The organism is Enterococcus sp. FDAARGOS_553, assembly GCF_003812305.1.
GTDB classification, from domain to species: Bacteria; Bacillota; Bacilli; order Lactobacillales; family Enterococcaceae; genus Enterococcus_D; species Enterococcus_D gallinarum.
The window spans coordinates 1,595,001-1,825,686 of sequence record NZ_CP033740.1 but is presented as its reverse complement, the minus strand read 5'-3'; the positions used below and the strand labels follow the sequence as shown (position 1 = coordinate 1,825,686).

Below are 230,686 nucleotides of genomic sequence, written 5' to 3'. Positions count from 1 at the left end.
CATTTTTTATGTATCCATGGAGGATAAAATCGTTGTTGAAAGTGCACCTAAATGGGCAGCCCAGGAACGAGAACTATTAACTGAACAAGAAAAATCAGCCAATGGTTTCAAGCCATTAAAAAAGAAAAAATACAATAAATTGATCAATCAGTCTCAAAGCAATCGCAAAAATCAAGAAATTGCTGGACGTCAAACAACGCTAGAATTTGACTCAATCATCACCATTCAAAGAGACAAAATGTACAGCATGAGGAACAGTATCATGACAGGCACGCCAGTTGAGTTAGAAAAAATCTTCAACAAATGCATGGAAGAAGCAATCAATCAATTCATCACTAAGAAAGAGAATCTAAATAAACAAGCGATCCTTGATTTCATCTTTAATAATTTGGACTATAATTTTGATATTTTTGAAATCGAGAAACTGGATAAATTTAATAAACGAACCGTCAAAAAATTCTTATTAGCTCTGATTTCAGATCGTTTGACTCACATTCAGCAATTCATGCCAGACAGTTTCCAGCAGCTGTTCTTCAAGCGAATTGTTCTTTTAAAAGCGTTGGATACTCTTTGGATCGAACAATCAGACAACTTGCAACAATTGAAAACAGTCATCAATGGAAGAAACTGGGGACAACACCGTCCCATCTATGAGTTTCAAGTAGAGGCACACCGTTCTTTCACTCAAATGCGTGAAGCAATTTATCTAGAAGCAATCAGAAATTTATTATTATCCGAGTTGGTAAAAACAGAAGATGGTTCATTCGATGTTGAATTTCCATAATCGGCTATAGCGAATAAAAAAGCGTCACAGTTAGGAAAATCTAACTGTGACGCTTTTTTATTGAGTAGTAACACTTCTATCATTTTAGAAGAGCTAGGAAATTTATCCCAGCCCTTCATAAACTGAAAGGAACTGATTAATCCGTTTCACGCTTTGCTGCATCTTTTTTCTTTTTCATTAAAGCAATCGCAGCTAACAGCGCGGCAATTCCAGCAAGAGACATTTGACTACCGCTTGCATCAGATTCACCAGTCTTAGGAAGAGTGGCTCCAGTCGCATGTCCCCCCACTCCTATGTTGCCTTGTGACGTTCCTGTATTTCCGTTCGTTGCATTATTCTGCTCGGAATTTGTAGGAGTTGAAGTAGATCCGCTGATTGATGCACTTTCTGAAAGTGAATGATCTTGACTAGTTGATTGCGATTGTAGTTCTGAAAGACTCTCAGACAAACTATTACTATGATAGTCACTGACGATTTCAGAGTTGACATCACTTGTACTTGTACTTAACGAAGCAGATTCACTAACGCTTGTACTTTCGCTGATTGATTCGCTTGCGCTCATAGAGACGGAGTCCCGATCAGAAGCACTAAAGCTTTCACTCAGACTAGCAGAGTTGCTAGCACTTGTACTATCGCTTGTAGAGCCAGATTCACTTGTCTCAGCACTGCTTGACATTGAGTCACGTTCACTATCACTGATGCTTGTGCTTTCGCTAGCTGATTCACTCACACTTAGACTTTCACTTGTTGAGTTCGAATCACTTACACTTGCACTATTCGACATTGAGTCACGTTCACTGTCACTCGTACTTGTACTTTCACTGGCTGATTCACTCGTACTTGTACTTTCACTGGCTGATTCACTCATACTTGCACTTTCGCTTTGACTAATCGATGTGCTTTCACTTGCAGAAATTGACTCACTTGTACTGAAACTGCGGCTTTCTTCCGTAGAAATACTTGCGCTTTCAGACTCAGAATCACGAGTGCTGGAGCTGTCGCTTATACTCTCAGAAGCAGAGACTTGGTCGCTAGTGCTCATTGATTGACTCAAACTTGTACTGTCACTTGCACTAACCGATTCAGAATCTCGGAAACTTTCACTCGTACTAATACTTTCACTAATCGAAGTTGATTCGCTAGGTGAAACCACCGTACTATTCCGCTCGCTTTCGCTAGTACTGATGCTGACGCTAACTGATTCACTTATACTCGAACTTTGTGAATCACTTGTTGAAGCACTCACACTTTGAGACTCAATCACTTCTTGTTTTTCGCTAAGCGACGTACTGATTGATGCCGATTCGCTTAGACTCGTACTAATTGATTGTGAGGTGCTAGTGCTTTCACTAGCACTTGCTGAGACAGAATCATTGGTACTTGTACTGTCACTTGTTGAAAGGCTAGAACTATTCGATCTTGAATATAGATCACTTAAGCTGTCACTTGCATTAGCGCTATTGCTGATCGATGTGGTAGCACTATCACTCGTGCTGAAACTACGTGATTCGCTTGCACTTTCAGATCTAGATACTAAATCACTTTGGCTCGTGCTTAAACTTAAGCTGTTACTGATCGATGTGCTGCCGCTATAGCTCAGGCTGTCACTTCGCGATTCACTCGCACTCTCTGATCTAGATAGTAAATCACTTAAGCTAGTACTTGCACTCAAGCTATCACTGATTGAAGTGCTCATGCTGTTGCTTACACTATCACTCCGTGACTCACTAGCACTTGTTGATTGAGAGTTCATTTCACTTAAACTTAAGCTAGTACTGCTGCTTCCGCTAAAGGAAGTACTTGTGCTTTGACTTAAGCTATTGCTCCGCGACTCACTGGCACTGGCTGAACGAGATAGTAATTCGCTCAAGCTAGTACTGCTGCTTTCACTCGTACTAATTGACGTGCTGCTGCTATAGCTGACGCTATCACTCCGTGACTCGCTGGCACTTACTGATTGAGATAGTTGTTCACTTAGACTTGTACTTGAGCTCAAACTCGTACTAGCTGAAGTACTATTACTGAAACTATTACTTAGACTATTACTTAAGCTAATCCCTTCGGAAAGCGAGTCGCTTGTCAATTGACTCAAGTTAGTACTCAAGCTGGTACTGTTGCTCATGCTAGTTGACGATGAATCACTCAATGAAATACTAGTACTTGTGCTGAGACTCAGACTTGCAGAAGTACTACTGCTGTAACTTTGACTTTCACTTGCAAATGATCTACTTTCTGAAAGACTATCGCTATTGCTCAAGCTTGCACTGATTGACAACGAGTCACTTATTGATGTGCTGATACTCAAACTTTCGCTCATACTTACAGAAGCACTATTACTAATACTTGTACTATCACTAGTGCTTGCACTAATGCTTGCTGAGGTACTACTGCTGTAGCTAGAACTGTCACTAGTACTTTGACTAATACTTGCCGAAGTACTGCTGCTATAGCTTTCACTCATACTAGAACGTGAATCACTGATTGACGTACTCATACTATTCGATTCACTGTTTCTGATACTTGAACTAATTGAAGCAGAATCACTGACTGAAGTGCTGACACTTGTGCTCAGGCTCAAGCTGGCTGAAGTACTACTGCTATAACTTTGACTTTCACTAGCCCGCGAATCGCTAACTGACGTACTTGTACTTGTTGATTCACTAATACTTGCACTAGTACTACCGCTGTAGCTTGCAGAGTCGCTCGCACTTTGTGAAACCAAACCACTAGTACTCAATGAGGATGAATCACTGATTGATGTGCTCACACTTGCTGATTCGCTGTTACTGATACTTGTGCTTACAGATAATGAATCACTTAGCGATGTGCTTGTACTTATCGAGTCACTGTTACTTACACTTGTGCTGCCGCTATAGCTTGCAGAATCACTCGTACTTTGTGATACGGAAATACTTGTACTCAATGAGGATGAATCGCTGACTGACGTACTTTCGCTTGTTGAATCGCTACTGCTTACACTTGTGCTGCCGCTGTAGCTTGCAGAATCACTCGCACTTAATGATGCGGAAATACTCATGCTTAGAGACAGCGAATCGCTGATCGACGTACTCACACTTGTCGAATCACTGTTACTTACGCTTGTGCTGCCACTGTAACTTGCAGAATCACTCGCACTTAACGATGCGGAAATACTTGTGCTCAATGACATGGAGTCACTGATTGATGTGCTCACACTTGCTGATTCACTGTTACTAATACTTGTACTTACAGATAATGAATCACTGATCGACGTACTTGTACTTGTTGATTCACTGTTGCTTACGCTTGTACTTAGCGACGAAGAATCACTTAGTGACGTGCTTTCGCTTGTGGACTCGCTATTACTTACGCTCGTACTACCACTGTAGCTTGTAGAATCACTCGCACTTAATGATGCGGAAATACTTGTGCTTACTGACAATGAATCACTGACTGACGTACTTTCGCTTGTCGACTCACTGTTACTTACGCTCGTACTACCGCTGTAACTTACAGAATCACTCGCGCTTAATGATGCCGAAATACTTGTACTCAATGAGGATGAATCACTGATCGACGTACTTGCACTTGCGGATTCACTATTACTGATACTTGTGCTTACTGATAATGAATCACTGATCGAAGTGCTTGTACTTGTTGACTCACTGTTACTTACGCTCGTACTACCGCTGTAACTTGCAGAATCACTCGCACTTAGTGATGCCGAAATACTTGTACTCAATGAGGATGAATCACTGATTGACGTACTTGCACTTGCGGATTCACTATTACTGATACTTGTGCTTACTGATAATGAATCACTGATCGAAGTGCTTGTACTTGTTGACTCACTGTTACTTACACTTGTGCTGCCGCTGTAACTTGCAGAATCGCTCGCACTTAGTGATGCAGAAATACTTGTGCTCAATGATGATGAATCACTGATTGATGTACTTACGCTTGTTGAGTCACTGATACTTGCAGATGTTGACTCACTAGCTGACGTACTTGCACTTGTCGAATCACTGTTACTTACGCTTGTGCTGCCACTGTAACTTGCAGAATCATTCGCACTTAATGATGCAGAAATACTTGTGCTCAATGATGATGAATCACTGATTGACGTGCTCAAGCTTGTTGACTCACTGATACTTGCAGATGTTGATTCACTTGCTGACGTACTTGTACTTGTCGAATCACTGTTACTTACGCTAGTGCTGCCACTGTAACTTGCAGAATCACTCGCACTTAGTGAGGCGGAAATACTTGTACTCAATGACAATGAATCACTAAGTGAGGTGCTCAAGCTGGTTGACTCACTGATACTTACTGATAGTGAATTGCTTGCAGAAATACTTTCACTTGTTGAATCGCTATTACTTACACTCGTACTGCCGCTGTAACTTGTTGATTCACTTGCACTTAGTGATGTCGAAACGCTGACACTCACTGAGGATGAATCACTAAGTGAGGTACTCAAGCTCGTTGAATCACTAATACTTACCGATAAAGAATCACTAGTTGATATGCTGGCACTGATTGAGTCACTGATACTTGTAGATGTTGATTCGCTAACTGACGTACTCACACTTGTCGAATCACTGTTACTTACGCTCGTACTACTGCTGTAACTTGCAGATTCGCTCGCACTTAGTGAGTTAGAAATGCTTGTACTCAATGAGGATGAATCACTGATTGATGTGCTCAAACTGGTTGACTCACTGATACTTACTGATAGTGAATTACTTGCAGAAATACTTTCACTTGTTGAATCGCTATTACTTACACTCGTACTGCCGCTATAGCTGGCTGATTCACTACTAGACTCACTATTACTATCGCTAATGCTCAATGACATCGACGTACTAATTGAATTTGAGATCGATTCTGACTCCGATAAGCTTTCGGATAAACTCATGCTTGCACTCAACGAATCAGAAATAGATTCACTCAAACTAATGCTTTCACTGAGGGAAGAAGAATCCGATTCACTGATAGCGACAGATAATGATTCTGATGCTGAAATACTTTCTGATACTGAGTCACTTTCTGACAGAGATAGTGACGTGGATTCACTTAGTGATTCCGAGAGTGAAACTGATACTGACTCTGATAAAGATAAACTTTCAGAATCACTTGTACTGTTGCTCAATGATCCAGAAACAGACGCACTTAAGCTGGAACTATCACTTTCCGAATCAGACTCTGATACACTAGCTGATATAGATAACGATTCTGATGCCGAAAGGCTTTCTGACATTGAATCACTATCCGATAATGAAATAGATGTTGAAATACTTTCAGATAGGGATTCTGACAACGATTCTGAATCACTAATAGAAATTGATAGAGACATTGATTCGCTTTCTGAAATAGATGTAGATAACGAACCACTTTCTGAGTCTGATACCGAAACAGATTCACTGATAGAAAGAGACGTTGACTCTGAGTCACTCAATGAAATCGAAACCGATTCTGAATCACTTAAAGAAGTTGAAGTAGAGATTGATGTTGACAATGATTCAGAAGTCGAGTCATTCATGTCAGATTCACTTTCTGAAATAGACAATGACACTGAGTTGCTCTCTGAATCTGATACTGAAAAAGACGCACTAATTGATGTAGAAATTGATTCTGAATCACTAACAGAGATCGATTCTGATAATGAGTCACTTTCTGAAATTGATTGAGAAAGAGAAACACTTTCTGACTCAGAAGTAGAAGTAACAATGGATTCTGATAATGATTCGCTTCCCGAAATAGACTCGGACGTAGACAATGATACCGGGTCTTGTTCATAATTGACCGTAAACATCTGTGGCGAAGAATCCGTTTGAGATGCTCCATTGCTGGTAGTATCAAAAGTTTGATTGGCAGCCATAGCTTCCGCTAATGTATTGTAGACTACTCCATCTGGTCCTGTAACCGTATAGATATACCCATTTCTCTCTAAATCTGCATCTGTCACCCCAAGAGTGAAACTTTCATTTGAAACACCGGAAGTACCATATTTTCCAACAGTGACAGTTCCTGGGATTTGCTCAAATGCTTCCCCTGTAGCAGGATCTGATTCAGGTTGATTATTACCAACGACACCGACTTCTTGATAGGATGGATAAAGAGTGATCGTAATAAATTGTTGATCACTGTCTGTTGTACTGCCATTATTACTAGTACTATCAAAAACAAATGTTCCAGTTTGATCTGCATAATAACCAGCTTGAGTTAGGTAATCTGCGATTAAGTCAGAATAGCTTAGTTCTTGACCAGTCGTCCCATTGATAGCAACTGTGCCAACTTGGTTTTGTAATGGACGGCCATCTGAATTAACAAAAGTTACATTGACAGTTTGTGTGTCTGCTGCAACGTAAATGGTTGTCAGACTCGCTTCAGTTCCAACTGTAGTAGATCCAGGCTGTACATTGCCATTCAATACGGCACCTGTTGCATAATAGTAACCTGGTGGCAAATTAGTCGAAGTATAGTAACTATTTGTCCAATCGATAACATTCCCGTAGTTTGCAGGAATTCTATCTGTTCCGGAAGCTTCGGTACCAGCATTCATATACTCAGAAGAGATTACTTGACCAGTCTTAACGTCGACATATTGGTACTGAACCGAATGATTGGCAACACCATATACATAAATATTATAAGTATAATTTGTGTTCTCCATTGGAACAATCGCAACCGTCGCTTGCCCATAGCTGTCCCCATTATCGGCATTAGTCGTACTATCTCCGCCGCTTTGACCATCATTTTTAGCTGAACTAGCAACTTGGGTACCGATTGCCCACATATAATTTTCAGGCATTAACTCATTGGCATACTCCAATGTTTGCAAATCAAGATACTCACCAATGTAATTAACGTCTGGATCAATTGGCATATCAACAGTTTTAATAATATTGCCGTACTGATCAACATAATTTACGGTTACGGTTCCTGGCGCAATCGCAACAGTCGCTAATTCACGGGTAGAAGTGTCTACAATGTTAGATGTAGTAACATTTCCAGCCGTATCTTTAATAGTTGTTGTCGAACCTGAAATAGTCATTTCCACGAATTTTAAGTTACGGTTGCCTTCTGGAGCAGCGGTTTGGCTACTGCTGCCTTGCCATGTACTGATCTGAGAATTATTCATGACAAATGTTCCCGAACCGGTAATCAATCGACCTGCCGAAACAGCTCCTGAAGAAGTTAGACGGGCTAAGTGCAATGCCCGCGGTGAAATAAAGCGAACTGTTGCACCGGAAGCCACGTTCACAACAGTGTTGGCATTCCATTGTTGCAGATCAAGTACCGTTCCTGCATTAAATGTAACAACCGCTCTATTCGTGACGTTTAGCGAGTTGGAACCTACTGTACGAGTTGCCGTCATTTGCAGATTTTGACCAAAAGTTGCGGTTCGGTCATTTGATTGACTTCCCGAGTAACGAGAAAAATCGAGTAGCATTTGGAAACCGTCTTGTTTCCAAGTTACGTCATCTCCGACAGTAATTGAGTTAAATCCATAATAGACAAGGGGATAGTTGTTGCTGTTATAGGTACTTAGCTCGTTTCCAATAATTGTCGCGCCATCGCCCACTTTAAAGGTGTGATTGAATCCTGTATCACTCGCATTATTGCCACGGATTGCCATATAGTAAAACATGGAGTAGCCGGTAGTACCAGCTGTCCGATTCAACTCTACATGGGCTCCGTTAGCGATTGCTACTTCACCAATTTGCATCAATTCTTGTTTGACATTTGCGATGACTTTACCTGATAAAGTAACGTGACTGTCCTCTGCATCCAGCAATCGTCGTGGTTGGTATGAGGTATCTGTCCCGCTAACACCATCTCGGCCTTCGAGAGTCACATTATTGATATTGAAGTACCAGTACCCATAACCTCCGGTTGCTGATCGTGAATCGATCACTCCATCTGCATTACCTGTGCCACTGTCTCCTGAGTTGGTACCTGATTGCCAATGAATCAAATTCACATCTGTGATCGTAAAGATAGAACCGCGAACTGTAGAACTTGTCCCTACATTAAATGCTGCTCCTGCCATATTGACTGTAAACCCATTACCGTCAATAATCACACTCGTTGCCCGCCATCCTAAATCACGGGTAGCCACATTGGTAGCTGCCGTAATATTAGCGGTTACCTCAATATAGGTAATCGAAGCATTTCCATATGCTGCTTTCAGCGTAGCCCAGTCATTCACTGCTGCATAAGTGCCATTAGCAATAGCTGTTTGCTTGTATAATTCCTTATTTTTCACTTGGTCCGGAACATCAACCGTCACCCCAGAAGGTGAATTGGTTTTGTTACCATCGTTGATTGCCTGCTCAAATTCTTCTCGGCCCATATCTGGATCCGCAGAAACATTGATTTTAACAATCTGCCCTGATTGGGTGGTGATGGCAAAACTAGCAATCAAATTATTGGCACTAGCATATTGTTGTGCTGCCCGAATCAAAGATGTGCTTGGTGATTTGCCATCTTTGACAACAATTTCTAATGCATTCGTCGTGGTGTCAACCGACGCTTGTACTTTCTTTGGTACTAATTGATCGAAGAGATCTTGTGCTTTTTGTGACTCCACTTTATTTTTTTCGGAAACAGTTTGTTTTGGTTGGTTCTTTTGACTTACTGAAGTTGAATGAGAGCCACTTGTCGATTGTGACAACGATAGACTTGTCGATTCTGAGGCACTTGACGACAATGAGCCACTTTCAGAAATCGAGGCGCTTTCAGAGATACTCAAACTTTCTGATTCAGATCCGCTCTTCTCTTCCGAAAGACTCATTGATTCAGAAACACTTTGAGATGCCTCGATACTGGTAGCATTGTTTTCAGTTTCTGAATCACTCATACTCTGTGATTCTGTTACACTCGTTGACTCTGTCGCACTTTGTGACTGGGTGTTGCTTTCGGATTCAGAAAAACTTTCCGATGGACGCATGCTTTCAGATTGTGAAGTAGCCTCACTTTCTTGCGTCGATGAAGCAGGAATTTTGGCATTCGTTTTATTTGCCAAGACGTTCTCGGCATTTGCTTCTTTGCTTGCATCTAAAGGCGGTGTGATTTCTGAAGCATGCGCCACGATTGGTGTGATACTCAATCCAGCAATGCCAGTAAAAGAAGTGATCGTTGCATAGACCCAATGTTTTCCGCTTTTATACATCTTGTAGCGTTCACTCTTATTGGAGCGTAGCAACTTTCGATAATTATTCTTTTTACTCATTACGTTTATTTTTCTCCCCTTTCATAAAACTATTTTTATAAGCTTCCCCTAGTCCTATTTTTAAAAGATAGGACAATTCATTATTTCATAACTAGTAAAAAAGTTACGTTTTGTCCCAGAATCGGGACAAAAAAAGAGCAACCTCTTCCATAAAAGAAGTCACTCTGCTTGAAATTCATGTTTGACTAGTTTTAAAGCGGCTGCAATCGTATCATCCATATCATAATAACGATAGTTTGCTAGACGCCCACCAAATAAACATTTTTTTTGCTGATGCGCTAATTTTTCATACTTGCGATACAGAGCATGATTGATTTGATCGTTAATTGGGTAGTAAGGAATGTCTCCCTTCCGCCAAGTTTTTGGAAATTCTTTCGTGACAACTGTTTTTTTTGTCACAACTGGACAAAAATGTTTATGCTCAATGATTCGCGTATAGGGCGTTTGACTGTCTGTAAAGTTCATAACTGCTGTTCCTTGATAATTATCTGTATCATATGTTCCAGTTTCAAAATGTAAAGAACGATAGGCCAACTCCCCGTAACAATAGTCAAAATATTGGTCAATCATTCCAGTATAAACAATCTTCTTGGTTGATGCTTCATGACGCGTACGGTCTGCAAAAAAATCAGTTTCTAAAGAAACTTCAATCAGTGGATTTGAAAGCATTTTTTGAATCATTTCTGTATAGCCCAATTTTGGAATGCCTTGAAAAGTATCCGTAAAATAATTGTTGTTAAATGTATACCGGACCGGCAGTCTTTTAATAATAAAAGAAGGTAGCTGAGCACATCCTCGTCCCCACTGTTTTTCCGTATAGCCTTTGATCAGCTTATGATAAATATCTGTCCCCACCAAAGAAAGAGCTTGTTCTTCTAAATTTCGGGGTCTTTTTATTCCTGTCTTTTCAATTTGAGCCATTAGTTTGATGCGAGCTTCATCTGGTCTTTTGGTTCCCCATAATTGGTAAAACGTGTTCATATTGAAGGGGAGATTATATAGCTCACCTTTATAGTTTGCAATAGGTTCATGAATATAGGGATAAAAATCAGCAAACTGATTGACGTAGTCCCAAATTTTTTTGCTCGATGTGTGAAAGATATGCGCACCATATTTATGTATGTCAATTCCGACTTGTTTTTCTGTATAACAGTTGCCACCAATATGTGCTCGTTTTTCCAACATTTTCACCGAGTGTCTCCGTTTAGCTGCTTCATAAGCAAAAACCGAGCCAAATAGTCCTGTACCAACGATTAGATAATCATACACCATGTATTTCTCCTAAATTTATTTTTTCTTTTATTATAGAGTTTCGCTAAACCAGAACTATAATTTCTTTTTTTAGAAAAAGAAAATAAAGAAGAAAAGACTGCTCTCTGTTCCATGAGAAAAATAAGTCTTGATTCAAATCACTTAATCCAGACAGCAAAAAAGCTCTGAAATCACAGCGGTTGTTAAATCAACCGCTGCTCTTTCAGAGCAATGTAATCATCGAAAGATTATTTGTTTTTCAAGTTGTAAAAAGCTTGCAAGCCTTTGTATTCAGCAACTTCACCAAGTTGGTCTTCGATACGTAGTAATTGGTTGTATTTAGCAATACGGTCAGTACGTGAAAGAGAACCAGTTTTGATTTGGCCAGCATTTGTTGCAACTGCGATATCAGAGATTGTTGAATCTTCTGTTTCACCTGAACGGTGAGAAACAACGGCAGTATAACCAGCTTCTTTAGCCATTTCGATCGCATTGAATGTTTCAGTCAATGTACCGATTTGGTTTACTTTGATTAGGATTGAGTTACCGATACCGTTTTTGATTCCTTTTTCAAGGATTTCAGTGTTTGTAACAAACAAGTCGTCACCAACTAATTGAACTTTGTCGCCTAGACGTTCAGTCAATAGTTTCCAACCATCCCAGTCGTTTTCATCCATACCATCTTCGATTGTGATGATTGGGTATTTGTTAACTAACTCTTCCAAGTAGTCAACTTGTTCTGCAGCTGTACGTTTCACACCGTTTTCGCCTTCAAATTTCGTGTAGTCGTACACGCCATTTTCGTAGAATTCAGAAGAAGCACAGTCAAATCCTAGGTAAACGTCTTTACCTGGTTCTAAACCAGCAGCTTTGATAGCTTCTAAGATTGTTTCAACACCATCTTCAGTTCCTTCAAAACGAGGAGCGAAACCACCTTCGTCACCTACTGATGTTTCTAAACCACGTTTAGATAAGATTGATTTCAATGCATGGAATACTTCAGCACCCCAACGTAGACCTTCTTTGAATGTAGGTGCGCCTACAGGCAAGATCATGAATTCTTGGAAAGCGATCGGAGCATCTGAGTGAGATCCGCCGTTGATGATGTTCATCATAGGTGTTGGCAATACTTTTGTATTGAATCCGCCTAAGTAGTGGTATAAAGGTACTTCTAAATAATCAGCAGCTGCACGAGCAACGGCAATAGAAACACCAAGAATTGCGTTAGCACCTAATTTGCCTTTGTTAGGAGTTCCATCTAAAGCGATCATTGCTTTATCGATAGCCATTTGGTCACGTACATCGTAGCCGATGATTGCTTCAGCAATGACGTTATTTACATTGTCAACTGCTTTCGTTACACCTTTACCACCATAACGAGCTTTGTCGCCATCACGTAATTCAACTGCTTCGTGTTCACCTGTTGAAGCTCCTGAAGGAACCATTCCACGGCCGAAAGCACCTGATTCTGTGTAGACTTCTACTTCGATAGTTGGGTTACCACGTGAGTCTAGGACTTCGCGTGCGTAAACATCAGTAATAATTGACATGTTTTGTCTCTCCTTTGAGTTTGTTTTATCTTAAGGGAATCTCCCTTGCGAACATCTTAATTGTAGTGAAAAAAGCTGTTTTCTGCAAACAATATTTTCATGAGAATGAAATTATTTTACTGCATCCAACAATGCTAGGAATGAATCAGCTTGCAAGCTTGCGCCGCCAACTAATGCTCCATCTACATTTTCTTTTGCCATGTATTCTGCAATATTTTCAGGTTTTACAGAACCACCGTATTGGATACGTACAGCATCAGAAACTTCTTTACCGTATAATTTTTCAACTGTTTGACGTACAACACCACAGATTTCATCAGCAATTTGTGCATCTGCTGATTTACCTGTACCGATCGCCCAAATTGGTTCGTAAGCAATGACTAGATTGCTGACTTGGCCATCTGTCAATCCTTCTAAACCGGCAGTGATTTGTCCTTCGATCCATTCAGCTGTTTTTCCAGCTTCATAAGTTTCTAAAGATTCACCACAACATAGGATTGGGATCATACCATTTGCGAAAATTGCTTTCGCTTTTTTGTTGATGTCTTCGTCAGTTTCATGGAAATATTCACGGCGTTCTGAGTGACCGATGATTACATAGTCAACACCTAAGTCAGCTAAAGCAGCTGGTGAAGTTTCTCCTGTAAAGGCACCTTCATTTTCCCAGTAGCTGTTTTGAGCAGCAATTTTTAATTCTGTACCTTCTGCAGCTGTTACTAATGTTTCCAAGAACAACGCTGGTGCTCCGATAACAGAATCTACTTTATCGTTGCTAGGAATTTTTGTTTTGACTGCTTCAGCAAATTCTTTTGCTTCTTTCGCAGTTTTATTCATTTTCCAGTTTCCGGCAATAATTGGTTTGCGCATTTTTCTGGCACTCCTTTGTTATTTAAGGGTCACGGCTGCTTATTGCAACGCAGCCGCGTCATTGCTTGATTATTTGTCGTTGATTGCTGCTAATCCAGGAAGAGTTTTACCTTCTAGAAGTTCTAAACTAGCACCGCCACCTGTTGAGATGTGAGTGAATTTATCAGCAAAACCTAATTGTTCTGCAGCTGCAGCTGAATCTCCACCACCGATGATTGTTGTTGCATCTTCAAGGTTTGCGATTGCTTCACAAACACCGATGGTACCATTAGCAAAGTTTGACATTTCGAACACACCCATTGGTCCGTTCCAAACAACTGTTTTTGCACCTTTTAATGTTTCAGCGAACAATGCAATTGTTTCAGGTCCGATATCTAAGCCCATTTGACCTTCAGGAACATCACCAGTATGTTCTTCTGTTGGAACATCATTTGAAAATTCAGCAGCTGTGATTGAGTCAACTGGTAAAACAAGTTTATCGCCAGCTTTTTCGATCAATTCTTTTGCCAACTCAACTTTATCCGCTTCAACAAGAGAGTTACCAATTTCCATTCCTTTTGCTTTGTAGAATGTATAAGTCATTCCGCCACCGATCAAGATCTTGTCTGCTTTAGGAATCAAGTTTTCAATGACACCGATTTTGTCAGATACTTTCGCACCACCAAGAATCGCTACCATTGGACGTTTTGGTTCTTCGACTGCTTCACCAATAAATTTGATTTCTTTTTCCATTAAGAATCCAGCAACTGTTGGGATTCCTGTAGAAGCGATTCCGACGTTTGAAGCATGGGCACGGTGAGCTGTACCAAATGCATCATTGACAAAAACATCCCCTAATGAAGCCCAATATTTACCAAGCTCTGGATCGTTTTTGCTTTCTTTTTTGCCGTCAACATCTTCAAAACGAGTGTTTTCGAAAACAACAACATCGCCGTCTTTCATGTTGTTGATTGCTGCTTCCAATTTTTCCCCACGTGTTTCAGGAACGAAAGTCACTTCTTTGCCTAACAATTCGCCTAGACGTTTTGCTACTGGTGCTAAAGATTTGCCTTCTTTATCTGCTTCTTCTTTGACACGACCTAAGTGAGAGAAAAGAATTGCTTTTCCGCCATTTTCGATCACGTAATTAATTGTTGGAAGTGCTGCTTTGATACGAGTGTCGTCACCGATCACACCGTCTTTCAATGGAACATTGAAATCCACACGCACAAGAACTTTTTTATCTTTTAAATCGATATCTTGAACTGTCATTTTAGCCATGAACAGATTCCTCCTAATGTAATTGTTAAAAAAAGCGGAGAAGCGCGCTGCTTCCCCGCTTTCTCTTGCGATGGTTTAAATGAATGTACGACGCAAATCTTATAATTTAGCGAAGTATTCTAAAGTACGTACTAATTGTGCAGTGTATGACATTTCGTTATCATACCAAGCAACAGTTTTAACTAATTGTTTGTCGCCAACAGTCATAACTTTTGTTTGAGTTGCATCAAATAGTGAACCGTAAGTCATACCAACGATATCAGAAGAAACGATTTCGTCTGTGTTGTAACCGTAAGATTCGTTTGAAGCTTCTTTCATTGCTGCGTTTACTTCGTCAACAGTTACTTCTTTGTCAAGAACTGTAACTAATTCAGTTAATGAACCAGTTGCAACAGGAACACGTTGAGCAGCTCCGTCTAATTTACCGTTCAATTCAGGAATTACCAAGCCAATAGCTTTAGCAGCACCAGTTGAGTTAGGAACGATGTTTGCTGCAGCAGCACGCGCACGGCGGAAGTCACCTTTAGGGTGTGGTCCGTCTAGAGTCATTTGGTCACCTGTGTAAGCATGGATCGTAGTCATCAAGCCTTCGATCACACCAAATTTGTCATTCAATGTTTTAGCCATAGGAGCTAAACAGTTAGTTGTACATGAAGCACCAGAAATTACTGTTTCATCACCTGTTAAAGTTTCGTGGTTTGTGTTGTAAACGATTGTTGGTACATCGTTTCCGCCAGGAGCTGAGATAACTACACGTTTTGCACCAGCTGTTAAATGTTTTTCAGCAGCTGATTTAGAAGTGAAGAATCCAGTACATTCTAGCACGATTTCAACACCTAATTCGCCCCAAGGCAATTCTTCAGGGTTGCGGTTTGCTAGAACTTTGATTTCGTTTCCGTTCACGTTGAATGATCCTTCATGAACTTCAACTGTACCGTTGAAACGTCCTTGTGTTGTATCATATTTTAACAAGTGTGCTAACATTTTAGCGTCTGTTAAGTCGTTGATAGCCACAACTTCGATTCCTTCTACTTCTTGGATACGACGAAATGCTAAGCGTCCGATACGTCCAAATCCATTAATACCTACTTTAACTGTCATTTAAGATTTCCTCCTTATGAAAATCATAAAAATATTTATTTTAAAGGGTTGCCCCTTTTAAAATCTCATTGGCACAGGCTTCATCTGTGATGAGCCATGTTTGTTTTGGTGCATTTTTCATGTATGCATTGATCGCTTTGGCTTTTGATTTACCGCCTGCGATTGCGAAAATGATCGGCACGTTCTGCAAGTCCTTCAACTGCAGTCCGATACGAGGAATTTTATAAACGACCTCGCCTGCTTCATTAAAGAAATAACCGAAGGATTCCGCTACTGCATTCTTTTGTTTCAGCATCAGGATCTCTTTTTCTGACATCTTTCTTCGAGCTGCCATATGCAGTGCTCGTCCAATACTATGAATAACACAATTTGCTTGACTTATCAAGTTTAAGACATCAAGGATCGCTGGTTCTTTCAACAAAAATTCATAGGTGTTAGTGCTTAATTGTTCCGGTACAAATAGGGAACGATAATTACCATTGGTACGCATCGCCATCACTGATCCGACTGAATTTGCCTGAACATTGACTGCTTCTCCGATGCCCCCTCTGGCTGGGACAAACAAGTTATGGCGTTTGCCAGTTTCAAGATTGCCTAGTTCTTCGGCAACTTTTGCCATTGTCGTACCGCCCATCACAGCGATCGTATTCTCACCATCTGGCAGCAATAAGTCTAACGACTCATTAAGCAGCTGACCGAATTCAGCAATCACTTTCGGTTGACGGTCCCCATCACCGCTGGCAATCAAGCAACGATCAATCCCGAAGTACTCGGATAACCGCTTCTCTGTTTGATGCATGCCAAACAATTGATCCATCAAACTGCCGATTTTTGTATAGATTTCTTCGCCATAGGCCGTTAATTGCATACCGCTTTTAGACGAATCAATCAATTTAAGTTTTTTGAGGATATCCGTTTCAGACCTCAACACACGTTCCGTCATTGCTAAGCTTTCAGACAATGTCCGCCGCCCTACTGGTTGCATCCAATAGATAGTCCGTAAAATACGGTAACGTTCTTGAAGCACCGCGAGGATATCCGGGGTGATTGCCTCAATCAATTTCAATTCATCGAGCATTTTGCATCCTCCCGTTGGACTTTTTTTGTCCTACAATGACTTAAAATGACCCATCTATTCCAAAAAAAATTTAATTCATCTCTTACACCAATAATAGTAGCACTTCTGGACGCCTCATGCAACTATTTCAATTATAAAAAATGATTCTCCAAACTTTTTTAACCGTAAAGCGGATTCTTATCACAGCCAAAAACAGCTTTCAAACTAGTAAAAGAAATCAACAAAGAAAAACTCGAGCAAAAGGATCAGCGACCGCCTATGAAAAGCGGGCAGAGCTATTTATCACAAGTAGCCCTGCCTTTGCTACGGTTATATGAAACCCAAATTGCTTACCTGTCTTCTTATGTATAAGAGGTGGGGTCATTGGACTTTTTGCCGTCATTCTTGTTGAATCTTTCTTCAATAGCTGGATCAGAACAAGAACTGTATCGAAAAATCAATCAAACCGCTTTCGTTTAGAAGATCCAGGAATATTAAGAGCCTCACGATACTTGGCAACAGTCCGTCGAGAAATTTCCACTTCTTCCGCTTTTAACAAATCAGCCAATTTTTGATCAGAAAGCGGCTTCTGCTTATTCTCTTCGTTGATCAAAGCTGCCAAACGTCGCTTGATTGCCTCCGTGGTGACATCCTCTCCACTTTGGGTGGACACTTTTTGACCAAAGAAGGACTTCAGTTCAAAAACACCAAATTCTGTCTCCAAATATTTCCCATTGACGGCACGACTGACTGTCGATTCGTGAATACCTAATTCGTCAGCGATTTCTTTGAGGATTAATGGCTTCAATGGTCGGTCAGCTTGTAAAAAAAAGTCTTGCTGATGATGAACGATCGCTTCTCCCACTCGATAGATGGTATCTCCTCGCTGCTGGAGAGTCTTTTTTAGCCATTCAAATTCTTGGGCTTTGTTGTCTAAATATTTCTTTACCTCAGCATCGCCACTTTGTTTTAATTGATCAAAATAGTGTTGTTGGAAACGGACTTCCGGCATTGCTCGTCGATTAGAGGTAACCACTGGCTGGCCTTCAGTAATCGTAACTCGCAAATCTGGGATGATATACAAACCATCTGTAGACCCAAAGGCCGCCCCTGGTGTTGGAGTCAACGTTTGGATATAGTCAAACACCTTCTGAATTTCTGAAAGCGAAACTGCTAGATTTTTCGCTATTTTGTCCCACTTGCGCTCTGCTAATTCCGTGAACCATTCTTCAAGAACGATATAGGCGAGTTCTGGCGCAGCATCGTCCCGTTCAGTTTGAAGCATGAGGCATTCTCGTAGATCTCGTGCGCCGACACCCGCTGGATCCAACTGCTGAATCAGTGTCAAGGCATCGAGCATCTGAATCTCTGAAGCTCCGATCATTTGACCAGCCTTCACCAAATCAATGGTCAAAAATCCATTCAAATCAATATATTCCACTAGAAATAACACGACGGTGCGTAGAAAGGTGTCTCGGTAATTTAAATGGATTTGATCGATCAAATACTCAAAGAGCGAACTTCCTCTATTTGGGATCTGATTCAAATATTCATTGAATTGCTCAGATGTCCCACTGCCTTGAGTATAACTCGTCGGATATTCATGGTCCGTTAAATCGATCAGGGGATTCTCTAATGCCTGATTATCTACGAAAGCAAGCAGTTCATCTGATGAAAATTGCAGCACTTGGATCGACTGCTGTAATTTCTGCGTCATCGCCAACTTTTGTGTCTGTTTTTGTTGTTGCGAAAATTGTTGTTGAAATTTCATCATTTTACCTCTTGTTTTTTCTGAGAAAATTGGTTAAACTGTTATTTGTGCTTCGCGCCTTTAGTGTAGTGGATATCACGTAAGATTCCGGTTCTTGAGACGGGGGTTCGATTCCCTCAAGGCGCGTTTTTCATTTCATTTATAGTATACTTTATCTCAAGGGATAATTCAAAAAACCACGGAAGTGCTGACAGCACTTCCGTTTTTTTTATTTTGATTGAGCTCTTGCCATCTTCCATACGCTGTTGCCTTTGCTAAACACAAAAAAGAAGAGGCCTATTCCTCTTCTTCCTCGTCATCAAATTCGTCTTCTTCATCATCATCGATGATCGTTAGATCTTCTTCAATGTTCCCTGGTAGTTCCTCTTCGTCATCATCGTTATTGTCTGCACCAATTTCTTGCAGATCTGAGTTATATGCGGAGATTTCTTCATCCTCATCGTCATCATCGTCAAAAAGATCCTCTTCATCGTCATCAGACAAATCAGTATCCTCTGGGTCATCATCGTTATAATCGATCGCGTCTTCATCGTCACTAATAAAGGCATTCACTTTCTTACGTTTGCGACGACGCGGTGTATCTTCATCTTCATCATCGATTCCGTGGTTGACTTCTTCATCGATTGAGTCGATCGCATACCATGAACGCAATCCCCAGCGATTGTCTCCCAAAGAAATAAAACTGCCATCGATATTCAAGTCTGTATAAAACTGCGCCAAAGAATCACGAATCTCGCTGTCCGAAGTTTCTAGATAGTTTTGGATTTGGTTGACCAAATCAGAAAAATCCATCACGTCACCGCGTTGCTCTAAAATCGCATGGGCAACTTCGATCATTGACAATTCGTTTTTATTTACACCTTCAAATACATTAATTTCCAAACGGGACACGTCCTTTCACAGTCTACTCCTAATCATACAAAAATGTGAGACAAATTGCAATTTATTCTTTCAAAATTTGCATTTATTTAAGCAGTAAACTCCAAAGAAAGTTTGTATTCTCCCACTTTGTCTTCCATCATAAATAAATCATAATGGACATCGACTTTACCTGAATAAGGACGATCTTTCAGACTCACATGTAAGTGACTTGTATATGTATGGAAATGCATCGTGCCGTAAGGCGTTTGATAACTTGTTTCTAAACGTTCTTTGTAAGCGAATTTCAAGCGTGTTCGCATTTCTCCCGAGCGAATCAGTTGGATCACGCCATCTGGCATAATTTTCATCGTCACTGGTACTTCGGCTCCTTCTGGCTGAATCTCTTTGTATCTCAGATACAGCGTATCGCCGATTTTGACCGCCTGTCCTTGTAAATCAAACAAAAAATCTTGTGTTTCTCCCGCTTGTTCGACCTTTGTCGTTAAATGGATCGAAATCGGAATTCCTTGTGACAATTCCCTCATGATAGTGTGCCTCCTTAGCAGATTTCAGTTTCATTTTTCCTTTTTTCCCCTCTTTTGTCAATCATTTCAGCTAAAACATCCACTATAGAACGTTTTCTTAGCTTTTTGATTAAGTTTTTTCATGATCTTCATATATAATAGTAGGAGATCTTATTATTGAAGGAGAATCTAAGCCTACCGTGACCATTGAAATGATTGATCAAATGTTGCCATTTGATCCCCAAACTACCGAGAATCGTTTTTTACCGTTTGCATTGACCGATGTATTGAGTGAATATGCAGGCGTTCATCATCAGGAATTTTTACACTTTTGGCAGTTGCCTGATACTATGATTTTAGGAATGAAAGATACCCGAGTGCCTTATTTCACCGAAGGAATATCCGCTTTGACGACTGCTGGCTTTCAACCAATCATCCGCAACTCAGGCGGGCTTGGGGTCATCAACGATGCCGGTGTTCTGAATGTATCGTGGATTTTCCCAAAAACGTTAGCTGCTACTACAGATGCGGCTTATCAGCGAATGGTCGACTTGATGCGAGAAGCATTTCCCGAAAAAGAAATTGCGGCCTATGAAATCCCAAACTCTTATTGTCCCGGCACCTTTGACTTGAGTATGGACGGAAAGAAAATCGCAGGGACTGCCCAGCGCAGGATCAAAGCAGGAATTGCAGTCATGATGTACCTTAGTGTCAACGGCGACCAACACTATCGAGGAGAAGTAGTAAGAACGTTTTATCAAAGAAGCTTGAAAGAGCAGTTTGGTACTAATGGCTATCCCGCCGTTGAACCTACCAGTATGACAACACTCCAAGATGTGCTTCAGCGTTCTTTCTCTGTATCAGAAGCTGCCTCACGACTGCAAGAGGCCTTGATGCGGCTAACTAAGTCCTCTCTCAGCCCTGTGACTGCATCCGAATGGGTTGAAAAAAATGATCAAGCGGCATTACTAGAGGCTCGTATGACCAATATGTATCAACGAAATCAACCGATAAAGGAGAGTTCACAATGAGCATCCCATATAAGTATCAAACACTTGCTATTGAAAAAGTATTCCGTGATCCTGTACACAACTATGTGCATGTGCAGCATCAAGTGATCTTGGACTTGATCAATTCGAAAGAAGTACAGCGCCTGCGAAGAATCAAACAACTAGGAACTTCTTCGTTTACTTTTCATGGTGCTGAACATAGTCGCTTCTCACATTCGTTAGGGGTTTACGAAATTAGCCGCCGCATCTGTGATTTGTTTCAACGAAATTTCCCAGTTGAAAAAGTTGGGTCTGATGGCTGGGATGACCGGGAACGATTGGTCACGCTTTGTGCTGCTTTGTTGCATGATGTTGGCCATGGCCCTTATTCTCACACTTTTGAACATATTTTTCATACCGATCACGAAGCCATCACTGTAGCGATTATTACTTCTCCAGAAACAGAAGTCTATCAAATCCTCAATCGTGTGGAAGAAGGTTTTCCTGAAAAAGTGGCCAGTGTTATTACTAAGACATACCCAAACCCACAAGTGGTGCAAATGATTTCCAGTCAGATCGATGCGGATCGCATGGATTATTTACTGCGGGATGCATACTTCACGGGAACGGAATACGGCACATTTGATTTGACACGTATTCTGCGAGTCATTCGTCCCTATGCTGGCGGGATCGCATTTTCTATGAGTGGCATGCATGCGGTAGAAGATTATATTGTCAGCCGCTATCAAATGTATGTCCAAGTCTATTTCCATGCCAGTTCTCGGGGAATGGAAGTTATCTTGGCACATTTACTAAATCGCGCTGCCGAATTGTATCAAGAACATGAAGAAATTTTCCAATCGCATTCCCAGCTTTTGCTGCCCTTTCTTAAACAGCACTTTACTTTGGAAGAATACCTAAAACTAGACGATGGCGTCTTGAACACTTACTTCACTCAGTGGACGGAAGAAAATGATCCGATTCTTAGTGATTTAGCCAAACGATTCTTGAACCGCAAACCGCTGAAGTCTGCACGTTTTGAAGAAGACACTCAATTGCCATTGATTCATGAACTGCAATCTCTTGTCGAAAAAGTCGGTTTTAACCCCGACTATTACACAGCAATCAATTCTAGTTTCGATTTACCTTATGACTTTTATCGCCCAACTTCCGGCATGCATCGGACACAAATCGAACTGCAAGAAAAAGACGGCTCCCTAGTGGAATTATCCAAGGCTAGTCAACTAGTAGCTGCACTTGCTGGTCAAACACAAGGAGACCAGCGCTTTTATTTCCCAAAAGAAATGATTGACCCCGCACTACAAAATCACTATGATTTATTTTGGGATACGTATCAAGAGTTTGCGAAACATATTCGCAATGGTGCCTTGATCAATACGAACAACTAGGAGGAAGTTATGAGCATCAAACTGATTGCTATCGATATCGATGGCACGTTACTGAACAATGATCGAAAAATCACACCTGGAGTGTACCAAGCACTAAAAGCTGCGGAGGCACAGGGTGTTCGAATCGTCTTATGTACTGGCCGCCCCTTAACAGGTGTCCAAGATTTATTAAGTGAACTAGACTTGTTTTCAGAAACGGACTACGTAATCACATATAATGGTTCTCTCGTACAGAAGACTAAAACAAAAGAAATCGTTTCTGAATTCGGATTGACGCATGAAGAATACTTAGAAGTAGAAATGACTGCCCGTAAATTAGGGGTTCATTTGCATGTGGAAACCCAAGATACGATGTACACAGCGAATCGAGACATCAGTCCTTATACCGTCTATGAAGCCTTTTTGGTCAATATGCCTTTGAAATATCGTACACCGGAAGAAATGACTGCGGATCTGAATATCATCAAAATGATGATGATCGATGAGCCTGAATTGATCGATGCTATTATTCCACAATTGCCAACTTCATTGACTGAGCGTTTCAATATCGTCAAAAGTGCGCCATTTTTCTTAGAAGTCTTGAATAAGAAAGCTCATAAAGGGGCTGCGGTTCAGAAGCTAGCTGAGGAACTAGGTATCTCACAAGCAGAAGTCATGGCGATTGGTGATAACGAAAATGATCTAACGATGGTCGAATATGCGGGTCTTGGCGTTGCAATGGCTAATGCAACAGAAAATGTCAAACAAGCGGCCGACGTCATCACTGCTTCCAATGAAGAAGATGGTGTAGCTAAAGTTATCAATGACTATGTGTTAAATGAACTAAAATAAAAGAGTAAAAAAGACAACGATCACTGCCTTTATGCATGATCGTTGTCTTTTTGATTTACCCATTGTTTCACTGCCCAGGCATGACTGCCGCGTTTCAATAAATGAATGGCTTCTTCTGGTGTATGCCACGAAAGTTGGTTGTGTTGTTCTGTTGGCTCACCTATTTTTTGCCAATCAGTCATCAAATAAAAATAGGCCGGATGATGGTAATACGTTTCTCGATGTCGCGAGTAAAAATAATCAACCGCCTCCCCTAAATAACTGGCGATCTTTCCTGCAAATCCTACTTCTTCGACCAATTCCCGTTTGATCGTTTCTTCCTTCGATTCACCGGGTTCAATCTCCCCTCCTGGTAAAAAAAAGGCGCCATTTGGCGCTTGGACCAAAATCACTTGTTGGTGTTCATTCGGAATCACGACATAGGCACCGAATCGTGAAATATAGTCAGCCCCCGGCTCTTTTTGCCCAAACACTTTCTCCTTGTTCCCCATGTTTCCCTCCATCATCTCTTTCTTTCCATTCTACCTTAGGAAGCCACTGGCGACAAGCTGCAACTTGACGGGGTGCACTTTTCTTACCACAAAAAATCGGGTTATGTTATTATAGGCTTACCACAATTGAAAGGATGAATGACAAATGAAAATGGCACATACTTGTGTGCGAGTGAAAGATCTTGAAGCATCACTTGCATTTTATCAAGAAGCATTCGGTTTTGAAGAATCGCGCCGTCGTGATTTTCCAGAAAACAAATTTACGTTGGTTTACCTGACATTACCAGGAGATGATTATGAATTAGAATTAACTTATAACTATGATCATCCCGGCTATGATCTAGGTGACGGCTATGGTCATATCGCGATCAGTACCGATGATTTAGAGAAACTTCACGAGCAGCATAAAGCAGCTGGTTTTGATGTTACTGACTTAAAAGGCTTGCCTGGTACTTCTCCTTCTTACTATTTCGTGAAAGACCCAGATGGCTACAAAATAGAAGTGATTCGCGAAAAATAAAAAAGTACTGTGACTTAAGTGCAGCAACAAATGGAGCATCCGAACGATAACGAAATTGCATCTACTCTCTAGTAGGTCCTCGCAATTTCGTGGAAAAAGTCAGTTCGGATAGCTTCCTTTGTTTTCCTTTTGTCACAGTTTTTTATTCATTACTGCTGTCAAAACAGCTGGAAGGAGAATGCTTATGAAACCAGTGATTGGAATTGCTGGCAACGAACGAACGATGATTGATGGGGAAGCCCATTGGATTACATATACCCCGAGAAATTTTGTGACACAGATTCAACAAGCCTCTGGCCTTCCCCTTATTTTACCCATGGGAGCTCCCGAAAATGCCGCCCAATATGTTGCCCAGATTGATAAATTACTTTTGGCAGGGGGTCATGATGTGACTCCTCGCTATTATGGCGAAGAGATGCATCCACTGATCCAAGGTACACATCCTGAACGAGACGCATTTGAATTGGCGTTGATCAAAGAAGCTGTCGCACAAGAAAAACCAATTTTTGGTGTCTGTCGTGGCATGCAGCTATTGAATGTTGCTTTCGGCGGCAACCTCTATCAAGACTTGTCATTGGTCGAGCAACCAACCATCAAGCATGTGCAAGCACCGACACCCTTTCGCTTTCCTACTCATTCCGTTGAGATCGTTGCTGACAGTCGTTTAGGAAAATTATTAGGAACCACCTATCAAGTGAATTCGTTTCACCATCAAGGCATTAAAGATGTTGCAAAAGATTTCCAAGTGATCGCAACTGCCCCTGACGGTATCGTAGAAGCCATTGAAACTTCTGCCTTTGCGGCGCCGATTTTAGGGATCCAATGGCATCCTGAATTAACCGCACAAGAAATTGCTTCAGAACAGCAAATTTTCGACTACTTTGTTCATCAGTTTTGACATTATGCCAACAAAGATTTCGCTAGCAGAGGCAATGCCTGATTGAAAAAAGACTTGGTTATATTTGAAACTAGTAGTTTAAATGACTCGTTTTGCTTTAATAGTTAGTAATTAAAGGCTGATTGGATACTAGCTTGATCAATTGGCGGTCTTGACTCATTAAAGCTACTTTACCTAATTCTACGTAGAAAAAAACCGATGAAAAGCAGAGGGTTTTCTGGATACCATTTGGTAATCAGAAAGCACAAGCTTTTCATCGGTTTCTTTATTGAAGCCTAACTAATCGGAGAATTTGTTGGCTGGTCATTTTTCATTCTTCATCAAAACGAAAGATTGTTTCAATGAAGCCAAAATGCCGTTATCGTTATAAATCAGTACGTTTGACTTATACATTCTTGCTGAGATCAGCATCAATGCCAATGTACTTACTGCTAAGATGGCTACAGAGACTGCCGCGCCTCCGATACCTACTGTATCGTTAGCCAATCGGACTGGCATGATAAATGAAGATAAAAACGGGATATAAGAAGTGACCCGCAAAATGATATTGTTAGGATCTGTACCGCCTAGAATCAAACCTAACATATAACCGGCTAAAGAAAGGTAAGTGACAGGAATGATCGCCTTGGCAGTGTCCTCTGCTTTATTGACTAATGAACCGCACAAAGCAGACAGGACAGAGTAAATCAAAATTCCTAATAGGACAAAGATGACCGAGTAAATCAAGAATGGACCGAATAATCCATCAATTGAGAAATTGGCTAATACATCTTTGACCATTGAAATGTCTTTGATCCAATAATAACTGATAGCAAAGATACCGGCGTAAGCCAATAACTGAGCTAATGCGACCATAATTACACCGGTTAATTTGGCATAAAAGTGAACCTGTGCTCTCGTACTGGACAAAATAACTTCCATGATCCGGGTCCCTTTTTCGGAAGCAATCTCTTGGGCAATGATTTGAGCGTAAGTCAAAATAAACATGAATAAAATAATTGTTCCGACATAACTCACAATGTATTGGATCGAACTATTGTCTTCCCCAAGCTCCATTTTGCCATCTTCGGTGAAAGAAACTTTTTGTTTACTGAAGTTTGCTGGCTCACTTAAACTAGCCACTTGCTCCTGATTTAATCCGAGTGCTGCGGCACGTCCCGAGGCTTGCAACCCAGACAATAATTGCTGAACCGTCAACTCTGTGGTTTGTCCCATAGAAGATTCACTCAATAATTCACCTTTGATACTGTCGGCCTCTGAAGTAACGATCAAGAATGCATCGACCTTTTCATCCGCTAATTGTTTTTTTCCAGCTTCTTCAGAATCTACCACTTCAAATTGATAGTCTTCATTTTTCTGAGCTGCGATTGTTTGTGCAATAGCTGGTTCATTCGCATAAACAGCAATTTTATCGGCACTGTTCATTCCATCGGTAAAAATTCCTACCACATAAATAATGCCCAATGCAATAAATGGAATCAATATCATGATCAAAAACGAGATCGATTTCACGTTTTTCTTAAACACATCGAGCGCGATCACCCAAAATTTACTCATTGTCTTTTCCCGCCTTTCTCTTAAAGATTTCTTCTAATGTCGGCGGTTGTTGGTTAAACATCGGGATATAGCCATCAGCTGTGGCCAAATCAAACAATGTGCGACCGACTTCAGGATGCGATAATGTAATGTCATAACTCCCATCTTCTTTATGAAGAACTTTTTCGACACCTTCAACTGCTAGGATGGTTTCTTTTGACAATGAAGATTCCAAGAAGACTTTCGTCCGCCCAAACGATTCACGGATCTCATGAACTTTTCCGTTGAGAACCGTTTGACCATCTCTTAGCATGATCAAATGATCGCAGATTTTCTCAACATTATCCATGTTATGACTAGAAAAAATGACACAAGACCCTTTTTCTTTTAGTTCAATAATGCCATCTTTCAGCAACTCAGCATTGACAGGGTCCAATCCGCTAAATGGTTCATCCAAAATGACTAATTTAGGTTCATGAATCAATGTTGCGATCAATTGGACTTTTTGCTGATTCCCCTTCGATAATGATTTAACTTTATCTGTCTTTTTCCCTTTTACTTGGAATTTTTCCATCCATTCGTCGATCTTAGGTTCAATTTCTTCTTTCTTTTTTCCACGCAAGCGTGCAAAATAAATCAGTTGATCTTGGATGGTTACTTTAGGGTAAAGTCCCCGTTCTTCTGGCAAATAACCAATCAAATTGTATTCCTTTTCTGTGATTTGATGGCCATTCCATAGTACTTCTCCTTGTTCAGCCCGTAAGAAATCTAGAATCAATCGGAATGTCGTGGTTTTACCAGCACCATTTTGACCGATCAGCCCCATGATCTCGCCATCGTTGATTTGAAAGGACAATTGATCCACTGCCCGATAGTCCCCAAATGTTTTCACTAAATTCTTTGCTTCTAACACAATTTCACCTTCCTTGTCTTTTAAGTTAGTATAAATAACCGGCTAAAAAGCCGATAATTCTTCCAATTAATGCGCCGACTCCCATAAAGAGCAGCGTATCCCGTAACACGTGTTGCCGCTTAGCTAGTTTCTCTGGTTCTTTGTAAAAAGAGGCGCGGTTCTTGTACAAGCGACGCATGAGAAATGACACCACACCGATGACAAGAGGCGCACAAATCAGCCCAACTGCAACACCATATGAGAAACCTAGTATCTCATTATAGGTAAGTATTAGCCAGCGAGCGAGGAGATAAATCAAAAGCAGAATAACCAAGCCAACACCTGTTATGCCAAAAGAACGTTTCATAAGATAGCGTGCCTCACTATCGATTCGTTCTTGATAGCTTTGCTGATCACTAAAAATAGCTGGTGTCTCTAAAGGAGCCTGAAAATAGTAGTAACGGTTTTTGTAGGAACTAATATACTCCCATCCGCCGGCTTCATACATTGCCAAGTATTCATCAACATCAGATTTGTCTCCTTGAAAAAAATCGACAGCAAACTTCTTCTCTTGTGGTTGGCTTTGAATAAACTTCAAAAAACCGAACTGATTCATATGCACAAACTGCCAACCTTTTGCTGCTTGCTCTTGCAGCCGCATCATTTCTTTTTCTGGATAATAGGCAACACCTAATGAATACAAATATTTTGTCTTACGTTTGCTCATCTGCCAGTCCCCCCAACTCACCCATAATCTGTTCACCAATCTCAAAGAAATGTTTTCGTCGCTGAATGTCCTTTTCTAAAGCCGTTTTTCCTTTGGCTGTGATCTGATAGATTTTTTTACGATCTGTCGTCTCTTCTAAACTGATCATTTCATTTTTGGTCAATTTTTTCAATATAGTATACATTGTTGCCGGACCGATTTCATAGGTACCTTGGCTTAATTCATTGATTTGCTTCATGATCACATAGCCATGTTTTGGCTTTAATAAAGCTAACAAAATCAAATAAGTTGAATCGGTCAATGGTTCATCCATGTGTTTTCCCCCATCCTAGGAAACTATATCACTTACTGATATATTATCGAATGATATAATAAGTGTCAATCTCTTTTTGTAAGCAATTTTCTCCCGGATTTGGGTAGTTTTCTGATTATCTATCGGCGTATTTCAGAACTATTTACACTTAGTTGACCGCTTTATACTTACCTTAGTTAGCAACTAGGGATTCGAGATTGATGCTCCCTATCAAGCTTCGAACGGACATGTCAGTCATTCAAAAGAGAAATCCTTTTCCCAAACGGGCGACACAGCTTTCAAAGGGCAGTTTTTAGTCAATTGACCCACTTTACAAATCTAACTTCTATCAAAATATCAAAAAGTAAAATATCAAAAAGGCCTTGATCTCTATTCAGAAGATAAAAACTTTCAACTCTAATTAGTGAAGTGCAAATCAACAACTCTTTTCGCTACAAAAAAACTGCTGCATCCTTATTCAAAGGATGCAGCAGCTAGAATCAGTTAACGATTTTTACGGGAGTGTTGTAAGGCATGTTGTAATAGAACCATTTAGCATCAGGGACTGCTAATCGAATACAGCCATGAGAAGCTCGCTGTCCTAGTTTTTTGCCTTCCACCGAACTAAATGAATTGGTTGACCAAGCAATGCTTGTTGGAACGGTATGGAATAGATAGACACCATGATCTTTGAAAGAACGGTAATAAGCCGCTCCTGAAAAGGCGGAGCCTTTCTCCTGCTGAATTCTAAAATTACCTAACGGTGTCGGCGTAAAAACTGTCCCCGTGGAACAAAGTATGGTATAAATGACTTTGTCGCCTGACTTAATGTAAACTCGCTGCTTACTGATGGACACATGAATGTTTAAATTTTTGACATTTAGCGAGGGGTACTTGCCACCAGTAGTGTACATCCAGAATTTATCATTCACGCTATACGTCTGATTCTCTTTGATCCACCCGATTTTCCCTGCTGGTGAAACCAGATACAGATAATTGCCATCACTCGTTTTGGCTAATTTGGTTGCTTTCGCCATATACCCTTTATAATTACTCTTTTTTCCTAATTTGCTGCTGTTAGGATCAGCAGCATTCAGAAAATTCCCGCTGGCATTGTTGACGATCACATAACGGCTAATATTGCTCTGCGAATGGATTACATGAGTATTTGTGACACCTGTAGCATTGATATAGCCGATCCATGTATTGTTTAAATACAATGAGTAATAGGTCGCACCGTTATAATGCTGATATTTTCCGGTGACTTTGATATTTTTGTTCATATAATTGCCACTCGAAGCTTTCTTCTTAGAAAAATTCAAATCTTGCCACAATGTATAGTTCTTACTTTTCATCCGGATCGTCTTGTTTTCACTCTGCCATATGCCACCTTGATTATTAGCCACAGTAGCGGCTTCAGCATTCAAATAGCCGATCCATTTGCCAGTAGAATCAGACAATGAGTAGTAAGTTGATCCGTTCCAATGTTCATATTTTCCTTTAGCCTGGTAAGTTTTTCCATACAATGAAGAGGTAGTGTTCTTTTTGCTCGACCAGTTAAAATTACCCCAAATTGTATAATTTTTCTTTGTTAGAGTAACATATTTACCGTAAGCCTGGTAAGCTCCCTGTGCATTTGATGTCGTTTTGACACCGGCAGCGTTGATATAACCTAACCACTTGTTCTTATTGTCATACAACGAATAATACGTTGCACCATTAACATGGCTATATTTTCCTGTGGCTTTGACGGTCTTTCCATTCAAAGCAGCTGTCGTTCCTTTTTTGGCTGACCAATCAAAATTTTGCCATAATGTGTAGTTGCCACTGATGATCGTGGCGTATTTTGATTCAGATTGCCATATGCCTCCAGGTGATTTGGCATCCGCGGCTCCTTTGGCATTAATCCAACCAATAAATTGGTTCTTATCCGTGTACAGAGCATAATAGGTCGAGCCGTTTCCGTGTTTGAAACTTTCTTTTACTTGAAACGTTTGTCGATTGATTGTTTTTGTCGTGCCTAACTGTTTATCAAAAAAAATTGACTCCCATAAAGGATAATTGCCACTTTGAACAGTAGCATATTTTTTTTCTGACTGAAACACCCCATCTGCTGTCGTGACAGACTCTGCTTCAACAATACCAATCACGTGATTCTGTTCATCAAGTAGTTCACTATACTTCTTTTTCGTCGCTGTATCTTGGTACTGTTTGACACTTTTATAAACGTGACCCGCAAGTTCAGTAATTGATCCTGTGGCTGTTAGTTGCAATTGATTGAGGGTATATAAAACCTGACGACTATCCATTGCTTGCGACTCCGTTGTAGTCGCTGTGAAAGTGTTGATTTTGACATAGCGATTTGAATTGGCTAATTCCTTAACAGTGATGACTGGATTCGCTTCTGAAGTATCCGTTTCTTCTGTGGAAGAAACAGTTATTTCTGAACTACTTGTAGTTGTTTCCCCAAAGCTATCAGTCGAACTGTTGGTACTCGCTTCGGAAGTTGACGTGTCTATTGTAGACGATGTCGCAGTTGTTGAGTCAGTCGTTTCGGTTGTCGTCCTACTGGTATTGGTGGTTGATTCGGTGACTTGATTGACTGAAGAAGTTCCTGTATCAATTGTTTCCGCGTAGGTCGCACCTGCAGATACAAGCGGTGCACTGACCAAGGAAATGATACAGAGCAGCCGGTACCCCCATCCTCTATTCTTTTTCATTTTTCATCCCCCTTTTCAAATAAAAGCACTCCATAGAAAGTAGACGCTCCCCATATTCACACTTTCATTATACCATTGCAAGAATAAATCCTCGCTTAAAACTACTCAAAAAAAAAGCAGCGATCGCTTAAGATCGCTGCTTACTATAAAATTTTCTTACATGTGGCTTGCTACCATTTCTTTCAATTGATCTTTGGTATGAACACCAACGGCTTTATCTACCACTTGACCATCTTTTTTCAACAATAGCGTAGGGATCGACATGATACCAAATGAAGCTGGCGTTTCAGGATTTTCATCCACATCCATTTTGACGATTTTTAATTCGTCTTCTTCATATTCATTTGCTAATTGTTCCAAGATTGGTGCTTGCATCCGACATGGACCACACCATGTTGCCCAAAAATCAATAAGTACTAAGCCTTTATCGGTTTCTTCTGAAAAAGTTTTATCTGTAATTTCTTTTGCCATATTGTTCGCCTCCATTTGATTGCTAAAAAAAGTATAGCATGTTCACGTGCTTTTTTAAAATCCTCTGCTTACAAAAGGTAAGAAGCCTTAACGATTATTTAAATTTTACGATGGTCGCCCCATTGCCACCTTGATTTGCCGGTGCAAACTCAAAACTTTTGACACTACGATGATTTTTCAAATATTCCGTAATTCCTTGCCGTAATGCCCCCGTCCCTTTTCCGTGAACGATCGTCACTTGTGGGTAACCAGCAAGAATCGCCGCATCGAGATACTGATCAACTTCATTCAATGCCTCTTCATAGCGTTTGCCACGAAGATCCAGCTGATTAGGAACATGCGAAGACTCCGCTGAACGGACGGTATGAACGACGCGCTGCACAGGTTCTTTGACAGGTGCTGCCGGCTGTAGATCTGATTCAGGCAGCGTCATTTTTAAGATTCCCAATTGCACTTGCCATTGTGATTGTCCCATCTTTTTGATCAAAGTTCCTCGCTGACCATAGGAAGTAACTAACACTTCATCGCCGACCTTCAATGTTTTCGCAGCTTTGGCTTTTTGCAAGACCTTGTTCTTTTGCAAATGTTCTTCTTGATGAAGATCAGACAATTTTGTGCGGGCTGCGATCAACTCATGTTCTTTGACATGGCTCTGTCCGCTGCTCAATTGCATGTTGCGGATATCCGAAATGATTTTTTCCGATTCCTCTTTTGCTTCTTCAACGATTTGATTTGCTTTCTTGCGGGCTTTTGCTAGTTCTGCTTCGCGTTCTTCAAAGAAAAAGTTATATGCTTGTTTCAATTCTTTTTGCAGCCGTTCCGCTTCTTCTACATAATGCCGCATTTCCAAATACTCTGTTTCGGTCATCTTGCGCCGGTTTTCTAAGTCGGCGATCATCTCATTCAAGTCCTGACTTTCGCCATCCATGATTTGCTTGGCTTGCTCAATGATCTGGGTGTCCAAGCCCAGACGTTTGGAGATTTCAAAAGCATTACTGCGACCAGGCACACCGATCAGCAAACGATATGTTGGGCTTAGGGTATCGACATCAAACTCCATTGAAGCATTGATGGTATTGGCACGATTGTAACCGTACACTTTCAATTCCGGATAATGAGTCGTCGCCATCACATAGGCAGAGCGTGCACCAAGTTCATCAAGAATAGCAATCGCTAACGCCGCGCCTTCTTGCGGATCAGTCCCAGCTCCCAGTTCATCGAATAAAACTAAACTTGTATGGTCCACTTTTTTGAGAACATCGACGATCGTCGTCATGTGAGAAGAGAAGGTAGATAAACTTTGTTCGATGGATTGCTCATCCCCAATATCAGCAAAAATTTCTTGAAAAATGCCCATTTGGCTCTCTTCATCGACTAAAATCGGCAATCCAGATTGCCCCATGATTTGAAGCAATCCCAGCGTCTTCAAGGTGATTGTTTTCCCACCAGTATTCGGACCGGTAATTACCACCGCTTGATAGTCTTCACCAATAGCAATATCATTCGGTACGACTTTTTCTTGATCGATCAGCGGATGACGTGCTTGTTTGAAAACGACATGATTATCTGTATTGATAGCCGGCACGATTGCCTGCAATTCTTTCCCAAAACGTGCTTTGGCATTCATGAAGTCCATCATCCCGATCACATAGGCGTTGTGCAGAATTTCGCGTTGATAAGGAGCTAGCTCTGCAGAAAGTTCCGCTAAGATTCGTTCAATCTCCGTACGCTCAGCGATTTGATGTTGGCGCAGTCGATTATTCTGATCCACCACTTGTTTTGGTTCAATAAATAATGTCTGCCCAGAAGAACTCTGATCATGCACGACCCCGCCAAACACGCCACGATATTCTTGCTTCACCGGAATCACATAACGCTCATTTCGCATCGTGACAATGGTATCGCTCAAATACTTGGCATTTCCGCCACGTACGAGACTATCTAACGTTTCTCTGATCGTTCGTTCAGAACGACGAATATTTTGTCGAATGACACGTAGCTCTGGAGATGCTTCGTCAGTCAACCGACCGTCTTCATCCACTGCTTCTTTCAGGCGACGGCTAAGCGTGGGCAGCGTTACTAACTGCTTTTCCCATTCATACAGTCGCTCGAACTCGATTTCGCTGTCTGATAGATCTTCAAAGAAACGCTTCAATTCATTGGCTGTCACCAACACTCGACCTACTTGCGCTAATTCTAAACCATTAAGGTCCGCTCCGATTTCGATTCGCTTCATTTGCGGACGAATATTTTCAATTTTTGGTACAGGAATACCGCCCCGCAATCGCTGTACTTTTAACGCATCTTCTGTTTCAGCCAGCCAAGTGGAAATTTGCTGAGCATCTGCTGATGGCGCTAATTGAGCTAATTCTTCTTTCCCTTGGGCGGTCACTAGATACTGCCCAACCAATTGTTTTACTTGATCGAAAGCTAAAACATCAAGAATTTTTTTATTCATAGTCTCACCTACTTTTTCATTTTTTTACTTAAGAAAAAAAGCAGCATGGGTCTAATGACCAGCTGCCTTATACTAACCAATCACATTAGTGATCCACAAACGGTAAAAGTAATCAGAAATGATTGGCGAACTTTCAACGATAAAGTGTGCCGTGCTGCTCTTATCAAACAAATTTTGGATAGTCGCTAAAGGAATCATCGAGAGGATCATAAAAAAGAAATAGATATTCAGGTAAACTAATAGCGTATTCAAGATCCCTGCTACGACCCAATCATAGCCTTTAAAAAAACGCAGACGTTTGAAACGCAGTCCATTTGCAAAAATGCAAATCAATTTTGTCACTAACCAGCCAGCAAAAAGGATCATAATAAAAGCGACAGCTGCATAGTACGCTTTGTCTAGGTCTAGAGCAAGATCTAGGTTATAAAAGACCAACTTTGAGTCTGCGGTCACAGACATATAAGGAACATATAATTCAATTTTTTTTGCCAAAGCTTGGTAATTTGCCACTGCAACTAAAAAAGAAAAAAGGTATCCTAAAACGGAGACCAGCTGCAATGAAGTCCCTCGCCGCGCGCCACCATAAAATGCCGCTAACAAAAGAACCAGAACCAAAAATCCTATCATTTCAGAGTCCTTTCCGCGCCTACTTAACCATGAGCTGCTTTTTCTTGGATTTTGCGCTTACGTTGTTCATTTAATATTTGTTGAGCTTCCACATGATTATGGATCTCCACATCTCCGCGACCTGTCTCATCCAATACTTGGCGCGCTTCAGACTCAATCGCTTCGATTCGCTTAATCCGATTCTCTAGTTCGGTCGCCTTAATCGCTTGACTGCGTAACTCTTCTACCTTATTTTGCAAACTTAATACTTGCTCTTGTTTTTTCAACTGATCAGAAATCGCATTGATTGCTAATAGAATTGCTGCTTGCTCTTTATCGACTTGAGAAGACAGCCCCATGATTTCTGTCAATTGGTCATTGACTAATTTCGTTACCATATCCATATGTTGTTTACTTTCACGCCCAATAATCGTGTAGCTTTGATTGGCGATTACTGCTTTATAACGTTTCTTTTGCTCCGTCATAGGAAAGATTCCTCCCATTGCTGTTCTGTACTATTTTATCACTTTCTGCACGCGTATCGCAAACTCCTACCTATTATACGTGATTTCTAGTGTAATTTCCATGCCAATCGTTTTTTTAGAAAAAGGCTTCGTAAAATTTTTACCTATGGTAGAATCTAAGAAGATGTTCTATTCAGATAACCAGTATGTATATCGGAGGAAGACAATGAGTAATATCGTCATTAAAGTATCTCAAAAAACTATCGCAGAAATGATGAACTTCTATCAGCAAGCGCTGTTGAATAAAAAAGTTCCTTATACCGTGTTTGTTGCCAAAAAAGAACAAACGACCATCACCGCTTATACTTCTGGTAAAGTGATGTTTCAAGGTAGTGGTGCAGAAGCTGAAGCAGCTCGTTGGAGCAATTCTGCCGACTTGTCCAAAACAGCAAATGCGAACAACAAGGCTCCTTCATCCTCCTTGCCTGCTGACTTTTCACAGTGGAGTGTCGTTGGTAGTGATGAAGTTGGCAATGGCAGTTATTTTGGTCCTTTAGTCGTTTGCGCTGTCTATGCCAGTAAAGATCAGCTACCCGCATTGAAAGCATTAGGTGTCAAAGACTCCAAAATGTTGACTGATCCACAAATTCGGGCAATGGCCCCAAAAATAAAAAAACTTGTGCCTTATCAATTACTGACAGTTGAACCAACTAAATACAATGAGATCCAACCTAAATACAACACCGTTCGAATGAAAGTTGCGCTACACAATCAAGCCATTCGGCTACTGTTGCAAAAAATCGCACCAAAAACACCGGATGCTATCTTGATTGATCAATTCACTAGCGAAAAAAATTACCGTACCTATCTAAAATCAGAAAAAAATCAAATCACAGAAAAATTGTTTTTTGCAACAAAAGGGGAGCAATATCATTTAGCAGTGGCTGCGGCCTCCATTCTATGCCGCACTGTTTTTCTGGAGGAACTAGAGAAGGCCTCACAAGAAGTTGGATTACAGCTTCCTTCGGGTGCCGGCAGCAAATCCGATCAGGTCGCTGCTCAGCTTTTGCAAAAAGGCGGAATGCCTTTATTAGCGAAGTATACCAAACTGCATTTCGCCAATACTGAAAAAGCACAAAAAATTGCTGGCTACTATCAGTAGACAGTCAGTAGATAGTGAAAAAAACGAAAGTCTCACACCTGAACTCGGCCACCGAGTCTAGATGCGAAACTTTCTTTTTTTGTTTATTTATCTGATCCTTTCATGCTTCATTGACTTACTTCGTCCAAGCTGCCACTTCTTCTGGGTGATTGGTTACCCAATCTTTTGCAGCATCTTCAGCAGAAGTTCCATCGTTGATTGACAGCATGACTTCTTCCATATCTTCTTGTGTCCAATTGAATTTATCCAGTACTTCATAAACTTCTGGCAGATCATCAGCTAATCCTTGGCGTACCATCGTATTGATACTCTCTGCTTCTCCCATCGTTCCTTCAGGATCATCTAGATATTTCAAATCATATTTTGCAAACATCCAGTGAGGCGACCAGCCAGTGATCACAATGTCTTCTTTATTCTTGATGGCTTGTCCTAACGCCACAGTCATTGCCCCGGAAGAAGATGTCGCCACATTCCAATCAGAAAGATTATCATATGTTGCAACTGTATTTTCAGCAGCAGCGACCACACCTGCACCTGGTTCAATTCCCGTGATCGTTTTTCCTGCCTCATCCGATAGATCTGCGATAGAGTCAACTGCCATGTAGCTAGGAACTGCAATTCCCAGTTTAGCTCCCTCTAAGTTTGGTCCTAGATTTTCTACTTGGTCTTTATATTGTTCATATTGAGCTTGGTGAGTCGAAGGCAACCAGGCAGCTACCATCCCGTCAACTTCGCCTTTAGCCACAGATTCCCACATGATCGCATTGTCTAATGGTGTCGTCTTGACTTCATAGCCCATTTCTTTTAACACTTCAGCTACCACATGAGTGGAAGCCACTTCTGTATCCCATTCGACATATGCTAAGTTGACTGTTCCTTTATTGTCTGAAACACGACCAAAAGCTACAGAAGCACCAATCAGCGCAACAACAGCTGCGGCAGCGATCCCGCCAAAGAGACGTTTTTGCTTGCGGCTTTTCGCGGACACGGCTTTTTTCTTATGAGCGGGTTTATTCAAGTTTTGGGTAAACCGATCCATAATGATCGCTAAGATCACTAATGAAACCCCACTCACAAATCCATTTCCGACTTGTGCCCGCTGCAGTGCAGATAGGACACCTCGTCCAAGACCAGGGGCACCGATCATCGAAGCAATCACTACCATCGAAAGAGCAAGCATCGTGGTTTGATTGACACCTGCTAAAATCGTACTTTTCGCTAATGGCAATTCTAACTTGACCAATTTCTGCCAGCCAGTTCCCCCAAAGGAATCCGAAGCTTCGACTAATTCACGAGAAATTTGACGGATTCCTAAATTAGTCATCCGTACAGTCGGCGGCAATGCAAAAATCACTGAGGCAAAAACCCCTGGTACCATGCCGATCCCAAAGAAAGCGACTGCTGGGATCAGATAGACGAAGCCAGGCATCGTTTGCATGAAATCTAAGATTGGCGTAACGATGCTTTGCGCCTTTTCGCTTTTTGCCATTAAGATTCCGAGGGGAATACCGATAATGATCGATACCAGACTAGAGAGCAGAACCAATGTGACAGTATTCATCAAATCAGTCCACAAACCTTGATTGTAGATAAACAGTAGCCCGACAAATGTAAATGCCGTCAACCCCCATTTTTTACTTGAAACAAAAAATGCAGCGATTGTCAGCAGCAAGATCATGACTAGTGGTGGCACAAAAAGCAAAGTATTAGTCATTCCATCCATCACGAACTGACCAAAAGACTGCAATGCGGAAAAGAGCCCACTAAAAGTTCCTGTTAGCCAATCTGTAAAGGACTCTACCCAATCAGCAACTGGAATCGTTTGTTGAAGAAAATTACCCATTGACGACCACTCCTTCCTCTGTCACTGATGAATCCGTTTCTGCCAGTGCTTCGATCACACTGCCTCGAATAACTACACCGATCAGACGATCATTTTCAACCACCGCTAACGGTGTCGGGGAATCATAAATTAAATTGAAAATATCCGTCACTAGCATATCTTTGTCGATTTTTTGTACATTTTTATCGATGACTTCTTTTAGGGTCAAATTGTTTTTGCGTGCTTCGCGAGCCGACTCGGCTGTCAAACTACCTTTTAGATGACGTTTTTTGTCTACCGCCAGCAACATACTAACTTCCTCTTTACGCATTCGATTTAGCGCAACGCTTGGCCCATCGATTTCGATATTTGTCGTTAGTGCTGGTACCATGATGTTTTGAGCCGTCAAAACTTTCGAGCGATCGACATCTTCGACGAAATCTCTCACATATTGGTTCGCAGGATTGGTCAGAATCTCTTCTCCTGTCCCAATTTGCATGATTTGCCCATCTTTCATCAAAGCGATGCGATCACCAATTCGCAAGGCTTCATTCAAATCATGAGTGATAAAAATAATTGTCTTTTGGACATTGGCTTGTAATTCTAACAACTCATCTTGCATTTCACGACGAATCAACGGATCTAACGCAGAGAATGCTTCGTCCATCAATAAGATCTCTGGATCATTTGCTAATGCTCGCGCCAGACCAACCCGTTGTTGCATCCCACCAGACAGTTGATCAGGATATTGATCCTTGAAAGATAATAGCCCAGAATTAGCTAAAGCTTTTTCAGCTTTGGCTACTCGCTCTTCTTTGGGAACCCCTCGCACCTCTAAGCCATATTCTGTATTCTCAAGAATCGTTCGGTGAGGGAACAAACCAAAGCTTTGGAAAACCATGTTGATCTTATGGCGTCGGACTTCACGTAATTCTTCTTTACTCATCTTCGCAATGTCTTCCCCATCAATATAAATGTCTCCACCGGATGGTTCGATCAACCGATTCAATAAACGGATCAAGGTTGACTTCCCACTACCAGAAAGTCCCATAATCACAAAGATTTCTCCTTCATTGACTTCAAAATTCACATCATAGACGCCAACAGTGGCCCCAGTTTTTTCTAGAATTTCATTCTTGCTGCGTTGTTCTTGAATCATGGCAAACGCTTGTTGCTTCTTCTTGCCAAAGATTTTCGTTAAATGTGCAACTTTAACTTTACTCACTTATACTGACTCCTTTTTCTGAAAAATTTCACGAAAGTGACCATACTATACTAACAGCATGTGGTCACTTTGTCAAAAAAAGATTCCATCTCTTCTTAGAAATGGAATCTTTCGCTCTTCAATTAGCGGAGTCTTGTGGATAAAAAAAGTTCGTCATACGTTGTAGTGCCAACTCATTTCCGACAAAATAAATCGTATTGCCGGCACTAAACTTGGCGTAAGGGCCTGGTGAGAGCAATAACTCTTGTTCCGTTTGGATTGCCACGATGGTTGCTCCCGTTACTTGCCAAATATTCAGCTCGTGGACACTTTTCTCTAAGTGCTGGGCATCTTCTTTCAATAACAATTCAAATGGCAGAAAAGGGCTCATATTATGCACTTTTTTCGTTTGCCGAACCAAAACATTCAATAGTTCCGAAAAATTATCCAGCTCTTGTTGTTGCCGTTCAACGCTTTCTAAAATGTCTTTACGAATCTCTTGGATCGATTGAACATCTTTGTACTGATCCAAAAAAGATTGCGCCTTTTCTTTTGAGGCAATATACGCGCCGCTCCCATGACGGACATCCATGATCCCCAAATCGACCAAGACATTGATTGCTTTACGGGCTGTTTCTGGCGACACATTGAAGTTACTGGCTAATGTCGAACGGGCATGAACCTTTTGTCCAACTTCGTAGCGATTTTCCACGATTCTTTCCGCGATCTCCACAGCGATCTGCTGGTATCGAGGAAGCGAAACATGTTTTTTATTTTGTATCTTTTTGGCCATCAGGATCTTCCTTTGTCTTTTTTTTCATGATAGCAATAAAAAGACATACTGACAACTATCGTCCTGCTGATGTTCGCAATAGAATCTTTTGTTCTAACTATCCTCGGTTGCCCTTGTGCCAATCAAAACATACCAATCGAGTATCACTAATCAAACTTGATTGTCTCAAAATAGCCCTACCCGGCTTGTAAGTCAGTTGATTTAAGACGTTATGTGAAAAAAATCCCAAAGTAACTATTCTTAAAAAAACGCTATGTTAAAATGAACCATAGTTTGAGAAAGGTGACTTTATTAACCATCGAAGTTAACAAAACACCGTCATCAATTTAAAGGAGTGTGTTATTTTGTCTATTTTAGCGTATCAACCATTGAATCTTTATACCAATTACCGCGATGCGGCGGAGGCTTATCCAGACGTCCCAATCATTCATGATGAGATCTTGCCAGCTTTTCCTGAATTGGGTTACCGCAGCACATATCATTCAAGTCATGAAATAATCTTAAAGCGGGCGTATCAACTTGCCCACCTTGGCGTCCAAGCCGGAGATAAAATCATTATCTATAAATCATCAAAATTTGATACGTATCTTTTAGCTACAGCTGCTGCTTATTTAGGCGCTGTCCCAGCAATGATTTCTTATCATTTTCCAGCTTCAACGATCGAAGTCTTTGTTGACCGCTTAGAAGATCCTTATATCCTTTTTGATGAAGAGACAGAAAACCGAGTGGCAGCTGTCAAAAACAGCAGCCCGAACAAGCAGATTGCTGTCCGCAATCTATTGTTGCAACCAGCTGAACCTGTTGGCCAAACCGAATTGCCTCACGATCAAATTTCTTATATGACCCACACCTCAGGCACAACAGGAATACCAAAATTGATTTGTCACTCGGCCAATTCTATGGGGTGGCGGACAAAGTGGCAGCGAACTGTCTTCACAAAAATCGCAGAAACAAAATTAGTGGCGTTCCATATTTCACCGGTTCATTCTCGCTTCAATATTGGGATCTCTTCTTTGATGTCTATGGGCTTTCCAATGATGCCTCTTGCTAGTGCGAATGGTCCTCACGTCGTTCGGATGTTGAAAGAGAATCCACCGATTGCCTTAGAGACACACCCAAATAACTTCGTGCAATGGCGATTCGTTGCAGAAGAACATCCTGAAGCTTTTGCTGGAATACGGTATTATCACTCCACATTCGATGCCATCAATAATCAAACAATGGCAGCTTTCTTACAAACTTCTGCCAATCAAGATGCCATCTTCTTGCAAGTATACGGCCAAAGCGAGTGCGGCCCAATGATCCTGAAAGCACATACGCTAGAAAGTATACAATCAAATGATGCTCGCGATATGGGGATTGGTTTAGGCGATTTGACCAAAGCACGAATCGCAGATGCTGACGGCAATGAGTTGCCTGCAAATACAGACGGACATATCCACTTCCTATCCAAAGGACGGGCATTGACTTATTATAAAGAAGATCAGCGTTTTACTGAGAATGTTTATGGAGATTGGTGGGATAGCGGCGATTATGGCAGCATGAATGAAGAAGGGCATTTATTCTTGAAAGACCGCCAAGTGGATCTGATTGAATCCATCGATAGTAATTTAGCTTTAGAAGATCTGCTTTTAGATACATTGGATTTTCTAGCTGAAGTGGTCATCGTTCGTGACAAAGAAAATTCACCGCAACCGATCATTGCCTTAGCACCAAACCGTGAAATGGATTGGACAGCTTGGTGGCAAGCAGTAGAAGATCTTCCTCGTTTGAATCAGCCAATTCTCTGGGACTTTGAAAAGATCCCTCGTACAGCAACAATGAAAGTTCGCCGTTTGCAAATTGAGAAAGAATTTAAAGAACAGGCTTAGCAACAGGCGCTTGCACGCCCTTTTATCCAAATAACAGCAAAAAGCACCCTCTCTAAAAGCGAGAAGGTGCTTTTTGCTGCTTGATAATTGATCTGCTGATCAAAAACTATTTCTAAAGTTCAACCTAACAAACGAGTACGGGAAACACAATAGTCAGCTATTTTCTTTTCATCTAGTGTGAAGCCCGCTCCCACACCAACAGGCACCTGAAGACAGCCATTTTTGATCTTCGCAGGTTCAGTGACGATGTCATCGTAAAAATAACGATCAGAAGCAGATAGATCACCAGGGAAGTGGAAGGGAGCTTGGCTGGCAAACTGCAGATTCAACGCTCGTCCCACTCCTGATTCGAACATTCCACCTAGCCAGACATCCAATCCATAATGTTGGCAGGCTGAAACAATTCGCATCGCTTCGGTGATTCCTCCCACTCGCGGAATTTTTAGATTGATTGCTCGGCAACTATCTAATGAGGCAACAACAGCGACATCTTCTGCAGTACGTATATCTTCATCTAAACATAGCGGCGTCTTTAACTGCTTCTGCAGACGGCGATGCCCCACTAGATCCCGGATCTTCAACGGTTGCTCGATCATTGCCAGCCCCAATTCATCTAATGCGAGAATCTTTTCCGGTTGATCTTCATAAGCGCCGTTCGCATCAGCCATCAGCAATAGCTCGGGAAAGGTTTCCCGAACGGCTGTCAACGGCTCTAAGTCGACTCCCGGCTTGATTTTGATTTTTACTCGCTGATATCCTTGCGCTACATAATCAGCGACTTGTGCGACTAGCTGTTCTGTGGATGCTTGAATCCCCACACTGACCCCTACAGCAAGCTTGTCTCTTGTTGTTGGATAAAAAGAGGTCAGACTGCAATGTTTTTGGCGGCCATATAAATCCCAAATCGCCGTTTCAACTGCTGATTTGGCCATAAAATTTCCTTGAACTGTTTGAAATAACGTCCAAACATCTCGCGGATGATCGATGTTTCCTGTCAGCAATGGGAATAAGAACTTGCTAATGACTTCTCGAGCTGAAGCCAACGTTTCTTCAATATAATCTGGTTGCTGAAAAGCCACCAATTCTCCAACACCTACGGTTCCGTCTTGGTCGGTCAGTACAAGCAGGTCAAATGCTTTTTCCGTCAAGCGACCATAACTCGTCTCAAAAGGCTGCCTCAATGGGAGTCGACAAGCAATCCGTTCTGCTTTGACGATTTTCATACGCGCTCTCCTTTTCCAATATCAGTGTGCGGTCAACCAAGCATGCACTTCATTTGCCACTACATCTGGACATTCCAAATGCACGCAATGACCGGCTTTTGACACCGAGAGGATAGTCAACGCTGGTTGTTGCTGCTGCATTTTTTTAGCGATCAGGAAAAATTTTTCATCCCATTCTCCAGTGAGAACCAGAAATGGGCACTGAATGTCTGCCAAATTTTGCCAGAAGCTAGGTTGTGTTCCTGTTCCGCTATAGTACAAACTCATCGCCAAACCAAACGCCTGTTGGCTCAAACGCGTCGCTCGTACTTGCTGCTGTATTTCCTTTGGTAATCGTTTTTGACTAGCAAACAATGGCAGTTCTTGCCAATAATCAACAAAGTCAACCAGCGGTTGCTGAATCAATCGTATCGCCAAACGTTGATCATTGCGTCGGCGAAGACTGCGGGCAGATTCTGATTCCAGTCCCGGAGAGCCGCTCTCCATGATCAAGCCAGCGATCTTGTCTGGGAAAGCAACCGTCCATGCCAATGCCGTACGAGCACCCATTGAATAGCCATAAAGATAATAACGGTCAACCGTTAAACGATCCACCAATTCTGCCAGATCCGTTACCATCTGAATCATCTCATAGCGTAACGGGTGCACATGACTGGCGGAACCACCATGACCCAACAAATCGATTGCTAAGACATTGAAGGACGTTTCTTGAGCAAACACTGGGCGAAAAGAATCTGAAGTGCCAGTAAATCCGTGCAGAACTACGAGGGTCGGCAGATCAGCCAGATAAGGTCGATACCACTGATACAAATAGTTCACACCGTTAACGTTTATTTTCATTGGAGATCCTTTCCTGAAACTCCTGTTGCAACGCTTGCCAAGCGATCACAGGATCTTTTTGCAGGCCAACTACTTCAATGATCTGAAAACAAGGCGTCGTTAATGATTGCTCGATTTGGGAGGCAAAATCAGTCAAAGTTGCTGGAGCGTGCCATTTCGCGCCATAAAGTTTTGCAGCTTGCTGAAAGTCAAGATCCAACGGGGTGCCAAATAGCGGCACAAAGTCACCTTCTGACAAGGTATTTTGCGATAAGAAGGAAAAAATCCCCCCACCGTTATTATTCAGTAAAATGATCGTGACTGGCAGCTGATATTGTTTGAGCAATTGCAGCCCATTCATATCATGAAAGAAAGCTAGATCGCCAATCAATAAATAGGTCGGTTTTTGGCTGGCAGCTGCGATCCCAGCAACGGTCGATATCAACCCATCGATACCATTCACACCGCGATTGCCAAATACTTGGTAAGCACTACCTGTAACCGTTCCGTATCGATCAACAAAGCGGATCGCATTACTATTTGCTAAGAGCAATTGGGCATCATGTCCCAATGTTTGTTGCAAGATCCGTACAGCAGCAGTTTCATTCCACTCCGTTAAAGAATGAGTCGTTGCCAATGCTTCCTCAGCGACGGCTTGCAGCTTTTGCCATGGCTGAAACCATTCTGGTTGTGGTCTGCTAGGCAACTTGCTTACTTGCTCCATAAAATCCTCTATCGTAAGCTGTAGCAAAAAGGCTGAGCGATGCAATTGATCTTGCCACTGTCCAGATTCATCCACGAAAAGCCAGTCGATGCCTTCCGGCAGACCGCTTAACCAAAGCAAGACATTTTTGGTCACTGGCAAGCGACCAAAACGAATAACGACTTCGGGAATAAAGTCCGCATCTAGTTGTGGAAAAATCAAATCAGCCTGTGGGAGAAAATGAGCCGACGTTTCCCCGCAAGTGGCCAAATTTGTCAGTGGATCCCCCACTAGCGGCCAGCCAAGATGATTGGCAAGCGCATGCAGCGTTTCTGCTTCAGAAGGTGTCAAACTTTCACCTACCACTAGGAGCCCTTTTTTCATAAACAATGGTGCCAGTTCTGTCAATACAGCTGCAGGTAGCGATTGCTGTGTAGGGAGGTAAGCGATATTTTGTTGGATCGAACAAGTCCGCGTGAAGTCAGGCAGTAATGGTTCCCGCAAAGGAAAATTCAGGTGTACGGGACCACGTGGCTGCTTTAATGCTTCGATCGTTGTCGTGGCAGCCTGCCAAAAGCTGTACTTCAGTATGTTGGGTGTATTCTCCGGCACAGTCATTTCTACCATTTTTTTTACATGAGAAGCATACAGACTTTGCTGATCCATGGCTTGCGGTGCACCAACACCACGTAGTTCCGGTGGCCGATCAGCAGTTAAGACGATCAATGGCAAATTTGTGGCTTCCGCCTCACAAATTGCTGGATAGTAATTGGCTGCAGCAGTACCTGATGTACATAGTAAAAGTGTCGGCTGCAAATCGACTTTGGTCATTCCCAACGCAAAAAAAGCTGCTGAACGTTCATCGACATCGATCCAACAAGTGATTTCTGGATCCCGATGCAAAAGCAATGCCAACGGTGTCGACCGCGATCCGGGACTGATCACCGCTCGCTTTATTCCAGCGGCTTTAAACCCATGGATTGCTGCCAACAAGTAGTCAGTCATGACTTGCTGATTCATTCTCTATCACTCCTCTTAGCATAGGTTGGAATTTCAAGGCTGTCTCTTGGCGCTCTTCTTCTGCAACAGAATCGGCGACGATCCCGCATCCTGCGTAAAGGATGCCTTCTGTCCCATGAAAAACACCAGAACGAATCGCTACTGCAAATTCTCCGATATCTTCTTGGATACCTAGCCACCCGATTGGTCCACCATATAATCCCCGACGCGCAGGTTCGTGGTTACGAATCCATGCCAGCGCATCAGCTTTTGGCTCCCCACCTAGGGCTGGTGTTGGATGCAGCTTAGCCACTGCTTCTAAAAAAGAAACAGCGGGCTTCCGCTTGCCAGACAAAGGCACGAATAAGTGCTGAATGTCGCGATTCTTGATGATCGATCGCGCCTCTGAATGGAACCCTTCCGCCAATAAGGAAGACAACGCCTGCTCCAGACGATTGACAACTACTTGATGCTCATGGGTATTTTTGGGATCAGTTAATAATGCATCAGCTATTTGCTGATCTTCTGCTGGTGTGCTGCCTCGAGGCGCAGACCCTGCAATGCTGACTGTCTCGAAATGACTGGCAGTCGCCTTTAACAAGCGCTCCGGTGTGGCACCAATAAACGAAACCTCGTCTTCAAAAGCAAAGAGATAGGTATTGGTTTGTTGCTCTGCAAGACGGGCCAACACCGCAAAGGAATCAATCTCCTTCTTAGTAGTGATTTTCATTCGCCGAGCTAAAACAACCTTCTCCAAAGGCGTTTTTGCAGAGCGGATCGCAGCGACTGTCTCATCGACCGCTTTTACCCATTGTGGTACGTCTAATTCTGTTTGCTGCAACAAACAAGCCCCTACAGGCTGTTGTGCTTGCTTTCCCCATTGCTCAACGAGTTGTTGTAAATCAGCAAACTGTCCGAACAGCGTTTCCACGTCATTCGTATCCTTCGCTTCGACGGTCAAGATCACACCATACACATCATTTATTTTTCTAAAAAGAATTTTCGGCAACACAAAAAGACCATTGCCGATTGTGCCCCATTCTGCTGCTCCTTGGCTTTGTTCATCAAAAGCAAAAGCCCCTAATAATGTAGCAGCCATTTGGTCCGTATTTGGTTGAAAATGCTGCTTTTTAAGGTTTCGACGCTGCCGCTCAAAATCAATCAATGATGGGTTCGCGTACCGTTTCACACTGCCGATACCCAAAAAACAGGTTGCTTGATCTGATGATCGCCAAAAATAACGTTCACCAATAAATTGACTGGCAGCAGCATATAACTGAACAAAATCACAAGGTGCAAGTGGGTAATAATGACTAAACACCTTTTTGCCAGCAGCTAATGCATGTTGATACTCATTCTTTGATTTGCTGTTCAATGTAGTTCACTCTTTCTTCTGTCAGCAATACACGCTTTACTATTTTCCCGCTAGCGGTACGCGGCATTTCTTTTACTTGATAATAGCGACGGGGGTGTTTGTACCGAGCAAGCTGTGGGGTTAGATAGGCGATCAATTCTGGTAATGTAATCGGCTCTTTGAGTGTAAGATAAGCAACTGGCTCTTGTCCCCACACTCCACTTGGCTCGCCCACCACTGCCGCTTCTTCAATTGCAGGGTGGCTAACTAATGCCTGTTCAACTTCAGCTGGATAAATATTTTCGCCACCGGAAATAATCAATTCGCTCAAACGAGATACCACATACAAATACCCTTCAGAATCCAAATAGCCAAGATCACCGGTGGCAAACCAGCCATCCTGCGTCCACTGCTCCAACCCGCGATCATTCAAATAGCACGTAACGATCGCAGGTCCTTGCAACTGGATTTCCCCCAGTTTTCCTTCTTTTTCGATAACAGATTCTTTCAAAGACTGCGACTGAATCCGCAAATTGACTTGGGCTAATGGTAATCCAGCAGAACCAATTTTTTCCTCGGCTTTATCTGGAGGCAAAGCAACGACTTGCGAACAAGTTTCAGTCATCCCATAGGATTGAATAACTGATAAGCACTTGTCTTGGCATTGCATCAAGACTGATCTGGCAATCGGACCACCACCTAAAAGAATATAGCGCAATGAAGGGTAACCATTGTCTCCAGTCAAAGGCAAAAGATCGATCAGCATTTTGGTCACTAACGAGAGCACCGTTCCTTTACCAGCAGCTAGGTCTGATGCGATTTGCTGCGCATCGAATCGATCATATAATCGAACACTGATCCCTAAAATCAAGGAACGCAACAAAATTGATAAACCGCTAATATGATACAACGGAACGACACAACACCAGCAGTCGTCAGCAGTCACCGACAAGTTGATCTGCGTGGCTTGTGCACTGGCAAAATGATTGCCAAATGTTTGAGGCACTCCTTTGGGATTACCCGTCGTGCCAGAAGTGTACATGATCGATGCAACTTGTGTTTTTTGGTAAATCGAAATCGGCGCAGAAAAAAAACGTTCTTGCAATTTGCCAAAAGGCAGGAACTTGATTCTCGGCAAGGAAAGCGATCGATTGGTGACTACCCACTGACAGGCAGCATCGGTTAATTGATAGTACAGCTCTTTTTCAGTCAATCGAGTGTTTAAGAACTGAATTTGTTTTCCTAATTCCCAAAGTGCCAAAATCGTGAAATACATCTCAGGAGAGTTATTGCTTAAAATCGCTACTCGCTCGATTGTTTGAGGAATCCGATGTTCATAATAGCAAGCATAAGCCGTGACTTCTTTTTGCAAGGCAGCAAACGACCAGCTTTTATCTTGCCAATAAAAAGCTGGTCGTTCTGGATGAAGTTGTGCTTGCCGTTGCAGCCAACTACCATTCATTAAGGGAATTTAGGGAATTGGTCGAAATTAGGCTGACGTTTTTCTTTAAACGCATCGCGGCCTTCTTTTGCTTCATCCATTGTGTAATACAATAAGGTCGCATCGCCAGCAAGTTGTTGGATTCCGGCTAGCCCATCTGTATCGGCATTCATTGAGGCTTTGATCATGCGCAAAGCCAATGGGCTTTTTTGCAGCATCGTTTCTGCCCATTCCATCGTCACATCTTCCACTTGATCAAGAGGAACGACTGTATTGATCCAGTTCATTGCTAAAGCTTCTTCTGCTGTATACTGTTTCGTCATAAACCAAACTTCTTTGGCTTTCTTGTGGCCAATCGTTCGAGCAAGATAGCCTGAACCGTAGCCACCATCGAAACTGCCGACATTCGGTCCTGTTTGACCAAATTTCGCATTATCTGCCGCGATCGTTAGATCACAAACCAGCTGCAGCACGTTTCCGCCTCCAATAGACCAACCTTTGACCATAGCGATCACCGGTTTTGGTAATGTCCGGATCAAACGTTGCAAGTCCAGCACATTGAGACGAGGAACTTGATCTTCACCAACATAGCCGCCATGTCCGCGAACTTTTTGGTCGCCGCCAGAACAAAAAGCTTTGTCGCCAGCTCCTGTTAGAATGATCACACCAATGCCAGGTTCATCGCGACTGATTGAAAAAGCATCGATCATTTCAAACACCGTTTTCGGTGTAAAGGCATTGTGGACTTCTGGACGATTGATCGTGATCTTCGCCACTTTACCATGCTGTTCAAATAAAATTTCATCGTATTCTTTTAAGGTTTTCCATTCTCTCATTACAGGTTCCTCCTTATGTCACATGTTTCCATTATACACATTTCTGAGCGAATTTCGTTAGAAATTGCTTTCTGTCAAACGTTTGTTATAATCAAATCATCAAATTCTCAGAAAACGAGGAACTCTATGAACTTACTTGACTATTTAGGCATCCAGATCGAAGAAACAACCGCTACTCAGGTTCGGTTATCTTTAGTGGTCACCGATCAGCATAAACAACCTTTTGGTCTTCTGCACGGTGGTATCAATGCCGTCTTGATTGAAACAGCTTGTAGTCTGGGGGCAAATCAAGCCGTAGCTGAAGACCAATTTGCCGCCGCGATTGATCTACAAGTCAATCATTTAAAAGCGGTCAAACAAGGAACTGTTACTGTGGAAGCTGTCCCTGATCGAATCGGTGGAAAGATCCAAACTTGGCAAGCTACGATCAGACAATCCGATGGCACGAAAACGGCTGTCGGACGTTGTACATTAACTGCCGTCACCAAATAAAGGGACTGTGCCATAAGTCTCCTACAAGTAACACTAGCCGAACATTAATGATTATTGCTCCTGCGGTGCAGGGACTCCTCGTCGCAAAAGTCAGAGGAATCTATGCTAGCAACAGACTATTATTCGGTTTAACTTGTTGGATACTGACTTATGGCACAGTCCCTTTTGATTGTCGAGCATTTCTTGATGAACGTTCTACTTCAACTTATTTCAAAACAATGGCGTCTCAATCGTCTCTACGATTTTGGCGCCAGACAGCTCATTGTAATAACGGACACCATCTGATTCAAAGATACCGATTTTTGTAATATTCTCCATTGCTGTTCGTGCTGCTTCTGCCGTTATCTCTTCATCAAAAACTTTTGGCTGCAATGTGTGTTTTTTGCCCTCGCTAGTCAAAAATAATGCATGAAGCTTTTTCATCGCTTTCTCTCCTTTCGTTATTTTACGTACTCATTCTGGATCGTTTCTACCACGCCAGCCAAAGACGCATTCTTAGAAAATCCTGCCATGGCTTCACCAAACGCTAACATCTTAGCCTCCTCTGGAGCATTCATGACTTGATTGACGGTCTGACTGACAGTTTTTTCTGCATCTGGTGCTTGGATTCGAATCGTCAGCCTTGTGGTGGTTTTGGTCTTCATCGCTTCTTTTCCTCCTCTATTGTATTTTGATTGCTTCGTAAGTGGCGCCCTTACATATCTATAAACGAATCAAATAAGCAAAAGTAAAAAATAAAATTGGTTTGACTCGCTCTTTTTTTACAGAAAGTGCTGCTTTCGTTATAATGAGGCTAAGAAAGTGAGGCTCTTCTATGAAAAAAAACCGTTTAATCCAATTTTTAGGAGGAAAAACCAGCTATTATGTACTGGGATTGATCATTCTCTGTGCGATCGCTGCTTTTTTACTTAAACAAATCTCGTTTCTTTTTGATCCTTTTTTTGTCATTATTTCTACTCTTATTCCACCATTTTTATTCGGCCTGATCTTGTATTATTTGTTCAATCCGTTAGTTGATCGCTTAGAAACGAAAAAGATTCCCCGCATTGTTTCCATTGGCGGGATCTATCTTCTGATTCTTTTAGTGATCGTTTTGGCTGGGTTTCAGCTTTATCCAATCATCCAAAAACAAACAACCGATTTGATCAATCAATTCCCAGATTTGATTGCTGATTTCGAGCGAAACGCTGACTCATTCCTAGCGAATACGCCATTTGGTGCTCAGATTGATCAGATCACGGATACTCTTCAAAAAGTTGCCAACAATATCATGGATTTCATTGGTGACTATTGGCAAACCGGTGCTGCAGGGCTTAGCAGTATCTTTTCGACGATCTCAACGTTGTTTATCGCATTGTTTACAGGACCGATCATTGCTTTTTTCTTACTAAGAAATCCAAACAAGTTTTATTATTCTCTCCTGTCAATCGTACCACCGCGATTTCGTAAAGATTTCAACACGATCGTAAAGATCGCTGACCTACAAGTTGGTGCCTTTCTGAAAGGACAGATTATTTCTTCCTTTATTTTAGGCGGAATTTATTGGGTGATTTTTTTGCTGATTGGTTTAGAATATGCAAGTATCTTGGCGATCGCTGCCGGAATTTTATGTATCATTCCATATATCGGTCCATTTATCGTCTTCTTCCCAGCCCTTTTCATCGCAGCACAAGATTCAACAGGAATGCTGATCAAATTCCTGATTGCTTGGTTCGCCGTACAGCTGCTTCATGGTGACTTGGTCGTTCCTCGTGTAATGGGAGATCGTCTGCAGATCCATCCGATCACGATTCTCGTTGTTTTATTAGTTATGGGGGATTTGATGGGGATCGTAGGTGTCATTTTCGGAATACCGATCTACTGTCTCTTAAAAGTATTAGTGGTGTATGGATTCCGCAAATTCAAGCAACGGTACAATACCTATTACGGCGACGAAGGCAAGTATTTTCACAGTGAATTCACCAGTGAAGACTACTTAAAAGATGAGTAGTAAAAGAGAGAGAATCGCTTAAGCGCGGTTCTCTCTCTTTTCATTACGTGTTTTCATTAAGTACACCAACGGTTAAATGGATCAAGCGGATTCTTTGTTTGTTTTGGCTACCCGCCAGCGTAAGACTGTTTTTGCTTTTTCTGGTGCTGTCTTTCGCGGATCTGACAGATAGATCTCCCGATGCTGATAATTGCCCATCGTGGGAACAATTGATAGATCGTGGGCTTCGCAATAGTCTTGCATTTTCGCAAACGTTTCTGTTTCTGTGTCAAAAGGACCGATGTGACAAGCTTGCACGGACCAGCCTTCTTGGTATTCTTCGAAACGAATTCGTTCCAAAAAACGATTTTCTTTTTTCTTCATGATTTGTGTCAACTGTTCGGCGGCTAAATCAGCAGTTACTTGTTCCGGTTGCCGAATCATGATTTTATAGATCAACTCTTCTTTAGCAATCGGTCCTTGTGGTTTTTCAGGTAAAGTCCATACGCCTTCTAGCGGGTATACCGTATACTCAAAAGGCGTATTGCCGAAGGAGCCTTTTTTCAATCCCATGCGCAATCCATAGGCCATCATATAAAGTGCACTGATTTGCTCGGAAAATTCAGGACGGTTAGGATTTCCTTCGCCAGTCAACGTAATGAATTGATAAGCAGGCACTTCGATCAGCTGTGGTTCTTTTGGTAAATAGTAAGCTTTTTCTTGTTTTCGCCATTCATATTTCATTGTCCAAACTCCTTTTTTGTAAAGTGTACCACAAACAAAGAGATTGATTCATAAATAATCCAACCAGCGAATTTTTTTAGCTACTTTTTTGACGATCAGCTTTTTTGACGATCAGCCTTTTTGACTTTCAAAGCGGTCAGCAAATCGTTTTTCTAAGCGATGTTGGAGCGCTTCGATCCCGATACACAGCAACCAGTAAATGATCGCCACTAACACGTACATCGACATATAATCAAACGTCCGGCCGCCAACAATTTTGGCTTTTTGAAAAATGTCCGGGATCGTGATCATTGCCGCTAACGAGGTTCCTTTCAACAGGTCCATCGCGACATTGCTTAATGCTGGGACCGATATGCGAAATGCCTGAGGCAGAATGATCAACCGTAATGTTTTAGAAAAACTCAATCCCAGAGCATACGCTGCATCCCATTGCCCGCGATCCACTCCGGCGATCGATCCTCGATAAATTTCTCCAATAAAAGCACTGCTAGTCAAACTAAAACAAATAATGGCAGCTGTCAATGCGGGTAATTGATACGGCAATCCGAAATAGAGCAAAAACAACAGCACCAATGCGGGTACTCCTCGCAGAAAGGAGATATAGCCTCGAACGATCCTTCTTACCCAAGGGTTTTGAAGCATCCCCAGAAAAGTCAGCAATAAACCTAACGCATTTCCTGCGAGAAAAGAAGCAATGGCAATCCCTAACGTATAGGATAACCCTGTCAGTAAAAAAGGAAGCGACTCCCACATCAGTGGAAGATCAAGAGTTGGGATATACATTACTTTTCAACCTTTTGGATCTCTTTGTCAGATGGTACAGATACATCTGTTTGGAAGTATTTTTCGGAAATTTCTTTTAACGTCCCGTCTGCTTTCATCTCTTTTAAAACACGATCGACTTCGTCATGCAGTGCTTGGTTGTCTTTCGCAAAAAGAAAGCCTGTTTCGTTCGGATTGAAGTAGACATCTTCCAAGATTTTAACTGGAATATCTGGCAAAGCTGCCACCGACATCTTTTGCAGATAATAATCATTAAGGATCACATCGGTCCGTTCGTTTGCCACATCTGTCAGATACTGGTCATTCGTGGCATTATCATAGGTCACAAGTTTCGCACCATATTCTTCGGCTAACTTCATGTAGCTTGTATTGGGTTCTCCCGCTGCTTTTTTGCCTGCTAAATCATCTAGAGAGGCAATGCCAGAATCATCGCTTTTTCGCACGATCATACTATCAAATGAATACTTGATTGGTTCAGACAGACGAAACTTATCTCCACGGTCTCCGCTGAGACCGAAATCATTTGCGGCAAAGTCCGCTTCACCTCTAGTCAAGGACGCCACTTGTCCGTCTACATTGTATTCTTTGAACTGGATCGAAACACCCATCCGCTTGGCTACTTCTTTTGCAACGTCTACGTCATAGCCAACTAATTGATTGTCATCATTGTAATAAGAGGAAGGAAATAACGTACCTGACGTAGCAACAGTCAATTCTTTTGACTCTTGAACACGACTTAAACTATTGTCCTCTTTAGCCTTACTTCCGCAAGCACCTAACAACATCACAAAGGCACCTAGTACAACGATATTTTTCCACTTGTTTATTTTGATTGTTTCCATCTTTATCCCCCTAGAAAATCATTCTTGAACCGTCATTCATCGACAGTTATTTTTTGGGTAAATGAAATTGCTCCCATCGTTCAAACAATTCACCCACTTGAAAAAGTAAATCTTCACGGCCTTTTGATGCCATAAACTGAATTCCCAATGGCAAACCTTCCTCACTAACAGCTGTTGGAAGGCTGATTGCAGGTTGGCCCGTTAGATTGGCCAATTGCGTATAGGGCGTCAGTGCCAAACTTTTGTCGAACATCTGATAAATCAAGTCTCCGGCAGCAGCAGCTGTTCGTCTTTCTATCTCTTGCAGTTCGCTTCGAATCGTATCACTTTGCAAATCCTCTTCAATCAATGGCGCCGTTTGTGCTGTTGCAGGGGTCAAAAACAACTCATAATCTGCAAACAAAGCTTCCATCGTTACTGCCAGCTGATCCCAATATTGCAATGCCTGGATATAATCGGCAGCCGCTAATTTTTTGCCATATTGGTACAGCCCCCAAGTCATCAGCTCCATATCTTTCTGTTCCACTGGTCGTTGCAGCATTGCCTCGATCTCGGCAAACATTGCTGCTGTCTCTCCACCATTCATACGATAATAGCTTGCCATCATCGTTTGACCGTCAACAGGATAACGGATTTCTGTAACCTGATGTCCTTGATCTTCCAAAAATGCGACAGCTTTCTTGACAGCTAAGACAGCAGTTTGTGAAACTGGACTCCCGGCTGGAGACTCGGTTGTGTACGCAACTCTCAGTGTTCGATTCTGACTGGGTCCATGATGTTTCCATTCGATTCTAGGTGCCTGATAGGGAGCCGCCGGTTGAGACGTTCGTAATCCATAAAACAAACGTTCCGTATCTCTCATAGAAATCGTCAATGCAAAATTGATCGAAGCACCTTGCCAACTACGCCATTCTTGAGGTCCCACTGGCATAGTTCCTCGCGTCGGTTTTAACCCAATTAGTCCGTTGAAAGAAGCTGGGATACGAATGGAACCGCCTCCATCACTAGCAGCAGCTAATGGAAATAGTCCAGCCGCTACGACGGCCGCCGCTCCACCGCTGGATCCCCCTGCCGAATAGGCGGACTGCCACGGATTGCGTGTTGGACCGTACAATACTGGATCGGTAACATTTTTGAAACCAAATTCCGGAGCATTGGTTTGTCCCAAAGGAATCAATCCTAGCTGTTCCAGCCCGTTGACAAATGCACTCGTCTGCTCTGCTTTTGCATTTGCAAACAATGCAGCCGCCGATGTGGCCGGCCACCCCGCTTTACTTTGACCCAATATTTTAAGTGGTATTGGCAGCCCGCTGAATAAAGCCGCTTTTGTTTGCGGATTTTGTTCATACTGCTTAATTGCTGCTTGCCGATCAAAAGAAACAAGCGCATTTAACGTTGGCTCAACTTGCTGAATTTTTTCTTCGATCCTAGCTGTCAATTCCGAAAAACTGATTTTCTTCTGCGTTAATTGCTCTGCCCAATAGGTCGCATCTTCCATAAATCTCCCGCCTTTCATCGTAACAATTATAGCTTCTGTACTAAAAGCAAAAAAAGCTTTTAATTAACAACCAATATACCAAACAGAGTGAAAAAGTTCAATAGAAATATAACAGAATAACACTCTGTATTATTAAAAAGAAGCAATTTGTTTGATAGCGGTTCCCTTATTTTTCGCTACTCTTGTGTACATCACACAGGGGGGTCTACAGCATGGAAATCGTTCCCAAAAAAACAGTGCCATCCGTCAGACATACGTAACCTCGAAGAAAAGAGAGGCCGTTTAATGGCCTCTCTGGTTCTTTCGGGTATCCTGTCTTTAAGTAACGGATGTCACAGCATTCAAGTGTGTTAAACTAAATGATTTTTTTCAAGGATTTCGCCGATATAGGTATCTTTCGTCTTCTTAACAAATCCTTCTACTAATTTGCGTTCGATAAATGGCAGCTCCATCTCAGTCAATTTTTTCTTGTCCGATAAATAGTAAATCGCATTGGCCAATGTACGCAGATCATAGGCGGAAGCAAAGACTTCTGGAACGCCTCGTTCAATAGCTAACAATTGGTAGACAGCTTCCATCGCCGTTCGTACAGAATATTCAGTCGTAAAGACGGTATCACGTTGCGTTTCGGCAAAGTTGCCGATGAAGGCTAAGTTTCGTGAACCATTCGGTATCACAAGCGGACGATCTCCAGGTTCCCGCAACATGAAGTAAGAAGTGATGAAAGGCATATACACAGGGATCGCTGAACATGATTCATTAGAGATCCGTAGAATTTCATCTTCTGGAACACCTAAGTGATACAATAGTTCTTGAACGATTTCTTGTCCGGAACAGTGTTCAATCGGTTTTTTGATATAATTTCCTGGTGTATTAGACAATAGACCATAAACCCAAGTCACCGTTTGTTGATCGCCTTGCTCTTTGAAATGAGGTTGACGATGGGTCGCAAAACTCATCAGCCAATTTGAATCTTTGATAGTGACGATCCCACCGGTCACTACTCTTCCTGTCCGTAATTTCCGTTTTGTCAAACGAGAAATATAAGGTTCAATATCAAAGTTTTGCCATGTGACTGTCGCTGATACAAACCAGCTTTCTGCTGGCAGATTGTCATAAAAGACTTCTGGGCGACCAAATTCAGGAGATTGAGCAGCCAAGTTCTTCCAAAGATTCCAACTGCCACCTAATTCATGAGTAATAGGGGCAGGTGTATGGTGATCCCCTTCAGTCGAACTCTCCGTGATTGAGCCGTTTGTTACAAACACCAGATCATCTGCTGTCAAAGTGATTTCTTGGGCTTTGCCATTTTTCATCAGTGTGATACTTTGGGCGATTTTCTCTCCTTCAGTGATCTTCACGTCAATATTCATGACTTTGGTTTCATATTGGAAATCGACACCTTGTGCATCAAGGTAAGCTAATAATGGTTTAACTAACGATTCATATTGATTGTAACGAGTAAATTTCAAAGCCGTGAAATCAGGCAATCCATTGATATGGTGAATGAATCTTAAAACATATCTACGCATTTCGATGGCAGAATGCCATTTTTCAAAAGCAAACATCGTACACCAATAAAGCCAAAAGTTTGATTCAAAGAACTCGTCTCCAAAAACATCCTCGATCCGTTTGCCAACAAGCTGATCTTCTGAAGTCATAAATAGTTGGACCAACTCTTTTTGGGCTGCTGCTGATAAAGTGAATTCTCCGTCATCTGCTGCTCGTTGGCCACGATCATGAATGATCCGACAATTGGATGAGTTTGGATCGTCATGATCCAACCAATAAAATTCATCTAAGACGGAGGCATCTTCTACCTCCAATGATGGAATCGAACGGAATAAATCCCATAAACATTCAAAATGATTTTCCATTTCACGGCCGCCTCGAGTGACAAAGCCATCATGAGGAATAAATTTGCCGTCGAGTGAGCCGCCTGAAAGAGACAGCTCCTCCAGCACATGGATTTTCTTTCCCTCCATGTGTCCGTCACGAATCAAAAAGACTGCTGCTGCTAATCCAGCTAATCCGCCACCAACAATATAGGCCTGTTTCTTTTCGACATCTTTCGGTTTTCTGCTTCTTGCAAAAGCTTCATAATTTCCGTTTGTATATCTCATATGATCCCCTCCTAATATTGGTACAAATCCATGGTAGCAGTATCTTCTATTTGCGACAAAAATAACAACCGCTATTTTTCACAGATTTAGACAAATAAAGTCGTTTGTCTAAAAGTGCAAAGAATAGCAGCACTTCGTTGCCTTGTTCTAATTAAAAAAGACGGTCCCATAAACAGTCAACAAACAGACGGAACGACCGGATCTAAACAAAACCCAATAAATTCTAACGATCGCAACTGCTGCTATAGTACCTAGGCACTCTCACAGTTTCCAAGACGCGGCAGCCACTTTCTCTCATTTACAATGTCCGTTTATTTTCACTCATGGCACAGTTCTCTGTAGCGGAACAACAATCGATTACTTTTTTGCTTATTCATCTGATATAAGCCATCTATTTATGCCCGTTAAGCCAAACCAAATAGACCTCTAGCAATGATGCCCTAATTTGAGCACCTGACTTTAGCGGCTTTGTTCGTTTCTACAAATCAGCTGCGCCCAATCTGCATGCGTTCAGAAGTATCGATTTTTAATAAACTGCAAATCAGTGGTGCCAACTCTAATTGATTCATTTTTTCGATCCCACAGTCTGGCGGAAAAATATCTGAAAAAATATAGAGGGGGACTTCGCGATGAGCAGCCATGCTTCCGCCATGCAACCCATATTCATCCATCCCGTGGTCCGCAGTAACAATCACTTGATAACCTGCAGCCAACCAATCGTGCAAATACAGGCCAATCAATTGGTCTGCTTGGTTTACGGCTTTTCGGTATTCTTTTGAAACAGCCGTATAACGATGTCCCGCGGCATCGATATTCATGGAATGTATCAGTAACAAATTCGGCTGATACGTGTGCAGTAAATAATGTCCATCTGCAAACACATGTGAATCGGGATACTGGTTTTCACTATAAAAGATTCCATGTTGGATACTTTTTTTGTGGTCGTGTTGAATACGATCTCGTTTGATTTCATAAGGTGCTTGATTGAATAATTCACTTTGCCAATAATGTGCTGCAGCTGCAGTACTTCCGCCGGCAGCTTTGACAAGATCAAAAATCGAGAGTTCTTTGGAATGTTGACCATCAGCATTGGTCAGAATCCCATTCCGGTAGCTTGGTACACCAGTAGCCAACACTTCATACAATGGCCGAGAACTGCTAGGCATTTCAGCATGGACTTTGATCAGTTGTGCTTGTTTATAATCCACATGATGATTCAAGATCCCCATCTGTTCAACCGCGGTATCGTATCGGCAGCCATCCAAAACCAGTAAAAGCAGCTTTTCGGTTATTTGCGATTTAATGGACATAGCTTGTCACCCCCATCTGTCGGTCTTTGCTGATTCTCAAAAGCCATTTCCTAATTACTATTATAGCTAGCCCATTTAGCATCTTTTTCTTAGCAAGTCCACGTTGGAACCGGATACTTTTTTGAGGATCCAAAATCCGTTTGCTTTTGGAGGTGTTTCGTTTACAATCCCTTGCAGGGATATGGGGCAGTCTCTTTTCAATAAGTACCTTTAGCCTATCATGATTCATCTTTTCACCTCATTACTCATTTACTCCATCCTATCAAGCAATCGTTAACATCCAGTAAGCGTTATGAAAAGTTCATGTTAAGTTGGTAAACTTTTGCGCCTAACACAATAAAGGACTCGTAAGTGCCCCCCTTAAAAAAGCGACAAAAAAGAGCCAAATCATCACTTTGATGGCTTGGCTCTCCCAGGAAAAAATTTATTTTTTCAGTCTTTCTCATATCAATAAATAAATATTGACTTTTATTGACAAATCTCACAGAATTCTGTTATCTTTTCACGTTTTTCTAATAAAACACTTGCATTTTTTCATTAAATATGGAAACGTTCCCTTGATTTATACCCTCGCTTTCTATAAAATAAAAGCGAATAGAAACCAAAAAAGGCACCCCATCCCTTAGCGGCAACTAAGGAATAGGGCCTTGATTTGTCAGCAGCAACTGACCATCAAGTTTGCCATAGTCAATGCAGTACATCAACGTGTTTATTGTACCCAATTTTCTGGGTGATTTCTACCTCTTTTTAGGTAAATCAACACGCTTTGGTCTGCTTATTTCACTATGACAAAGGTATTGGGCAGGATCGTCCGATACCTCTTTTATATATATATCCTTTTTTAAATTTGGGCGCTTAGCGATCAGATGTAAGTTGTCCCGTTCGATCCTGTCCCCTTTTTCCAGCGACGTTTCATGATTATCTTCCAAGGGGGAGTGAGGATAGTACGTGTGAACGTCGCTATTCAGACAAAGGTTGCCTCGGTTTCTATTCCATAAAAAAACAATCGATCATCTGACCGATTGTTTTTTTGTCCACGCAGTGGTTATTTATATTTTTCTTCTAATTTACTCATCCAAGCCCCTAACCAGTACCCTAAAACAAACAGTATCACACCGCTGACCGCAGTCAGCCAAGTAAATCCGCTATAATCAGCCACTGGTGGCAAGACGATTAATACTGTTGATGCAATCACAATTCCCAAAATAAAGTGATAGACTTTCGAATGATAATGCTCCAAGAGCCACTCCATCAATTTTGAGAACAGCAGCATCACGAGTAGACCACCAATTGCGATCGGCAAGAAGACGCCTAAAATGTCGAACCCCTTGAAGCCTTTCAACATCGGATCATACAAACCTAATACGAGCAATAAGTTAGATGGGCTTAATCCAGGCACCAACACACCTAATGCAATCAATCCGCCGGCCAAAACAAATCCTAAAAAGTTTGCTGGGATCGTTCCTAGAATATCACCCATGAAATAAAGAAATAAGAAACCGATGATCATTGTACCAAAGAACCAAAACAAATCCCCCATAGTTCGTTTGCTTTTAAGAGTCGATTCTTTTGCAAGTGCAGGCAATGTACCAATAATGGCTCCGGCAAATCCCCATAAGACGACAATCTGATAATTTTGCAGCAGCCATTCTAACGGTTTCGATAAAAGCCCGATCCCAACGATCCCGCCGATCCCTACTGGCAAGAAAAAGAGCAGATTTTCTTTGAAGTTTTTCGTTAAATGTGCCATAAAACGCAGCATTCGTTCATAGATCCCTAAAATTGCTGCTAGAACTCCACCGGAGACCCCCGGCAAAATAAATCCTAAAGCAATAACGACTCCTTTTAAAAATCGTGATAATACACTTTCAGTTTTTTGTTGTCCCATTCTTGTCTCCTTCATCTGTCACCATAATTTTCATTTTTTAGTTAGTCATTTACTACTATACTGGAAGCTCTATTAATTGAAAAGGAATTTTCATCCTCCTCTTGCTCCCTCTTTCGAAGTCACTAATGGCATCTCTCATCGACAGGTTTTCGACTTTGATTTTTCAACAACAACGAATCGAAGAAGAGTGACTCTCTTCATATTTGTTTTTCCATTAAATAATCGGTCTGTTCATCATCCCCCATGAAGAAAGAATGACTGCCTACTCGTCGAAAGCCCATCTTGTTATAAAAAGCCAATGCATTGGCATTGTGTTCCCATACGCCTAACCACAAAGACGTCTTTTGTTTTGCCTTGGCAAACTCTTCCGCAAAAGACAACAATTGCTGACCATAGCCGCGGCGTTTGTAGTCACTTCGGATGTAGATCCGCTCAACTTCAAGTCCCTCTGGTGCAATCGGCTCAGTTTGAGCTGTTCCCCAATTAAGCTTTAGATAACCAGCAATTGCTTCTTCTTGCAAAAAGAAAAAAGCAGACTGCGGATTTTTCAGTTCTTTGTGCAACTTTTCTGAATGATAAGCAGCCTCTAAATAAGCTTGCATATTTTCTTCCGTATTATATGGCGCAAATGTGTCCTGATACGTCTCAATACTGATGGCTTTCAACTCAACAAGGTCAGCCGGTGTACATTGGATAATTCCCATGATAAACTCTCACTCCGATCCATTTCATTTCGTTCTATTGTGGCATAATTCATTGCCAAAGACAATAAAAAATAGTTCGTCAGCAGGCGCCCATTCAACTGTTGCTGGGATTCTGCTTGACGAACTATCGGATCAGTAAAAAACTGTTTATAGCCAAGATCCGGAAAATTGGTGGATCACCATAGTAGTTGGATCTTCCTCAACTTCGCCGGTAATATAACTTTTTGGAGAGAAAGTCATTTGCGGGAAAATTTCTACCCCTTTAACCGTTTGACGCTGATTGTTTAGTTGCAGACCATGTTCCTGCAACAATTCAGTGACTCGAATGACGTTGGTTACTACATCTTCCGTTTTTTCTGCTCGCACAAATTCACGATCATCATAGTCATGATACCATTCTTCCATGAAAGGATGATGAGGCACTGCACCGATGATACCGGTGGAAATTTTGGTTTCGATCTCAAATCCCATAAATGCCTCATAGTTTAATAGATCATCTAATGGTTTCACCACTTCGACATCGGTATCCATATAAATGCCGCCTTCTGTCACTAATGCATACAAACGAACAACGTCAGAAACAAAGGCCCATTCTTCTTGTTTGTAGGCTTCTTGTAAGTAAGAACCAAATTTTGAAAGATCGATCGTTGATTCATCCCAGCGTTTGATCTCATAGTCTGGGCAAAATTTGCGCCAGGTTTCGATATATTTCTGTTCGCTTTCCCCTAATTCATTGCCCCCAAACCAGCAATAATGAATGATTTTTGGAATCATTTTACCCTCTCCTTTTTGATTTCGTTAATTTAAGTGTACAGGGTTTTCTCTCCTTTTCAAAATCATATACACTGTTACTATCAAATAAATCGTAGCAGTTCGTTCTTGATACCGGTGATTTCCTATAATCAACCCAGATACAAAAAAGCCATAAAAAAAGCCCCGCTGCCGTGGCTTTCAAAGGTTTCAGTTCTTTGAATTTCTGGCTGCGTGCGGCAGAGGAAGGCTCTTTTTATTACTATTTTTTATTACATATAATGATTGTCCCGTAGTTTCGCTTGGCGAATATCTGCAATCGTTTGAGTCCCTGCTAATTGCATTACCATCTCTAATTCTTTTTTGAAGAAATCGAACACTTGCTGAACGCCTGTTGAACCGCCTAACGCTAATCCGTAAATCACTGGACGTCCAATCGCCACTAGATCAGCACCAGAGGCGATTGCTTTAAAGACGTGCTGCCCACGGCGAACACCGCTGTCAAAGACGATCGGAACTCTGCCAGCGACGGCATCTGCTACGATCTGTAAAGAATCAAAAGCAGCTGGTCCACCATCTAACTGACGGCCACCATGATTTGAGACCCAAATCCCTTGTGCTCCAGCATCTAACGCACGTGCTACATCTTCTTCTGATTGAACCCCTTTGACATAAACAGGTAAGTCAGATTCCTTCGCAATGAACGCCACATCTTGAGGACTCAGTTTTTGTTTGGAGGAGCCATATACCGCATCCATTGTTTGTCCGATTCCAGACTGATAAGCTTGCACAATTGGCATAGCCAATGGAAAGGTAAAGCCGTTACGGCGATCCGTTTCTCGGTTGCCACCAACTGTGGCATCCGCCGTTAAAACAATCGCTTTGGCACCATTGCGTTTCGCCATCGCCAAAATATCCCGATTGATGCCATCATCTTTGCTCATATAGAATTGAAACCACTGAGGTGCTTGTTCTCCGCCGGCTGCCCGAATTTCTTCTAGCGTACAGGAAGCATAAGAACTAGCTGTGTAAATTGTACCGAAGCGCGCAACTCCTTTTGCCGAGGCTTTCTCCGCATTGACATTGGCCAAGCCATGAGCGGCCACCGGAGCCATGATAATCGGTGCATTTAATGTATCACCGGAAAAATTAGTCCTGGTGTCTGGTAATTCAATGTCTTTGAGGACATGAGGAATAATCAGCTTATGATTGAATGCGCGTTCATTTTCTCGATAAGTGAAGGTATCTCCCGCACCGCTAGAGATGTAGCCATAGCCTCCTTTGGGAATCACTTCTTTTGCTGCCTCTTCTAAATCACGCATGTTGATAAAATCGACTGCGCCTTCTGCCGTACTTGCTTGATAAATTTTTTCCATCCCTATCCCTGCTCTCCAATAAGATAACGTTTACAATATTATGTTACGCTTGTTTGGTCAGCCAAGCAACTGATTCGCTCCAACGATGGTATTCACTCTTTTTTGATCACTCTCAAGCTGATTGACGTATTCTCCAGGAGAGCCACGAAGGTTTTTCACAAAGAAAAGCCTTTGCAGCAACCTTTCGGACTTTTTTTTCACTAGCAAATACAGCTTATGGTATGATATGATTCGTTTGAAAGGGTTAAGATGATTTCTTATGAAAGGATGGCATTATTGAATCTATTCGGATTAAAATTTGGTTTGCGAAATCTAAAAACGGGGATCAGCGTCTTCATTTGTATTCTTCTAAGTTTTCTTCTACAGCGTGAGACATACGTTGTTTCAACGATCACCGCTGTCTTTACCTTAAGAGAAGATCATGGGACTACTGTCAAATACGGCCGGCATCGGATTGCTGGAAATACCTTTGGCGCATTAGCATCGATCATCTGTATCGGAATTTTTAAATTTTTTGGCTACACACACCTTGTTCAGCTGCTATCGATTCCTTTCGTTATCATGCTGATGATCGCATTATTAGTGAAATTCGACTATCACGAAGGAACGGTCGGTGCCTGTGCTACCCTTTTGACGATTTTATTTATGGTTCCCCAAACTGAATCCTATCTTTATGCCTTTAACCGGGTGATCGATAGTTTCATTGGGATGGCCGTTGCGATTGCCGTCAACCACTGCTTGCCTGCATCAGCTAAAATAGTAGAAGAATAAGGTAAAAAAACGTGCTGAGCTAAATTGCTCTGCACGTTTTTGCTTTAGTCATAAAGGATTTCCTCGCATTCCCTTTTCAAACAAGAAGCACTCGAAAAATAAACCATTTTCGAGTGCTTCTATTTTTTTGAGAGTGTAACGAACCTATGTCCCAACAATTTGTTCATTCTTATTTCATCATGCACAACGTCTTAATTACTTACGTAAATCGCAAAAAACATCAATGCTGCACCTAACATGACAAACAAATGCCAGATTACATGGGTGAATCGTCTATTTTTCATACTATAAAAGAGCGAGCCTACAGAATAAGCGATTCCTCCAGCAACTAACAGTAGTAATCCGGTCAAATCGATATTCTGATAGAGCTTAGGTAAGACAACAATGATTGCCCACCCCATCACATTGTAGATGATCGTTGAAACTTTCGATACTTTGTTCGTTTTTGTCAACCTCAAAGATTTGTAAATAATCCCTATTACTGCGGTGGTCCAAATGACACTAAGCAAGATCAACCCAGCCATTCCCTGTACGACTAAGAGGCAAAATGGGGTATACGTACCAGCGATCAAGAGATAGATCGAGCAATGATCGAATACTTGGAAAACTTTCTTTGCCTTCGTAAAAATCAGGCTATGAAATAACGTAGAGGAAAAGAAAAGCAGAAAAAGCGAACTTCCATAAATCGCAAAAGCGACATAATCTAAGGTGGTATGGGCGCGATCCATCAGCAAATTAAAGCAAAACAAACTTAACAACGCTGCGATCCCATGGGTCACTGCATTTAATACTTCATTGATGATTTGATACTTTCGACTAAATTCTATCTCCATCTTGATCCACTCCGTTTCATTTCTTCGACTCCATTATACTCGAAAAACTATCTGATTACCAAAACTTTTGAATCTAGTTTTTAAAACTACATGTATTTTTAACTTTTGTAAAATGTTTTATCACCATCACCAAAGACAGCATCAAAAGGACAACGATCAAACCAGTCACGAGTAAAAAGGTCGTTCGTTTTGCTTGCTGCACTTTTGACAATGACGCGCTTATTTCCTCTTGCTCAACTGCGACCCTGTGTCCGCGAACCAGCAAACGGTGACTATTGATCATATAAGGGGTGCAAGTAACTAGTGTGACCAGGTCTTGGTTATCTTGGATCTGAAGTGTTTCTGTTTTTGTCGGCGCGACAGTTTGTATTTGATCGATTTGATACGCAAGATATTGACCATTGATTTCGATATAAAAGCGATCCTCTATCTGTAACCGAGGTAGATCTGTAAAGAGTTTTGCTTGTGGTAATCCTCGGTGACTAGAAAGTACCGCATGCGTCGATACTCCTCCGACTGGATATGAAGTTCCCTCGAGCAGACAGGCCCCTTTCTCCAATAGTTTTGTTGTCGTCTGATCAAAGATTGGTAAATTGACATTGATTTTTTGGGATCGTCAAAACACCTATCGTGTGTGCTTCTATATAAGATTTCAGCGAGTTCTGCTTTTCCTTTTTTTCCTTGGAAAATGGGTCTGCTTCTGTCTTAGGTTCATTTGATGCCATTTTTTCATTTGCTTCACGCATCTGCTTGTTCAACTCAGCAATCACTGACGCATGTTCAGATTTTGCTTTTTTCTGATAGTTTTTGATGATTTGTTGATCGAGATAGTCATTCAATGTATCGCTAACAAAGGGATACGCCAAGCTGAGGATACCGATAAAAAATACCAATAGCATGATTAGATCTAAAGTATGCCTTTTTTTTGCTTCATTTCATTCTCCTCAGCTATCCATTCGTTCTTCGTTTGACACTAAGCCTTATATCTTTTTATCCAGTAGACACCTACTATCGTCAATAAAACGACACCCAAACCAATATACAAAGTAACTCCCTCGCCGCCAGTTGCTGGTAATGTTCCTTTCTGTTTGTTTGGTACTTTTTCTGGAGTAACCAATTCATTCGCCACCGCATAAGATTGTGCATCTACTTTGAAAGCAATTCGTTCATTTAATTTGATATAGCTATTCGGTGCTTTGGTTTCTTCCAAATAGTAGGTTCCATAAGCTAATCCTGTAATGTCTACTAATCCATCGTTCGTTGTATTGAAAGTTGTTGCTTTCTCCGGAGAATTCGTCCACGCCACTGCTTTTGTGACTGGATCAATGATCAAATAGTTCGCGGTCGCCGAATTTTCGTCGCGTACGACAAACGATGCACCTGCCAATGGCCGTAGCTCAATCACTGCCCCATCTACTTTTATGAATCTTTTTCCCCCTGTCAGAACCTCAACAGTCGGTGGTGTTTGATCTGTCGTGTGACCATTATCGACATTTGCTTCGTTTTTATAACCTTTCGTCGGATCTGCTAGTTGATTCAAATACATGTAATAAACGAATCGCAACGTTCCACCTGGAGTCAGGGAAGGGATATATGTGGGCGCAATTGCTACTGTAAAACCATTGGCATGTTCAGTGATCTGATAATTATTAGTATCAATGAGACGTTCACCATCATAGAGTGCATAGCTTGTTTCTCCCTTGGACTGATTCATAAATGTCAATGCAGGATCGTGGCTATCGATCAATTTGAATGAGGTATACTTGTTGCTCTCCTCCTCTTTATCGGCAATCCCATCAGGTATATTGACAGTGATCTCATAGTTGATTGCTTCACCGATGGCTACATCTTGTCCTTCTAATTGGGGCGTGTCTTTTTCTACTTTAGTCGTATCATTTTTTACCGTCTTTGCTACAGGCATTTGACTTCCTGAAATGATGGTAAATAGCGTAGTTGTTTGGTCGGCAATCATCTCAGCATTTTCAGGCGCTTTGACTTCCTCCAATACATACTCTCCGACCTCTAAACCAGCGACGATCATTTGTCCTTTAGCCGCAGCACTCTCGACAAAGTCCTCTTCTCCTATTTCATAACGATTGCCGCTGACAAAGTGTTTCGCCTTTGATTTGTCTGACGTCCATGTATTTCTGTTGCTTCTCATCTGTATATTCTTGGTATTCCTGAGAAGTGTAAGAAGTAAGCAAATTGTTTTCAGCTGCATCCTTGGCATGCAGCTGAAATAAAAATCGTCTTTCTTGTGTTGACTCATTTAAGCGATAAAAGAGGATCAAATGATCATCTGTTTGCTTGATACTCACTTCTCCATAATCATTTTTCAACACCTCTACTACATCAACAACATCTTCATCATTTGCTACTACCTTGTTTATGTGTTGAGAATATAAGTAAGCGATGAAAAAGATGGCCAACAAACTAAGAAGGACAAGATGCTTTCCCTTTTTCATTTTTAGTGCCTCCTTCGAAATTTTTTTAAAATTCAAATAGATAATAAAAAAAAAGAAAAGATTCACTAATATTTCTAATTCTTTCCCCTTCAGCTTCTAAATATTCAATTATAGTTATTTATATCCATTAAACACACTAACAAGGAAGCAAAAAAAATATTGATATCGTTATTTAAAATTGTGGGTTATTTCTTTTCTCTCAAAAAACATACTCGCTGAACGCTATTTTTGAGACAAGTGAAATAGAAATATTTCTAAACCTTGTATAGACTTGTTAGAAATCTGAGACACGTATTTACAAGAGAAATTAAATACGCTAATAATAATAATTACAAAAAAAGGAAGGTGATCAATTGATTGAAAAAATTTTGTTAGATGATCATGCCAGAACGAAATTGAGTGTCTACGGCAAGTTGATGACACTCTCACCCGGGGAATACAGCATAGATCAGGTGCGGGAAAACTTGGATTTTTATTACGGCCTGCACGCTTCAAAAAAATCTTGAGCGCAATCCAAGATGATTTAGAAAAATTTACTACCATCAAGCTATTACATAGTAAAAATAAGTTAACCGTCAATGAACAACTTGTTCAATACACCCAATACCAACATTACCTTTCAACTGAAAGTGTTCCTTATAAATTGTTGCTCAGTATGCTAATAGAAGAGGACGACGATCTCGCTGCTTTTTGTAACCGGCACTATATCAGTCGCTCGACCTGTTTTCGTCAAACAAAAAAGCTGGTTGAATATTTGAAGGAATACAATATCAACTTGAATTTATCGAATCTGACCTTGTCAGGTTCCGAAATGTTGATTCGTATCCTCTTTTTTAATTTCTTTTGGTTTGTATCATTAGGTGAAAGTTTGGACATAGTTCCTTATAGCCAAGAAGTGAGAGCATTGATTTATAAACATGAAGAAGCACAGCATAAGAACAAGTTTGACTTAGGAAAAAAACAAGCCAGTCTCCATTGTCTGATTTGTTTGCTGAGGATCAAAAACAGCCACTTTACTGATATCTATCACTTATCAAGGGATTCTTTCATTCCAAGTGGTACAGACCTCAACTTCTTTTACGATTTCTTCAAGATCGCCAATCTGCGTTTAGACCTCTTGGAGGTAAACTCTTTGTTCTATTTGTTTTATTATTGGCCGTTTCTGACTTCCAACCAAGACATTCGTCTGCCGATCATCCAACATTCTTATCAGCAACCAAGTAATGACCCCAAGGAGATTTTGGACGAATTCCAAGACCATTGTCAGACGTTTATCGGTACGTTTCATTTTGAAAATGAGCCAGCTCTATATTTGAACATCTACCTATCGATTGGTAACTTTAGCTTGTTCAAACAAAAAATCCCTTTGACCACATTGTTTATTTCTTCGTATATCAAAGAAAAGTACCCACTCTTACATATCTTGACAATCAAAATCGAAGGCTTCTGGAAAAAATTTTCCCAACGGAAAAATTATACGTGGCTGAAATCTTGTGTAAGTGAATTAGCTTTCATCCAAGCTTGTTTGCTTTATCCGTATTATTCAGAAATCGACGAAAACTATAAGTTGAAAGTTGGTTTTGTCAATGTTTCTGAGCATCTGATTTCCGCTGAGATCTTAAACCTAGGCAAAAAGATCCCATTTGTTGCTATCGAACAGCTGACACTTCCAATCACTGAAGAATATGACTTTATCATCTTGGGGTCACCTTTGCTGATTCCGAAGGGCCTAGATCCTTTTAAATATACGGTCCTTGATTATTGCCATTACAGTGATTTCGAAACTGATTTATATCAACGCCTTCTAGAAGTCCATCATCAAAAACTACAAACTTTGTTTTCTAGTTAACTGATTTATGTAAAACTGGCTGTGGTAAAATTCAAAAAAAAAACCGTCAGAAATAAGCTATTTCATTTCTGACGGTTTTTTAGATAAAAAAGCTGAACCCTTGACTATCAAAGGTTCAGCCATCAATTCTTTATTCAGATTCTTCTTCAGCCATGAATGTGTTAAAGACTTCTTCGATCATGTCCCATTCAGCTTCTGTTTCAATTTGTTCTAATTCGCCTTCTGTACCATCTTCGTTTTCAACGTAGGCATAGGCTTGTAATTCGACATCTTCTTCTTCTGGGACTCCAGCTGGATAAAGCAACACGTAGTTGCGTCCAAATTCTTCTTGTCCATCTACTGTCAAAAGAATTTCGTATAATGTTTCATTGCCTTGATCATCGACCAATGTAATGTGTTCGTGACCTTCATGGTCGTGGTTGTGATCATGATTGTGATCATGCGTATGTTCTGACATTTTTTTTCCTCTTTTCTGTAAACTAAAACAGTTGTTTTCCAGCACCATCTAAATAATTCTGCAAAATCATTACTGCTGCTAATTTGTCAATGACTTTCTTACGTTTGGCACGAGATGTGTTGGCTTGTTCAACTAGCATTCGTTCTGCTTGAACAGTCGTCAAGCGTTCGTCTTGGTAGTCAACAGGCAAATCAAAACGTTCTTCGATGGCCTTGCCGTAAGCTAGTGAAGCCTCTGCTCTTGGACCAATGGTGTTATTCATATTCTTGGGCAGTCCCACCACAAAACGAGTCACTTCATACTCTTTGACTAATTCTCCAAGACGATCATAGCCAAAGTCATTTTCATCTTCGTTGATTCGAATGATCTCGATCCCTTGCGCAGTCCATCCCATAGGATCACTAACAGCTACACCAACTGTTCGTGAACCGACATCTAAACCCATGACTCTCATTATAGGTTGATCCCGTGATTTCCTAAGTAATAACGAATCAAAACTTCCAAAATCTCATCGCGTTCATGACGACGAATCAAGTTCCGGGCATCCCGATAACGAGGAATGTAAGCCGGGTCGCCAGAAAGGAGATAACCGACGATTTGATTGATTGGATTATAACCTTTTTCTTCTAATGCACGATACACGATAGCCAGTGTTTCACTGATTTCTTTCTTGCGGCTATCATCAAAATCAAACCGTACTGTTTCATCTGTAAAACCCATTTCACGACACCTCTCTTTATATTGTTTTTTAGCACATTGTACGTTTCTATTGTACTCGACGTTTTGTAAAACTACAAACATCTGCACTAGTTTATCTTTATTATAACAAAGCTTTATGATATTTTTGTGAACTTTTTCAAAAAAACCGATATTTCTCTCATTTCGCTAGAATGATCGATAAACATATTGGTTAGCCGGTGCCTCGATGGTTTGTTCTTGGTCAACGACTACCATTGGCAAATCTCGTTTAAAGGGTTGATAGTATTGCGACTGGATGGTTCCTTCAATGTGCAGCCATTGGTCATTCTCGGTAACCGTTTGTTCAGGTAACTCAACACGTAATCCAAAAACACCTGAATCCGCTACACAGTGAATGATCCCAAAACGAAACAGAAAGATTTCATTACGATCATCTTGCGCTGCATGATAAACAAAACCGTCATAGCTGATTTTTTTCCCGATAAATTCACTTGGATACGTATAGATCAATTCCATGAGTTCCAAATAATTCTCGTCGGTGACAGCAATCGTTTGTTTATCGGCATACTTCGCTAACGAAGTCGTCATTTGCTCGTCATAATCATCTTTATTGTAATAAAGACTAGTATCTGGTTTAAGGTATTGGGTATTCATTTCGGGATCGCCGACAGACTCTTCACTCAGCGGGAAATTAAACCCTTTTGCTTCAACAATGGTCGTATCCAGACTGACTGTTGGGAAAAACAAACCAACAATGATTGGCAATGCTAATAAGAAATACGCAATGAGGCGCTGAGATTTTTTTTCGAGTCCATGGTGATGCTCATCTTCATGTTCATCAGGCGTTTGTTTGACCCAAAAATACAACTGGACTAATGCCAAAAATAAAGCGACAATCATCGAAAGAATCGCTAGATAACGATAGTGGACATTGATGAACTGATTCAGTTTTCCTGATACCTGCAAGTACATCATCAACTCAAAATATCCAGATAAAATCAAAAAACGGATCATTGTTTACACCACCCATGCATAAATTGAGACTATAACAGCAATTAATCCCACCATTGTTGCAATAAAACGACCGGTAAAATATCGTTTCATCATCAGAAGATTCTTGATGTCCACCATAGGACCAAAGACCAGAAAACCCACGACTGGACCGGCGCCGAACAGACTAAGCAGCGAAGAACCGATAAACGCATCTGCTTCAGAGCACAGCGACATCGTCAATGCCAAAACAAGCATGACCAATACCGCCAAGAATTTCGTAGAACCCAAAGTCAACATCATTCCCGTTGGCAAATACGTCTGCATCGCTGCTGCAATCAATCCGCCAATGATCAAATACCGACCAGTATCGAAGAATTCATCAATACTGTGTTGCAACAAATGCCGTATTTGATGGGACCATTTTCGTTTCTCAGAACCTGTATCATGAGCATGCCCATGGTGATGTCCTTGATGGGTATCCTCTGAAGCTGTGATCAATTGGGTTTTCAAAATCTCTCGCTTACTGAAATAAGCCAGCCAAACACCTACCGCCATTGCCACCAACAAGCTGCCAAGTACTCGCAAAAAGGCAAACTTCGCTGAATTGCCAAATGCGATGAATGTCGAAAAAATTACAATGGGATTCACAATAGGGGCTGTCAGCATAAAAGCAAAAGCCGTGTAGACTGGTACGTCTTTTTTGACGAATTGATTGACGATCGGAACGATTCCACATTCACAAGACGGGAAGAAAACGCCTAAACCACACCCCATTGCAATGGAGGCCAATTTATTCTTTGGCAGGATTTTTGTCACTCGTTCTGGCGTCAGAAAAACTTGCAGCGCCCCTGAAATCAAGCAGCCTAATAAGACAAAAGGCAAGGCTTCAATGACGATGGAGAGAAAGATCACGCTCATCTGCAAAACAGAATTAGGTAAGCTTTGTAACATATATTCAACCTTCTTTATAAAAAAATAATTGCGCTGGAACTACTATACGTTTTTTTGCCTCAATGCACAATGTTTTTTACAGTCTTTGCTGGCACCTTAAAGCTTGCTTTAGTTTTTATTCTTTTCCAGCAGTTTCTTTGACAAGTTGTCCCTCAAAACGTACATTAGACAGAGAATCTGCTTGGAGGAATTTGCATGATACAAATGAATACATTAGATGAACTGCTGACGAAGATAAAAGAAACCCCATTGGCACTTATTTATCTCTCACAGCCGGCTTGCAGTGTCTGCTTAGCAGACAAACCTCGTCTTAATAAATTAGCTTTAGAAAAGCATGTTCCACTTTATGCTGTCAATGTAGCGGAAGTCCCAGAGGCGGCTGGCCAATTTTCAGCATTGACTGCTCCTGTCGTCCTTCTTTATTTTCAAGGAGATGAACGCCACAGAGAAGCACGAATCATTGATTTTAATAGGCTGGCTGCTATTATTGATCGCTATAGGACTGCCTTGACCAAAACCGAGACCATCTCTTATGACGATCTTTTTGATCAACTGATGAAATAAAAAAACACTGTCTTTCCATCACCTACTAGACGCGAAGGTTGATGGAAAGACAGTGTTTTTGGGTTTTATTCTGATTCAGTCGTTTCGTGGTTTTCCGGTTGATCTGTCGTTAAGACGTTGCCAGAATGCAAGAAATAAATCAGTGTTTGTAATTCATTGGTCAAATCAACATTTTGGATCAGCACACCTTTTGGTGCAGTGATGCGCGCAGGCGTAAAGTTCAAGATTCCTTTGATCCCTGCTTTCACAAGCTCATTGACTAAGTCTTGCGAATGTTGTGCGGGAACCGTCAAGATCGCGACATCGATCTGTTGGATCTTCACTTGTTCTTTCATATCGCTCATTGGATAGACAGGAACGCCATCCACGATTCGTCCTACGATATCTTCATTCACATCAAATGCAGCACTGATCCGAATGCTATTGCTCTGATGGAATTTATATTTTAACAGTGCGCTACCTAGATTACCAACACCTACTAGCGCGACATTTGTCATATGGTCTTCATTCAACGTTTTAGCAAAAAACTGCATCAGGCTTTCCACGTCATAGCCATAGCCGCGTTTTCCCAATTCCCCAAAATAAGAGAAGTCGCGACGAATCGTTGCGCTATCCACTTGGACAGCTTCGCTTAATTCAGTAGATGAAACCTTCAACTTTCCAGCATTGTGCAAGATGCGTAAATAGCGGTAATACAAAGGCAAACGTTTCGCTGTTGCCTTTGGAATTTGATGATCTTTCAAGAAATACTCCCCCATTGTGAAAAATTCACGTGTGATGTAGCTATCATATCAAATAGTTTGCTCAAAAATCAATTTGATTGCTCACAATTTGAAAATTTTTTTATTTAATGATACAATCATTCTTTTTTCATAATCGCTGTTTATCACAAAATGTGATAGACTGATAGTATTGCAACCAAGGAGACAAGTGACTTCAAGAATAGGAATGAATACATATGATACTATTACAAGCAAATCAAATCGCCAGACTATTTGGCGCTGAAGTTTTATTTGAGAATATCAACCTAGAGATTGCTAGCCATTCCCGGATCGCGCTTGTGGGAAGAAATGGCGCCGGAAAATCGACCCTGTTAAAAATCATTGCCGGGATCGAAAGCCCCGATAAAGGAACGATCGCCAAAAATAAAACTGCGACACTAGGTTATCTTGCCCAAGACACTGGTTTAAACAGTACTGCTACAGTCTGGGAAGAAATGTTGACGGCTTTTGCCGGCATTCGACAGATGGAACAGCGGATGCGCTCATTAGAAGTCGCCATTTCAGAAACAGACCCGACAGCAGTCAATTATGATGGTCTATTAAAAGAATATGACCAGCTACAACATGAATTTGCCGAAAAAAACGGCTACGGATATGAAAATGAGATCCGTTCTGTTCTACACGGCTTTAAGTTCGACGGCACTTTTTATGAGCAATCCATTGAAACATTGTCTGGTGGTCAAAAAACTCGTCTAGCACTAGCAAAGATGCTGTTGCAAAAGCCAGATATTTTGATTTTGGATGAACCGACTAACCACCTGGATATTGAGACATTGTCTTGGCTTGAAAACTATCTTCAAGGGTATGCCGGTGCTCTTTTGATTGTATCTCATGACCGTTATTTCTTAGATAAAGTCGTCAATGAGGTCTATGAGCTTAGCCGACGGAAAATGCACCATTACAAAGGGAATTACAGTCGTTATCTGGTTTTGAAAGCCGAGCAGCTGCAAAGTGAATGGAAAGCTTTCGAAAAACAACAAGAAGAAATCAATAAATTAGAAGACTTTGTAGCGCGTAATTTAGTTCGTGCCTCCACAACTAAACGGGCGCAAAGCCGGCGCAAACAATTAGAAAAAATGGAGCGGCTCGATCGGCCTCAAGGAGATGAAAAATCCGCAAATTTCCTTTTTTCAATCAGTAAACCTTCTGGCAATGTGGTAATGCAAGTAGCCAACGCAGCCATCGGTTATCAAGAGACTGTTCTATCCGAGCCGATCGATTTGGATGTTCGCCGGAAAGATGCCATTGCATTAGTCGGCCCTAATGGAATTGGTAAATCGACATTATTAAAATCACTGATCCACAAGATTCCTTTGATTCGCGGTGACGTTCATCTAGGTGCCAATGTCTCAATTGGGTATTATGATCAAACCCAATCAGATCTCCATTCAACAAAAACAATCTTGAAAGAATTATGGGATGAGCACCCCACTACGCCAGAAGTAGAGATCCGCACAATTTTAGGAAGTTTCCTTTTTTCTGGTGAAGATGTTGAAAAACCAATCACATTGCTCAGTGGCGGCGAAAAGGCACGGGTCGCTTTAGCAAAACTTGCAATGGATCATGACAACTTCCTGATCTTAGATGAACCGACTAACCACTTGGACATCGACAGCAAAGAAGTACTCGAAAATGCCTTGATTGATTATGAAGGCACATTGCTTTTTGTTTCTCATGACCGCTACTTTATCAATCGAATCGCGACCAAAGTCATTGAATTATCTGAAACCGGCAGCAAATTGTATTTAGGGGACTATGATTATTACGTGGAGAAAAAACTGGAAGAAACAGAACTAGCTGCGATGCAGCAATCTGATGTTCAAGAGAAAGCCATCTCACAAGGCAAACAATCTTTCTTCCAGAGCAAAGAACAACAAAAAGCCATTCGCTCATTGCAGCGTAAAGTCACTCAAATTGAAGCAGACCTAGCCAAAACCGAAGCAGAGCTTGAAGAAATCGAACAAGCGATGACTCGTCCTGACGCATTGAACGACCACGTCCGTTTGTCTTCGCTGAATCAAGCAATGGAGACTGTCCAAGCCACCCAAGAACAGCTGATGGAAGCTTGGGAAAACACGAGTCTGGAATTGGAAGAACTAGAAACAACTGACACGAATCAGTCCACAGGCGGATGACAACCTTCATTCCCTCTGCTTTACTTGAAGTAAGGCAAAAAAGGCACGCTACTTCAGGAGGGAAGCTATGAAGAAAAAAGGGAAACAAAGAAAGCGTTATGTTTTTCTTGTTTTGTTGGGTTTATTATTGATTTTTGCTGCATTTATCCGACTTTCTCATGTGAGCTATTCCAGCCAAGATTATGAAGAATATCCCATGATGGATGACATGGATTTTGATCAAGCAGCTTACAATGAACAAGCGAACGAGTATTTACAAGAAAATGGAGTGACTACGCCTCTTTACCTACAAACAAATGAAGAATGGGCTGATTATTCCTATGGTTCAGATGGTACGCAAACTTTAAGCGATAATGGCTGTGCCCTGCTCTCTCTTTCAATGGTACTCGCTTATTTGCGAGAGGATAATGTTTCGCCGCTTGAAGTTTTGGATTGGGCACAAGATAGCTACTATGTCGATGGGCAAGGAACCGATTGGCGGATTTTCTCTGATTTTGCGGATTCCTTTGGTTACTCGTATCACGATTTGGGCACAGACACAGCGCAAGTAGCCAATTATCTGGCAGTTGGACAGCCAGTGATCGTCTCTGTGACCAGTGGAGATTTCACAGATACTGGTCATATCATGGTGTTGGCTGCTATGCAAGATGAAAATGTGGTTGTTTTAGATCCAAACGATACGCCGGAAAAAAAACATTATTTAACGTCCTATTCATTGGAAGAAATCGCTGCTCAAAGTTTACATTTTTGGACATTTACAGAGGACGAAAGTACTAATTTATAAAAAAGAAACTACCTATAAGTTGTCAGGAAGGATCAAGCACGATTACCTCTTTCTTGACACTCTATAGGTAGTTTTTTTATAAATAGTCCTCATCAATGCATGTTGATAATGACCGCGCCTCTTGACGGCTACCTTGAGAAATCTTCGCTTTCTCCTTACAATGGATCCGCTTTCCTTTATAATAGAAGAAAGAAAGGTGTGACGCATATGAAAATCGGAATTCCTAAAGAAATCAAGAACAATGAAAATCGTGTAGCTTTGCCGCCAGCTGGCGTCTATGAATTGGTTCAAGAAGGGCACGAGGTCTTGGTTGAAGCAAATGCAGGTATCGGATCAACTTTTTCAGACGAAGCCTATCGAGCAGTCGGCGCAACGATCGTTGCTAACGCTGCAGACGTCTGGGCGGCTGACATGGTGATGAAAGTCAAAGAACCGCTGCCAGAAGAGTATTCCTACTTAAGAGCGGGATTGCTGTTATTTACTTACCTACATGTTGCTGCCAATCCAGAATTAGCAAAAGCGCTCATGTCCTCCAAGGTTCGAGCGATTGGCTATGAGAATGTCCAACTGGCTAATGGGGCGCTGCCTCTCCTCTCTCCAATGAGTGAAATTGCTGGTCGAATGGCAGTTCAGATCGGCGCACAATTCTTAGAAAAAATCTATGGCGGCAAAGGAGTCCTCCTGTCCGGTGTTCCGGGTGTTCGAAAAGGTCAGGTCACGATTATTGGCGGTGGCGTTGCCGGAACCAATGCCGCGAAAATGGCGTTAGGGCTTGGTGCGCAAGTCACAATTCTCGATGTATCCATCCCACGCTTACAAGAATTAGACCAGCTATTTGACGGACAAGTTCAGACACTCTTCTCTAATCGTTTCAACATTGAAGCCGCTATTCAACAAGCAGACTTGGTGATTGGCGCCGTCTTGCTGCCAGGCAAAAAAGCGCCAAATCTAGTAACTCGTGAGATGGTGAAAACCATGGCAGAAAAATCAGTGATTGTAGATATTGCGATTGATCAAGGAGGCATTTTTGAGACAGAAGATCGTGTCACTACTCATGACGATCCTACCTACATCCAAGAAAATGTGATCCATTATGCTGTTGCCAATATGCCTGGCGCAGTTCCACAGACTGCTACATTGGCATTGAGTATCGCCACATTACCCTACGCTAAACAATTGGCTGCCGATCCTGAAAAGGCATTAAGAACAAACGCTGCACTGGCGCGTGGTGTCATCGCATTTGACGGTCACTTCACGTTGAAGGAAGCCGCACAAGATCTGGCGATCGATGCCGTCGAACTCTCAGAGCTGATTTAGTTTTCTCAGCAAAAAAAGTGCCAACTCAACAAAATCGTACGCTGCCATGGGACAATCCTCCCATGGCAGCGGCTTTTTTGATACGAGCTTTTTTGACCGGAGCTTTTTTATAGAGGCTTTTTATAGAGGCTTTTTATAGAAGCTTTTTTGAGAGGGAGAGTGTTTATCATGAGAATTTCCTTTTTTCACTAGCACATAACCCGTATCTATGCTATATTCATACATAAAAAAATTCAGCGTACCCTGCGTATGCGAGGAGGAATGACGTGTTAACGAAAAGCCAAATCCAAGCCTTCCCTAAAGTAGAATTGCACTGCCATTTGGATGGATCGATTCGTCCAGAAACATTACTTAAGATCGCCAATCAGCAAAATCTGCCTATCCCACAAGAACTGTCGATCCTTGAAGAACGGATGCAAGCCCCCCAAGACTGTTCTGATCTTAATGAGTACTTGGAACGCTTTGATTTCGTTCTTCCTTATCTCCAAAGTGAATTTGCATTAGAAGCCGCAGCGTTTGATGTCATGGAACAAGCGTTTGAAGATGGTGTCGCGTATATCGAAATCCGCTTTGCTCCTAGTCAGTCAATGGAACAGGGTCTTTCCTGCCCACAAACGATTCAAGCAGTAGCTAGAGGAATCGCTCGTGCGGAGTCCATCTATCCGCTAAAAGGGAATATCTTGATCATCGGGATGCGGCAAGAGTCTGCTGCTGCAATCTCCCAGATTTTTTCGGAGTCTGTTTCTGAAGAGAAAGTCGTTGGCATCGATTTAGCTGGTCCTGAAGAAGATGACTATGTTCCCAAATTAGCGCAAACTTACCAACTTTTCATAGACGGTCAAAACGTGCAATTGACATTGCATGCCGGTGAATGCGGCTGTATCCGTAATGTTTATCAAGCAATCGAAAGCGGTGCAAAACGCATTGGCCACGGTATCATTTTGAAAGGGGATAAGAAAGCCCAAGATTTTGTCTCCCGCAATCAAATCTGTATTGAAGGTTGTCCTACTAGTAATGTGCATACCAAAGCCATCACGGATTATCACCAATATCCTTTCAGGGAATGGCTGACAGCTGGGGTCCCTTTTTGCTTAAACACAGATAATCGCACCGTTTCTAAAACAACATTAACTGATGAATACATACACATGACCCGTCACTGCCAAATGTCGGAAAGTGAGCTGCGCTTATTGAATGAGACCGCCGCCCGCCATTCCTTTGCCAGTGAAAAAGAGAAAGAACAGCTGATCCATAGGATTCGTCATTGGCAGATCAACGAATAAAACAGCCTCAATTAGAACGTATCATTCCCAACAAAAAAAGAAGCGACAGATTAACGTTTAACGGGACAGAACACAAACATCCTCATCGCATATTTTGAGCGTTAATTCAGAATATTGGCAGGATTATGCGCTAGTGTCTGTTTGTCCCATTCTAACTTATGCTGTCGCTTCTTTTAAATAAGCGTGCTCTCTAAATGTGTTCGCGATTAGAGGCAATCACTTCTTTGACGTCAAATGATTTTTTTGCCAATGGGTTCATTCGATTCAGCTTAGCCCCTCTATCATAGCAACCGCCCGTTTGATTTCTTCGTCTTTTGTTCCCTCCAATACGACATAGCAATAAGGTTTGTATTGGTCAACGATTTGTAAAATGGCTTGATAAGGAATGATTCCTTCTCCTAAAGGGACAGAAACAATGCGGTCCTCTTCCATCACGTAGTCTTTCAAGTGGAGACAGACAATTCGTTCACCAAACTTCTCAAAGGCCTCTGCAACGATTTCTACTTGTTTACTTGCCGTTTCTGGAGTGATGAGATTGGTAGGGTCATAGACGATGCCCAGAAAATCAGAAGGAACTCTTGCGATCAATTCCTGAATTCGGTCATTGGAAAATAGGGGGTGATTTAATCCCGCTTCGATCCCAACCATTGTTTGATAACGTTCCCCGGTTTTTACCAACCGCTGGACAACAGTTACAAGCTCATCAAAAACTTCATCTGTGAAATTTTCTTCACTGTAACCAAGTGTGGGAATAACGGAACCCGTTTCCGAAGCAACCATTGACGCCCCAAAATAGCGTGCATGAAAAAGATAGCGTTCAAATTTCTGCAGAATCTTTTCTCGTTCATGAGGATCTGGATGAATCAAATTACTATAGCAGCTCAACAATGCCACTTGAACATTCTGTTGCCCAAATTCATTTTTAAAAAAAGTCCCCATTCCCGGATTGATCTGGGCAGCAGCACTAAGTTCCGGAAATGAAGCATTTAGTGCAAATTGAACATTTTTGATGCCTTTTTCAGCGATTTGACAAGCGAGATCTTGTGGATCACAAACCTTGGTTAAGTCGTGGCCACGAACAGCGAGATTAAACATCTTTTCATTCCTTTCTTCTACTAAGTGTCTGATTCGTTCAACAAATGAGCTTTTTAGAGTACCAGTTATCCTAAGAAGAAATGCTATTATCTAGTTCTTTTGAGGACGTAGTAAAACTTTTACGTGTGTGCCTGAATGAAACACTTTCCGTATGGGCACACTCTGGAAACATCGTACATCCTTTGAAATAGCTATGTTTTTGCTTATTCCATTTTTGGACAATAAACCCTGATTCACATTCCGGACATTTGACTACTTGTTCTGGCAAACTATTTAAAAACATGTGCTTTTCCATTGTTTCTGGGATCAATGTGTTCAACAACTGCAATAACCCGTACCTGTCATACCATTCAATGTTTTGTGCTTTTTCATTCTTCTCGATCTCTAAATAAACATGGGGATTAAATAAAGATGTTGTGATAAAAAGTTTATTTGTCCAATTTTTATCTGAGATTCCTGAATATTTATTGACAAACTCTTTCGTGATCAAGTTGGGTGCTTTCGTGTTCAAGCGGTAATGTTTGGCTTGAACAGCAATCCGTTCCGCATCTTTGCTTAAAATCAAGTCTACATTGTCATCACCAGTGTAGACCTGTTTGCCTTGCAGATAGCTTTTTCTGGTGATCTCAACATCGTAGTTTGCTAGCCGAAAGACCGCTGCCAAAAATTGCTCAAAGGCATCCCCTTGCTGTTTCCGTCCTGCAGGTGTTGTGTCATACTCTCTGTCCATATGATTCAAAAAGTCCATAACGATCGATTCATCTTCGTTTTGTTCAAAAGAAAGCCCTTTTATTTCTCTGTGTTCTTTAGATACTACTTCGAATGATTGTTCTACTTTCCCAGTTTTTCGTGTAAATTTTTGCAAAAATTGTTGAATCATGCTTCCTCCTCCAGATTGTTTATCCACTTTGTTGCTATATTTATAATACCCCTAAACAAACTAGATTCATAGATTTTTATGAAATCCTGTCTTTGATAAGCAGCATTGCATATCTAGCTAGACTCTTTAAAAATTCTACTGTTACACTACTATTACCAGTAGAAACGCAGAGACGATGTTCCATCAAAAAAAGAGTCCCTTTTTATTCACCTATTTATTTTGTTTGCTCAAAAAAATAGAGCCCTCCTCACAAAATTGCAAAGAAAGATCTATTTTTAGCCATATCTATGTTTGATGTTACTTATCAGAAAAATAAGTGACCTTAAAATTTCTTTTATAGCAAGTTTCTTTTTTCCATTTCATCTCGATACAACTTGTACACTTCATTACTTTGTTTTTCATGACTTTTGTAAAAAATTCCATAAGAGAATATGGCTTGCATCGTATTATATTGATTTGACTTTGCAACAGAATGATACAAGTTTACAAGTTGTTGATCTGTCATCTTATTACTCTTCAGTCGTTTTTTAACGGCTTTTTGCGACAAGCTAAATAAAACAGAAGTAACCAATTGATAAATAACCCAAATAACTAAGATAACCAATACAAACTTTACTAAATCTGGCACAACATTCCACTCCTTAGGCAAACGGTTCAGCAAAGCGAATGATAGCTGTCATCAAACATTCGCTTTCCCATTCATTTGTTTTCTAATTCAGGAGTTGTTTCGTATCTACTTAACAAGTCACTAAATTAGCTATAAAAATTAGTATAAATTTAATCTCCCAAAAAAACAAACTATTTTACCCTTTAAGCCAAAGAAAATCAGATTCCAAAATCATCCAGTCTTCTTTGGAAAGAAGAGACAGCTTTCGCTTATATACACAACTGCATTTCTCCCACCTTTCATGGCGTTCTCAATCAAGGGTCATTTCATGCGATAATTTCTAGAAAAATTCCATATTATTATCTTCGAATTAGCTGATTCATTCTAAAAACTACGGCTATAAACCCATGACCCTTTTCAAAAAAAGTTACTGTAACTGACGCATTGTATTTTTAGTTTTTATAGGATAGCGCTTTGTTTGGGACTATTTCTTGTTTCGACCTAGTACTGCTTAGTATTTCTTCTGCAGGGCAGCTGCTTCCAATTGTCTCAGCGACTCTTTTCTAAGACAAAAAAACCTGTAGACAAAGACTTTTGCTGTCTCTCTACAGGTCGCTAGGAAGCTGTAACTATTTTAAAACATAATGGGGAAAGATATTTTTGAAACTTGCTTCCTTCCCTTGTATCAGTCAATCAGCTACATACTTACTTTCGATACATCTTCAACAGGAGCAACTCAACCAAAAACACTGGTACGAAAGCATTTGTCTGTCTTCTGGTAGCGTAGTGGAAAACTCAGACTGGCAATAAATCGTCATTTTTCGAAAGAATAGCGCCCTCTTGAACATTATCAATCGCGTTAACTACTTGTTGATCTGACTTTGCATATAAGTGACCGTAAGTTCCTAAAGTAATTTGAATATTCGCATGGCCCAATCGTTCTTGAATAGATAGCGGTTGAATATTCTGCTCAATTAGAAATGCAACATGTCTAGCGAAAGCCCAAAACGCTCAATTAATTTCCCCATCAAATCATTTAGCCAAACCATTTTTAGTAATTGGTCGCTAATCCAAGTCCACATACCTTACCCCGCTCCCTTTTTGAATTACACATTTAACTGCTGCGATAATTCAATCATTCTCTTTTTGATTTCATCTCTTGTGTTTCGAAAGGCACTTCTAATTTCTGCCTCAGATCCTTTCGCTTTGGCAGGGTCTACTAAATCCCAATGAAGGTGTGTGCTTTCCTTTGGAATCATGGGACACTTATCTGCTGCGTCACCGCAAAGAGTAATAATCCTATCGGACTGATTAAAGTAGTCCAAATCAATCAAGTCAGATGTTTGATTCGAAATATCGATTCCAGATTCTTCCATTACAGCCACCGCTCTAGGATTCAAGCCGTGAGTTTCAACGCCAGCACTTCGAATCTCCCAAGAATCATCTAAGTATTTTTTAGCAAATCCTTCCGCTATTTGGCTTCGACAGGAATTGCCCGTACATAAGAAATAGATTTTTTTCATTCATTTTCTCCTTTTGTCGGGAACCAATCTTTCGTTCCATTGATCAATTTTACTAATAACAACATAACAGGCACTTCTGTCAGAACACCAACTGTTGTCACTAGCACAACTGGTGAATTGACACCGAAAAGCGTAATTGCTACGGCAACCGATAACTCAAAAAAGTCTGAAGCACCAATCAAAGCTGCTGGAGCTGCCACATTATGAGGCTGTTTTGTCCATTTACAAGTAAAATAAGCAAAATTTGCGGTAATAATATTTTGTAAGACTAAAGGCACGGCAATCATGAGAACGTGAAACGGATTGTTTAAAATAATATCCCCCTGATAAGTAAAAATGATTACCAATATCAATAACAAGCCAATCGTTGTAATGGAGTCAAACTTTGGTAAGAAGCGATTGTTAAAGTAATCAATTCCCTTACGTTTTATCATGAAGTATCTCGTCAATGCCCCACCAACTAACGGTACTAGCACAAATAGTAGTACAGAAGCAAAGAGAATATTCCATGGTACAAACACATTATTTACTCCTAAAAGGAAAGAAACAATTGGTACAAATAGGACAATGATTAATAAATCGTTAATTGATACTTGAACCAAGGTATGTGCTGGATCACCTTTTGTAAGGTTTGACCAAACAAATACCATAGCGGTACATGGCGCTGCCCCTAACAAAACCGCTCCAGCCACATAGTCTTTTGCTAAGTCTGCTGGGATAAAATTGCTAAAAACAACATAAAAGAAGAAAGAGGCTAAGCCAAACATCAAGAACGGCTTAATTAGCCAGCTTGTAATGCTAGAGATCATAATCCCCTGATATGTTTTTCGGACGTTCAGTATTGATTTAAAATCGATTTTCATCATCATTGGGAAAATCATAACCCAAGTTAAAACGGCAATTGGAATATTTGTATTTAATACTTGATAGCTTTCTAATCGGTCTGCGACACTAGGTAAAAACTTTCCGATTAGCATGCCTGCTGCCATACATAACAATACCCAAACTGTTAGATACTTCTCGAAAAAATTTATTGCAGGTTTTTCAGTTACTTCCGTAGATACATTGTTCATTCATAAGACTCCTATCGTTTACCAGCTAATTGATTTTTCTTTGATAAGAAGTTCCTTCAAAATTACTAGGAAATCCTCAACAAAATCTTCCTGTAAAGCGTAATGATGCCATTGACTTTTTTTCGTTACTTTGACAATTCCTGCCTTCTCTAAAAGCTTCATGTGGTGTGATAATGTCGGTTGAGTAAAGTCAAAATGCTCCAACACTTCACATGCACAAAGAGAGTCAGCTGTAGAAAGTAAGTCAACAATTTTCAGCCTTTTTGGATCAGCTAAGGCTTTCATGATGGTAGCAATCTGTTCATAGTTTTCCATGGAGGACCTCCTATTGAATTGTATATAGATAATTATCTATATACAATATAGATGAACGTCTATATACGGTCAAGCGTTTCTGTCTTTTTATTTTCAACATCGTCTGGTAAAAATCTCTATCGCAAAGCTTTTCTAGCAAAGTATCTCTGGTAGAAAAAATAAAATAACACAAAAAAAGCGGCTTTTCAGCCGCTTTTGGTAGAAAATTGGAAAACTCAGATAGAAAAAGGACGATTTTTAGCTCTTTAGAACGTTGATAAATCCCCATTCTTACTGAGTTTTACCATTATCTCCTGTACATCTTCAACTCCAAAAATAGGTCATTATAAATGCCTAAATATTGGGCGCCTAGATTTTCATAGACTTCCAAATGCTTCATCAGCTCATCTGAAGGATAGAACTGTTTGTCTTGCGTGATTTCATCTGGCAATAACGCGAGTGCTTTTTTGTTTGGTGTGGAATAACCGATATACTCAGCATTTTGAGCAGCATTTTCTGGTTCAAGCATAAAGTTCAAAAATGCATAGGCCCCTTCTTCATTTTTTGACGTTTTGGGAATAACCATATTATCAAACCAAAGATTGGATCCTTCGGATGGGATCACATAATGGATATGTTCATTCTCATACATCATATCGGCTGCTTCTCCCGAGAAAGTCACAGCGACAGAGGCTTCTTCGTTTGCCATATACATTTTGATTTCGTCTGCTACGATTGCTTTGATGTTTGGCGTCATTTTGCGCAATTTGTTGAAGGCTGCTGTAAGCTGTTTGTCGTCTTTGCTGTTCAATGAATACCCCAAACTGTTTAACCCTAGACCGATGACTTCCCGCGCGCCATCGATCAGCATGATACTGTCTTTTAGTTCTGGTTTCCACAGATCATCCCATTCCTTGATTTCACCTTCAGCAAAAAATTTATCATTATAGACGATACCAAGAGTCCCCCAAAAATATGGGATCGAATAGCGGTTGTCAGGATCAAAACTTAAATCCAAGAAGCGGGGATCAATATTGTCTAGCCCTTTGATCTTGCTGTGATCAAGAGGTTTCAGCAAGTGCTCTTCCATCATTTTTTGGATCATATATTCACTTGGGATGGCAATGTCATAGGACGTTCCTCCTTGCTGAATTTTCGTAAACATCGCTTCATTGGAATCGAAGGTTTCATAATTGACCTTATAGCCGGTCTCGTTCTCAAACTTCTTCAAAAGATCTGGATCGATATAATCACCCCAGTTATAGATATTCAAAACTTTGGCGCCCGCCATTCCTGAAGAATGTTCCAACTCCCGTACACCAAACAGCAGTACCAAAATGATGGCGACAATTCCTATGACCAAAGATTGTAATCTTTTCATCGCAGATTTGCCACCTCCGCTCGCCGATTTTTACGTAGTTTTTTCGACACATTTTCTTTGCTGATAAAGTAGTACCCTACGACTAGAATCATTGAGAATAAAAAGACCAATGTGCTCAAGGCATTGATTTCTAGGCTGATCCCCTGACGGGCACGAGAATAGATTTCTACAGAAAGTGTGCTAAAGCCATTCCCTGTTACAAAGAACGTCACAGCAAAATCATCCAGTGAATAAGTGAAAGCCATGAAATAGCCGGCAATGACTCCCGGTGTCAGAAACGGCAAAATAATGTTCTTGATGACTTGCAGATTATTGGCACCTAAGTCACGAGCGGCATCAATCATGGAATCATTCATTTCTTGTAGCTTTGGTAAAACCATCAAAACAACGATGGGAATACTAAAGGCCACATGAGACAGTAACACACTACAAAAACCTAGGCTAAAGCCGCGGAACAAATTTCCGATCATCGTGAAGAAAATCAGAAAACTGGCACCAATGATGACATCTGGAGAAACCAGTAAGACATTGTTCAAACTTAACAACGCTGTTCGTGTTCGCCGTTTTTTCGTATAGTAGATCCCCATCGCACCGAACGTGCCGATCACTGTTGCTAAAAGGGCGGATAAAAATGCCAGCATAAAGGTATTCAATACAATGATCATCAGACGTGTATCTTGAAAGACGGACTGGTAATGTTCAAAGGTAAACCCAGTAAAGTCATTCATTGTACCGCCATCATTGAAGGAATAAAAAATCAAATAAAAAATTGGGACGTACAATAGGATAAAGACAACGACAAGATAAAGATTTGACCAGCGGAATTTTTTCATTTTCGTTGTCCTCCTTTTTTCTTCTCACCTGTCAGGAGCATCACTAAGAACATAGCAATAATCAAAATCACACCGATCGTCGAACCCATGCCCCAGTTTTGTGTCACAAGGAAATGCTGCTCAATCGCAGTTCCTAACGTGATTACACGGTTTCCTCCAATCAAACGTGTCAGCATGAAGAGTGAAAGAGAAGGAATGAAAACTGCTTGTACGCCGCTTTTGACACCGTTCAATGACAAAGGCAGAATGACCCGGCGAAAAGTCTCATAGCTGTTCGCTCCTAAGTCACGGCTCGCACTAATCAATGAAGGATTCATCTCCTCTAGTGCATTGAAAATCGGCATGATCATAAAAGGCAGCTCAATATAGACCGCTACCGTTAAAAAGCTAAAATCGGTGAACAAAATCTGTTTTGGTCCGACACCCATGATTTCCAAAAAATGATTGACGCTGCCATGAATACCAAAAATACCAATAAAGGCATAGGCTTTTAACAGCAAATTGACCCATGTAGGTAAAATAATCAGCAGTAACCATAAGTCTTTATGACGTAGTTTTGTCAAAAAGTAAGCCGTAGGATAACTGATGACCAGCGTGATCAATGTGATCAAAAAGGCATACCACACGGAGTTCAATGTCATGATCAAATACTTGCCGGAACCTAAATAACTTTGATAATTGACCAGTGAAAAATTCCCATCCATATCGAAAAAGGACTGATAGACGATCAATAATACTGGTGCGATAACAAATAGCAATAACCAAAAGACATAGGGTATTGCATAGAAACGACGCATTTTCGTCATGTGCTCCCTCCTAATCTTCGTAGCTCTCTAAACGAGCATCAAAATCTTCTTCTGATTCATTGAAACGCATGACATGAATGTCTTCAGGCTCAAAAAACAAACCGATCTTGCTGCCTTCTTTGGCTTTTCTAGTCGAATGGACCATCCATTCATTGCCTTGTTCATCGTAACAAATGATTTCATAATGTACGCCTCGGAACAATTGCGTGTCTACCTCAACAATCAATTTCCCTTTCTCAGCGGTGGTCAAACTTAGATCTTCTGGGCGGATCACGATTTCAACGGGTTCATTCGCCCGCATACCGCCATCCACGCACTCGAAGCGTTTGCCGACAAACTCGACTAAATTATCATCGATCATCGTGCCATTCACGATATTACTTTCGCCGACAAAGTCCGCCACAAAATGATTGATCGGCTCGTCATAAATGTCTACCGGTGTTCCACTTTGAATGATCTTTCCTTTATTCATGACGAAGATCTCATCACTCATCGCTAATGCTTCTTCTTGATCGTGGGTCACAAAGATAAAGGTAATTCCTAATCGCTGCTGCAGTTCCCGCAATTCGTACTGCATGTCTGTTCGTAATTTCAAGTCTAAAGCTGACAAAGGTTCATCTAAGAGTAAAACTTTCGGCTCATTGACGATCGCTCGCGCAATCGCCACCCGTTGACGCTGTCCACCGGACATTTCACTGATCTCACGATTTTCGTAACCTGGAAGTTGGACCAATCGCAATGCTTCTTTGACTTTCTTTGTGACTTCGTCTTTCGGCAGCTTCTTGATCCGTAAGCCAAAAGCCACATTCTCGAACACGTTCATATGTGGAAACAACGCATAGTCCTGAAAGACAGTATTAACTTGTCGCTGATTTGCCGGAACATCGTTGATACGCTGGCCATCAAAGTAAACATCGCCTTCTGTTGCTTCGGAAAATCCGGCAATGATCCGTAAGATCGTGGTTTTCCCACATCCTGAAGGACCTAAAAGCGTATAAAAACGCCCTTCTTCAATATCAAAACTAACATTTTTCAAGACGGTTTCATCGTCATCAAATCGCTTGACCACGTTATTGAACGAAATAATTGTTTTTCCCACACTTTTTCCCCCTAAATCATAAATAAGAATCAGTTACAACGATCAAGGCGCGACTTTTTTGCCGGCCGATATTTCTCAATTGATGCGGTTCTGTTGCTTGGTAATAAATGGACTGTCCCTTACGTGCTTTGTATTCTGATTCCCCGAGGCTCAGTGCAATCGTTCCTTCCAAAACATAAATAAAAGTTTCCGCTAAAGAAGGTTCAAATGTCTTATACTCGCCGGCTTTCTCAAAAGTCAACACGACTGGCTCCATCTCTTTTTCATTCGAGTCTGGAATCAGCCACCGCAGTTCATAGCCATTTTCTTCATCATAATAACTCGTACTGTCTTCTTCTCGATAGACCACTTGATGGTCTGCATTTTCTTGACGGAAAAATTCTTCCGGGGTCACTCCAAGGACTTCTAAAATCGTAAAAAAAGTTTCCATTGAAGGTGAACTTAAATCCCTTTCTAATTGGGAGATGTACCCTTTGGATAAATCGGTTCGTTCCCCTAATTCTTCTTGTGTCAGATTTTTTTGGACCCGCAAATTGCGGAGCTTCTCGCCAATCTCCATCTACATTCCCCCTCGATCATAAATATAGTAAAAAAATCCTACAAAAAAGTTTGCTAATAGTAAACTTCAAGTTTAATTTCACTTTTTCCAGTATACAAACTTTTCTAAAAAAAACAAGTCTTTTTTCCTTTTTTTGAAGAGAATTTTTCGGAGCTTTCTTATTGACTAAATGAGCTGCAGCCAATGGGCAGCTGTCACATAATGCCTTTATTTAGCCATTTTCATTCAGTAGCTCTCAATGCCCTTCTCTCATTCTAACGAAGAAATTGGCTCATGAATAATCATCTGTTTCGCAACAATGATTAAAAATCAACCAGATTATGGTATCATGAGTTCAAACCATTAAAGGAGTTGCCTTGAATGATAGAATTTTCGTCTTATATCGTAACAAATGAACCAACATTTACTGCCACTTTAAAGACCTGCAAACTGACAGATTTACCTGAGGGAGACGTTCTTGTCAAAGTCGCTTATTCCGATGTCAATTATAAAGATGCTTTAGCAGCTAAAGAAAATGGCGGCGTTATCCGTACCTATCCGATGACACCAGGCATCGACTTGGCTGGTGAAGTCATTGAAAGTCAAAGTCCGGATTTTTCAACCGGCGACCAAGTACTGCTGACAGGTTACGGCCTAGGTGTTTCTCATCCCGGTGGCTTCAGCCAATACCAACGGGTACCGGCTGATTGGCTGATCAAACGACCAGAAACCTTATCGGCTAAAGATAGTATGCGTTATGGTACTGCTGGCTTTACTGCGGCACTGGCTGTCACCGAACTTGAAAAACTTGCCCTTGAAAAAGAAGCGCCGATCGTCATTACCGGAGCTTCCGGAGGTGTCGGAAGTATCAGCATCGCATTGTTGCATAAGTTAGGCTATACAAACATCGTCGCACTTTCTCGTAAAAAAGAGGCAGACTGGTTATTGGCACTAGGAGCAACCAAAATCACTGATCCAGCTGATTGGCAACCAGAAAAAATCAAACCGCTGGCGAAGCAGACAGTAGCGGCAGTTATTGATACCGTCGGTGGTTCCCTTCTTTCCGCATTATTGCCGCAAATCCGTTACGGCGGCGGTGCCTTTTTATGCGGAAATGCTGGGGGGATCAACATCGAAACGACGGTTTTACCCTTTATTCTTCGCGGCATCCGCGTGATCGGTATTGACTCGGTCAATGTTGACACTGCCACTCGTAACGAACTTTGGCAACGTCTAGCAACAGGCTGGTATGTCGCAGATCAGCTGCATAGTCATGAGATTACCTTTGAAACATTGCCGGAAACACTCGCATCCTTATTAGCCGGTACCCATCAAGGTCGGACAATCGTCAAGGTGGCATCAGAAACATGAGAATATTGATCACTGCCGGCGGAACTTCCGAAAAAATTGATTCAGTACGGTCGATCACGAATCATTCAACAGGTTCATTAGGCAAAGCCATCGCTGAAGCGTTATTAGAAAAAGGGATTGAAATTGATTATGTCACAACTCGTCAAGCAAAACAGCCAGCTAACGATTCACGATTGACGGTCCACTCTATCGAAGGCACTCTTGGATTACTGAATTGTCTTGAGTCCTTATTATCGGCACATACTTACTTTGCAGTGATCCACAGCATGGCGGTCAGTGATTTCACACCTGATAACAGTTGGTCACAAGAAGCATTCTTGACAGCGATCAATCAGCTGCTTCCACAATTTGACAACCAAGTATCTCCTGAGTTGTTAGAGACATTAGTAGCACAGTCAATGGAACAGTCAGGCAAACTCTCTTCGAATACTGATCATCTAGTGATGGTCTTAAAGAAAACACCTAAAGTGATCCAGCGAATCAAAGCAAAACAACCTCAGACAAAGTTGGTGGGTTTCAAATTATTAGTCGATGTTTCGGAAGAAACACTTTTTCAAGTAGCCCGTGATAGTCTAGCTAAAAATCAAGCAGATTATGTCTTGGCCAATGACTTGACTACGATCAAAGAAGATCAGCATATTGGTCACTTACTAACTGCCGATAAAAAAATCGGTACCGGCCATACTAAGCTAGAAATTGCCGCATTGATCGTAGATACATTATTGAAAAATGAAGAGCCCCTTGGATAAGGAGGAATTAGAATGAAACAAAAACATGTATTATTAGGTATTAGCGGAAGTATCTCCGCTTATAAAGCAGCGGATATCGCGAATGAGTTGACAAAACGAGGGTATGCAGTCGACGTGATGATGACTGCTAATAGTACGCAATTCATCACACCATTGACTCTCCAGTCATTATCTAAGCGACCAATCCATGTGGATGTGATGCAAGAACGCCAACCTGACCGGATCAACCATATCGAATTAGCGAAGCAAGCGGACCTTTTCTTGATCGCGCCAGCCAGTGCCAACTTGATTGGTAAATTGGCTCATGGTTTAGCAGATGATCTGATCTCAACGGTCGCTTTGGCATTGACTGCGGAGGTACCAAAACTGATTGCACCAGCGATGAATACCAATATGTATCAAAATCCAATCGTGCAACGAAATCTAGCCATTTTGAAAGAGGTCGGTTATCAAGAGATCGCTCCTCGCGAAGCCTTGTTGGCTTGCGGGGATTTCGGCCGCGGCGCGCTGGCGACCGTGGAAGCGATCGTTGAACAAGCTGTTGCAGCATTGGAAGTACGAGGAGTCTAACATGAAAAAAATAGCCACTTTTGATTTAGTTTTAACTGCATTTTTCCTGGGGATCTTGATTCTTTTAGCATCCGTTCCTTTTCTAGGGTTCATTCCTTTAGGTCCGATCAATGCTACTACGATGCACATTCCCGTGATCATTGCTTCCATCATTTTAGGACCACGGATCGGCGGCTTTCTGGGAGGGGCTTTTGGCATCATTAGTATGGTCCGTTCAACGTGGATCATCTCGCCGCTTTCTTTTGTGTTCTCGCCATTTGTCCCAGTCTATGGCATGGATCATGGAAGTTGGAAAGCGATCTTGGTTGCTCTGATTCCTCGCATTCTGATCGGAATCGTCCCTTATTTTGTCTTTAAAGCCTGCCAGAAAATGTGGCAAAACAAGCGGCAAAGCACTTCGTTGCTGATTGCTGGAATCGCTGGAGGATTGACGAATACGATTCTCGTGATGAACCTCATCTACTTTTTATTCCAACAAGAATATGCCGCTGCGATCGGTAATGCCGGAACTGCCGTCTATACCGCCATCCTTGGCGTTATTTTGACACAAGGTATCCCAGAGGCGATCGTTGCAGGAATTGCGACCATGGCTGTTGCTTCTGTATTACTGAGATTGACGAAAAAGCCACGTTTTTGATTCATTTGAAAGAACTTCAAATAAAAAGAGCCATTGAAGCAGCTTGATAAGCTTGCTTCAATGGCTCTTTTTTTAGTGTTCCTTTATGCTGCTCATAAATTTTGGCTTACTTGCAATGCCTCAGCCAAACGCTGGTACTGTTCTTCGGTCAGTAAGTCTTCATAAATCAACAAAAAATCAACGATTTCTTCATCCGTCATGCCCTGTAGATCAGTGGCAACCATCTCTAATAATTGGTCAAACTCCTCGTCTGTTAGCGTATAATTTGTCCAATCTTCATCAGAGAGGGGATCATCGCCGTAATAACTGTCATCCCAAAAAGAGTCTTCTTGGTAGGAATCAAAAAACTCTTGCTGATCAACGACATTTTCTGAAGCAGGTAACTGGACTTTTTCATCACTTTGTTTGCCGCTGATAGTAAACGTGATCCCAATAGCCAAAGGCAGCTCGCCAGATTGGGTCATGTTCATCACAACTTTTTGGTTTTGTTTCTTTGCATTGACAGATACAGTCAAATCAATACGCTCACTGTCTTTCAGCAGATCTTCCCACTGCGTAATCTCACTAGTGTCTGCCTTTTGTTTTTTGGCATAGTCAACAAAGTCCAACAGCTCTTGTTTTGTGAATGTATGCGTGATGGTGTCACCATCTCTTTTAAAAGATTCACGATCCAACGTTTTGACATACTCTGCCAATGTCTCAGAAGAAAATAAGCTATTGTTCAATAGCTGGTCCGTGTCAAGATCTGACATCTCATCTGGTGACAGACGAATATATTTATCTTTCCCCGTCGTATCTGGCGTTTCGCTACTATCAAATGTATCCGATGCAAACGTATCCGATGTACCGAATGTATCAAATGCAAACAGATTGCTCATTGCCTCAACGATTTCTGCTGAAAGGTAGGTGTCATGGCTCTTGCCATCGATCAAAAGATTCAGTGGAACATCGATTTCTCCAGAAGACAGTGAGGCATCCAAACGAATATTTTTACTTTTTGGATCTTCAACAAAATTTCCTGTGATCTTGGTTCCCGCCAACTGGGAGAAAATCATCCCTGCGATCATGCTTTCTTGTGAATTTTGGCTGTCCTCGCCAGCAAATTCAAATGTATCGATCGTCACGCTAAAGTCACCAGCATTCATATCTTTTTGTACTGTTAACCCATCAGCAAACTGATCCTGCGGTAATTTCGTACAACCGGTTAAAAAGAATAGCCCAACCAACAAGCCAATACCCAACCACTTTTTCATACTATCCCTCCATTTTCCCCTTTTCTTTATTGTAGCCAAGACGGAATGGGTAGACAAATAGTACAGCCTTCCCATTGCCTTTTTTAATAAAAAATGTGACAACTGTCCAAATAAACAACCGTTCTGAAAGATTCAAGTAATGCTATAGGTTCTCGATACATCGCAACGATGCCTTACGAAGCCTTGCTATACATTCATTCTTCAGATATCGATTTGTCATCAGACGTTGTCACAATTACGAACATGTTGAATTATTTTGCTTCTTCTCCGATAATACGCACTTCTGTCTCTAACTGGACATCAAATCGCTCCTTGATCACTTGTTGGATATGAGCGATCAGTTCCACATAGTCCGTCGCTGTAGCATGATCGACATTGACGATGAAGCCAGCATGCTTTTCAGAAATTTGCGCGCCGCCCCATTTCAATCCTTGTAAACCGGCGTCTTGAATCAACTTGCCAGTGAAATGACCAACAGGCCGCTTGAAGACACTGCCGCAAGAAGGATATTCTAATGGTTGTTTCAGCTGACGGAGTTCCGTCAACTCATCCATTCGTTTCTTGATTTGATCTTGATCCCCTTGCGCCAAATCAAAACGAGCCGACAGAATGATCGCATGTTGGTCTTGAAGCGTACTGTGGCGATAAGAAAACGCCATCTCTTCTTTCATCATAGTCACGACGCGTCCATCTGCGAGCAAGACATCACAGGACGCAAAAATATCTTGAATCTCACCATCATAAGCACCGGCATTCATAAATACCGCTCCCCCGACGCTTCCTGGAATCCCGCAAGCAAACTCAAATCCTGTCAACGATTCATGGAGTGCCACATACGTTGTATCGATCAGCTTCGCGCCTGCTTCGACGATCAAAGTGGTATCTTCTACCGTTATCTGATTCATTTCTGATAGCATGATCACAACACCGCGAATCCCACCATCACGAACGATCAAGTTGCTAGCATTGCCTAAGACCAACCAAGGAGTATCAGTTTCTCGACAATAGGCGACAATTTGTTCTACTTCTTTTGCTGATTTGGGAAAAGCCAGGATATCTGCAGGCCCTCCTGTTTTCGTATACGTATAATTCAATAAAGCTTCATCTTTTAGTAACGCAATTTCTGGAAATTGCTTGATCATTAATTCTTTATTCACAAGAAAGAGTCCTTTCACATTAAACATCTTCCTTATTTTAGCATGTTCATTGAAAAGTTGCTACTTCTCTAAAGAATCACTTTTTGCCCGATGATTGGCAGCGATCATTTCTTGGCAAAGCTGGTGACTGTCTATCACTTGCGCTTGGCGCAGATCGCTAGCTGTTGGATCGGCGACTGCTGCAATAAATGCCGAAACTAATGGATAGAACCCTCGTTTGTTCAACGTTGTTTCCCAATCGCCAAACTCATGTTCCACCGTTTTCCCCTCCACATACTCCGTAAGAGCAGTCAAATTCCTCACATCATAGGTTCCGCTTTTGGCGGTGATCCGGTAATCTTCCGTATTGGCACCACTCTTGAGATCCATCGTCAAAATCGCCGTTGTATGTGCTGTTTCCAAGATCAGTGTGGCCGTCTCCAATCCATCCGCTGATTCTTTGATCTGACTAGTATGCGCGATGATCGGTTCATCCAATAAATAGACACCAGTATCCACCAAATGTAAGAAGAGATCATAGATCACATACTTGGTATCATGACTAGCAGCTTGCCGGTGTTTTGACAGATAAATCATCCGCTTATCCGGAATTTGTTTTAATTGATCGACCATCGGGGCAAAGCGGCGATTGAAGCCGACCATCAACAACTTTTGTTTTGCTTTAGCTAGAGCAAACAATTCTTCTACTTCAGCAAAATTCTCGCTGACCGGTTTATCGACAAAGACATGGATTCCTTCTGTCAGACATTTTTTGATCAACTCATAGTGGCTGCCAGTAGCTGTATGAATGAAACAAGCCTCGATTCCCTGATCGATCAGCTCGTCTAAATTGGTGTACATATGCGCCAACCGATAACGTTGCTGCAATTCTTTCTGAACGGATTCACGCCGGGTGGCAAAATAAAAATCCGCTTGATCCTGCAATGCAATATAACTTGGCAAGTATGCTTTTTGTGCAATATTTCCTAACCCGATAACACCGATCTTCATGACTGATTCCTCCTAAACGTTACGTCTTGCTTTAATCTTACACTTTTTTTCGGTAGAATGGAAAATATAGTTGAACCGAGGAGGACAAATATGAAATTTATTTCTTGGAACGTGAATGGCTTACGAGCAATCGTCAAAAAGAACTTTTTAGAAGCCTTTGAGACCTTCGATGCAGACTTCTTTTGTTTGCAAGAAACGAAGCTGCAAGCAGGGCAGATCGAGTTGGATCTGCCAGGATACACGCAATACTGGAATTATGCAGAAAAGAAAGGATACTCTGGTACAGCGATCTTTGCTAAAGAACCGGCACTTGCTGCCCATTATGGGATTGGCATCGAGGAACATGATGCCGAAGGCCGGGTGATCACCCTGGAATACCCCGAATTCTTTTTAGTCACTTGCTATACACCAAACGCCCAAAATGAATTGCGTCGTCTCGATTATCGCATGACATGGGAAGATGCTTTTCGTGCCTATCTGACCGATCTGAAACAGCAAAAACCAGTTATCCTATGCGGTGACTTGAACGTCGCTCATCAAAACATTGATCTTAAAAACTGGAAAACCAACCAAAAAAACGCCGGCTTCACTCCTGAAGAACGGGAAAAATTTTCAACCTTACTTTCAGCAGGCTTTACGGATACTTTCCGCTACTTTTATCCCGATGCTGAAGGGATTTATTCTTGGTGGAGTTACCGGTTTAATGCGCGCAAAAATAATGCTGGATGGCGCATCGATTACTTCGTTGTTTCAGACGATTTAAATGACCGCCTGGTTGATGCAAAAATCCATACAGAAATCTTAGGCAGTGATCATTGCCCCGTCGAATTGCAGTTAAACTAATTGCTTACCATATTCTTTCGCTGTGTCCTATCGGCCATCCTGCCAAAAAAATCTTGTATCTTTTCATTTCAAAGATTTGTGCTAGAATAGCTTTGAGGTGAAGGCAATGAATTTTATCGCAATGGACTTTGAAACAGCCAATTATCAAAAGCACAGTGCTTGTTCATTGGCATTAGTCATGGTTCGGGACAGTAAAATTGTTGGAGAATACTACACGTTGATCCAGCCGGAGACAGATTTCTTTTGGAAAAATATCCAAATCCATGGCATTCATCCGGAAGACGTCGTCAATGCTCCTAAATTTCCTGACATTTGGAAACAAATCCAGCAATATTATAATCTCAACAGTCTGATCGTTGCCCACAATGCTGGTTTCGATACTGGCGTTTTAGCTGGATGTCTTGATTACTATGGGATAGAACAGCCAAATTATCTTTCACTCTGTACAGTACGTACAAGCCGCAAACTCTATCCTGAATTCGAGAATCACAAGCTGAATACTGTCTGCCAACAGCTGCAGATTCCTTTGCTGAATCACCACGACGCCCTTGAAGATAGTCGTGCCTGTGCTCAGATCTTATTACGTCAAGAAAACGATTTCGGGATCGACCCATTAAAAAAACTGGTACTCGTAAAATGAGTATCAGTTTTTTACTTTTCTTCTTACTTTCTTACTCTTTTGTCTTTCAGTTATTTGTTGAAAGCCAATAACGACGAGTACTATTCCCATTTACCGGATCGATCCATATATCTTCTAATTGACCACCATTTTTTTCAATGACCTTAGCAGATGCTTGATTGTGAGCATCGCATGTCACCAGTACTTTTTCTATTCCGAAGCTTTTGGCAATCGACAAGGATTGAGCAAGCATTGCTGTCCCATATCCTTTTTGGCGATACGTTTTTTTCACAGAATAACCGATATGACCGCCTTGCTGCAGCAAATAGTCGTTGAGCTCTAGCCGCAGATTCAAGATTCCGATGACTGTATCTGCTTGTTTTGCAAGATAAACCCGACTAATGACATGACTAGCAGGAACAGTTGCCGGTGATTTGTAGGCTTCTTGCAGTTCAAGCCATTTTTCGATTGTCTCCGCTGTTTCTAGCCCAGAACCTCCGTGGATAGTTTCATTGTCTTCTAAAAATGATGCGCGATAAGCTGTTAACTGTTCTTTGTCTGCTAGGGCCGGTTCAACAAGCAGGATCATCCTTCTCACTCCTCATCAACTAGTTTTGCCATCATTAGAACATCAATTCGTTGCCCATCTTTTGTTTGGGCGGCTTGTTTCATACAACCTTCAATTTCAAATCCGTACTTTTGATATAAATGGATAGCTCGTTCATTGCGCGCTTGGACCGTCAACTCCAAGCGTGTCAACAACCCTACTTCACTGACCCATTCAAGCAATTCTTCTAAAAGAAGTGACCCTAGTCCCATTCCCCAATAGTCTTTTAAAATCGATAGACCTATTTCTCCTACATGGGCCATGCGCCATTCCGAATAACCTTTGATAGAAGCCATACCAATAATTCGTTCTCCATCAAGAGCTAACAATAGGAGGTGATTGTCTTGTTCATACAAGCTTTCTAGTTGCTGTGCCAACATTGCTTCAGGCAGGGCGAGGCCTGTTTCATCCATGACCAAAAAGTCAGTTTCTTGACCAATCTTTTGACTGACTGCCAAGAGTTCTGCCGCATCTTCGCCCCGAGCCTCACGCAGTGTCAAATGAATGTCACTCATTATCTGCCTCCCATTGCGCCAAAATACGCTGTTGGAAAGCCTCAGCTTTCGGACCAAATGTAAGCAATTTCACAAAACGTTTTTGCTCTTCTGTATTATCTTTTTCCAAAATCAGTTCCAAATAATCTTCCGGTAAAGACTCTTCCAGAAGATTTCCCCACTCGATCACAGAAAGACCATCACCTTCAAAATAATCATCTAATCCCAAGTCTGATGCGCCAAATTCTACCCGGTAAATATCCATATGATAGAGTGGCAACCGACCTTCAGTATATTCACGAATAATCGTATAGGTTGGGCTTTTGATCAGTTGACTGATCCCCAGACCTCGAGCGATCCCTTTGGTCAACGTCGTTTTACCGGCTCCCAGTTCCCCAGTTAACACCAAATTGTCTCCAGGCAGGGCCACTCTGCCAATCACTTCGGCAAATTTTTCTGTTGCATCTAAATCAGCGATCGTTATCATGTTTGATCCGTCCTTTATCTTTTCACTTGCTGTTAGTAGTTAGTATAGCTTGTTTTAGAATCAAAAGTAAAGAGCGTACCGTCGCAAGGAGTTTGAAAGAAAAGCCATTTTTATCCTGCTGTGGGCAGTATTTTTGGAAGCGACGCCCCTCATCTTGCTTTGCCTGCAATTGTTTCTAAGCTTGTTGCGCTAACTAGACTTCCATGCCACTCTAAGGGCAATCGTTGTGATTCATACTGAGGTTACTACGCTTTCTTTGCTCCCCGCTGCTCATCATCTGCTCTCTGCTTCGCAAGCCAATCGCAGTGATTCAGGCTGAAGGTTACTACGCTCCCTTTAGTCGCCTAGTACTGCTCATCATCAACTCTGTCTTGCTATGCAAGCCAATCGTTGTGATTCGCAGCAAAAAGCCGTTCCTTGACAAAAGGAACGGCTTGGTTGTTTGATTAGTTATCTTATTTATCCATCAATGTTTGTGCTGCTGTGATGATGGATAGTTTGTAGACGTCTTCTTCGTTTGATCCGCGAGAAAGGTCTGAGATTGGTTTGTTCAATCCTTGCAGGATTGGTCCAATTGCTTCGAAGTTACCGAAGCGTTGTGCGATTTTGTAGCCAATGTTTCCAGATTGTAAATCTGGGAAGACAAAGACCGTTGCTTTACCAGCTACTTCTGATTCTGGTGCTTTTAATTGAGCGACAGCTGAAATGTAAGCAGCATCGAATTGCAATTCACCATCGATTTCGTACTCAGGCGCCAATTCTTGGGCAATTTTTGTTGCTTCAACCACTTTATCGACTTCTGGTGCTTTAGCTGAACCTTTTGTCGAGAAGCTAAGCATGGCAACTTTTGGATCGATATCAAATAATTCCGCTGTTTTTGCTGAATCAACAGCGATCTCTGCTAATTCTTGGGCAGAAGGGTTCACATTGATGGCACAGTCAGAAAATAGGTATTTTTCTTGATCACGACCACGAACCATCAAAAAGGCACCACTTGTGCGGCTCACGCCTGGTTTTGTTTTAATGATCTGCAATGCAGGTCTAACCGTATCGCCCGTTGAATGGATCGCACCTGAAACCATTCCTTCAGTGATCCCCATGTAAGTTAACATCGTACCAAAATAATTAACATCTTTTAAGATTTCTTCGGCTTGCTCTTTTGTTGCTTTGCCGTTTCGGCGCTCAACAAAAGCTTCGACCATTTCATCCCACCGGTCATAGTTTTCAGGATCTAGGATCTCAAAATTAGCGATGTTGATTCCTCGAGCTTCCGCTGCTTTCTCAATCTCAGCAGGGTTACCAATCAAAACTGGTTCTACCAATTCTTCTGAACGTAGACGGCTTGCTGCACCAAGGATACGAGGATCTGTTGCTTCTGGGAAAACGATTTTGATATGACGACGCACGATTTTAAATTTTAAACTTTCGAATAGTTCCACGGGTAAAGACCTCCAGTTTTTTTATACCCTTACATTGTACAATAGTTGCAAAAAAAAGAACAGATAAAAATGCTGTACTAATCGAAAAAGATAATTTTTGTTACACAATTCACAGTCCGTCTCTTCTGCACTACTACAGTTTCACACCTGTACTATTTTTTCTGGTAATTGCCAGTCAATTGGTGTTTCATCCAATGCGATCAATGCTTGATTGATTTTTGAAAATGGTTTCGATCCAAAGAAACCACGACTGGCAGATAACGGACTTGGATGGGGAGATTCTATGATGATATGCTTTTTCGTATCGATCAACGCTTTCTTTTGCTGGGCTGGTTTTCCCCATAATACAAAGATCACTGGTTTATCCCGTTGATTCAGCTTTTCGATGATAGTATCTGTCAATCGTTCCCATCCTTTGCCTCGATGCGAATAAGCCTGTCCTTCACGAACTGTCAACACCGTATTTAGTAGTAAAATTCCTTGTTGCGCCCAAGGAACCAAATAACCGTGAGAGACTGGCGCGATGCCTAGATCACTTTGCAATTCCTTATAGATATTGCGTAAAGAAGGCGGAATCCGTACTCCGGGTTGGACTGAAAAAGATAACCCATGGGCTTGATGCGGACCATGATATGGATCTTGTCCTAAGATCACTACTTTCACTTCATGATACGGAGTCAGCTTCAGTGCTTCATAAATATGGTCCATTGCCGGGTGGATCTTCTGTGTTGCATATTCTACTTTCAAAAATTCCCGTAACTGTTGGTAATAAGTTTGATCGAAGGAAGCTTGCAAAACTTCTTGCCAATCATTTTCTAAAATCTTTCTCATCGTCTCGCTCCTTTGCTTTTAGTTAAGGATAACAAAAGATCTGCCTAAGAAACAAGGAGACATTCTCAAAAATAATTGCTGATTTGTGGTACACTATTCTATAGAAACCATAAGAAAGGACGCTGACAATGATAAAATTAATCGCTTCTGATATGGATGGTACTTTACTAAACGCCAACATGCAGATTTCAGAAGAAAATATCCAAGCGATCAAATATGCCCAATCCCAAGGAGTCGAATTCATGGTGGCCACTGGGCGCAACCGGAAAGAAGCTCTGCCGCCTTTGCAAGAAGCCGGTATTGATTGTGCTATGATCACACTTAATGGTGCACAAGTGTTTGACAAATCAGGAACTTCTTTATTCACCGTTCCTATTTCTAAAGAAAAAACCCGTTCATTGATGGACTTATTAAGAGAAAAAGACATTTATTTTGAGATTTCCACGAGCAATGGCATTTATTCAGAAAGCCAGACGCGCCGAATCGAGAATTTTGCGATCCATACAGCAGAAGCAATGCCCCATCTGACCCACAAAATGGCCATTGCCATGACTGCTGCACGACTAGCTTTTCTTCCCATCAATTATGTCAAAGACTTCAATGAACTGTTTGCGATTGAAGATCTGGAAATCTTAAAAATCATTTGCTTCCATCAAGATGGCGCGCGTGTTTTAGGACCGATCACACAAGAAATCGATGGTTATGGCGACTTAGTGGTTACTTCTTCCGGACAAAACAATATTGAAATCAATCATCGCAATGCCCAAAAAGGGATCGCGGTGGCACACGTTGCTAAAGAGCGAGCGATTCAACTGTCGGATGTCATGACGATTGGTGACAACTTGAATGATGTCAGCATGATACAGCTTGCTGGTGTCAGCTTTGCTATGGGTAACGGGGAAATCGAAGTCAAAGAATATGCGAAGTATCTGACGGATACTAACATTGAATCAGGAGTCGGCAAAGCAATTATTCGGGCAATCGATGAGAATTTATAATTGACGCAGCTTTTCGGGATACAAGAGGAGGCGTAGATATGTCGGAATTTTTTATTCAAGACAGACAACTCAGCAGTATCACGCGAACGATCGTTAAAGACGAAAAGGGCAAATCGTTATTCTTGATGGTCGGGCGCTGGGGAACTAAAGGCGATGCACTTTCCCTCTATCGTTTGGACGGCACACTGGTCGCCAGTATTAAGCAAATTAGTTTTACCTTTGGCACACGATTTGAGATCTACAAGGACTTTGAAAAAGTAGGTACGTTACAAAAAATTTTCAACTGGCCTGGGGATTTTTATTATATCCAACAGCTCCATTGGGCTGTCCATGGGGATATCTACAATCATCGGTATGCGATCCATCATTTCAACAAGAAGATCATGGAAATGGATAAAGCAACACTATTGACTGGCGATTATTATGTGATCGATGTGGTCAACGATGAGGATGCGCCAGTTTGCATTTGTATTGCTGCGATTATGGATTATTGGCTCTACAATCGCAAACGCAAGACCCAGCAACATTTGGAGTTACGATTAACGAACGAAACCAGCTGAGATACTCAACTGGTTTCTTTTTGCATATGATCATATAGATGACCACTGATCTTTCGTTCAGCAACCACTTGAAAACCGTGACGTTCATAGAGACGTTTGGCGTGTGGATTGGCTTTATCGACACTTAAACCAATTGTGGTATAGCCATCTCGTTGGGCAATTTTTGGCAGTGCAGCCAATAAAGCTGAGCCAACCCCTTTTCCACGGAATTTTTCATCGACACAAATGGTATCTAAGTACCATTCGTTCTGCAACGTTTCTTGATCAACGAACAGTTTCATTTCTTTATCCAAACCGTAGGACTCCAGAATCTTCGTTAACGGTTCATCAATGGTAGGTTCATCTTTATCTGGGTAACCAAAAGCAACCCCAGCCACTTGTCCATCGATTTCATTGACCAATCCTCTGGTATAACCATAACGATAATCAGGCTCTAACATCGCTTCAGCCAAGATCTCGAGCGTTTTTTCTTCTCCTATTTCTGCCACAAACGGTAATTCCATATCTTTTAAAATGACTAAAACAAGTTTCGCCATAGCAAAACGATCTTCTTTTTGTGCAAATCGAATCACGATTTCTCCTCCTTGTGTTTTCTTCAGAATAACAGCATTTTTTTGTCATCCGAAGTAAAAAAGTGTCGTTGCGCTTCGAATGAATCCTCGATACTATTCGTGTAGTTCCAGTGGCAACCCATCTGGGTCTTGGAAGAATGTCATTTTTTTATTCGTAAAGCTGTCAAAGCGAATCGGCTCACACGTAATTCCTTTTGTTTTAAGTTCTGCTACCACTTTCTCAATGTTTGTTACTCGAAAAGCCAAGTGTCGTAAGCCGGTTGCTTCCGGATAACTTGCTCGTTTAGGTGGTTGATCCACGATAAACAACTCAATCTCAGATGAGCCAAAAGCCAAATCAATTTTGGTATCGTTTTTTTCGGGACGATGGTGCTCACGGATCACCTTAAATCCTAATTTGTCGACATAAAATGATTTTGCTCGTTGGTAATCACTGGCAATAATGGCCACATGATGCATCTCAGAAAACATATGCTCACTCCTTTTCTATCTACTTAGTTTACCTATTTTTCCTTCCTTTGGCTACAAAAGACCTGCTCTATTTTATTTTGATTCTGTTATACTGGATACGGAAGGTGATGACATGAAACTACTTTATATTTCAATCTCAGGAAATACCCGGGCATTTGTCAAACGACTAATGGACTATGCCGCCCAGCAACCAACAGCGCATCCTCTAGAATGGTCCGTCAAAGAAATTGATGACAATTCCATTTTCGAAGAAGAAAGCGAACCTTTTGTCGTGTTTGTGCCGACCTATCTTGAAGGCGGCAACGGCGTAGATAATGGGGATCAGGAAATTTTGACAGAAACCATGCGGGAGTATATTGATTATGCGGATAATGCCCGCTATTGTCGCGGTGTGATCGGCAGCGGCAACAAAAATTTCAATTATCAATACTGCCTGACTGCCAAACAATATGCTGAACAGTTCCAGATTCCATTTCTAGCTGATTTTGAACTGCGAGGAACAACGCAGGACATCGCACGCATTTATGATGTCTTGCGTAAAATCAATTAACCTAGAAGGAGCAGGAGCTAGATCCTGCTTTTGCTCCTAGAAACGGAGAAAAACATGGACGCAAAATATATGGTTATCTTGATTATCTTGTTCGTTAGTGCACTTATTATTGGCTTAGATACTTGGAACCGAATAAAATTAAGACGTCGCGTCAAACAAGAATGGGGAAAATTCCCCCGTCAGCCTCGCTTTGACAAAGAAGAAAGCCTCAAAAAGGCCTGGATGGTAGAGAAAGATTTTTATCCCCATGATAGTGAGATCGATGACATTACTTGGTATGACTTAGACTTATTCGAGGTTTTTGAAATGATCAACAGTACTTACTCCAGTGTAGGTTCTGAAGCTCTCTATCAGCAGTTGCGCAACTTTCAATTTAAGCCGGATCGACAGCTGACCGCGTTAATTGATTTTTTCGCAGCCAATCCAAAAATTCGCGAAGATACCCAATATACCTTTGCCCAACTTGGGAAACTGGATAATAACTTTTCCAAAAACTATCTGGCATCAGGGAAGAAAGAAAGTATTGGCAACTTGCCTGTCTTTATTTTATTGGGCTGTTTGCCGATTGTTGGGCTGATTTTGATAGCTTTTGGCTTTTTGCCAGGAATTGCAGTGATTTTGATAAGCGTCCTCTTTAATACGGTTTACTATTCGATCAAAAAAGCCACACTAGAAACAGAACTCAACAGTATGCGCTATCTAGTTCAGACAGTGGCCTGCGGCAACAAGATTGCCAAACTTGCCACACCATTACAAGAGCAAATCAAAAAAGAACTGCTGCCTCTGAAAAAAATCCCCCGATTCGGCGTTTCTTTTCGTTCAAAAAATGGCAGTGAAGGCGATATGCTTTTTGAATACATCAATATCATCTTTATGCTGCCTTTTATCTCGTACCATTACGTCGTTACCTTATTGGCTCGATACAATCAACAAGCGATCGCATTATGGGAATTGTTAGGCAAGTTGGAAATTGCTTGCGCGATCCTTAATTTCCGTACCTATATGCCGATCACTTGTATCCCTGAATTCAAAAAAGGAACGGTCAGCGCAAAAGGGACCTATCATCCCCTTCTGACTGAAGCTGTCATGAATGATGTCGACTGGCAAACCAATACACTGGTAACCGGGTCAAACGCTTCTGGCAAATCGACCTATGTCAAAAGCATCGCTATCAATTGTCTATTGGCGCAAACTATCCAAACAGCTGTTGCTGAATCCTTTACGATGGAACCTGGTCATGTGTTGACCTCAATGGCGGTCGAAGACGATTTGTTTGAGGGCGATAGCTATTTTGTTGCAGAAATCAAGTCGATCAAACGATTGTTGGAACAAGTTCAGCAAAAAGAACGCTGCTATTGCTTTGTCGATGAGATACTGAAGGGAACCAATACGATTGAGCGGATCGCTGCTTCTGCTAGTATCATTCATTGGTTGAGCCGTTATACAAGTTTGGCTTTTATTGCGACTCATGATATTGAACTGACTGAAATATTGAAAAATGACTGCAGCAATATCCATTTTTCTGAACAAGTCACAGCCGATGACGGTATCTCTTTTGACTATAAGGTCAAACAAGGTCCTTCAACAAGCCGTAATGCGATTGCCCTACTGCGAGTGCTTGGTTATCCGAAATCAATCGTTGAACAGGCTGAAAATGAAGCAGCTTACTTCAATCAGCAACGGACTTGGCAAGATCTATAATGACCTACAAGAAATCTGTGATCCTTAGTAGAGACATGCTGCTTAAAACACATCGCTAGGATTGCTCAATAAATAAAGGCTATGACAAAAGAAAGACATTTAGCGAAGAAACCAGCCTACTCTGAATAAGAGCAATGTGTTTCTTCCTTGATCCTTCTTTTGTCACAGCCTTTTTATGTTAGACAATTTTTCTTAGCCAAATAAATCTGTCTGTAAACTATATTGTTTTCCTTGTAAAATGTCATATTGAATCAGCTGATAGTCTTCATAGAGCTGCCGTGATTTCGCATCTAAGCTTAGCTCACTTCGCCACTGTTCGCCTTGGTAATACTGCCCATGTTCAAAAGCCGGCAATTTTTCTTGCAGTGCTAGCAGCAACGCATAAAATCCATTGATTGGTTGCTGACTTTCATTCAACACGTTAGGTGCAAAGTAAAAGGGACTCGTTACCGGAACAGTGTCAGTTGAAAAGGTTCCATCAGAATCCACCATCAAGAATTCCGTTTCATGCAGCGCAGCAGTATCATTTTGATCTTTAATCGCATCCGAGTAGATGCCTGGCAGGTGATCCCCCCAGAAAACGACTACTGTTCTTCGATTCAGCTGCTTCAATTGTTCAATAAAGTCTTTTAGTGCGGTACTACTGTAAGAGATATCTTGCAGATAGTTTTCAAGAGCAGTTATATTTCCATCGCCTGTGGCTTGATAATTTAATGTCTGATACTTTCCTTCATAAGGCATATGGGTCTGCATCGTCACCAAGTGAACGAATTGCGGCTTTTTCTCATCTGACAAAAGAGACAGAACTTCTTTATAAGCAGAAGCATCCGAGATATAAGGATTGTTCTCGATCTTGTCCGTGTAAGTCATCGTGTCTTGATCCAAAAAGGTTTGAAAACCCATCACATCATAGACATCTTTCCGCTTGTACATCGATGTATCATAGGGGTGGATCGCAGTCGCATCATATCCTTGTTTTTGCAAGAATGAGACCACTGAAGGCAATTGTGTCAATTTAGGGACCAGCATCGTGTAAGGCGTGGTCATTTGCGGATTCAACAACCCCATTGAAAAACTGGTCAATGCTTCAAATTCAATGTTTGCAGTCCCGCCACCATAATTTTGCGACAACATTTTCCCACTGATCGTTTGATCGGCTACCGCATAATAATCCTTCAAAGGATCCCCTGTAATCGTCAGTCCTTTTAGATGGCTCGGATCAGAAAAGCTTTCGCTCATGACATAAACGATATTTGGCGCTTCTTGGTCACGCGTTTTGTTTGTTTCGCCAGCTTCAGCGGTATATTTTTTGGCAATTTCTTTTATCGCAGCTTCAGAATAACCCGCTGGTTGTTCCATTGCATCGACCCGCAGATTGAATAGAAACCCACCAATAAAACCGGTATTGTAGTAATTCATTTTTTGTGAATAAGGGATCCATAATGCGGTCCGGTTATACGCTTTTCTAAGCAAATTATTGCTGTCATTAAAATGCGAAACATAAACTAAACCAACTGTACAAACGAGCATTGTCAGCCCTCTGAGGATCTGTTTCTTTTTTGACAATTTACGGCTGCGATAAATACTCCAGATAATTGCCCCCACTGCGAGTATCACACATAGCATCGCCAAGACGAAGGGGCCTGTTCCGATCATCGTATGCAGCAAATCAAACTGAGTGATCATTTTCAAATCATCTGGATAGATTGGTTCTTGCCGATAAGCCATCTTGAGGTAATTTGCATAACCCAAGATCCCGATCACAATGCTATAAAACAGCGCCCCGACTCCAAGGGATCCAGCCAGACTTGTCAATAACCCATAGAAAAGCAGCAGCACCAGACAAGCTAAGAAAAACTTTTCTGTGTGCCAAGAAAAAGCAAATTTTAATGCTAGCTCAACAGAAAGGTTGTTTTGACACCATTGTAGATAAAGGTTGCTAAAGAGAATCAAAATAAAACTACCGATTAGTTTTAGCCCCATCTGCAACTTGGGATGAATCTTTCTTTTCACGAAGGACATTCCTCCTTTTCTAACCATAACCTGTATTTTATGCTTTGCGATTTAGAATGTAAAGAGCCGTTTGCTTGTTTTGTTTTTTTATTCTTGCCATTCTTCCTTGAAGAGAGTTATGACTAAGATAAAAAAAAACAAAAAATCCCGAACAATCTATGAAATCCAGAAGACCTCGTTGAGCGATACAGCGAGGCCTCTCGGAAAAAATTCATTCATAAATCGTTCGGATATTTATTTTCTCCTAGATGCGATGGACCAAAAACTATCACAGAGTAAAAAAGATTTATTTCCAGAAGTCGTCAAAGATTGATATTGGCAGATGCCGTTTATGCTGTGTTTTGTGCCACCAATTTTCAATCGTTTGTTGCGCATTTGGTGAAACGGTCTTTCCTTCCAAGTAATCATCGATCTCATCATAAGTCACACCAAGTGCTACTTCGTCAGCGATCATTGGTTTGCCATCTTCCAAATCAGCAGTAGGAACCTTTTTGTACAGTGCTTCCGGCGCTCCTAATTCTTGCAACAATTGACGTCCTTGACGTTTATTCAAACGAAATAGCGGCAAGAGGTCAGCTCCGCCATCACCAAATTTTGTAAAGAAACCGGTGATGTTTTCGGCCGCGTGATCTGTTCCTAAAACAGCGCCAGCTTTTTCGCCTGCAACGGCATATTGAGTAATCATCCGCTGACGTGCCTTGATGTTGCCTTTATTAAAATCAGAAACAGGTAAGCCAGCTTCTTCGACGGCTGCCACTTGCGCATCGACGGCTGCTTTGATATTCACTCGTAATGTAATGTCCGGTTTGATAAATTCGATGGCTTTTTTGGCATCTTCTTCGTCAGCCTGTTCTCCATAAGGTAAGCGGATCGCAATGAACTGATAATTGGGATCATTCGTCTCACTGCGCATTTCTTCCATTGTCAACTGAGCCAATCGACCAGCCAGTGTTGAATCTTGTCCACCGCTGATCCCTAAAACAAGAGTTTTCAAAAAGGGATTTTTTTGAAGATATGCTTTTAAAAATTCAATGCTATTACGAATCTCTGCTTTCGCATCAATTGTTGGAACTACGCCTAACTCGCGAATGATTTCTTGTTGCAATGTCATAGAAACGCCTCCTAATTTTTTTGAAGATTGGTCCTAGCTTTCTAGGACCAATTAAATAATTTCTGTTTTGGTTTGCGTACGCACTTTTTCAATGGTCCGCATCTTGTGATTCCAGCACTCTTGAGAGAGATCGACTGGGTATTTTTGCGGATTCAAATCTCGTTTGTACTCATCCCATAATGAATCCAAACAATTTGTAGCATAGGCTTTGATGTGTTCAAGATCCGGCAATTGATAGACTTGCTGTCCTTCTACAAAAATGTCTTGCAGCAAAGGCCGAGCATCAAAATCTGTCACTGTTTTATTGATAAAGGTGTGAACCGGATGGAACATGAACAACTCTTTTTCTTCCTGGGGGTTTTCGTCCCAAAGAGTCACATAATCCCCTTCAGACTTGCCGTCTTTTTTACGTGTGATACGCCAGACTTGTTTCTTGCCTGGTGTAGAAACTTTTTCAGCATTACCGGATAATTTGATCGTATCGATCATTTCGCCTTGTTCGTTTTCGATCGAAACCAGTTTATAAACGGCTCCCAATGCCGGTTGATCATAGGCGGTGATCAACTTTGTACCGACACCCCAAACATCGATTTTGGCTTTTTGCATTTTTAGACTTAGAATCGTGCTTTCATCCAAATCATTTGATGCGTAGATCTTAGCTTCTGTAAAGCCAGCTTCATCTAGTTGTTCTCGGACTTTTTTGGAGATATAAGCCATGTCTCCACTATCGATCCGTACTCCTAAAAAGTTGATTTGGTCCCCTAGTTCTTTTGCGACACGAATCGCATTTGGTACACCTAAGCGCAATGTATCATACGTATCGACTAAAAAGACACAGTCTTTGTGCGTCTTGGCATACGCCATAAAGGCATCATAATCATTGCCATAGGATTGCACAAGAGAATGAGCATGCGTCCCGCTTGCAGGGATGCCAAAGATCTTGCCTGCTCGAACATTACTTGTGGCACCCGCACCTCCGATATAAGCCGCACGAGTTCCCCAAATCGCTGCGTCCAGTTCTTGCGCACGACGAGACCCAAATTCTAATAAGGGATCATCTCCGATCACAGACTTGATCCGAGCAGCTTTTGTTGCAATCAATGTTTGGAAATTAACCATGTTCAATAAGGCTGTTTCGATCAATTGAGCTTGTGCCAAAGGTCCTTCAACTTGAATGATCGGCTCATTGTTGAAGACGAGATCGCCTTCTAAAGCTGAACGAACCGTGCAGGCAAATTTGAATTCTTTCAGATAATCCAAGAAAGCCTCCGGATATCCGCCGATTTCTCTTAAATAATCGATATCTGAATCTGAAAAGGTCAAATTGTTCAAATAATCGACTAAGCGTTCTAACCCTGCAAAGATAGCATAGCCATTCTCAAAGGGCATGTCACGGAAATAGCACTCGAAGACTGCATTCAAATCCGCACGTCCTAATTCCCAATAGGTTTGCATCATGTTGATCTGATAGAGATCAGTATGCAAAGTGAAACTATCATCTTTAAATAATTTTTGCATCGTTTTGCTCCCTCATACTTACTTCTCCCTATTATAGCAAAAAAATAAAAAAAGAAAGTATTTCTTGTTTTTTTCCTCAAAAAAAGTCTGTGCCATAAGTTAGAAAAAGACCGAAAAACTTCATGATACGATGGGGTATTCCACCAGTTTCACTCGAATCATTGGGTCTTGCTTCAACTTATAACACAGGCTGCTAATGGTTAATCAACTGCTAATTGAACTAGGATGATATCTTTGCGAGGTTTCGCAAACTTGACTCCCGCTGCTTCCATCTTTTTACGGATATTGACATCTACGGTGACATCCTTGCGGTCAACTTTTAGTAAGCGATGAATCGCTGTATCCACTTCTCCGCGGCTGATCTTCTTTTTATTGTTGATCAAAACCAATGTGATCTTGTCAAAAGTATCCACATACATGATCTGGGTTCGATCAAGAGAATAAAGTTTGTAGTATTTAATCGCGACTTTATCAAAAATAAATTTTGAGATGACCGGATAAAATGTCTCCAAATTCAAATTTTGGTTGACTGGTGTTTCAATCAATTTCATATACAACATCCTCTCGTATTAGTTCATCCATGATAAATTGGCCGACTCCGCCGTCAGCTGCACTAGGAATCATACGATCGCAAACGTTACGGATCGATTCACTCGCATTGGCTACTGCAACAGAGACATCTACCACTTCAAACATGGCTAAGTCATTCTCACCATCCCCGATCCCAAAACTCTTTGCATGAGGGAAAGCCTGCATAAAATTCGTGATCGCGGCTCCTTTTGTTGCTAAGGGATCAACGACTTCCAATGTCTGAACAAATGACTGAAACGCACTGACTGGTTCAGTCTGCAGCAATAGACGCAACTGTTCGATCTTTTCATCCGATGCTTCCATCAGTTCGATCTTTAGGACATTGATCGTCGGCCGTTCCTGAATGTAGGCTAAAAGATCCGGTGCATGAATGCAGTCATGCACAAAATAGGCTTGCTTGTATTCAGCAATCATCGCCCCTCTCTCACCGAGATCTGTAACTAATTTATTGGTCAATGCGGTCAATTGTTCTTGATAATCCGCAGGATCTTTGCAGATCACTCCTTGATCGGTGTGCAGAAAATAAAAAACATTTTCTTTCTCTAAAATAGCTGTCACCGCTTCTAAGGTAGCTAGCGGCAAACAATTGGCTAAAACAGGCGCCTGACCTTCCAACTTCAAGCCGGCGCCATTGCCAAAGATGACATCACAGGAGATTCCTTCTTCTATCATCAGTGCTTCTACCAGATCATACCCTCGACCAGTCACAAAAACAAAATGATCGCCTTGTGCTTTCAGATAGTTGATCGCTGTTTTATTGATTTCAGGGACAGGCTGACCCATTTCCTGAAATGTCCCGTCTATATCGGAAAAAACTATTTGCATCGAATCTTCCTTTCTTTGCTATAATTATAACATAATTTGACGAAGCAAAAAATTTTTTGTTGACATTGACGTTACGTAAACCTTTATGATGAGAGCATAAGGAGGGAGAAATTTGGAATATAGTATAACAGCACTGGCTAAAATTTCTGGCGTCAGCAGCCGTACATTGCGCTACTATGATCAAATCGGATTATTAAAACCACAAAGGATCAATTCAGCCGGCTATCGTATTTATGGGGGACAGCAAGTGGATCGTCTGCAACAGATTTTGTACTTTAAATCCTTTGGCCTCCCTCTAGAAGAAATCCGTCATTTGCTAGATGATCCTGAACAAGATGTTCAAACACTGTTGGTTGCTCATTACAACCGATTGTCTCAGGAACGAGCAGCGCTTGATCGCTTATTGACAACATTAGCCCAAACAATCAATTATTATGAAGGAGAACAGACTATGTCAGATAAAGAAAAATTCACTTATTTTAAACAACAAAAACTCGCAGCCAATGAAGAAACCTATGGCGAAGAGATCCGTGCCGCTTATGGGGAAGAAGTCGTTGAACAAAGCAATCAAAAATGGCAGAACATGTCATTTGAAACCTACCAAGAATTGGAACAAACCGAAAACGAACTAATTCAAACATTGAAACAAGTGGTACAAGAGCCATTTGACGTGACTTCTTCTTTGGCAAAAACAGCCTTCCAGTTGCACAAAAAATGGCTGCAGCTTGCAGCGCCATTTTATTCTGCCGATTATCATCGCAGTTTAGGTGAAATGTACATTCATGATGCACGTTTTACTGACTATTACGATCAAAAAGCAGGCCAAGGCGCAGCCAGCTGTTTACAGGCAGTCATCGCTCATTACGCAGATTAATGACCCATAAAAAGGACTTGAGCCGCATTATGTGTGCTCAAGTCCTCTTCGTTTGATAAACGTATAAGGAATCCGGATGGACCCTTGTTCTTCTTGGATTGCTAACTTCAACGCCATTTCTCCACATTCATGCAAATGATAGTCGATGGTTGACAATTGAAGAACTTCACTAATAAATAAATTGTCTCTGCCAATAAGTAGTCGTTCGGAGGAAGAAGCCAATTTGATACCAGCAGCTACCTGATCCCCATTGGTAAAAATCGCTTGGACATTTTTATCAGCAAAGAAAGCGGCTGCCTCTCGCCCATCTTCTTCCGTCAAACAATCCCAAAAAATCAATTCTTCGGTAAAAGCTGGGAAATATTCCTGACACAAACGAACTGTGATCTTCGAATTGCTGCTCAGCTTACGACTTCTTCCAAGTGTAATTCCAATACGCTCGATACCATTTTCTTTCAAATAAGCAAACACTTCCCGAATGGATTGTTCACGATCGATATAGGTGCATCCATCTTGGACAGAGTCGATCTTTTCACAAAAAACGATGCGGCCATAAGCACGATAGGGCAATAGTTTTTCGAGGGGATTTGCTCTTGATGTGATAATCATAGCATCAAACCCTTTTGCCGCAAATTCTTGCAGGTACTTTTCTTCCATTTCTGGTTCATAGCGGGTAGGCAACAAAGTCACCTTATACCCACGGGAAAAAGCACTTGCAGTAATCCCGCTTAGAAGGATATCAAAATAAGGATGATTGACAAATGGGAGAATCACTCCGATGTTCTTCGTTTTTCCCGAGCTTAGCACACGTGCCGTATGATTCGGGATATAGTTGACTTGTTCCATTACCCGCAAAATCTCCTGACGCTTCTGCTCATCCACATAAGGATTATTATTGATGACTCGTGAAATCGTTGAGACCGAATAACCGGTCAGCTTAGCAATATCCCGAATGTTCGCCATGCGCTTCTCCTTAGACAAATAATTGTTCTTTCATATAGTCTATCACACTTGCCCCACATTCATAGAATTGGTAATAATCATTCTGATGAATGAAACTGATTCGTTGCGCACCAAAATATTCATCCTGTACCAGGTGCCCAATTTCTGCAAGCGGTATTTGTGCGACCTTTTCTCTAAAAAATCCCTTGGGCTTCGTGAGAATCAAGTTCATCCCATCAAATTCAAGTGCAACATAGCAGCGTTGTATTCCATTGTTTCCCTTTACTTCCATATAAGTGTGCATCTTCATACGCCCCTTTCATGAATAGAATAATCTATGAAACGCGTACCAGAGCAAGCACTTTGTTTTCTTTTTTTCTCCTTGTTTATTTCTGATGTTGTGAATCATTTCGCTTATTTCTAGAATGTTGTTACAATAGAAATGGAGAGAGAAGTCATCAATCATTTTTCCATTCGAGGAGGAACGCAAATTGACATTAGAAGAAGCTTTTTTATTGGATACATTGCGTTGCCGATTCAAATTTTTGCGAGAAGGGCAAGCATTGACGCAAAAAGAGGTATCGCAGCAAATCGATGTATCGTTGGAAGACTATTTGGATTACGAAGCTGGTGATCGTCTACCAGACGTTATGACGATTTTGCATCTTGCTGCCTTTTATGATGTGTCAGTAGATTACATTTTAGGACAGACAGAAAATATGCAGCGCTATCCGCTGTCTTGATAAAAAAGTGCTACATGAAACTGCTCCTTGCTAGTTAGAATAAAAATCAAGCTAGTAAGGCGCACGTTCATTTTGAGTAAAAGGACTACTTTTTAAGCAAAAATACCCACTCTTGTAGGAAGAGTGGGTGTCTCAAAAAGAGAATGAAAATGAAATAGATTTGATAGATTGATCATAAACTTCTTCACTGAATCATTCAACATGAAGTTAATTCCTATTTGGTGTAAAAATATGGAGTATCTCTTTTGAGCTATGTTAGCGGTGAATGCCAAAATGATAAGGAATTCAATATACCAATGAGCAAGCAATGGACCATTGGTATTTGCTCCTTTCTATCATAGAAATAGAAGCATAAAGAAAAGAACCCCTTCGCTAAGGGGTTCTTTTAGTATAACTACATCATGCCGCCCATGCCCATGGATGGATCCATTGCTGGAGCTGCTGGTGCAGCAGGTTCTGGTTTGTCAGCAACGACTGCTTCAGTTGTTAACAATAATGCGGCTACAGAAGCGGCATTTTGCAACGCAGAGCGTGTTACTTTCGTTGGGTCAACGATTCCTGCTTCAAGCATGTTTACCCATTCGCCAGTTGCTGCATTGAAACCAACGCCAAGATCTGCGTGTTTCAATTTGTCGATGATCACGGATCCTTCGTAGCCAGCATTTTCAGCGATTTGACGTACTGGTTCTTCTAACGCACGCAAGACGATTTTCACACCGGTTGCTGCATCGCCGTCTGCTTCGATGGCTGCTACTTTGTTGATGACATTGACAAGGGCAGTTCCCCCACCAGATACCATTCCTTCTTCAACTGCTGCACGCGTAGCGTTCAATGCGTCTTCGATGCGTAGTTTCAATTCTTTTAATTCTGTTTCAGTTGGCGCACCCACTTTGATGACTGCCACACCGCCTGCTAATTTCGCTAGGCGTTCTTGTAATTTTTCGCGGTCAAAATCAGATGTTGTATCAGCAATTTGATTTTTGATCAATTGCACACGAGCATCGATTGCTGATTTGTCGCCAGCACCTTCAACGATTGTTGTGTTGTCTTTGTCCACAACAACTTTACTTGCTTGTCCTAGGTTGTCGATCGTTGCATCTTTCAATTCTAAACCTAAGTCTTCAGTGATAACAGTACCGCCAGTCAAGATCGCAATGTCTTCCAACATGGCTTTACGACGGTCACCAAAGCCTGGTGCTTTGACTGCCACGACATTGAATGTACCGCGGATTTTGTTCAATACAAGTGTTGGTAATGCTTCACCGTCGACATCATCAGCGATGATCAACAATGGTTTTGATTGTTGTAAGATTTGTTCTAACAATGGCAAGATGTCTTGGATGTTAGAGATTTTTTTGTCTGTGATCAAGATGTATGGATTTTCTAAAGCAGCTTCCATTTTATCATTGTCAGTGACCATGTATTGTGAAAGGTAACCGCGATCAAACTGCATGCCTTCCACTACATCTAATTCTGTTTCGATCCCTTTGGATTCTTCGATGGTAATTACGCCATCATTGCCGACTTTTTCCATCGCGTCTGCAATGTATTTTCCGACTTGTTCGCTACCAGAAGACACAGCACCAACTTGTGCAATGGCTTCTTTTGAGTCAACGATGGAAGAAATGTTGTGTAGTTCTTCAACAGCAACTTTAGTTGCCATTTCGATCCCACGGCGAATACCTAATGGATTCGCACCAGCTGTCACGTTCTTTAGTCCTTCGCGAACGATCGCTTGTGTTAACAATGTTGCTGTCGTTGTTCCGTCACCAGCAATGTCATTTGTTTTAGAAGCAACTTCAGAAACAAGTTTTGCCCCCATATTTTCGAAATGATCATCTAGTTCGATTTCTTTTGCAATCGTTACGCCATCATTTGTGATCAATGGTGAACCATAAGATTTTTCTAAAACGACGTTACGACCTTTAGGGCCTAAGGTTACTTTTACTGTATCTGCTAATTTATCTACCCCACGCAACATTGCTGCACGTGCATCTTCTGCAAATTTGATTTCTTTTGCCATGATTACATTCACCTCAACTAAATTATTTTTTATTCAACTACTGCAATAATGTCTTTTGCAGCAACGATCAAATATTCGTTACCTTCAAATTTCACTTCTGTGCCAGCGTATTTTTCGAACATGACTTGTTCGCCCACGTTGACAGCAACAGGAGCTTTTTCACCGTTTTCTAGCGTGCGTCCTTCACCGACTGCAATGACGGTTCCTGTTTGAGGTTTTTCTTTAGCTGCTGAAGCAAGCACGATCCCTCCCACAGTTTTTTCTTCTTCTTTTGCGACTTCGATAATCACGCGATCACCTAATGGTCTTAACACGATAAATCCCTCCAATTGTATTTGATAGAATTTCCGTTAGCACTCTCATACATAGAGTGCTAACTCACAAAATTAATATTACTCATTTTCTGTTTTTTTTGCAAGCCTTTTGATTAAATTTATTTTGGCTTTTTCTTTTTATTGCTCCATACCGTAAAAACCTAAGGAAAAATTTTGTTTCTAATGAGTCACTAGTCTATAATAGAAAAAAAGGAGTGTGATGATTTCACTTATGTCTCTAAAAAAGTACGCATTATCGACGATTTTGATTTATGGGGTCGCATTTTTTATTCCTGTCGCTTTTATATCTAGTGGTGCTACGATCCCTGCCACAACCGTTTCGTATATCGCCGGCGCAATCTTGATGATTTTTCTTTATTTTAAACAAAATGAACCGCTGTCGTTTGAACGCAAGCAGCCAAAAGTATCGGCTATTATTGTTTATGGCCTAACAGGAATCATCGCCGCCATTCTTTTGCAAAACTTCGCTGTCTTTATTGAGTCGCTCTTTGGCGAAGTGGCTGCATCGCAGAATACTGAGAATATTATCACTATTATTCTGCAAAACCCGATTTTTGCCCTTGCCGCTATGATTGGCGGACCTATCATGGAAGAATTTGTATTTCGCCGTGCCCTTGTGGGAATCATTGCAAACTATTCGAATATTTGGATAGGTGTCATTGTCAGTGCTGTCGCCTTTGCCTTTGCACACAGTGACAATCACTTGTTGGTGTATATTCTATTGGGACTCTTTTTCTCTGGACTTTATGCGTTGACAGGACGTATCTGGACATCGATGATTACCCACGTGGGAATGAATACACTAGTCATTATCATTCAACTATTGGTTCACGCCGGTTATATCAAGGTTCCATGACACAAAAAAAAAACGATGTTGAAAATTTCAACATCGTTTTTTGTCTTAAGATAAATTCTCTGGCTTGGTGGAAAACTGTCCGCATTCCATCACCGTTGTTTTCTTCAAAAAAACGCTCGCCACTCATCCTCAAATACTGAATAACTCAGTCGCTTTATCGGGATCCGTATCATAAACCTCAAAGGCCTCACCGACACCTAAGTCATGTTCTTTCATCGTATTGACCATAGTTAGGTGGGCTAACTCTTTTAGGTTGTTTTCTTTACTCAAATGCCCGAGATAAACTCGCTTCGTGTTATCCGTCAATATATCTGCCATGACTAGTGCCCCATCTTCATTGGATAGATGTCCTCGATCACCAAGAATGCGCTGTTTGAGACTCCAAGGATAAGGACCCATCCGCAGCATTTCTAAATCATGGTTGCTTTCGACAAGATACGCATCGGCCCCTTTGATGATCCCCCGAACATGATCGCTGCAATAACCTGTGTCGGTCAACATCACAAAAGATTTGCCATCTTTATGGAACCGATAGAACTGTGGTGCTGCGGCATCATGGGAAACGCCAAAACTTTCGATGTCCATATCCCCCATCGTCAAAACTTTACCCATTTCAAAAACATGTTTTTGTTCAACCGCAATATTGCCTACCATATTATCCATTGCTTGCCATGTTTTTGTGTTTGCGTAGACATCCAACTTGTATTTGCGCGCCAAGACCCCTACACCGTGGATATGGTCGCGATGCTCATGGGTGACCAAAATAGCATCTAGATCCTCTGGCTTGCGTCCAACTTCATCCAATAATGAAGTGATCTTTTTGCCGCTCAGTCCTGCGTCCACTAGGATTCGTTTTTTGTTGCTCTCGATATATAACGAATTTCCTGAACTTCCGCTAGCTAAAATGCTTACTTGAAAGGCACTTTCCTTCATCATTGTTTCTGTCTTCCTCTCTCTTACTTTCAACGAGTTCCATTATACCTATTTTTCTATGGATTTTCTACTTTTTGTACTGCATTGTTTGTAATGATTCGATTACTAAAGGCATTGACAGTTTCGATCTGAATATTTACATCCGCATCTGCTTTGACAGCAACGAACCAAGCCGGAATGTAGACATTCCGATCACCAACAATCAAAATCCTTGTGTAAGCCAGCTCTGTCCATAATATCTTAGAATGACTAGGCAACTTATTATTCAAATAAAGCGTGTTGACGGCTTCTTTCTCTGAATAGAGAGTCATTTTCTCCCGCAGCGGGGTGATATTGGAAATGTGGGTCTGAGTATACTTAGCGATCTGCAACAGTTTATCTGACGATTCTAAAGTCATATCGATCCGACTTGAGCTATCATTGAAGGGAATAGTTTCATAGGATTGGCTAGCAACAATGGTTGGATATTCTTGATCCAACAGCGACAAGTTTTTCCTATAATGGTATTCATCTCCATAAAGTACCTGGTCTTTACGCTGCAGGTATTCATTGACCGTCTTTTCTGCCTGAGTATCATCACTAATGTAGAAACCACCCGAGGAAATATGAGTCAACTGTTGTCCTTTTACTGTAGTTGCTTCAGTTAATCGTTTCTCCCCTTGCGCTTCTCTTAAAGCGGCTGCCAAATCGGTTTGTTCACCGCTTAAATAGTACCCGCTCAAATACTCGTCAGAAAGTTCTCCTGAATATTTAATGTCTTCTGAGGCTAGTCGCTGTTCAATCGGGATCGTCTGATTTGACTGCAAAACGTTCTGCTGTTCACTGCGGGCTTCACTGTAAATGTTGAACAAAAAGACATTCAACCCCAAAAACGCTAGGAAAAAAATCCATTCGATTCGCTTGAAATCCAATCAAACTCCCCCCGTTTCTGTCAATTTAGCCATTAATTCCTGATAATTGAACCAGTTATTCTCATACTTTACATACCAAGTTGGTGTCAAATCGACGACAGAAGCCCCTTTGATGTCGCCCCATTGATAGCCAACAATAATCTGCTGCAGCTGATCCGTCTCTGCCCCTGCAGAAAGCAAGTCACTGCGAACGGTTAAGCTTGAAGGTAGCTCCACCTCGGTCTCAGAAGGAATCGGCACTTGGATCGCATTTAAACTAGATTCGATTGCCATCTCTCGATTCCCTAATTGCCCACTGTTAGAAAAAGTTACTTTCATCAATCCCTGAGCACCACTGCTGAAGACTGGATACCCTTCTACAAAAATACGATAATCTAGTTGATTGCTCAACCGATCAAAAAAGCGTATCGTTCCGAAATTGTTGCCCAAACGACGAATATAGTCCGCACTTTGCATAAACAGATCCGTTTCATCACTTTCTGAAACAGTGGTTTCAAATTTGACTACTTGATCATCATGCAAAACCGCCATATTCTGTCCACCTTCATAATAATAAGTATCTACACTATCATCATTGACTTTGACATCTTTTGGCGAAGTAAAAAATGCTTCTCGAAAGAGATTCGCCGATTGCAAAGAGGAAACATAGCTGTATTTTTTCAGCTTGATCGTGTCCTGTGTATAGAACTGATTTCTTTTTCCTGATTCTTCCTGGCGCATCGCTGTCCATTCTCTTGGATTATCTTTCAAAATGCGATTCACATCATTTTTATCCCAGTCAATCTTGCCTTCAATGATCCGTGATTCTTCCAAATTCACAAACTGGATTTTATTCTCTTTCAAATCGATTTGAATATGGGAGAAAGCCATTTTGTTGGCTTCGTTGTCACCTAATGCCAATTCAACATCAAAGGTCTCCGCGTAATCATTTAGTAAGAACGGCGTGTAATACGCCAACGTCACTCCCTCATCCAATGTTGCTGCCTCTGAAAAAGACTTGGAATCATAATTTTGTACCGTCAGATCATTGACTTGAGCATCCGAGAGCAGTCCCTGAACATCACGAATCAACGTTTCAGAATTGGTTTCCTTGACTTCATCTTGGTGGATCCAGGTTAAATACAATGGCAAAAATAAATCACTTTTTTGTTTGTAGGTCTGAATACTCGTATTGACTGTATCTGTAGCTTGTTCGACTGAACGATCGTAACCGGTGGGATTCAGCCAAATCATGTAGGAAAAGTAAAAGCTTAGGGCAACCATAACGATCAGACCTAAACGAATCATTTTTTCTGAGACTTTCATTCCCACCAATCCTCCTCATACGGTTCATATGGCAACATGATATAAAATGTTGAACCGCGGTTTTCTCGGCTTTCTGCCCAAATGGCTCCTCCATGAGATTTGATCACTTCGCGGGAAATGGCTAATCCTAAACCAGTACCACCTTGTTGCCGGGCGCGGGCTTTATCAACACGGTAAAAGCGGTCAAAGATTTTGGTAAGATCCTTTTTAGGGATGCCTAGGCCTTGATCATTGATACTCAAAACGATATTGTTATGGGTTTCCATCAATTTGACTGTGATCACACCGCCATCAGGTGAATATTTGATAGCATTGTTCATAATATTGTCGATCACTTGAATCATCTTATCCGTATCGACTTCGACCCAAAGTTCACGTTTGGTGAATTCACGACGAATCACATATTTTTTGTTCTCATTCGTCACCATCATATCAAATCGATCCAACACAAAGCTGACTAACTCATTGAAATTGATGTATTCCAATTGCAGTTGCGCATTGCCGCTGTCCATTCGTGAAAGACTCAGTAGGTCATTGATCATTCGAATCATCCGATCCGTTTCATCTAATGTCACTTTCAAGAAGTTCGGTGCGATTTCTGGATCTTGCCAAGCCCCTTCGCTCAATGCTTCAATATAGCTGCGCATACTGGTCAAAGGTGTTCGCAATTCGTGAGACACATTGGATACAAACTCTCGCCGCTCTTGTTCATTTTTCTCTTGTTCTGTAACATCATGCATCACCGCTACTAAACCAGAAATAAATCCAGACTCACGGCGAATCATTGAAAAGTCGATTCGTAAAATCAAATTCGTTCCAACGATGTCATTGTTCGGCCGTTCGATCAGCATTTCATCAGGACTTTCTAGCAGTTTACGCAAGGTGTATTCTTCATCGATTTGGAGCAGAGTCAGAATCGATTGACCGACTGCTTCTTCAGAAGTAACATTCAATAACGACATCGCCATCTCATTGATTGTAATGACTTTCCCACGGCGGTCAGTCGCTACGACGCCATCGGTCATGTGGGAGAGGACACTATCTAGTCGATTTCGTTCCGACTCCATTGCTTCTTGTGTTTCTTCGATACGTTCTCCTAGCTGATTGAATGTTTCAGCCAGCTGTCCCAGTTCGTCTTGGCCATGAACTGCTACTTTCCGGCTATAATCCCCTTTGGCAATCCGAATGGCTTGTTCCCGCATTTCCCCAATCGGCTGAGTGATGGATCGAGAAACAAGTAGGGCAACAACAATTGAGATCGCTGCAGCAATTAAAGAAGCCGTCACAAAAATCACGGCAGTATCACTGACTTCACTGTATTTCTGTTCCAGATTGCTTCGCAGGTACAAAGTACCTAAAACCGTATCCCCTGTAGGCGACTGGATCGATTGGACAATGTTGTAGACCCGCTGTCCTGTCGATTCGTCATACAACACTTCACTACGGTTCGTATCATAATCTCGGTAATCGTTTTTTTCACCCACTGAACCTCGATCATTGATATTGGTGGTTGCCCGAATGATTCCTTGTTCATCTACGACCCGCATCTCTAAAATCTCAGAAGAGTTGGTACTGGAAAGGATCCGGTTCAAAGAAGAATTCATTGCATCCCAATCGAGGCTGTCTTCGGCGTCCATTCGACTAAGTTCTGAACCTAGAGTAACGACCAACGTGCTAGCTCTTGCCTCCATGTCGCGCTTAAAGGCATCGATCGTTGTTTTCTCTAATTCGCGAATAAAATACGCCCCGATAATCTGGATCGAAATCAATAAGATCAAGATAAAAGTCAGGGCGATTTTGAAGTTCACTGATCGAAAAAAGCGAACCTTATTTTTCATAGCTTATTCCTGTTCAGGGTTCCGCAAGTAATAGCCGACTCCGCGACGAGTGACCAAATAATTCGGATGACTTGGGCTATCTTCGATTTTTTCCCGTAAACGGCGAACGGTAACGTCGACGGTCCGCACATCACCAAAATAATCATATCCCCAGACGGTTTGCAGCAAATGTTCCCGTGTCATGACTTGACCTAAGTGTTTCGCTAGATAGTGCATTAGTTCAAATTCACGATGGGTCAATTCGATTGCTTCGCCATTTTTAGTTACCATGTACGCATCTGGATGGATCGTCAAATCACCGATCGTCAATTCTGCATTCGGTGCTTCTTCTGCTTCTTTCGCCGAAGCAGAACCGCGACGTAAATTAGCTTTGACACGAGCTACTAATTCACGGTTGGAGAAGGGCTTAGTCACGTAATCATCGGCACCCAATTCCAGTCCTAACACTTTGTCGATCTCAGAATCTTTGGCGGTAACCATAATAATCGGCATATCGTGATTTTTTCGAACTTCACGTGCCACTTCTAATCCATCCATTTTCGGCAGCATCAAATCTAATAAAATCAGATCCGGTTCAACTTCTGCCACTTTTTCTAATGCTTCTTCACCATCATAAGCTGTATATACTTCGTAGCCTTCTTTTGTCAAATTGAATTTGACGATGTCCGAGATCGGTTTTTCATCGTCCACGACTAGGATCTTTTTCAAAAAATGTCACCTCATTTTTTATTCTTTCCTACTTATTATACATGATTTAGGATGTGTTTTCATCTTTCCTCAAATCTTAGCCTTGATCTATGCTTATTCTTAAGAAAATTTTGTATCGATGTTCTTTCTTTTTCATACTCATGATTGCTAACTTATTCATTCCGTAATAGGTTTCACAACAACTTTTACAGTATCGCCAATGTCTTTTTTGATCTGTTTGCGAATCTCTTTCTTGATTCCTAAAATATAACAAATACTTCCGTCTTGATTTTTCAACTCCATATTGACGATACTTCCTTGATAGTCAACGCCATCAAATGTTGCCTGAACTTTCAGCCGCCCTTTATTCCATTCAGCCCGCAAATCGTAAGGAAAAATCACGTATGCTCCACCTTTACCAATCTCAGAAGAATAAATGGTTGATTCAAAAACATATTCTTTCATTGTCACTCACTCCTTTTTCATAAACAACTCAAGATACTGCCTTAAGTAATCCGGATAGCATAAAGCTCCATCTGTAAGCATCCGTCTCCTTGGAGAACTGTTGCTTTGTTCTATGAAATCATTATACTGCTTGTTTTGTTCAACGAAAATAACTTAGGAGTAAATAGGAGCAAAAGAGAGCAAAAGAGCGCCAACCCTTCATGTCACTGACCATTGCGGCATCTCTAGAGAAACAGGTTTCTTTTCACTCATCGGCACAAAAAAAGGTATGAAAGTTGAAAAGACAACTTTCATACCTTTTAACATTCATTAATGAATGATTGTGAGCGGCTCTTAGAAAACGATCACAGTCACTCGATCAAATCCCCGTTTCGTCTAACAGCTGCACTCCGACGCCTAATAATCCAGGCCCTGTATGCACAACCAGTGCCGGTGAAATCTGTCCAAAGAAAATTTCTTTCACTTGAGGAAATTCTTGTTCAAGACGAGTTTTCATTTCTTTAGCTTCTGCCAACGCATCCCCCTGGGCCACGGCTAGGCGAAATTGTTTGTGATTTCCAATGTACTGTTTCACCAGTTCAACGGTCTTGTCCAAACTCTTTTTACGTCCTCGTGATTTCGCTACTGTGTAATAAATCCCTTCGTCATTACAAGAAATGATTGGATTCAATTTCAAGGCATTTCCGAGAATTGAAGCAACCAAACCAATTCGGCCGCCTTTTTGCAAGTACTCCAATGTCGCTACATTGAAAAAGACCTTATTTCGGACAACTTCTTGTAGCAGCTGTTCTTTGAGCTCTTGCCATGTGACTCCCTCATTCAGCAACTCAGCAGCTCTGATCGCTTGTAATCCAGCACCAATCCCGATATTTTTCGTATCTAAAACAAAAATATCCAAGTCATTCCGTTGTTCTCCCATCAAGCGAACAACATTATAAGTACCGCTCAACCCACTAGAGATGGTGACTGCCAGAACTTGTTCATAGCCATCGGCTTTGATCCGATCAAATATCTTGTTGATGGTTTCGCCATCGGGCAATGACGTACTAGGAATTTCTTGCGGCAATCGTTGATAGATCTCTTCCGCTGTAATATCCACTTTATCCGTATACGTCCGATCCTTGTATATGATCTGCAATGGCAACATATACATACCATATTGTGACATGATTTCTGCCGGGACATCGGTTCCCGAGTCGACAAGCAGGGCAATTTTCTCTTTATTCATGGGATTCTCCTTTGTGCGTTTCCAAGTAATTTACTTCTAGTTCAATCGTTTTTTCTGCCAATAATTTATTTGCAAACGAACGGGTCGCCCCTTTGATCGCGATCAGTTCTACTGGAATCGGATCGGTAGACACCGCTTCTTTTGACCCTGCTGCCTCTTGGCAGACTGTCCAAATGGCTTTTTCCTGTTCTTCACAAAATAAATTGTACGCATTTCGTATCCCGACTACTTTTCCTTGAAACAATATTCCCGTCTTGATTTCTGGGATTGTCAACACTTGCTTCAACATCGTAATGGCAATCAAAAATGCCAAATGTTTTTGGTTATACCGTTTTTTCTCTGGGGGTGGGATCATCCCTTTTTTGACGTAATTATTGACCATTGATGATGTCAGCAGTGAATGTTTTTCCGACTGGATTACCGGCGACAAGTACTGATCGATCAACGTAATGACTTGATCCATGTACAGTTCCAAAGTTGGCAGCTCTTCCCACCGCGGCAAATGAAAGGAATTCAGCGACTCGCTCCAATCAAATAAATCTGAACGTAATTTTTCCATAATCTTCTCCATCTTAAATAGCAGAATATTGGTTTATCAAAAACTTTTTATCTGGTTTTGATAACTAGATAAATTTTACCATATACTGGTATTGGATTGTAGTCCTCTGCTCAAAATTTAGGAAAACAAAAGAATTTGATTTTTGAAGGGGATAAGTATTACGGAGTATGTACTCTATGGGTAGTCTTCTTTTGAAACGAAAGATAAAAAAACGGATTTTTTTTTAACAGAACGATTGATTTTTAAAAGTCGGAGTGCTAAGATAATAAAGTAATTTTGATACGGGCCGTTAGCTCAGTTGGTAGAGCAGCTGACTCTTAATCAGCGGGTCGCGGGTTCGAGCCCCTCACGGCCCATTGGGTGCCAAACCCACGCCACATAAGGTTTCTTGGCTACTTCGGTAGTTTAGAAAAGAAACCTTGATGTGGCTTTTTTTATGCTGTGGGTATACTTTGTGGGTATATAAATTTATCTTCTTTTATTTTATAACAATTCTGTGCGGAACTTATTTTTGAGGAGTTTCGCCTTTTTTTGTTTACAAATAGAACATAGGTTCGTATAATTCTTGCGAGGAGTGATTTTAAATGTTTGAAGATATGATTGCAGAACAAATTGATGCAAAACTTGCTAACGAATACTCTACCCTTTCTGACGATGATAAGATTTTCTTAGATTTATCCATTCTTGCTGTATTAGCTCAAAGCGATAAATCTATTGCTGTAAAACGTGAACGCTTTATAAAAAATGGCAAATTTTATGATCGTATGATAATTGAATCTCCACTAAAAATTAGAAGTAAGAAGTAGTTATCATGAAATCATTGAGAGGTGTAGTTTCGAAGATACGAGTGTTGAAAATGTCGAGGACCCCTTTAGTGCGTTTCTCTCTTGACGGTACGAATTGTTTGATTGCAGCACATAGTTTAAACTTCTTGGCAGATGTGGATGAGGGAATGCAGGTTGTGGTTGCTGGTGAGTTTAACGATCGGAAGCAATTTGTTGTTAAGAAGTATTCGGTGATTGGCAAGACGAAGATTATGATTGAGTTTGAGTCTTTAAATAGGACGTTAAATACGCTATAATGATTACGATGTAGAAACATAGTTTCACTTGCGCAGTGTGTGTAAATACGCTGTGCTTTTTTGTGCAAAAAAAAACGACCCACCCTCCCCGAAAGAGAGTGGGAACTTATAAAGAAGATTTGGAAATTAAAAAATTGGTTGGTACTTACATTCTATACCTGGCCCTTGAGTAATTCAATACTAAAGGTTAATATTAAATTGTGTATGTTTAAAAAACATAAAAGTCATATGTACATCTTACCAAAAAGTAATGCTTCTTATTGGAAAATTAGGTACACTTAAAATGAAGAGGATTAGGCACACTTCCCCAAGTTTCCCCCGCCTAATCCTCTTCATTGACGATTTAATATCGCCTTACAAAGTCTACAATAAAATAATTTTTAATTCAAATGAAAAGAATAACGTTTAATATTTCGTTTATAAGCTCTCCGCAGCGGGCTATTTGTTTACCATGGATTCTTGTTGTTGCTGTTCAATTAACATTAAAAATCAACAATATGACTAATTTGAATACGTCATATTGTTGATTTTTATCATCTTTAGTTCCTAGTTGTCGGTATTCGTCGATAAATGATTAATTTATTTGCACATTTATTTATGCCTTAGGATCCCCAGTTAGAAAAACTGTTCCTTTATATATTTTTTTTCTGGTACAATAAAAGAAAAACCTTGAGGTACCGTATGCATCGTAAAAAGATAAAAAAAACAAAAATACTAATTCCATTCTTAATATTTTTAGTAATTCTTTCTTCAGTAATAACATTTTACTTAATAAAAAACACTAACGATTCCAGTTCAAGGGTATACTCCCATAGAGGAGCCTCTGGAGAAGAGATTGAACACACAGTCGCTGCTTATGATCTGGCTATTTTATACGGATCAAAATATATCGAACAAGATCTTGTGACATCCAGAGACAACACTCTTTATGTTTCTCATGATTTATCAGCAAAAAGAATAACTGGTGTAGACAAACTTTTTGTAGATATGACCGATGATGAAATTTCTGATTTAAGAACTGAAGATAATGAAAAGATATTGAGTTTGCAAGATGTGTTTAATCGATACGGGAATACTGTGAATTATGTAATAGAACTAAAGGAAAACTCCAATCAAACGAAGCTTTTCGAAGATCTTGTGAAAAAAATAACTTGGAAGATAATATCGTAGTTCAAGCATCTGATATTAAACCGTTGCAAGACTTGAGCAAAAGTTTTCCAAATATGCCAAAACTCTTATTAGTTAAGAATCAAAGCGAATTAGAAAAGGCAGTCACGTATGACATAGTAGATATAGTTTCTGCTGAAAAGAGTATGATGACAAAAGAAAATGTTAAATTAGTTCATGGCCACAAAAAACTTTTGAAAATTTGGACAATAAACTCCACTAGTGAAATAAAAAAGGCAATCAATTTTGGTATAGATAATTACTTTACCAACTTCACAGCAAAAGCTTTAGCATTAGAAAATAAATACAGAAAATAAAAAAGCCCCTTCTCATTTGCAGAGTGTAGTGACCCCAAAAAGTTAGACTTTTATGGAGTGGAGAAATCCACTCCTTTTTTGTATGATAAGATTAACTGTTAGACAGCTGTTTTTACAGCTTCTCGAAACTGAACCGGACTTCGCCAATTTAATTTCTTTTTGATGCGTTTATGGTTGTAATAATAGATATATTGGTCAATTTTTGTTTTCAATTCATCTAAACTCCGATAGACTTCTCCGTGAAAAATCTCTTGCTTTAATAAACCAAAGAAGTTTTCCATAGGTGAGTTATCTAAACAATTCCCTTTACGAGACATACTCTGGAAGATTTTATGCTGCTTCAACATCTTGACAGCGTATATCTGTTTTTAAGGTAGTGCAGTTGCCATCTTTAAATAAATTACGAATTTCTTTCGTTAAATAATGTTGTTTCATTGGCGTGTTGGTCAATGTCCAAGTCACATTTCCTTTAAATGTTTGATCTGGCACTCTACTTGGATCAGGAATTTGTAAACCGACATCGCCTAACTGTAAATCATAGACTCCATTGACAAATTGTCCGCCATTCGTATACATTGGTGTAGCAGCCGTTGCATTCACATAACGCAGCCCGGATAAAGTAATCGTTGCCCCAATCAATTCATGACCACTCGCATCTGCCAATTGATTCGGCTGTAATACTTGTAATTCCCATCCTAGCCGTTCACTTCCTCGGCGATCTTCTGTCGCGACAAAAGGCACACGCGAGACTTCTTCACCGTTTACCCACACATGATCGAGCCGTGCTTTTTGTTCAATCGCACGTGAGACATTTTGAATCTGACCAAAATCAAAGTTTGATACATAGTTGATCCGTAAAAGTCCCGGATAAGGATTGGTTGGTTCTTCGGGAGTAACTTCATTTCCTGGATTCTCCGGGTCAGAAACGACTGGGTTTGAAGAGTCATTTTCCAAGATTTTCACTTTTCCTTCAGTCGTAATATTCGCTGCGTCATCATAAGTTGCCGCATCCCCCATTTTGCTACCCAATCCAAGACTAGCTGCTAAAAGTACAATTGATAATGTTCGTGTCGTTTTTTTCATTTTCTTTCCTCCGTTATCCTTTTGAAGTTCATTTTACAGGGTGTTCCTTCATAGTTTCACAAGATCCTGCTCATTCATTTCATTACGATTAAGCATTTTATTTTATGCTCTTTAATTTGCTGGATGACTCCGATAAGCCAGTCCTTTTTATATCATGGGTCGTTTTCTTCTCTTTTTTCTCCGAGTCCGCCTTCGAGTCCACCACATCACCAAAAGAACGAGGATCACGCCAATTCCGACAAATATCCCATATGACATGTAGGATGTCGTCCGCTCTAGATTGACCGCACTTTGATTTAATTGCCGGGCATTCGCATTCGTAATGGAAAAAGATTGTTCAAAGCGATACTCTTTTTCATCAGCTGTTACTTGCGTCTTTAGAACATAATTCCCTGCTTCAATTGGCTGATTTCCAGCAGGGATGCCAAAGTTGAAATTAGAATTTGGTGCCATTCGCAACTCGTATGCGTCATATGTATAGATAGGGGTTCCACTTCCTTCTCTATAAATGCTTGACTGAATAGACATGTTGCGAACAATCACAGCAGCTCTATTTTGTAGATTTGCTTCAATGTGATTCCGATAATTACGCTGACTCGCGGTCACCTCATTTAAAAACAATTCATTTTCAACTGCTGACCCGCCTACTCGATTTAAAAGAATGCCTACCGTATAGGCGACTTCATGAGTCACAGTTTGTTCACTCTGCTGATTCTTTTTTTCAGTAAAACGAATGCCTCCAAGGATATCCCCTTCCCATTCTTCTTGTGGTAAGGAGATAATCAGTGTTGTGAGTACCGAAGAACCTGCAGGAATCAGGAGTTCACTCTCTTCAATTGCGACCAGTTGATCCATTCGATGAATGAGAGAAGCATCATACGCTTCTTCCCCTAAATAACTGGGGATTCCATTTTGATTCGTAGAAGCTGGATTTATGGTCACATTCACGCTGATTTCTTCTTCAGAAAGGTTATACACTCGAATTGAAACAGTGCGTTGCTTTCCTGGTTCGTCAATGATATGGTAATAGCCATTCTCATTCACATTTCCATTCTCATCTAGTGGTTGGATTGAGAACGTATTGACGTTTTCTGCAAAAACTTCTTTTTGGAAGAGACCAATAGTCAATAGCGCCAAAACTGCTATCATGACAAATCGTCTAATTTTTTTCTTAAATTGTTGTTTTCCACCACACCCCTCCTCAGTCTAATCTTTTGATAGTATAACTTGACGGTAAAGGCTGTCCCAAATTCATCTCTACCTTCATTTTGACTAAAAAAAGGAGTGAATCTAAAAAAAAGCAAGTGCAATCAATAATACGCAATGATTGCTCTCGCTCTTTTTATATGAAAAATGTTAATTTAATTATTAAAAATGATCCTTCTGGATGTTATAAGCGGGTTTACTGCATGATTCAGCGGAATAACTTAAATAGTGCCTCATTCAATAAGGATAGGATTCCCATGTCCTTATTAGATGTAAATAACCTACCTCAAGCGTATACGTCTGATTAAAAGCACGATCGATTTATTGCATGATCTCTCATCAAGTAACCTAAATGCTCTTTGACTGTTCAGTGGTATTATCTTATCTACATCTTCGTGTGTCAGTTGTAGTGGAAAGAGTCACAAACAACACTGATTATTGAAGCAACCCAATAAGTTAGATTTTTTGGGGGTGATCACTCTGGTGTAGTTATTCAGTCCAATTACATCGGAACCATATGCTTATTTTTCAAGAGAAAAGATGCGATCCAGTCAAAGATTTGTTGAGGATCGGCTTCTTGTTCGAGTAAGTTGAAAAAACTTTCCTGTTCCAACAAAGCGACGAGCTCGGCAATGGCAGATAGATGTTTGCTGTGATCAATTGCTGAGAGGGTGAAGATGTATTTAATCGACGCTTTTTTGTTGATTATCACTGGTTCTTGTAAGACTGTGATGCCTAGGCCTAGCTTTAACGCGCCTTCTTCTGGCCGTGCGTGAGGCAATGCTACTTGATCCATGATAATGAAAAAAGGTCCTTCTTTGCGAACGTTTTGGATGATCGTATCAATATAACCACGTGAGATCACTTGATCCTTGATCAGTGGCGTTGCTGCCAAATAGAATGCCTCTTCCCAAGAGCGTACTTTTATATTAGTCAAAATGTACTGTGGGTTAAGCATATCAATCAACGCAACGGGCTTTCTTTCCTCGCCTAGGGTTGCTGAATAAGCTGGATTGACTTCTCTTCTGGTAAGGAGCAATTGCAATTCTTTCTTCAAACTTTTATCATCTTCGATTGTCGCATGCTTTTTGATAACAGCCATAAGTTCTTCCACCCCAATCAGAGAAATAGCTTCGCTGGGCTGATGGTAAACTTCTTGAATCAATTGATTTCTTTCTTCATTGGTCATTATTGGATTTACCACATAAACTGGCTTTTTCAGTGTATAAAGACTGACATTGGGTACCGTAGTAAAGATCAGGTCACATTCAGGGCGCTCAAGCAATAGTTCTTTGGTCTCAATGGGTCCGATAAAAATAATGTCTGGAAAGATCATTTTTAATTCATTATAGATCATGGCAGAGCTACCGATTCCATTCGGACAAACAATCACACCAATTTTTTGATTGACTTGGTATTCATCAAAATCATTGATCAAAGAAGCAAAGTGGATGGTTAAAAAAGAAACTTCATCTTCTGGGATTCCGCGTTCAAAAAGATTTCCGATGGGACGCAATGTTTCTTGAACAATCTGATACAGATCTTCATATTCTTCAATAATTTTTTTATGTAAGGGATTGATAATTGGCAATTGAAAAAACAAGCGGTAATAAGCTGGTCGAAAGTGACTATATAATTGATTGATGACTTTTTGCTTATCTTTAAAACGGATGCCGGACAATAGTTCAAAGCGTTTGATGATGCGCTCGACCAGTTCATGAATAATCGAAAAATCCGCTGATGGATAAGTGGTATCCCCTAGCGCCATCCCCAGCAGCCACCCACAGATATACAATTGGGCTGATTTATTTGTGATACCAAATTCCATTAATAATTCTTTTGCAAATAAATACTCTTTCATCTGAAAAAAAGTCTGGTAATTATAGGTTTCATAAAAATCTTGCCACTGTTTGTTTAAACGAGGAAGGATCATCGTAAACAAATAAGAGAATTCATTCAAGCGATTCTCCACTAATTCTAAAGAAAAGGTTTTTAGTTTTTCTCTTGCGATACCCTCGACCTGTGAGAAGCCATCAATTTTTTCATTGACCAAGAAATAATGATAGACAAACTCCTCCTGATTATCCCCAAAATCATGAAACATCATCTTCATAAAAAAATTACGCAGATTTTCTTCATTCCCAATCAGCCCATAGCCGTTCTTCCGCGTATACCCAATAGTGATCATTGACAGAGACAGTTCTTTTTCTAATTTTTTCATATCCGCCATAAAGGTAGTCTTGCCAACACGCAGCGCAGACAAGAAGTGATTCACAGAAAGATAGTCTGATTCATAATAAAACAACATCAGAAAAATATATTTTTTTCGTTCTTCACTATTCATCTCATACTGGGTATAAACGGCACCGTTTAGGAAATCATTCAGAAAAAAAGCTTTTGCCTTTGGTGCTAATTGAATAAAATAAGGATCTGATCGAATCAACGGCTGTTTATTTGCTTTTAATAGTTCATTGATTTTTCTGATTGCATAATCCAATTGATTTTTTGACAGAGAAAAGAAGCGCATTATCTCCTCTTGTTCCATCAATGGTTTTTGAATCATTTTCTGTATCAGCTGTAATGTGCGTTGATCGATCATGACCCTCTCTCCTCTCTTTGTTAATTCACAAATGTGTCGATTTCTTTGCGCAATCGTGCCGCATTCTTTGCAATTTCTGCTTGCGAACCTTTTGTCAATAATGTTCCTACTCCCATACATTCTACACCAGCATTCAACCATTCTGTAACATTTGTCAAAGAAACGCCCCCTGAAGATAAGATCGGGACAAACGGCAATGGTGTTTTGATTGTTGAGACGATCCTTGGCCCATGTAAAGAAGACGTTGGAAATGCTTTGATCATATCCGCTCCTGCTTCGAGAGCTTCTAAAACCTCAGAGATAGAAGTACAGCCTGGCATGTAGCTGATTTGATAGCGATTGCTTATCTGTGCGACTGCTTTTGAAAAAGCCGGTGAGATGATGAATTCAGCACCATGTAAAATCGCATCCCGAGCGGTTTCGCTATCCAATACGGTTCCAGCACCGACAACGATTTCGTCTTGATAGATTTCTTTCAGTTGCTTGATGATTTCCCCGGCATTGTTATTCGTATAACTGATTTCCAAGCAAGTTATACCACCGGCTTTACAGCCTTCAACAATTTCAACGGCTCGTTCCACTGTTTCGACCCGTACGATCGCCATGATTTTTTCTTTATGGATCCGGTTGAGGATCACGAGCTTCTTATTCATCGAATCCCTCCACTTTTCGATATTCCGCTAAAACTTGATGGATCTCTGGATAGTCCTGTTCATCTACTGGCAGCACCGGCAGCTTAGGATCACCGACAGGAATTCCCATCCAACCTACGCAGTATTTTAGGACACTGGGTACTGTACCGAACTTTAAGATACGGCGAAAGTCTTCAATACTTAATTGATAGTTTCTAGCTTTCTGGGTCTCACCACTTTTAAATGCGTGATAAATAGCTAAGTCAGTTGTCGTTAAGACATTGGAAGTTGCTGCGACTGCCCCATCAGCGCCACATTCCAACGCTTCCAAGATCAAAGAGTCAGAACCTACTAAAATAGAAAAATCGTCTCGCTCATTCAATTTGAGATAGCTTTTGAGGTTTTCTATGTCCCCGCTGCTGTCTTTGATCCCAATAATAGTGGGTATTTTCAGCAATGCGTTAAAGATGGTTTCATTGATCGCAATGCCGGTATTCTTAGGAATATTGTAGAGAATCAACGGGAGTTTTGTCTTTGCAGCAATCATTTTATAGTGTTGGACTACTTCTTGATCCGTAAGCTTGATCAAATAAGGAGTGATGATGGAAGCCGCTGTGACTCCAATGGTTTGAAATTCATTCACTAAATCAATGACAGCTTCTGTCGAAATCCCACCTGCTCCTGCAAATACTGGTACCCGACCTGCTGTCTCCTCTACAACGATGGTTGCCAATTCGAGCTTTTCAGCATGAGATAAGGCATAAAACTCCCCATTGGTCCCTAGGATAAATAACCCATGGATCCCTTTCGCAATCAATTGATTAACTAGTCTTCTAGTGGCTGCTCGATCGATTCCCTGCTCATCTAAAGGACTGACCATGGCTGTAATGATTCCTTCGATCTTCATTCTTCGACACTTCTTTCTTGCATGATAGCACTCCCTAAGCTTCCTCCAGGATGCCATGCATAATAATCATCAATATCAATGGCGGCTTCTTGTTGCAGTAAAATCGACAAGCTTTGTAAAACAATGATTTCTGCCAATATCGAGATTCGTGGGGGTTTGTTCAACGGATCTCCTTCATTCGTGATACCAGCAAACAAGAAGGCATCGGAATGTTTTTGCAGCCATGAGTCGATTCCTCCACTCACTCCGATGACTTTTATTCCTAAAGCTTTCAGAGTAAGAAGCGATTTTTTCAATTCTTCTGTTTCGCCGCTATTGGAAATAGCAATCACGACATCCCCTTTTTCGGCTTGTCCGGCAGAGCCGTGGATCGTTTCAGTTCCATCTAAAAAATAGGTAGGAGTGCCTGTGGAAGAAAGCAAAGCTGCTATATATTCCGCAACATGACTTGGCTTACCGATGCCAGTCACATGCACACGCCCCTTCTTTTTTTTTGCAGCAACGATCAGTTCAGCTGCATCGATCAACTGTTGTTGATTGATCTCATTCAAATAAGCTGTAAGCTCATCTTTGGTTGTTTGCAAAAAATAAGCTAAATTCGTTGTTTCCATATAAAATCCTTTCTGTCACTGATTCGTTTTCACTGAATCTTTGCACACTTTGAGATAGTTCTTTTTGCGTGCAAAGATTCAGAAGTTCAGCTGATGACAAATGTCTTAGCGATCGATTACTGACCAAACAAACTTAATAGTTTATCTAATAAGATTCCCATGACGTTGTAGTCGATATTTGGGAATGTCGATCCCTCGATGCCTAAGCTACCATACACCGGGTAAAGAACTGTTGGTAAAAAGGCGAGTAACAGCCCGATGACAAAGGACCCTGCAATCGCTCCCCGCCAACCGCCAGTAGAGTTTCCAAAAACGCCGGCTGTTCCTCCGGAGAAAAAACAAATATGGGCTGCTGGAATGATCACGACTGGAAAATTGAAAAGCACCATGATCAATACTCCCAATAAGCCAGCGACATAAGAGGATAAGAACCCTACAATGACTGCTGTTGGTGCAAACGGGAAAACAGTTGGCACATCCAATGCCGGACGAGAATTTGGAATGAATTTTTCCGAGATCGAAACAAATGCCGCCGTAATTTCAGACAAGAACATGCGCACACCAGTCATCAAGATCGACATCCCCGCAGTAAAGGTAAATGCCTGCACGAAAGGAAAGACCAGCCAATGAGTCGTTCCTGCTAATTCTTGAGTGACATCTCGTCCCGCTTTTAATGCAGAGATATAGAATAGCACTAGCATAACTGCCGCAACGCCCATCAAGAAGTCTCTAAAAAAGGATAACCATTTCGGAAAATTGATGTGTTCCGTTGTTTTATCTTTGTGTTTACCAAATAGCATCCCAATGTAACCAGACAATGCATAACCCACCATGTTAAAGTGTCCAATGGCGGTCTCATCACTGCCAGTAATGCGCCGCATAAATGGTTGGCACAGCTGAGGTAACGCAGCAGAGAAAAAGCCGAGTAATGTTCCGCCAATTAATATCGCTGGAATATCAGCAAACTGATGAGCCTTTAGAATCAATGACAACACACAAGCGAAAAACAAACTATGTCCTGTGGTAAAGAAAATATTTTTAAATGGCGTGATTCGAGCAATGACTAAGTTCATCAAAAAGCCGAGAATCAATGTACAACTGGTCACAAATGCAAATTCTGTTTGGGCTAGGGCAGTGGCGGCCTCTGGCGATGCAACGACCCCTACGATGTTGAACCCTTTTTGGAATAGGGTATTGAAATTCTGTAGTGCGCCAGTCATGATCGAACCGCCGGAACTGAATACTAAGAAACCGATGATGGTTTTAAAGGTTCCAGTCAACACTTCGGTCATTGATTTTTTTTGGGCCAATAACCCAATCATTGCAACTAAACCTAAAAGTACGGCTGGCGTACTAAGAAAACTGATAATTAAATCCATGAGCGTTTCTCCTTCATTGATTTTTAGACTAATGCGGCTGCGATTTTTTCTTTGATTTCTTTCTTATCAACGATGTTGTTGATCCCAATAATGGTTTGCTGCAAATTTTTTTCTCTTAATTCATTGGCAACATCTGTCAAAGTAATGATCAGATCTCCCGTAAAACCAGAGACCGCATCTAAAGACGCATGTTCCACCTCGATTGGAAAGTCATTTTCCCGGATGACCTCATTCACTTTGATTTTTAACATCAGACTTGAGCCTACGCCTGCTCGACAGGCAATCAGTGCTTTATGCATAGTTATTCTCTCCTTCAAATTTTTTTAGAAATGCAATTAGTTCGTTTTTTTCAGTCATTCGTCCTAACAATTCCAGAAAGTCTTTGTTGCCCAGCAACTCAGCCAGTTCGGATAACAATGAAATATGGGATTCATTGTCTGGTGCGCTAAGGGGAAACAAAAATTTGACAGGATCATTTGATTCATGACCAGAAATGACGGGTCGTTCTAATCGAGTGAATCCTAATGCTAATTTCTTTGCCCCCTTCTCTATGGGTGCATGAGGCAGCGCAATTTGTTTCGTAATAACAATGTAAGGCCCAATCTCATGATAAATGGAAAGGATGGATGAAATGTATTCATTTTCGATGACACCGGCAGTCAATAGCGGCTGTGCGGATGCCTTGATTGCTTCGTCAAAATTTTCTACTGAGATATCCAATTGGATATAGTCTTCTTTTAATAATTCGCTTAACAAAGTTAACCACCTCTCGTACAAAGAATTCTCGAGTCTTCTTGTATGCGTTTACTATAAGCAATATCACTGGTACCGGCAATAGTGATTGCGTTCATCTCTTCTAGAAAAAAGCTTGAAAAACTGAACTGTAGCCAATGAAATTTGCTGAATTTTGCTGTTTTATCAACTTACAGCAACTAGTCTGCTCTCAGTGATTGTCATTCTGTTCAACTTGTGGGTGTCATTACTAGAAAAAGCGGGCTAAATGCTCCTAAAAGATCTGCTGCAAGATGATCGAGCTACTAAATAAAACAGCAAAAAAGCAGACATCTTACCTCAAAAGATGCCTGCTTGATACCTGTCATAGGTTAGTGAGACAGATTCAGCTGCTTATTTCCATTTTAAATTTAGCAGCTCCATCATTTCATGATACGCGGTTTCGATTCGCTGGCGTTTGTCTTCGGGTACTTTATCCGCATACTTCCCCCCAGGAAGATATTCTTCTGCCAGTACAACTTGAAAATCATAGGCTTCGGTAGTGCCAAACTCTGGATCGTCATATCTACGATCAGGGATCGGCTCTTTAGAGACCCATGTTGGATGCAGCTTGATATCACTCAAAAATGTACGATCACCTTCTTTTGTGAGCTCGACTTCTGGAATGACCCCTCGCTCGGTCCAATAGTTGTTGACTGTTTCGTAGCGTTGATTGGATAGCAAATTTCCCATTGAATAGAGAATAAATTTTTTCTCGCCGTCTTTTTCGATGATTTCTGTTGGTTCAGCGACATGTGGATGACCGCCAAAAATGATGTCCGCTCCGAGGTCGATCATTTGTCGATAAATCTTCTGCTGCTCTTCTGTAGGTTCTAAGGAATATTCTACACCGAGTTGCGGCATAACAACGGTGATGTCGGCTACATTCTCTGCCTCTTTGATTTCAGCTGCTACTTTTTCCATGGATAAATCTTTTAAATAGGTCGTATATTCTTCCGGTGCCAAGCTAGCTTCATTGCCATTGAATCCGTAAGCATAAGCCAGCATCGCTACTTTGATGCCATTGGCTTCTTTGACGAATATCCCTTGATCATTTACATTGACACCAATCGGCTCCAATCCAATCTCCTGAAAAGCATTAGCAGTCGTTTTAAGCCCTTCGATTCCAGTATCCAAAATATGATTATGGGCTAGATCAATCACATCAAAACCAGCTGCTTTGATACTTTCTACTACATTCGGAGGCGCATTAAAGGTAGGATAACCGCCTAGTTCTTTGTTGGGATTGATGGTGCCTTCAAAGTCACCAAAAGCAATATCGGCAGAAGCGATCAACGGTTGCACCTGCTCAAAGTCATTGTCAAAATCATAGCGTTTCCCATCAAATGCACTCATATAAACTGGTCTGTGATAGAGCATATCGCCACTTGCTGTCAGAGTAATTTTCGACGATTGAGAGGCCGTTGTTGTTTCTTGGCTGGAAGTAGAAAGTGACACTTGGTTATCTGGGGAGCTTGTTGACGAATCAGTCCCAGTACGCATGGTGTGAATCAGCCAATAACTAACGGCAATCGTAACAAGCAGTAAACTTATGCTCAATGCCCATAGAAGCTGTCTTTTCCGTTGTTCAATCCTTCGTTGTTGCCTCATTGCTGCTCTCCGCCTTCCCAATGTAACTTTCATTATCAACGTTCGCTCGTTCTTGTTTGCATTACTGTTTATGATATTTGCTTTATCTACATTTCGTTTCATGCTGTTTTTCTGCTTACTTTCTTTAATAAAACAAACCTATATATCATGTATATAATTAATCATACTAAAGAATCAGTTCTTTTGATAGCCCTTTCTCATAAAAAGAGCAGCTAGGCATTTCTGCCTAACTGCTTTACTCATACTCGCTAGTTACCTAATAAAACTGGCTCTATAATTTATGGGACTGATGAATCAGAATTGATTCTTCAGCCCCATTTTTATTTTAGGTATTAAAAAACATATCGTTCTCTAGTATGATTAAATCACGACAAAATAAACAACTGAGAGGACGATATGCTATATGAATGATTCTATCAAAAAAATGCTGCGATTAATAGAGAAAGATTTGATGATTACAGAGGTCTCTTACGAGACCTTTCAGAAGAAAAAGACGTTGATCGTCGATGCTGTTTTCTCACCTGCTCCCCATACCTGTAGAAATTGTGGTTCTACTGTGGTAGATGGAAACGGGAAAGTAATTGTAGTGAAAAATGGGAAGAAGGAAACGATTGTCCGCTTTGAACAATACAATCACATGCCTTTGGTTATGCGCTTAAAAAAGCAGCGCTATACCTGTAAAAACTGTCGAACCCATTGGACGGCTCAAAGTTATTTTGTTCAACCCAGACATTCAATCGCGAATCATGTCAGATATAAAATTGCTTCTTTGCTGACTGAAAAAGTATCTTTATCTTTTATTGCGAAAAATTGTCAGGTATCTTTGACCACCGTTATTCGTACGTTGAAAGAGTTTAAAAGCTACTTACCAAAGCAATCTAAGAGGATTCTCCCCAGAGTATTGATGGTTGATGAATTTCGTTCGCACGCTTCCATAGAAGATAAAATGAGCTTTATTTGCGCAGATGGCGAAACAGGACAATTAATTGATGTCTTGCCTACGCGTAAATTGCCTCGATTAACAAGCTATTTCTTAGGCTGCACTAATCCTGAAGAAGTAAAATTTTTAGTCACAGACATGAACGCCGCCTACTTCCAGCTTACCAAACGTATTCTGCCAAATGCGAAAGTAGTGATTGATCGGTTTCATATTATCAAACACATGAATCAAGCCTTTAATGAGTTGCGTATCCGTGAAATGAATGAACTTCGTAAAGTAGGACAGAAAAGTCAGGCAGAAAAACTGAAAAAGAACTGGCGCTTTTTGCTAAAAAATCGTGCAAACATCAACCATTATGAATACAAAACATGGAAAAGTTTTCGATCACCAAAATACCCATTTCTTACGGAAGCGATGATGATTGATCGATTGCTTGGCTTTTCTACGTCCCTGAAGGAGGCGTATCCCTATTTTCATGAATTAGTTGAAGCCTTTCGAGACAAAGACCCTGACTTATTTTTCTCCTTATTGGCAGAACTTCCCGAAACGTTAGATGACGGCTTTCGGGAAAAGCTCCAAAACCTTCTGACCTATGAAGAAGGCATCACCAACGCGATGATCTATCCTTACACCAATGGAAAAATAGAAGCGAAGAATACCCATATAAAGACAATGAAACGAGTATCCTACGGATTTAAATCATTTGAGAACATGAGAATTAGAATCTTTTTGATCAATCAATTAATCAAAGTAAGATAACAAAAAATCTGAGCCAGAATGAGGTTCATTCTGACCCAGATTTGATTTTGTACAACCCATCAGTCCTTATTGACAAAGAGCCATAAAACTGGCGTTAGATTCATGGATAATTTTTAGATTTTCTCTTCTTGCTTTACTGGACAGCTTTGATGGCAATCAGAACAACTGCCTTTTTTGACCATTCGATAAAGCACTTTTCCTGCATAGCCAAAGATCACTAGACTTAAAAGAATCGTTGCAATCATTTTTCGCCTCCTACTACTTCTCCGACTACTTGTAATAGTGGTGAATTTTTTTGTTGGGGTCTCTTTATCAGAGCAAACAGCAACAAACCAAGAACAATCAACGCTGCCAAGGTTCCTACTGTCAGTTGCCCTCCTTCAAAGAAGATATGCCCGAATTGGTAAACAATCAGACTTGCACAATAAGCCAGTCCACACTGGTAACTAATAGCCAACCAAGTCCACTTGCTATCCCCCATTTCACGATGGATCGCGCCGATGGCCGCAAAACAAGGGGCACACAATAAGTTAAAAATCAAAAAGGAGTAGGCGGCTACTGGGGTGTAATCGCCTCGCAGCACTTGCCAGATCTCTGTACCGGTTTCAGAAACCCCACTTTGGCCGTACAAAATCCCAAAAGTCCCGATGACATTTTCTTTTGCCACCAATCCTGTAATGGTCGCCACGGCACCTCGCCAAGTGCCCCAGCCTAGTGGCGCAAAAATCGGTGCTAACAAACGGCCGAAAAAGGCTAAGATGCTTTCTTCTTCCCCCACTCGATCAAAGGTAAAGTTGTAGCTAGAAGTAAACCAGATAAAGATACATGCAACGAAGATGATCGTTCCGGCTTTTTTGATGAAGGCTACGGCCCGATCAATCGCACTTTTCAACACGGTTCCTAGTTGCGGCAAATGATAGGCAGGCAGCTCCATGATGAAGGGTGCTGGGTCGCCGGCAAAGAGAGCAGTCTTTTTCAATGCGATACCTGATAAAATAATGGCCCCCATCCCAATGAAATACGCAGAAGGTGCGACCCATGAACTGCCGGGAAAGAACGCCCCGGAAATCAGTGCAATGATCGGCAGCTTTGCAGAACAAGGCATAAATGTCGTGACCATGACCGTCAAACGGCGATCTTTTTCATTTTCAATAGTCCGGCTGGCCATGACCCCAGGTACACCACAGCCAGTAGCGATCAGCATCGGAATGAAAGACTTTCCTGACAAACCAAACTTGCGGAACAAGCGATCCATCACAAAAGCGATGCGTGCCATGTAGCCGCAATCTTCTAATAACGCCAAGCAGAAAAAGAGCACAAAAATTTGTGGAACAAATCCAAGGACAGCCCCGACACCCGCCACGATCCCATCTTGGATCAATTCCTGCAGCCATTGGGCTACTTGCCATTGGTTCATCAGCTGCTGCAGAATATCCGGGACTAAGCTGCCAAACAGGACATCATTGACCCAGTCGGTGCCCATCGTACCGATCGATTGGATGGATAAGAAGTAGATTCCCCACATGAAAAGGGCAAAAATCGGTAGTGCCAGTAGGCGGTGGGTCAACACACGGTCGATTTTGTCGCTTAAGGACAAGCGGTACTCTTCTTCCTTGACTGTTGCTAAAGCTAACAATTGTTGAATGAATCCATACCGTTCGTTTACTATAATTGCATCGCTTTGCTCATCAAAAATCATTTCCGTGATTTTAATGATTTCCGCTAATTCTTTTTCATCGCTCGGAGTCAAAGCGACTTGTTGACGAATCAATTCGTCACCTTCAAACAGCTTGACAGCAATCCAGCGTCGTTTGCTCTCGGGAATTTCAGTTGGCAATAGACCAATGATCTCTGCTAAAGCCGCCTCTAAACGTGAATCGTAGATGACGCTTGACTGACCATTTCCTGCTCTTTTCTTTGCAGCATCGATCAGCTTATTCAGTCCCTGTTGTTTCAAGGCACTGATTCCCACAACCGGTACGCCTAAGCCATAGGCTAGCTTCTCAAAGTTGATCTGGATCCCTTTGCGCTTTAAAAGATCGATCATATTGATTCCCACTATTGTAGGCAGACCCATTTCCACCAATTGCAAAGTGAGGTAGAGATTCCGCTCCAAGTTTGTGCCATCAACAATATCTAAAACCGCATCGATGGGGGCTTCTGCCAAATAATTTCTCGAGATCACTTCTTCAGGAGTATAAGGAGACAATGAATAGATGCCCGGCAAATCTTGGATGGTAATTTCTTTGGCTTTACGGAGCTTTCCTGATTTGCGCTCGACTGTTACCCCCGGCCAGTTTCCAACGGTTTGCTTCGCGCCAGTCAGTTGGTTGAAGGTGCTGGTTTTGCCGCTATTGGGATTGCCGACTAATGCGAATTGATAGGTCATTCCTCTACTCCTTTTTCAACAAAGACGAAAGCTGCTTCTTGTTTTCTCAGCGACAATTCATACCCTCTTAAGCGAATCTCGATCGGATCACCTAGTGGCGCTAGTTTCACGATATGAATCGGCACATTCTTGGTGATCCCCATATCCATCAATCGCCGCCGCAAAGCACCAGTCGTTGCAATTTTTACCACCTTGCCTTGCTCTCCTACATGTAATTGATCTAGAGAAGTCAAAACCGTCTGCTGTTGTCTTTCGGACACGTCAATCTGCTCCATGACGCTGGCATCCAATGCGATCCGGTTGTCCCGATGCAAGATGATGCCGCTTTTACAGTTTTTTTGAACCATGAGAATGTCAACGCCTACCCGAAGACCCAAATCATTTAAATGCGCCGTGACGTTCTTTGGTGTCGTGATCGCTTCGATTTGGTATATTCTGGAAGCCTCTGTTTGCGCCATTTTCATGATTTCTTCCTCCTCTTGTGAAAGATTCCTATTATTTATTCGTTCAATTGAGAATGATTATCATTATAATAGAGCGATTTAGGACTAAAGTCAATCTGTTTCACAGAGGAACTTGAAAGTTCGTTCACAATTCGATTTTTTTTTACTCAACTCCATTGCATATTCTCGGATCTTTTTGGCTATAAATCGCGATTTTCTAGGAAAAATCAGCTTTTTTTGGCTGTATAAAAACTGGCTAAACACTATAAATTGTGTATGTAATTTTCACAAGCACTAGATATAGTGTTTTTCCGTTGACTTTCTCCAAGACTTATTTATACTAGATTTATAACTACTACTGACTCGGAGGAAATCATTATGAATATTAAACTATTTTCAAAAAACAACTGTATGCAATGTAAAATGGCAAAACGCTTTTTAAGCGATAATCATATTTCTTTTGAAGAAATCAATATTGACAACCAGCCTGAAGCAATTGAGTTTTTGAAAGAACAAGGATTCCAAAGCGTTCCGATCATCACTTCTGATGCACAAACAATCATTGGCTTCCGTCCGGATCAATTACGTCAATTGGCCAGCTAAGCAGTAACTTAACCAATGTGTTTTTGGAGGATTTGTCAGTCGTCAAGACCTGCAGATCCTTTTTTATACGATCAAAACAAGGAAAGAGGTTGCTTTTTATGAGCTTGAAAGAAATCAAAGATGTAAGCTATTTTAAATTGAACAATGAAATCAACCGCCCCGTTGATGGACAGATCCCTCTACACAAAGATAAAGAAGCCCTGGCGGCTTTTTTCAAAGAAAATGTTGAGCCAAATACGATGACTTTCGATTCAGTCACTGACAAAATCGATTACTTGATTGAACATGACTACTTAGAAGAAGCTTTCATTCGTAAGTATCGTCCTGCGTTTATCGAAGAACTTTATCAGTTTCTGTCGGAACAGCATTTTACCTTCAAGTCCTTCATGGCAGCGTACAAATTTTATTCTCAATATGCATTGAAAACTAATGATGGAACAGCCTATTTGGAAAGCTATGAGGACCGTGTAGCATTCAATGCCCTCTATTTTGCAGATGGAGATGAAGAATTAGCTTTGGCTTTGGCTGATGAAATGATCTATCAGCGTTATCAGCCGGCAACACCTTCTTTTTTGAATGCTGGCCGCAAACGTCGAGGCGAATTGGTTTCTTGTTTCCTGATCCAGTTGACCGACGATATGAACGCAATCGGTCGGGGGATCAATTCCGCATTGCAACTTTCTCGAATCGGCGGCGGCGTGGGAATCACGTTGTCTAACCTACGGGAAGCTGGTGCGCCAATCAAAGGCTACGAAGGCGCTGCCAGTGGTGTGATGCCGGTCATGAAATTGTTCGAAGATAGCTTTAGCTACTCCAATCAACTCGGGCAGCGGCAAGGTGCTGGTGTCGTTTATCTCAACGTGTTCCATCCAGACATCATCAGTTTCCTATCTGCCAAAAAAGAAAATGCGGATGAAAAAATCCGGGTCAAGACTCTTTCTCTTGGTGTGATCGTTCCTGATAAATTCTATGAATTGACCCGTAAAAATGAAGACATGTATTTATTCAGCCCATACAGTGTCGAAAAAGAATACGGTATTCCGTTCTCTTACATCGATATCACAAAAGAATACGACAATTTAGTCATGAATCCTAACATTCGTAAAACAAAAATCAAAGCTCGGGACCTTGAAAATGAAATTTCGAAATTGCAGCAAGAATCTGGCTATCCTTACATCATCAATATTGATACCGCCAATCGTTCCAACCCAATCGATGGCAAAATCATTATGAGTAACCTTTGTTCAGAGATCCTGCAAGTTCAAGAACCTTCTGTAATCAACGGCAAACAAGAATATGAAGTGCTTGGCACCGACATTAGTTGCAATCTTGGTTCAACAAACATCGTCAATTTGATGGACAGTCCTGATTTTGGAAAATCCGTCCGTGCCATGACTCGCGCATTGACTTTTGTTACAGATGCTTCTGACATCGACGTTGTTCCTTCTATTCAAAATGGAAATGCGTTGAACCATACGATTGGTTTAGGTGCAATGGGCTTGCATACCTATTTTGCGAAGAATCAAATGGAATATGGTTCTCCTGAATCATTAGAATTCACAGACTTATACTTTATGTTGCTCAACTACTGGACACTTGTAGAAAGCAATAACATCGCCAAAGAACGGGGCGAAGTGTTCCATAACTTTGAGAAATCAGCTTATGCGGATGGCAGCTATTTCACAGACTATATCACAGGGGATTACCAACCAAAATCAGACAAAATCAAAGCGTTGTTCGACGGTGTCTTTATTCCTTCTGGAGAAGATTGGGCCGCATTGGCAGAAGCAGTCAAAAAAGACGGCTTGTACCACCAAAACCGTTTAGCCGTTGCGCCAAATGGTTCTATCTCTTATATCAATGATACAAGTGCGAGTATCCATCCAATCACACGAATGATCGAAGAACGGCAAGAAAAGAAAATTGGGAAGATTTACTATCCTGCACCTTACTTGAGCAATGATACGATTGGTTACTATCGCTCAGCCTATGATATGGATATGCGTAAAGTTATCGATGTTTATGCAACTGCACAAAAACACGTGGATCAAGGAATGAGTATGACCCTCTTCATGCGCTCAGATATTCCAGAAGGGCTCTATGAATGGAAAGAAACCAGTAAACAGACAACCCGTGACTTGAACATTCTGCGTCATTATGCGTTCCATAAAGGGATCAAATCGATTTATTATGTACGGACCTTTACGGATGACGCAGAAGAAATCGGCAGCAATCAATGCGAAAGCTGTGTGATTTAATCACGCACGCTAAGCTAAGCACTGACTAAGAACAAAAAAACTACCTGATTGAATCAAATGTCTTCACCAAAGCATGATCGAGATGGATTAGAGATCCTCCCGAAAGGTTGAAGGCATTTGCGACTGACAATCAGGTAGGCTCCTTTTGTTCTTGTCTCTGGTATCAAGACTACTATTGGAGGAACCTAAGATGGGCAAAACTTATTATGAAGCAATCAACTGGAATGCGATTGAAGACATCATCGATAAATCAACTTGGGAAAAGCTGACAGAACAATTCTGGCTAGATACGCGTATTCCATTATCCAATGATTTAGATGATTGGCGGACACTTTCAGATCTAGAAAAAACAACGGTTGGTTATGTATTTGGCGGGCTAACACTGCTCGATACGGTTCAATCAGAAAGCGGAATGGATCAGCTGCGTAAAGACGTACGCACGCCCCATGAAGAAGCTGTTTTGAACAATATTCAATTCATGGAATCTGTCCATGCCAAAAGTTATTCTTCTATCTTTAGCACATTGAATACAAAAGCCGAGATCGATGAAATCTTTGAATGGACCAATACGAATCCCTATCTGCAAAAAAAAGCAGAACGTATCAATGAGATCTATAAGAACGGGACTCCCCTTGAAAAGAAAATTGCGAGTGTTTTTCTAGAAACGTTTCTTTTTTATTCCGGTTTTTATACACCGCTCTATTATTTAGGCAATAATAAATTGGCTAACGTTGCAGAGATCATTAAACTGATTATCCGTGATGAATCGGTACATGGAACGTATATCGGCTACAAATTCCAATTAGGTTTCAATGAGCTTCCTGAAGAAGAACAACAGCGTTTGAAGGACTGGATGTACGATTTGTTGTATGAATTGTATGAAAATGAAGAACGGTACACCGAAGAATTGTATGACGCGATCGGCTGGACGGAAGAAGTCAAAACCTTCTTGCGCTACAATGCAAACAAAGCATTGATGAACTTAGGCCAAGATCCCCTGTTTCCAGATACGGCCAATGATGTCAATCCGATCGTAATGAATGGTATCTCTACCGGAACCAGCAATCACGATTTCTTCTCTCAAGTGGGGAATGGCTATCTATTAGGAACGGTAGAAGCAATGAAAGATGATGACTATTTCATCGGTCTAGGAGATTAAAAAAAGTTGACCTTTTATTAGGTCAACTTTTTTTCGCGTTTTGAAGCCTTACAGCATCACATTTTTAAGGAAGTCGAGGGTTTCATCCAAACATTTCTTTGATTCTTCTAGCGAATAATCAAATTGGTATTCATGATTGACTGCCTCAGGAACATCTTTGTAAAAGAGAGATTTAACTGGCACATCTAGCTCTTGAAGCTTCTGATCAAAAGCGATTCCTTGATCCTGGAAAGAATAGGCATTGCCATCCGTGATATAGGTTGGCGGAAATTCTTTGGTCAATTTATTGACTAATGACACTTGCTGCAATTCCTTACTGTTTTTCCAATCTTTGGTTCCTAATAAAGACCACGCGACTGTTTTAACAAAGAATTTCATGAAGCGATCATCAGAAGTTTGATGAGCCATTTGCTTCAAGTCAACAGGTCCGCAATAAGAAATGAATCCTTTTATATCTCCTGATGGGATCACTTGCGTCATCTTCATATCTTTGGCGTAATCCGAATTGGTTTGGATCGCTAAGAATTGCCCAGCAATCTGTGAGCCGGCAGAGTCTCCACCAAAAATGACTTTTTTAAAGTCTAACATTGGATATTGCGCTGCCTCTTTCTTGATCGATTGATAGGCTTGATTGATTTGTTTGACTTGCCCTGGGTATTCTAGACTAGGAGCCCACTCATAGTTCAATGAAACCACTGCCACTTGTCCGCGATCTGCTAAGTAGGTCGCAAATTCTTTGGCCCCTTCCTTATCACCACCGACGTAACCACCACCATGCACCCAGAAAACAACTGGTACTTTCGAAGCACCTTGGGGATGATAGAGGTCAAATGTACTACGATCATAGTCAGAAGTATAGGTCAGATCATTTTTTACCGTCACATGAGGCAAACTTTTTTGATACGCGGTTTCATCTGTGATCTTCACCTCGTCATTAAACATTTTTCCAATCAGATAGGCCCCTGGACGAGGCGACACTTGAAAAGCAATCAGTACGACTAGTGCTAGTGTTACTAGAATACCGACAAGCCATAAACAAACACGCAAAATTTTTTTCACATACATGCTCCTTTGCTCTTTTTTCAGCTTCTTTATTTAACCACTTTCGCTGGAAGAATTCAATCAAACGAAGGAATTTATCAAAAAAAAGAAACGATAGCCATCTAGCAGATCGCTATCGTTTAAAAGATCAATGAGTCAATTAGAGCGGTAAAATCATGAATAGTCCGGCTGCCAATGCTGCACCGATAAAAGGTCCAATGATTGGTACAAACGCATATCCCCAGTCAGATGTTCCTTTATTTTTGATGGGCAAAATTTGATGGGCGATCCGCGGACCTAAATCTCGAGCTGGGTTGATGGCATATCCTGTCGGTCCGCCTAAAGAAAGACCGATCGCCAAAATCAAGATTCCGACTACGATTGGGTTCAAGCCATCCGTAAAGGTATTTGCACCAAATGCCAACAAGCCAAATACTAAAACAAACGTACCGATCACTTCGGTCATCGTATTCGCGGCTAAGTTACGAACGGCAGGTCCAGTGGCAAATGTCCCTAAAATAGCGCCTTGATCTTCTGTTTCATCCCATAACGGCAAGTAATTGAGCCAAACAAGAATTGCACCGACGATCCCGCCTGCTAACTGTGCTAACATGAAAGGTACCGCCAATCCCCAAGAAAAATTACCCGTCATTGCCATTCCCAACGTTACAGCAGGGTTCAAATGGGCAGGTCCCATGAAACCAGAGGCATAAACAGCAATCGTCACAGCTGTTGCCCAGCCTGTCGCGATCACGATCCAGCCGGAAGCTTCTGCTTTACTCTTTTTAAGGTTGACTGCCGCACAAACACCATCCCCCAGTAAAACTAAAATTGCCGTTCCCAGAAATTCACTAAAGATTTGTGTTGCATCACTCATATCATTCTCCTCCTTTTAAGGCACTCAAATCTGATTCCGCAATTACTTGATCCAATTCTTCGGCATACATTTGCTTGTCTGCAGCTGTCCATTCAAAATAATCCGCCATTGCATCGATCACACCAACTTTGATCTGATCCAACGTATCTCGCATAAAGAGAACATGATTGGTTCGTCGCAATAAATAATCCACAGGGGTCAGAACCAGTTCTTCTTGCAAGGCATAATTCAATGCCGTGCTTTCTTTTTCGTCCAGCCCCGCAAACGTGGTTTTATAGGTAAGGACTATCGGTAAGTTTGAACCGTAAAGATCGGCCAAGTATCGCGCATCTTCAGGGGAAAAACCGGCAGCTTCGGCGGTTTTCGCCAATTGCGCCAGTTCGTCCTCGACATTGGTCGGATCAATTTCGCCGCCAGACACCGGATAACGCGTGGAATCCACTAATTCAAACTGCTGCCCTTTTGCAGCCAGTAATTCATTGATTCGTTTGACGGCGCCTTCAGCCATTAACCGATAATCTGTAATCTTGCCCCCGGCCAGTGTCAACAGTCCGTCTTGAGACATTTCCAAGCTGCTGCCCCGAGAAACTTGTGAAGGATCCACACTGCTGGCTTCTAGACGTTCCTCTGCTTGTTTGATCGCCCTTTCGACTTGCGGGCGTTTGCGGTGATCGTCCAAATACGCTTCTACAGTTTGCACGATTTGATCAAAGCTTTCATCCGAAAGTTTGCTCTTAGCTCCGCCGTTGTAATCAGAACCGCCATTAGCCGTGATCAGCGGGCGTAACCCCGCCCAGCTAGCTTCAATATCATCCAGTTGGATCGCAGCTTCTGGAAAGCGATGGTTGATGATCTCTAAAAGATAATCGACGTCTTCTTGCGTAACAGTCGGATGGGAAAAATCGCCCGTGTAATCCGTATCTGTCGTACCAAAATACGTCTTGTTCTCCCTAGGAACCACAAAAACCATCCGACCATCATTCTTGCCAGTATCAAAATAAGTTGGCTGAGGTACTTTCAGCTTTTCACGATCCACCACTAAATGGACACCTTTGGTTGGGCGCATTTGCGGCGGTAAGTTATCATTGCTATCTAATTCTCGAACGATATCAGACCATGGTCCAGTGGTATTGATCACAACTTTCGCATGGATGGCGAATTGTTCTTTCGTTAATTGATCTTCTACTTGAACACCATTGATTTTTCCTTGTTCATCATGAAGCATACCGACAACTTTGGCTTTGCTGATCATTGCAGCACCATCTTGATGGGCCCGTTTGATATTTTCGATCACTAAACGGGCATCGTTGTTGCGGAAATCCAGATAGACTCCGCCTCCGGTCAAGTTCTCATGTTGCAGTTGCGGTTCTCGTTCCAATACTTCTTCTTTCGTCAACGTATAATTGGCATATTTACTATCTGTTACATTTGCCAGACGATCATACAAATCCATGGCAATCTTGACAGAAAAAAGATTGAAGGTTGCACCGGGCTCATCGTAGATAGGTAAAAGCATGGGATCTGGTTTAGGAATATGGGGAGCGATCTGTTGCACGATCGCTCGTTCCCTCACTGTATCTGCCACAACTTCGACATCAAATGTTTTCAAATAGCGGATGCCCCCATGAACCAGTTTCGTCGAACGAGAGGAGGTTCCTTCAGCAAAATCCTGCATTTCTACCAAAATCGTTTTCATGCCGGCAGCTGCCGTTTGCACGGCGACTCCAGCACCAGTGATTCCGCCACCAATGATCAATACATCATAGGTCGTATTTTTTGCTTCTGCTAGGGCGTGTTGCCGATCTTTATAAGAAAAAGTCATGGCTTACTCGCCTTCTTTCTTCACTTTGAATTTAAACATCTGAGTCGCTGCCACTGCTTGTTTCCATCCTTCATAAAGGTTCTCACGTTCATCAGCTGGCATTTCTGGTGTAAAGAGTTGACCATCTTCTGCCATTGCTTTCAATTCGTCGAGGTCTTTCCAGAAGCCGACGGCCAAGCCAGCTAAATAAGCCGCCCCCAGTGCTGTCGTTTCAAGATTGGCTGCCCGTTGTACTTCAATATCTAAGATATCTGCTTGGAATTGCATCAAAAGATCATTTTTAGCAGCCCCGCCATCCACTTTCAACAATGGGATATCGATCCCTGAATCTTTTTTCATGGTATCGATGACATCCTTCGATTGATAAGCGACAGCCTGCAAGGTCGCCCGCACGAAGTCTTCTTTCGTTGTCCCGCGGGTCAAGCCAAAAACTGCTCCCCGAGCATCAGAATCCCAATAAGGTGCACCTAATCCCGTAAAGGCTGGTACGACATAGACTTCATTGTCGCCAGTCGCTTTTGCCGCTAATTCTTCAGATTGCGGAGACGTCTCGATCATACGTAAGCCATCCCGCAACCATTGGATCGCTGAGCCGGCAACAAAAATACTACCTTCCAATGCGTAGTATACTTTACCATTGATTCCATAGCCGATCGTGGTCAACAGATCATTGTCGGATAATTGTGGTTCCTCTCCGGTATTCATAACGATAAACGCCCCTGTACCGTACGTATTTTTGATCATGCCTTTTTCAAAAGCCATTTGCCCAAAGAGAGCAGCCTGTTGGTCCCCTGCCATCCCAGCAATCGGTACTTCACTGCCATAAAAATGATAGCTGCGAGTATGGCCGTAAACTTCGGAGTTGCTTTTGACTTCCGGCAACATGGATGCTGGAATATTTAACAAATCCAAAATTTCTTGATCCCATTCTAAACGATGGATGTTATAAAGCATGGTCCGACTCGCATTGGAGTAATCCGTCACATGGACTTGCCCATCTGTCAGTTTCCAGACAAGCCACGAATCAATGGTACCGAATAGTAGATCCCCATTCTCTGCTTTTTCTTGTGCACCTTCCACATTATCAAGCAGCCAGCGGATTTTCGTAGCAGAGAAGTAAGCATCGATCACTAACCCTGTCTTTTCATGGATCATGTCTGTATGTCCGTCGGCTTTCAATTGGTCAGCAATCGGAGAAGATTGGCGCGATTGCCAAACGATCGCATTGGCGATCGGTTGACCGGTATTTTTATCCCAAACAACTGTTGTTTCCCGTTGGTTGGTAATCCCGATTCCGGCGATTGCTTCAGGTCGAATCCCAGATTCGATAAAGGCTCCCGCGATAACTGATTGAACAGAGTTCCAGATTTCATTGGCATTGTGTTCTACCCAACCAGATTTTGGAAAATATTGGGGAAATTCCTTTTGCGAACTACCGACATTTTGTCCGTTGCGGTCAAAAATAATTGCTCTTGAGCTTGTAGTTCCTTGATCGATTGCCATAATATAGTTTTTCTCTGCCATGTTTCTCTCTCCTTTTAAATGGTTGATTTATTCTTTTGATACCGTTTTCTTACATTTATCTTACTCGAATTACCTGTAGTGATCTCGTCAACTTTTTAGAGATTTTCTAAGAAATTGACGAAATCTGGAAAAACGCCATTAGTTGAAGCGTTCGCGAATCATCTTTTTGATTTTTTCTCGATCGTAAGTCGTCCCTAACTCACTGATCCGATATGTAGGAATCGATGTTTCAATCGGATAATTCGTCAAGATCAGATCATAGTCTTGTTCTTTAGCATAGCGCTCAACGACGACCCCATTCAAATTTTTTAAGTACAGCAGCCACATATAAAAGACTGCCTCTTTGAAAAGTGCATCCATATTCAACGCGATGCCTACCCGAAATTCCCGATTGATTTGGTAATCAATGATCGTCAGGACACTCAAATATTTGACCATGGTCATCATATACAATGTATTTTCTTCTGATGCTTCCAGCTTCATTTCTTGTACAGCAGTATTCAATAAACGTTCACTGATCTGGCGAATATTACGACTTGAGAGTTTTGCTTCTAATTGCCAAATATTTTCTCGATCAAAAACTTCGACATCTCCTTTGAAAAAATACAAACGACTATGGATCTGAGAAAGATGAAAATAACAATTGGCTTCGATTTCTTGCGGGACAGCCGGTCGATACAAATGCAGGATATGTTCCAAGATCAGCGTATCGGTAAGTGCTGTCGGCGTAAATCGGGAGCGTTGCAGCATGTACTGGCGAAAATCTTGTTCAGAGAAAACGGAAAAGGAAAGCAAGAAAACAAAATGGAGCATCGCCTCTTCTTCACGAACTTCCAGTGCATAATGCCCAAAACTGCGAAAGACAAGTTCCCGCAGTTGCTGATACAATGGATCTTTCTCATAAAATGCCATGTTTTCCCGTAGTCTTTGAAACGATTGTCCGGGCGCTTTTAAACGATACTTCATGATCTTCAGCCACAAACTGACCCGTTGCTGTGCTTCCTCGGTAAAGGTCAGATTGAGCCCACGAGCGATCAGTCCCACAAATTTTGTATCAATCGGTAATGGCTGACTCTTGAAAGAATTTAAGTACCAAAGCAGCTGAAAATAAAAATAGCGAATCTGAGCTTCTTCCCCCATGAGTTTCCCCTGCCAAATCTCTAATCCGAATTCTGCCAACACTTGATTCAATTCTTTGATTTTGCGAAACAGGGAGGATTCACTAATCATTAATTTTTGCGCTAACGGAATCGTGGCGATTTCTTGATTGATCAATACATGTTCCAGCACTTGAAATTTGATCGACGAGTGGTAGAACACATATTCAATCTGATTCAACGAGAACTCTGGGCTCGTTTCTAGAACTAATGATGAACCTTGATAAAAAAGATGGCATTGATCAGAATAAGGAGCTAAATATAGAAATAACTCATCAACATATTTTTCTAAGGATGGTTTGCTGATCCTAAGGTAAGCAGCCATCTCATGAAGCTCTAGTTCACCTCCAACTAGAAGCAGCTTTTTCAGTAGCTGTAATTGCTTGGCTTCTTTTTTTTCTAATAATTGTTCAAATTTCATTGGCAGCACTTCCTAAAGCAATCGCATTGGACAGTTCAAAGACATCAGTAAAATGAGGATGAAAAAAGAAATCTTTTTGCGCTAACTCTGACAATGTGCTCTCCTTTTCAATGGCAAATGCCAGCAGGTTGATTTTTTCTAAGAGATTGTACTTTGACAGTAACTGAGCGCCCAATACTTGCCCGCTTGTCTTGGCAATGATCAGTTTCCCGTGGATCGGTGTGTCATCTACTAATGAAGCTTTAGCGGTAAATTTTTTGACGGTAATTTCTTGTTCATAAAAGAAGCGATCTGATTCAGTCATTCCTGTACTAGCCAGATACCAGCCAAACAGATGGGTTCCCACTGTCCGTAAGCCGCCGCGAAAAGGTTCTTTTTTCTCTTGCAAATTATGCGCAGCAGCGATTCCGGAACGAACTGCATTGTTTACTAATGGCATATAAGCCGTATCCCGTGTAATTGGACTGTAGATCTGAATCAAGTCACCGACAGCAAAAATACCCTTTTCGGAAGTTTCCAAATAAGCATCCGTCCAAATCGTATGATCACTGTGCAAGCGCAGCTGCTGAAATGCTGGGTGCGGCCGCGGTCGGACATTGACGGTCGTCAATGCAAGCGCGCTGAGCAATGTCCGATTGGCGGTCTCCACTCGGAAGCCTGTTTCCGTGGATTCAATGGCAATGGTAGGTTCTGCCAGATAAAGCTGCAGATTTTTTATTTGTGCTAATTCATCTAAAAAAGGAGCCAGAAACGATTGATCAAAATATTTGAATAAAGGATACGTCATTGATTCCACTAGTTGGACTTGTTTTCCTAGCGTCGTTAATGTGTTGGCTGCTTCCATACCTGCTTGTCCAGCCCCAACGATCGTAATCGTTTCTGCCTGATCTAATTCCTGAATAAATTGCTTGGCAGCGCCGTAATCTTTATAGGTCAATGCGGCTTCATTCATCGGTAAGAGAATTTCTGATTCTTGTGCAGATCCTGCTGCTAAGATCAACCGATCATAAGCGATTCTGCGCTGATCTGTTTGAACGAAATGGTTCTTAGGATCAAGTTTCAACATTGTTTCTTGCAATGCTACTTGAATGTCCAACTGCTCAAGCTGTTCCTTGGAGCAAAAGAATGCGTCTTGCAACGAAGGAATCTTGCCTTCTAAATACAGGAGCATCCCGCTGGGAATAAACCCGATATGGGCTTTTTTTTCAATCAATACGATTTCAGATTCTGGATAGATTTTGCGTGCTTCGATGGCGCAGCTGATCCCTCCGAATGAACCGCCGATGATCACGATTTTCATACACTCACCTCTTAGTCTAAGCTTAAATGAAACGCTCTCATTTGACGAGCAAAATGCTGTCAGTAACGAAAAAAAGCTACATACAAGTTTGCTTTATGCTAAACTGATGAAAAAAGCGAGGTGGAAGCTGTGGTCTTTTTCTATCAATTTTTACTGGGACTGATCTGTAGTGCATTTGTAGCAGGATCCGCTTTTATTTTGCAGTGGTTGTCTTTATCCGGTGCTTTAGCAGCTGCCTTAAGTGGGACGATCATCATTGCTTTGGGACCTTGGTTCAGTATCTTTTTAGTTGGTTTCTTTTTTGCCAGCTCTGGGATCATCAATCACTTAAAGAAAAAAAACTCAGCCGATGATCTGGTGATCAAAGGTGCGCGCCGCGAAGCCATCCAAGTGCTGGCTAATTTATCGCCTAGTTTATTGGCATTGATCGGTTACGCCTCTTTCAACAATGAGAACTATCTCTGGGCATTTATTGTCGGGATCGCTAGCTGTACCGCCGACACTTGGGGATCAGAGATCGGTGTTTTGAGCAAAAAGGCACCCCGAAATCTCTTAACGGGAAAAAAATTACCTGCGGGTCTTTCTGGCGGTGTCAGCCTCCTAGGTACCATTGCTTCTTTTGCGGGCAGCGGCGGTATCGTTTTACTTCTGGCGATCTGTCTCTGGCTCAGCGGCCAACCGCTCTCTTTGACAGCATTGATTTGGGTACTCTTGTTAGGATTTAGCGGTAGTATAATCGATAGTTTATTGGGAGCAACGATTCAAGTACGTTACCAATGCACGGTTTGTCATCAATTTACCGAACAAAAAAGCCATCACCAGCAGCCAACGAAAAAAGTGCATGGCTATGCTTTGATCACAAATGAAGCAGTCAACTTTCTTAGCAATCTAGCGATTGTCGGGATCGCATGTTTCTTTCCTAACTAAAAAAGTACTGCCAAAGGTGTGACCTTTGGCAGTACTTTTTTAACTAACATCAACCAACCGCAGCTTAGTGATATTTTTATAAACTGATAATTCTTCGATAACATCAGAGAAACTCAGCCCCCACGGTAAGTTGATCGTATAAATATTGGTATAGATCCGATAGTCTTCCATGAACTTCACATCAAAGTTGACATCTTCGATCACGATTTTTCGATCAAGAAAATACTCTGTCAAAAATTCCTTTGTTTCCGCACGATGAATGTATTGAATCTCCAATTTTTTGGCTGTCGGGACTCGCACAATTCGCTTGATCACCGTCAGTGCAAAAAAGATCCCGGCAAAACTAGTAATCGAAATCGCATAAAATCCCATGCCGATCGCAATCCCTAAGCCAGCAATCGCCCATAATGAAGCAGCTGTCGTCAATCCAGTTACCGAGCGTTTTGTCACGATAATCGTCCCGGCACCCAAAAAACCAACCCCACTTACCACTTGTGCGATCAATCGAGCTTCATCTGAACGAATGACCCCTGCGAGATCTGGATGATTCAACGCATCACGCATCGCCCCACTAGCGATCTCTACTTGGATCAGTGCAATGACACATGCCCCCATACAGACTAAAATATGGGTCCGTAATCCCGCTGGCCGACTTTTGTACTGTCGCTCAAAACCGATAGCGCCTCCCATGACCATTGCTAAAACGAGTCTAAGAATAATTTCTGGAATCGATAAGACCATATCAACCATTGAAACACCCCTTTTCAACTATACCATCTATTTTTAAAAATGAAAAAAGGAAGGTCCAAATTCCGCAACCCATCTTTAAGCTGCCTTCCATGAAAAATAAAAAAACCGAAGAATCATCGAAAATACCAACTTTTCATCCGACTGGATGAAATGGGGAAGTAGCTGGTTTTTCCGATGTTCATTCGGATTTTGTCGATTAGATTGGACGCTCTGCCAACTAATTGATGTTAAAGATTGGCTGCCGCTGCTTCATCCACGATGACTGTGACATCTGGATGATTTTGCAAAGCAGATGCAGGCAGATCCGTCGTTACCGGACCTTCAATCATCCCTTGGATTGCGTCCGCTTTAGCTGGTCCAAAGGCCATCAAAATAATTTTTTTACCTTTCAAAATTGAACCGATGCCCATTGAGATTGCAGTAGTGGGTACATCTTCTACCTTGTCAAAATAGCGTTTGTTGGCATTGATCGTTGATTCAGTCAAATCAACGACTGATGTTGTGCCATCAAAAGATGCCCCAGGTTCATTGAAGCCAATGTGACCGTTCTGACCAATTCCTAAGATTTGGATGTCAACTGGATGTTCCGCGATCACTTCATCGTATCGTTTGCATTCCGCTTGCAAATCTTCGGCTTTTCCATTCGGTACAAAGGTTTCCTTGAATGGTTTTTTGTCAAATAAATGAGCATTCATAAAGTGGCGATAACTTTGATCATCTTCGCCGCCAAGTCCGACATATTCATCTAAATTAACAGAAGTCATGTTTGAAAAATCGACATCGCTAGCTGTCATCTCTGCATACAATGTTTCTGGCGTACTGCCTGTCGCCAATCCAAGAACTTTAGCGCCGTTTTCAACGCCTTGCTGAATCAATTCAAATGCCTTTTTTCCACCTTCAGCTGCATCTTTCACGCGAATAATTTCCATGATACGCTCCTCATTTCATTTTGGTATAGTCCAATGATACCACACTCTCATTTTTTTGACAAGAATTAGTCTAGACCATAACAAAAAAACAGCTGCATATTTCATGCAGCTGTTTTTGCTGATTACCAGTTTGTGTAAACGTCGATTCCGCTGTGACCAACGCCTGTATCATAGACTTTGTAGGCACCCAAAGAAGATTGCCCTGTTGAGCCTTTGGCTTGATTGTCACTAGCTACAACGATATAACCATCTGCATCACGGATCGTTCCGTCAGCGGCAACATGTCGGCCAGGAATATTTAAGCCGCCACCAGCTAATACTTTTTGTGAATAATAAGATTCTCTGACACCATTATAGTAATTGATACCGTCCACTGGATTCAAGACTCCTGAACCAGTACTTGGTGTACTTGCAGCGCTAGTGCCAGCAGCGTTTGATTGTGTAGCTGCCGGCGCAGTTTCAGTTTGCGCTTGCGCTGTTTCTGTCGTTTCTTGCGCGCGTGTCATCGGTTGTGCATCACTAAAAATCAGCAATGTTTCGCCATCAAAAATCAAATTAGGGTCTTGAATGGATTCATTCAATGCTAAAAGGTCATCCACTGTCGTACCATATTCAGTTGCTAATCCTGACAGTGTGTCTCCTGGAGCAACCACATGGGTTTGTTCCTCTGCAGATGCAACAGTGCCTCCGATAAATAAACCTAGTCCTGCAACAGCTGTGAATACAAATTTTTTCAAATGAAAAAACCTCTCTTTTTGTGTATTTGTACCTCTCCCCAGGCACAAATAAAAGATTAACATTACAATATTGCAAAATGATTTCAATTCTATTTTCTTCTATCACAATTCCTCGACAGAAAATTACAGCTATATTTTCATGTAAATAATCAAAAGCTTACAATAGTGTTATCTTTTTCAATGAATTTTTTAAGCTAGTCCGTGTTATAGTCGTCTCAGCAAAAAAGAAATGAGGGTTAATTATGAAAAAAATGATGCTTGCTCTTCTTGTAGTCGCACTTGGTGTAGGAGGCTATTTTAGTTATAAATACTATTCTGAGACCTATCAAGGAGTCACTGTCTATGCACGCACACCAAAAGAAACACCTGAAAGGAAACAAACAGTAGACGGTTCAGGAAAAAAAATCGAAGGCTATTCTTCTTATAAATATACGTTTGAATTTGTTAAAGAAAATGGCGAAAGACAAGAAATGACCTATGAATTGTCTGGTGAAGATATCCAGCCTTATGCTCCTAACACACTAGTTAAAGCAGAGATCAGTCAAAAACGTATCATCTCCGGACCGAATGAGGTCGCTGAAAAAGATGTGCCAGCTGATGTATTAAAAAAATTAAATGCACAAAAATAACAATTTTCATTGATAAAATTGATTTTTTTCAAAAACCAAAAACTTCTGAACTCAAGAGTAACTGTCTTCTCCACTCTGCTTTCAGGAGTTTTTTTATTTATACATTGTTTTAATAATAATATTCAATCCCTCTTATAACCTTATTGTGACGGGGTTTATCAAGGTGCATTCCTCCGTGACAGAAAATCACCGCAATTTTCCTCAGTCTGTAAACCAAGATTTCATTTCTTAAACAAAAACAATCATGCCTAATGCTCGAACCATTGAAATAACAAATCCTACTGTTGACCTCTGAATAAAAATTTGCTAAATTATTTTCTGCCTTTTGGTAATTTTTTTTAGGAGTGTGAATATGCCTTTTGTTGTATATTTTTTTCTTTATTAATCATTTATATCCCTTTTCCCACAGCACTTTTGTTCTTTCAACAGCTTGCCGAACAACATGATACCATCACGGCTTTAAACAAACTATTATTACTTTTTTGTGTCCTACGCGATTATTACATCAGCTATCATCTACTAAAAAGATGCCAAGTAAAAGCGAGTAGTTATCTTATCTTGATTCTCATGAATCTTGGTGAATTACTCGTACATATCTACCTTTACCAGCGTTACGGAACTGTCAATTTAACGATTATCTTACTTTTTCAACTCTTTCTATTGTTCTGTATGTTTGTTTTTCCTTGCTTCAAAAAATTTAGATGTTACATATTTGAATAAACAAAGGTTTATTGATTACTTGATGAGTAGTGAAGAAACTTTTAATTCCAGTAGTTTCTTCACTTTTTTGTTTTAACAGTTGTTTGAAAAAAATAGAACCATCCAATTGTAAGAAAACTCGAAAAAAGAGTTCGATAACTTGTGGGACTGAATTATCTTTTACTAATAGGCCTAAAGCCCTATATATTTTTAGAAAGTTATAATTTAAACTAATCTAAAAAGGATGTGTGAATATGTTAAAAGTATTAATCTTTTGCATAGCCGTAGCTATAATCATTGCCCTGTATTCGAATAAAAATCGCTCGAAGAAATAGAAGTTCTTTCTATTTCTTTTTTATTTCGTCGGATAGTGAAATTATTTATTTCGACTTTCTTTGGCATTATTTTTTCACATTGAAAATAAAGTATGATATGCTGTTCGAAAGGAGTGAGCACTTTGAAAAGAAAAACTAGTTTCTACCTTTACCTGCTAGCCGCTTGTGTAAACTTTATAGCAGCTTTTTTATTTTTAGCTTCAATTGGTGCCATTCCAAAAATTGCAGGGCTTTTATTTTTTGCAAGCTTTTGTGTCCACCTAATACGAGCAATTAAACTTAAAAAATCTGAAAAGCAAAACTGATTCTGATTTCATCTCGTTAGTTGCCTGATTTGGTGAATAACTGATTAAGTATCAATTTTTTTTGATATTATTTATTTATCATAGTATTCTTTTTATAGAGGTGATTATATGAAAAAGAATAGTGCTTGGTTAAAACCTTGGAAAATTATGTTGATTGTTCTCGCTTTTTTTGCTGGTTCCTTTATTGCAAAAATGGTCTTTTCTTTATTTTTTGTACACATGTAATAACTTTGATCCGCCCATAATCCTTACTAAAAGAGCGATTTCTTTTAATGAGGCCGTAAAGTATTCAAATGGTTTGGTGTATCCTTAGCAGTCTTTTTTTTATTCTCGCTTTCGCTACTTACGAAGTTGACAAGAAGAAGTAAACAGATTACATCAACAAAAGGTAACTCTTGAGTTGCCTTTTTATTTTTTCAGATCAGAATAGTTAATTGCGATGATCATCTCTTTTAATAGAAAAATATTTGGTGAATCGACTATTTTCATTTGAACTTACTTTCATCCAATAACAACATCTAACAGACTACAAGATTTGTTCAGAATATTCAGACTAAAGTATCGATTATTGCTTTATCCTTATGGATGTTATTATGACAAAAATACACGAATAAAAATGGCTCAACCGCCTATATATTTCAAACTTATTTGAGAACTGATCCAGTGACTGGAAAATAAAAAAAAAGAAAACTCATCGAGGTTTCAAAACTCGGCAAGAAGCTACAGCTTGATTGGTCTCATTTAACTCTATAAACAATATATGCGACTATCATTTTCGATAGAAATGTACCATTTGATCATTTTTTCAATTGGCATTCATCTTCAAAAAAGAGATGTCTCCAGTGAAGGAAAACATCTCTAAATCGTTGATAAACCAACGTTCTAACCTTGTTAGAATTATTCCGCAGCGTTCGCGTCTTTGAGACCGTATTTTTTGTTGAAACGGTCCACACGTCCATCTGCTTGTGTGAATTTTTGACGTCCAGTGTAGAATGGATGTGAATCAGATGTTACTTCGACACGGATCAATGGATACGTGTTGCCATCTTCCCACTCAACAGTTTCTTGTGAATTCTTTGTTGAACCTGATAAGAATTTGAAACCAGTAGTTGAGTCCATGAATACAACTGGATGATAATCTGGATGGATATCTTGTTTCATTTCTTCTTCTCTCCTTTGCCCTGGTCCATTTGCTGTACCAGAGTTGATTTGTCGATTTTACAACATGACTATCTTACCATGTTTCGTTTTTCGATGCAATTATCTTTTTAGATTTCTTTTTGGCCGTTTATCGCCAAAATGTACGTCATGAAAAGCAGACAAGAAATCCGCATTGGTTTTTGTTTTTCTTAAAAACTGTAGGAATTGTTCCGTGAATTCTAATGAGTCACCAGTCATATTATTGCGCAAGCGCCAAGTCTCTTCTAATTGTTCGCTGCTCATCAAGAGCTCTTCTTTTCTGGTACCGGATTTCTTGATATCGATGGCTGGGAAAATACGACGCTCGGCTAAACTGCGAGAGAGCTGCAGTTCCATGTTTCCGGTTCCTTTGAACTCTTCGTAGATAACATCATCCATTCGGCTGCCGGTATCAACTAACGCAGTGGCTAAAATCGTCAGACTGCCACCTTCTTCGATATTCCGAGCAGCTCCGAAAAATTTCTTCGGTTTGTATAATGCGGCTGGATCGATCCCGCCACTCAATGTACGGCCGCTTGGTGGCACGACTAAGTTATAGGCACGCGCTAAACGCGTGATACTATCCATCAGTATCACAACATCACGCTTGTCTTCAACTAAACGCATGGCACGCTCCAAAACCAATTCAGAGACCCGAGTATGGTTGCTAGGCTGCAGATCAAAGGTCGAAGAAACAACATCTCCTTTGACACTTCGTTCCAAATCCGTCACTTCTTCCGGGCGTTCATCAATCAATAAGACGATCAACTCTACATCCGGGTGATTGTCAGTAATCCCGTTAGCGATTTCTTTTAATATACTAGTCTTCCCGGCTTTCGGCGGGGCAACGATCAATCCCCGTTGACCAAAGCCAACCGGCGCCAGCATGTCGATCATCCGTGTTGACAGACGACCAGGGGTAGTTTCCAATTTCAAATGACGATTCGGATAAAGCGGCGTCAATGCAGGGAAGTGCGGTCGTTCTTTTGCTTCTTCCGGATCTTTGCCATTCACAGATTCTACATGCATCAAACCATAATAACGTTCTGACTCTTTTGGCGGTCTCGCTTTCCCCGCTACTTTGTCGCCATTTCGCAAACTGAAGCGGCGAATCTGAGAAGAAGAAATATAGATATCTTCTGCACTGGGGCCATAATTGATTGGACGCAAAAAGCCATAACCTTCCTGTCCAACGATATCAAGGATACCTTCCATATAAAAGAAACCCTGTTTTTCTGCTTGGGCCCGAATAACAGCCAGTGATAATTCTTTTTTGTTCATTTGGCTGTAATAAGGAATTCGAAATTCTTTGGCAAACGTGTAGATTTCTTTTAGCGTTTTGTTCTCCAGTTCTGCCATTGTTAGATAGTCGCTCATAGTTACTCCTCTACCATTTGAATGTCAGCCCCTAAGGCTGTAAGTTTATCGATTATATGATCATATCCCCGTAAAATATATTCGACATTGAAGACTGTGGTGGTTCCCGTAGCCATCAGTCCAGCAATTACTAAACAAGCTCCTGCTCGCAAGTCTGATGCAACGACTTCTGCGCCATGAAGCTGGCTCGGTCCGTTGAGCAAGATCAAATTGCCTTCCGTTGTTGCTTGCGCACCCATCCGTGCAAGTTCTGGTATGTGATTGACACGTTTTGCATAGATTGTATCCAAAATTTCTGACGTGCCATTTGCTTTCAAAAGTAAGGGAGTGATCGGTTGTTGCAAGTCGGTAGCAAAACCAGGGTATGGGTATGTTTTTACATTGGCTGGCTTTAAATCTTTCGATGGATAAACATAGATTTCATCTTCACTGATATCCATGCGCACACCAATTTCTTCTAATTTAGCGATGTAGCTTTCAAGATGCTCATAAATGACATTTTTGATGGTGATTCCTTCACCGGCTGCTGCCGCCAAAGAAAGATAAGTGCCTGCTTCAATCCGATCGGGAATGATCGAATGGCGGCAACCGTGTAATTCTTGGACGCCTTCAATGCGGATCTCGTTGGTGCCTGCCCCACGGATCTTGGCTCCCATGTTGTTCAGCAAAGTTGCCACATCAATGATCTCAGGTTCGCGAGCGGCATTTTCGATGATCGTCTTGCCTTTAGCTTTGACAGCTGCCAACATGACATTGATCGTCGCTCCGATAGATACCATATCCAAGAAAATCCGTTCTCCGGCAAGCCCCGCTTCACTTGTACGCAAATACATCGCACCATGCTCATTCGTAACCGTAGCCCCTAACGCCTCGAATCCCTTGATATGCAGATCGATCGGACGAGGACCTAGGAAACAGCCGCCAGGTAAGCCCACGACTCCTTCACCGAACTTGCCTAACAATGCGCCCATGAAATAATAAGAAGCGCGTAAACTATTGATTTTGCCGCTTGGCATCGGAATCGAAACGATCTCGGTTGGATCGATCGTCAGTGTGTTTTCTTCAAAGTGCGTTTGAACACCCATAATTTCTAAAATTTCAATCAATGAGTGCACGTCTTGAATATCCGGCACCCCTTCTAATACGACAGGAGAATCAGCCAAAATCGCCGCAGGAATCAACGCTACTGCACTATTTTTTGCCCCGCTGATCGTCACTTCTCCTTTTAAGGGACGATTGCCTTGAATGACAATTTTTTTCATCTATATCCACCTATACTTTAGAGTTTGTGTGTATCATGCCAATTTTAGCATAGAACAGACAAAGAAAAAAGCAGGATTTCCCCACAAAAAAAGAACGATCACTTGTGATCGTTCTTTTGAACTGAAAGAATTAAGCTTTACCAGCTGAACCGAACCAGTCAATGTGTTCTTCTGCATCTTTGATGATTGCAGCTTTACCTGGTGCCAATAGTTTACGAGGGTCAAAACCTTTACCTTCTTGGTCTTTACCAGCTTCGATATATTCACGTGTTGCTTTTGCGAATGACAATTGGAATTCAGTATTTACGTTTACTTTAGAAACACCCATTGAAATTGCTTTTTCGATTTGTTCTTGAGGAATACCAGAACCACCGTGTAATACTAAAGGAACATCAGAACCTACAGCATCAGCGATTGCTTGTAAGTGGTCAAAAGCAAGTCCTTGCCAGTTTTCTGGGTATTGTCCATGAATGTTACCAATTCCGCAAGCTAGGTAATCAATACCAGTTGCAACCATTTGTTTACATTCTTCGATGTCTGCTAATTCACCAGCTCCGATGATGCCATCTTCTTCACCACCGATTGAACCAACTTCACATTCAACAGAAACGCCTTTAGCATGTGCTTTTTCAACAACTTCTTTAGCCAATTTCAAGTTTTCTTCGAATGGTAAATGAGAACCATCGAACATAACTGAAGTATAGCCAACTTCGATACATTCCATTGCTGCATCGTAGTCACCATGGTCTAAGTGAATCGCAACTGGAACAGTGATGTTCATTGATTCAACTAGATCACAGATAAGATCTTTAGCAAGTTTGTATCCGCCCATGTATTTTGCAGCACCCATAGAAGTTTGAATAAGAACTGGCGCTTTTTTCGCTTCAGCAGCTTCTAAAATCGCTTGAGTCCATTCTAAGTTATTTGTATTGAATCCACCTACTGCATATCCGCCTTGACGAGCAGCTTTTAAGAATTCAGCTCCTGATACTACTGGCATAAAAAATTCCTCCTAAGTTTTAAAAAACTTTATTTGTTAAGCAATGCTTAACCGACACTGCTATTTTAGCAAACATTTGCAGTATTTGCTACTAAAAGATGTAATTCTCTTTTCAATAAAAGATTGCACAAATTAAAAATTCTTTGCTTTTCATTTTCTTTTCTGAAAAAACTTTGTGAAACTAGCCTCTCGTCTTACATTTGTTTGCATACAATAACAAGAATACTTCTGAAAATTCGAGAAAAAATTCACGAACTTTTTCAACAATTTATCATTTTCCCGCTGACGATATGGATTGCCTATCGGACAAAGAAAGACTATTTGTTTTTGAGCATATGAATAGCTCTTGCAGGTGGAGTATACTATCATGAAAAAAAGGAGGGATAGAATGAAAAAAACAGTAGTGGGATTTATAGCGTTGTTGGGTATATTCTTTTTAGCAAGTTGCGGAGCAAATGGAGCGAGTCAAAAAACCAAGACATTCACGAATGAACAAAACGGAGTTCAAATGGAGTTGGTCTTCAATTACGAAGGTGACGAAGTGAAAAAGCAAACCGCCAACAATATCATGCCTTATTCTTCTGTTGGCGTATCTACGAAAGAGGAAGCAAAACAATTATTGGATCCGATCGCCAAACAGTATCAGGCAATCAAGGGTATCGATTATTCGCTTGATTACGGAGAAGATGCAGCAACCGAATCATTGACGATCGATTACAGTAATTTAGACTACGATGCGGCAAAGCAATTGCCAGGGGTCACATTTGAAGGTGATACTTCAAATGGCATCAGCATGGAACGAACGGAAAAAATGTTACTAGACCAAGGGTATACCTTGAAAAAATAAACTATTCCTTTGAGAAACGAGCGAATGTGGAATGGTCCTAGAAAGATCATCCCTACTGGCCCCTGAAAAAGGGGCTTTTTTAATGAAAACCAGCTTTCCCCCGTTTCTTCTTAACGGAAGAAATGGGGGAGCTGTTCTTCGTATGTTTCTTTTGCTTTTTTACTTCTTTGAACGAGTCCATGCATCCCATCCTCTCAAAGAGATAGTGCCATTTGCTTTGGTAATCCACTTTTCTTGCCTGCTCCGTTTTGAGACCAGCTTTTTTTATCTTTTTTCCTAGAAAAATGTTCCACCTGCCATAGACCAAGAAAAGACGTCCACGATTTCACTCGAATCGTCTCATCGTAGACGTCTTTCTTCTTTGATTGTTATTCTTTTGTGTTCAATGAAGAAATATGCTGATCAATCATCTGCTTTAGCCCATTTACTTCTTCATAAAGTAAATTGAACTCTTTGGCCAACTCACTCATAATATCTGCACTCATTAACAAGTCCTCGGCGTGACTCAATAACAACGACATCCAAACTTTATCACCTTGTGCTTCTTGCTGTACCAATTGCCGATGAGCAATATGCGCTTTGTGATAATGACTCTTGCCACTTTCAATCGCAGATAGGGCCTCTTTTGTTTGCTCTTTTCGCATTTGTTGAATACTTTCGAAAAAGCAACTTCTTGCCATCCCAGCTTCGGAAATAATTTGAAAACAAATTTGTTCTTTTTCTTCCATCTTACTCTCCTATCAATTCCAGCGCTTGTTCTAGTGCTTTTTGTCCGTCCATCATACCGTAAGTTCGCATATCAATAGAAGCTGTTGGGCAAGCCACTAACCCTTGAACTTCTGCTAAACGATAAGAAACCTGTGGACCTAATAACACACAATCTGCATCTTTAGCCACACTAGCTACCGATTCGATTGAAAATGCGTCAATCGATACTGGAATAGCTTTTTTTTGAGCTGCTTGTTTCATATTATTTACTAAGACACCAGTAGACATTCCACCAGCACAAACTAAAACGATCTTTTTCATCTTAAATCCCCCACTTAATTTTAATTTATAGGCTGTCAGTACTTGTTATGCTTGCGCAATTTTTCCTTCTTCTGCCAGTGCTGCTTTATCTTGCCAGCGCATGAAAGGAATATAAATCAGCACGCATAACACAAATTGGATCAGCTGAGCGATAATCCCTTGCCAGCCATTCGTTAAGAAACCGCCAAAAATGATTGGAAATCCTGTTGGGATATTGACGCCATTATGATAAGGCATAAAGCCAACAATCGTTAATAAATAAGCTGATAAAACAGAAACAGCTGGTGTTACCATAAGTGGTATCAACATCCTTATGTTCATCACCTGCGGAATCCCAAATTTGATTGGCTCTGAGATTCCAAACATAGAAGGAATCAATCCAATTTTCCCAACAGCTTTGAGCTGTTCTGATTTGCAACTGAAAATGGCTAATAAAGCTACTGCAAAGGAACGAGCGCCGCGATTGTTGAGTATAAAACCAATGGTAAACAAATGTGGCAATGGTTGGCCAGCACTATAGGCAGCCAAGTTGTCTAGCATAGGTTGATAAAAGACCAGCATCAACACTGGATAGACAGCTAATACACCATGGATACCGAAAAACCATAGGAATTCAATAAATGCCACAATAATCATGCAAGCAAACACATTGGCACCCAATAAGGTTAGCGGTGCTTGAACCCACGTGTAGATCATATCTGTTAACGTTCCATATGGAGTAGCTGCTATTACAACATAAATAATCCCCATGATCGTGGAAACAATCACTCCAGGAACGATTGCAGCAAAGGACTTATTGACAATTGGTGGGACTGAGTCTGGCATTTTGATTGTCAGATTCTTTTCCACACATAGAATATAAATCCTTGCACCTAGTATCCCGCCGAACATTGCAACGAACATTCCACTAGAACCCAGCGTCGAAAACTCGATCACTTTGGTCTCTTCGAATGTTGCGATGGGACTTAAAATCAAGAATGAAACTAAACTCATAATGCCAGCGTTTAATTGATCTGCATTCAAATGTTCCGCCAGTTTATAGCCAACTAAGAAGGCAACATAGACGGAAATGACATCGATGGTCATCGCATTGATTTGTGTCAACAATGATTTAAGACCTATTTGATCCATTATTTGTTGTGTATTGCCAATATCGATGGCATTGATTAAAGAAGCAATCGAACTGATCATCATAATCGGCATTAACCCCATCATGGCATTAGAGATCGCTTTCATATAAACATTATTTTGCACCTTAATTGCTCCCGCCAACACCTTATTCTTAAACGTATTCATAATATCCTCCTATCCTTAATTTTGTAAGTATTTTTCTCTTAACAAGCGGATTTTTTGTTGGGAAAAACCAAGTTTGTTGACCACATAGCCCTCAACTCCACCATAAGCTCCGATTCGCGCCAATGCATTCTGCAAAAAATGACGATCAGCTTCTTTAAAATAGCGCATCGCCTGAACAAAATCGGGATTATCGGTCTCTTGAAGCAACAGCTGCAGGCTTTTCTCATTTTTTTCTTTTTTGTATACATTGGTTAAGAGATAGTCATGCATCACATCTGCTTCACTGACGCCAAGTAGTAATTGAATGAGAGCGACGCCATAACCAGTGCGATCTTTCCCTCCACGGCAATGTTGGACGATTGCCCCCTCTTCAGCTAAGTGAATTTCTAAGACTTCTCTATAAACGTCTTGACACTGTTTATTTTCAACAAATTCTTCATTCTGACGGATCATTAATTCTTTTGCCAGAGCCGCCGTCATTTTTTGGGGAGAAAGTGCACTTTCTTCATCATGTTCAGAAGAAGCTAGGGCAGCAATATCCGCAATGGGTGTCAAATAAAGAATCTCTGCATTACCGATCGGCCGATCTTCATTATTCAGTCTTTCCTTTTTATTTCGATAATCAATGATCTTACTGATTCCAAGTTGTACTAACTTTTCTTGATCTGCAGCTGTAATCTTGCTTAATTCATCAGAACGATAGAGTCGCCCACGTATGAGACGCTTTCCTTCTTTGTTACGGTAGCCGCCAAAATCGCGAAAATTGTATGCTCCTGATAGTTTGATTTTTTTGTCTGTCATAATCTACTCCTTTAAGTGATGGATAAATGTGATGAAGTCATTCGTCGCAATCAGTTCGTTCACTTTCTCAGATGATGTACATATTTTGATCAAATGATCGTTTAGCGACTTAGCCTTTAAATGGTCTTGCTCAGCAATGACTAGTAAGAAGACCAAACGAACCGATTGTTTATACCAAAATATTGGTTTCTTCAAATGGGCAACAGCAATCACTGTTTCCGATCCAATCAATACATTGGGGTGTGGAAAAGCAACCATCGGCAAGAAACCGGTTCCAAAAAAAGCTTCTCGTTCAAATACCAAAGCTTCAAAATTATTTGGCATCTGATATTGTTCGTTAATGCAATGACATAAAAAATGCAGCACTTCTTCTTTTGTTTCAAAGTCTTGGTCACAAATAAACAGCGGTTCCTTAAAGAAGGTCAAAAGTTTTTCAACGGTAAAAACAGTCGACAGTGCATCAGCTATTTTTTTGATCATTTCAGGCCGCATAAAATAGTCAAAACTCATTACAGGAATGGTTCCTTCATAAGGTAGATCGATTGATGAAAAGATAAAATCAAAGTCTTGTTCTTTTAGGAACTGAGCAAATTCATATTGATTACAAACCGTTACTTCTTTAATGTAATTTCGGAAATAGAATTCAAACTTTTCTTTTAAAAATGCATTGGCTGCTCTCCCCAGATCGTTTACAACTAAAATATACTTACGCTGCGTTTGTGAACTCTTCTTATTCAGGGCGACATCAAAGTGCATGGCTAAATAGCTAAGTTCATGATCGCTGATACGCTTATTGAAATGCGCAACGATTACTTGACCAGCAATAATAGCTAAATCGTATCCTACATTGCAATGGACTTTTACGTCATCTAACAGCGGGTTTTTCAGCTCAATTCCTAATTCGATTCGATCAATCAAAGGAACAAAGTGAAGCATCAGCATCGTCTGTAAGTCCAAATCTTGACTGAAGTCAATTTGTCTTCGGTTTTTGATTTTTTTTAGAACTTGCCTCACTAAGTCCGAAACTTCCTCTGAGACAACGTTTTTTTCATTTTTGGGAATGACCCGTTTCCCCACGATCTGACCAAGCACATAATTTCGCTCACATTCTGTAAAAAGAACACCGCATTCTTCTTCGATCCGCTTGACGATTCGCTTGCCTAATAATGATTGTTCAGCATTGGTTCTTCCTCCAATAGGCAGATTGCGATCCAAGTAGCGGCCGCTTTGCATTCGCATTACAGCGATTGCTAGGTGATTGACTAAGTTCGTCACTATAGCTTCTGAAATCGGATAGGCTTTTTGAGAAAACTCAGCTAAAATGATTGCTTGAATCTGTCGATGCAACTGCGATGGCGTCCCTTCACTAGAAGGTAATTGATGCAGTTGTTTAAGGTGTGTCTTTTGCAGATAATTGCTTGCCATAAAGCGACGTAAGTCGAATTCACTGCCGCAAAGCTTCATGCCGTAGTAAGGCTTTGTTTGGATGGATAAATTATAATGGCTTAAAATCCGTCGCAGTTTTTTGAGTTCTTGAGATAACTTGCTTTGTGAGATAAATAAGCGTTCACATAATAATTCTGACTTGATGTATTCGTCTTCTTGGACGAAGTACTCAATGATTTGTGTCACAAAATCTTCTTGAGGTGTGTTTTCTAAGCTACGTTGAAATAATTCATGATTGATTATTTGTAAAAACAAGCCACTTCCTTTCTTCCCTTGAATCACACAGCCATAAAGCGATTGGCTTTGATTGATTTTCTCCACATATCTACGAACTGTTTTCGTACTGACACCTACTTTTGCAGCGATCTCTTTGGTTGTCATAAACCCGTCTTGCTCTGAAAGAGCCCTGATCAACAATAAGCTTATTTTTTCCATCTTTCTCTCCCTCATTAATTAGTTTAGAGTCTATTGTAGTCAACCTCCATAGGTATATGGTCCCTTTTATTAGGGTCAATTTCTACAAGAAGTTTTATCTTTAATAGTTAGGAGTAGCTGAAAAGGCGTATCACTTCGGATGCTACTAAAAAAAGCACTAGCACTGGCTAGAACGGAAACACCCTTCAAAAGTTAACCCAAAAAACTAACTTTTGAAGGGTGTTTTATGAGAACGTTCCTTTATAAATGGGTCGAGTGATCCTGACTATATTTCCCCCACATTTATTTAGAGCGTACTCTTATGCTTAAAAAAAGGCTGTAGGCCTCCCTTTTCCGGGACATTGCCTACAACCTGAAACCAGCTCAACAGCTGGTTTTTAATCTGGTACTATATGTGTTACCCACGATTGTCTAATGATGCACCAACAAATGCTTTGATCAATCGTTGTGGACGTGTTGGTCGTGAAATCAATTCGGGATGGAATTGGCAACCCACAAAGAATTTATTTTCTGGAATCTCAACGATTTCAACTAAGCGATTGTCTGGTGAGACACCTGAGAAGACCATACCTTCTGCTTCAAAGATTTCGCGGTATTTATTATTGAATTCATAACGGTGACGATGACGTTCTTGTACGACTTCTTCTCCTTCATAGGCTGCAGCTGTTTTCGTTCCTTTTTTGACTTTACATGGATACAAGCCTAAACGTAGCGTACCGCCTAAGTTTTCAATATTTTCTTGATCTGCCATCAAATCAATGATGTTGTTTGCTGTATCGGGATCAGTTTCTGCCGAATTCGCATTTTCTAACCCAACGACATTGCGGGCAAATTCCACGCAGGCCATTTGCATTCCCAGACAAATCCCTAGGAATGGGACATCATTTTCACGAGCATACCGAATCGCTTCGATCTTGCCTTCGATTCCACGATCGCCAAAACCGCCGGGAACTAAGATACCGTCTGCATCCTGTAAGTATTCGGCAACATTGTCTTTCGTTAATTCATGGGCTTTGATCCAATCGATCGTAATGTCGGCATCATAAGCAAAACCAGAATGTTTCAATGCTTCAACAACAGACAGATACGCATCTGGCAATTCCACATATTTCCCTACCAATGCAATGCGGACTTTCTTTTTCAAGTTCAATACTTTTTCCTCTAATGCTTGCCATTCTGTCATATCAGCTACTGGCGCATTCAATTTCAAGTGATCACAAACGATTTGATCCATTCCTTGTGCTTGTAAAGCCAATGGGATCGAATAGAGTGTTTCTACATCTCGGGATTCGATAACCGCTTCAGGTGCAACATCACAAAATTGGGCCAATTTGTTTTTTGTTGATTGGGACACAGGTTGTTCAGTCCGAACCACTAGGATATTTGGTTGGATACCCAATCCTCGCAACTCTTTTACACTGTGTTGCGTTGGTTTGGTTTTCATTTCACCCGCTGCCTTTAAGTAAGGAATCAACGTTGTATGAATGTACATCACATTGTCCGAACCAACGTCAGCTTTCATTTGGCGCAACGCTTCTAGAAACGGCAACGACTCGATGTCGCCAACGGTTCCGCCGACTTCAGTGATGATGACATCTGAATCGGTCATTTTTGCTGCCCGCATGATTTTTTCTTTGATTTCATTGGTGATGTGCGGAATTACTTGGACAGTTGCTCCTAAGTATTCCCCTTTACGTTCTTTGCGCAAAACTTCTGAATAGATTTTTCCAGTCGTTACATTTGAGTATTTGTTCAAGTTGATGTCGATGAAACGTTCATAATGGCCTAAGTCCAAATCTGTTTCTGCACCATCATCGGTCACGAATACCTCACCATGTTGGTATGGGCTCATCGTTCCTGGATCAACATTGATGTAAGGATCAAACTTTTGGATCGTTACTTTTAAGCCACGATTCTTCAATAAGCGTCCTAGTGATGCTGCCACAATACCTTTACCGATCGAAGAAACCACACCGCCGGTTACAAAAATATATTTTGTCATAAACTGAAAAACTCCTTTTAAACTATTTTGCAGGAAAAGTACTTAGAAAATAAGAAAAGCTCCCTATCCATAAATGAATAGGGAGCGAAAATTCTAAATCACTTTCTGACTCTTTTTCAAGAGTGCCCAAACAGAATGATACAATCTTGCCTAGCAAAAGTCAAGCAAACTTTTCTCGAATCCTTTCTGGATGCGGATACATCGAAAAATCGCTGATTTCGATGAACATTCAATCGCTAAACTTCTTTCTTACTTTCTTAATGGATTCTTTGGGTCTGCTTGTCATAATGATTCTTGTAGAGGAAGCTCGGTGCTTTACTTGTTTTGTTACAAATGATCAGAAATCGTTTTCTTATCATTTTTGCGAAAACAAGGTGCAGGTTCGATTCCTGTCTTCTACTTTGAATAGATAACAGAACAAAACCGCTAGATTGGTTTTCTCTAGCGGTTTCTTTTTTTGTATCGGTTGTCACAGACGCTTCAATAGATTCTAAGGACCATCTTCCAATGACTTATTCGTTTGTTGCCTCTGCAGATCGAACGACTAGTAATTGATTAGTACAATTCAAGGTACTGCTCGCGTTCCCACTCAGAAACTGTTTGACGGAAAGCGGCCCATTCCAAACGTTTGGCTTCCACAAAGTTCGCAAAAATGTGTTTGCCCAATGCATCGATCATCACGTCATCTTTACGCAATTCTTTGATCGCATTGTGGATCGTTGATGGCAGGTCTTCGATTTGTGCTTCTGCACGTTCTTCTTCATTCATCACATAAATGTTGCGGTCCACTGCAGGCGGCGGTGTCAACTCACGACGGATACCATCTAAACCGGCTTGCAGCAAGACAGCCATTGCCAAATACGGATTAGCGGATGGATCAACGGAGCGCAATTCTAACCGGGTGGACAAGCCGCGAGATTCAGGAACACGAATCAGTGGTGAACGGTTGCGTCCTGACCAAGCAACATAAACCGGTGCTTCGTAACCTGGGACCAGACGTTTGTAAGAATTGACTGTTGGGTTGCAGACTGCTGTATAAGCACGGGCATGTTCAATCAAACCGGCTAGGAAATGATACGCCGTTTGGCTCAACTGCATTGGTCCTTCTTCATCAAAGAAGACATTTTCTTTTCCATTGAACAAGGACATATTGCAGTGCATACCTGACCCATTGATGCCATATAATGGTTTTGGCATAAATGTCGCATGCAAACCGTGTTTGCGGGCAATCGTTTTGACAACTAATTTGAAAGTTTGGATGTTATCGCACGCTTCTACCGCATCGGCATATTTAAAGTCGATTTCGTGCTGGCCTGGTGCTACTTCGTGGTGGGAGGCTTCTACTTCAAAACCAAGGCTTTCTAATTCTAATACGATATCGCGGCGGCAGTTCTCACCTAAGTCAGTCGGTGCAAAATCAAAATAGCCGCCTTTGTCATTTAGGTCTGTTGTGATTTCGCCATCTTCATCTAATTTGAAAAGGAAAAATTCCGGTTCAGGCCCAAGATTGAAAGAAGTAAAACCTAGAGATTCCATATCTGATAGTGACCGTTTTAAATTGCCGCGAGGATCGCCAGCAAATGGCGTGCCATCAGGGTTGTAGATATCACAAATCAAACGAGCGACTTTGCCATGCTCACTTTCCCATGGGAAAATCATCCAAGTAGATAAATCTGGGTAAAGGTACATATCACTTTCTTCAATCCGTACGAATCCTTCAATGGAGGAGCCATCGAACATCATTTTGTTCTCAAGTACTTTTTCCAATTGGCTAACTGGTACTTCTACATTTTTGATCGTTCCCAAGATGTCAGTAAACATCAAGCGCAAGAAACGTACATTCTCGTCTTTAACGATTTGTTTGATATCTTCGGCTGTTCTTTCAATTTTCGGCATAATATCCCTTCCTTTGACCTTTATTCTTTCGTGCCACAACATTGATCTACATTAGCGGACCTTTTTGTTGGAATGGCTGTTGTTGATTCAGACCACCTTGCGCTAGGAGTTCGTCATAAAAGATTCGACGAACATCTTCGTCAGTCAGTGGCGGTTTGTTCTTTGCTTCTTGTTCTTTGGCAATTTTCATCTCGTACACACGTTTGATCCCAGCCATATTCAAACCATCTGACAGATAGTCTTTGATTTCTAATAGCGTATCGATATCATTTAATGAATACATGCGTCGATTACCATCACTGCGTTCTGGATGGATCAGTTCTTGTTCTTCATAGTAACGAATTTGACGAGCCGTCAGATCCGTTAGTTTCATCACTGTTCCAATCGGAAAGACAGACATCGAACGCCGCAACTCTTTTTCCCGCATAACGTGGCGCCTCCCTCATTTAGATGATCCTGCATAACTTAATTGAAACTATACCAATTGTTTTTTCCACTGTCAACCCTTCATGTAAGAAAAAGTGACATAGACATTTATTTTTTTCTGTTTGGCAGAACAATCACTAGAAAACCATCCTTTTACTGGTCGAATGAAAAAAATTTCCAGTGGTAATCACTGAAAAAAAACTGCGTGCAGGTATTAGAATTCCCTACACACAGCTCGACCACTTCATTTCCTGAGCGTTACTCTTCAATTGTTGGATAGATCCCGGCAGAACCTGGCAATGCAAAACCTTTTAGGTGATAGGTTTGATCTTCCTCGTCAAAGTCATTGGTAAGCAAGAGTGTTTCCCGCTTCAAACGGCTCAATCGCTTGCCTTCATTGGCAGCTAAAACGGTTTGATAAGGCTGCATGATTTGCATGAGTTCCATTTTAATTGCTTGGATCAGTTGTTCTTTCCCTTTACTGCTCTTGGCAGAAATCAAAACATTGGGGAACAGCGTCGGCACAAATTGTTCTGGATCAATGCGATCAGCTTTATTATAGATCGTCAGAACTGGGACTTGCGTCAATGATAGTTCTTCCATCAATGCTAAAACTGTTTTTTCTTGCTGTTGCCGATCATGAGAACCAGCATCAACCACATGCAGCAGCAGATCCATATTTTGACTCTCTTCTAATGTAGAATGAAAGGCATCGATCAATTGTGTCGGCAGTTCTTGAATAAAGCCGACAGTATCGGTAACGGTCACTTCCAATCCTTCCGGCAACCGCCAACGCTTTGTCAAAGGATCTAACGTCGCAAACAGTTGGTCTTGCTCATAGGTATCCGCACTAGTCAATAAATTCAAAATCGTTGATTTCCCAGCATTGGTATACCCGATCAAACCGATCTGAAAGACTTGACTGTCGCGGCGTTTCTGACGGGTACGATCACGATGAGCAGCGACTTCCTTCAACTCTCGTTTAATGATCGTGATCCGATTACGGATATGGCGTCGATCCGTCTCCAGTTTGGTTTCTCCTGGTCCTCTCGTTCCAATACCGCCCCCCAGACGGGACATATTTTTCCCTTGTCCGATCAATCGAGGCAGCAAATAATCTAATTGTGCCAGCTCTACTTGCAGTTTTCCTTCTTTTGAACGAGCGCGCATAGCAAAGATATCTAAAATCAATTGGACACGATCAATAACTGGCGCCCCTAATTCTTCACCAATCAACTGGCTTTGTCGGGGTGTCAATTCATGATTGAAAATCACCAAATCAGCTTCATGGGCATCCACTAACTGTTGCAGTTCCGCCAATTTTCCTTTTCCGATCACTGTTTGCCGATCAACTTGCGGCCGTTTTTGGATCAGTGAAAAAATCACCTCTCCGTTTGCTGTTTTGGTCAAACTTTTCAATTCATTCATTGAGGACGCAAAGGTCGAATAATTTCGTTCTGTTTCTACGCCAACAAGGATTACGCGTTCTTGTGTCATTCCTTCTCCTCCAACCATTGGTCGATCGCTTTTTCGATCGAAGATACGTCCTCAGGATGCTGGACAAGATCGACCCATCTAGGAGCGAGACGATTCTTGAACCAAGTCAGTTGCCGTTTGGCGTACCTGCGAGACTGTTGTTTGATTTGTGCGACCGTTTCTTCTAATGAACATGTACCGGCAAAATAAGGGGCAAATTCTTTGTACCCGATTCCTTTTGCTGCTTGGGTCTCAGGATGGATCAGCACCTGTTGTGCTTCCGCAACCAAACCTGCTTCCACCATTTGATCGACTCGCTGATCAATACGCTGATACAACAACTGTCGGTCTGTGGAAAGCCCAATCATAAAATAATCGTATACCGCTTCCGGTGCAGTAGTCGGGGCTGCAATGCTTATTCCCGTTGTTTCCAAGACTTCCAACGCGCGGATCACTTTACGTTCATTGTTGTAATGGATCTTTGCTGCGGCTAAAGGATCTAATACCTGCAACTTTTGCCATAGTGCTTCTTTGCCAATTCTTGCTGCTTCTTGCTGGTAGCGCTGCCGAACGGAAGGATCACTTTCCTCAGCGGCTCCTAATTGATAGTCATAGAGTAAAGCCTGGATGTACAATCCGGTTCCCCCTGCTACGATAGGCAGATGACCTCGTTGATGGGTGGCCGTGATCAACTCACGGGCTTCTTTTTGAAATTCTGCCACAGAATAGGATTCATGGCTGTCGCGAATATCGATCAGATGATGAGGGATTCCTTGCATTTCTGCAGCTGTTACCTTGGCTGTCCCAATATCTAAGCCACGATAGATCTGCATGGAGTCGCCGCTGATCACTTCTCCCTGATACTTTTTCGCCAGTTCGATGCTTAAGGCCGTTTTTCCAACCGCAGTCGGTCCGACTACCACAATCACTTTTTCCATCAATGAGCTTCCTCCTGAACCTTCCTTTGGACTTCCCGGACTCGCTCAGGAAAATTGGTAATAATTCCCGTGACCCCTACTGCAAGACAGTGACGAATTTCTGCTTCTGTATCGACTGTCCAAGGACGAATGGCAATCGGATAATCCGCGATCTGTTCCTCATGTTTCTTGACCCACTCATAGGCAGGATGAATCCCTTCAATGTAAGGGCGCGACAATGCTAACGGAGGTTTCGCCTCCGATTTTCCCATAATAAAGTCAAAGGTTGCTTGCGGTTCAATCGCATACAATCGATCCAATGTGTCAACATTGAATGAACAATACCAATGAGTAAAGGGCCAGCTTTGACTGGCTAACAATTCAGATACTTTCTTTTCGATCCCTTGATACTCGTAATGGTCTGTTTTCAATTCAATCGTTAAAATACCACGATAATTCTTTGCTGCTAAAAGATCGAGGACTTCCTTCAACGTCGGCACTTTTGTGGCGGCATAATCTTCTGAGAACCAGCTGCCGGCATTCAATTCTTTTAGTTCTGTCAGCGTTTTATCACAAATTCGGCCTTTGCCGTTCGTAGTGCGATCGACTGTTTCATCATGCATTACGATCAGGTGACCATCCTTTGATAGATGAACATCTAGTTCAATGATATCGGCTTTGACCCGAACTGCTTCTGCAAAGGCTGGTAACGTGTTCTCTGGACGGTCTCCACTACTGCCACGATGGGCAACGATTTGTACCATTTGTTTCACTCCAATCTTTTTCTATTTTACCACGGAACCCCATAGAACCAAACTCCTACTCCTTGTGCCATCCTCATTTTCTAAAGGCATCGCTAGGATTTGTATATATCAGAGAATCGACAAAAAAAGAGGCTATGACAGAAGTTTTTCCACAAAATGATCCTCCCAACAATCATGAAATTGCTCCTACTCTGCAGCAGGTCTTCATCAAATACACGATGGAGAGCGCAATTCCGTTCACGTCCTTCGGATCATCTCGTTGCAACTTCTGTCACAGACTCAATGTTATAGCCCCATTCTCGATTGACTCGACTATAATGGTTTAGAAAAATAAGTTAATGGTTCATTGGTCAAATTTTTCATTTGCGTTTTGCGCTCATTGACCATTTCAGTCAGTGTATCCAAGAAATTCTCCATGATGACACGACCGCCTTTATACGTATAACCGCCGATCTTCACCGTTTCTTCTGGTGAAAGGATCACTCTGCGGGTACCGATTTTCTTGAAAAATTCTTCTAAAAAATAATTCGGCAAATAAAAGTTATTCTGTGCGGCAAAAGACTGTAAATAAGCAAAATCATCGATCGTTATATAACAGTCATCGAAAGCATCGAAACTGACATATTCGTCCATCAGGATCACCCGTTTTTGTAAAATTTCGCTGATTTTCCTGTTCAATTGGAGAAGTGTCTCGATTTCTTTGACTTTATGCTCCAACAGCCGTCGCCGTTTTTCTTTTTGTTCATCGTAACGAATTCTGAGATTGAAGATGATCGTTACTAATAAGGCGCCTACTAATACGCCGATAAAACCTGCAATCGCTACTGCCATTTTCTTCTGACCCTTTCATGCTTACTTTCTTTTTATTGTATCATAATTTAAAAGAGAGGCAAAAAAGATAACGAACTTTTTATTTGACCTTTATTGACCTAATGGGTATACTTACTTTTAGATATTGCAAAAACTTTGTGCTAAACTATATCTATATCGATTTTTAGGAGGACTAAAAAATGAATTTAATTCCTACAGTCATTGAACAATCATCTCGTGGCGAAAGAGCCTATGATATCTATTCTCGTCTATTAAAAGACCGCATCATTATGTTAAGTGGTCAAGTAACAGATGATTTAGCCAATTCGATCATCGCCCAACTTTTATTCTTGGATGCACAAGATTCTGAAAAAGATATCTACTTGTACATCAACTCACCAGGCGGAAGCGTCACAGCCGGACTAGCAATCTTTGATACCATGAACTTCATCAAAGCAGACGTGCAAACGATCGTTATGGGGATGGCTGCCTCAATGGGTTCATTCTTATTGACAGCTGGTGAAAAAGGCAAACGCTTTGCTTTGCCAAATGCTGAGATCATGATCCACCAACCATTAGGTGGCGCACAAGGACAAGCAACAGAGATCGAAATCGCAGCTCGTCACATTTTGCAAACTCGCGAACGCCTAAACAAAATCTTGTCTGAGCGAACAGGTCAACCAATCGAAGTCATCGAAAAAGACACAGACCGTGATAACTTCATGACTGCTCAAGAAGCAAAAGATTACGGCTTGATCGACGAGATCATGGAATCAAACAGCTTAAAATAATTCATCCATCAAAAAACCAGCTGTGCTGAAGCACGCTGGTTTTTTTGCGTCATTAAACGAGATCCGATTGACTTCGCTTGCCATTAATAAACATATTTCCCTTGCAAGTAGTCTTTTCCCAAGGAAACATAATGGGCGATATTGGCTTTGTTTTTGGCAATTTCTTCCTCTGTCAACGGACGAATCACTTTAGCAGGACGTCCAAAAGCCAGCACATTGGGCGGAATGATCGTTCCTTGAGTAACTAAAGAACCGGCACCAATCAAACTGTTTTCACCGATAACTGCATGGTTCAAAACAATGGAACTCATGCCGATTAAGGCCCCTTTTTCAATCTTACAGCCATGAAGCATGCACTGATGACCGACAGTCACATCTTCTGCAATGATCGTGGGTGCATCATGATCCACATGAATGATCGTCCCATCTTGAATATTGGTCCGCTCACCTACTCGAATATAATTTGCATCTCCCCGCAAAACTGCTTGGAACCAGACAGTCGCCTCACTGCCGATGGTGACATCTCCGACGACAGTCGCATTTGGCGCGATAAAGTTTTGCGTACTAGCAGTTTCTGCGTTTAGTTGATTTCGTTTTTGGCTATTTGTCTCTTTTTTCCGATCCATTGTTAAACTCCTTTAGGATTTTTCTTTCTCCACTACACTTTACTACTACACTTTACTACTATACTTTACTACTATACTACTCTATTCCTGTACCCATGATACCATGAATAACTATGAAAACCACGAATCAGTCCGTAAGAGAACAGCGACTATATGCGGATATCTTCACACTTCATACAAAAAAAAGAGTGCGGCTGACACCACACTCTTTTGACCTATTCTGCTTCTTCTGAAAACTGACTCTGATAAAGCTGACTGTAAAATCCCCCAGCTGCCAGTAGTGTTTCATGATTGCCTTTTTCTATGATTGCTCCTTGATCCATGACTAAGATCAAATCGGCTTCCCGAATCGTAGACAACCGGTGAGCAATGACGAAACTGGTTCGTCCTTCCATCACTTTGTCCATCGCTTTTTGGATCAACGCTTCGAGCCGTGTGTCCACAGAGCTTGTTGCTTCATCTAAGATCAATATTTTCGGATTAGAAATGACTGCTCGAGCAATCGTCAAGAGTTGTTTTTGACCAAGCGAGATATTATCCCCTTCGGAATTGATAAACATCTCATAACCGTCCGGCATCGTCCGGATGAAATGATCCACATTGGCTGTTTTAGCTGCATCGACCACTTCATAATCGGTCGCATCTAACTTACCAAAACGAATATTGTCTCCGATCGTTCCTTCATACAACCAAGCATCTTGCAGAACCATGCCGAATAACGAACGGACATCGCTGCGGGCCATTTTCTTCGTATCAATACCATCAATCTTGATCGCCCCTTCGTTGACATCGTAGAAACGCATCAACAAATTGATCAATGTGGTCTTTCCGGCTCCAGTTGGTCCGACGATCGCTACCGTCTGACCAGCTTTCACTTCAAAGTTCAAATCTTTGATCAGCGGTTTCTTCGGATCATAGGCAAAACCGACATGTTCAAATTGAACATCCCCATGAAATTCCGCTGGCAATGGAATATCTGTTTGGTTGACTGGTTCTTCCGGTTCATCCAAAATCTCAAAAACCCGTTTTGCAGCTGCCGAAGCACTTTGTAAGACAGAGGAAAGCTGGGTAATATTCCCCATTGGCTGACTCACTTGCCAAATGTATTGGATAAAGGCTTGCAGTTGCCCTACCACGATCACACCGCCAATTACATAGAAACTTCCCATAACTGCCATAGCAATATACGTAAAGTAGGCAGTCATTTGAACTAACGGCATCATCAATCCCGAGACGAAGGCCGAACGGAAGCCGTAATAGCGCAGTTGGTGATTGACTTTTTTAAAGCCGTCAAGTGTTTGTTTTTCTCGTCCATAGACTTTCAATACACTGAAACCAGTCATATTTTCCTGAACATAACCGTTCAAGTCTCCTAATGCATTTTGCATGCCTTGGAAGTCTTTTTGCGATTTCTTGACGATCGTTCTTGAAATGATCAATGACGTTGGAATCATGATCAATGCGATCAACGCCATAAACGAATTGATATAAAACATCATCGCTACCGCCATGATGATTCCTAGAAAGGCATTGACGATCCCGATCAAGGCTTGCTGCATCGCACCACTGACTGCATCCACATCGTTCGTTACCCGTGACAAGATATTTCCTTGCTGATTTTTGTCAAAATATGAAACAGGCAAGCGGTTGATCTTTTCTTCAATGTCTTGACGTAAATCACGCATCGCAGATTGAACGACATTTGTGATCAAAAGCCCTGACATTAATTGTGAGAAACAATACCCTACACCGACAACGGTGATCCAGATCAAACAAACGATGATGTAATCAAAATTCAGCGGCTCTCCCGCTGCAATATTCCGACTGATCTCTGTTGTAGGCAATCCGGACACATACGGCAATGCCGCGTTAAAGCCAACTGTAGCGACAGTAAAAAGTAAGACTAAAATAAAGGAGACTTTGTAGGGTTTGATGTAGCGCCCTAAACGTTTTAAAGAAGAGAATGCTTTCATTGTGCCAACTCCTCCTCTGATAATTGTGATGCTGCAATGTCGTAATAAACCGAGCAGTTTTCCAACAGTTCTTTGTGGGTGCCGATACCAACTACATCGCCTTCATTCAACACAATGATTTTATCCGCGTGCATGATCGTCCCCACACGTTGCGCCACGATCAAAACAGTTGATTCGGTCGTTTCTTTTTTCAAACGCGCCCGTAATTTGGCATCGGTTTGATAATCCAGTGCAGAAAAACTATCATCAAAAATATAGATCTCGGGACGACGGATCACCGCACGAGCGATCGCCAGCCGTTGTTTCTGACCACCAGAAAAGTTCGTGCCTCCTTCTGCTAGACGTGCATCAAAGCCATCCGGTGTTTTAGCAATAAAATCAGCTGCTTGTGCGATCTCAACCGCACGTTCTAAGTCCGCTTGTGTCGCATCTTCTTTCCCATAGCGCAGATTTTCTGCGATCGTTCCAGTGAACAGCAACGCTTTTTGGGGAATAAATCCGATCTTATTTCTCAAAGCGGACAAGCTGTACTCGCGAACATCGATCCCATCAATCAAAACCTGTCCTTTTGTGACATCATAAAAACGAGGGATCAATTGGATCAATGTTGATTTCCCGCTTCCAGTACTGCCGATGAAAGCAACTGTTTCACCAGGAGAAGCAGTAAAACTAACATTGCGGATCACAGGACTCTCAGCATGTCCCGGATAGGCAAATGTCACATTCTTAAATTCCACATATCCTTTGGTCTTGCCTTCTGTCACTGGCTGTTCGGCTTCCACGATTTCTGAAGTCATATCCAATGCCTCCTGAATCCGTCGGGCTGAGACCGCTGCACGTGGATACATCGTAAATATAGTCGCAAACAACATGAATGAGAATAGAGCATGGAAGATGTATTCGATAAAAGCAATCAAGTCACCGACTTGCAGTTGCCCATTTTCGATTTGAATACTTCCTGACCAAATGATCAGTACCATCACGATATTGAATAAGAAGAAAAAGCCCGGCTGTGCTGTCGCCATCAAACGGAACAAGCTGCGAGAGCTGGATGCATACGCTTGATTGACTTTGCTAAAGCGTTTCTCTTCAAATTTCTCATTTACGAACGCACGGATGACCCGTAAACCAGACAAGTTTTCCCGCAAAATACCATTGATCTTATCCAAATTGGCTTGCTGCTTGTTAGACAACGGCTCGGAAATCTTTGCGATGGCTATCACAGCAATCAACAAGATCGGCAGTGCCCCTAACACATACATCCCTAATTTTGTACTTGTCCGCATGACCATATACAAACTGACCGCAAACATCATCGGCGTCATCAATCCAATCCGCAGAATATTCTGCAAGAACAACATGATTTGATATGCATCATTGGTCACCCGAGTAATCAAGGATGAAACACCGATTTTTTCATATTCCGTATGTGAATAACCTTGCACCTTTTCAAAAAGATCATCTCGAACATCTGCTACGAGATTCGTTGTGATTCTTGAGGTAAAGTACCCTAACATAATATTCATTGCGATCCCTGTCAAAGTAATAGCAATCATTGCCATTCCCATCTTCCAGATATACTCTCGGTCACCATTTCGAATACCGACATCGATCATTCGAGCCAGCAATGTGGGTAATCCTAGTTCAATCAAAATAAATCCAAACACACAGATGAAATTAAAAACCAACAGTTTTTTATTGCGCATTGTGTAATGCCACATTAATTTCAAAAAAGCCCCTCCTTTTTTTACACATTATTTTTACTATATCATAGTCCCAATTTCAAGTAACCCACTTCCCGAAGAAAAAAAGGAGATATTTTAAAGTATTTTTTTAAGGATGACCAAGGGAAGCCCTTTCAAACCAACTAGTTTCTATACTTATTTACTTTTCTATGATAAACTAATACTACTTGTAATGGAACGATTTACAAAAACCGGTGAATTTTTTATGACAACATTTGGAAAGCAAAGACGAGGCTTTCTCTTTTTTCTCACAACGATTGTCTGGAAAAAGCATGTAGCGGTCCACTGACGACCCCCACTTTTCAGGTCACTTATCTAGGGCCTTGATTTTGTGATGCACCGAATCGAACAAAACGATAAACTACTGCATTAGCAGATAAAGGAGAATTTGTATGATTTACAAAGTTTACTATCAAGAAACAAAAGACCGCAACCCAAAAAGAGAACAAACCCATTCCCTGTACATTGACGCAGAAAGCGCGGTTGCTGCACGCCGTACAGTCGAACAAAACACCCCATATAACATCGAGTTTATTCAAGAACTTGATGAAAAACATCTTGCGTATGAAAAAGAGAACGCTGATTTCAAATTAGCGGAGTTTTAATAATGAAAGTTTCTCTAAAAAATAATGAAACTGGCGTATTCGGCGTCGGCGGACTAGGCGAGATCGGAAAAAACTGTTATGGGGTTCAATTCCAAGACGAGATCATCTTGATTGATGCCGGGATCAAATTCCCGGAAGATGAACTACTTGGAATCGACTATGTGATTTCCGATTATAGCTACATTGTCCAAAACATCACGAAAGTCAAAGGGTTAGTCATCACTCATGGTCATGAAGATCATATTGGTGGTATTCCTTACCTTCTGCGTGAAGCAAATATCCCAATCTATGCTGGTCCATTAGCATTGGCTTTGATTACCAACAAGTTGGATGAACACGGGTTACTGCGAGATGCTACATTACATGAGATCAATGAAGATACCGTGATTCGCTTCCGCAAAACATCGGTCAGCTTTTTCCGAACGACCCACAGTATTCCTGATGCGCTAGGCGTTGTGGTGAAAACACCTTCGGGAAATATCGTAGCAACTGGTGACTTTAAGTTCGATTTCACACCCGTGGGCGAACCAGCAAACCTACACAAAATGGCCAGAATCGGAGAAGAAGGTGTGCTATGCCTCCTTTCTGACAGTACCAATGCTGAGATTCCGACCTTTACCAAGTCAGAAAAAACGATTGGTAGTTCGATCCGCAAGATTTTCGAAAAAATCGAAGGCCGGATCATCTTTGCCAGCTTCGCTTCCAATATTTTCCGTTTGCAACAAGCAGCAGATGCTGCGGTTGCCACAGGTCGTAAGATCGCTGTCTTCGGTCGAAGTATGGAAAATGCGATCGTTAATGGGCAGCGCTTAGGTTATATCAAAGTCCCTGACGGTACATTTGTCGAATCTCATGAGATCAATCGCTTACCAGCTAATGAAACCATGATCCTATGTACTGGCTCTCAAGGGGAACCAATGGCAGCCCTTAGTCGGATCGCCAATGGTACTCATCGACAAATTCAGATCCATCCAGACGATACGGTCATTTTCTCTAGTTCACCGATCCCTGGAAATACGACTAGTGTCAACCACTTGATCAACTTGCTGTTAGAAGCAGGTGCACATGTGATCCACGGGAAATTGAATAATATCCATACCTCGGGACATGGTGGTCAAGAAGAACAAAAATTGATGCTTCGTTTGATGAAGCCTAAGTTCTTTATGCCGGTCCATGGAGAGTTCAGAATGTTGAATATCCATACCCAACTGGCACAAGATGTCGGCGTTCCAAAAGAGAACTGTTTTATTATGGAAAACGGTGATATGCTGGCGTTAACTGCAGATTCTGCTCGTCGAGCAGGTCATTTCAATGCGGGTGATGTCTATGTTGATGGTAGTGGAATTGGCGACATCGGTAACGTTGTCTTACGAGACCGTCGTATCTTATCAGAAGAAGGCTTAGTGCTAGCCGTAGCCACCGTCGACTTGACGAAAAAAGAAGTCTTAGCAGGACCAGACATTCTTTCCCGCGGATTCGTCTATATGCGGGAATCTGGCGAGATGATCAATGAAGCACAACAGATCCTGTTCCGTGCCCTCAGAGAAGTCTTGAACCAGCCAGATCCTAGCGAACATAAAATGCGAGAAGCCATGTCAGCTGCTTTGCAACCCTTCTTATTTGAAAAAACAGAACGTCACCCAATGATTCTTTCGATGATCATGACACCTGACGACCACTAACAAAAAAACTCGACCAAACCCTCAATGGAAGTGGTCGAGTTTTTTATTTTTCATCCTACTGACTTCCTTAGGTTTAAGACTCTCTTCTTTCGAAATTGGACGCAGGATTATCGGTACTGTCTCTTGCCACAGCTATTTAAAACTACTTTGGAAACTTAGCTATATTGGAGGCTATATTAAAAACTGTCTTAAAAACGATCTAAGAAGTGATCTCACCGATACATCTCTTCAGGAGAACTATCTACTTTTCGCTAAGCACCAGTTTAATGGTTTTAACTTCATATGGATGCAATGAAAATGCGATCGGCTCCGCTTTTAACTCTTCGCTAGCTTCTTCCATCATGTTCGTCTCTTGCCAGCGAATTTTGCCAGTTCCATGACAGTGAATGGTGACGTCGCGATCGCTCCCTAAATGGTCATAGCAACGCAAAATCCACCCGCTTTGATCTTCCGCTAACTTCAATGCGTCGATTATCAAACTTTCATCAGCCTCGATTTCAAGAGGAATACTTGCCATCTCTGTTTGAAGTTGACTCAATGGTGCATTGATCTCCCAAGCTTCTTCCATCACCTGACCAGTTGCAAAATCTCCTTGATGCGGAAATAGGCTGTAGGTAAGCGTGTGGGAACCAAGATCTGCCTGAGGATCCGGGTATGTTGCTCCTTTTAATAAAGATAATCGCAGCTGATTGCCTTTGATATCGTAGCCGTATTTGCAGTCGTTCAAAAGGGCCACCCCGTAATCCATTTGTGCAACATCCGCCCACTGATGACCTACTGTCTCAAATTTGGCGATATCCCAGCTCGTGTTCCAGTGAGTTGGACGCTTCACATTCCCATGCTGAATATCAAAAATAGCTTCTGTCGCGCGAATATTGACATCAAATTTCACTTTCAACAATTGCTGGCGTTCTTGCCAATCCACCGTGGTAACAAAATCAATTCGCTTCGTATGAGCATAGAAATAGATTTTTTGTAAAATAGTTGACTGCCCAAAAGTGACTTGCTGTTCTAAGACAGTAAACAAAGGATTGTTCGCGATGACTTGAATGCCTGCACTGCTTAGCTCCGTGCCTTTTTCTTGATAAAAAAGATCGATATCCCACGCATCGAAATTCAATGGTTTGTCTTCAAATAATTGAAAGACATTCCCTGTCCCAGCAAGCACTTCTCGTTGTGCGGTTTTGTCATAGATCTGGGTCAAATGCCCCGCCTCATTCCATCGGACTTGATAAAACGGAGTCTCGAGTTGGTCTTTTTCACTAACGGACACTGCTTCCAATGGCAACGCACAGATACAATCCGGCAAAAGACTCGCTTGGAATGCTGGCAAATGTACCAGAGCGTAACAGGAACCGTCGAAGAAAACTTGCTGCTGTTCAGGTACCGTGCCCGGTGCTACTGCAATGATGCTTGTTCGCTGCCAAGCGGCTGTATTGATGATACGTAATTGTTGTTCTTCTGTCTCAAGAGCAGTTGTCAGAGCATGAAGCTGCTTTTGACAAGCAAGTGCTTCGTTCCGATAATCTTGATAGACTTCTTTGATGGAAGAGCCCGGGATAATGTCATGAAATTGATTCTTCAAGACGCTTTTCCAAAGCTTTTCGAATACTGCAGCAGGATAAGCCGTTCCTGCTGTCATAGACTGAAGACTGTACAAACATTCAAGTTCCCGCAAGCGTATTTCAAACCAGCGATTCATTTTCTTGATAAAGGCCTGCGAAGTATAGGTACCGCGATGGTACTCCAAATACAGTTCCCCATCCCAGATTGGTAGATCGTTCGAATTTTGGTCGACAGTTTCATGTAACTCTTCAAAAAAGTCAGCAGCCCGACCCGTTTTAAGCATCGGTAATCCCGGAATCTCAGCCATCTTTCTGCGGTTTTCCAACATTTCTCGGGTGACACCACCGCCGCCATCTCCATGTCCATAGGAAATCAATAGATGTTGATTCAATGCTTTATTTTGATAGCTGCGATATACTCCTAAAACCGTCTCCGGGGTCAGCAACCCATTATACGTGTAAAACCAATTGGATTTTTCTGTCCAGCTGCCACCACCTGGAACGGGTGTCGTGATGAAATGCGTCAAAATTTCAGAGCCATCGATCCCCTTCCATAGAAAGGTGTCGTTTGGCATGCGATTGTATTGATTCCAACTTATTTTCGTCGTCATAAAGGTATTGATTCCACTTTTTTTCAGAATCTGCGGCAACGCCCATGAATACCCAAAAACATCCGGCAGCCAGAGATAGGTGCTTTCCCGCCCGAATTCCTCGCGAATAAACTTTTTTCCGTAGAGAATCTGGCGAATAAGGGATTCGCCACTAGGCAGATTACAATCTGCTTCGACCCACATGGCGCCATCAACTTCCCAGCGGCCTTCTGCGATTCGTTGTTTGATTTGCACATACAATTCAGGATAGTCCTCTTTGATATATTGGTAAATTTGCGGCTGAGTTTGAAGGAACACATATTCTGGGTATTCTTTCATCAATTTCAAGACTGTAGAAAAGCTGCGGGCCGCCTTTTCACGCGTGTGCTTCAACTGCCAAAGCCACGCAAGATCAATGTGGGTGTGTCCAATCGCTGTGACTTGAACCAAGTCACTTTTGGGAAGTGCTTGCAGCGCCTCTTTTAGAAAAAGATGTGCTTCCCGCAAACTATCATAAAACTGCGGTGATCCTTTTTCTCGCCAATCGATCCGTTGAAACGAACCATTCAACATCTTGAGCAGCCGAACCTTCCGGTCATGATCCTCTGCTAATTGCTGGATCGTTTCTAAAATCATTTTAGAAAGATAAAAATAATTGTTGGCTTCTTCATCCAAATAACCGATAAATGCAGCTTTCAGTTCATGGGTCAGCTGCCGTTCTTCGCCACCGCCTTCTAGTCCAGACCATAGCTTCAGCGCAACGATCACTTCTTTTCCTAAATTTGCAGGTTCTAATAGAAATTCTTTGTGGTTGGCGTCGATTCCCTGAACAGGGACACCATCAATAAATAAAAGTGATTCAAAACCAGAGTTATTGCCGCCACCAGTTTTTCCAAAATCAAAAAACAATATATTCATCTTCGGGGGAATGGTGACTTTCGCTTGAAGCCATAAATAGCGATCCCTTCCTTGCCACGTTTCCCCTATGTGCATGACTTGTTCAGTCGAAAAGAGTGGCGGATATTTCTGACACTTTGTCTGATCCTCTGTGACAAACCATTGCTGGATCTGACGCTTGTTTCGATACCTCAATGCCTCGATTTCTTGAATGCGGCGCTTGATTTTTGCTTCTTGCATAAAATAATCCATTTTGTTCTGCTCCTTTGGCATTCACTTGGTTTTCCTACTGCTTATTCGCCCTTAAGTTAGTCTTGATTAAAGCGTTCAAATTGTTGCCGACGGATCTCCAATAAGCGTTGAGCACCGATACGATCCAATTGCTGCACATAGTTGGTCCAATCCTTTTCAAAATTCCATTCACCTGTAATGAACTTTACCCGCGATTGTTCCACATGGGTTGAGATATCTGTAACGATCGTTGACAATTCTGCTGCTTCTGCTTCGGTTGCCATAAATGTCGGCAGCATGTATTCCGGCATATATTCTTCTTTGACATCATCATAGACAGCCGGTTCTTTGCCAAACGCTCGATCTCTGATTTCTTGATCCAATTCCGCATAAGGGAAATAGCCTCCATACACATTATCGACCCACTGGAAAGCACCGAGTTGCGGCCCGTTTTGATAGTTTAAGATTTCGTCAATATAGACCATGTGCCCATCTTCGTCAACTTCATAGGTCACTCCTTCTTCTCCTAAATAAGCAAAAATCTGCCCTTCAGGACTATAGAAGTAATCCACCCACTCAAGAAGTAATCCTGGATCTGCTGCATCCTTCGTAATGATAAATGCTGAAGTACCAGAAACAGGCGGTTCCGTATAAAGTGTCTTGTCGCCATAAGGTCCTTCAATGACATTGATCGGCGTATACGTTTCTGGTCCAAATGGGCCAATGAAATCAGGATCGACCCACTGGAAGAGACCAACTTTGTCATGGGCAGCATCCGCTCGCCATTTGTCATCATCCACGCCGGCAAAGGATTGTTTTGCAACTAATCCTTCTGCATACAACTCTCTTAGGTACATCCAGACTTCCCGCATCCGTTCATGGTTGATGGTCAACTGTAATTGCCCCGCTTCATCCACAAACAGCATATTCCCCATCGCCTGTCTGCTGCCTGTCCCCAATCCATAGGAAGCCATCAAGACCTTTTCCAGTCCGCCGGCTAACCAGCCACTTGGCATATAATACCCTTCTCGTCCTTCCCCGCTCGCTACAAAAGCAGCTAGAACCTCTTTCAGTTCATCTGTTGTACGAGGCACATCCAAGGACAATTCATCCAGCCAATTTTGATTGATATACAGTCGAACCGTTCGCCCGCCGCTCATTGGATCCAAAGACATATACGGCAGCGAGTACATATGACCATCCGGTGCTGTTAACGTCTTTTTGACAATCGGATTTTCATCTAAGATTTTTTGCAGATTCGGTGCATGTTCGGCAATCAGATCTTCTAATGGAATGAACAATCCTTGCTGTCCGTATTTCACGATCTCATCATTGCTCCAGCCGGTCTGATAAAAGGCATCAGGCAGCTTTCCTGATAGAATCAAATTCTTCTTTTCCCCAAACTCTTTTACTTCTTCCCACTGTACTTTGACTCCAGACTTCTTCTCGTACTCTTGCCACATCCACAGGTCTTCGCTTTTCGGCCTCACGTCTGTAAAATCATTCCTCATTAAATGAATCGACTTTACGTCATCTGCTACTTTTTCACTTGGACTAGATTGGCAAGCCGACAACAGCCAGACGAAGGACAACAAAAACAATAGCACTCCTTTTTTCATACAGTTCTCTCCTTTTTATACAATCGAACAACGGGCGACATCAAAAATAGACTCCTTTCATTTTGTTAAATTTATTGAAAAACAAGAAACCTATCCCATAAGCAGGCAATCCGATCCCTAAACAGATCCCTAAAAATGGATAGTAACAATAAAGAAGACTAACCAATCCAAGAAGTCCCATACTTATTAATAGCTGAACGGGACAAATGAACACAAACAGTAACGGCTGTAACCAACGATGGACTTTGTCTAATGAAAAATAAGCATGCACAGGGAAAAATGTGATCGCCAGCAATAAAATAATCAGGAGATTCGTCCGCATCGTAAACTCAAACAAGAAATTGGTGGGATAATCACTCGCTAATGTGTGATGAACCCCAATAACAAAACCAGTCAGAACAATAGCCGCAACATGAAACCAGCGATTTTTTTGTTTGTTGTGCCGATATTGATCTGAAAAAATTTCTTTGAGAGGAGCTTCATTTTTCTGCAGAATCCTTTTTCGAATGCAATCGTAGACAGTAATCGTTGCCGGTATCAGACTAAACAGCACACCGCCCAGAAGCATGTAGCGCCACCAATACACATTCAAAAGCATCATATCGTACACTAATTCACAAAATGCAGCGATCGCTTTTAGCATCGAAACACCTCCTCATCCCTTGATGGATCCTACTAGGATGCCTTTTTCAAAGTATTTGGCTACCACAGGATAAAATAGGAGCACAGGCAGACTTGAAACGATCACTAAGCTGTATTTGAGGGTCATTTTCAGCATAAGCAGTTCGGATTCCGCACTACCGGCAATGATTTGGTTCATATCTTGGCCAAACTGTCCCTGAACCAGTATTTCTCGCAGAATAATCTGCAGAGGATACTTGGCACGATCCTGTAAATAAATCAACGCGTCAAAGTAGGCATTCCAGCGACCGACACCATAGAACATTGCCATCACTGCGATGATCGGGGTAGCCAGAGGCAAGACGACTTTCCATAATAACCATAAATCGTTGGCACCATCGATATAAGCGCTTTCAATCAAATCATTAGGAATATTTTGACTGAAATACGTACGCATCAAAATCATATTATAAACACCCAACGCTCCAGGCAAGATCATGACCCAAAGTGTGTTAACGATCCCTAACTGCTGATTAACTAAATAAGTGGGGATCAACCCTCCGCTAAAAAACATCGTAATCGTAAAAAATAAAGTAAAGAAACGCTTGCCTCGTAAGCCGGAACGAGACAATGGGTAGGCAGCAATCGTCGTGACGATTAAGTTGATCACTGTCCCTAAACCCGTGTAGATCACTGCGTTGCGAAAACCCGTCCAGATATCACTGCTCTTGAGCACTTCCTTGTACCCTTCAACATTTAATCCACGGGGATACAAAAGCAACGGGACCTCATAGATCCTAGTGGGATCACTGAAGGAAGCATTGACCACAAAGATAAGCGGATATAAGATAATCAGGGCAATCAGACTGACCAGTAAGATATTGATAGTATTAAACAGTTTATCCCCTTTCGTTGCTGATACTTTCATTCGTTTTCCTCCTACCAAAGACTCGATTCATTTGTCTTTTGTGCTAGTTTATTAACAATAAATAAAACAATAAAATTAATCACGTTATTAAAAAGACCGACTGCAGCAGAGAAACTATACTCCCCATTTATGATCCCCATTTTATAGGTATATGTCGAAAGCACCTCAGAGGAAGCGAGATTCGCAGCGTTCTGTAAGAGAAAAGTCTTCTCAAAGCCCACGGATAAAATGCTTCCTGTCGCCAATATCGTGGAGATCACGATGGTCGGCATGATGGAAGGAATCGTGATATGACGAATACATTGCAAGCGAGAGGCACCATCCAAGTAAGCGGCTTCATATTGATCGGGAGAGATCCCGGACATCGCTGCCGTATAAATCAACGTTCCCCACCCCACACCTTGCCAGACACCCGACCACACATAGATATGCGGAAACCATTTAGGACTTCCGAGAAAATCGATCGATGGAAACCCAAATGTATTCAGCAACATATTAATCATGCCATCTTGACTTGAAAAAAAGAATTGAACCATCCCGATCACGACAACCACCGAAATAAAATTTGGGATGTATGAAATCGTCTGAGCGGTTGATTTGAACCATTTCCGATTCAATTCATTGAATAATAACGCCAAAATGATCGGTAATGGTACACTGACCAACAAACTGTAAAGACTCAAGCGCAAGGTATTAACAATGATCTCGAGAAAAAAATAGGAAGCAAAAAAACGCTCAAAGTGCTTCAATCCCACCCAAGGGCTACCTAAGATCCCAAATGCGGGAGAATAATCTTTGAATGCGATAATCACGCCATACATTGGCCAATAATTCCAGATCACGACAAAAATAACTGGAATGATCAGCATGACGTAGAGCCACTTGTGTTTCTTTAAATCTTTTTTTAGATCCTGGAAATTTCTTTTGTTTTTACCCAGATAGCCGCTTTTTGCAACTGTACCTTTTACAGGCATCTTGAGTCCCCTCCTCCATTTAACTAGGTTTGTCTTTTTGTGTCGTTATGTTACCTTCGATGCTAAAAAAATACGTCCAATCAAATTGGAGCACTTTACCGATCCGCTTCGCTACTTCTACACTTGGTCGGCGTTTTCCTCGTTCAATCATATTGTAATATGTTCGCTCAATTTCGGATTCCTTAGCTACTTGATCCTGAGTGAGTCCATTTTTTTCACGTTGCCTAATGAGCCACTCCCGCATACAGTTCCCTCCTTCTTCGGAATGTAACGTTTCGACACACACTCATTATATGTTTCCTTATGACACTTGTCAACGATATTTAGTAACAAATAGACACCAACCGACTCTTTTTTTCTAAGTAACGGTGTGTTACTATCACGAGAGAGGCAGGTGTCATTATGTTTCCGCAAATCATAAAAAAATTACGTCTGGAAAAGAAGTTAACTCAGCAAGAAGTGGCAGACAAAATCGGGATCACACGTCCAGCTTATACTGCCTATGAATCAGGAAAAAGAGAGCCCGACTTTAGCATGCTGCAAGTGTTAGCCGATCTATTTGGTGTGTCGACCGACTATCTCTTAGGCCGATCTGATAAGAGACACCTCTATCCTAAAGTAGAAAGTGACTTGATCAGTTCCCATGTCGATGAATCAATCTCAGAAGAAGGAATCAAAGAAATCCTCACGTTCATTGATTTTGTCAAAGAACGCGAGCAAAAAAAAAGACCATCTGAATGATGGTCTTTTTTGACTGTGCCTTCACTAATCCCATGAATGCAGTCTTGTAAATAAGCTTACGCTTTGTTTACGTTTACTGCTTGAGGTCCACGATCTGATTCTTCAACATCAAAAGTCACTGCTTGGCCTTCTTCTAAAGTCTTGAAGCCTTCACCTTGGATTGCTGAGAAATGTACAAATACGTCTGTACCGTCTTCACGTGAAATGAAGCCAAATCCTTTTTCAGCATTGAACCATTTAACTGTACCTTGTTCCATTATAAAAAACCTCCTCGTGCATAAGCACTTAATTATGTGTAACATTGCTCGTGTCCGATAGAGGTGTAACAAGCGTTTCAACATCTATTCAGCAAACAAAATTACACTAATATTTTACACTTGCTACTATTTTTTTGCAAGGTAGACGATCAGCCTTCCCAGAGTCCTTCTTCTCGCAAGCTGATATATGAATTATTGCCGATAATCAAGTGGTCCAGCAAGTCGATACCCATCAATTCCCCACACTTCATCAATCGTTTGGTAAAGGTAATATCCGCCTGCGAAGGTTGGGGACTGCCGCTGGGATGATTGTGCACGCAGATCACTCGGGCGGCACAGCAACGAACTGCTCCGTGATAAATTTCTCTAGGATGAGCAATCGACTGATTGAGACTGCCGATGAATAACGTCTTTTTTTGGATGATCTCATTTTTGGTATTTAGGTAGAGACACAGCAAATGTTCTTGCTGGTAATCTTTTAATTCCTCCATCATCTGATTGGCAATATCCACACTGGAATGAACTCTGCCATATTTTGGCTGTGCTGCTCGTTGGATGCGGGCGCCAAGTTCTACGGTAGCTTTGAGTTCGATCGCTTTGATCTGGCCTACCCCACGAATGGCCTGCAGTTCGTCCAATGTCACGTGCTTTAGCTCATACAAGTCTTCAAACTCGTTGAGGATCTGACCAGCTAGTTCGATGACATTGAAAGGATGAGAACCCGTTCGTAAAAGAATCGCTAACAATTCTTGATTGGATAAAGCTTCAGCGCCATAATGCAATAGTCGTTCTCGAGGATAGGAACTTTGAGGAATTCCATTGTCTTTCATAAAAAAAACTCCTTTGCGTTAGTCTAAAATAAAACTACGCAAAAGAGTTCATGGTTGATGCGACACTACCAAGTATAGGCCTGCTCAAAATAATCCGGCACTTCTACCAGTGAAGGCAAGATATGCAGCACTTTTTCTTCGATCACTGACGTCGGAGCAACCAGATCAGGTACCATGATCACCGGAATGCCAGCTGCATGCGCAGCATGAATACCGTTAGCGGAATCTTCAAGAATGACTAATTGATTTTTCGGAACCCCTAAGCGATTATGGGCTTTTTCGAAAATTTCAGGATCCGGTTTCGCCCGCACAACATCATCGAAACAAACGATTTCTGGAAATTCTTGCGTCAGACCTGCGGAATCCAGTAATGTATCGATGACTCGTCGTTGGTTGCTAGAAGCAAGGATCCGCGGAATCCCTTTTTCATCCAAATAGCGCAGCAAGTCATGGACCCCCGGTTTTAATGCTGCTTGGCCTTGCTCAAAGAGCAGCAGAGTTTGATCAAAAGCGGCTTGGATGAAACGATCAACAGTCTCTGGACCGAAGGCAGCATCATATCGTTCATGATAAGCCGCCCAGACTTCTTCATCTGAAACACCAACGTATGCTAGATAGACATCTTTTGTATAGGGGATCGCCATCTGATCGGCCACGATCTGTGTTGCCTGATAGTAAAGAAGCTCCGTATCAAAAATCAGTCCGTCCATATCAAAAATCACACCATTTAATTCAGCCATTTCTTCCTCCCATTCCCAACAAAAGTTCCCGAACTTCTGATACAAAATAAAGCGAACCAGTGATCAGAAGCAAGTCTTCATTGGTCATTTTTTCTAATAATTCTGCTAAGCCAAACTGCCATAGTGAAACGATCGAGATGCGCGCTTCATTCAATTGCTGGTAATCATCACTTAAATGGATCGCTTTTGGAAAATCAAATGTGGTCAAATAGATTTCAGCTTTCGGGATCGTTAACAGCTGTTGCAGCATCTCATCGACATTTTTTGTCTCCAATGCTGAAAACAAGATATGGATGCGATAGTTGGTGAATTCTTCTCTAACTGTCTCAACCAAGCGTTCCATGGCGTGCGTGTTATGCGCACCATCTATAATGATCAGCGGTTCATTGCTGATTTTCTCCATTCGCGCGGGCCAATAAGCTTTCTTTAAGCCATTGCGGACTACTTTTTCCGAAAATGGCAGTTTTTTTAACTCACAGAATAAATAATATAATTGAATAGCGACACCGGCGTTTTCTGGTTGGTGTCGACCAATCATCGGCGTTTTCAGTCCTTTGATTTTTCCGCGGTCATTCTCAAAATCGAACCACTCTCCCCAGATTTCATCCGGACGATGATACGTGACTCGATAGTCTTCTCCCAAGTGGGATACAGGAGCCTCAGATTCTGCAGCTTCAAGGTCGATTACGGATAGCGCACTTTCAGGGATCTTCCCAGTCACTAGTGGCACCTTGGGTTTGATGATCCCGGCTTTATGGGCAGCAATGGCCTCAATCGTGTCACCAAGCATATCCATATGGTCCATTCCAATCGTCGTGATGGCCGTCAAGATTGGTGTGATCACATTTGTACTATCCAAACGGCCGCCTAAGCCAACTTCTATGATAGCCACATCGACTTGTTGCTGGGCAAAGTAGCCGAATGCCAGTGCAGTCAAAATCTCAAATTGGGTGATTCCGGTCAATTCTTCTTCCTGATCCAGTTGCATGACGAGTGGTTGAAGTGTTTCGACCCATTCAATCAGCGAGTCATCTGGTATAAAACGCCCATCAATCTCGATCCGTTCATTGAAAGACTCGATATGGGGCGATGTGAACGTTCCAACTTGCAGCCCACTTTCTTCTAGAAGACTTCGTAAATAGCTGACAGTCGAACCCTTGCCGTTCGTTCCGGCAACATGGATCAATGTCAGATTTTTTTCTGGATTGCCTAATCGTTGTAGCAATGCTTCTACTCGCATCAATCCTGGACGCATCCCGAAGGTCTTTCTTCCGTGGATCCATGCAATTGCTTCTTCACTTGTCATGTTCTTCACCTCAAAATCATTTTAGCAAATCTTCCCTTTTTTTCCTAATTCTACTGCTCTTTCTCTCAGAGCGTTCCCAACAAAAATCGATAGGAAAACTACCCGATCTATAGCGGTTAGGAATTCTTTCCTCTATAGATCGGGTAGCTAGAGATCGGGTAGTTAGAGAGTAAATAGTTAGATCGGTAGTTTGCAACAGCTAGTGTTCCATAGGAATATCGATGATTAGCTTGCTGCCTCGATTCAATAAATAGATTATTGAATCGTACGCAATTGCTCGATCCGTTCTTGAACTGCTTTTTGTTTATCCAAATAATCGGCTTCTTTCGCTCGCTCTTGCGCCACAACTTCTTCAGGGGCATTGGCAACGAAACGTTCGTTTGCTAATTTCCCTTGCACGCGTTTGACCTCTTGATTGAATTTCGCCAATTCTTTTTCTAAACGGCTGATTTCTTCTTCGATATTGATCAAGCCGGCTAATGGCAAATAGATCGTTGCTCCGGATAAGATAGCTGACATCGCCAATTCCGGTGCTTCCAGTGTATTGGAAATCACTAGCTCTTCTGGATTGCAGAATCGTTCGATATAGTTTTTGTTGGTGATCAGGAAGCTCTCGATCTCAACATCGTTGGTTTGGATCAGCAATGTAATTGGCTTAGAAAGCGGCGTGTTGACTTCCGCCCGAATGTTGCGGACAGAACGAATCAACTCTTTTAACACTTCCATTCCTTGTGCTGCTTTCTCATCCGACCACTCTGGCTCAACTTCTGGATAAGCAGCTACTACAAGCGAATCGCCTGTATGAGGCAGTTTACTCCAAATTTCTTCTGTGACAAACGGCATGATTGGGTGCAGCAAGCGTAATATTTGATCCAACACATGAACCAAAATGCTCTTATTGACTTGTTTAGCTGCTTCATTTTCACCATATAAGGTTTCTTTGCTCATTTCGATATACCAGTCACAAAAGTCATCCCAAATAAAGTTGTATAACTGGCGACCTGCTTCACCGAATTCAAAACGATCAAACAACTCAGTCACTTTCTCGATCGTTTCATTTAAACGAGTTAAGATCCAACGGTCCGCTACGGATTTCTCGCCAGAAAAATCAATATCTGTCACCGTCATTCCTTCAACATTCATCAAGACAAAACGGGACGCATTCCAAATCTTGTTGATGAAGTTCCAAGCAGCATCCATTTTTTCATAGCTGAAGCGAACATCTTGTCCTGGTGCAGAGCCATTTGATAAGAACCAGCGCAATGCATCGGCGCCATATTTTTCGATGACTTCCATCGGATCGATCCCGTTCCCTAATGACTTACTCATTTTACGTCCCTGTTCATCACGAATCAGTCCATGGATCAGCACATTTTCAAAAGGACGTTTGCCTGTGAATTCCAAGCTTTGGAAAATCATGCGGCTTACCCAGAAAGCAATGATGTCGTAGCCTGTGACTAGCGTGTTGGTTGGGAAATAACGCTGATAATCAGCACTATTTTCATCTGGCCAGCCCATGGTTGAAAATGGCCATAATGCGGAGCTGAACCAAGTATCCAGTACATCAGGATCCTGTGTCCAGTTTTCGGCATCTGCCGGTGCTTCTAAGCCCACATACATTTCACCAGTTTCATTGTGGTACCAAGCAGGAATTTGATGTCCCCACCACAATTGTCGGGAAATAACCCAGTCGTGAATATTTTCCATCCAGCGCAAGAAAGTTTGATTGAAGCGCGGTGGGAAAAACTCGACTGCCTGATCCGTCGATTGGTTGTCGATCGCTTCTTTAGCCAATGGCCCCATTTTGACAAACCATTGCGTAGATAAACGAGGTTCAACAACGACACCGGTTCGTTCTGAATGGCCAACACTGTGAATCATTTTTTCAATCTTTAACAAACGTCCGATATCTTCCAAATCTTTGACGATCGCTTTACGAGCTGCAAAACGATCCATGCCAGCATATTTACCGGCTAAATCATTCATGGTTCCGTCATCGTTCATAACATTGACCCGTGGCAAGTTATGGCGGTTACCGACTTCAAAGTCATTCGGATCATGGGCAGGGGTGATTTTTACTACGCCGGTTCCAAATTCTTGATCCACGTAAGTATCCGCAATGATTGGGATCTCTTTATTAACTAATGGCAAAATAACCTTTTTGCCGATCAATTCTTGGTAGCGTTCATCCTCTGGATGGACAGCGATCGCAGTGTCTCCTAGCATCGTTTCTGGACGAGTGGTGGCAATCTCTACGGTACCAGAACCATCTGCCAGCTCATAAGTCATGTGGTAAAAAGCTCCTTCGATCTCTTTATGGATGACTTCAATATCAGATAAGGCCGTACGTGCTTGCGGATCCCAGTTGATGATATATTCGCCGCGATAGATCAAGTCTTTTTCGTAAAGAGTTACGAAGACTTTACGGACAGCATCTGACAGACCCTCGTCTAATGTGAACCGTTCTCGACTATAGTCAAGAGACAATCCTAGCTTTGCCCACTGCTCACGAATATGGCCTGCATATTCTTCTTTCCATTCCCACACTTGGTCGACAAATTTTTCCCGACCAAGGTCATAGCGGGAGATCCCTTGTTCTCTTAGTTTTTCTTCGACTTTTGCTTGTGTCGCAATTCCAGCGTGATCCATACCTGGTAACCACAATGTATCAAACCCTTGCATCCGTTTTTGGCGAATGATGATATCTTGAAGGGTTGTATCCCACGCATGGCCTAAGTGTAGTTTACCAGTAACATTTGGCGGAGGAATAACGATTGAATAAGGCTTGGCTTTTTGATCACCACTTGGTTTGAATAGATCTTTGGCTAACCATTCCTGGTAGCGTCCCGCTTCGACTTCTTGCGGGTTGTACTTTGTTGATAAGTTATCGGACATTGTTTTACCTCCTACTTTTTTTGATCAGTTCCTTCAAGACCGCTCGGCTTTTGGGAATAAAAAAAGTCCTAAAATGCCGAAGCATTTTAGGACGCAAATACGCGGTACCACCTAAATTGTAGATTTCTCTACCTCTTGGGCGTGAGTTAACGGTCACGAAGCGTTTGATTCTACTGAACAAGGTGTTCCTTGCTGTTCCAATCAAAGACTCACAAGCTACCTTCTCAGATTCCTGCTGAAAACCTTGCACCAATTGGTCTTCTCTCTGTAAAAACAGTCCGTCTGATACTCCTCTTGATCCTCGTCTTCTTTCAATTGATCTTGTTCATTCTACAATGAACTTTTTTGAAAGTCAAACAGCGATTGATCTGGCAGCGGCCAAAGCCGATTGATAGTCCGGTTCTTGAGAGATTTCAGGCACGATCTCTTCGTAGCGGATCACCCCTTTTTCATCTAAGACAAAAATCGCGCGGGCAAAATGTCCAAACTCTGGGATCATAATTTGATAGGTTTCTCCAAACGTATTTTCTGGATCATGCAGCATCAGCATATCGATCCCTTCTTGTCCACACCAATTTGCTTGTTCTTCTTTCGTATTGTTCGAGATTGTCACAAAATTAACCTCATCAATCTTACTTGCTTCTTCATTGAAGCGCTTCGTCTGCAATGCACAGACCCGCGTGTCAATGTCGGGAACAACGCTTAAGATCGTCGGTTTACCTAAGAAATCAGCCAAGCGATAAACTTTGTCATCTAAACTTTTCAGTTCAAATTCTTTGGCTTGATCCCCTACTTTTGGCTGAATGCCTGGTACTTCAAAAATGGTTCCTTTACGTGTTACTTGCATGTCATCTCTCCTATTACAGTTTTCTCCAGTATAGGAGAGAACCCGCGAAAGCCAAAAGATTTTGCTCAAAACCTACGATTTCTGAGAATAGGTATTGTCAAAAAAGATCAACGTCTGTAATTCTGTCGTCAGATCGATGTATTGGATATGAACATTTTTAGGTACATTGACGCGATCAGGGGCAAAATTTAAAATCGCTGTAATGCCAGATTCTACGATCGTATCGATTGCCGCCTGAGAATATTGACTAGGTACTGTCGAGATAGCTACAGTGATTCCTTTCTCCTGAACGATCTCAGCTAGCTGATCCATTCCATAAACATAGTGACCGTCGATGGTCTTACCGATCAATTGGGGATCATTATCAAATACAGCAACGATCGAAAGATTCTCATTGCGGCGAAAGTTGTTGTTTGCAAGAGCTTTACCTAGATTGCCAAAGCCCACTAATGCAATGTTCTTTGCTTCGTTCGTTTCTAATATATGGCTAAAAACTTCAATCAAGTAAGGAACTTCATAACCATACCCGCTTCGTCCTAATTCCCCTAAGTGGGAAAAGTCCCGACGAATCGTTGCGGAAGGAACTTGTGTGATCTCAGCAAACTCTTTTGATTTGATTCGATGGACACCTGATGCATCCAAAAATTTTAAATGCCTTAAATAAGCAGGCAGACGTTTCGCTGTTGCTTTAGGAAGTTTTTTTTCTCTTAATGCTTCCATGGTTTCCGTCCTCCTTGTTAAATGGTTCACATATCGAGTTTAGCATGCTCGTCATTGAATAGCAAGCAATTTTCACAAACTTTTAATGCTTCCTAGATTCCAGTCAAACGACTGTGAGAAATCTCACAGGTCCAGCATAAACAAAAAAAGACGGCTACTTGGGCACACCCTTTGTAACCATCTTTTTTCTTTAATTGCCAACAGTCAACAGCTGGTTTTTATCCCCTGATATCAAAATTTTTTCTGATGTGAAGATCAAAGAAAATCAGCGAATTCTGCTTTTTCGGAAGCTTGGATCTCTTCGATTTTCAACCCAGCTAATGCCCGCTCCATCATGCCTGCTATATCTAAGCGCTCTTCATATAAATGCACTTTCTCCAACTTCGGTCTTGTCTTAGGCTGTGGCGGAGCAAAAATCGTGCAGCAGTCTTCAAATGGCTGGATCGCCAGTTCAAACGTATCGATCTCTTGAGCTACATCAATGATTTCTAATTTATCCATCGTTGCCACCGGACGAATGATTGGCGTATTCGTTACTTCATTGATCGCCACCATACTTTGCAATGTTTGTGAAGCCACTTGGCCTAGTGATTCTCCGTTCAAAATAATCAATCCATGACGAGCTTCACGGATCGCATCTGTGAGTCGCAGCATCATCCGGCGAGTGATCGTCATCCAATAGCCTTGAGGCACATGCTTCTTGATTTCTTCTTGAACTTCAGTGAATGGGACTTCAATAAACTGAATACCGCCAACATAAGGGGTTAGTTTCTTTGTCAGATCTTTGGCTTTTTGTAGTGCCTGTTCGCTAGTATAAGGCGGGCTGGCAAAATGGACCGCTTCGATCTCTACCCCGCGTTTCATCGCAAAATAACCAGCAACGGGGGAATCGATCCCGCCTGAAAGCATCAGCATCCCTTTCCCACTCGTTCCAACCGGTAACCCACCAGCTCCTTGGATCGTCTCGTAAGAAAGGTAGGCTCCATCCATACGGATCTCTACCCGTAGATTGATATCTGGCTTTTTCATTTGAACTTTGATTTCTGGAAAGCGATCAATTACAGCATTTCCTAACGTCAAATTCAACTGATTACTGTCTTGGATGAATTGATGGTCACTGCGTTTGGCAGTGATTTTGAAGGTCTCAGTCCCTGTATAGATTTCACTCATCACTGTTTGTACGGCTTCTTTTAACACTTCGACGTCTTTTTCTACCCGAATGCTGGGAGAAAAATTTTGAATCCCAAACACTTTTTGCAATTTCAATATAATTGCCTGACTGTCTTCCCCATTCAGAAGCAAATGCATCCGATCACGTTCTGCATGAACTTTGACTTTAGGAAAGTCGGCAAGTGTTCGCTTCACATTCTCCGCCAACTGCATAATGAAACTGCGGCGGTTTTTTCCTTTGGTTGATAATTCGCCGTAGCGAACCATGATCTCTGTATAATTCACGAGTAAAACTCCTTTGTTTGTCGTTGGTATGTTCGCAACATGCTCTTATTGGCTTAATTTTGAGAACTTTTGATAAAGCTGATTAAAAACAACCAAAAATTGTTCTACTTCGGCCATCGTATTACTTTCATCCAAGCTGACCCGAACTGCTGAAGTAGCTAAGCGACTAGGGACATGCATCGCATGCAATGTGCTGCTAGCCATTTTCTTGCGGGAAGAGCAGGCACTAGTCGTTGAGAGATAAATCTGTTTTTCTTCAAAGGCATGGACAAGCACTTCTCCTCTGATCCCTTCCAATGAGAAACAAAGAATATGCGGCGCAAAATGTTCGGCTCCAGAAAACACCGTCACTTTCTCATACTCAGATAATGCTTCTGAAAGGTAACTTTTCAATAAGCCCACATGGTTAGGCCGGGCAGCTTTTTGTTCAAGTGCTAGTCGCAACGCTTTAGCCATTGCAACAATTGCCGGTAAATTCTCAGTCCCGCTGCGCTGATTTTGTTCTTGCCCGCCACCGGTCATCAATGGTGTTAGCTTACGGCCTTTTTTCCAATAAATAAAACCGACGCCCCTAGGTCCATGAAACTTGTGGGCAGAAAATGTGGCAAAGTCTACCCGTTGTGGCAACCATTGCTGCTGATCAACCTTCGCAATTGCTTGAACAGCATCCACATGGAAGTGGATGCGAGGATGAGCTTCTAGAATTTCAGCGATTTGATTGATTGGCTGGATCGAACCAATTTCGTTGTTGACTGCCATCACAGAAACAAGAATCGTTTCCTTTCGGATCAGTTGCTGCAAAGCAGCGACATCTACAAATCCAGTAGAAGTAACGGGTGCGATACTCACGTCAAACCCTAGTTCTTTCAACTGTTCTGCGGTCTCACTGACCGCTGGATGTTCGATGCCAGAAATAATCAAGTGATTGCCATAAGCTTTTTTGGCGATCGCGGTGCCTTTTAAGACCCAATTGTCTCCTTCCGTCCCCCCACTGGTAAACCAAATCTCTGAAGCAGAAACTTGCAGCAGCTCAGCAATTTGCGCCCGAGACTGTTCCAAAAGACGGCTGGCTTGACTGCCCAGATCGTGAAGACTTGAAGGGTTGCCGATAATACGCTGACTAACTTTTACATATGTATCTAATGCTTGCGGATAAATTGCGGTTGTGGCGCTGTTATCAAAATAAATCAATGCTAGGACCCTTTCTTTGAAAAATTCTTTCCCATTATAACTGCTCTTTCCTGCTCTTTCAAGAAGTTCCTCTTCTTGGATCGATTTGTCGGTAGAGAATCCGCCAATTCACTAAAAAAGCCAGACAGTTTTTCACTGCTGGCTTTTGCTTTATACTAAATCACGATTCTTGAAATAGAAGTTCTCGATCCGCTTGAAAGCACCTGGTTCGACGCGTTCCAAAGCTGTCCCGATCTCATCTAATGCATCTTGATAACGATACTCTTTCGTAAACAGATACAAACTCTTATCAATCGCTGCTTTGATGTCGGCATGTGAATGACGGTAACGGTTTGCATATTGCATCATTTGTTCTGTCAATGCAGCTGCATCCACTAAATCTTTCGTTTGTTCATCAAGCATGTCTAAATCTTCTTCACAAACTGAAACCAATTTATTGATTTCTTGCATGTTGATCCGAATTTTATTCAATTCTTTGCCTAATTCTTCCACTCGGTCAGTTGCGACAAAGAAGAATTCTAAGTATTCCCCTGGTAAGCCTGGCAAACGCTGTTTCTCAACAAAACGTTTGAGGTTACGTAAACGAAATTCGAAGTTCTCTACTTTCTCTTGTGCGACCTTTTCACCACGGCGTAGATCACTTAGCGCTTCATCGATTTCAACTTGTTGCGCTTCGACATCATCTAAAATTTTGTAAGCATCTTTATAAAAACTTTGTACTTCTGAATAAGGGATCTCATGGTTTTCCAACTGCGGCAAGTATTCATTGTTGCGGCGAGCCAATTCATCGACTTCTGTTTGGAAGCCACGAACCCGACCTAATTCATTATGATTCAATGTATAGCTTTGAGCGGTATGATCCAACTCAATCAATAATTGACGATTGTTTTTCGTCGCATGATCGATGTAGTCAACAATCACTTGACGATTTTTAAGAACATATTTCTTCGCATTGATTTCACGTTCCATTACCGTATACAAAGCATCGATGTCACTAGCTGTATCCCGATTAGCTACCTCCACAGAAGCAACTTCTGTTTTGGCTAAATCATTCATAGAATTTTCAACCCGTTTTTTCACGCGGTTGATATCTTCTTGGAAGTTAGCTTCAGGAAAGACGTATTTTTGATCCAATAATTTTTTGTATCCATCTTGGATTTCTTTTAATTGATCAGGGAACGTACGATTCAGCTCTTCATAAGCAGCTGGGATTCGTTTCATCAAATCTTCGACTTCATAGGTGTGTTGCTCTGCTTGTTCTAAAACTTCCCGAGCTTCGACCGGATCACCGGAAGTATTCAGCGTAACAAATTGAGTGAATTCAATCTCGATATTTTTGATTTGCTTTTGCAGTTCGTTATAAGCTGGACCAAATTCCTCTCCATGCTCCCGCAAGTTTTTCTTCAAATCTTCATAAACATCCAATGCTTTTTGGACTTCTAGGGAATTGCGTTCTTCACTTTCACGAAGTTCTTTCAAGCCGGCACGAATCTCTTCGACTTGACGTTCCATATCATCCATGGTTGCTTCCGCTTGTTCGATCGCTGTTTTAGCTTTGAAAAAGCGAATCCGTTCATTCAACTCTTCGACTTCAAAGATTTGGCTTTCCAGTTCCGCAAATGAGGAGGTGGAAATATCTGTCCATTGCTGGTTCCATTCTCGGAATGTGTTTTGGCTTTGACCCACCAAATGCATTTTTTTCACTTCATCGACTTCTTCAATGACCGGCAGATCAAACAGGTTTTCTTTACGTTTCTCTAAGACATCCAGTTTCTCCTGATTTTTCTTTCGCATAAAGTAACCGATCGCATATAAGATCGCCGCGATGACGACAATGGCAATAACGATTCCAAAGATGATATTAGTTCCCATTTTATGGTTCCTCCAATTTTCAAATCTACACTTTTCGTATGAAATCCGCGTTTTCACAGATCCGTTTTTGGGTATGTAAGGTATCTCAAATAAAAGGACCCACTTGTCCCTTTTCAAAAAAAGCATCTACGCTAGATTATAGCATAAAGAAAAAAATCAAGCATTAAATTGCGGCAAAAAAGATTGACTTTTTTGCGACTTCCTCCAATTTTTCATTCTTTTTTTAACAAGCTCTCTCTAAATTTCCTTGGAAAAGCCGAAATCAAAAAAGCTTTTTCCTGTTTTTTGGTGCCTTTTTTAAGAAATGCCTTGATTTCTCACTTTTGACACTGTACTCTAGAAAAAAGCTTGAACAGGAGTAATGCAAGATGAAAGTAGCAAAATTTGGTGGTAGTTCGCTCGCTTCAGCCGAGCAAGTGCAAAAAGTAGTTGATATTATCCAAGCAGATCCACAACGCCGTTTTGTTGTTGTTTCTGCCCCCGGTAAACGCCATGCAGACGATACCAAAGTGACTGATCTTTTATTAGCCACTTGTGAAGGACTAGCTGCATCAAAAGATGTCCGTCCCTTATTAACAGAAATTTATGCGCGTTATGCTGCCATCGCTGCCCCTTTTCAAGTGGCGCCTGAATTATTGGCAGAGATCCAAAGTGCTTTACAGCAGTTTCTGACATTGTCGCCTAATGATGACCCACATTTTCATGACAAGATCTTAGCTAGTGGAGAAGACAATAACGCTCGTTTGATTGCCGGAATTTTACAAGCATCCGGTCTAGCAGCACGTTACTTAAACCCAGAGGAGCTAGGGATCTTAGTCACTGATGAACCCCAAAACGCCCGGATCTTGCCAGCATCTTACACAAAAATCAATGCCTGGGCAGAAACAGAAGAAATTTTAGTGATCCCAGGATTTTTTGGGTATACGGAGGATGGAGAAATCTGTACTTTCTCTCGAGGCGGATCAGATATTTCTGGTGCATTGGTAGCTGCTGGTGTCAACGCGACGCTTTATGAGAACTTTACAGACGTCGATGGTATTTTTTCGGCTCATCCAGGTTATGTCCATCACCCAGAACCCATCAAAGAACTGACTTATCGAGAAATGCGGGAACTTTCGTATGCCGGATTCACGGTGCTGCACGATGAAGCGTTGATGCCTTCTTATCGGGCAAAGATTCCCGTCGTTATCAAAAATACGAATAATCCCACACATCCAGGAACCATGATTACCAACCAACGGAACAACTTGACACAACCAGTTGTCGGTGTTGCTAGTGATGAAGGCTTCTGTATGATCTACATCCGTAAATACTTGATGAACCGAGAAGTTGGTTTTACTTTACGCGTCCTTGAGATTTTCAAAGAATTTGATTTAAACTATGAGCATATGCCGTCCGGAATCGATGATATCTCGATCATTATGAGAGCCAATCAATTAAATCCGGTGTTGGAAGAAGAATTGCTGCGCAAGATCGCTTATGAGATCGATCCAGATGAATTACGAATGACCCACGACTTATCCATGGTCGTAGTCGTTGGCGAAGGGATGCGCCAACGAGTGGGGATCACTGCAGACAGCACAGCTGCATTGGCCCGCAAGAACATCAACTTGGAAATGATCAACCAAGGTTCTTCCGAGGTCAGTATTATGTTTGGTATCCATAAAGAACAAGAGAAAGCCGCTGTTCGAACTTTGTATTATACCTTTTTTGATTGATAGTCAGTGGCCTTTCCCAACAAAGCCGCCCCTCAAATACACTTAGAACAAAAAAACAAGATGACCCTTGCGAATGATTTTGCAAAGGTCATCTTATTTTTATGGGTGTTCACTCGTTTCAAGTCAACTCTTCATTTTTGCTACGATCTGACGTTCAATTTCAGCTTTGATGCGGGGCTCTGGAGCAAAACGTTCTTCCCAATCCGCAGGTTTCATGACTTTATGAGTCACAGGATGGTAATGGGGCATGCCATCTGGAAAAAGTTTCCCCATATTGGCTTCATGAACGATTTTCAAAATTGGTGCCGGATCGACACCCAATAGTGAAAAAGAGCCATAGGTGAAATACAAAAGATCGCATAAGGCATCGACTTGCTCGACTAACGTATCCGTCACTGGTTTTTGTTTGCTAGTGATCTTTTCTTTTGCTTGCTCGATTCCCTGATGCAGATCCGCCACTGACTGTGCGAACTGCTCGGGATCATTGTTGGCCGCTGCATACAAAAACTCAACTAATTCTTCTACTTTGAACCCTGCACGGAAACTGGCCTTTTCTGGTGTGAATGGCCGTGGTTGCTCCGGACGTGTCGGGTCAAAGGTTTGATGAAATTCTTCTGTCATTTCAAAAGGACTCATCTTCTTTCCTCCTCCGTTGATCTCACTCAATCAATTCGTGTATTCCATTTATTCCTCTAGTTATGTGTTATTCGATGATGCCATAGTGTTTCAGAGCCTGAGCGATACCATCTTCATTATTAGATGCTGTTACATAATTGGCCGCTGTCTTTGCCACTTGCTGCGCATTCCCCATAGCCACCCCAATACCAACACCTTTCAACATCTCGATATCATTTTCGTGATCCCCAAAAGCCATGGCTTCCTCGATCGCGATCCCTTCATAAGCCAAAAACTCATGGATTCCCTTCATTTTCGAGCCTTTCTTGGGGACGATATCCACTGAATAGGCATTGGAGCGTTTGAAATCACAGGAAGGCAGTTTTTGCTTTAGCTTTTCTTTCTCTGATTCGGGACTCAGCATAATGCACTGATAAATTGGTTCCCGCAAAATATCCAGAGACTGATACCGTTTGGCATTTCGATTTGGACTGAATCGCTGCAGCAATTTTTTTAGCACCCCAACGGGAAACTTCTTTGGGACGAATCGCAAATAACGTTGCATCACTGGTGATTGACTCAAACGAATCGTCAAGCTGCCAGCCACTTTGGTTTCTCCGCCAAACATTACCTGCCGATAATTTTCATCTGCATATGCAACAATTTCTTCAAGGATGTTCTTCGAGAAAGGTTTGGCATAAATCAAATTTTGTTTGGTGTAGACAAACTGCCCATTATAGGTGATGAACATATCCAAATCTAAATAATCGATGACTTTCTCTAATTCTACAGGTCCGCGGCCTGTCGCCACGCCACATAAAACACCTTGTTTTCTGGCTTCTTTGATCGCTGCTCGGGTACTTGCCATCGCTTTCCCGTTATCTGCGATCAATGTACCATCGATGTCAAAAAAAATTGCTTTAATCATATAACTCCTCAAAATAGCTCCAATTGGCTAGGATTCAGTTGTTGGTAATCGATTTGCATGGCTTCGATCAACGCGCGGGCATTGTCCGCCGCATCACCGCCAGCATTATTGTTAAAAATAACAGCAACTTCTTGTGCGTGAGCCGCTGTTTCTTCGACTGCTTGACGTAGTTCACTTAATTCTTTCTCATTGTAGCGATAGAGCGTCCGATTCTTTTTGGCGTCAGGTCCGGTAGCTGTCCAACCAACATCATTTCTGCCATGAAAACGACATACGGCAAATGCCGGGTTAGTCACTAGCGGTTCTAAAGGAACCGTAGTGGAGAGTTTCTTGGGCTCATCAACAATAACCAACGAGAACTTTTGCTTGCGCATATAGGCTTGCATCGAAGAGCGGAACTCTGGCTGATACCAACTATTATCCCGCAACTCGATTGCCACCGGATACGCTGCAAACCACTGACGTACTTCATCTAAATACGCCACACTTTCTTTCGTACACTTAAACCGGTTGGGAAATTGTGCCAGCAAACAATAAAGCCGGCCAGCATCCACCATAGGTTGAATCGCCTGCTTGAAAGCTGTTAGTGCTTCTGCCATAGACATACCTTCCGGCAAATCACCTTGTGTCGTTACGCTTTGATGCACTTTAAGAATAAAATGGAAGTTATCCGGTACCTGCGTCAACCAATTCCGCACATCCTTCTCTTTGGGTAAATAATGATAAGACGTATCCAGTTCAACCACAGGAAAGACACTGGCATATTCAAAAAGTTTTGATGTTTTTCTCTGAACAAGAGAACCATGTTCACTAAATGTCGTACAACCAATTCGAATCATTTTTCCTCACCTTGCTTGTTTTCTTATTTGATTAGTATACAATAGTTTTGGAGTTATGAGTAAAATAATCTTTGAGGTGACAAAAATGAAAAAAATCCTCGTTTTGCATACAGGTGGCACCATTGCCATGAAAGAAGATGTGTTGACCGGTGGTGTCAGTCCAGACGTCACAAACCCATTGATGGACGCCCCTATCCATATCGATGACGATGTTGAACTGACCGTTGAAGATATCTTTAATCTACCTAGTCCTCACATTGCACCTGAGCAAATGCTGCAAATCAAAGAACGCATCCAGTTGGCTCATTTAAGTGGAATCGATGGCGTAGTTGTCACTCACGGAACAGATACATTAGAAGAAACTGCCTTTTTTCTAGATACAACGATCGGCAATCAGCTGCCTATCGTCATTACAGGTGCCATGCGCTCCAGTAATGAAGTCGGCAGTGACGGTTTATATAATTTTGAAAGTGCCATTCGCGTAGCAAAATGTGATGATGCTCAAAAAAAGGGTGTTCTAGTCGTTATGAATGACGAAATCCACTCTGCTCGTTATGTCACAAAGACGCATACAACGAATGTTGCAACTTTTCGCACGCCAACACTAGGTCCCATTGGGCTGGTCACAAAAAATCGAATATTATTCATGCAGGAACTATTAGAGAGTCGCCAATTGGATGTTGATCGGGTCGATGGCTTGATTCCGATCGTTAAAGCCTATGCCGGCATGCATGGAGAACTTTTTGAGGCCTTAGCAGAATCCAATATCGATGGATTGGTCATTGAAGCCCTCGGAGCTGGCAATCTACCACCCCAAACATTACCGCCGCTAAAAAAATTCCTGGCGAAACAAATCCCAGTCGTACTAGTCTCCCGCTGTTTCAACGGTATTGCCGAACCTGTCTATGGTTATTCTGGAGGCGGAAAAGAACTGCAGGAGATGGGAGTCATCTTTTGCAATAGCATCAACAGTCAAAAAGCCCGAATCAAATTGCTGATCGCCAAAAATCGTCGGCTGCCATTAGTTGAATTACACGACTTTATGGAAAACTGATTGTTGACTTTTTTAGAAACTAAACTGACAAAAAACCGCACCTTCGCTTGTTCTTAGCAACTGACCTTTTTTAAGAGAAGGTCAATCGCTAAGAACAGACGATTGTCAGTGCGGTTAGTTGTTTTCATTATTTTTTGTTCGTTCATGCCACTTCATTGCGGCTTCGCAGTACGTCGTCTCTCCGATTCTGATCTCATGTAATGTTTCCAAATGGTTCTCATCCCGAATCGTTTCAAAATGACTTTCTACCAAGTTCCCGTACTCAACTTCTCGGTCAAAACGAATCGTTATTTCCTTCACCTGATGCGTCGTCAAAAATTCATAGCCTAAAACATCCAGCAGCCAATTAAAATACATTGCATTGTTGACGTGCTGATTGCTGTCGATATCATAAAACCGAACCCGATAAGGTAAAAAATGTCCTTTTTCTGGGGAATTGATTTTAGGATAGCGCTTGATGCGCTTGATTTTCTCACTTTCAAAAGGAGCAACGATCTCATCTGGAACACTGCTGACTTTGCGTGTTGCCAAATCCATCAATGCAAAAACCGACTCGATCTTCACTAATTCATTTCCTTGGGCGTCGTGCAGCCAGAAATAGCGGTAGCAAAAATATTTATTGTATTCTTTTGCTTGTGTTGAGACCATGATCTGTTCCCCGACCATCGGCAACCGATTGACCGTGATATGGTAAGTAGTAATGATCCATGTCAGTCCAAAAGAGCGAATGTATTCTGGCCCACGCTCCAATACTGCACTTTGCTCTTCGGATACTTTGATTGCCACTCCCAACATTGCTGGAAACGTCATTGTCTGATTGATATCGCACTCATAATAAGCGACTTCATGTTCTTTTTGATACTTTGCTACCATCTTGCCAAATGCCTCCTAATATCTACTCAAAATCTCATCTACATTATTGCCGTAACTTTCACCGAATAGATTCAAATGAACCAATAAATAGTACAACTGATACACAGGAACCCGCTCTTGCCAATTTTTTTCCAGCGGGAAGACTTGCTGATAGCGTTGGAAAAATTCCGGACGAAATCCGCCGAATAATTGCGCCATCGCCAGATCAAGTTCGCGATCACCAAAGGATACAGCCGGATCAATGAAAACTGGATCACCCTTCTGATCAAACAGCACATTGCCGCGCCAAAAGTCACCATGCAGTAAAGAAGGTTGAACCTGTCGACCTGACCACTCTTGATACAGCGTTTCTTTCAGATTTAGGTACTTATCTTCTCGGCGAGGATTCCAATGATTTCCTAACTTGGCCAATTCCACCTGAACGTCTAAGCGGCACGTGGTATAAAAACTCACCCAATCCTCTGCCGCGGGATTCACCTGCGGCAATAAGCCAATAAAGTTGTCCTGTTCAAATCCAAACGTTGGGCTTGTTTGCCGATGGATCTCAGCTAAAGCAGTGGCGATCGACTCTTGATCACCTTCACCAACATCGATCCATTCTAGCAAAAGGTAGGCGCCATGTTCGTTATCTCCATATTGATAAACGGCGGGTACGCGAACATAGGGACGTAATTGTGCCAATCCTGCTGCTTCTGCTTGAAAAAACTGCTGGGATACTCCTGGATGATACTTCAAGAAATACTGTCTTTCTTCTGACCGCAACCGGAACGTCTGATTCACGTCACCCCCGCTGATCGGCGTTAATGTTCCAGATAACCCAAACTGGGCAAGCAATTCCTGATTCATGTTGGACACATCCTTTACTCGGTAAAGTGGGCGTGAAAATACTCTTTTTCGTCTTTTGTGATTGCCAGTCCTTCTTTTAAATACTGATCCACCGTGCCAAATTCTTTTTTGATCGCTGCTAAACTTTCATCAAGAAAACTTTCTTTTGCACTCATCAATGTGGTGATGGCTTCAAGAACTTCAGGCGGCATTTGCTGCGCCATAGGGGCAAATTTCTCTTTTAAAAAAGGCCCCAGATAGCGATTCGTTGCCAGATAGTCTTGTTTGATAGTTGATTGATCCACCTCTAATAAAGATAAGAGCAGAAATGCCCCGAAGCCTGTTCGATCTTTCCCTGCTGTACAATGAAATAGGGTTGCTCCTGCTTCCGCATTTTCTAATACCAAGTCAAAAAAATGACGGTATTGCTTTCGAGCATGCGGACTTTCGACAAAGTGGCGATATACCTTCTTCATCTGATCTTCTGCATCATCCCCATCTGCCAGCTTTTGCTTCAATGTCTCTGGTGATAAGGAAACCATCGTTTCATCTTCGCTAAAAATCGGCAAAAAGAACTGCTGGGCATAACGGATTGGCTGATCTGGCTGTGCTTTGGCTTCTTCATAGGAACGAAAATCAATGATTTGATTGATGCCATAGTTGCTCAATGTTGCTTGATCTGTCTCAGACAGCTCATTGATCGCGGCACTACGAATCAGTTTTTTCCGCTTAATGGTCTTCCCTGATGTCGTTTTATAACCGCCTAATTCTCTGACATTTGCTGCATTTTCTAACTGAATCAGTTGTGTCATCTTGATCCCTCCTGCGCCTGTATACAAAAAGTATAGCAGAAACCCATAAAAAAAGCGGTGAATATTTCTTTATTATTCTCTCATCTACTAAAGATAGCGGTCAGAGTAAGCCATAATGACACATAATAACAATAGTGACTCTGATTTTTGGTCACAAAAAAAGAAAGACCACACGCAGTCTTTCTTAATAAACACTCTTTTGTTATCACTTGATTTTAGTAGCGGCTTCTACTTGAATCAATCGGCATCAATCACAGCAGTTTGACTTTCAAGTGTTGCACGATCTAGTTCATGGATACGACTGCTAGTCACCACACCGGCAACCATGCTGTCACTGACATTAACCAGTGTTCGAGCCATATCGATCAGTGGTTCAACAGAAATGACTAGACCAACGATTGCGATCGGCAAGTTCATTGATCCTAAAACGATCAATGAAGCAAAGGTTGCCCCACCACCGACACCAGCAACACCAAAAGAACTGATGGTTACGACCGCCACCAAAAGCAGGATAAACTGCCAATCAAAGACATTGATTCCTACCGTAGGCGCTACGATCGTGGCTAACATCGCCGGATACACACCAGCACAGCCATTTTGTCCAATTGACAAGCCAAAGCTACCAGCAAAATTGGCGGTTGCTTCGTCGACACCTAGCGCTTTTGTTTGCGTTTCGATATTCAATGGCAACGCACCGGCACTTGAGCGTGAAGTAAATGCAAAACTTAACACTGGAAAAGCTTTCTTGAAATAAGTAATTGGATTGACTTTTACACTCGCTAACAACAAGGAATGAACGAGCAAGACAATGATCAATGCTGCATAAGAAGCTAAAATAAATTTCCCAAGATTTAGGATCGCTTCGAAATCACTTGATGCTAGAACATTTGTCATCAACGCCAATACACCATAAGGAGTCAACCGCAACACAAGTGTGACGATTCGCATCACGATCTTGTACAAGCTATCCATTAGATCAGCAAACGTTTGCGCCTCTTTCGGGGCTTTTTTCTTCACCCCTAAGTAGGCAATCCCTACAAAAGCAGAAAAAATTACCACTCCAATCGTACTCGTTGAACGTGTCCCAGCTAGATCGGCAAAAACATTATTCGGAATAAAGGATACGATCTGTTGAGGAATTGACAAGTCTTGGACTTGGGTAGAACGTTCTGCCAACTCAGCGATCCGTGCGGTCTCCGCTGCGCCTTCAGTAAAACTCGCACCGTCTAAACCAAACAACATAACCATCACGATTCCGATCAGTGCAGCGATTGCTGTCGTGCCCAACAAAGTAGCCAACACAGTAAAGCTGATTTTTTTGATTTTTTCGCTTTCTTTCATCTTGGTAAATGCCCCGACGATCGAAACAAAAACCAATGGCATGATCAACATTTGCAGCAGTGCTACATAGCCGTTCCCCACCATTGTGATCCACTCTAGTGATTGGGTGATCACTTCCGAGCCAGTTCCAAAGATCGCCTGTAAGATACCACCAAAAAGTATCCCGACAAACAACGCTGTAAACACTCGTGTAGAGAATTTCAGATGACGCTTTTGCATCAGGTAGAACCCATAAATAAGGGCAGCAAAAATAAGTACAACAATAACTATAAACAGATTTGTCATTAGTCTCCTCCTTTAACATTAAGTAAAATGACAAAGTCTGTCAGTGGAAGTAAAGGTTCCCAGTGACCATTCTTCAACAGTTCACTCTAATGAGACGTGTGGCATCATTAGTGACTGTTTTATTTTATAGAAAGAATGGCGATCTTACAATTAATAAGTTTCACATTTTTCTGCTAAAGATCATAAAAATGGACAAAAAAAGCTGTGACAGCGCAGCTAATAAACGGTCCATCAAACAAATTGGTCTACCTGATAGAAAATGAACCGTTTCTATCTCAGTCCTCGTAAAATTTGTTCGATCGTCTCTTAACATACGCCCACAGCTTTTCATTTCTTCATTATGCTAAAGCTCCCATAGGGTCCCAAGGAGCTAAGACTTGCGGCTCTGCTTCAAAAGCAGCGAGTTGTTCGGCCGTCAAAAATTCCTTGCGAACAACGATTTGATAGGTGTACTCATCCATCCATTCATCACTCATTACAAAAAATCCATTGGTACCGACTTTTTCTCCCCAGCTGTTTTCGACTTTCCATTTTGTTGATTTGCCATCAACGATGTCCACACCAGTCAAGACCATCGCATGGGTCATCAGACTTTCACCATAATCTAAACGTTGAGCTTTCGTCATCGTGAAATCGATATCGAATAAGTCGTTCATATCATACGCATCCAATGCCATGATTCCAGAATCACGGGTAGAAGATTGCCCAACATCACAGCCAAACCAGACAGATTCTCCTTGTTCTAATTGGGCAATCGCCAATTTTTTGAATGTTTCCATATCCACATTCAAATATTTCACTTCTTTACCTCCAACAACGTTCCCCAACATTTCCACTGTATAGGACTTGTTATAAGGTTTGTCAGCAGTAGGGGCGTTGATGATGCTTACATAATCATCCAGATCTACCCCTACATATTTGTCATAAAATGTTTGCGGCGTCAGTCCGCGATCAATATGATAATTTTTCTCTTCATCACGGTATTCAAAGTCAAACGTTTCTGGTGGAGTCCCCAAAGAAGTCGCTAAGAAATTGTAGATTTCTTGTAGCATCCCTTCTTTTGCTTCTTGAATAGCTGCTTCGGATTGTCCATCCGCCACTAATTGGCGCAATGTCCCAGCATCTTTGCGCAATTTTTTGTTCAAGTAGTTGTTCAAGTCACGGGAATTCGATGAATTACTGCTTTCTGGCATCACTGCTTTTGGCACGACACCATATTTTTGAAAGATCGACACGATCATATCCCATTGTCCGCCATCTTGTTGGGGTGTTTGCAGCAAGAAAGCAACCTTGCGGCTAGATAAAGGCTCTTGTGCTGTTGCCAAGACATTTTCATAAAAATAGTTGGCTTTTTCATATTTATCCCAGAAAAAAGTATGGTTCTGTGACAATTCAAAGTCCTTCAAATTAAAGGCATTCAACATTTTGTGACGGAATGTGTTCAATGCTGCAAACATCCAGCAGCGACCTGATTGTTTTTGGTTTGACACTTTGCCAGTCGTCACATCAACTGAAAAGACTGGTACATTGTTGACATGGCCTTGAATCGTTTCTGCTGAAGCAGTGATCCCGTTTTTGACCACGCCTCTTTGCAGTGCATTTTGCTTGTTATTTTGCTGATACGCTTCAGCAAATTTTTCAGTAGTATTTTTGGAAATTTCTGACATATTTCTCCATCCTTTCACTTTATTCTCTTCATTTTACTCTTGTCCAAATCAAATAACAACCGCCTGAGCAAAAGTCTGGCAGATCCAAACTTGCGAAGGCGGTGTTTCCATTTAGATTCAGTTCGCAATCATGAAGATACCCAAGCCCAATAGGACAAAAGAAATCCCTTCTTCAAAACGGGCGTAGAACTGCCGAACAGGTCTGCTGGCTAATAGGATCGTCAGTAAAACACTGACGACGATCAACGCCATAAATCCGAGCAGTGACAAGTTTAGTTCAGTGATTGCCAGTGCTCTCAATCCTTTAATAAAGATCCCTTGCAGCAAATAGACTAACAGTGTGTTCTTGCCCCATTTGGTAAAAAACAGCTGTTGCCGTGGGACGAGTCGCAGAAAACCAATGATCCCCAGCAGTCCAATCACAAAGAACACCCCTCGTAATGGTCCTCCGAACAATGGATAGCTCAGATAGTCTTCATAAGGTTTCGAGCCAAAGACCATGTACTTATTCATCCCATGGAAAAGCGCAATAAACAAGTAGATAATCGGCAAGAAAACCAGACTGATTTTTTTTATTCGTGTTCCTTGTAAAAACTGCATCTCATTTTTAGGAAAATAAAAACCGATGATAAAAAATGGTAGAAAGACAAATGTCCGCTGCAGTGTCAGAACTTGATTAATAAAAGGGAGGTAACCAGCAAAAATGCTCAGCAGCACACTAAGCAAGATGGCTTTTCTGGCAGTCATTTTCTGAAAAAAGACGAGAGAAAGCTGCCAAAAGAACATGCTGAGTAAGAACCACAATGCCCATTGAGGGTTGAGCAGCTGAATATTCAACGACGCGTCAAGTCCAATCACCCAGTAATAAACTGTATAAAAAAGTTGAAAAAACACATAAGGAAGTAGAAACTTTTTGACCAGATCTCGAACTTTTGAACCTTTTGTGAGCGGTTTGGCAAAATAACCTGCTAAAAAAACAAAGGCTGGCATATGAAAGGTAAAAATAAAATAGTACAGATCATGATAAAACTTGTGATCACCAATGAATGGTTGCAATAAGTGGCTGAAAACCACTAAAATCATTAATAAAAATTTTGCATTATCGAAGTAAGCCGTCCTCGGGGAGTGGCTCATAATGTCTCCTCCTTTATTTTTTCTAACTAAAAGCATACCGTAATATTCAGTCACTGCGATAACAAAGTGATTGCAAAACAGCAACGAAAAATTTCAGTTTATTACTCCTAATGCTGCGAAGTGAGTTCCTTATAGAGAGGATGATTATTGATTGCATGTTCCATCTATTTGTATTAATATAGATAATACAAAGGAGAGAGCGCCAGTGCAATTCGAAATCAAACCTCAAAGCAATACACCCATCTATCAACAATTACGCGATCAAATCATTCTTGGGATCGCAACAGGCGAATTAGCTGTCGGCGAACTACTTCCCTCTGTCCGTCAACTTGCAGAAGAGATTGGCATCAACACGATGACTATTTCTAAAGCCTATAATTCACTGAAAGAAGACGGGCTGCTGATTACCGATCGGCGCAAAGGAACTGCTGTCGCAGCGCCTCGCAGCTTTACCTTCTCCGAAGAAGAATATTATCAACAACAGCTGCAGCTGCAAGTAGCCTCTGCATTGATTCACGGAAAAAGCGAAGCAGCGATCATTGCCGATATTCAGCAATGTTTAGAACAGTTTTCTGAAAGGACCGAATTGAAATGAATTACATTTTCTTTGGCATAAATCTGATCGTCATTTTTTCTATCGCTTTTACAATGAATCTGCTCAGTAAGCCCCACAAAAACGTATTATTGGAAAATACATTATCTCCTGATCACTTGCAGCATCCGGACGTTTTGGCGTTAGTTGCTGAATACCGCCGCCGTATTATGCAGTTTGTCGGTATCTTAAGTGTAGCAAGTCTGATTTTTTTGTTCAATTTATATGGCTCTATCCTCATGACCTTTTTCTGGCTGCTCTTGTTTTTGCTTCTGGGGGCAAGCTACGTCTTACAAATTCATTATATTGGAAAAATGCACGAACTAATTGAGCATAAGAACTGGGGACTCCCTATCGATCCTGTTTTAGTAGACACCAAATTGATCCAGCAAAAAAATAGAAAACTGTTGCCATTAGTCAGTTTTCTTCCATCATTGTTATTAGTCATTGCTGGTGTAATTTATTTCCCTACCGCGGAGAACGGACCCGGTTGGCTATTCAGCCTCATCAACTGCTTGATCTTTTTGCTTTTCCTCTATTTATGGCAAGTGATTCGCCGCTTACCAGTACGTCCATTGACGAAGGATTTTCAAATCAATCAACAGTTCAATGATTTAACGAAATTCTATTGGTCCCTTCTGGTCGTCTTAATGAGCACGGGCACACTGCTATTGTTTTTTGTTCCACTGCTCTCGACCCAGTTGACGGGGGTAGTTGGAGAGTTATCCGCTGTTCTTTTCGTCTTGTTACTGGTCTTCTTGATGGTCGTTCCTTTTGGGCTATTGCTGCGATTACGAAAAAAACAAGATCAATTGTTGGCTTCTACGGAACAACGGTATTATGATGAAGACCGTTATTGGCGTTATGGCGTGTACATTAATCCAACAGATCCTCGATTATTTGTCCCTGACCGCGTGGGGTTGAATATCGGTATCAATTTAGGCAAAAAGACCGGAAAAGGTTTAGCAATCGGCACCGGCATTCTGATGATCGCGATCATGGTTGTCACTATCGTTCCTTTGTATCAATTAGATTTTAATCCTGATGCAATAAGTGGAGAGATGACAGATCAATCCGTACAGTTTGATGCCCCATTAGCTAGCCGACAAACGATTCCGTTGGATGAAATCAGAACAGTCACGCTTGTTGATACACTTCCAGAGCCAACGGTTCGCACAATGGGGATGGCGACAGATCATTACCTGACAGGCAACTTTAACGTTGCTGGTCAATCTGCGAAACTATTCATGGACAAACGATCGCAACCCATTCTTCGGCTCTCGACAGCCGATATCACGATCTACTATACGAACAAAGACGCCTCTGAGACCGTCAAACTGTATGAGACTCTGGAGCAAAAGCTTCAGTAGGCAATAAGAAGATATTTAGCAAGCAAGACAAACAAGCGAAGCGACACCTGCAATTAGTAAAAATTGCCCGAGTCGCTTCGCTTGATTTTTCATGCTTCTTAGCTATCAGGACTGTGCCATATGTCATCATCCAACAAGTTAAACCGAATAATAGTCTGTTGCTAGGATAGATTCCTCTGACTTTTGCGACGAGGAGTCCCTGCACCGCAGGAGCAATAATCATTAATGTTCGGATAGTGTTACTTGTAGGAGACTTATGGCACAGTCCCAAAAATCGCTACATTGGTTTCAGATTCTTCGCTAGCCGTTCAATCATCCAAGACAAACGCTTTTCGCGTCCAGTGTCGGTTTTTGCATCATAGTATGCCCGCGTGTAGGTCTTTTTGACAGAGAGAGACATTGCTTGGAAATTTGTATAAGCTGCCTCATGTTTCTTTAATAAGCTTGCTACGGTATAGATTTGTTCCTCCGAAATCTTTGGAGACTGAACCGCATCCCATTGACCGTTTTTCTTGGCCTCTTCTATTTTTCTTCGACCATAATCAGTCATTAGTCCTTGGCTTTCCAATGTTTCAGCTAGTGCTTTGTTTTTTTCTGACCACTTGCTGTTCTTTCTGCGCCTCGCAAAGTATTTCTTGTATGTTTTATCATCAATCTTTTGCATGACGCCATCGATCCAGCCAAAACAAAGCGCTTCTTCAAGTGCCTCGTGAGCCTTTATCGTCTTAGGACCGCCAGCTTTTCCGATCAAAAGCCAAACCCCTTCACTTGATACACCATACTCTTGAAGCCAGTCACGAAATTCATTTCTATTTGTAAATGTAATGCTGTTGTCCATAGAATCCCTCTCATCTTCTTTATCCACTTTGGACACCTTTTTAAGGAAACTGGGTCTTGACTTGCGCAATAGTCGAATGAGTCATTTTCCAATAAATCACTGTGGGGTAGGTCAACATATAAGCATCGTAAAGCAGCAGACAACTATCGAGTCTCTGAAATAAAGTGACTTCCCTATGTCGACTGCTTTGCTTATCCAAAAAACAAGTAGCCGCAAGGAGATAAACTGTTGAATCTATCTATAAAGCAACCCCCCTGAATTTCAGGGGGGTTTGCTTTACCCATCCATCATCTTTTCATCAATGGGGACGTTTTATTTATGACTCCGGCAGTAGGACTCGAACCTACGACATCATGATTAACAGTCATGCGCTACTACCAACTGAGCTATGCCGGAAGAATCTACCTGTAATATAGCAAATATTCAGATAAGTTGGCAAGTGAAAAAAGAAATTTTTGCTTCTTTGTCTTGTTGTTCACCTTTTTTGACAAAAAATCCCAGTACTCTTGAAAAAATGGAATTGACAAACAGCAGGCTTTCAGGTATTCTATATCTTGTGTTAAATAACAAGCCGCTTTAGCTCAGTTGGTAGAGCGCATCCATGGTAAGGATGAGGTCGACGGTTCAAGCCCGTCAAGTGGCTTTCTCAAAACAACGTTCTTGGGACGTTGTTTTTTTGTTTGCAGTTAGCACCGATGATTTTCAGTTGCTCCTTATTTCAACAACGAAAATGATAAACGGTCCATGCATTGCATCACTATTTCACACTGTTCATTATGTTCATTTGAACAATCATAAATATCAATGATTCTCAAGAATAACTTCTTAGCCTATTATTTATCCAGTCACCAAAACTAGCTACGTATTCTATAGGGCCTTGTATTATTACTCTGGCTTGTTCTTTAGAAATTGCCTGATAAAAGAACTGTCGGTTTTCTCCATCGTATACATTGTTATATTGATTCAACAAATCATTTTTTAAATTTTCAACTAACCTCATACTAGAGATTGGAATATTAATGACGAGTATTGAACCCGTTTTAAAATGATTCTCGTTTTCAAAAAAGTTAGTAACAGGGTTCTCAACTGACTGACCTATAAAACGATACACTTCGGATTTCAAAAATTTCCATTGTCCACCAATCTTTTGCCCTTTTAATTTACCATCAGACAAGTAGTTTCTAATAGTTCTTGTAGTTACTCCCAATGCATCCGCAACTTCAGATACACTTAGCAAATCGTGATTCATAGTTTATCTCCTTACATTAATAATTTTGTTCGCGTATTTCTTGAATGATTTATCATGGGTTGTATATAAAATAATTTTCTCTTGTGATTTGATTGTAATGAAATTCAATATTGCATTTGCAGATTCTTTATCTATATTACTAATGCTTTCATCTAAAATATATAATTCTGCATCAGATATAATTAATCTACATACTGCAATTCTTTGTTTTTCTCCTCCAGATAAATTCGCACCATTTTCTAATAATACACTATCCCAATGCTTTTCTTTAAATATCGGACTTAAAATACCAGATGTTTCAATCAAATATTTTTCATCTCTGGTTAGTTTTCTTCCCATTCCTATATTATTTTCTAATGACGTAGACAAAATCGTTGGATCTTGTGAAATATAAGCAATTTTATTCCTTAAACTTGAATTTTCCAAGCTGTTAATTTCTAATCCATTGATCTTTATTCCTTTAGATTTTCTAAATTTCAACATCAGTCTCAATAGAGAAGTTTTTCCACTACCAGAATCTCCTTCTATATAAACTATATCCCCTTTATTCACTACTTCTTTTAAATTATAATTAAAAATTTGTTTATTTATTAAAAATGATGGGAAATTAAACTCAATATTGTTTATATTTTGTATTTTTATTTCCCCATTTTCTTCACGTAATAAGTCAAGATTATTCTTAATGAACTCACTAGAAATAGTTAAAGATTTATAATCTACATTTGCCTTAGATAAATCACTTAAAGCGGAATAATACATTGGAATAACAATACTTAGAATAATTAAATTTCCCACAGGAAATTCATTTTGAACAATTAATATACTCGCCCAAATATAAGTCATATTTTGAACCAATTGATTAATAAAGACAATAGCATTACTAGTAACTTGTGCATATTTATTATTATTTGCTAATGAATCATACATTGCAATCATCTTTGGTTTAAGCAGATGTTCTAATGCAGATACATTAGCTTGGGATTTTATATTATCCACATTTGATAATGTCACAATTAAATCTTTATTTGCACTTGCAGCATCTTTTTGCATTTTTTCCATTCTAATAGATAATTGCTTGTTAATATGCTTAAAGCCAACTAAATTTAAAGGAAGTAATATCAATAAGAGCAAAAAAATTTTCCATGATATAAATCCAACAATTCCTAGAGATAACAAAATTACAAAACATGACTTTACTATAGTCGATACACTATTAATCAAAAATAAATATAAAGAATCCACTGAAGTAAATATACGATTAATTAAATACGTGGGTTCTTTTTCAATAAAACCATCATAAGAAATTTTAGTCAGCTTACTTATCAGTTTGAACAAATAATTCGAATTAAACTTTGCTGCAAAATTTTCTCTATACACGAGCATGAAAGTCTGCAATAAGAAAGAAAACAACATAACTATAACTATAAAGAGCATTATCTCATAGGTTAGTTTGATCTTATTTTCATTAAAATATTGTATGAATAGAGGAGTAATCATTGATGTTAAAGAGCCAATAACAACTAATAGACTGGTTATTAATACAAATTGCTTATTTTCTTTTAGAACATTTTTCATATTTTTTCCTCTTTTTCGTTTTATTTTTCATAATTGTACTCTTTATCATTTATAAAAGTCAATTATTCCCCTTAAATTAGGAAAAAATACGAAAAAACAAAACGACACTTCAATTAGAAAATATACGAACACCTGCCTTGAATAAAGCAACTACAAACTATTTAAATAGTACGTGTGGGAAATTAGTTGGAAGTGGGAAATTAAATAGTTACGGAAAACAGGAAAATGGAGAGTTATTGCAGAAAAAATAAACTAGCATAAACATTCCCAGCTTATTTCGTATTCAGACCTTGCTGCTCTCCAGTTAGTCGTAGTTAGTCTATTTACTCCGTATACGGTGAAATCACTTATCTGATTTTATAACCATTACTAAGTACGATTACTTCATCAACAATTTCAAGGTTTTTCGGACGATGGGTAATCATAAGGACGATCCTATTCTTAAATATTTTCATTACTTCTTTGAGCAACTTTTCTTCGGTTGATTCATCCAATGCCGAAGTGGCCTCATCTATCACTATCATCTCTGCAGTAGAAAAGAACATTCTCGCAAACGCAATACGCTGCTTCTCTCCACCAGAAATATTAGAACCTTTTTCACCAATTCGTGTATCTAATCCTTCTTCAAGTGAATGATAAAAATGTCCTAATTGACATTTCTCTAGTGCCTCTATTACTTGAATATCTGGTATATTTTTGTCAAAAACAATATTTTCTTTTAATGTTCCCTGAAAAATAGGAGCATCTTGTGAGAGATAGAAAGTATGATCGTAGTATTCATTTAAATTATACGAAGATAAATTCTTATGATTCACAAAAATATCTCCACTAGTGGGTTTGAATAATCCCAATATAACTTTCATCAAAGAAGATTTCCCAGCTCCACTTTCTCCAACAAGTCCAAAATTTTATCTTTCTCTAAGTCTAAATTGAAATCTTTCAATATTCGTTTGTTTTGAATGGTTAAATTTAAATTGGTCAGACTGATAGTTGCTATGGATTGTATAGGTGCTCCTTCGATGAAGAGGCCTTCATCATTTGAAGTATCATAAAAATCTTGTAATCGTTGATATGTAACTTTATCCAAATGATATTGGACAAAAACTACATTGAAGATAGCAATTGGTGTATAAACTCTATCGACATAAGTAACCAACGCGACTAATCCACCTAAACTAATAGATATAACGTTTGCAAATGTTAATATAACGATGACTAATTTAATGACCGCAACTAGAAAAGCAAAAAAGCCAAAGAAAAATTTATGTATCATTGTCATTTTTATTAAATTGTTTGTTGTAGAAATTGACATTTCGTGATAGTTAGCTATTTCTTTTTTATAGCGTTTATTTATTCGAAAAGTAACCATTTCTGTGATGCCACGTATTAAAGTATTATTCATTATTTCTTCAGAGATTAGTGAGTTTTCTTTTATAGCTTTTAATATTTTCAACAAATACTTGGTTACAATAAAGATAAAAATGTAGCCGATTAAAATGGCTGGAACTAATTTTAAATCGATTATCGCTATAAAAAACAAATTAAAAAAAGTTTCTGGTATTAACTCTCTAAAAAGTCTTCCGTAAAAGTTTAAATGAATGTTTCTACCAGCGCTTGACCCAGCCTCAACTTTTTGCAAAAGCGAGCCCGAACCAATCTTTAGATATTCCGAATAGGAAATTCTACTAATCTTGTCTAATGCCATTTCTTTTAAATAAAAGAAAATACCACTTTGGAGTTTCATTTTAGGCTTTTGTTCTAGATAAGAAAATATTGGAACGAAGATAATTGTCAATCCATAAATCACTAGATTTAGAATAGACATGCTTTGACCAAATGCATCTAGCAACTTTTGAAAATAAAACACATTAATAGCACTTACTAAAGAAACTGCTACACCAATACCGACATAAACTGAGAACTCTATTTTGAAGCGCTTCCAAATTTTTGTAGTCATTTTTCTCCACCATTCTGATACTAAAATAATCTGTTTCCTTCGTTTTTCACATAGTATGTATGCAACTAAAATTTTACTTCATGGCGGGATGAAATTCTAGCAATAAAATAAAGAGAAATCTGTACAAATTATAGATATAATCACAAAACAGCACTATCATTGAAGCTAAAAAATATTATTTTGTTTTCAAACAAATCCAATTGCTTGATTGAAAAGAATCAAATCTAAAATCATCGATAGATACACTACTGCTGTCCATAATACTTTCCTCATGTCTGAATAAAAATATAAAAGTTTTTCTCAAATCTATATCAACTAGATATAGTACAACTGCACTAGATTTTGTTGTATTCACCATGTGTGATTCCTATCTGATAAATCAACTTAGACCTATCAGATTACGTTATCCAAAACTTCATCAAATAAAAAAGGGAAATCAGCAGTTACCTGATTTCCCTTTTTTGATCAAACAAATCAATAGTTTATTTCACAACAAATACCGAACATTTTGCATGGTTGACGACATAGTCAGTTGTCGATCCCACTACAGCTCTTGTGAGAGTTCCTTTACCCGTCGCACCAATCACGATTAGATCAATTGGATAAGTTTCTGTTGCTGCATGGATGATAAATCGCTTAGGGTCTCCTACCTCTACGATCACCGCAACGTCTTCGACACCATGGTTATTTGCATCATAGATTTTCTTTAGCATCTCGGTTTCAACCCTCGTCTTTTCCTGTTCAAATAGCTTTGAAAAAGAATAAGCACTCGTTGAAAGCTCTGCATTGTTAATGATTGAAAGGACATACAGTTTGGCTTTGTTTCGTTTGCAAATATCGACAGCTTCCCAAAAGGCCTTTTCTGATTGCTCAGAACCATCTAACGCAACGAGAACATTTTGACATGTACGCAACATTTTTATCCCCTCCTCTTTAGTTTACCACATTCAAGTGACAGCTGAAAGATTCATGAATGAACTGCTTTGTTATTTTTATTTTTTCTGTTCCAATTGCATGCAATATATGTTTTTTTTACTTCATTTCCCATGAATAAACCTTAAACATCTACAAAGATTTCTAGAATTTCATTCAAACAGGCTCTTTCATGCTAGAATCATAGTGAACAACTGATTTGAGGTGAAGACAATGCGTCAATTCTTTCAAGCCCTGTTAACTTTTATTCTGTATATTGGTCTTTTTTTCGTGATTCTCGGATTGATAGCCTACTTCTTACTACGATAGGAACGAAATAACACCTGAGTCTTTGCATCTTAGCATTTCCATGTTAAAATAACAAAAGAAGCAGTGTGCCCTTTTAGTCGTCTTCCCCAAGCTAACTATCTGGTCCAATGCTTTTCGTTATCTGTTTATAAGTTTTTTATGTTCAAGTCAATCAGCCAACAAAGAAAAATAGCAATTGCTTTTATAGAAAGAAGGTACTAGAAATGGAGCTAACGATTACCACAGAAGCAGCACAACGTCTTCCACAAGGTACAACTCAATTTATCTTGACAGCCAATGATGGTTCCAACCAGTTTTCCTCTGCTGAAGGCTGCTGTATGATTGGCGAGCGTTTCTTGATCGCACCTATTGAAGAAATCATTGTTCCTTTTACATTAGAGATCCCTAGCAATTTGTTTACTTTCTATACTTCTGAGTACGACACAATGTTTTTAACTGGTCACCTCGAGTTAATGGTGCATCCGACTTCCGGCACCCTCGTTTTGAAAAATGAGAGTGGCTATCTGGATAATAACGTCTTAGTCCTAAAAACTACTACCATCAAATAACATTCATGAGCTTAAAAAAGAGTCGAAGTAAGTCCCGCTACTAATCAAACATCGCGGGGATAATCACCTTTCTTCCTCTGTTCTAAGCTCTTTTTTGCATTTATTTTCCAGCATGATCCATTCTGATCAATTCCAGCAAATCTAGGGGTTTTTCTGCCAAGGCGACTGCTCCTGCAGAAAGTAGTTCTTCCTCACTACCAAATCCATAAAGAACACCGATCGCGGATAACCCATTGGCTTTTGCTCCTAGAATGTCATGGCTTCGATCACC

General features: G+C 41.2%; 206 protein-coding genes, 4 tRNA genes, 8 pseudogenes and 1 other annotated feature (2 of these 219 only partly in view). Of the genes and pseudogenes, 54 read left to right on the top strand and 164 right to left on the bottom strand.

Translation table 11 applies throughout. The features are described 5' to 3' along the window. On the top strand, positions 1 to 784 hold the 3' portion of the coding sequence (secA2, locus tag EGX73_RS09225; RefSeq protein ID WP_041119518.1) for an accessory Sec system translocase SecA2. The gene continues 1,586 nt to the left of window position 1, outside the view; 784 of the gene's 2,370 nt are visible here — the last part of the coding sequence; its start codon lies beyond the left edge, outside the window; the stop codon is at positions 782 to 784. 136 nt (positions 785 to 920) lie between these two features. Here the strand turns inward: secA2 and EGX73_RS09220 are convergent, their stop codons facing one another. The 8 genes from EGX73_RS09220 to rpoN form a co-directional block, all read right to left on the bottom strand. After that, the gene (locus EGX73_RS09220; protein WP_123866897.1) at positions 921 to 10,001 is read right to left on the bottom strand and encodes a KxYKxGKxW signal peptide domain-containing protein; all 9,081 of its coding nucleotides are present in this window, start codon (positions 9,999 to 10,001) and stop codon (positions 921 to 923) included. 159 nt (positions 10,002 to 10,160) lie between these two features. Beyond that, entirely contained in the window at positions 10,161 to 11,273 is a 1,113-nt protein-coding gene (gene glf, locus EGX73_RS09215; protein ID WP_096710947.1) for a UDP-galactopyranose mutase, read from the bottom strand. Positions 11,274 to 11,500: 227 nt separating this feature from the next. Then, positions 11,501 to 12,802 (bottom strand): surface-displayed alpha-enolase, encoded by a 1,302-nt coding sequence (gene eno, locus EGX73_RS09210; protein WP_003127565.1) that lies wholly within the window; start codon positions 12,800 to 12,802, stop codon positions 11,501 to 11,503. 111 nt (positions 12,803 to 12,913) lie between these two features. Continuing rightward, the gene (gene tpiA, locus EGX73_RS09205) at positions 12,914 to 13,669 is read right to left on the bottom strand and encodes a triose-phosphate isomerase (protein ID WP_003127564.1); all 756 of its coding nucleotides are present in this window, start codon (positions 13,667 to 13,669) and stop codon (positions 12,914 to 12,916) included. Between the two features lie 69 nt (positions 13,670 to 13,738). Next, positions 13,739 to 14,929 (bottom strand): phosphoglycerate kinase, encoded by a 1,191-nt coding sequence (gene pgk, locus EGX73_RS09200; RefSeq protein ID WP_003127563.1) that lies wholly within the window; start codon positions 14,927 to 14,929, stop codon positions 13,739 to 13,741. A 99-nt stretch (positions 14,930 to 15,028) separates the two neighbouring features. After that, positions 15,029 to 16,030, bottom strand: a complete 1,002-nt coding sequence (gene gap / locus EGX73_RS09195; RefSeq protein WP_003127561.1) for a type I glyceraldehyde-3-phosphate dehydrogenase — start codon at positions 16,028 to 16,030, stop codon at positions 15,029 to 15,031. Between the two features lie 40 nt (positions 16,031 to 16,070). Next, the gene (locus tag EGX73_RS09190; protein WP_003127560.1) at positions 16,071 to 17,108 is read right to left on the bottom strand and encodes a sugar-binding transcriptional regulator; all 1,038 of its coding nucleotides are present in this window, start codon (positions 17,106 to 17,108) and stop codon (positions 16,071 to 16,073) included. A 436-nt stretch (positions 17,109 to 17,544) separates the two neighbouring features. Continuing rightward, positions 17,545 to 18,858 (bottom strand): RNA polymerase factor sigma-54, encoded by a 1,314-nt coding sequence (gene rpoN / locus EGX73_RS09185; protein WP_005471810.1) that lies wholly within the window; start codon positions 18,856 to 18,858, stop codon positions 17,545 to 17,547. A 54-nt stretch (positions 18,859 to 18,912) separates the two neighbouring features. Here rpoN and EGX73_RS09180 point away from each other — a divergent pair. Further along, positions 18,913 to 18,984, top strand: a tRNA-Arg gene (locus EGX73_RS09180). A gap of 150 nt (positions 18,985 to 19,134) precedes the next feature. On the opposite strand, the gene rpoE is transcribed toward EGX73_RS09180, so the two are convergent. Together rpoE and EGX73_RS09170 are read right to left on the bottom strand one after the other, a co-directional pair. Then, positions 19,135 to 19,740, bottom strand: a complete 606-nt coding sequence (gene rpoE, locus EGX73_RS09175; protein WP_005471809.1) for a DNA-directed RNA polymerase subunit delta — start codon at positions 19,738 to 19,740, stop codon at positions 19,135 to 19,137. A gap of 86 nt (positions 19,741 to 19,826) precedes the next feature. Beyond that, entirely contained in the window at positions 19,827 to 20,264 is a 438-nt protein-coding gene (locus tag EGX73_RS09170; protein WP_005471808.1) for a DUF1934 domain-containing protein, read from the bottom strand. 179 nt (positions 20,265 to 20,443) lie between these two features. On the opposite strand from EGX73_RS09170, the gene EGX73_RS09165 reads away from it, so the two are divergent. The 3 genes from EGX73_RS09165 to yidA are packed head-to-tail and all read left to right on the top strand — an operon-like array spanning position 20,444 to position 23,472. Next, positions 20,444 to 21,274, top strand: a complete 831-nt coding sequence (locus tag EGX73_RS09165) for a lipoate--protein ligase A (protein ID WP_005471807.1) — start codon at positions 20,444 to 20,446, stop codon at positions 21,272 to 21,274. Continuing rightward, positions 21,271 to 22,641, top strand: coding sequence for an HD domain-containing protein (locus EGX73_RS09160; protein WP_003127554.1), 1,371 nt, complete (start codon positions 21,271 to 21,273; stop codon positions 22,639 to 22,641). Before EGX73_RS09165 ends, EGX73_RS09160 begins: the two co-directional genes overlap by 4 nt. A gap of 9 nt (positions 22,642 to 22,650) precedes the next feature. Further along, on the top strand, positions 22,651 to 23,472 hold the full coding sequence (gene yidA / locus EGX73_RS09155; RefSeq protein WP_003127553.1) for a sugar-phosphatase: 822 nt from the start codon (positions 22,651 to 22,653) through the stop codon (positions 23,470 to 23,472). Between the two features lie 29 nt (positions 23,473 to 23,501). On the opposite strand, the gene EGX73_RS09150 is transcribed toward yidA, so the two are convergent. Next, on the bottom strand, positions 23,502 to 23,963 hold the full coding sequence (locus EGX73_RS09150; RefSeq protein ID WP_005471806.1) for an NUDIX hydrolase: 462 nt from the start codon (positions 23,961 to 23,963) through the stop codon (positions 23,502 to 23,504). Positions 23,964 to 24,108: 145 nt separating this feature from the next. Here EGX73_RS09150 and EGX73_RS09145 point away from each other — a divergent pair, with 145 nt between their 5' ends. Further along, a complete protein-coding gene (locus EGX73_RS09145) occupies positions 24,109 to 24,483 on the top strand; it encodes a VOC family protein (protein ID WP_003127551.1) in 375 nt (124 codons plus the stop codon). A 184-nt stretch (positions 24,484 to 24,667) separates the two neighbouring features. Next, a complete protein-coding gene (locus EGX73_RS09140) occupies positions 24,668 to 25,381 on the top strand; it encodes a gamma-glutamyl-gamma-aminobutyrate hydrolase family protein (RefSeq protein WP_123866896.1) in 714 nt (237 codons plus the stop codon). Positions 25,382 to 25,684: 303 nt separating this feature from the next. On the opposite strand, the gene EGX73_RS09135 is transcribed toward EGX73_RS09140, so the two are convergent. The 9 genes from EGX73_RS09135 to zapA form a co-directional block, all read right to left on the bottom strand. Continuing rightward, complete coding sequence (locus EGX73_RS09135) at positions 25,685 to 26,938, bottom strand: ABC transporter permease (RefSeq protein WP_003127548.1); 1,254 nt, start codon at positions 26,936 to 26,938, stop codon at positions 25,685 to 25,687. Then, a complete protein-coding gene (locus tag EGX73_RS09130; RefSeq protein WP_003127547.1) occupies positions 26,931 to 27,830 on the bottom strand; it encodes an ABC transporter ATP-binding protein in 900 nt (299 codons plus the stop codon). The genes EGX73_RS09135 and EGX73_RS09130 overlap by 8 nt, the downstream gene beginning before the upstream one ends. A 25-nt stretch (positions 27,831 to 27,855) precedes the next feature. Beyond that, on the bottom strand, positions 27,856 to 28,536 hold the full coding sequence (locus EGX73_RS09125) for a DUF2812 domain-containing protein (protein ID WP_123866895.1): 681 nt from the start codon (positions 28,534 to 28,536) through the stop codon (positions 27,856 to 27,858). Next, positions 28,523 to 28,849, bottom strand: a complete 327-nt coding sequence (locus EGX73_RS09120) for a PadR family transcriptional regulator (RefSeq protein ID WP_003127545.1) — start codon at positions 28,847 to 28,849, stop codon at positions 28,523 to 28,525. Before EGX73_RS09120 ends, EGX73_RS09125 begins: the two co-directional genes overlap by 14 nt. A 479-nt stretch (positions 28,850 to 29,328) precedes the next feature. Then, on the bottom strand, positions 29,329 to 31,548 hold the full coding sequence (locus tag EGX73_RS09115) for a L,D-transpeptidase (protein ID WP_123866894.1): 2,220 nt from the start codon (positions 31,546 to 31,548) through the stop codon (positions 29,329 to 29,331). Between the two features lie 156 nt (positions 31,549 to 31,704). Beyond that, positions 31,705 to 32,019, bottom strand: a complete 315-nt coding sequence (gene trxA, locus EGX73_RS09110; protein ID WP_021149372.1) for a thioredoxin — start codon at positions 32,017 to 32,019, stop codon at positions 31,705 to 31,707. Positions 32,020 to 32,113: 94 nt separating this feature from the next. Beyond that, positions 32,114 to 34,477, bottom strand: a complete 2,364-nt coding sequence (locus EGX73_RS09105) for an endonuclease MutS2 (protein ID WP_005471799.1) — start codon at positions 34,475 to 34,477, stop codon at positions 32,114 to 32,116. 72 nt (positions 34,478 to 34,549) lie between these two features. Then, positions 34,550 to 35,104 (bottom strand): CvpA family protein, encoded by a 555-nt coding sequence (locus EGX73_RS09100; protein WP_005471798.1) that lies wholly within the window; start codon positions 35,102 to 35,104, stop codon positions 34,550 to 34,552. 23 nt (positions 35,105 to 35,127) lie between these two features. Further along, complete coding sequence (gene zapA, locus EGX73_RS09095; protein WP_003127539.1) at positions 35,128 to 35,568, bottom strand: cell division protein ZapA; 441 nt, start codon at positions 35,566 to 35,568, stop codon at positions 35,128 to 35,130. A 205-nt stretch (positions 35,569 to 35,773) separates the two neighbouring features. On the opposite strand from zapA, the gene rnhC reads away from it, so the two are divergent. After that, on the top strand, positions 35,774 to 36,709 hold the full coding sequence (rnhC, locus tag EGX73_RS09090) for a ribonuclease HIII (RefSeq protein ID WP_003127537.1): 936 nt from the start codon (positions 35,774 to 35,776) through the stop codon (positions 36,707 to 36,709). A gap of 115 nt (positions 36,710 to 36,824) precedes the next feature. Here the strand turns inward: rnhC and EGX73_RS09085 are convergent, their stop codons facing one another. From EGX73_RS09085 to EGX73_RS09075, 3 genes are all read right to left on the bottom strand, one after another. Next, on the bottom strand, positions 36,825 to 38,552 hold the full coding sequence (locus EGX73_RS09085; protein ID WP_086269470.1) for an ABC transporter permease/substrate binding protein: 1,728 nt from the start codon (positions 38,550 to 38,552) through the stop codon (positions 36,825 to 36,827). Next, positions 38,545 to 39,756 carry a glycine betaine/L-proline ABC transporter ATP-binding protein gene (locus EGX73_RS09080; RefSeq protein WP_003127535.1) on the bottom strand — a complete coding sequence of 404 codons (1,212 nt, stop codon included), beginning with the start codon at positions 39,754 to 39,756 and terminating at the stop codon, positions 38,545 to 38,547. Before EGX73_RS09080 ends, EGX73_RS09085 begins: the two co-directional genes overlap by 8 nt. Positions 39,757 to 39,874: 118 nt before the next feature. Beyond that, positions 39,875 to 40,528 carry a GntR family transcriptional regulator gene (locus EGX73_RS09075; RefSeq protein ID WP_003127534.1) on the bottom strand — a complete coding sequence of 218 codons (654 nt, stop codon included), beginning with the start codon at positions 40,526 to 40,528 and terminating at the stop codon, positions 39,875 to 39,877. 344 nt (positions 40,529 to 40,872) lie between these two features. Here EGX73_RS09075 and EGX73_RS09070 point away from each other — a divergent pair, with 344 nt between their 5' ends. Further along, positions 40,873 to 42,399: an AMP-binding protein gene (locus EGX73_RS09070; protein WP_003127533.1), complete on the top strand. Its 1,527-nt coding sequence runs from the start codon at positions 40,873 to 40,875 to the stop codon at positions 42,397 to 42,399. 119 nt (positions 42,400 to 42,518) lie between these two features. Here the strand turns inward: EGX73_RS09070 and menC are convergent, their stop codons facing one another. The 6 genes from menC to menB are packed head-to-tail and all read right to left on the bottom strand — an operon-like array spanning position 42,519 to position 49,774. Then, positions 42,519 to 43,622 (bottom strand): o-succinylbenzoate synthase, encoded by a 1,104-nt coding sequence (gene menC / locus EGX73_RS09065; protein ID WP_003127532.1) that lies wholly within the window; start codon positions 43,620 to 43,622, stop codon positions 42,519 to 42,521. A 21-nt stretch (positions 43,623 to 43,643) separates the two neighbouring features. Beyond that, positions 43,644 to 44,462, bottom strand: a complete 819-nt coding sequence (menH, locus tag EGX73_RS09060; RefSeq protein WP_003127531.1) for a 2-succinyl-6-hydroxy-2,4-cyclohexadiene-1-carboxylate synthase — start codon at positions 44,460 to 44,462, stop codon at positions 43,644 to 43,646. After that, positions 44,446 to 46,164: a 2-succinyl-5-enolpyruvyl-6-hydroxy-3-cyclohexene-1-carboxylic-acid synthase gene (menD, locus tag EGX73_RS09055; RefSeq protein WP_123866893.1), complete on the bottom strand. Its 1,719-nt coding sequence runs from the start codon at positions 46,162 to 46,164 to the stop codon at positions 44,446 to 44,448. Before menD ends, menH begins: the two co-directional genes overlap by 17 nt. Then, positions 46,142 to 47,518, bottom strand: a complete 1,377-nt coding sequence (locus tag EGX73_RS09050) for an isochorismate synthase MenF (RefSeq protein WP_003127529.1) — start codon at positions 47,516 to 47,518, stop codon at positions 46,142 to 46,144. Before EGX73_RS09050 ends, menD begins: the two co-directional genes overlap by 23 nt. Beyond that, positions 47,496 to 48,959, bottom strand: a complete 1,464-nt coding sequence (menE, locus tag EGX73_RS09045; protein ID WP_003127528.1) for an o-succinylbenzoate--CoA ligase — start codon at positions 48,957 to 48,959, stop codon at positions 47,496 to 47,498. Before menE ends, EGX73_RS09050 begins: the two co-directional genes overlap by 23 nt. After that, positions 48,959 to 49,774, bottom strand: coding sequence for a 1,4-dihydroxy-2-naphthoyl-CoA synthase (gene menB, locus EGX73_RS09040; protein WP_003127527.1), 816 nt, complete (start codon positions 49,772 to 49,774; stop codon positions 48,959 to 48,961). Before menB ends, menE begins: the two co-directional genes overlap by 1 nt. A gap of 126 nt (positions 49,775 to 49,900) precedes the next feature. Between menB and EGX73_RS09035 the strand changes: the two genes are divergently transcribed. Continuing rightward, complete coding sequence (locus EGX73_RS09035) at positions 49,901 to 50,266, top strand: PaaI family thioesterase (protein ID WP_003127525.1); 366 nt, start codon at positions 49,901 to 49,903, stop codon at positions 50,264 to 50,266. A 210-nt stretch (positions 50,267 to 50,476) separates the two neighbouring features. Here EGX73_RS09035 and EGX73_RS09030 read toward each other — a convergent pair whose 3' ends face one another. Both EGX73_RS09030 and EGX73_RS09025 read right to left on the bottom strand, forming a co-directional pair. Further along, positions 50,477 to 50,689, bottom strand: coding sequence for a DUF2922 domain-containing protein (locus EGX73_RS09030; protein WP_003127524.1), 213 nt, complete (start codon positions 50,687 to 50,689; stop codon positions 50,477 to 50,479). 17 nt (positions 50,690 to 50,706) lie between these two features. Continuing rightward, entirely contained in the window at positions 50,707 to 50,910 is a 204-nt protein-coding gene (locus tag EGX73_RS09025) for a hypothetical protein (protein ID WP_003127523.1), read from the bottom strand. A gap of 170 nt (positions 50,911 to 51,080) precedes the next feature. Between EGX73_RS09025 and EGX73_RS09020 the strand changes: the two genes are divergently transcribed. Then, positions 51,081 to 52,256 carry an AI-2E family transporter gene (locus EGX73_RS09020; RefSeq protein WP_005471785.1) on the top strand — a complete coding sequence of 392 codons (1,176 nt, stop codon included), beginning with the start codon at positions 51,081 to 51,083 and terminating at the stop codon, positions 52,254 to 52,256. Between the two features lie 81 nt (positions 52,257 to 52,337). On the opposite strand, the gene EGX73_RS09015 is transcribed toward EGX73_RS09020, so the two are convergent. The 10 genes from EGX73_RS09015 to EGX73_RS08970 form a co-directional block, all read right to left on the bottom strand. Beyond that, positions 52,338 to 52,979 carry a GyrI-like domain-containing protein gene (locus EGX73_RS09015; RefSeq protein WP_005471783.1) on the bottom strand — a complete coding sequence of 214 codons (642 nt, stop codon included), beginning with the start codon at positions 52,977 to 52,979 and terminating at the stop codon, positions 52,338 to 52,340. Positions 52,980 to 53,090: 111 nt separating this feature from the next. Further along, entirely contained in the window at positions 53,091 to 53,762 is a 672-nt protein-coding gene (locus EGX73_RS09010) for an amino acid ABC transporter permease (protein ID WP_003127520.1), read from the bottom strand. Further along, positions 53,762 to 54,604: a transporter substrate-binding domain-containing protein gene (locus EGX73_RS09005; protein WP_029487203.1), complete on the bottom strand. Its 843-nt coding sequence runs from the start codon at positions 54,602 to 54,604 to the stop codon at positions 53,762 to 53,764. Before EGX73_RS09005 ends, EGX73_RS09010 begins: the two co-directional genes overlap by 1 nt. Positions 54,605 to 54,650: 46 nt before the next feature. Then, positions 54,651 to 56,102, bottom strand: coding sequence for an amidase (locus EGX73_RS09000; protein WP_123866892.1), 1,452 nt, complete (start codon positions 56,100 to 56,102; stop codon positions 54,651 to 54,653). A 350-nt stretch (positions 56,103 to 56,452) separates the two neighbouring features. After that, the gene (locus tag EGX73_RS08995) at positions 56,453 to 58,225 is read right to left on the bottom strand and encodes an oleate hydratase (RefSeq protein WP_123866891.1); all 1,773 of its coding nucleotides are present in this window, start codon (positions 58,223 to 58,225) and stop codon (positions 56,453 to 56,455) included. A 485-nt stretch (positions 58,226 to 58,710) separates the two neighbouring features. Then, positions 58,711 to 59,529: an alkaline phosphatase family protein gene (locus tag EGX73_RS08990; RefSeq protein WP_029487204.1), complete on the bottom strand. Its 819-nt coding sequence runs from the start codon at positions 59,527 to 59,529 to the stop codon at positions 58,711 to 58,713. A 1,051-nt stretch (positions 59,530 to 60,580) separates the two neighbouring features. Further along, positions 60,581 to 61,423 (bottom strand): DUF368 domain-containing protein, encoded by an 843-nt coding sequence (locus EGX73_RS08985; RefSeq protein ID WP_003127514.1) that lies wholly within the window; start codon positions 61,421 to 61,423, stop codon positions 60,581 to 60,583. Between the two features lie 197 nt (positions 61,424 to 61,620). Then, the gene (locus EGX73_RS08980) at positions 61,621 to 62,127 is read right to left on the bottom strand and encodes an N-acetyltransferase (protein WP_005471780.1); all 507 of its coding nucleotides are present in this window, start codon (positions 62,125 to 62,127) and stop codon (positions 61,621 to 61,623) included. Between the two features lie 147 nt (positions 62,128 to 62,274). After that, positions 62,275 to 62,901, bottom strand: coding sequence for a glycosyltransferase family 32 protein (locus EGX73_RS08975; RefSeq protein WP_123866890.1), 627 nt, complete (start codon positions 62,899 to 62,901; stop codon positions 62,275 to 62,277). 248 nt (positions 62,902 to 63,149) lie between these two features. After that, entirely contained in the window at positions 63,150 to 64,253 is a 1,104-nt protein-coding gene (locus EGX73_RS08970) for an alpha-hydroxy-acid oxidizing protein (protein WP_003127508.1), read from the bottom strand. Between the two features lie 249 nt (positions 64,254 to 64,502). Here EGX73_RS08970 and EGX73_RS08965 point away from each other — a divergent pair, with 249 nt between their 5' ends. After that, complete coding sequence (locus EGX73_RS08965; protein ID WP_005471779.1) at positions 64,503 to 65,024, top strand: aromatic acid exporter family protein; 522 nt, start codon at positions 64,503 to 64,505, stop codon at positions 65,022 to 65,024. A gap of 191 nt (positions 65,025 to 65,215) precedes the next feature. On the opposite strand, the gene EGX73_RS08960 is transcribed toward EGX73_RS08965, so the two are convergent. The 4 genes and pseudogenes from EGX73_RS08960 to EGX73_RS16240 all read right to left on the bottom strand — a co-directional run bounded on the left by EGX73_RS08960 (position 65,216) and on the right by EGX73_RS16240 (position 68,322). After that, positions 65,216 to 65,857 (bottom strand): hemolysin III family protein, encoded by a 642-nt coding sequence (locus EGX73_RS08960; RefSeq protein ID WP_005471778.1) that lies wholly within the window; start codon positions 65,855 to 65,857, stop codon positions 65,216 to 65,218. A 73-nt stretch (positions 65,858 to 65,930) separates the two neighbouring features. Continuing rightward, positions 65,931 to 66,756: pseudogene (locus tag EGX73_RS08955) on the bottom strand (class C sortase). Between the two features lie 74 nt (positions 66,757 to 66,830). After that, positions 66,831 to 68,000 (bottom strand): annotated as a pseudogene (locus tag EGX73_RS08950) (SpaA isopeptide-forming pilin-related protein); the annotation flags it as partial. Then, the gene (locus EGX73_RS16240; RefSeq protein WP_003127501.1) at positions 67,945 to 68,322 is read right to left on the bottom strand and encodes a hypothetical protein; all 378 of its coding nucleotides are present in this window, start codon (positions 68,320 to 68,322) and stop codon (positions 67,945 to 67,947) included. The pseudogene EGX73_RS08950 and the gene EGX73_RS16240, both read right to left, overlap by 56 nt. A gap of 353 nt (positions 68,323 to 68,675) precedes the next feature. Between EGX73_RS16240 and EGX73_RS08945 the strand changes: the two are divergent. Beyond that, positions 68,676 to 70,171, top strand: a pseudogene (locus EGX73_RS08945) (helix-turn-helix domain-containing protein). Between the two features lie 130 nt (positions 70,172 to 70,301). Here the strand turns inward: EGX73_RS08945 and EGX73_RS08940 are convergent. From EGX73_RS08940 to EGX73_RS08920, 5 genes are all read right to left on the bottom strand, one after another. Further along, positions 70,302 to 70,628, bottom strand: coding sequence for a DUF1292 domain-containing protein (locus EGX73_RS08940; protein ID WP_003127498.1), 327 nt, complete (start codon positions 70,626 to 70,628; stop codon positions 70,302 to 70,304). 22 nt (positions 70,629 to 70,650) lie between these two features. Continuing rightward, a complete protein-coding gene (gene ruvX / locus EGX73_RS08935) occupies positions 70,651 to 71,082 on the bottom strand; it encodes a Holliday junction resolvase RuvX (protein WP_005471772.1) in 432 nt (143 codons plus the stop codon). Next, positions 71,082 to 71,348 (bottom strand): IreB family regulatory phosphoprotein, encoded by a 267-nt coding sequence (locus tag EGX73_RS08930; protein WP_003127496.1) that lies wholly within the window; start codon positions 71,346 to 71,348, stop codon positions 71,082 to 71,084. Before EGX73_RS08930 ends, ruvX begins: the two co-directional genes overlap by 1 nt. Before the next feature lie 165 nt (positions 71,349 to 71,513). Continuing rightward, entirely contained in the window at positions 71,514 to 72,341 is an 828-nt protein-coding gene (locus EGX73_RS08925) for a TIGR03943 family protein (RefSeq protein WP_005471770.1), read from the bottom strand. Between the two features lie 3 nt (positions 72,342 to 72,344). Continuing rightward, a complete protein-coding gene (locus tag EGX73_RS08920) occupies positions 72,345 to 73,271 on the bottom strand; it encodes a permease (protein ID WP_123866889.1) in 927 nt (308 codons plus the stop codon). Between the two features lie 195 nt (positions 73,272 to 73,466). Here EGX73_RS08920 and EGX73_RS08915 point away from each other — a divergent pair, with 195 nt between their 5' ends. After that, positions 73,467 to 73,835: a thioredoxin family protein gene (locus tag EGX73_RS08915; protein WP_003127493.1), complete on the top strand. Its 369-nt coding sequence runs from the start codon at positions 73,467 to 73,469 to the stop codon at positions 73,833 to 73,835. A 65-nt stretch (positions 73,836 to 73,900) separates the two neighbouring features. Here EGX73_RS08915 and EGX73_RS08910 read toward each other — a convergent pair whose 3' ends face one another. Further along, a complete protein-coding gene (locus EGX73_RS08910) occupies positions 73,901 to 74,578 on the bottom strand; it encodes a redox-sensing transcriptional repressor Rex (RefSeq protein WP_003127492.1) in 678 nt (225 codons plus the stop codon). Positions 74,579 to 74,793: 215 nt separating this feature from the next. On the opposite strand from EGX73_RS08910, the gene EGX73_RS08905 reads away from it, so the two are divergent. From EGX73_RS08905 to add, 4 genes are all read left to right on the top strand, one after another. Beyond that, positions 74,794 to 76,752, top strand: a complete 1,959-nt coding sequence (locus EGX73_RS08905; protein WP_005471765.1) for an ABC-F family ATP-binding cassette domain-containing protein — start codon at positions 74,794 to 74,796, stop codon at positions 76,750 to 76,752. A gap of 67 nt (positions 76,753 to 76,819) precedes the next feature. After that, positions 76,820 to 77,536 (top strand): C39 family peptidase, encoded by a 717-nt coding sequence (locus EGX73_RS08900; RefSeq protein ID WP_113850128.1) that lies wholly within the window; start codon positions 76,820 to 76,822, stop codon positions 77,534 to 77,536. A 207-nt stretch (positions 77,537 to 77,743) separates the two neighbouring features. After that, a complete protein-coding gene (gene ald / locus EGX73_RS08895; RefSeq protein WP_021149324.1) occupies positions 77,744 to 78,853 on the top strand; it encodes an alanine dehydrogenase in 1,110 nt (369 codons plus the stop codon). A gap of 266 nt (positions 78,854 to 79,119) precedes the next feature. Further along, entirely contained in the window at positions 79,120 to 80,136 is a 1,017-nt protein-coding gene (gene add, locus EGX73_RS08890) for an adenosine deaminase (protein WP_021149323.1), read from the top strand. 264 nt (positions 80,137 to 80,400) lie between these two features. Here add and EGX73_RS08885 read toward each other — a convergent pair whose 3' ends face one another. The 12 genes and pseudogenes from EGX73_RS08885 to EGX73_RS08825 form a co-directional block, all read right to left on the bottom strand. Further along, positions 80,401 to 81,231, bottom strand: a complete 831-nt coding sequence (locus EGX73_RS08885; protein ID WP_123866888.1) for a sugar phosphate isomerase/epimerase — start codon at positions 81,229 to 81,231, stop codon at positions 80,401 to 80,403. A gap of 70 nt (positions 81,232 to 81,301) precedes the next feature. Next, positions 81,302 to 82,111, bottom strand: coding sequence for a restriction endonuclease (locus EGX73_RS08880; RefSeq protein WP_029487211.1), 810 nt, complete (start codon positions 82,109 to 82,111; stop codon positions 81,302 to 81,304). A 334-nt stretch (positions 82,112 to 82,445) separates the two neighbouring features. Next, positions 82,446 to 82,739 (bottom strand): hypothetical protein, encoded by a 294-nt coding sequence (locus EGX73_RS08875; protein WP_005471757.1) that lies wholly within the window; start codon positions 82,737 to 82,739, stop codon positions 82,446 to 82,448. A 774-nt stretch (positions 82,740 to 83,513) separates the two neighbouring features. Next, positions 83,514 to 83,708, bottom strand: a pseudogene (locus EGX73_RS08870) (site-specific integrase); the annotation flags it as partial. Between the two features lie 116 nt (positions 83,709 to 83,824). Beyond that, positions 83,825 to 84,241 carry an arsenate reductase (thioredoxin) gene (gene arsC, locus EGX73_RS08865; protein WP_005471755.1) on the bottom strand — a complete coding sequence of 139 codons (417 nt, stop codon included), beginning with the start codon at positions 84,239 to 84,241 and terminating at the stop codon, positions 83,825 to 83,827. Continuing rightward, the gene (gene arsB / locus EGX73_RS08860) at positions 84,238 to 85,314 is read right to left on the bottom strand and encodes an ACR3 family arsenite efflux transporter (protein ID WP_123866887.1); all 1,077 of its coding nucleotides are present in this window, start codon (positions 85,312 to 85,314) and stop codon (positions 84,238 to 84,240) included. The genes arsC and arsB overlap by 4 nt, the downstream gene beginning before the upstream one ends. Before the next feature lie 18 nt (positions 85,315 to 85,332). Beyond that, the gene (locus EGX73_RS08855) at positions 85,333 to 85,629 is read right to left on the bottom strand and encodes a helix-turn-helix transcriptional regulator (protein WP_003127481.1); all 297 of its coding nucleotides are present in this window, start codon (positions 85,627 to 85,629) and stop codon (positions 85,333 to 85,335) included. A gap of 286 nt (positions 85,630 to 85,915) precedes the next feature. Next, positions 85,916 to 86,989: a PotD/PotF family extracellular solute-binding protein gene (locus EGX73_RS08845; RefSeq protein ID WP_003127480.1), complete on the bottom strand. Its 1,074-nt coding sequence runs from the start codon at positions 86,987 to 86,989 to the stop codon at positions 85,916 to 85,918. Next, positions 86,986 to 87,822 carry an ABC transporter permease gene (locus EGX73_RS08840; protein ID WP_123866886.1) on the bottom strand — a complete coding sequence of 279 codons (837 nt, stop codon included), beginning with the start codon at positions 87,820 to 87,822 and terminating at the stop codon, positions 86,986 to 86,988. The genes EGX73_RS08845 and EGX73_RS08840 overlap by 4 nt, the downstream gene beginning before the upstream one ends. Continuing rightward, positions 87,819 to 88,628, bottom strand: a complete 810-nt coding sequence (locus tag EGX73_RS08835) for an ABC transporter permease (RefSeq protein ID WP_003127478.1) — start codon at positions 88,626 to 88,628, stop codon at positions 87,819 to 87,821. The genes EGX73_RS08840 and EGX73_RS08835 overlap by 4 nt, the downstream gene beginning before the upstream one ends. A gap of 10 nt (positions 88,629 to 88,638) precedes the next feature. Beyond that, complete coding sequence (locus EGX73_RS08830; RefSeq protein WP_003127477.1) at positions 88,639 to 89,727, bottom strand: ABC transporter ATP-binding protein; 1,089 nt, start codon at positions 89,725 to 89,727, stop codon at positions 88,639 to 88,641. 16 nt (positions 89,728 to 89,743) lie between these two features. Beyond that, positions 89,744 to 90,286 (bottom strand): helix-turn-helix domain-containing protein, encoded by a 543-nt coding sequence (locus EGX73_RS08825; protein WP_003127476.1) that lies wholly within the window; start codon positions 90,284 to 90,286, stop codon positions 89,744 to 89,746. 360 nt (positions 90,287 to 90,646) lie between these two features. Here EGX73_RS08825 and EGX73_RS08820 point away from each other — a divergent pair, with 360 nt between their 5' ends. Genes EGX73_RS08820 through EGX73_RS08805 form a run of 4 tightly spaced genes read left to right on the top strand, consistent with a single transcriptional unit; the run spans position 90,647 to position 93,592 of the window. Further along, complete coding sequence (locus EGX73_RS08820; protein ID WP_005471747.1) at positions 90,647 to 91,636, top strand: acryloyl-CoA reductase; 990 nt, start codon at positions 90,647 to 90,649, stop codon at positions 91,634 to 91,636. Beyond that, positions 91,633 to 92,385 (top strand): phosphopantothenate--cysteine ligase, encoded by a 753-nt coding sequence (locus EGX73_RS08815; protein ID WP_029487215.1) that lies wholly within the window; start codon positions 91,633 to 91,635, stop codon positions 92,383 to 92,385. The genes EGX73_RS08820 and EGX73_RS08815 overlap by 4 nt, the downstream gene beginning before the upstream one ends. A gap of 12 nt (positions 92,386 to 92,397) precedes the next feature. Next, on the top strand, positions 92,398 to 92,955 hold the full coding sequence (gene coaC / locus EGX73_RS08810) for a phosphopantothenoylcysteine decarboxylase (RefSeq protein WP_003127471.1): 558 nt from the start codon (positions 92,398 to 92,400) through the stop codon (positions 92,953 to 92,955). A gap of 1 nt (position 92,956) precedes the next feature. Beyond that, complete coding sequence (locus tag EGX73_RS08805) at positions 92,957 to 93,592, top strand: ECF transporter S component (protein ID WP_003127470.1); 636 nt, start codon at positions 92,957 to 92,959, stop codon at positions 93,590 to 93,592. A gap of 92 nt (positions 93,593 to 93,684) precedes the next feature. Here EGX73_RS08805 and EGX73_RS08800 read toward each other — a convergent pair whose 3' ends face one another. From EGX73_RS08800 to EGX73_RS08790, 3 genes are all read right to left on the bottom strand, one after another. Further along, positions 93,685 to 94,845, bottom strand: coding sequence for a hypothetical protein (locus tag EGX73_RS08800; RefSeq protein ID WP_021149308.1), 1,161 nt, complete (start codon positions 94,843 to 94,845; stop codon positions 93,685 to 93,687). A gap of 251 nt (positions 94,846 to 95,096) precedes the next feature. After that, entirely contained in the window at positions 95,097 to 96,002 is a 906-nt protein-coding gene (gene murB / locus EGX73_RS08795; RefSeq protein ID WP_003127468.1) for a UDP-N-acetylmuramate dehydrogenase, read from the bottom strand. Positions 96,003 to 96,062: 60 nt separating this feature from the next. After that, positions 96,063 to 96,992, bottom strand: coding sequence for a Gfo/Idh/MocA family protein (locus EGX73_RS08790; protein WP_123866885.1), 930 nt, complete (start codon positions 96,990 to 96,992; stop codon positions 96,063 to 96,065). Positions 96,993 to 97,082: 90 nt separating this feature from the next. Between EGX73_RS08790 and EGX73_RS08785 the strand changes: the two genes are divergently transcribed. Together EGX73_RS08785 and EGX73_RS08780 are read left to right on the top strand one after the other, a co-directional pair. Further along, positions 97,083 to 97,835, top strand: coding sequence for an exodeoxyribonuclease III (locus tag EGX73_RS08785; RefSeq protein WP_005471734.1), 753 nt, complete (start codon positions 97,083 to 97,085; stop codon positions 97,833 to 97,835). A 106-nt stretch (positions 97,836 to 97,941) separates the two neighbouring features. Next, a complete protein-coding gene (locus tag EGX73_RS08780) occupies positions 97,942 to 98,475 on the top strand; it encodes a 3'-5' exonuclease (protein ID WP_005471732.1) in 534 nt (177 codons plus the stop codon). Positions 98,476 to 98,521: 46 nt separating this feature from the next. Here EGX73_RS08780 and EGX73_RS08775 read toward each other — a convergent pair whose 3' ends face one another. From EGX73_RS08775 to EGX73_RS08755, 5 genes are all read right to left on the bottom strand, one after another. Then, on the bottom strand, positions 98,522 to 99,043 hold the full coding sequence (locus EGX73_RS08775; protein WP_005471730.1) for a GNAT family N-acetyltransferase: 522 nt from the start codon (positions 99,041 to 99,043) through the stop codon (positions 98,522 to 98,524). 5 nt (positions 99,044 to 99,048) lie between these two features. Beyond that, a complete protein-coding gene (locus EGX73_RS08770) occupies positions 99,049 to 99,576 on the bottom strand; it encodes a GNAT family N-acetyltransferase (RefSeq protein ID WP_003127461.1) in 528 nt (175 codons plus the stop codon). Beyond that, the gene (gene tsaE, locus EGX73_RS08765) at positions 99,569 to 100,042 is read right to left on the bottom strand and encodes a tRNA (adenosine(37)-N6)-threonylcarbamoyltransferase complex ATPase subunit type 1 TsaE (RefSeq protein WP_003127460.1); all 474 of its coding nucleotides are present in this window, start codon (positions 100,040 to 100,042) and stop codon (positions 99,569 to 99,571) included. Before tsaE ends, EGX73_RS08770 begins: the two co-directional genes overlap by 8 nt. 455 nt (positions 100,043 to 100,497) lie before the next feature. Continuing rightward, the gene (pta, locus tag EGX73_RS08760) at positions 100,498 to 101,481 is read right to left on the bottom strand and encodes a phosphate acetyltransferase (RefSeq protein ID WP_003127459.1); all 984 of its coding nucleotides are present in this window, start codon (positions 101,479 to 101,481) and stop codon (positions 100,498 to 100,500) included. Between the two features lie 141 nt (positions 101,482 to 101,622). After that, positions 101,623 to 102,312: a uracil-DNA glycosylase gene (locus EGX73_RS08755; RefSeq protein WP_003127458.1), complete on the bottom strand. Its 690-nt coding sequence runs from the start codon at positions 102,310 to 102,312 to the stop codon at positions 101,623 to 101,625. Between the two features lie 128 nt (positions 102,313 to 102,440). Here EGX73_RS08755 and EGX73_RS08750 point away from each other — a divergent pair, with 128 nt between their 5' ends. Together EGX73_RS08750 and EGX73_RS08745 are read left to right on the top strand one after the other, a co-directional pair. Next, entirely contained in the window at positions 102,441 to 103,310 is an 870-nt protein-coding gene (locus tag EGX73_RS08750; RefSeq protein WP_005471720.1) for a Cof-type HAD-IIB family hydrolase, read from the top strand. Positions 103,311 to 103,348: 38 nt separating this feature from the next. Then, positions 103,349 to 103,870 (top strand): LURP-one-related/scramblase family protein, encoded by a 522-nt coding sequence (locus EGX73_RS08745; protein ID WP_003127456.1) that lies wholly within the window; start codon positions 103,349 to 103,351, stop codon positions 103,868 to 103,870. Between the two features lie 5 nt (positions 103,871 to 103,875). Here EGX73_RS08745 and EGX73_RS08740 read toward each other — a convergent pair whose 3' ends face one another. Continuing rightward, positions 103,876 to 104,442: an N-acetyltransferase gene (locus tag EGX73_RS08740; protein ID WP_005471718.1), complete on the bottom strand. Its 567-nt coding sequence runs from the start codon at positions 104,440 to 104,442 to the stop codon at positions 103,876 to 103,878. A 93-nt stretch (positions 104,443 to 104,535) separates the two neighbouring features. Next, positions 104,536 to 104,913: a VOC family protein gene (locus EGX73_RS08735; protein ID WP_003127453.1), complete on the bottom strand. Its 378-nt coding sequence runs from the start codon at positions 104,911 to 104,913 to the stop codon at positions 104,536 to 104,538. Between the two features lie 112 nt (positions 104,914 to 105,025). Between EGX73_RS08735 and nrdI the strand changes: the two genes are divergently transcribed. Together nrdI and EGX73_RS08725 are read left to right on the top strand one after the other, a co-directional pair. After that, positions 105,026 to 105,463 (top strand): class Ib ribonucleoside-diphosphate reductase assembly flavoprotein NrdI, encoded by a 438-nt coding sequence (nrdI, locus tag EGX73_RS08730; protein ID WP_005471716.1) that lies wholly within the window; start codon positions 105,026 to 105,028, stop codon positions 105,461 to 105,463. A 54-nt stretch (positions 105,464 to 105,517) separates the two neighbouring features. After that, positions 105,518 to 107,164: a DNA mismatch repair protein MutS gene (locus tag EGX73_RS08725; RefSeq protein ID WP_005471715.1), complete on the top strand. Its 1,647-nt coding sequence runs from the start codon at positions 105,518 to 105,520 to the stop codon at positions 107,162 to 107,164. Between the two features lie 192 nt (positions 107,165 to 107,356). Here EGX73_RS08725 and EGX73_RS08720 read toward each other — a convergent pair whose 3' ends face one another. The 5 genes from EGX73_RS08720 to EGX73_RS08700 all read right to left on the bottom strand — a co-directional run bounded on the left by EGX73_RS08720 (position 107,357) and on the right by EGX73_RS08700 (position 113,222). After that, positions 107,357 to 109,147: an LTA synthase family protein gene (locus EGX73_RS08720; RefSeq protein WP_231477828.1), complete on the bottom strand. Its 1,791-nt coding sequence runs from the start codon at positions 109,145 to 109,147 to the stop codon at positions 107,357 to 107,359. A gap of 316 nt (positions 109,148 to 109,463) precedes the next feature. Further along, the gene (gene nadE / locus EGX73_RS08715) at positions 109,464 to 110,288 is read right to left on the bottom strand and encodes an ammonia-dependent NAD(+) synthetase (RefSeq protein ID WP_003127449.1); all 825 of its coding nucleotides are present in this window, start codon (positions 110,286 to 110,288) and stop codon (positions 109,464 to 109,466) included. 51 nt (positions 110,289 to 110,339) lie between these two features. Beyond that, positions 110,340 to 111,806, bottom strand: coding sequence for a nicotinate phosphoribosyltransferase (locus EGX73_RS08710; RefSeq protein WP_003127448.1), 1,467 nt, complete (start codon positions 111,804 to 111,806; stop codon positions 110,340 to 110,342). A 200-nt stretch (positions 111,807 to 112,006) separates the two neighbouring features. Then, the gene (locus EGX73_RS08705) at positions 112,007 to 112,357 is read right to left on the bottom strand and encodes a DUF1827 family protein (RefSeq protein ID WP_005471710.1); all 351 of its coding nucleotides are present in this window, start codon (positions 112,355 to 112,357) and stop codon (positions 112,007 to 112,009) included. Next, entirely contained in the window at positions 112,344 to 113,222 is an 879-nt protein-coding gene (locus EGX73_RS08700; protein WP_029487224.1) for an HAD-IIB family hydrolase, read from the bottom strand. Before EGX73_RS08700 ends, EGX73_RS08705 begins: the two co-directional genes overlap by 14 nt. Positions 113,223 to 113,334: 112 nt before the next feature. Between EGX73_RS08700 and EGX73_RS08695 the strand changes: the two genes are divergently transcribed. After that, on the top strand, positions 113,335 to 114,096 hold the full coding sequence (locus tag EGX73_RS08695) for a MerR family transcriptional regulator (RefSeq protein ID WP_003127445.1): 762 nt from the start codon (positions 113,335 to 113,337) through the stop codon (positions 114,094 to 114,096). Positions 114,097 to 114,123: 27 nt separating this feature from the next. On the opposite strand, the gene EGX73_RS08690 is transcribed toward EGX73_RS08695, so the two are convergent. After that, positions 114,124 to 115,059, bottom strand: coding sequence for a LacI family DNA-binding transcriptional regulator (locus EGX73_RS08690; RefSeq protein ID WP_029487225.1), 936 nt, complete (start codon positions 115,057 to 115,059; stop codon positions 114,124 to 114,126). A 10-nt stretch (positions 115,060 to 115,069) separates the two neighbouring features. After that, positions 115,070 to 115,342, bottom strand: a complete 273-nt coding sequence (locus EGX73_RS08685; protein WP_003127443.1) for a hypothetical protein — start codon at positions 115,340 to 115,342, stop codon at positions 115,070 to 115,072. Between the two features lie 187 nt (positions 115,343 to 115,529). Here EGX73_RS08685 and EGX73_RS08680 point away from each other — a divergent pair, with 187 nt between their 5' ends. After that, positions 115,530 to 115,781, top strand: a complete 252-nt coding sequence (locus EGX73_RS08680; RefSeq protein ID WP_003127442.1) for a helix-turn-helix domain-containing protein — start codon at positions 115,530 to 115,532, stop codon at positions 115,779 to 115,781. 394 nt (positions 115,782 to 116,175) lie between these two features. On the opposite strand, the gene groL is transcribed toward EGX73_RS08680, so the two are convergent. Then, complete coding sequence (gene groL, locus EGX73_RS08675) at positions 116,176 to 117,804, bottom strand: chaperonin GroEL (RefSeq protein ID WP_003127441.1); 1,629 nt, start codon at positions 117,802 to 117,804, stop codon at positions 116,176 to 116,178. Positions 117,805 to 117,833: 29 nt separating this feature from the next. Then, positions 117,834 to 118,118 carry a co-chaperone GroES gene (groES, locus tag EGX73_RS08670; protein ID WP_003127440.1) on the bottom strand — a complete coding sequence of 95 codons (285 nt, stop codon included), beginning with the start codon at positions 118,116 to 118,118 and terminating at the stop codon, positions 117,834 to 117,836. Positions 118,119 to 118,350: 232 nt separating this feature from the next. Between groES and EGX73_RS08665 the strand changes: the two genes are divergently transcribed. Beyond that, the gene (locus tag EGX73_RS08665) at positions 118,351 to 118,995 is read left to right on the top strand and encodes a CPBP family intramembrane glutamic endopeptidase (RefSeq protein ID WP_029487226.1); all 645 of its coding nucleotides are present in this window, start codon (positions 118,351 to 118,353) and stop codon (positions 118,993 to 118,995) included. Between the two features lie 129 nt (positions 118,996 to 119,124). Here EGX73_RS08665 and EGX73_RS08660 read toward each other — a convergent pair whose 3' ends face one another. From EGX73_RS08660 to EGX73_RS08625, 8 genes are all read right to left on the bottom strand, one after another. Continuing rightward, positions 119,125 to 119,931 carry an MBL fold metallo-hydrolase gene (locus EGX73_RS08660; RefSeq protein ID WP_003127437.1) on the bottom strand — a complete coding sequence of 269 codons (807 nt, stop codon included), beginning with the start codon at positions 119,929 to 119,931 and terminating at the stop codon, positions 119,125 to 119,127. 53 nt (positions 119,932 to 119,984) lie between these two features. After that, positions 119,985 to 120,839 (bottom strand): two-component system regulatory protein YycI, encoded by an 855-nt coding sequence (locus EGX73_RS08655; protein ID WP_029487228.1) that lies wholly within the window; start codon positions 120,837 to 120,839, stop codon positions 119,985 to 119,987. Further along, complete coding sequence (locus EGX73_RS08650; RefSeq protein ID WP_123866883.1) at positions 120,840 to 122,144, bottom strand: YycH family regulatory protein; 1,305 nt, start codon at positions 122,142 to 122,144, stop codon at positions 120,840 to 120,842. After that, the gene (walK, locus tag EGX73_RS08645; RefSeq protein WP_003127434.1) at positions 122,141 to 123,982 is read right to left on the bottom strand and encodes a cell wall metabolism sensor histidine kinase WalK; all 1,842 of its coding nucleotides are present in this window, start codon (positions 123,980 to 123,982) and stop codon (positions 122,141 to 122,143) included. The genes EGX73_RS08650 and walK overlap by 4 nt, the downstream gene beginning before the upstream one ends. 3 nt (positions 123,983 to 123,985) lie before the next feature. Continuing rightward, positions 123,986 to 124,690: a response regulator YycF gene (yycF, locus tag EGX73_RS08640; protein ID WP_005471699.1), complete on the bottom strand. Its 705-nt coding sequence runs from the start codon at positions 124,688 to 124,690 to the stop codon at positions 123,986 to 123,988. Between the two features lie 156 nt (positions 124,691 to 124,846). Further along, positions 124,847 to 125,134, bottom strand: a complete 288-nt coding sequence (locus tag EGX73_RS08635; protein WP_005471698.1) for a DUF1905 domain-containing protein — start codon at positions 125,132 to 125,134, stop codon at positions 124,847 to 124,849. Between the two features lie 358 nt (positions 125,135 to 125,492). Beyond that, complete coding sequence (locus tag EGX73_RS08630) at positions 125,493 to 126,362, bottom strand: DegV family protein (protein ID WP_003127431.1); 870 nt, start codon at positions 126,360 to 126,362, stop codon at positions 125,493 to 125,495. Beyond that, positions 126,355 to 126,921 (bottom strand): DUF1836 domain-containing protein, encoded by a 567-nt coding sequence (locus tag EGX73_RS08625; RefSeq protein ID WP_005471696.1) that lies wholly within the window; start codon positions 126,919 to 126,921, stop codon positions 126,355 to 126,357. The genes EGX73_RS08630 and EGX73_RS08625 overlap by 8 nt, the downstream gene beginning before the upstream one ends. A gap of 283 nt (positions 126,922 to 127,204) precedes the next feature. On the opposite strand from EGX73_RS08625, the gene EGX73_RS08620 reads away from it, so the two are divergent. The 4 genes and pseudogenes from EGX73_RS08620 to EGX73_RS16460 all read left to right on the top strand — a co-directional run bounded on the left by EGX73_RS08620 (position 127,205) and on the right by EGX73_RS16460 (position 129,486). Then, positions 127,205 to 127,277: transfer RNA gene (locus tag EGX73_RS08620), tRNA-Lys, on the top strand. Positions 127,278 to 127,505: 228 nt separating this feature from the next. Continuing rightward, complete coding sequence (locus EGX73_RS08615; RefSeq protein ID WP_003127427.1) at positions 127,506 to 127,727, top strand: hypothetical protein; 222 nt, start codon at positions 127,506 to 127,508, stop codon at positions 127,725 to 127,727. 5 nt (positions 127,728 to 127,732) lie between these two features. Further along, positions 127,733 to 128,002 carry a hypothetical protein gene (locus EGX73_RS08610; protein WP_003127426.1) on the top strand — a complete coding sequence of 90 codons (270 nt, stop codon included), beginning with the start codon at positions 127,733 to 127,735 and terminating at the stop codon, positions 128,000 to 128,002. Positions 128,003 to 128,683: 681 nt separating this feature from the next. Then, positions 128,684 to 129,486: pseudogene (locus EGX73_RS16460) on the top strand (glycerophosphodiester phosphodiesterase). Between the two features lie 98 nt (positions 129,487 to 129,584). On the opposite strand, the pseudogene EGX73_RS08600 reads toward EGX73_RS16460, so the two are convergent. The 11 genes and pseudogenes from EGX73_RS08600 to EGX73_RS08550 all read right to left on the bottom strand — a co-directional run. Further along, positions 129,585 to 129,830, bottom strand: a pseudogene (locus EGX73_RS08600) (IS3 family transposase); the annotation flags it as partial. Further along, the gene (locus EGX73_RS08595; protein WP_253764159.1) at positions 129,817 to 130,569 is read right to left on the bottom strand and encodes a WxL domain-containing protein; all 753 of its coding nucleotides are present in this window, start codon (positions 130,567 to 130,569) and stop codon (positions 129,817 to 129,819) included. The pseudogene EGX73_RS08600 and the gene EGX73_RS08595, both read right to left, overlap by 14 nt. A 147-nt stretch (positions 130,570 to 130,716) precedes the next feature. Next, positions 130,717 to 131,718: a DUF916 and DUF3324 domain-containing protein gene (locus tag EGX73_RS08590; protein WP_123866882.1), complete on the bottom strand. Its 1,002-nt coding sequence runs from the start codon at positions 131,716 to 131,718 to the stop codon at positions 130,717 to 130,719. Between the two features lie 559 nt (positions 131,719 to 132,277). Further along, positions 132,278 to 134,374, bottom strand: a complete 2,097-nt coding sequence (locus EGX73_RS08585; protein ID WP_003127420.1) for a BglG family transcription antiterminator — start codon at positions 134,372 to 134,374, stop codon at positions 132,278 to 132,280. Positions 134,375 to 134,394: 20 nt separating this feature from the next. After that, entirely contained in the window at positions 134,395 to 135,027 is a 633-nt protein-coding gene (locus tag EGX73_RS08580; protein ID WP_003127418.1) for a bifunctional 2-keto-4-hydroxyglutarate aldolase/2-keto-3-deoxy-6-phosphogluconate aldolase, read from the bottom strand. Continuing rightward, positions 135,020 to 135,913: a dihydrodipicolinate synthase family protein gene (locus tag EGX73_RS08575; protein ID WP_003127417.1), complete on the bottom strand. Its 894-nt coding sequence runs from the start codon at positions 135,911 to 135,913 to the stop codon at positions 135,020 to 135,022. The genes EGX73_RS08580 and EGX73_RS08575 overlap by 8 nt, the downstream gene beginning before the upstream one ends. Further along, entirely contained in the window at positions 135,910 to 136,524 is a 615-nt protein-coding gene (locus tag EGX73_RS08570; RefSeq protein ID WP_003127416.1) for an SIS domain-containing protein, read from the bottom strand. Before EGX73_RS08570 ends, EGX73_RS08575 begins: the two co-directional genes overlap by 4 nt. A gap of 116 nt (positions 136,525 to 136,640) precedes the next feature. Beyond that, positions 136,641 to 137,903, bottom strand: a complete 1,263-nt coding sequence (locus EGX73_RS08565; RefSeq protein WP_021149274.1) for a PTS ascorbate transporter subunit IIC — start codon at positions 137,901 to 137,903, stop codon at positions 136,641 to 136,643. A 23-nt stretch (positions 137,904 to 137,926) separates the two neighbouring features. Then, complete coding sequence (locus tag EGX73_RS08560) at positions 137,927 to 138,202, bottom strand: PTS sugar transporter subunit IIB (protein ID WP_005471675.1); 276 nt, start codon at positions 138,200 to 138,202, stop codon at positions 137,927 to 137,929. Continuing rightward, entirely contained in the window at positions 138,195 to 138,659 is a 465-nt protein-coding gene (locus tag EGX73_RS08555; protein WP_123866881.1) for a PTS sugar transporter subunit IIA, read from the bottom strand. The genes EGX73_RS08560 and EGX73_RS08555 overlap by 8 nt, the downstream gene beginning before the upstream one ends. Positions 138,660 to 139,028: 369 nt before the next feature. Then, the gene (locus EGX73_RS08550; protein ID WP_123866880.1) at positions 139,029 to 140,285 is read right to left on the bottom strand and encodes a CapA family protein; all 1,257 of its coding nucleotides are present in this window, start codon (positions 140,283 to 140,285) and stop codon (positions 139,029 to 139,031) included. Between the two features lie 403 nt (positions 140,286 to 140,688). Here EGX73_RS08550 and EGX73_RS08545 point away from each other — a divergent pair, with 403 nt between their 5' ends. Further along, positions 140,689 to 141,984, top strand: a complete 1,296-nt coding sequence (locus tag EGX73_RS08545) for an ISL3-like element ISEfa5 family transposase (protein ID WP_123866709.1) — start codon at positions 140,689 to 140,691, stop codon at positions 141,982 to 141,984. A gap of 113 nt (positions 141,985 to 142,097) precedes the next feature. Here the strand turns inward: EGX73_RS08545 and EGX73_RS08540 are convergent, their stop codons facing one another. The 3 genes from EGX73_RS08540 to EGX73_RS08530 are packed head-to-tail and all read right to left on the bottom strand — an operon-like array spanning position 142,098 to position 144,837. Continuing rightward, positions 142,098 to 142,226: a FeoB-associated Cys-rich membrane protein gene (locus EGX73_RS08540; protein ID WP_172956424.1), complete on the bottom strand. Its 129-nt coding sequence runs from the start codon at positions 142,224 to 142,226 to the stop codon at positions 142,098 to 142,100. Continuing rightward, on the bottom strand, positions 142,226 to 144,373 hold the full coding sequence (gene feoB / locus EGX73_RS08535; protein ID WP_123866879.1) for a ferrous iron transport protein B: 2,148 nt from the start codon (positions 144,371 to 144,373) through the stop codon (positions 142,226 to 142,228). Before feoB ends, EGX73_RS08540 begins: the two co-directional genes overlap by 1 nt. Beyond that, positions 144,370 to 144,837, bottom strand: coding sequence for a ferrous iron transport protein A (locus EGX73_RS08530; RefSeq protein ID WP_003127410.1), 468 nt, complete (start codon positions 144,835 to 144,837; stop codon positions 144,370 to 144,372). Before EGX73_RS08530 ends, feoB begins: the two co-directional genes overlap by 4 nt. 357 nt (positions 144,838 to 145,194) lie before the next feature. On the opposite strand from EGX73_RS08530, the gene nrdH reads away from it, so the two are divergent. From nrdH to nrdF, 3 genes are all read left to right on the top strand, one after another. Continuing rightward, on the top strand, positions 145,195 to 145,419 hold the full coding sequence (gene nrdH / locus EGX73_RS08525; RefSeq protein WP_003127409.1) for a glutaredoxin-like protein NrdH: 225 nt from the start codon (positions 145,195 to 145,197) through the stop codon (positions 145,417 to 145,419). A 98-nt stretch (positions 145,420 to 145,517) separates the two neighbouring features. Beyond that, positions 145,518 to 147,677: a class 1b ribonucleoside-diphosphate reductase subunit alpha gene (gene nrdE, locus EGX73_RS08520; RefSeq protein WP_003127407.1), complete on the top strand. Its 2,160-nt coding sequence runs from the start codon at positions 145,518 to 145,520 to the stop codon at positions 147,675 to 147,677. A 190-nt stretch (positions 147,678 to 147,867) separates the two neighbouring features. After that, on the top strand, positions 147,868 to 148,836 hold the full coding sequence (gene nrdF / locus EGX73_RS08515) for a class 1b ribonucleoside-diphosphate reductase subunit beta (RefSeq protein ID WP_003127406.1): 969 nt from the start codon (positions 147,868 to 147,870) through the stop codon (positions 148,834 to 148,836). 48 nt (positions 148,837 to 148,884) lie between these two features. Here nrdF and EGX73_RS08510 read toward each other — a convergent pair whose 3' ends face one another. The 6 genes from EGX73_RS08510 to EGX73_RS08485 all read right to left on the bottom strand — a co-directional run bounded on the left by EGX73_RS08510 (position 148,885) and on the right by EGX73_RS08485 (position 156,978). Further along, a complete protein-coding gene (locus EGX73_RS08510; protein ID WP_029487237.1) occupies positions 148,885 to 149,901 on the bottom strand; it encodes an alpha/beta hydrolase in 1,017 nt (338 codons plus the stop codon). Between the two features lie 136 nt (positions 149,902 to 150,037). Beyond that, positions 150,038 to 150,754 (bottom strand): MIP/aquaporin family protein, encoded by a 717-nt coding sequence (locus EGX73_RS08505; RefSeq protein ID WP_003127404.1) that lies wholly within the window; start codon positions 150,752 to 150,754, stop codon positions 150,038 to 150,040. A 1-nt stretch (position 150,755) separates the two neighbouring features. Then, entirely contained in the window at positions 150,756 to 152,576 is a 1,821-nt protein-coding gene (gene glpO, locus EGX73_RS08500) for a type 1 glycerol-3-phosphate oxidase (protein ID WP_003127403.1), read from the bottom strand. Between the two features lie 3 nt (positions 152,577 to 152,579). After that, the gene (gene glpK, locus EGX73_RS08495) at positions 152,580 to 154,100 is read right to left on the bottom strand and encodes a glycerol kinase GlpK (protein WP_003127402.1); all 1,521 of its coding nucleotides are present in this window, start codon (positions 154,098 to 154,100) and stop codon (positions 152,580 to 152,582) included. Between the two features lie 138 nt (positions 154,101 to 154,238). Further along, positions 154,239 to 155,678, bottom strand: a complete 1,440-nt coding sequence (locus EGX73_RS08490) for a helix-turn-helix domain-containing protein (protein WP_005471654.1) — start codon at positions 155,676 to 155,678, stop codon at positions 154,239 to 154,241. Then, complete coding sequence (locus EGX73_RS08485; RefSeq protein ID WP_003127400.1) at positions 155,668 to 156,978, bottom strand: FAD/NAD(P)-binding oxidoreductase; 1,311 nt, start codon at positions 156,976 to 156,978, stop codon at positions 155,668 to 155,670. Before EGX73_RS08485 ends, EGX73_RS08490 begins: the two co-directional genes overlap by 11 nt. Positions 156,979 to 157,107: 129 nt before the next feature. On the opposite strand from EGX73_RS08485, the gene EGX73_RS08480 reads away from it, so the two are divergent. Continuing rightward, the gene (locus tag EGX73_RS08480; protein WP_003127399.1) at positions 157,108 to 157,905 is read left to right on the top strand and encodes a DUF92 domain-containing protein; all 798 of its coding nucleotides are present in this window, start codon (positions 157,108 to 157,110) and stop codon (positions 157,903 to 157,905) included. 39 nt (positions 157,906 to 157,944) lie between these two features. Here the strand turns inward: EGX73_RS08480 and EGX73_RS08475 are convergent, their stop codons facing one another. The 3 genes from EGX73_RS08475 to EGX73_RS08465 all read right to left on the bottom strand — a co-directional run bounded on the left by EGX73_RS08475 (position 157,945) and on the right by EGX73_RS08465 (position 160,321). After that, positions 157,945 to 158,655, bottom strand: a complete 711-nt coding sequence (locus EGX73_RS08475) for an MgtC/SapB family protein (RefSeq protein ID WP_005471648.1) — start codon at positions 158,653 to 158,655, stop codon at positions 157,945 to 157,947. 227 nt (positions 158,656 to 158,882) lie between these two features. After that, complete coding sequence (gene nagB / locus EGX73_RS08470; protein WP_003127396.1) at positions 158,883 to 159,584, bottom strand: glucosamine-6-phosphate deaminase; 702 nt, start codon at positions 159,582 to 159,584, stop codon at positions 158,883 to 158,885. 122 nt (positions 159,585 to 159,706) lie between these two features. Continuing rightward, complete coding sequence (locus EGX73_RS08465; RefSeq protein WP_123866878.1) at positions 159,707 to 160,321, bottom strand: LysM domain-containing protein; 615 nt, start codon at positions 160,319 to 160,321, stop codon at positions 159,707 to 159,709. Positions 160,322 to 160,563: 242 nt separating this feature from the next. Here EGX73_RS08465 and EGX73_RS08460 point away from each other — a divergent pair, with 242 nt between their 5' ends. The 3 genes and pseudogenes from EGX73_RS08460 to EGX73_RS08450 all read left to right on the top strand — a co-directional run bounded on the left by EGX73_RS08460 (position 160,564) and on the right by EGX73_RS08450 (position 162,289). After that, positions 160,564 to 160,950 carry a YxeA family protein gene (locus EGX73_RS08460; protein ID WP_081132075.1) on the top strand — a complete coding sequence of 129 codons (387 nt, stop codon included), beginning with the start codon at positions 160,564 to 160,566 and terminating at the stop codon, positions 160,948 to 160,950. A 352-nt stretch (positions 160,951 to 161,302) separates the two neighbouring features. Continuing rightward, positions 161,303 to 161,670, top strand: a pseudogene (locus tag EGX73_RS16220) (hypothetical protein). Positions 161,671 to 162,106: 436 nt separating this feature from the next. Continuing rightward, entirely contained in the window at positions 162,107 to 162,289 is a 183-nt protein-coding gene (locus EGX73_RS08450; RefSeq protein WP_029487242.1) for a hypothetical protein, read from the top strand. A gap of 897 nt (positions 162,290 to 163,186) precedes the next feature. On the opposite strand, the gene EGX73_RS08445 is transcribed toward EGX73_RS08450, so the two are convergent. The 4 genes from EGX73_RS08445 to EGX73_RS08430 form a co-directional block, all read right to left on the bottom strand. Beyond that, on the bottom strand, positions 163,187 to 163,450 hold the full coding sequence (locus EGX73_RS08445; RefSeq protein WP_005228304.1) for a type B 50S ribosomal protein L31: 264 nt from the start codon (positions 163,448 to 163,450) through the stop codon (positions 163,187 to 163,189). 99 nt (positions 163,451 to 163,549) lie between these two features. Further along, positions 163,550 to 164,845, bottom strand: coding sequence for a transcription termination factor Rho (gene rho / locus EGX73_RS08440; protein ID WP_003127377.1), 1,296 nt, complete (start codon positions 164,843 to 164,845; stop codon positions 163,550 to 163,552). Between the two features lie 2 nt (positions 164,846 to 164,847). Next, on the bottom strand, positions 164,848 to 166,107 hold the full coding sequence (locus tag EGX73_RS08435) for a UDP-N-acetylglucosamine 1-carboxyvinyltransferase (protein WP_003127375.1): 1,260 nt from the start codon (positions 166,105 to 166,107) through the stop codon (positions 164,848 to 164,850). A gap of 130 nt (positions 166,108 to 166,237) precedes the next feature. Then, complete coding sequence (locus EGX73_RS08430; RefSeq protein ID WP_003127374.1) at positions 166,238 to 167,107, bottom strand: class II fructose-bisphosphate aldolase; 870 nt, start codon at positions 167,105 to 167,107, stop codon at positions 166,238 to 166,240. Positions 167,108 to 167,495: 388 nt separating this feature from the next. On the opposite strand from EGX73_RS08430, the gene EGX73_RS08425 reads away from it, so the two are divergent. Further along, positions 167,496 to 167,954, top strand: a complete 459-nt coding sequence (locus tag EGX73_RS08425) for a YehR family lipoprotein (RefSeq protein WP_003127373.1) — start codon at positions 167,496 to 167,498, stop codon at positions 167,952 to 167,954. Positions 167,955 to 168,322: 368 nt separating this feature from the next. Here EGX73_RS08425 and EGX73_RS08420 read toward each other — a convergent pair whose 3' ends face one another. The 12 genes from EGX73_RS08420 to EGX73_RS08365 all read right to left on the bottom strand — a co-directional run bounded on the left by EGX73_RS08420 (position 168,323) and on the right by EGX73_RS08365 (position 181,273). Then, positions 168,323 to 168,682, bottom strand: a complete 360-nt coding sequence (locus EGX73_RS08420) for a PTS lactose/cellobiose transporter subunit IIA (protein WP_003127372.1) — start codon at positions 168,680 to 168,682, stop codon at positions 168,323 to 168,325. A 1-nt stretch (position 168,683) separates the two neighbouring features. Next, the gene (locus EGX73_RS08415) at positions 168,684 to 168,983 is read right to left on the bottom strand and encodes a PTS sugar transporter subunit IIB (protein ID WP_003127371.1); all 300 of its coding nucleotides are present in this window, start codon (positions 168,981 to 168,983) and stop codon (positions 168,684 to 168,686) included. A 45-nt stretch (positions 168,984 to 169,028) separates the two neighbouring features. Continuing rightward, positions 169,029 to 170,279: a PTS sugar transporter subunit IIC gene (locus EGX73_RS08410; RefSeq protein WP_003127370.1), complete on the bottom strand. Its 1,251-nt coding sequence runs from the start codon at positions 170,277 to 170,279 to the stop codon at positions 169,029 to 169,031. Between the two features lie 15 nt (positions 170,280 to 170,294). Continuing rightward, positions 170,295 to 171,080: a tyrosine-protein phosphatase gene (locus EGX73_RS08405; RefSeq protein ID WP_003127369.1), complete on the bottom strand. Its 786-nt coding sequence runs from the start codon at positions 171,078 to 171,080 to the stop codon at positions 170,295 to 170,297. A 3-nt stretch (positions 171,081 to 171,083) separates the two neighbouring features. Next, the gene (locus EGX73_RS08400) at positions 171,084 to 172,961 is read right to left on the bottom strand and encodes a BglG family transcription antiterminator (protein ID WP_123866877.1); all 1,878 of its coding nucleotides are present in this window, start codon (positions 172,959 to 172,961) and stop codon (positions 171,084 to 171,086) included. Positions 172,962 to 173,358: 397 nt separating this feature from the next. After that, complete coding sequence (locus EGX73_RS08395) at positions 173,359 to 174,963, bottom strand: CTP synthase (RefSeq protein WP_003127367.1); 1,605 nt, start codon at positions 174,961 to 174,963, stop codon at positions 173,359 to 173,361. A gap of 555 nt (positions 174,964 to 175,518) precedes the next feature. Beyond that, positions 175,519 to 176,859 carry a type I glutamate--ammonia ligase gene (gene glnA / locus EGX73_RS08390; protein ID WP_021149242.1) on the bottom strand — a complete coding sequence of 447 codons (1,341 nt, stop codon included), beginning with the start codon at positions 176,857 to 176,859 and terminating at the stop codon, positions 175,519 to 175,521. A gap of 46 nt (positions 176,860 to 176,905) precedes the next feature. Next, the gene (locus EGX73_RS08385) at positions 176,906 to 177,286 is read right to left on the bottom strand and encodes a MerR family transcriptional regulator (protein ID WP_003127364.1); all 381 of its coding nucleotides are present in this window, start codon (positions 177,284 to 177,286) and stop codon (positions 176,906 to 176,908) included. A gap of 257 nt (positions 177,287 to 177,543) precedes the next feature. Then, the gene (gene hflX / locus EGX73_RS08380; RefSeq protein ID WP_003127363.1) at positions 177,544 to 178,782 is read right to left on the bottom strand and encodes a GTPase HflX; all 1,239 of its coding nucleotides are present in this window, start codon (positions 178,780 to 178,782) and stop codon (positions 177,544 to 177,546) included. After that, entirely contained in the window at positions 178,779 to 179,699 is a 921-nt protein-coding gene (gene miaA, locus EGX73_RS08375; RefSeq protein WP_005471628.1) for a tRNA (adenosine(37)-N6)-dimethylallyltransferase MiaA, read from the bottom strand. The genes hflX and miaA overlap by 4 nt, the downstream gene beginning before the upstream one ends. Next, positions 179,699 to 180,442, bottom strand: coding sequence for a glycerophosphodiester phosphodiesterase (locus EGX73_RS08370; RefSeq protein WP_005471627.1), 744 nt, complete (start codon positions 180,440 to 180,442; stop codon positions 179,699 to 179,701). The genes miaA and EGX73_RS08370 overlap by 1 nt, the downstream gene beginning before the upstream one ends. 312 nt (positions 180,443 to 180,754) lie before the next feature. After that, positions 180,755 to 181,273, bottom strand: a complete 519-nt coding sequence (locus EGX73_RS08365; protein ID WP_003127360.1) for a hypothetical protein — start codon at positions 181,271 to 181,273, stop codon at positions 180,755 to 180,757. 179 nt (positions 181,274 to 181,452) lie between these two features. Here EGX73_RS08365 and clpP point away from each other — a divergent pair, with 179 nt between their 5' ends. Then, complete coding sequence (gene clpP, locus EGX73_RS08360; protein WP_003127359.1) at positions 181,453 to 182,043, top strand: ATP-dependent Clp endopeptidase proteolytic subunit ClpP; 591 nt, start codon at positions 181,453 to 181,455, stop codon at positions 182,041 to 182,043. An 83-nt stretch (positions 182,044 to 182,126) separates the two neighbouring features. Here clpP and EGX73_RS08355 read toward each other — a convergent pair whose 3' ends face one another. The 3 genes from EGX73_RS08355 to EGX73_RS08345 all read right to left on the bottom strand — a co-directional run bounded on the left by EGX73_RS08355 (position 182,127) and on the right by EGX73_RS08345 (position 186,372). Continuing rightward, positions 182,127 to 182,669 (bottom strand): gamma carbonic anhydrase family protein, encoded by a 543-nt coding sequence (locus EGX73_RS08355; protein WP_003127358.1) that lies wholly within the window; start codon positions 182,667 to 182,669, stop codon positions 182,127 to 182,129. 215 nt (positions 182,670 to 182,884) lie between these two features. After that, positions 182,885 to 184,642 carry an ABC transporter ATP-binding protein gene (locus EGX73_RS08350; RefSeq protein WP_003127357.1) on the bottom strand — a complete coding sequence of 586 codons (1,758 nt, stop codon included), beginning with the start codon at positions 184,640 to 184,642 and terminating at the stop codon, positions 182,885 to 182,887. Continuing rightward, positions 184,639 to 186,372, bottom strand: a complete 1,734-nt coding sequence (locus EGX73_RS08345; RefSeq protein WP_096711065.1) for an ABC transporter ATP-binding protein — start codon at positions 186,370 to 186,372, stop codon at positions 184,639 to 184,641. Before EGX73_RS08345 ends, EGX73_RS08350 begins: the two co-directional genes overlap by 4 nt. Before the next feature lie 407 nt (positions 186,373 to 186,779). Between EGX73_RS08345 and EGX73_RS08340 the strand changes: the two genes are divergently transcribed. After that, positions 186,780 to 186,992: a DNA-directed RNA polymerase subunit epsilon gene (locus EGX73_RS08340; RefSeq protein WP_003127351.1), complete on the top strand. Its 213-nt coding sequence runs from the start codon at positions 186,780 to 186,782 to the stop codon at positions 186,990 to 186,992. Between the two features lie 2 nt (positions 186,993 to 186,994). Further along, positions 186,995 to 188,674: a ribonuclease J gene (locus EGX73_RS08335; RefSeq protein ID WP_003127349.1), complete on the top strand. Its 1,680-nt coding sequence runs from the start codon at positions 186,995 to 186,997 to the stop codon at positions 188,672 to 188,674. 241 nt (positions 188,675 to 188,915) lie between these two features. Here the strand turns inward: EGX73_RS08335 and EGX73_RS08330 are convergent, their stop codons facing one another. Genes EGX73_RS08330 through EGX73_RS08305 form a run of 6 tightly spaced genes read right to left on the bottom strand, consistent with a single transcriptional unit; the run spans position 188,916 to position 196,343 of the window. Then, positions 188,916 to 191,978 carry an alpha-mannosidase gene (locus tag EGX73_RS08330; RefSeq protein ID WP_123866876.1) on the bottom strand — a complete coding sequence of 1,021 codons (3,063 nt, stop codon included), beginning with the start codon at positions 191,976 to 191,978 and terminating at the stop codon, positions 188,916 to 188,918. 56 nt (positions 191,979 to 192,034) lie between these two features. Then, the gene (locus EGX73_RS08325) at positions 192,035 to 193,576 is read right to left on the bottom strand and encodes an extracellular solute-binding protein (protein ID WP_123866875.1); all 1,542 of its coding nucleotides are present in this window, start codon (positions 193,574 to 193,576) and stop codon (positions 192,035 to 192,037) included. Positions 193,577 to 193,616: 40 nt separating this feature from the next. Then, positions 193,617 to 194,219: a DUF624 domain-containing protein gene (locus EGX73_RS08320; RefSeq protein ID WP_003127346.1), complete on the bottom strand. Its 603-nt coding sequence runs from the start codon at positions 194,217 to 194,219 to the stop codon at positions 193,617 to 193,619. 12 nt (positions 194,220 to 194,231) lie between these two features. Then, positions 194,232 to 195,125, bottom strand: a complete 894-nt coding sequence (locus EGX73_RS08315; RefSeq protein ID WP_123866874.1) for a carbohydrate ABC transporter permease — start codon at positions 195,123 to 195,125, stop codon at positions 194,232 to 194,234. 11 nt (positions 195,126 to 195,136) lie between these two features. After that, on the bottom strand, positions 195,137 to 196,099 hold the full coding sequence (locus tag EGX73_RS08310; RefSeq protein ID WP_005471608.1) for a sugar ABC transporter permease: 963 nt from the start codon (positions 196,097 to 196,099) through the stop codon (positions 195,137 to 195,139). A gap of 19 nt (positions 196,100 to 196,118) precedes the next feature. Continuing rightward, entirely contained in the window at positions 196,119 to 196,343 is a 225-nt protein-coding gene (locus EGX73_RS08305; RefSeq protein ID WP_003127343.1) for a helix-turn-helix transcriptional regulator, read from the bottom strand. Between the two features lie 158 nt (positions 196,344 to 196,501). On the opposite strand from EGX73_RS08305, the gene EGX73_RS08300 reads away from it, so the two are divergent. After that, positions 196,502 to 196,840, top strand: a complete 339-nt coding sequence (locus EGX73_RS08300; protein WP_103300561.1) for a helix-turn-helix domain-containing protein — start codon at positions 196,502 to 196,504, stop codon at positions 196,838 to 196,840. 56 nt (positions 196,841 to 196,896) lie between these two features. On the opposite strand, the gene EGX73_RS08295 is transcribed toward EGX73_RS08300, so the two are convergent. The 10 genes from EGX73_RS08295 to ezrA form a co-directional block, all read right to left on the bottom strand. Then, a complete protein-coding gene (locus EGX73_RS08295) occupies positions 196,897 to 197,097 on the bottom strand; it encodes a cold-shock protein (protein WP_003127340.1) in 201 nt (66 codons plus the stop codon). Positions 197,098 to 197,246: 149 nt separating this feature from the next. After that, positions 197,247 to 197,927 carry a DNA repair protein RadC gene (gene radC / locus EGX73_RS08290; RefSeq protein ID WP_003127339.1) on the bottom strand — a complete coding sequence of 227 codons (681 nt, stop codon included), beginning with the start codon at positions 197,925 to 197,927 and terminating at the stop codon, positions 197,247 to 197,249. A 65-nt stretch (positions 197,928 to 197,992) separates the two neighbouring features. Beyond that, complete coding sequence (locus tag EGX73_RS08285; protein WP_003127338.1) at positions 197,993 to 198,667, bottom strand: HAD family phosphatase; 675 nt, start codon at positions 198,665 to 198,667, stop codon at positions 197,993 to 197,995. Continuing rightward, a complete protein-coding gene (locus EGX73_RS08280; RefSeq protein ID WP_005471605.1) occupies positions 198,660 to 199,973 on the bottom strand; it encodes a folylpolyglutamate synthase/dihydrofolate synthase family protein in 1,314 nt (437 codons plus the stop codon). Before EGX73_RS08280 ends, EGX73_RS08285 begins: the two co-directional genes overlap by 8 nt. A gap of 255 nt (positions 199,974 to 200,228) precedes the next feature. Continuing rightward, positions 200,229 to 202,868, bottom strand: a complete 2,640-nt coding sequence (locus EGX73_RS08275) for a valine--tRNA ligase (protein ID WP_123866873.1) — start codon at positions 202,866 to 202,868, stop codon at positions 200,229 to 200,231. A gap of 84 nt (positions 202,869 to 202,952) precedes the next feature. Next, positions 202,953 to 203,179 (bottom strand) — a binding site (T-box leader). 41 nt (positions 203,180 to 203,220) lie between these two features. Beyond that, complete coding sequence (gene tpx / locus EGX73_RS08270; protein ID WP_123866872.1) at positions 203,221 to 203,715, bottom strand: thiol peroxidase; 495 nt, start codon at positions 203,713 to 203,715, stop codon at positions 203,221 to 203,223. 72 nt (positions 203,716 to 203,787) lie between these two features. Further along, positions 203,788 to 204,435 (bottom strand): redox-sensing transcriptional repressor Rex, encoded by a 648-nt coding sequence (locus EGX73_RS08265; RefSeq protein ID WP_003127334.1) that lies wholly within the window; start codon positions 204,433 to 204,435, stop codon positions 203,788 to 203,790. Positions 204,436 to 204,690: 255 nt separating this feature from the next. After that, positions 204,691 to 205,890: a tRNA uracil 4-sulfurtransferase ThiI gene (gene thiI / locus EGX73_RS08260; RefSeq protein ID WP_003127333.1), complete on the bottom strand. Its 1,200-nt coding sequence runs from the start codon at positions 205,888 to 205,890 to the stop codon at positions 204,691 to 204,693. 45 nt (positions 205,891 to 205,935) lie between these two features. Then, on the bottom strand, positions 205,936 to 207,081 hold the full coding sequence (locus EGX73_RS08255) for a cysteine desulfurase family protein (protein ID WP_123866871.1): 1,146 nt from the start codon (positions 207,079 to 207,081) through the stop codon (positions 205,936 to 205,938). A gap of 150 nt (positions 207,082 to 207,231) precedes the next feature. After that, positions 207,232 to 208,953 carry a septation ring formation regulator EzrA gene (gene ezrA, locus EGX73_RS08250; protein WP_003127330.1) on the bottom strand — a complete coding sequence of 574 codons (1,722 nt, stop codon included), beginning with the start codon at positions 208,951 to 208,953 and terminating at the stop codon, positions 207,232 to 207,234. A gap of 368 nt (positions 208,954 to 209,321) precedes the next feature. Here ezrA and EGX73_RS08245 point away from each other — a divergent pair, with 368 nt between their 5' ends. Continuing rightward, positions 209,322 to 210,671: an aspartate kinase gene (locus EGX73_RS08245; protein ID WP_003127329.1), complete on the top strand. Its 1,350-nt coding sequence runs from the start codon at positions 209,322 to 209,324 to the stop codon at positions 210,669 to 210,671. Between the two features lie 123 nt (positions 210,672 to 210,794). Here EGX73_RS08245 and EGX73_RS08240 read toward each other — a convergent pair whose 3' ends face one another. From EGX73_RS08240 to EGX73_RS08230, 3 genes are all read right to left on the bottom strand, one after another. Beyond that, the gene (locus tag EGX73_RS08240; protein WP_003127328.1) at positions 210,795 to 211,307 is read right to left on the bottom strand and encodes a haloacid dehalogenase; all 513 of its coding nucleotides are present in this window, start codon (positions 211,305 to 211,307) and stop codon (positions 210,795 to 210,797) included. Between the two features lie 67 nt (positions 211,308 to 211,374). Then, positions 211,375 to 212,214 (bottom strand): Cof-type HAD-IIB family hydrolase, encoded by an 840-nt coding sequence (locus tag EGX73_RS08235; RefSeq protein WP_003127327.1) that lies wholly within the window; start codon positions 212,212 to 212,214, stop codon positions 211,375 to 211,377. Positions 212,215 to 212,222: 8 nt separating this feature from the next. Beyond that, a complete protein-coding gene (locus EGX73_RS08230; RefSeq protein ID WP_081132096.1) occupies positions 212,223 to 213,053 on the bottom strand; it encodes a DUF72 domain-containing protein in 831 nt (276 codons plus the stop codon). An 85-nt stretch (positions 213,054 to 213,138) separates the two neighbouring features. On the opposite strand from EGX73_RS08230, the gene EGX73_RS08225 reads away from it, so the two are divergent. Beyond that, the gene (locus EGX73_RS08225; protein ID WP_123866870.1) at positions 213,139 to 214,107 is read left to right on the top strand and encodes an asparaginase; all 969 of its coding nucleotides are present in this window, start codon (positions 213,139 to 213,141) and stop codon (positions 214,105 to 214,107) included. Between the two features lie 114 nt (positions 214,108 to 214,221). On the opposite strand, the gene EGX73_RS08220 is transcribed toward EGX73_RS08225, so the two are convergent. The 6 genes from EGX73_RS08220 to EGX73_RS08195 all read right to left on the bottom strand — a co-directional run bounded on the left by EGX73_RS08220 (position 214,222) and on the right by EGX73_RS08195 (position 221,044). Beyond that, positions 214,222 to 214,980: an acyl-ACP thioesterase domain-containing protein gene (locus EGX73_RS08220; protein WP_003127324.1), complete on the bottom strand. Its 759-nt coding sequence runs from the start codon at positions 214,978 to 214,980 to the stop codon at positions 214,222 to 214,224. 15 nt (positions 214,981 to 214,995) lie between these two features. Continuing rightward, on the bottom strand, positions 214,996 to 215,826 hold the full coding sequence (locus tag EGX73_RS08215; RefSeq protein ID WP_005471595.1) for a fructosamine kinase family protein: 831 nt from the start codon (positions 215,824 to 215,826) through the stop codon (positions 214,996 to 214,998). A 14-nt stretch (positions 215,827 to 215,840) separates the two neighbouring features. Then, positions 215,841 to 216,617, bottom strand: coding sequence for a tyrosine-protein phosphatase (locus EGX73_RS08210; protein ID WP_005471589.1), 777 nt, complete (start codon positions 216,615 to 216,617; stop codon positions 215,841 to 215,843). Positions 216,618 to 216,854: 237 nt separating this feature from the next. Beyond that, positions 216,855 to 218,243 (bottom strand): L-cystine transporter, encoded by a 1,389-nt coding sequence (locus EGX73_RS08205; protein ID WP_003127320.1) that lies wholly within the window; start codon positions 218,241 to 218,243, stop codon positions 216,855 to 216,857. 338 nt (positions 218,244 to 218,581) lie between these two features. Further along, a complete protein-coding gene (locus tag EGX73_RS08200; RefSeq protein ID WP_005471586.1) occupies positions 218,582 to 219,910 on the bottom strand; it encodes an aminopeptidase C in 1,329 nt (442 codons plus the stop codon). 117 nt (positions 219,911 to 220,027) lie between these two features. Beyond that, complete coding sequence (locus tag EGX73_RS08195; protein WP_005471584.1) at positions 220,028 to 221,044, bottom strand: acyltransferase family protein; 1,017 nt, start codon at positions 221,042 to 221,044, stop codon at positions 220,028 to 220,030. Between the two features lie 205 nt (positions 221,045 to 221,249). On the opposite strand from EGX73_RS08195, the gene EGX73_RS08190 reads away from it, so the two are divergent. After that, complete coding sequence (locus EGX73_RS08190; protein ID WP_003127317.1) at positions 221,250 to 221,639, top strand: GntR family transcriptional regulator; 390 nt, start codon at positions 221,250 to 221,252, stop codon at positions 221,637 to 221,639. Continuing rightward, positions 221,636 to 223,006 (top strand): PH domain-containing protein, encoded by a 1,371-nt coding sequence (locus tag EGX73_RS08185; protein ID WP_003127316.1) that lies wholly within the window; start codon positions 221,636 to 221,638, stop codon positions 223,004 to 223,006. Before EGX73_RS08190 ends, EGX73_RS08185 begins: the two co-directional genes overlap by 4 nt. A gap of 277 nt (positions 223,007 to 223,283) precedes the next feature. On the opposite strand, the gene EGX73_RS08180 is transcribed toward EGX73_RS08185, so the two are convergent. Beyond that, positions 223,284 to 223,844 (bottom strand): YdeI family protein, encoded by a 561-nt coding sequence (locus EGX73_RS08180; RefSeq protein ID WP_003127314.1) that lies wholly within the window; start codon positions 223,842 to 223,844, stop codon positions 223,284 to 223,286. A gap of 322 nt (positions 223,845 to 224,166) precedes the next feature. Continuing rightward, positions 224,167 to 224,240, bottom strand: a tRNA-Asn gene (locus EGX73_RS08175). A 174-nt stretch (positions 224,241 to 224,414) separates the two neighbouring features. Here EGX73_RS08175 and EGX73_RS08170 point away from each other — a divergent pair. Next, positions 224,415 to 224,487, top strand: a tRNA-Thr gene (locus EGX73_RS08170). A gap of 168 nt (positions 224,488 to 224,655) precedes the next feature. Here EGX73_RS08170 and EGX73_RS08165 read toward each other — a convergent pair. From EGX73_RS08165 to EGX73_RS08150, 4 genes and pseudogenes are all read right to left on the bottom strand, one after another. Further along, the gene (locus tag EGX73_RS08165; RefSeq protein ID WP_003127312.1) at positions 224,656 to 225,093 is read right to left on the bottom strand and encodes a helix-turn-helix domain-containing protein; all 438 of its coding nucleotides are present in this window, start codon (positions 225,091 to 225,093) and stop codon (positions 224,656 to 224,658) included. Positions 225,094 to 225,096: 3 nt separating this feature from the next. Beyond that, positions 225,097 to 226,668: an ABC transporter ATP-binding protein gene (locus EGX73_RS08160; RefSeq protein WP_123866869.1), complete on the bottom strand. Its 1,572-nt coding sequence runs from the start codon at positions 226,666 to 226,668 to the stop codon at positions 225,097 to 225,099. Between the two features lie 347 nt (positions 226,669 to 227,015). Further along, a pseudogene (locus tag EGX73_RS08155) lies at positions 227,016 to 228,625 on the bottom strand (ATP-binding cassette domain-containing protein). 482 nt (positions 228,626 to 229,107) lie between these two features. Next, complete coding sequence (locus tag EGX73_RS08150; RefSeq protein WP_003127309.1) at positions 229,108 to 229,542, bottom strand: universal stress protein; 435 nt, start codon at positions 229,540 to 229,542, stop codon at positions 229,108 to 229,110. Between the two features lie 528 nt (positions 229,543 to 230,070). Here EGX73_RS08150 and EGX73_RS08145 point away from each other — a divergent pair. After that, complete coding sequence (locus EGX73_RS08145) at positions 230,071 to 230,415, top strand: iron-sulfur cluster biosynthesis family protein (protein WP_003127308.1); 345 nt, start codon at positions 230,071 to 230,073, stop codon at positions 230,413 to 230,415. Positions 230,416 to 230,515: 100 nt separating this feature from the next. On the opposite strand, the gene EGX73_RS08140 is transcribed toward EGX73_RS08145, so the two are convergent. Then, positions 230,516 to 230,686, bottom strand: partial view of an HAD-IA family hydrolase gene (locus EGX73_RS08140; RefSeq protein WP_003127307.1) — the end only. 480 nt of this gene lie beyond the right edge of the window; only the last 171 of its 651 coding nucleotides appear in the window; the start codon falls outside the window, past its right edge; its stop codon occupies positions 230,516 to 230,518.

What these genes read in the sequence shown, in the direction of transcription:
- EGX73_RS08245 (WP_003127329.1), top strand. Translation starts at nt 209,322, where the DNA reads ATGAAAGTAGCAAAATTTGGTGGTAGTTCGCTCGCTTCAGCCGAGCAA.
- EGX73_RS09135 (WP_003127548.1), bottom strand. Translation starts at nt 26,938, where the DNA reads ATGAGTAAATTTTGGGTGATCGCGCTCGATGTGTTTAAGAAAAACGTG.
- EGX73_RS08300 (WP_103300561.1), top strand. Translation starts at nt 196,502, where the DNA reads ATGTTTCCGCAAATCATAAAAAAATTACGTCTGGAAAAGAAGTTAACT.
- gap (WP_003127561.1), bottom strand. Translation starts at nt 16,030, where the DNA reads ATGACAGTTAAAGTAGGTATTAATGGATTTGGACGTATCGGACGCTTA.
- EGX73_RS08780 (WP_005471732.1), top strand. Translation starts at nt 97,942, where the DNA reads ATGAATTTTATCGCAATGGACTTTGAAACAGCCAATTATCAAAAGCAC.
- EGX73_RS08880 (WP_029487211.1), bottom strand. Translation starts at nt 82,111, where the DNA reads ATGATTCAACAATTTTTGCAAAAATTTACACGAAAAACTGGGAAAGTA.
- nrdH (WP_003127409.1), top strand. Translation starts at nt 145,195, where the DNA reads ATGAATATTAAACTATTTTCAAAAAACAACTGTATGCAATGTAAAATG.
- EGX73_RS08785 (WP_005471734.1), top strand. Translation starts at nt 97,083, where the DNA reads ATGAAATTTATTTCTTGGAACGTGAATGGCTTACGAGCAATCGTCAAA.
- EGX73_RS08790 (WP_123866885.1), bottom strand. Translation starts at nt 96,992, where the DNA reads ATGAAGATCGGTGTTATCGGGTTAGGAAATATTGCACAAAAAGCATAC.
- EGX73_RS08150 (WP_003127309.1), bottom strand. Translation starts at nt 229,542, where the DNA reads ATGTTGCGTACATGTCAAAATGTTCTCGTTGCGTTAGATGGTTCTGAG.
- yidA (WP_003127553.1), top strand. Translation starts at nt 22,651, where the DNA reads ATGAGCATCAAACTGATTGCTATCGATATCGATGGCACGTTACTGAAC.
- EGX73_RS08235 (WP_003127327.1), bottom strand. Translation starts at nt 212,214, where the DNA reads ATGATTAAAGCAATTTTTTTTGACATCGATGGTACATTGATCGCAGAT.
- EGX73_RS08690 (WP_029487225.1), bottom strand. Translation starts at nt 115,059, where the DNA reads ATGGCGAACATTCGGGATATTGCTAAGCTGACCGGTTATTCGGTCTCA.
- EGX73_RS08430 (WP_003127374.1), bottom strand. Translation starts at nt 167,107, where the DNA reads ATGCCAGTAGTATCAGGAGCTGAATTCTTAAAAGCTGCTCGTCAAGGC.
- rho (WP_003127377.1), bottom strand. Translation starts at nt 164,845, where the DNA reads ATGAGCGACTATCTAACAATGGCAGAACTGGAGAACAAAACGCTAAAA.
- EGX73_RS09125 (WP_123866895.1), bottom strand. Translation starts at nt 28,536, where the DNA reads ATGAGCAAACGTAAGACAAAATATTTGTATTCATTAGGTGTTGCCTAT.
- EGX73_RS08410 (WP_003127370.1), bottom strand. Translation starts at nt 170,279, where the DNA reads ATGAATACGTTTAAGAATAAGGTGTTGGCGGGAGCAATTAAGGTGCAA.
- tpiA (WP_003127564.1), bottom strand. Translation starts at nt 13,669, where the DNA reads ATGCGCAAACCAATTATTGCCGGAAACTGGAAAATGAATAAAACTGCG.
- EGX73_RS08165 (WP_003127312.1), bottom strand. Translation starts at nt 225,093, where the DNA reads ATGAATCACGATTTGCTAAGTGTATCTGAAGTTGCGGATGCATTGGGA.
- EGX73_RS08460 (WP_081132075.1), top strand. Translation starts at nt 160,564, where the DNA reads ATGAAAAAAATGATGCTTGCTCTTCTTGTAGTCGCACTTGGTGTAGGA.
- EGX73_RS08845 (WP_003127480.1), bottom strand. Translation starts at nt 86,989, where the DNA reads ATGAAAAGATTACAATCTTTGGTCATAGGAATTGTCGCCATCATTTTG.
- EGX73_RS08335 (WP_003127349.1), top strand. Translation starts at nt 186,995, where the DNA reads ATGAAAGTTTCTCTAAAAAATAATGAAACTGGCGTATTCGGCGTCGGC.
- hflX (WP_003127363.1), bottom strand. Translation starts at nt 178,782, where the DNA reads ATGACACAAGAACGCGTAATCCTTGTTGGCGTAGAAACAGAACGAAAT.
- EGX73_RS08685 (WP_003127443.1), bottom strand. Translation starts at nt 115,342, where the DNA reads ATGCACACTTATATGGAAGTAAAGGGAAACAATGGAATACAACGCTGC.
- EGX73_RS09170 (WP_005471808.1), bottom strand. Translation starts at nt 20,264, where the DNA reads ATGAGGGAATTGTCACAAGGAATTCCGATTTCGATCCATTTAACGACA.
- nrdE (WP_003127407.1), top strand. Translation starts at nt 145,518, where the DNA reads ATGAGCTTGAAAGAAATCAAAGATGTAAGCTATTTTAAATTGAACAAT.
- EGX73_RS08700 (WP_029487224.1), bottom strand. Translation starts at nt 113,222, where the DNA reads ATGCAAATAGTTTTTTCCGATATAGACGGGACATTTCAGGAAATGGGT.
- rpoN (WP_005471810.1), bottom strand. Translation starts at nt 18,858, where the DNA reads ATGAAATTTCAACAACAATTTTCGCAACAACAAAAACAGACACAAAAG.
- EGX73_RS08315 (WP_123866874.1), bottom strand. Translation starts at nt 195,125, where the DNA reads ATGAAAGTATCAGCAACGAAAGGGGATAAACTGTTTAATACTATCAAT.
- EGX73_RS08510 (WP_029487237.1), bottom strand. Translation starts at nt 149,901, where the DNA reads ATGTATGTGAAAAAAATTTTGCGTGTTTGTTTATGGCTTGTCGGTATT.
- EGX73_RS08365 (WP_003127360.1), bottom strand. Translation starts at nt 181,273, where the DNA reads ATGGCAGTAGCGATTGCAGGTTTTATCGGCGTATTAGTAGGCGCCTTA.
- EGX73_RS08355 (WP_003127358.1), bottom strand. Translation starts at nt 182,669, where the DNA reads ATGGATCGGAAAAAAGAGACAAATAGCCAAAAACGAAATCAACTAAAC.
- EGX73_RS08330 (WP_123866876.1), bottom strand. Translation starts at nt 191,978, where the DNA reads ATGGATTATTTTATGCAAGAAGCAAAAATCAAGCGCCGCATTCAAGAA.
- EGX73_RS08725 (WP_005471715.1), top strand. Translation starts at nt 105,518, where the DNA reads ATGGACGCAAAATATATGGTTATCTTGATTATCTTGTTCGTTAGTGCA.
- EGX73_RS08590 (WP_123866882.1), bottom strand. Translation starts at nt 131,718, where the DNA reads ATGATAGCAGTTTTGGCGCTATTGACTATTGGTCTCTTCCAAAAAGAA.
- EGX73_RS08905 (WP_005471765.1), top strand. Translation starts at nt 74,794, where the DNA reads ATGATACTATTACAAGCAAATCAAATCGCCAGACTATTTGGCGCTGAA.
- EGX73_RS08770 (WP_003127461.1), bottom strand. Translation starts at nt 99,576, where the DNA reads ATGAGTGACATTCATTTGACACTGCGTGAGGCTCGGGGCGAAGATGCG.
- EGX73_RS09145 (WP_003127551.1), top strand. Translation starts at nt 24,109, where the DNA reads ATGAAAATGGCACATACTTGTGTGCGAGTGAAAGATCTTGAAGCATCA.
- EGX73_RS09025 (WP_003127523.1), bottom strand. Translation starts at nt 50,910, where the DNA reads ATGAAGACCAAAACCACCACAAGGCTGACGATTCGAATCCAAGCACCA.
- eno (WP_003127565.1), bottom strand. Translation starts at nt 12,802, where the DNA reads ATGTCAATTATTACTGATGTTTACGCACGCGAAGTCCTAGACTCACGT.
- EGX73_RS08215 (WP_005471595.1), bottom strand. Translation starts at nt 215,826, where the DNA reads ATGAATCAGGAATTGCTTGCCCAGTTTGGGTTATCTGGAACATTAACG.
- EGX73_RS08530 (WP_003127410.1), bottom strand. Translation starts at nt 144,837, where the DNA reads ATGAAAATGGCGCAAACAGAGGCTTCCAGAATATACCAAATCGAAGCG.
- EGX73_RS08545 (WP_123866709.1), top strand. Translation starts at nt 140,689, where the DNA reads ATGAATGATTCTATCAAAAAAATGCTGCGATTAATAGAGAAAGATTTG.
- EGX73_RS08960 (WP_005471778.1), bottom strand. Translation starts at nt 65,857, where the DNA reads ATGGAGATAGAATTTAGTCGAAAGTATCAAATCATCAATGAAGTATTA.
- EGX73_RS08745 (WP_003127456.1), top strand. Translation starts at nt 103,349, where the DNA reads ATGTCGGAATTTTTTATTCAAGACAGACAACTCAGCAGTATCACGCGA.
- EGX73_RS08305 (WP_003127343.1), bottom strand. Translation starts at nt 196,343, where the DNA reads ATGCGGGAGTGGCTCATTAGGCAACGTGAAAAAAATGGACTCACTCAG.
- nagB (WP_003127396.1), bottom strand. Translation starts at nt 159,584, where the DNA reads ATGGAAATTATTCGCGTGAAAGATGCAGCTGAAGGTGGAAAAAAGGCA.
- EGX73_RS08930 (WP_003127496.1), bottom strand. Translation starts at nt 71,348, where the DNA reads ATGGGTTTTACAGATGAAACAGTACGGTTTGATTTTGATGATAGCCGC.
- menB (WP_003127527.1), bottom strand. Translation starts at nt 49,774, where the DNA reads ATGAGAGAATGGAAAACCTTAAAAGAATACGATGAAATTTTATTTGAA.
- EGX73_RS08220 (WP_003127324.1), bottom strand. Translation starts at nt 214,980, where the DNA reads ATGGTAGCAAAGTATCAAAAAGAACATGAAGTCGCTTATTATGAGTGC.
- EGX73_RS08840 (WP_123866886.1), bottom strand. Translation starts at nt 87,822, where the DNA reads ATGAAAAAATTCCGCTGGTCAAATCTTTATCTTGTCGTTGTCTTTATC.
- EGX73_RS09085 (WP_086269470.1), bottom strand. Translation starts at nt 38,552, where the DNA reads ATGGGTAATTTTCTTCAACAAACGATTCCAGTTGCTGATTGGGTAGAG.
- ald (WP_021149324.1), top strand. Translation starts at nt 77,744, where the DNA reads ATGAAAATCGGAATTCCTAAAGAAATCAAGAACAATGAAAATCGTGTA.
- menH (WP_003127531.1), bottom strand. Translation starts at nt 44,462, where the DNA reads ATGAAAATAAACGTTAACGGTGTGAACTATTTGTATCAGTGGTATCGA.
- EGX73_RS08225 (WP_123866870.1), top strand. Translation starts at nt 213,139, where the DNA reads ATGAAAAAAATCCTCGTTTTGCATACAGGTGGCACCATTGCCATGAAA.
- glnA (WP_021149242.1), bottom strand. Translation starts at nt 176,859, where the DNA reads ATGCCGAAAATTGAAAGAACAGCCGAAGATATCAAACAAATCGTTAAA.
- EGX73_RS08435 (WP_003127375.1), bottom strand. Translation starts at nt 166,107, where the DNA reads ATGAAAAAAATTGTCATTCAAGGCAATCGTCCCTTAAAAGGAGAAGTG.
- glpK (WP_003127402.1), bottom strand. Translation starts at nt 154,100, where the DNA reads ATGGCAGAGAAAAACTATATTATGGCAATCGATCAAGGAACTACAAGC.
- EGX73_RS09005 (WP_029487203.1), bottom strand. Translation starts at nt 54,604, where the DNA reads ATGGAAACAATCAAAATAAACAAGTGGAAAAATATCGTTGTACTAGGT.
- EGX73_RS08385 (WP_003127364.1), bottom strand. Translation starts at nt 177,286, where the DNA reads ATGCGGGAAAAAGAGTTGCGGCGTTCGATGTCTGTCTTTCCGATTGGA.
- EGX73_RS08350 (WP_003127357.1), bottom strand. Translation starts at nt 184,642, where the DNA reads ATGAAAGCATTCTCTTCTTTAAAACGTTTAGGGCGCTACATCAAACCC.
- EGX73_RS08240 (WP_003127328.1), bottom strand. Translation starts at nt 211,307, where the DNA reads ATGAGTCCTTTTGAAATGACAGAAGAATTTCATCAAACCTTTGACCCG.
- EGX73_RS08285 (WP_003127338.1), bottom strand. Translation starts at nt 198,667, where the DNA reads ATGGCTGAATTAAATGGTGTGATTTTTGATATGGACGGACTGATTTTT.
- menC (WP_003127532.1), bottom strand. Translation starts at nt 43,622, where the DNA reads ATGAAAATCGTCAAAGCAGAACGGATTGCTTGTCGACTCCCATTGAGG.
- EGX73_RS08425 (WP_003127373.1), top strand. Translation starts at nt 167,496, where the DNA reads ATGAAAAAAACAGTAGTGGGATTTATAGCGTTGTTGGGTATATTCTTT.
- EGX73_RS08160 (WP_123866869.1), bottom strand. Translation starts at nt 226,668, where the DNA reads ATGAAAAATGTTCTAAAAGAAAATAAGCAATTTGTATTAATAACCAGT.
- EGX73_RS08275 (WP_123866873.1), bottom strand. Translation starts at nt 202,868, where the DNA reads ATGTCCGATAACTTATCAACAAAGTACAACCCGCAAGAAGTCGAAGCG.
- EGX73_RS09120 (WP_003127545.1), bottom strand. Translation starts at nt 28,849, where the DNA reads ATGGATGAACCATTGACCGATTCAACTTATTTGATTTTGTTAGCTTTA.
- EGX73_RS08800 (WP_021149308.1), bottom strand. Translation starts at nt 94,845, where the DNA reads ATGAAAAAGTGGTTGGGTATTGGCTTGTTGGTTGGGCTATTCTTTTTA.
- EGX73_RS08400 (WP_123866877.1), bottom strand. Translation starts at nt 172,961, where the DNA reads ATGGAAAAAATAAGCTTATTGTTGATCAGGGCTCTTTCAGAGCAAGAC.
- EGX73_RS08295 (WP_003127340.1), bottom strand. Translation starts at nt 197,097, where the DNA reads ATGGAACAAGGTACAGTTAAATGGTTCAATGCTGAAAAAGGATTTGGC.
- EGX73_RS08585 (WP_003127420.1), bottom strand. Translation starts at nt 134,374, where the DNA reads ATGATCGATCAACGCACATTACAGCTGATACAGAAAATGATTCAAAAA.
- EGX73_RS09020 (WP_005471785.1), top strand. Translation starts at nt 51,081, where the DNA reads ATGAAAAAAAACCGTTTAATCCAATTTTTAGGAGGAAAAACCAGCTAT.
- feoB (WP_123866879.1), bottom strand. Translation starts at nt 144,373, where the DNA reads ATGACCTATCAATTCGCATTAGTCGGCAATCCCAATAGCGGCAAAACC.
- EGX73_RS08980 (WP_005471780.1), bottom strand. Translation starts at nt 62,127, where the DNA reads ATGGGAATTATCCAATGTACACCGGCTGACCTTGTTGAGTTGAAAGCC.
- EGX73_RS08965 (WP_005471779.1), top strand. Translation starts at nt 64,503, where the DNA reads ATGATTTCTTATGAAAGGATGGCATTATTGAATCTATTCGGATTAAAA.
- EGX73_RS08570 (WP_003127416.1), bottom strand. Translation starts at nt 136,524, where the DNA reads ATGGAAACAACGAATTTAGCTTATTTTTTGCAAACAACCAAAGATGAG.
- ruvX (WP_005471772.1), bottom strand. Translation starts at nt 71,082, where the DNA reads ATGAGAGTCATGGGTTTAGATGTCGGTTCACGAACAGTTGGTGTAGCT.
- EGX73_RS08775 (WP_005471730.1), bottom strand. Translation starts at nt 99,043, where the DNA reads ATGATCCTGCTTGTTGAACCGGCCCTAGCAGACAAAGAACAGTTAACA.
- groL (WP_003127441.1), bottom strand. Translation starts at nt 117,804, where the DNA reads ATGGCAAAAGAAATCAAATTTGCAGAAGATGCACGTGCAGCAATGTTG.
- EGX73_RS08820 (WP_005471747.1), top strand. Translation starts at nt 90,647, where the DNA reads ATGATAGAATTTTCGTCTTATATCGTAACAAATGAACCAACATTTACT.
- EGX73_RS08705 (WP_005471710.1), bottom strand. Translation starts at nt 112,357, where the DNA reads ATGAAATTGATTGAAACACCAGTCAACCAAAATTTGAATTTGGAGACA.
- EGX73_RS08625 (WP_005471696.1), bottom strand. Translation starts at nt 126,921, where the DNA reads ATGGAAAAATTACGTTCAGATTTATTTGATTGGAGCGAGTCGCTGAAT.
- nrdF (WP_003127406.1), top strand. Translation starts at nt 147,868, where the DNA reads ATGGGCAAAACTTATTATGAAGCAATCAACTGGAATGCGATTGAAGAC.
- EGX73_RS08710 (WP_003127448.1), bottom strand. Translation starts at nt 111,806, where the DNA reads ATGCAAAAATTATTTAAAGATGATAGTTTCACTTTGCATACTGATCTC.
- EGX73_RS08900 (WP_113850128.1), top strand. Translation starts at nt 76,820, where the DNA reads ATGAAGAAAAAAGGGAAACAAAGAAAGCGTTATGTTTTTCTTGTTTTG.
- EGX73_RS08415 (WP_003127371.1), bottom strand. Translation starts at nt 168,983, where the DNA reads ATGAAAAAGATCGTTTTAGTTTGTGCTGGTGGAATGTCTACTGGTGTC.
- EGX73_RS08940 (WP_003127498.1), bottom strand. Translation starts at nt 70,628, where the DNA reads ATGTCAGAACATACGCATGATCACAATCATGATCACAACCACGACCAT.
- EGX73_RS09010 (WP_003127520.1), bottom strand. Translation starts at nt 53,762, where the DNA reads ATGTATATCCCAACTCTTGATCTTCCACTGATGTGGGAGTCGCTTCCT.
- EGX73_RS08995 (WP_123866891.1), bottom strand. Translation starts at nt 58,225, where the DNA reads ATGAGATATACAAACGGAAATTATGAAGCTTTTGCAAGAAGCAGAAAA.
- EGX73_RS09030 (WP_003127524.1), bottom strand. Translation starts at nt 50,689, where the DNA reads ATGAAAAAGCTTCATGCATTATTTTTGACTAGCGAGGGCAAAAAACAC.
- EGX73_RS08650 (WP_123866883.1), bottom strand. Translation starts at nt 122,144, where the DNA reads ATGAAAGTCTCAGAAAAAATGATTCGTTTAGGTCTGATCGTTATGGTT.
- EGX73_RS08505 (WP_003127404.1), bottom strand. Translation starts at nt 150,754, where the DNA reads ATGAGTGATGCAACACAAATCTTTAGTGAATTTCTGGGAACGGCAATT.
- EGX73_RS08445 (WP_005228304.1), bottom strand. Translation starts at nt 163,450, where the DNA reads ATGAAACAAGATATCCATCCAGATTATCATCCAGTTGTATTCATGGAC.
- EGX73_RS08475 (WP_005471648.1), bottom strand. Translation starts at nt 158,655, where the DNA reads ATGGTTGATATGGTCTTATCGATTCCAGAAATTATTCTTAGACTCGTT.
- EGX73_RS08265 (WP_003127334.1), bottom strand. Translation starts at nt 204,435, where the DNA reads ATGGAAGCATTAAGAGAAAAAAAACTTCCTAAAGCAACAGCGAAACGT.
- menE (WP_003127528.1), bottom strand. Translation starts at nt 48,959, where the DNA reads ATGAATGGTAGTTGGCTGCAACGGCAAGCACAACTTCATCCAGAACGA.
- EGX73_RS08595 (WP_253764159.1), bottom strand. Translation starts at nt 130,569, where the DNA reads ATGAAAAAAACGACACGAACATTATCAATTGTACTTTTAGCAGCTAGT.
- menD (WP_123866893.1), bottom strand. Translation starts at nt 46,164, where the DNA reads ATGAATCAGCAAGTCATGACTGACTACTTGTTGGCAGCAATCCATGGG.
- EGX73_RS08420 (WP_003127372.1), bottom strand. Translation starts at nt 168,682, where the DNA reads ATGGAAGAAAAAGAACAAATTTGTTTTCAAATTATTTCCGAAGCTGGG.
- nadE (WP_003127449.1), bottom strand. Translation starts at nt 110,288, where the DNA reads ATGACATTGCAACAAGAAATCATTCGCGAGTTAGGCGTAGTTCCAACA.
- ezrA (WP_003127330.1), bottom strand. Translation starts at nt 208,953, where the DNA reads ATGGGAACTAATATCATCTTTGGAATCGTTATTGCCATTGTCGTCATC.
- EGX73_RS08550 (WP_123866880.1), bottom strand. Translation starts at nt 140,285, where the DNA reads ATGAGGCAACAACGAAGGATTGAACAACGGAAAAGACAGCTTCTATGG.
- EGX73_RS08615 (WP_003127427.1), top strand. Translation starts at nt 127,506, where the DNA reads ATGTTTGAAGATATGATTGCAGAACAAATTGATGCAAAACTTGCTAAC.
- tsaE (WP_003127460.1), bottom strand. Translation starts at nt 100,042, where the DNA reads ATGATAACGATCGCTGATTTAGATGCAACAGAAAAATTTGCCGAAGTG.
- EGX73_RS09105 (WP_005471799.1), bottom strand. Translation starts at nt 34,477, where the DNA reads ATGAATAAAAAAATTCTTGATGTTTTAGCTTTCGATCAAGTAAAACAA.
- EGX73_RS08195 (WP_005471584.1), bottom strand. Translation starts at nt 221,044, where the DNA reads ATGAGCCACTCCCCGAGGACGGCTTACTTCGATAATGCAAAATTTTTA.
- EGX73_RS08145 (WP_003127308.1), top strand. Translation starts at nt 230,071, where the DNA reads ATGGAGCTAACGATTACCACAGAAGCAGCACAACGTCTTCCACAAGGT.
- EGX73_RS09220 (WP_123866897.1), bottom strand. Translation starts at nt 10,001, where the DNA reads ATGAGTAAAAAGAATAATTATCGAAAGTTGCTACGCTCCAATAAGAGT.
- EGX73_RS09000 (WP_123866892.1), bottom strand. Translation starts at nt 56,102, where the DNA reads ATGGAAGATGCGACCTATTGGGCAGAGCAATTAACGCAGAAGAAAATC.
- EGX73_RS09015 (WP_005471783.1), bottom strand. Translation starts at nt 52,979, where the DNA reads ATGAAATATGAATGGCGAAAACAAGAAAAAGCTTACTATTTACCAAAA.
- walK (WP_003127434.1), bottom strand. Translation starts at nt 123,982, where the DNA reads ATGAAAAATAAGGTTCGCTTTTTTCGATCAGTGAACTTCAAAATCGCC.
- EGX73_RS08825 (WP_003127476.1), bottom strand. Translation starts at nt 90,286, where the DNA reads ATGGAGATTGGCGAGAAGCTCCGCAATTTGCGGGTCCAAAAAAATCTG.
- tpx (WP_123866872.1), bottom strand. Translation starts at nt 203,715, where the DNA reads ATGCAAGTAACACGTAAAGGAACCATTTTTGAAGTACCAGGCATTCAG.
- EGX73_RS08610 (WP_003127426.1), top strand. Translation starts at nt 127,733, where the DNA reads ATGAAATCATTGAGAGGTGTAGTTTCGAAGATACGAGTGTTGAAAATG.
- clpP (WP_003127359.1), top strand. Translation starts at nt 181,453, where the DNA reads ATGAATTTAATTCCTACAGTCATTGAACAATCATCTCGTGGCGAAAGA.
- radC (WP_003127339.1), bottom strand. Translation starts at nt 197,927, where the DNA reads ATGAAAGACAATGGAATTCCTCAAAGTTCCTATCCTCGAGAACGACTA.
- EGX73_RS08485 (WP_003127400.1), bottom strand. Translation starts at nt 156,978, where the DNA reads ATGAAAATCGTGATCATCGGCGGTTCATTCGGAGGGATCAGCTGCGCC.
- EGX73_RS08230 (WP_081132096.1), bottom strand. Translation starts at nt 213,053, where the DNA reads ATGATTCGAATTGGTTGTACGACATTTAGTGAACATGGTTCTCTTGTT.
- EGX73_RS08185 (WP_003127316.1), top strand. Translation starts at nt 221,636, where the DNA reads ATGAATTACATTTTCTTTGGCATAAATCTGATCGTCATTTTTTCTATC.
- glf (WP_096710947.1), bottom strand. Translation starts at nt 11,273, where the DNA reads ATGGTGTATGATTATCTAATCGTTGGTACAGGACTATTTGGCTCGGTT.
- EGX73_RS09115 (WP_123866894.1), bottom strand. Translation starts at nt 31,548, where the DNA reads ATGAAAAAGAATAGAGGATGGGGGTACCGGCTGCTCTGTATCATTTCC.
- EGX73_RS08735 (WP_003127453.1), bottom strand. Translation starts at nt 104,913, where the DNA reads ATGTTTTCTGAGATGCATCATGTGGCCATTATTGCCAGTGATTACCAA.
- EGX73_RS09075 (WP_003127534.1), bottom strand. Translation starts at nt 40,528, where the DNA reads ATGGCCAAAAAGATACAAAATAAAAAACATGTTTCGCTTCCTCGATAC.
- EGX73_RS09140 (WP_123866896.1), top strand. Translation starts at nt 24,668, where the DNA reads ATGAAACCAGTGATTGGAATTGCTGGCAACGAACGAACGATGATTGAT.
- EGX73_RS08925 (WP_005471770.1), bottom strand. Translation starts at nt 72,341, where the DNA reads ATGATCCGTTTTTTGATTTTATCTGGATATTTTGAGTTGATGATGTAC.
- EGX73_RS08970 (WP_003127508.1), bottom strand. Translation starts at nt 64,253, where the DNA reads ATGGAAAAAATTTATCAAGCAAGTACGGCAGAAGGCGCAGTCGATTTT.
- EGX73_RS08985 (WP_003127514.1), bottom strand. Translation starts at nt 61,423, where the DNA reads ATGGGACAACAAAAAACTGAAAGTGTATTATCACGATTTTTAAAAGGA.
- EGX73_RS08310 (WP_005471608.1), bottom strand. Translation starts at nt 196,099, where the DNA reads ATGCCTGTAAAAGGTACAGTTGCAAAAAGCGGCTATCTGGGTAAAAAC.
- EGX73_RS08665 (WP_029487226.1), top strand. Translation starts at nt 118,351, where the DNA reads ATGTCTCTAAAAAAGTACGCATTATCGACGATTTTGATTTATGGGGTC.
- EGX73_RS08920 (WP_123866889.1), bottom strand. Translation starts at nt 73,271, where the DNA reads ATGTTACAAAGCTTACCTAATTCTGTTTTGCAGATGAGCGTGATCTTT.
- EGX73_RS08630 (WP_003127431.1), bottom strand. Translation starts at nt 126,362, where the DNA reads ATGAATAAAGAGAAAATTGCCCTGCTTGTCGACTCGGGAACCGATGTC.
- EGX73_RS08340 (WP_003127351.1), top strand. Translation starts at nt 186,780, where the DNA reads ATGATTTACAAAGTTTACTATCAAGAAACAAAAGACCGCAACCCAAAA.
- EGX73_RS08580 (WP_003127418.1), bottom strand. Translation starts at nt 135,027, where the DNA reads ATGAATAAGAAGCTCGTGATCCTCAACCGGATCCATAAAGAAAAAATC.
- EGX73_RS08855 (WP_003127481.1), bottom strand. Translation starts at nt 85,629, where the DNA reads ATGGAAAACTATGAACAGATTGCTACCATCATGAAAGCCTTAGCTGAT.
- EGX73_RS09100 (WP_005471798.1), bottom strand. Translation starts at nt 35,104, where the DNA reads ATGATAGGATTTTTGGTTCTGGTTCTTTTGTTAGCGGCATTTTATGGT.
- EGX73_RS08395 (WP_003127367.1), bottom strand. Translation starts at nt 174,963, where the DNA reads ATGACAAAATATATTTTTGTAACCGGCGGTGTGGTTTCTTCGATCGGT.
- arsB (WP_123866887.1), bottom strand. Translation starts at nt 85,314, where the DNA reads ATGAACAATGTATCTACGGAAGTAACTGAAAAACCTGCAATAAATTTT.
- EGX73_RS08405 (WP_003127369.1), bottom strand. Translation starts at nt 171,080, where the DNA reads ATGACAGACAAAAAAATCAAACTATCAGGAGCATACAATTTTCGCGAT.
- EGX73_RS09190 (WP_003127560.1), bottom strand. Translation starts at nt 17,108, where the DNA reads ATGCTCGATGAATTGAAATTGATTGAGGCAATCACCCCGGATATCCTC.
- arsC (WP_005471755.1), bottom strand. Translation starts at nt 84,241, where the DNA reads ATGAAAAAAATCTATTTCTTATGTACGGGCAATTCCTGTCGAAGCCAA.
- EGX73_RS08575 (WP_003127417.1), bottom strand. Translation starts at nt 135,913, where the DNA reads ATGAAGATCGAAGGAATCATTACAGCCATGGTCAGTCCTTTAGATGAG.
- EGX73_RS08205 (WP_003127320.1), bottom strand. Translation starts at nt 218,243, where the DNA reads ATGACAAATCTGTTTATAGTTATTGTTGTACTTATTTTTGCTGCCCTT.
- nrdI (WP_005471716.1), top strand. Translation starts at nt 105,026, where the DNA reads ATGAAACTACTTTATATTTCAATCTCAGGAAATACCCGGGCATTTGTC.
- trxA (WP_021149372.1), bottom strand. Translation starts at nt 32,019, where the DNA reads ATGGCAAAAGAAATTACAGATAAAACTTTTTCAGAAGAAACCGATAAA.
- EGX73_RS08635 (WP_005471698.1), bottom strand. Translation starts at nt 125,134, where the DNA reads ATGAAAGAATATGTTTTTGAATCAACCATTTATTCTTCTGAGATTGGT.
- EGX73_RS08320 (WP_003127346.1), bottom strand. Translation starts at nt 194,219, where the DNA reads ATGCTAAAAGCGATCGCTGCATTTTGTGAATTAGTGTACGATATGATG.
- EGX73_RS08560 (WP_005471675.1), bottom strand. Translation starts at nt 138,202, where the DNA reads ATGCATAAAGCACTGATTGCCTGTCGAGCAGGCGTAGGCTCAAGTCTG.
- EGX73_RS08370 (WP_005471627.1), bottom strand. Translation starts at nt 180,442, where the DNA reads ATGGTACAAATCGTTGCCCATCGTGGCAGTAGTGGAGACCGTCCAGAG.
- coaC (WP_003127471.1), top strand. Translation starts at nt 92,398, where the DNA reads ATGAAACAAAAACATGTATTATTAGGTATTAGCGGAAGTATCTCCGCT.
- EGX73_RS08200 (WP_005471586.1), bottom strand. Translation starts at nt 219,910, where the DNA reads ATGTCAGAAATTTCCAAAAATACTACTGAAAAATTTGCTGAAGCGTAT.
- EGX73_RS08490 (WP_005471654.1), bottom strand. Translation starts at nt 155,678, where the DNA reads ATGAAATTTGAACAATTATTAGAAAAAAAAGAAGCCAAGCAATTACAG.
- EGX73_RS08280 (WP_005471605.1), bottom strand. Translation starts at nt 199,973, where the DNA reads ATGACAAGTGAAGAAGCAATTGCATGGATCCACGGAAGAAAGACCTTC.
- EGX73_RS08720 (WP_231477828.1), bottom strand. Translation starts at nt 109,147, where the DNA reads ATGGGGCTAAAACTAATCGGTAGTTTTATTTTGATTCTCTTTAGCAAC.
- glpO (WP_003127403.1), bottom strand. Translation starts at nt 152,576, where the DNA reads ATGACTTTTTCTTATAAAGATCGGCAACACGCCCTAGCAGAAGCAAAA.
- EGX73_RS09150 (WP_005471806.1), bottom strand. Translation starts at nt 23,963, where the DNA reads ATGGGGAACAAGGAGAAAGTGTTTGGGCAAAAAGAGCCGGGGGCTGAC.
- EGX73_RS09035 (WP_003127525.1), top strand. Translation starts at nt 49,901, where the DNA reads ATGAACTTACTTGACTATTTAGGCATCCAGATCGAAGAAACAACCGCT.
- EGX73_RS08975 (WP_123866890.1), bottom strand. Translation starts at nt 62,901, where the DNA reads ATGATTCCAAAAATCATTCATTATTGCTGGTTTGGGGGCAATGAATTA.
- EGX73_RS08815 (WP_029487215.1), top strand. Translation starts at nt 91,633, where the DNA reads ATGAGAATATTGATCACTGCCGGCGGAACTTCCGAAAAAATTGATTCA.
- EGX73_RS08835 (WP_003127478.1), bottom strand. Translation starts at nt 88,628, where the DNA reads ATGACGAAAATGCGTCGTTTCTATGCAATACCCTATGTCTTTTGGTTA.
- zapA (WP_003127539.1), bottom strand. Translation starts at nt 35,568, where the DNA reads ATGACGGAGCAAAAGAAACGTTATAAAGCAGTAATCGCCAATCAAAGC.
- EGX73_RS08565 (WP_021149274.1), bottom strand. Translation starts at nt 137,903, where the DNA reads ATGGATTTAATTATCAGTTTTCTTAGTACGCCAGCCGTACTTTTAGGT.
- EGX73_RS08755 (WP_003127458.1), bottom strand. Translation starts at nt 102,312, where the DNA reads ATGAGAAAGATTTTAGAAAATGATTGGCAAGAAGTTTTGCAAGCTTCC.
- miaA (WP_005471628.1), bottom strand. Translation starts at nt 179,699, where the DNA reads ATGGAAAAAGTGATTGTGGTAGTCGGACCGACTGCGGTTGGAAAAACG.
- EGX73_RS16240 (WP_003127501.1), bottom strand. Translation starts at nt 68,322, where the DNA reads ATGAAAAAGGGAAAGCATCTTGTCCTTCTTAGTTTGTTGGCCATCTTT.
- EGX73_RS08660 (WP_003127437.1), bottom strand. Translation starts at nt 119,931, where the DNA reads ATGATGAAGGAAAGTGCCTTTCAAGTAAGCATTTTAGCTAGCGGAAGT.
- EGX73_RS08805 (WP_003127470.1), top strand. Translation starts at nt 92,957, where the DNA reads ATGAAAAAAATAGCCACTTTTGATTTAGTTTTAACTGCATTTTTCCTG.
- EGX73_RS09160 (WP_003127554.1), top strand. Translation starts at nt 21,271, where the DNA reads ATGAGCATCCCATATAAGTATCAAACACTTGCTATTGAAAAAGTATTC.
- EGX73_RS08210 (WP_005471589.1), bottom strand. Translation starts at nt 216,617, where the DNA reads ATGACACAACTGATTCAGTTAGAAAATGCAGCAAATGTCAGAGAATTA.
- EGX73_RS08325 (WP_123866875.1), bottom strand. Translation starts at nt 193,576, where the DNA reads ATGAAAAAAGGAGTGCTATTGTTTTTGTTGTCCTTCGTCTGGCTGTTG.
- EGX73_RS08180 (WP_003127314.1), bottom strand. Translation starts at nt 223,844, where the DNA reads ATGGACAACAGCATTACATTTACAAATAGAAATGAATTTCGTGACTGG.
- EGX73_RS08885 (WP_123866888.1), bottom strand. Translation starts at nt 81,231, where the DNA reads ATGTTTAATCTCGCTGTTCGTGGCCACGACTTAACCAAGGTTTGTGAT.
- rnhC (WP_003127537.1), top strand. Translation starts at nt 35,774, where the DNA reads ATGAGTAATATCGTCATTAAAGTATCTCAAAAAACTATCGCAGAAATG.
- pgk (WP_003127563.1), bottom strand. Translation starts at nt 14,929, where the DNA reads ATGGCTAAAATGACAGTTCAAGATATCGATTTAAAAGATAAAAAAGTT.
- EGX73_RS08750 (WP_005471720.1), top strand. Translation starts at nt 102,441, where the DNA reads ATGATAAAATTAATCGCTTCTGATATGGATGGTACTTTACTAAACGCC.
- EGX73_RS08915 (WP_003127493.1), top strand. Translation starts at nt 73,467, where the DNA reads ATGATACAAATGAATACATTAGATGAACTGCTGACGAAGATAAAAGAA.